Raw genomic sequence first — 230,686 nt, forward strand, 5'->3', positions numbered from 1 at the left:
TCCCCACTGCTGCCTCCCGTAGGAGTCTGGGCCGTGTCTCAGTCCCAGTGTGGCTGATCATCCTCTCAGACCAGCTACGGATCGTCGCCTTGGTGAGCCTTTACCCCACCAACTAGCTAATCCGACGCAGACTCATCTAATAGCGAGAGCTTTCAAGAAGAGGCCCCCTTTCTCCCGTAGGACGTATGCGGTATTAGCCTGCGTTTCCACAGGTTGTTCCCCACTACTAGGTAGATTTCTACGCGTTACTCACCCGTCCGCCGCTCGACGCCTGATAGCAAGCTATCATCGTTTCCGCTCGACTTGCATGTGTTAAGCCTGCCGCCAGCGTTCAATCTGAGCCATGATCAAACTCTTCAGTTTAAATCTTTTACATCTACATAAAGTAAGATGTCGATAGTATTAAGGTCACTATCAACCGGCTCAGACGCTAATCAAAACATTTACTCAATCTCAAACCACTCTCTAAAAAGACAGGGTTCAAGAAGTTATACATCTGCATGTATTGTGTGTAGATGCTTGCTTACGTCTGAATGTTTGAGACATTCACCCGCGCTAAGCACCCACACGAATTACTTGATCAAGTTGTTAAAAAGCCTGTCAGCCGCTAGGGCGTAACATCTTCTGACAGAGCATATCTTCTTGCGAAGCCGCTCAATGTCGGGCTGCGTATTCTACTGAATCGCAACCTGGTGTCAACGGTTATTTCAGCGTTTTCACCGCGTCGTTTTGAGTGGGCTTTGAGAGCTGTCTCGGTGACGACGGAGGCGAAATATACGGAGGTAGTGGCGATGGTGCAAGGGCTTTTTGACCGTTTTATTAAATAAGCTTGTCAGGGGCTTAGAACGCTCAATTTTCAGACAAAAAACACGTAAACATACTTACAAAAGGCAGACCACAAATCCTCAACGACAAAACGCAGGCAAAAAAAAGGCCGCTCGATGGCGGCCTTTTCACAAGAACGACTACACCAGCTCGATCAACTGATACTTTTTCTTGCCCAGTTTAACGATAAAGAAGCGACCGTAGAGGGCTGCTGAGACTGAGAAACACTCCTCCGCCTTCATATTATCCTCCGCCGACTTGGCAACACCATTAATCAATACTGCCTTGCGCCCCAATGCATCTTTCACTTCACGGCCAGCTTTCACCATGCCTGACTCTGTCAGCAACGTCGTCAGCGGTTTCCCCGCTACATCGGCCACCGATAAATCACTTGCGGGTAAGCCATCTAGCTTCAACTGCTCCAGGTCACTCTCAGACAGGGCTGCGATATCACCACTAAACATAGCTTCAGTAATTCTCTGCGCCCCTTCCAACCCATCATCACCATGCACTAGCTTTGTAACGTCTTCTGCAAGTATCCGCTGCGCCTGCGGGCGCCCTTCGGCTAGCGCATCTTGACGCTCAATCTCCGCCACCTCGGTAGGGCTCAAGAAGGTGAAGTAGCTCAAAAACTTATACACATCTGCATCGGCAGTATTAAGCCAAAATTGATAGAAGGCGTAAGGGGAGGTCTTTTTCGCATCAAGCCAAATGGTACCGCTTTCTGTCTTGCCAAACTTGGTGCCATCCGACTGCGTTACTAACGGAAGTGTGATGCCGTACGCCTGGGCGCCATTCATTCGGCGCGTCAGTTCGGTGCCGCCGGTAATATTGCCCCACTGATCACTGCCGCCTATCTGAATGCTGCAGCTATGGCGCTTATTCAGTTCGGCGAAATCATATGACTGCAACAACATATAACTGAATTCAGTATAAGAAATGCCACTATCATCACGGTCTATCCGCTGCTTTACTGACTCTTTTTTGATCATTTGATTAACAGAAAAGTATTTGCCAACATCGCGCAGGAAGTCTAAAACACTCATCTCGCCAACCCAGTCAAGGTTGTTAACCACGATAGCGCTATTATCACCACAGTCAAAGTCGACAAAGCGAGATACTTGAGCCTTCAGCTTATCAACCCAGCTGGCTACCACATCTTCAGTATTCAAGCGACGTTCTTGCGCTTTGAATGACGGGTCACCGATCAGCCCGGTCGCACCACCGACCAAAAGCAATGGCTTATGCCCGGCCATCTGAAAACGCTTCATGGCCAGTAAAGGCACTAATGAACCAATGTGCAGACTATCGGCCGTTGGGTCGAAGCCACAATATACAGTACGCGATTGCTCTTCTAGGTGAGCGTGCAACTCTTGCTCCGCAGTCTTCTGCGCAATGAGGCCACGCTCATCAAGCTCTGTTAGTAATTCTGACTGTATTTCTGCCATGAGGTCTCTTCTCTGCTCCACCGAGTCTTTGGGGGTTTGATAAACAGCGCCTTGCCCTCGCTGAGGGATCAGGGCAATATTACCCTTTCACTGTCTGCGCCGCTGCTTCATCTTTGAATATGAAGGCGCACATTACAATATACGTTGCCAATTACAAGTATTAATAATTAACCGCATTTATTAAACAAGACCCCGCTTTCCGCCGCTGATCTTGTTAGAGATTTAACTTTATTATGTCTATCGACCACCGCGGTGCAACCCGCAAAGCCAACACAATACATAACAAATCAAGCAGTAAGAAAGGCTACCTATTTCTTACCGTCATCCTTGCACTGACTATTATCGGCGCCTTTCTCGTTGACAACAAACCTTCTCAGCCTACTCGCACACGCATCAACCTGCCGCTGAACTCGAGCGAGAGCGACGCTCTCAAGGATCAAGCTTCGGGCTCGTTGACGAATTTAAATCGCACAGAAAGCACAGCCTCCAACCAACAAACTACGACCGACAATGCAGCAGGTGCCAATAATATTAGCACTCCCTCGAGTCTTAGCGATGAAACAAACCAGACCGTTGAGTGGCAAAACATAGAGGTTAAAAATGGTGACAACCTGTCGCTTATCTTTGGCCGTGCCGGACTTGGCCCCCGCGAGGTGCATCACTTCGTTTCTAGCAACAACAACGCAAAGCTGCTGCGCAACATCTATCCAGGGCAGACGCTATCATTCCTCATCGAGGATAATCAGCTGCACCGCCTACGCTACAATAAAAACAAGTTTAATATGCTTGAATTCACCCTCGCGGGAGACAGCTTCGAGAGTGAGACCATTACTCGCCTGCCAGACATTGTCGTCAAACAGTCACACGCCATTATCGACAACAACCTCTTCCTCGCCGGCCAACAAGCTGGGCTGACACAAAACACCATCATGGAGCTCGCCAATATTTTTAGCGGCGTACTCGATTTTGCCCTCGACCCCCGTAAAGGCGACAGCTTCACCGTACTCTACGAAGAGCTCTATCTCGACGGCGACGCTATTGGCAACGGCAAGATACTCGCCGCCGAATACATAAACGCTGGCGAGAGCTTCCAGGCATTCCGCTATGTCGACAGCCAAGGCGACGTGGGCTACTACAACGAAAACGGGGTAAGTATGCGCAAGGCCTTCCTGCGCGCACCGGTCGACTTCACTAGAATCAGCTCCAACTTCAACCCCAACCGCCTGCACCCTGTATTTAAAACCAAGCGTCCACACCGCGGCATCGATTACGCCGCTGCAGTTGGCACCCCGGTCTTCGCCTCCGGCGCTGGCCGAGTCACCGCATCCGGTTACTCCAAGGCCAACGGCAACTATGTTTTCATTCAACACGGGCCATCGTACGTCACCAAATATCTACATTTAAGTAAGCGCCACGTCAAAAAGGGTGATCGCGTCAAACAGAAACAGATTATCGGCAAGGTTGGCGCGACGGGCTACGTAACCGGGCCACACCTACACTATGAGTTCCTCGTTAACGGCGTACACCGCAACCCAAGAACCATTCTCGACAAGTTGCCAAAGGCCAAGTCTCTCGGTAAAAACGCGCTGGCAAACTTCAGAAAACAGACCAAACAGATTGCCATGCAACTGCAGATGATCTCGGGGCAATACGCCAATACTAGTAAGGATGATTCGAACGATGGCTGATTATTATATTGGGCTAATGTCGGGAACCAGCCTCGACTCAATTGACGCCGTCTTGGTCGATTTCAGCAGCACAATGCAACTGGTGGCGACAAGGAGCCACCCTCTACCCAATACTCTACGCCGCGACATACACCGACTCATGAGTAGCGGTGACCATGAGATCGAGCTCATGGGTGTTGTCGATCGTCAGTTCGCCCTCTGCCAAGTAGAGGCCGTAAAAAAACTGCTGGCCGACAACGCCATCGACTCCAACGATATCACCGCCATCGGCAGCCATGGCCAGACCATCCGCCACCGACCCGCCGATCAACAGCGTTCTTATCAGCATGCGTTCAGCCTGCAAATTGGCGACCCGAACACCATTGCCTATGAAACCCAGATCACCACCGTGGCCGACTTCAGGCGCCGTGACATCGCCGCCAACGGCCAAGGCGCACCACTGGCACCGCTCTTTCATCGCTACATTCTCAACCAACAAAAGCGAACTGCCGACGGCGTTGTTATCTGTAACATTGGCGGTTTCAGCAACCCGACTATCCTCGGGCACAACACCATCTGCGGCTTCGATAGCGGTCCCGGTAACGTATTAATGGATAGCTGGATCGAGCGCAAGCGTCAGCAGCGCTACGACGACGCAGGGGCATGGGCCCGCTCCGGCACATTACATGAAGCGCTGCTCGACAAGCTACTTGAGCACGAATATTTTGCTCTACCGCTACCCAAGAGCACCGGTAGAGAGAGCTTCAACCTTGATTGGCTCGATCAGCAACTAGAGACCCTCAACGTTCCTATTGCAGATGCCGATGTTCAACGCACATTGCTTGAGTTAACCGCCCGCAGTATTGCCGCGGCAATCAGTGACCACCCGTTAACATCGAGCGCGCTCTACATCTGTGGTGGCGGAGCCCACAATAGCTTCCTGTTGCAGCGACTCACCGAACTGCTGCCTCGACACCTCGTCGCAACCACGCAAGAGCTCGGCCTTGACCCCGACTGGGTTGAAGGTTGTGCCTTCGCCTGGCTAGCTAAACAAGCGATCAATCGACAGGCTGTTGACTGCCAGGCAGTTACCGGCGCGATGAGCGACAATATCTTAGGCGGCATCTACTACGCTTAACGTCTCACTAAAAGTAGCGAAAAGGCCTCTGCTTAATAGCTTCTAACGCCTCAAGACCACTCTCCACCGTACCGACGAAAGGTACGAGGCTGCTGGCTTCCAGCCCCTCGCCGCCCAACCAGGTCTCACAGACACTAATCTCTATAACCTTTAGCGCCGTCAACTTCGCCGCGAGATCGACCAAGGCTTGGTTTTGTCGATAGCGAGATTGCAGAAATACCCGAGCCTCATCGCCGTGCAGGATAAAAGTTACCGGCTCGCTCACCGAACTCCGCTTATCACTCTGCCGGTATAGCGCATCCGCCCTCAGCAGCAATAGCTTGAGTTCAGCTGCGCTATGCAGACGAATATCGGCTAAATAAATTGGCGACCGCTCTGCCGCAAACGACATCGCCGAGCCGCAGAGAAATAGCAGAGCTAGTAGGGCAAGAAAGTATGAGCGGTGAGTGGACATCCTGTCCATAAAACCAGCCTATATAGAGAAAGAGGAGCCACAGCCGCAGGTAGTGCTAGCATTGGGGTTGGTGATAATAAACTTTGAGCCTTCTAGTCCCTCGGTATAATCGACCTCAGAACCGGCCAGATATTGAAAGCTCAAGGGGTCGATAAGCATAGAGACCCCCCCTTTACTGACACAGGTATCGTCCTCGGCCTGAAGTTCGTCGAAAGTGAAGCCGTATTGAAAGCCTGAGCAGCCACCACCGGTCACAAAGACGCGTAGCTTTAAGCTATCGTTACCCTCGTCTTCAACCAACATCTTTACCTTCGCCACAGCGGCATCGCTGATTAGCATGGCATCACTCATCTCAAATTGTTCTACGCCGGACATCTAGCAAAACCTCTTCGTCGATTAGCCTATCGACCTCAATACCCATATACAGCGCCGACCTATAGTCAGCTACTGGCCTGATTATCCACTAAACCAAGTAAAACAGTCAACTTTAGCAGGGCTCCGCTTCACCGTCAGCAACACCGTCGGCGAAGTGCTCAATTGCCTTAACCTCTGGCTGATCAGTCGCATGCATGAGGTTACCGTTCACCTGGGCCCCTTTTGCCATCTCGATCACATTATAATGCACACTACCATCGATGACGGCGTTCGACGCTAACTCGAGGTGTTCATTACTGTAAACATTACCGGCGACCCGCCCATTGACGATCGCCGAGGGCACATTGATGTCACCTTCTACTTCGCCACGCTCTAGTATACGGACAGTCGCTTTGCTGCCTGACTCGGCAGAAATATTACCCTCGATTCGCCCCTCGATCTCCAGCGTGCCGGCAAATTGAATATCCCCTTTAATCAAGGTGCCGTAAGCCACTAATGTGGTGGCGTTTGAAAACGTCGCTGTACTACTCTTCTTACCAAACATTATTTACTCTCTTCTACTCGCCATGGGTAGGCCTGATTGGTGACTTGCGCCACCCTGCCCCTCGACTTCGCGATCACTCGTAGCTCTTTCGGCGCAAAGCCCTGCGGCAACATCATTTCGCCTACGATATTTTGAAAATACTTAAAACGTAACTCAATCTCTTCGCTGTCAACACTCTCACTGAGCGCCTTCAAAGGAAACTCTTTAACTTGACCATTTTGTGTACCGACCACGTATACCTGCAAGCCCCCCCTCAAAACTTTGTGACGCGCCACCCGCTGTATCAGGGTCAAACGATAGTGGAATCGATCTGGCTGCTCCGTGGCAACGATATCGAGACTATAAACCGCTAACCCCGACTCATCGCCCGGGTCAATGGCGCTGCGATAAAAGGCAACATCCTGCTGCAGCTCGCGAATTTTGCTTTCGTTCGCCACGATCTCCTCTCGTACCTGCTGCTGTACGATATGCTGCACCTTATTATCTGTCAGAGCATTGTCTAGATCAGCCTGCAGCTCACTCAACTGAGCGAGCGCTCGATGGTATTGCTCACGCACCTCGCTCAGTTGCTGCTCAGTTTGCTGCTGTGCTTGAAAGCCTTTGTCATACCCTAACCAATAGCAGCCAAATACTAGCGCCAACAAGATGAGCAGCAACAGCGACACCAATAACAGCAAACGCCTCGGCCGATAGTGAATGACCATCGGACGCAGTTGCTGCTCCGCCATTAAGGAGCCACCGCGATCGAATTGAGGCCTTCACGCTCGTCAAAACCAAACATGATATTGAGGCACTGCACCGCTTGGCCAGAGGCTCCCTTACACAGGTTATCGATCACCGATAATACCACCGCGGTGTTCCCGCCCTGAGGCTGGTGCACCGCAAGACGACAAATATTACTGCCCTTAACGCTGCGCGTCTGCGGATGACTGCCGGCTGGCAACACATCGACAAAGGGCTCGTTACGGTAACGTTCCTCAAATACAGCTTGCAGGTCAACACCATCAACTAGCAGCTCGCTGTAAAGCGTGGCATGAATACCACGAATCATCGGCAGCAAGTGAGGGACAAAGGTCAAACCCACCTCGCCGCCCGCCGCGGCCGCCAAGCCCTGCTTAATCTCCGGCAGATGACGATGCCCGGTCGCAGCATACGCTTTAAAGCTATCGGCGGTCTCGGCAAAGAGGTTGTCAATTTTAGCACTGCGGCCTGCACCGCTAACGCCCGATGCGGCATTCGCGATCAAACGGCTCGGGTCTACCAACCCCTTCTCCAGCAATGGCAGTAACCCCAACTGTACCGAAGTAGGGTAACAACCAGCACAGGCGACTAATCGCGCCTCACGAATCTCTGCACGATTAACTTCCGGTAGACCGTAAACGGCCTCGGCAACGAGCTCTGGGCAACCGTGTGGCTGGCCATACCACTGCTCCCACAAGGCGATATCTTTAATACGGAAGTCTGCCGATAGATCGATAACGCGAGTGTCGAACGCCAACAGCTCCTGCATCATCCCCTGAGCCACACCGTGTGGCGTGGCAAAAAACACCACATCGCACTGCGCCAGCTCACCTACCTCTGGGTTGCTAAAAGCCAAGTCATAGTGGCCACGCAGGCTGGGGTAGAGCTCGTCGACACGCACGCCTTGCTCTGCTCGCGAAGTGATCACCGCCACCTCGACCTCTGCATGCGCCGCTAGCAGGCGCAACAATTCCACACCGGTATACCCCGTACCACCTACAATTCCGACCTTAATCACAACACCCTCACTCCGCCAATAAATCAATGAAATTTTGCTTCCGCCAGTGCTATGATTCAAGCCCACTCAGGCAATCGGCATAACAGTCTGTATCGTATCGAAAAGACAAGGATATTTCACCGTTTATAATGACCAATAAGCGACTCCTCAAGCTAATCACGTACAGCCTCCCGCCCTTTGCCTGCTACCCTCTCAAACAGGAAATAGATTGATGTTATGGATTAAAGCGTTACACATTTTCTTCATGGTTGCCTGGTTCGCCGGCATATTCTATCTACCCCGTCTGTTCGTCAACCACGCGATGGTCAACGAGAGCAGCACAAGTGAGCAACTCAAGCTGATGGAGCGTAAGCTCTACCGTTTTATTACTCCTTTCATGGTGCTGACCATCGCCTGCGGCTTTTGGCTCGTCTACTTTAACCCGCAATATTACTTTTCCTCTGCCTGGTTCCACGCCAAGCTCTGCCTGGTCCTATTGTTGGTGATCTATCACTTTTACTGTGGCAAGCTGGTCAAAGATTTCGCCGCCGATAATAACCAGCGCAGCCATGTTTTTTATCGTGTGTTTAACGAGATCCCCGTACTGATATTAATCGGAGCTATCGTATTAGTGGTGGTTCGGCCCTTTTGATAGGCTCGTACGATCTAGCATTTTGACGACTGAAAAGAATAGATCTATAACTAAGTCTACTCTGCCCGGTTGTGGCCGTGACTAATAAGAAAGGGGGACGCCATCACCGCGGCCGCCTCTTTAGGAGCGAGATATGCCTGATTTTACCATCGACCCCCCCGTCGTACTCAGCTTTTCACACCTAGACCCCTGCGGCGCCAGCGGCATTCAGGCCGACATCGAAACCCTTAGCAGTCTCGGTGTGCACTGCGCGCCAATCTGCACCTCACTCTCCGCGCAAGATACACTCTCCATTCACCACAGCACGCCCATGGCAGCAACACTAATCATCGAGCAAGCACGCGCCATTCTCGAAGACATGCCGGTAAAGGCCTTCAAACTTGGTTGGCTGGGTAACAGTAATAACATCGAAGCGATTCATACCATCCTAACCGATTACCCACATATTCCCGTAGTCTTCGACCCCTGCCTCAAGCTAGGTGAACCTGAGGATGATCACTTCATCCAAGCTATTCAGGCACTATTGTTGCCACAGTGCGATATCGTGATATTAAACACCGTCGAGGCGCATCTATTAGCTCCTGAGGCTGATAATTTACGAGCCTGTGCCAGCGAAATCCACAGTTACGACTGCGAACACAGCCTGATTACCGGCTGCCAGAATACGGCCAACAAGATTGCCAGCCACCTCTATGACGTCCATGGTCTGCTCAAACAATATCAACAACAACGCATCAAAAAACCCTTCTGCGGTGCTGGCAGCACACTATCAGCAAGCATCACAGCCTACTTGAGCCATGATTTCTCCCTCCTTGAGGCCGTGCAACAGGCGCACAAATACACCTGGGAAAGCCTCAATCACGGCCGTCGCATTGGTATGGGCCAGCTTCTACCCAACCGCCTTTACTGGGCAGAGAGCCGGCATTAAGGCTGCCTATCGACAGCCGATCTGTCGACAACTCACAGCTCGCGCCCACCGTGCTAGCGTTTTACTGTTTTTCTAGCGATAATCCTCCTCTTAAATCGATCTACTGTTCTTCTTCACACACGAAACAGTGCCATGCCGACGCCCTATTCATGGCGTACGGCCGCCAAGCCGAGAGCCATCATGTCAAACTCAGAACAACTCTTTCAACGCGCCCAACAGTACATCCCCGGCGGAGTAAACTCTCCCGTACGCGCCTTTAAGGCCGTCGGCGGTAGCCCCGTTTTCTTCGAGCGAGCGGAAGGTGCCTTTCTGTTTGATGCCGATGGTAAGCGCTATATCGACTACGTCCAATCTTGGGGACCGATGATCGCCGGCCACGCCAATGCTGAAGTGCTGAACGCCGTTGTCGAGACCGCCAAATCAGGCCTCAGCTTTGGCGCTCCTACGGAACTTGAAATCACCATGGCGGAGAAGCTCTGCCAACTGATGCCCAACATGGACATGGTGCGCATGGTCAACTCTGGCACCGAAGCGACGATGAGTGCCATTCGTCTCGCTCGCGGCTATACCGGGCGCGACAAGATCGTAAAGTTCGAGGGCTGCTACCATGGCCACTCTGACTCACTACTGGTTAAAGCGGGCTCCGGCGCTCTGACCTTGGGCGTACCGAGTTCACCCGGCGTCCCCGCATCCGTCGCCGATCACACCGTCACGCTCACCTACAACGATATCGACAGTGTCCGCGAGGCTTTCAGTCAGATCGGTGATGAAGTCGCCTGTATCATCGTCGAGCCCGTCGCCGGTAACATGAACTGCATCCCACCCGTACCCGGGTTTCTCGAGGGGCTGCGGGAGGTCTGCGATCAATACGGTAGCGTCTTAATCATGGACGAAGTGATGACCGGCTTTCGTGTCAGCCACACAGGAGCACAGGGGCACTACGGTATTCGCGCCGACCTCACCACCCTCGGCAAAGTTATTGGCGCCGGCATGCCGGTCGGTGCCTTCGGTGGTCGACGCGAAATCATGGAGTGCATCGCGCCATTGGGACCGGTCTATCAAGCCGGCACCCTATCGGGTAATCCCGTCGCCATGGCCGCAGGCCTTACCATGTTAGACATCATCGCTCGCGAAGGTTTCTACGAGCCCATCTTTGCCGCCACTCGCCAACTCGTCACCGGCTTAGAGGCCGAGGCCAAGGCCGCCGGTATTCCACTAACCACCAACCACGCTGGCTCGATGTTTGGCTTATTCTTCACCGAAGAAGAAAAAATCACGAATTATCAACAAGTCATGAGCTGCAACAATGAGCGCTTCAATCAATTCTTCCACTATATGTTGGAACAGGGAGTGTATTTAGCACCTGCGAGCTATGAGGCTGGTTTCGTCAGTGCCTGTCATTGCGACAACCTCATCGAGCAGACTCTCGAGGCTGCTAAATCTGCCTTTGCCAAGCTGTAAATCTTAACAAATAGATACAGATAGGCACCTAATCGACGAAATGGTACTACACTTTCCCTGTAGTACTTCCTTAAACCACGATGGAATTGACAATGAAAAAAACTCTTCTCGTCAGCGCTATTGCTCTGGCTCTATGCAGTCAGGCACAGGCAGATAATATTGGCATCTATGCGGGTGCCTATTCATGGCAGCCCGAACTATCCGGCGACGGTAACCTAGGGAATTACAACTACGACCTCGACAGCGACGACAATGCGACCTCGTATTATGTCGCCTTCGAGCACCCAATTCCACTACTGCCCAACGCACGCCTACAGCGTACCGACCTGTCGAGCCGCTCGAAAGATTCGACAGAGCTCGACCTCAGCCACACCGATGCGACGCTCTACTACAACATCCTCGATAACTGGGTACACTTCGATCTCGGTCTCACCGGCCGCTTCTTCGATGGCAAGGTAGACAACGGCATTCAGAAGGCCTCTATCGATGACACCGTACCAATGCTCTACGCTAATATGATGGTCGAGCTGCCGTTCAACCTATACGCCGGCATCACAGGTAATGTAGCTCGTCACTTCGACAATGATACAGAAATCTACGACTTTACCGCACGTGTTGGTTGGGAAGCGATCTTAGGCTTGGGCGTTGAGGCGGGCTACCGTACCTTCGATACGAAGATGAAGGACCTAAAACATGCCGAGGTCGACAGCTCCATGAAGGGACCTTACCTCGGGCTTTCCTACCACTTCTAAAGTAACCGCTCCCCACGTCCGCCAAACTCTCGGCGGGCGTCTCCCCTTCTTCCTGCGCCCCTTACACTCAACGAGAAACAGCGCCCTCACACAATGCAACCAACTCGTCCAGCAGCAACAGACTCAAGCCCCAGACTTGTTTCTCTCGGTAGTAATAACAGGGTAATATCAACTCACTGTCGCCACGCCACCAGCTCATCGTGGTACGATTTTTCGTCTCAGCCAGATAACTCAGGGGCAACCAGATCGTGTCCGCCACCTCGTAATTGGCTACGATCGCCGGCGTCTCGGGCAAGAAAAACACATAGGACGACACCGACATGGCTGCCGGTCCCGACTTAACGTGAGTATGCACATCGGAGAGGCGACCTAGCGTCACTGCCTTACTACGCAAGTCAATACCGACCTCCTCCCAGCATTCCCTGACCGCGGCATCATAACTATGGCGGTCCCCCGGATCCATCCTGCCCCCCGGAAAACTCATCTGTCCAGACCACGGGTCGCCCTCACGCTGAGCCCGCTCCATCATCAGCACCTCGAGCTCACCACCATTATCACGTAACGATAAGGTTACCGCCGAGCGCCGCTGCTGGTGACGCAGCTCGTCTAAGCGAGGCGTAAAATCCCGTAACTTCTCTCTCAGGTATTGCTCTGTCATCAACGGCTGCAACCTTTCTGCTAGTAGCTATATTCATCCATTATAACAAAGCCGCTAACTATTACGCATAGCCCCTTGATAGTAGGCCAACTAGGGTAACTGCTCTAATAGCTGCTTGAGTTGTCCCCTCAGTTCCGCCGAAGGCTGTAGCGCCAACGCCTTGCGAACCCACTGCTTAGCGCTGTGTAACTGCCCTTGCTGCGCCTTTAGCTGAGCCAATTGCGCATACGACTGCGGGTTTGACGGTGCGATACGAATCGCCCGCTCGATCGACGACTCCGCGGCAACCAAGTTACCGACGCTCTGCTCCTTAGCCGCCCGCGACAACAACTTATCGACCGCAGACTGCGACCTTGAGTGATCGGCACGCACCGCGGCCCCCACTGTCGGTTGCTCATCAACTGTTTCAGCTGAGCTAGACGACCCACTCGGCACGGTCGAGGGCTCACTAACCACACCCTCGACCGCCCCTTCTGAAGAGCTCACTGGCACACGTATCGGTCCGCTGCTACAACCAGCCAGCAAGCTCAATACGATGGCGCAAACAAACTTATCCACTGTTTTCATCTTCACACCTTCATCTCTCTATCATAGCGACACAGACACCTGACGCTAAGACGTCAGCCCTCGGAGGCGCATTATAACCACTCCGAGAACCAATTTCTTACCCGGGAGCCACTGCCGCAAGCGGCACGCTTAGTCGGTGCGCTGCCGGCCAGAAACGGCAAGTAACGCGCATCATCGCAATACTTTGCCGATAGTTCGCCCGTTTTATCGTTGACCCACAGGTAGTCCATGCCCTCTAAAGGCTGATACTCTAGCCCACGACGGCTGGTCTGCCTAATAATCGACGTCCACACCGGTAACGCACCGCTAGCACCGGTCAGCGGTGTTGGCTCATTATCATCCCGTCCCAACCAGACAACGGCAAGTCGATCGCCACTAAAGCCAGCAAACCAGCTATCACGTAAGTCATTCGTGGTACCTGTCTTACCCGCCGTCTTGAAATCTGCGGGCAGGCTGCGATAAGCCCTACGACCAGTGCCCTCGCGCATCACCTCTTGCAGATTGTACTGCATCAACTGCACAACGCGCTCATCAAAACGCTGTTCAACTTCAAGTGGGTAGCGCTTCAACGGCTCACCGCTATTGCTCGTCACATTACGAATAGCACGAATCGGTGAGTAGAAGCCGCCAGAGCTAATCGTCTGGTACATCTGCGCCACCATCAAGGGTGACATTTCACCTGTACCGAGCACGACCGACGGTACCGCTGGCAGCTTCTTTTCAATACCCAAACGATGAGCAACATCGAGCACCTTATCGATACCAATCGTCATACCGAGCTGTGCCGTCGCCTGATTATAAGAGTGCGTTAGCGCTTGATGCAGCGGCACGGTGCCATGACTCTTCTTACTGTAGTTATTAGGCTGCCAGACACTACCATCACGCCCCTCCACACGAATTGACTCATCGGATAGTGGCGTCACCAAGGTGTACTTTTCACTCTGTTCCAGCGCCGCGAGGTAAACCGCAGGCTTCATCAGCGAACCGATCGGACGCCGTGCGTGTAGAGCTCGATTGAAGCCCGCATAACGCGCATTCTTACCACCAACGACGGCCAACACCTCGCCTGTCTGTGGGTGACTCACGACGACACTACCATTGAGCTGCTTTCGTGCCTCGGCACTAAGCTTGTAGTCTCGAGCAATGGCTGCAATACGTTTTTCCAGCGCCTGTTCTGCCGTACGCTGCACCTGGGGGTCAAAACTCGTGAAGATATTCAACCCTTGCGAGCTGAGATCCTCGGCACGATAATCACGCCGTAGCTGGCTGCGCACTAAGTCGAGATAAGCCGGGTAACGAGCACGATGCTTCGCGGTAACAGCCCCCACCCCCAGCGGCTCCGCCTGCGCCCAAGCCAAAACCTCTGGATCCATATTGGTCGCGGCGGCAAATTTACCGAGCACGAAGTTACGGCGCTTCTTCGCCCGCTCGGGGTGACGCCAAGGATCATAATATGAGGGCCCACGAATAACCGAAACCAACAACGCCTGCTCAGAAAGGTTGAGATCCTCTATCGGCTTATTGAAATAATACTGCGCTCCTAGGCCAAAACCGTGGATGGCTCGAGGACCGTCCTGGGCGAGAAAGATCTCGTTCATATAACCCTCGAGAATCTCCTCCTTACTGTAATGCACTTCAAGCAACAGCGACATCACCGCCTCAGTCGCCTTGCGCATTAAACTGCGATCGGCACTGAGATAATAGTTTTTCACCAACTGTTGAGTCAGCGTACTGCCGCCCTGCACCACCCGACCGGACTTAATGTTAGCCACCGCCGCTCGCGCAATGGCGCGCGGTGAAACACCAAAGTGACTATAAAAATGCTCATCCTCAACGGCGACCAGCATTTGCTGCAACGGCTTGGGAACCTGTTTCAACTGCACCAGGAGACGGTCTTCATTGTGAGCGGGGTAGATGCCACCGATCATCGCCGGCTCCAGCCTGACAATGTCCGCATCATGACGATCGACACGTAAACTCTGCAGCTGCCCACCACGCCAATTCAATTCGACACGCTGCGAGGGCTCAACCCCATCCCAGAAGTGGAATTTACGCGTATAAATCTGCACCCGCTGCCCCGAAGAGGCAATCTGGCCCGGCAGATTCACCTTATTGACCGCCTTATAGCCAGCCATACGCAGCTCGTCTAGCACCTGCTGCTGAGACACTTTACTGCCACTGTAGAGCTCCAACGGCCGTGCATACACCTTCGCCGGTATCTCCCACTTCTTGCCGCTAAAGGTCGATCGAATCGTCGCATCGAGATAAATGGTAAAGCCCAAAAACAAGACCACACCAACAACTATTATCTTTAGAAACAAAGATTTAATTGGTGAGGCCGATCGACCTTTAGCTCTGCCTTTAGTTTTCGTTTTGCTGCGTTTACGCGCACGTGGTTTTGCTGCCATAAAAGGGGTGCCAACCGCTGTCATTAAGGATCGCCCAGTATACCTAATTTCAACTCTAACTCAGCCGACTACAGCAATAAGCGGGCAATTTTATAGCTGAAATCTACCGCCGTCACAGGCATACTTAGCCGCAAACTTCACAGTGGCCAGCAGTGCCGCTCACTCACCGCGGCAATAGATTAACTAGGGAATTATGATGAGCAAATATGATATTTACGGACTAGGCGCCGGTCTAGTAGATACCGAAATCGAAGTCGACGATGCTTTTCTACGCACCGCTGGCATAGAAAAAGGCTTGATGACGCTGGTTGATGAAGCACGTCAAATCGAACTGATGGAGCACCTGAAGGATCGCCTCGTCGCCAGCAAGCGCGCCAGTGGCGGCTCCGCTGCTAACACCGTGATCGGGGCCGCACACTTCGGCGCGAAGAACTATTACAGCTGCAAGCTCGCTAACGACGAGAACGGTGACTTCTACCTCGCCGACCTACTGGCGGCCAACGTCGACAGCGACCAAGGACAGCGCAACCCAGGCATTACCGGCAAATGCCTGGTCATGATCACGCCTGACGCCGAACGCACCATGAACACCTTCCTCGGCAGTAGCGAGACGCTCGCCACTAGCGACCTCAACCTTGAGGCACTCGCCAATGCTAAGTACTTCTACGTCGAGGGCTATGTCGTCACCTCGCCGACCGGTCGCGCCGCCGCCATCGCTGGCCGCCAACACGCCGAGCAAAACGCCGTCAAAACCGCTCTCAGTCTCTCCGATCCAGGCATGGTGCAATTTTTTAAGGATGGCTTAAAAGAGATGATCGGTGACGGTGTCGACCTGCTCTTTTGCAATAAGGAGGAGGCACTCGGCTGGACCGGTAGTGACAACATCGAACAGGCCGCCGAGCGCCTCAAGGTCGATGCCAAGCAATTCGTCATCACCCTCGGAGCCGATGGAGCCCTGCTCTTCGACGGCCACAACATGATCAGCATTAACGGCTGCGAAGCCGATGCCATCGACACCAACGGTGCCGGTGATATGTTCGCCGGAGCCTTTTTATACGCGCTCACTGCGGGGCAAGGCTTCGAACAGGCTGGCCTTCTAGCGAGCCGTAGCGCCGCCCAGGTGGTCAGCCAGTTCGGACCGCGCCTGAGACCAGAACAATACGCCGGCCTGAAAGACTAAACGGCAGTATAAGTGGGCAGGCTTCGTTGCTGCCCCCTTCCTTTTTTCCCCTATACTTTGTCACCGCCTGCCCCACGCCACAGGAACCCTACCCATGAGTTGGATCTGCCCTCTCTGCCAATCCCCTCTTGAGCACCACAACACACAACGACTCTATCGCTGTAGCAATAACCATTGTTTTGATATTGCCAAGGAGGGTTACTGCAACCTGATACCGGTGCAGCAGAAAAACAGCAAGAGCCCTGGCGACAGCAAGGCGATGATCAATGCTCGACGACGCTTCCTGGCACAGGGCTACTATGGCAATCTCGCCGATAAGCTGACACAAATCATCAGCGCCGAAGCCGGCGGCGGCGCGCAGACATGTCTCGAGGTGGGTTGCGGCGAGGGCTACTACCTGCGACAGCTCGGACACCACGTGCCACAGCATCGGTATGTAGGCATCGATATCAGCAAAGAGGCCGTCAGGCTTGCTGCCAAGGCCGCGACGGCACACCAATACTGCGTCGCCAGTAGCTATAACCTACCCCTCGCCGAAGGCAGTGCCGACATTATCATTCGCAACTTCGCGCCCGCGCCGAGCGAGGAGATTCAACGAGTGCTGACGACTGGCGGCCTGTTCATCGTCGTCACACCCGGCGCCGAGCACCTCTATCAACTACGTCAACACATCTATCGCCAGGCGACGCTGCACGACAACCCGGTTACCGAAGTAGAAGGGTTTCAGTTGATTGAGCAACATGCACTGCGGCAGCAAATAGACATCAGCGGTGTCGACGACGTCTCCGCACTGCTACAGATGACGCCCTACTACTGGCAGACCTCGTCAGAGGACCAACAAAAACTCAACGAACTGACACAACTGCAGTGCACCACCGACTTTGTTGTCAGTCTCTACCGTCACGCCGAAGGCGCGACGACATAAGCTATAAGTTAGACCTCCGCTAGGTCACCGTTCGACTCGAGCCAGTTTTTGCGATCACCGGCGCGCTTCTTCGCCAGCAGCATATCGATCAACTCGTCGGTGCCATCTTCCTGGTCAATTCCCAACAACACTAGGCGGCGTGTATCAGGGTTCATCACCGTCTCACGCAACTGGCCTGGATTCATCTCGCCCAGTCCCTTGAAGCGTGTCACCTGTAACTTACCCTTCTTCTTCTCTTGGCTGAGGCGCTCAATGATGGCGTCTTTCTCCTGCTCATCCAGCGCGTAATGCACCTCTTTACCAAGGTCGACACGGTACAGTGGCGGCATTGAGACGTACACGTGCCCAGCCTCGACCAACGCGCGAAAGTGTTTAACGAAGAGCGCCACCAACAGCGTGGCAATATGTAAACCATCGGAGTCGGCATCCGCCAAGATACACACCTTGCCATAGCGCAGCTCTTCCAGCTTATCGCTATCTGGGTCGACACCCAAGGCGACGGCAATATTATGCACCTCTGCCGAGGCCATGATCTCCTGTGAGTCCACCTCCCAGGTGTTCAAAATCTTACCTCGCAACGGCAAGATCGCCTGAAACTCACGGTCACGCGCCTGTTTTGCCGAGCCGCCGGCCGAGTCGCCCTCAACCAAGAACAACTCACCACGCATGGCATCGGAGCCCGAACAATCAGCCAGTTTTCCTGGTAACGCTGGACCTTGCGTCACCTTCTTACGTGCTACCTTCTTACTCTTACGCAGACGATTCTGTGCGTTGCTGATACACAGCTCCGCCAACTTATCGGCATCTTCAGTGTGCTGATTCAACCACAGCGCGAAAGCATCCTTGACCACGCCAGCAATGTAGCCAGCACACTCCCGAGAGCTGAGTCGCTCTTTGGTTTGACCACTGAACTGAGGGTCGGCCAGCTTCGCTGAGAGCACGTAACAACAGCGGTCCCAGACATCATCCGGTGCCAGCTTAACGCCGCGCGGTAGCAGGCTACGGAACTCGCAATATTCTCGCATCGCCTCCAACAAACCAGTACGCAAACCGTTAACATGGGTGCCGCCCTGAGCCGTAGGAATCAGGTTAACATAGGATTCGGCGGTAACTTCGCCACCCTCCGGCAGCCACTGAACGGCCCACTCGACGCCCTCCGCCTTGCCCGCCTGCGCTCCAATAAAGGGGTGGCTTGGCAAGACCTCGTAGCCCTCGGTCTGGCTGCCCAGGTAATCGGGTAGGCCATCCTCATAGAACCAGGACTCACTATTGGTGCTGGTTGCCTCATCGTTGAAGACCATCTTCAAGCCGGGACACAACACCGCCTTCGCCCGCAACACATGCTTCATGCGGCCAATAGAAAACTTATTGCTATCGAAGTACTGAGCGTCTGGCATGAAACGAATCGAGGTACCGGTATTACGCTTACCGACATCACCGATAACCTCTAACTCACTCGACTTGTCGCCGCCCTTAAACGACATGCGGTGCACCTTACCCGAGCGCTTGATCGTCACCTCGAGCAAGGTCGACAGTGCATTAACCACACTCACACCAACGCCGTGCAGGCCGCCTGAGAACTGGTAGTTATCATTGCTGAATTTGCCACCCGCGTGCAGCGTCGACAAGATCACCTCGACACCGGGCTTGCCCTGTTCCGGATGAATATCCACCGGCATACCGCGGCCATCGTCAGTACAGCTCAACGAGCCATCGGCATGATGGGTCACCGTAATCTGGCTACAGTGCCCCGCCAATGCCTCGTCGACACTGTTATCAATGATTTCCTGCGCGAGATGATTCGGACGTGTGGTGTCTGTATACATCCCGGGACGCTTGCGAACCGGATCAAGACCGGTAAGAACTTCAATACTTTCTGCGGTATAACTCATACTGCCTCGATAGACGGAATTAGCGGTAAGCTTGGCTTGCCAAGACGGCAATTACTTTAATAGATTGGCTGCGACGATAACATGGATATCTGCCCTTAGAGCGTTAGAAAACGCAGAATTTCTGGCATTTTCTGCTGATAACCCTGAAAACGATGATCCCCCCCGGGCTCTATCAACTGTGGACTGTCGCAATACTTTGCTGTCGCCAGCCGATAATCGAGGGTCTCGTCACCGCGCTGCACCATCAACCAACAGTTCTCCGGGTGCTGCAACTCAGCCTCATGCAGGCGTTCAAAGTGGCTCAGGTGATCATGAGTTAAATAATAAACATTGCCCGTATAAGGATTAACATTCTTGCCCAAATAATCTGAGATCAGCACATGCGGCGCGACGGCCGGATTGATCAATACGGCCTTGAGATTATACTTGTCCGCCAAATAAGTGGCGTAGAAGCCTCCCAGCGAGCTGCCGATCAAACCAACTGGGCCGTCACAGCCGGCAATGATCTGCTCCAACAACATGATGGCGGGCAGTGGGTAGTCGGGCAGTTCAGGCACCAATAAACGAATATCGGGCCGATTCCCCTGAAGATAGTCAGCCGTCTCTACGGCCTTCTGCGACAGCGGTGAGCTTTGAAAACCATGGATATAAATCAACGTCGGAGTCGCGGCGGTCACTCTTAGCCTCATCAGTCATAAAGTGTGTCATTGCATCTCTCTTCAATAACCGGCACAACTTAAGTCAGCGCTGAAGCGGCGGTCTTGAATGCGGATGATGCTGGTTTCTATCCGGCCATCAACGTGCAGGCGCAATCGACGATAGCCGGGAAAGTTATCATCTAGTGCAAAATCTTCACTGTTGGCAGCGAACTGAATACAAGTAGAGGGTGAGGTTAGCACCCTGCAACCTTGAAAAACAAGATCTGTCGCTTGATGCACGTGGCCCGATAGGATCGCTTTCACCCGGCCTAACGTATCTTCTTGCGCCAGCAATTGCCACAGCTGAGGTGCGTCTTCAAGCTTCAGCTGATCTATCCAGGTACTGCCGACATCAAGCACGTGATGATGCAGGCAGATCAAAATATGTTCACTCTCAAGCTGGCGAAGCTGTGCCGCTAGCCAGCTCAACTGCGCCTCCCCTAACAACCCTGCAACCGCCCCCTGCTGCTTAGAGTCGAGCAACAAGATGGTCCAGTTATTGGCTTCAACCACGCGATCGAGTGGCTTAAACTGCGCCATCCGCTCGGGCTCGTCATGATTGCCCGGCAGCCAGGCGAAAGGGGCGCGAAGATAGCGCTCCTGTAACCCGAGGAATCGGCGATAACACACTTCATCGCCACCGCTAGCAACATCACCCGTCACGACAGTAAGGTCGCAATCATCGAGGGTACATTCCTGTAATACCGCCTCTAGACTCCGCAAGGTGTCGACACCTGCTAGACAGCCCGTCTCATTGTCCTCGAGATGACAATCAGTCAGCTGAACGAGGTCGACATAGTTGGGGTTGGTTATTGGTATCCGCACGCTTTACATCCGATCGTTTGAGTCGATAACTGGCACGGTAAGACTTTTCAACCTGCCACTCTATATTACACAGTCCACTTTTTGAAAACTCCCCCCTTGAGAAGATTATCTTTTCAGGGGCGAACATTGGCGAAGCGACCGGCATCGAAGCCATCGACGCTGCGGCCGTGCTCTGCACAGCCGCGCAGCCACTGCGCCAACAGCTCATTGAGCTGTCTCTTCTCATCACTATGATACATCTGTGGATTGGGGTATTGATAGTACAGCTGAAAATTTCGCTGCTTTTGACAGCTCACCACCTCCGTCATCCGTGCGTCATGATAACTCCGCACCTGCAATAGAAAAAAGTCGCTTTCTTGCGCTTCATCGATGAGATAAACTAAATTTAACAGGCTAGTATAAGGCGTCTTCTGCACCGTCGTTACCGACAGTAGGCTATCGCAAATCTGGCTACTAGCAGGCGCAATAGCATAACAAAACGATGTGCGGCCCGCCGGCAGTAGGCGCGCTAGACGCACGTAATTCATGCTACAAAGAGCTTGCAGGCCCTGTAGGTCGAGTTTATGTTGAACTTTACCCAATGTACGACGCTCTAAGCATGCCTGTACTCTCCAGTTTCACAACAGCAATAACGACTCGGCTAGCGACCCGGCAAATAGCTGAGGCCTAGCAACTTTCATTTAGTTAGACTTTACTGACTATTACCAGAATAAAGTTTCACTAAGCTAAACACAACGACAGGATTTCTCATGGGTTTTAATCACAAGCAGACACTATTAGCTGCCGCCCTCGCCCTATTTAGCGCCTCCACTCTAGCCGATAATCTCGCGCAGATCTACGAGCTCGCCGTGATGAACGACCCCGAGATACGCCAGGCAGAAGCGACGTTTAAGGCCAACCAGGAAAGCGAAAATATCGGCCGTTCGGCCCTGCTACCGCAGATCAACGCCAACGCCAACTACACCCGAACCGACCGCGACATCGACGGCCAACAGGGTGTCAGTGACACCGGCGCACCCATTCTTATTGATGGCAACCAGAAGGGCACCGACAAGGGCTGGGGAATCCAGCTTGAGCAACAACTATTCAACATGCCTGCCTGGTTTAACTTTCAGGCCGGCAAGCTGGAGAGCGAGCGCGCTCAGGCCCAGTTTAGCGCCGACCAGCAAGCACTGATTGTTCGTGTCGCCGAAGACTATTTCAACATCCTCGAGGCGGAGGAGAACCTCTATGCTTCCAAGGCGAGAGAGAAGGCCAACAAGCGCCGCCTAGAGCAAACACAGCAGCGCTACGACGTTGGCCTAATTCCGATCACCGACGTACATGAAGCACGCGCCGCCTACGACTCCTCATATGCCCAACGCCTTGGTGATGAAGGGGCACTGGCAGTGGCAATGGAGAAAGTTACCGTACTTACAGGCCAAAGCCACAAAGACATCTGGCAACTTGCCGATGACTACCCGGTGATCAACCCGCAGCCCGCCGACATTCAACAATGGGTCGAGTTTGCCCGCGCCAACAACTACACGATCAAGTCTGCTGAGGCTCAGCGTGACGGCGCTCACGAGTCCGCTAAGGCCAAAAAAGCGAACCATTACCCGACACTATCAGCCACCCTAGGCTACCAGGACATGGACAACCAGCTGGATTTCGGTGAGATCAACGATTATAACGATTACAACACCAATGGCAGTTCCATCGGCCTCAACCTCAACGTGCCCATCTACTCTGGCGGTGCCATCAGCGCCCAGAGCCGTCAAGCCTACCAACAATATAACGCCGCTATCGAAAGTTACTCCGGCGCAGTCCGTAACACCACGCAGGCGACACGCGCCTACTATGTTAACGTCACCACCGGCGTCGCTCAGACCAAGGCCCGCAAACAATCGATCACCTCTAACAAGAGCGCCCTCGATGCAACTCAGGCTGGCTATGAGGTCGGGACCCGTAATATCGTCGACGTACTCAGCGTCGAGGAGCAGCTGTTCAGCGCCGTCCGTGACTATGCGACGGCACGCTATGGTTACATCGTCAGCAGCCTAAAGCTAAAACAACAGGCCGGCACACTCAGCCCACAGGACATCTACGACCTCAACAAATGGCTGCACGCCCCCAGGCTAGCAGCAAAGCAGTAGTATTCGCTCTACTATGAAAAAGGCTCGCCACCCCGAGGGGGCGCGAGCCTTTTTAATGAGCGCACAACGCTAGGCAACCCGCTTAGCTATCACCGCTAATAACTTATCCAACGCCCCTCTGTTGCTCTTCACAACGCGATAGGCGTTCTCACCCATCTCAACGCGGTAACATTCATCCTCGCTCAGACGGCGCAACTCATCCAGCAACCCCACCTCCGTTGTCACCCGCTTTAGCCCTCCTTGAGACTCGAGCTGCTCGGTAATCTCTTGGAAGTTATACATATGCGGGCCGGTCAATACTGGAAGCCGCCATAGCGCAGGCTCTAGCACGTTATGCCCACCATGCTCAATCAGGCTGCCGCCAACAAAGGCCACGTCACTGGCACCGAGCAACAGCAACATCTCACCCATGGTATCCGCCAACAACACTTCGGTCGACGCCTGTACCGACTCTTCCCGGCTACGTCGCGCCAGCTGCAAGCCTCGCTCCTGTACTAGCGTCGCCACTGCCTCGAAACGCTCTGGGTGCCTAGGCACCAGCACCAGCAACACACCTTCACGGCTGGCGTCGAGCTGCTGCACCGCATTCAGTAGCTGCTCGTCCTCACCCGCATGTGTACTTGCAGCAATGATCACTAGGCGATGATTCTGATGCCACTGACGGCGCAGTTCCTCAGCCTGAGCACGCAGCGCATTATCCAGCTCCACATCAAACTTAATGCTACCGCTAACCAATAGGTTGTCCGGATTCAAACCGAGTTCCAAAAAGCGCTGACCATCAGTCCCATTCTGCGCGGCAACACAAGATAAGCGCCTCAACATCGGCCGAGTCAAACGTGAAAATTTGGCATAGCCACGCGCCGATTTCGCTGATAACCGTGCATTTGCCAATAATACTGGAACGCCACGGCCGTGACAGGCCGCAACCATATTCGGCCACAGCTCAGTCTCCATCACGATCGCAATAACCGGCTGGTAGCGGCGAAGAAAGCGCCACTGAGCCAACGGCAAATCATAGGGTGCGTAGACATGCTCGACACTACCTCGAAACAGGTGGTGCACGCGATCGGAACCCGTCGGAGTCGTGGTGGTCACCAACAAGCTATGATTGGGGTAACGCCGCTGTAACTCTCGCACCATCGGCGCAGCGGCGATCGTTTCACCCACGGAAACAGCATGCACCCAAATTGTCGGCTTATTATTCAGACGGTGCTTAAAGTAGAGCGCATAACGTTCCAGTAAGCGTTGCCGATAGGCCGGTGCCTTAATTGAGCGCCATAGCAAACGCAGTAAGAAAAGTGGCTGTAATAAATAAAATAATAAGCTATAAAAAACTCTGACCATCTTGTTACCAAATTAGGCTTTTCTGTTTGCCGTTTGATTTATAAACGGTACTCGTTATCTAGCAGGGGCGTTATACTAAGCGCCATCTCTTATTTTATCTATGGTTTATCACTATGCGACACGAAGTAAAGGTTGATGTGGCGATTATCGGCGGCGGCGTAGCCGGGCTCTGGTTATTAAACCGACTGAAAAAACAAGGTTACAGCGCCATCCTGTTCGAACAAAAAGCACTGGGTAGCGAGCAAACTATCGCCTCACAGGGCATGATACATGGTGGCCTAAAGTACGCCCTCGGCGGCCTACTCAACGGTGCTTCAGAGGCTGTCGCCGACATGCCTCAACACTGGCGCGATTGCCTCGACGGACAAGGTGAGATCGACCTGAGCCAAACACAGCTATTGAGCAAGCAGTTCAACCTGTGGTCGACGGGCTCCGCGGGCTCAAAACTCACCTCTTTCTTCGCGACCAAGGCCATGCGCGGCCGCATCGACAAGTTAAAACGTGGTGACTTTCCCGAAGCTTTCCAAAATGACGCTTTCAAGGGCAATGTCTACAGCCTCGTCGATATCGTGGTCGACGTGCCATCACTACTCAGCAACCTGCAGAGTAACTGCCCTGACGCCACCTTCAACATCGACTGGCAACACGCCAGCTGGCAACAAGGTGACAATGGCCGAGTCGAAGCACTGTGCATCAACCATGGTGACGACCAGATCGCCATCACAGCTCAGCAATATGTGCTGACCGCTGGTCGCGGCAATGGTGCGCTGATGGAGATGCTGAATATTCGCAAGCCAAAGATGCAGATACGCCCCCTACAGCAAGTCATGGTCAAGCATCACAACGACCTCGAGCTATACGCTCACTGTGTCGACCTCAGCCTCAACAGCTCGCCACGGCTGACTATCTCCAGCCACCGCAGCACCGATGGGCGCAACGTCTGGTCCCTCGGCGGCGACCTGGCAACCAACGGCATCGACGACAGCCCCGAGCAGTTGATCGAGGCCGCCAAACAGGAACTCGCCACACTATTTCCCTGGCTCGACTTTAGTGATGCCGAATGGAGCACCATTACTGTTGACCGCGCCGAACCAAAGCAAAACACCCTGACTAAACCCGACCAAGCTTTTGCCGAAGTAACCGTCGACGCGCCCAACGTCACCGTCGCCTGGCCCACCAAGCTGACGCTAGCCCCGAACCTCGCCGACACCGTCATTGAACAGCTCGAACAGAAGGCCATCACGCCCACTAAAGCGACTAATGCCGATATCCTAGCCAGCTTGGGCACACCCGAGATTGCCCGGCCGATATGGGAAACAGAGTTCGCGCCTAAAGACGGCTAGCGCCAAGGAAACCCTATGAGCGATATCATGCAGCGCCGCCCCATCGCCGACACGGGCATCACAGTCAGCCCTCTCGGTCTTGGCACGGTCAAGCTCGGCCGCGATCAAGGAGTGAAGTACCCTCACGGGTTCAAGATACCCAACGACCGAGAGGCGCTCTCGCTGATTAACCTCGCCCACGACCTAGGTATTAATCTCATCGATACGGCCCCCGCCTACGGCAACAGCGAACAGCGCCTCGGCACGCTGCTCAAAGGCCAACGTCAGGACTGGGTCATCTGCTCCAAGGTCGGTGAGAACTTTATCGATGGTGAATCCAGCTTCCACTTCGACCGCGCCAGCGTTATCGACAGCATCGACCGCAGCCTGCAGCGACTAAATACTGACTATATCGATATGGTACTCGTCCACTCCGACGGCAACGATGTCGATATTATCAATCGTTACGGTATCTTGGATGTGCTCAACGAGATCAAGAAATCCGGTAAGATTCGCGCCACAGGCATGTCGACCAAGACCGTCGAGGGCGGTATTCTAGCGGCCCAGCTCTCCGACTGCGTCATGGCGACTTACAACCTCGCCTATACCGACGAGAAGCCGGTGCTCGACTACTGCGCCAGTCACAACAAAGCCGTGCTGATCAAGAAGGCCCTCGCCTCCGGCCACCTTTGCCTCAATAAGAACGAAGACCCGGTGCAAAAAAGTTTTGAATTTATTTTCCAAAACAAAGGGGTTTGCAGCGCAATCGTTGGAACAATCAACGAGAAGCACTTACGCTCAAATATGGAAGCACTCAACCAATACTTACAACGAAGTGTATAAGTGAACGATATTAACGAAATCAAACTATCGATTATTATCCCCTGCTACAACTATGGCCACCTCATTGAAAAGGCTATTGCCTCAGCAGCGACAGAGCACCCTAGTGTAGAAGTTATCGTTATCAATGATGGCTCGACAGATAACAGTCTCGAAGTATTACGTGAGCTATTAGCTCGGTATTCCTTCACGTTAATTGACCAAGACAACGTCGGACTCTCAGGCACTCGTAACAATGGCATAGAGTCTTCTAACGGTGAGTTTCTTTTGTTTCTTGATGCCGATGACTACCTTGTAGAAAATGCTGTAGAACGTTGCTTAGACGCAATCACCAACAACGACGATCAGTTCATTATTGCACAACACTACAGTCTCTCCGGCAAGAAAAAAACACTTTCAAAACCAGTGCCAGTCTCGAGTTCCAACAGAGACAACGTACTTCACTACATTAGCAAAAAGCTCAGCATCGTAAATGGTGGCTGCTTGATGCACCGCGACATCTTTGCGCAAAAGCGTTACAACACAGCGCTAAAAAACAGTGAAGATATCCCCGTTTTTATTTATGCACTAGCCAATTTTAAAAGCTCAGTTTTGCAACAGCCTATCGTCAACATCGTCAAACATACTGACTCCATGAGACACGATATTGCGGCTATCCTCGAGACAGGCACTCGCACCGTCGAAGAGAGTTTCAAGCCTGGCGAGCTGCCCACTGATATCATTTCATTAAAGAAATTGGCTCTAGCACAGCGATACAGTTCAATAGGCAGGGCCTGCTTCAAAGCTGGCAGGAAAAAAGAAGCACGTTACTATTATAAAAAAAGTTTGGCCTTCGCCCTTATTTTTGGCCTAAAGAGAGGTACAATTAAATCCCTTTTGAAAACTTATTTTTAAGGCTATCAATGACCCCCGCCCCGCTCATTAGTGTTGTTATGTCCGTATATAACGGCGCCCATTACCTTAAAGAGTCTATTGATTCCATACTCAATCAAACACTCACAGACTTCGAGTTCATCATCATTAATGACGGCAGCACTGACAGCTCGCTTGATATTATTAAATCGTACAATGACAAACGAATCACCATTGTTGACCAAGAAAATAAAGGCCTAATAAGCTCACTGAACACTGGTATTGCACTTGCTAAAGGGGAATACATCGCCAGAATGGATGCGGATGATATTTCCATCAACGATCGTTTTCAGCATCAGATAGAATATATTAATAAAAACAACCTCGATTTATGTGGCGGTTCCATTATTCGCTTTGGCCGTAAAATCCAGCGTAAAGACTATCCCTGTGACAACAAAAGCCTAAAATATGGGATGCTATTTCTCGGAAAAAGCTTTGCACACCCGACAGTGATGGCCAAACGAACAGTAATGTCCCAAAACCCCTATGACGCAACGTTCAAACACTATGAAGACTTCGCACTTTGGTTAAAGTTAATAGCCATTGACAATATCCGCGTTGGTAATACCCGCAAAGCTCTATTACACTATCGCTCACATGACAAGCAAACATCCAAAGTACATCATGACGTGCAAAAACAAAACCAGCTAAATATGGTTATATATGCCTTCAAGAACCAAGGTATAAATATCTCAACGAAAGATGCAAACGTCATCGTGAATACTAGAAACAGGCTTCCTTCAGACCTCCCTAGCCTAATACAACATGGGGAATTTTTAGCTAATATCCAAGAACATTTCCTGCATAAATGGGGCGAGAACACTACCATTAGTGAGCAATGGCGCAAAACCTGCTCAATCAACAGCGGTAATGGCCACGCCATGTTTAAAGCCTTCCGCGCTGCGAAAATACCACCCCCACCATTGCTCGCAACGATTAAGCTCTATCTAGCTTGTCTATTTAAGGCAAACAAAACTCATTAATCGTTGCACGGCGGCCTTTCTGCCTCCTCGCAGCCGCAGAGCCAAGCAACACTTAACGATACTGGCAACCATGTCACAAACCACACAGGACCAAACTTAGTGAATAAGTCAGAGCCATCAGTAACTACCGCCGTAGCGGCATAAGCAAGCAGGGCAATAGCGAGAGCCCGTATCTTCTGGCTCGATCGAAACAACGCGATTAACAGCACCGAGAGAATACCCAACCACAAGGCTAGCCCAACAACACCGTTGTGAAGTAACACCGATAAATACAAACTATGCGGATGATCGAATACCCTTCCATGCGATATAGCAATAGCAAAATCCGCAGCTGTGCCATAACCCAGCCAAGGCTGTAGCTTAATCATTTGCCAAGCTTGGCTCCATATTTCAGGCCGATAGCTCATCCCCCTCGCGACAAACTGCTCCCAATACAGCCAGACTATTCCGGTCATAAAGGCAACCGCCAAAGTGAAAAATACTACAGCACGCCTATTCCTATAAAAGCCACATAAAACAACAAGCCCCGCTGCGACTGCTATCAGCGCGCCCCTGGTTTGAATCTGTAATAACAACACTGTGATAGGGATAATCGCTAAAATACAAAACCAGTAAGTCCATCCATGCCTACAATCACCGATGGCAACATTAGCAGCGACTACCCAGAAAAAACCGTAGACGAAGCCAACTAAAATCGCATTCGTATTCAAACCGGTATCCATTAAGTTCAGACGTACCTGAGGCCCCAGGCCAAAAACCATATAAAACTTATACAGAATGAAAAATGCCGATAGCCCTGCACCAACGGTCGCCCATTTGAGCAACCATACCAGCGAGCCCTTCTGGTATGATTCCAGCGCCGAAAAACTAATAACAAAAAGCACCGCATATAATACACGCTTGATCTTTCTTATATCTGTATCAGGAAACAGCCAGAACGAAACAGCCGCAACCACCCCGAGCGCAACAACTAGCCAAAATACTTTTAGCTGTGACAGCGACACTCTAAACGGCTTATTAGCGAGAAATATAATAAGTGCAGGAAGCAATAAAAGAGCATATTGAATCTTTTGATAAGCAGCATTATTCGGTAAATAAAACAAGCCTGTCAGAGAGAAGAAGGCGCCCAATAACAAACAGCCAAAGCCCAATCGCTCGGTCCGGGATAGCTCAAGCGTTTTGCTAAACATCAAGACTGCCTCTTTATTTTCTCAACAATCGAGGTGGTCGAACAATCATCAACAAAGCTCATCACATAGACACTGCCACCATAGCCCTCGACGATCTCCCAGCCGACCACGCCCTTTTTATCATAATCACCGCCCTTCACTAAGATATCTGGCTTTAGCAGTGCCAACAGGCGCTCGGGGGTATCTTCCACAAACGGCACGACCCAATCGACAGAACCCAACCCCGCCAATACTGCCATGCGGCGATCCAGCGGGTTGACGGGGCGCCCCGGCCCCTTTAGTTTAGTAATAGAGGCATCGTCATTGACAGCGATAACGAGCCGATCCCCCAACGCCTTAGCCTGTTCTAAATAGCCCACATGGCCGGCATGAATAATATCGAAACAGCCGTTAGTAAAGACCACTCGCTCACCGTGGGCGCGGGCATCTTCTAACACCACGGCCAACTGTTCATCCGTCATCACACCGCGACCGCTGCCTGACTCTTTGTGGATGGCTCGGCGTAACTCAGGACCACTAATCGCAGCCGTCCCCAGCTTACCAACAACAATACTCGCGGCAATATTGGCGAGCGTAACCGACTGAGGCAGCGCCTCACCGGCAGCAAGACTCGCCGCGAGCACCGAAATCACTGTATCACCAGCACCGGTCACATCGAAGACCTCTTTCGCCTTAGCCGGTAGATGAAACTCGGGGTGATCACGACGTAATAGCGTCATGCCATGCTCGCCACGGGTGACCAGTAACGCCTCAATATCGAGCTGTGTTAGCAGAGCCGTCCCTCTTTCCACGAGCTCTTTTTCCGTTTCACAGCGACCAACGACAAGCTCGAACTCATTCAAGTTAGGCGTCAGCAAGGTCGCACCGCGATAGCGCTCAAACTCCGTCCCCTTTGGGTCGACCAATACTGGAACAGCCAGTTCTCGAGCGCGCTGGATCAGTGGTTGCGGATCACTCAACACACCCTTGGCATAGTCAGAGAGAATAATCGCTCCAACATGAGCGCTGAGCTCAACGGCCTGACGGCTGACGGCTACCGCCTCAGATGCCTCGAAGCCCTGCTCAAAATCAAGCCTCAACAGCTGTTGCTGACGACTAATCACTCGCAGTTTAGTGATCGTCGGCTTATCCGCTACCGTAACAAAATCACAGTGCACGTTAGCTGCGCTTAGGCCATCGATCAGCACCGCCGCCGCCTCATCTTCACCCACCAAGCCTGTCACCGATGCACCGGCACCGAGGGCGGCTATATTTAACGCCACGTTAGCTGCGCCACCTGGGCGATCCTCGATACCATTTACCTTAACCACAGGCACCGGTGCCTCCGGAGATATTCTGGTGGTCGCGCCATGATAGTAGCGATCCAACATAATATCTCCGACAACAAGTACTTGGGCCTGATTAAAGCGGGGCATCGATAATTTCATTGCAACTCTCAAAGCGATAACATATTTGCGGGCAATAATACCACATTTGCCCCCCTCGTAGCCGGTGGGCTAGGCATCAACAATCACACTACAACAGCATGACACAGCAGTGTTATGATACAGGCCTCTCAACAGGTCTATTTTAGACCGCTTAGCTATAACTAAAATTCAATATAGGCGGTATTCATGTCAATTACACTTCCCGTAGACATCAGCTCAATCAAAGGCTTTTTAGCCGATGACGAAGCCGAAGCACTCTATCATCTTGCCAGAGACTGCGCCCCCCTCGGCCCCATCTTCGAAATCGGCAGCTATTGCGGTAGGTCCACCATCTACCTCGGCAGCGCAGTGAAGCCCCTCGACGGCACCGTTTACGCGTTAGACCATCACCGCGGCAGCGAAGAACATCAGCTCGGTGAGGAATATCACGACAACACGCTATACGACGCCGACATCGCCCTGATGGATACCTTCAAAGAATTTCGTAAGAATATGCGTGCTGCCGATCTCGAGGAGACTGTCGTCCCTATCGTCGCCTCCTCACGAGCCGCCGCACGCCACTGGTCAACGCCGCTGGGGATGCTCTTTATCGACGGTGGCCACAGTCTCGAGGCGGCAATGACCGACTACCAGTGTTGGGCCAGCCACATCAAGCCCGGAGGCATCCTCGCCATCCACGATATCTTCCCCAATCCCGATGAGGGTGGCCAAGCCCCCTATACCATCTATAAACTCGCCGAGGCTTCAGGGCTGTTTGAGAAGCTACCGATGGTTAATACTCTCGGTTTATTTCGCCGACGCTAACCGGTATGCTCCTCCAGCAGAAGCTTCTCTCAAATTATAGGTTCATGCAATGTCGACACTAAAAGATTTTTATTACGCTGAGATCATTCGCGACAGCGGCAGAAGTTTCTCCTGGTGGTCGGTCTTAAATAGAATGCGCCGCAGTAGACGCTGTAACTATCTTTTCTGGTTCCGCATGGCCTACGTACTCCACGACAGCCCTTCTAGCATGAAGCGAAGTATCGCTAAATCAATCAACAACTGGATGATAAAACGTCACAATATCGAGATCATGCTGGGAGTAAAGATTGATGAAGGGCTAAACGTCGGCCACAATGTCGGTATTGTTATCACCTGTAAGGCCATTATCGGTAAGAACTTTCTCATTCTACAGAACACCACTATAGGCTCTGATGGTAAGAGTGACGCCCCTATTAACATCGGCGACAACGTTAGCCTCGGCGCCAACACTTGCATCATCGGCTCAGGCCTGAGTATTGGCGACAACGTTGAAGTCGGCGCGATGAGTTTTATTAACAAGAGCATCCCCGCCGATCACATCTACATCACCGAGAAAACATCCTATTACAAACTAAAAGCTAAAGCTCCATAGGTGTCAGTAACGTCTCCTCCGACAACAGCCTCACCTCGTTGAACAGGTGTGAGGCTGGGCTGTACTCCGTTAAAGCATCGGCGGCAAGCAAGATGGCGGCAGCGGTCCAGGTAGGCTTCTCATCTGGCCATAACACATCCTGCTTAAATTGATAGCCAGTCCAGTAGGAGCCATCTTCTAGCCGCCATTGATGCAGCCAACTATAGAGCTCCGTCGCTCGATCGCGATCCCCCGCTGCCAGTAGCGCCATCACCAACTCGCAAGATTCTGCGATCGTCACCCAGGGCTCATCGGAGACACAGCGACACCCCATACCCGCTACGACAAACTGATCCCAGCGTTGCTGCAAACGCAGTTTAGCGGTCTTTTTGTCCAGAGCACCGGTCAAGACTGGGTAAAACCAATCCATCGAATAACGGGCCTTAGACTCCCATGTACGATCAAAGCGCTCCGGTTTATTCGCTAACGCCTCACCGAGCAACGCCCGAGCTTGTAGCCAATCCGCACGCGCCTCTCCCAGTGTCACCGAGATGTTATAGGCACATTCTAGACTCTTGTAGATCGAGCTACAGCCTGTCACTAACGCATCTTGTTTCGCATTACCCTCTGTATCGACCGCCCAATGAATATCACCGAACTCCGTTTGCAAGTCCAAAACAAAGCTCATCGCCCGCTGTACCGTCGGATACATCTCAAGCAAAAAATCCCGGTCCTGGCTGATCAAATAATGATGCCACACCCCAGTGGCGAAATAGGCGACAAAGTTACTCTCACGGCGCTCACTATTGTGGACTTCACCATCTTTATAGGCCGCCCACCAGCTTCCATCGGCCAACTGAATATCCTTAAGCCAACGATAAGCACTAACCGCATGAGCAAACTCACCACCGATCGATAAGCCCATCGCCGCCTCAACATGATCCCAAGGATCTGCATACGAGCCTCCGAACCAAGGTACCGAACCGCAAGGCAGCTGCGTATCGCGGATGAAGTTGACAGTAGGGCGAAGAAACTCCTCAGGATATAGCCCCTTCGATAAATAGACTCCACTCATCCCTATACTCCCTTCCTGAAATACAACACCACACTCTTACCCAGCAACGGGTTCAAGCAGCGCTCAAGGGTGCGGGTAAGCCAAGGTTTGTCCATCAGGTCCCACACCAAAAAACGATGGTAGAGTTTAATTAAGCGATTGCTCTCCTGTGTCTTCCAGAAAATACACTTGAGCCACCAGAATGGCGAATGCAGAGCGTGTGCCCAGTGCTTTGCATAGAAGTGAAAGTCGCGTAGCTCGATCGCACAACGAAACTCACCTTCGTCGAAAATACGCAGATGCCCACCTTCCATTGCATGATACTCGTCGCTGAAGTGCCAACAGACTTTCTCCGGCCAGGCACGTGGTACGCTGGCACAGAAGTTTCCCCCTGGCTTCAAAACACGACGGATTTCATCGAGCGCACCCTCCCAGTCGGGGATATGCTCAAGCACTTCAGAGCAAATTACCTTATCGAAGGTATTGTCAGCAAAAGGCAACTGCAGCGCGTTCGCCACCGATAAACCGAAAGCCTTATCCTCTTGCTCTTGCGCAAAGGGCTCAAACCTCTCGGCCGTTGTTTTCAAATCCTGATGACTAAGGTCAACACCGACTGCGTGCACATCACCTTCCAAATAGGCGCTAATAACATGACGCCCCTCACCACAGCCAAGGTCCAAGACGATATCGCCAGCTTGTAGGCCAAACTTTTTATAATTAACTGTTTTCATGGCGCTTCAATACATCTCTATAAAATTCGATCATTTGCTCAGCGGCAAGGTGCCAGCAGAACTTTTCTTCGATTCGCCGACGCCCGGCTGCCGCTAATTCTTCACGTTTCTTTGGTGACTGAAACAACTCATCGACCGCTGCCGCAATCGCCGCGCTATCTCGCACCGGTACTTGCATTCCCGCGTTACCCACCACCTCAGGTAACGCACCACCATCCGTCGACACCAGGGCGACACCACAGCTCATTGCCTCACCCGCAGGTAAACCAAAGCCCTCATATACCGACGGCACCACAGCTATTTCAGCTTGCGCATAATACTCGACCATTTGTTCAGTCGAGATGCCGTGTACGAAAGTAATTCTATCGCCGATATTTAAGCGGCTGATTAATTGCTCTGTATCGCCCCCGGGCTGAGGCTTACCTACTAACAAAAGACTTAAGTCCGGGTACTTTACCGACAGCTGCGCAATTGCCTCCAGGAGATAACGCAATCCCTTCAGCGGCGCATCCGCAGACGCCGTAGCCATCAACCGATAAGCGACTTTTTTCACCTCCGGCATCGGGTGAAATTCTTCTGTATCAATGCCGCAATAGACCAAGTTTAGGCGTGCCTGATCGATGCCAAATGCCTGTGCAATATCTCGCTTCGAACGATTGGAAACAGTCTGTAGATGGTTAAGCCTCTTTACCACGAAACGTTGCATATCTAAAAATGAGTGCCAGCGACGAATTAAAAGTTTTTCACGCCAACTATTCGCCGCCGCTAACGCAATCTCTAAGTCTCGAGTAATCGGGTGATGGATGGTGCTGACTAAAGGAAAACCTAATTGCTGAAGCTTTAACATGCCAAACGACAATGACTGATTGTCGTGAATAATATCGTAATGGCGCCCCTCTCGGCGCAAGTACGCTACAGTCCGGCGACCAAAGGCCTGCATCTCAGCAAAACCACCGGTCAGCTTACTCAACCACTCAACAATATTTGCCCGCGACTTGAGATGGTGAAGGCGCAGAGACCCTAATCCATTTTCATATAAATTGAGACCTGGCATTTTTATAAGACTAACGCGATCGTCGAGGTGCGGGTAGGGTTCACCTGAGATCACATCAACGCTATGGCCTGCATCGACCAGCGCCTTACTCAGGTATTTGAGGTAGATACCTTGCCCTCCCCCATAGGGGTGGGAGCGATAACCTAATAGGCAGATTTTAAGCGATTTTGACGATCGATCACTTATGTTCGACGCAGGTTCCGACAACGACCCAACATCTTCCTGCAACCCTTTTAACTTTGCATTCATTGTGCAACGCCTGACTATATAGCTTTATAACCAACTGTTCTTGTTAGATTTATCAGCCATGTTAAAGATAAAAAGTACCGCTATCACTGCGCCAGCTATTTCACCCATTGAAAAGTGTACTAATGTTACGATGGAGGCGATGGAAAATCTAGGCTACCTCCCTCCACAAACTCAGCAATCTGTAATCAATTGCCTATATTTACGGTAATAAGTCTCTAGGGAAAACTTAGACAACGTTTTCTCCTCCAACTCGGCATGATAGTGAGATAAACCTGCAGCATCTAGCGCTAAGACTTTTTTCAACGAAGCTGCCAACGATCCAGCACTCTGCCTCTCCGCGATAAACTCATCGCGAGTAATCAGCTCAGGTATGCCTCCGGCCCTTGTCCCTACCACTGTGAGGCCGGCACAAATTGCCTCCAACATAGCGATCGGCAGCCCTTCCGATAATGATGACATAACGAAATAATCAAGCCCCGGCAATAACCGATAAGCATCAGGAACCATCCCTGTGATCACCAATCGCTCGCTAATACCCAGTTTTTCCGCCTGCTGCCACAAAGCAGCCTCCAGCGGCCCACCACCAATAATTAACAATTTCGCGTGTGGATACACCTGCAGCGTTGAAAACGCCTCTAGTAGGTAGCAGTGACCCTTTACCTTGCTCACTCGACCGATAGTACCGATAACTAAATCTTCTTCCTGCAGTCCTAGGCGACAACGCGCGTCCTCCCTGCTGAACAGATTTTTCCGCATCTTATCGCTATCGAGAGCATTATAAATAACCTCAACATGCTTTTCGGCAACACCCGAGGCAATTAGGTCAACTTTGACCGCATGAGAAACCGCAACAAATTTCCAGCGGTCGTTTAACACCACTCTCGCCAACAACCTCCGCCCCAAGCGCTTAAATTGAAACATACCGTGATACACCGACACAAAACGTCCATGCTTTAAAAATAACGATAGAATCATCAAAAGATAACTAGGCTTATATCGGTGAGTAATAATTAAATCGTATTGCTCTCGCTTAACGAAAGCATACATCTGCTTAAGGGCTCTTATCCCGATGCCACGAAAATCAGATTTATCAAACCCCATCTCAACCACTTTAGAGTGAGTCCTCTGTTCGATAGCTGAAACATCAACATCCCCCTCCAGCACGCAAAAGGTAACATCGTGGCCCTCCAGCGTCAGCGCCCTCACCGTTTCCTCAAACAGGTCAAACTCACTCACCATATCGTTCGCTTTCTGGCACACTTGGAGTATTTTCAAAACTTTCCTCTCAGAAATAAGCAACGGATAAATCAACAATCACACTGGCATCACTGGCTCACGGCCAAGATCTTTCCGATAGAGTTTAATCGCCTTCATTGTTACTTCAGTCAACACCTCTAACGACAGTGGTAACCGATAGCACTCTAAAAATAACGCCACATCCTCTCTACTCAAACCAATATCGAGAGCAGAATAATAAATCCCCGCCAAATCCTTCACCTGCCACCGATGCGGCACCTTGGCGCGGATCTGAGCACGATGCAAGTCGATGATGTGCAGCTGCGGCCACGTGTCATCAGCCTCATCAATAGTTTCATCGAGTAGAAAGTGGCAGAGATAGAAGTCACGATGATTCATCCCACTGCCATGCATCTTACCCGCCATCTCACCGACTCTCGCGATCAAGCGTCGCCTTAACTCTGCCGCGGGCGGCTTTTCACGCCAATCTTTGCAGTAATCCTCAAGACTAATAGTGTTGGCCAAATCCTCAGTAACAATGAACGAGAGCTGTTTAGCAGGGTTGCAGCCCCGCTCACCGTAGGCCACAGCAGTCATCGTACCAACATTGATAGCCTTAAGATGGTCGATTGCCTGCCACTCATTACGTGCGCCCAAGATAGGTAGCCGCAACTGCAGCAGGTTCTTAATAATCTCACCCCAGCCAATACCCTGGTGTAGCTTGAGAAAATAGCTCTTCTGCTGTAGCTCAAAGCGTAGAGTGCGCCGCCCCTCTTTACTGCGGTAAACCTCACCCTGCTGGGCGATCGCTGCCTCGAAGGGCTGTGGCCACGCCGCCTTAAACTCATCATTCAGATATAACACTATGCGCCACCCGCTGTGATTAATGTTGCCGCCCGCTCGGGCATCGAATAGATATCAGCCGTCGTGGCGAAATGCTGAGCACGGCCAAACCAGTCTACCGGTTCGGCAAATAGCAGCCGTGCCAACTGTTGTTGCAGTGCATCAGCGCTAAATGGCGAGGCAACGACAGCGCCCATCTGGTAGTCAGTAATATAGTGAGCGTAACCACAAACCGCCGTCGTCAGCACCGGCGTGCCCGCGACCATTGCCTCCAGCAAAACAGTGCCTGTATTCTCACGGTAGGCGGGATGAATCAACAAGTCCGCCGCCAACAGCAACTCAGGCACGTCATCGCGGCCGCCGAGAAACTCAACACTCGCTTCGACACCGAGCTTTTTCGCCAGGGCGAGATAACGCGCCGGCTTATCCTGCCCCGCTATCTTCAGCTTAACACGCTGACGCTGATCCTCTGCGAGCGCCGCCAGTGCCGTAATCGCTCGGTCAACGCCCTTGGTCTTAAAGCCCGAGCCAACCATCAACAACAGTTTCTCATCATCCTTCACACCGAGGCCGACACGTGCCGTGGCTGCCCTTTCATTGGCGTCAGCACCGGCAATTCGATCGCGCGAGATGCCCGGCGGCAGCAGATGAAAACGCTCCGCCACGGTGCCATAACTCTGCTGATACGCAGCCATCTCCGAGGCCGAAATCATCAACAGTTCAGTAGTCGAACACGGGGAAAATACCGCCTCTTCGCAGGCGAGGAAATGCTTCGCCCGTGGACTGTGCCTATACAGCCAACCACGCTGCTCTACCTTAGTCTTAAAACAGCTATCGGCGGCATAGTACCAATCGAGCCCCGGCAGCTTATCGAAGCCGACCACACGGTCGAAGCCCTGCCCCGTCAACGCCGCCGCCAAGCCTTCGGCAAAGCGCCGATTCTTAGTGTGATTACTCAAGCCACTCTTGCCGAGCACATGCACCGCTATCGTCGCCGGCCGATCTCCCTGCCAAAGGCCGCAAAAAATCTCCACCTCGTGCCCTAAAGAGACACAGGCGTGAGCGATACGCCACATATCCTTCTGTAGGCCGCCATAGGGAAAATATTTAAACAGCGCAAAGGCGAGTTTCATCGTTTCGCCTTCTTGGCTGCGCGTCGATCGAGCAGAGCGAGCAACTTATCAACCTCCTCTGCAGTCGCTCCAGCCCCTAGGTAAGTCTCGACAAACAACCGCCGATGCTGACGAAAACGCTGGCTCGAGCGCCGCAGCAACACCTCAAGATCCTTGCGCCACAGCCTGCTAAAGCCATGATGTGGCCGCACCGTTTCTAAGTCGATAAAGCGAACCTCGCCGCACCCGATAAAGATATGCTTGGGGTAAAGACAAGGGTGCCGGTAACCCGTGGCGTGCAGTGCCAGCACGGCGGTGGCGATCTGCTCAACCAACGCACTGTAATCCGCCTCACCATACTCGCCCTCGTTGAGACGATCCATCGATACGTAATCGGCCAGCGCCTCGGTCACCAAAACCGCCTCCCGGCCGCGACGAGTCTTGGTTTCGGCATAACAGACCACCTCTATCGTCTTGATACCGTAACTGTCGAGCCGGCGAATATTATCGAACTCCTGGCGGAAACTAGGCACCCCCTTGAGCGGATGACGCCAGGTGCGCATCGAATAATTGCGCTGTCGTTTGACATACAGGCCGGCACTATTGCTCTCGCGATCAAGGCCGATGTAGCCTACCTCGCTATAGCCGCCGTGGCCGTGATTGGGCTCATCGACCAGCTCAAGCTGATGATCGAGCCAGCCCTGGCAACTGTCTAGCCCAAGGTCGGCCAGCGTTTTCTGCCATGCGCGGGGGATATAGAGCATATTAATCCTCACTCGCCAGCAGGATCGGTTGAAACCTCTGCCAGACCCGTTCAGGTGTCATACTGGCAAAGTTAGCCGGTTCAATAGTCGGCTCATAGTGACTACCGTCGTCTTCAATTTCCTGCGTCGTATAGTGATATTGATTGGCACCGCAGGTACCGACCACCTGAGGATCAGTGGGGCTATACAGCGACAGGGTCGGCACACCGATCGCCGCCGACAAATGGCCTAGCCCGGTGTCGACGGAGACGACGGCCGAGGCTTGCGCCAGAGCTGTCGCAACGCCTTTGATATCCAGCCGAGGCAGCACCTCGACACGATCATTATCGACGGCAATATCTTTCGCTCTATCGCGCTCAACATCGTTGCCCCAGGGCAGTAATACACGATAACCGGCGGCAGTAATTTTCTCCGCCAGTTGTCGCCAATAAGCCGCCGGCCAGTGCTTGGTAGGCCACGTTGTGCCGTGTAACAGCACCACGTTTTTCTCGACAACCGCGGAGCCTGCAAACTGCTTGCGCGTCAAACCATACTCAGCCTCTGTCGTCGGCTTCTCATAGCCGAGACTGCTGGCAAACAGCTCGCGAACCCGTTCCACCGCATGCTGTTCTTTACTCACCGAGATTTTGTGTTTGTAGGCCATCGACGCCAGCGGCTCACGAATCGAGTTGCGATCGTAACCGTAACAGGGAGCTTCCACCAGTCGAGTCAGAAAGGCACTCTTCAACAAGCCCTGGGCATCGATCACGCAATCATAGTGTTTCTTGCGAATATTGCGCTTAAAGCTACGCCACTCACCGCCACTCCAGGTGTTAATCAGACTCTTACGCCAGCGCCGAATCGCGACCGGTATCACCCGATCGACAGCGGGGTGCCAGGCGGGGATCTCGGTGAACGCTTCCTCAACGACCCAGTCGAAGGTGATCGACGGCATCGCCGCCATGGCGTCGGCGAGAGCTGGCAGGGTGTGTATCACATCGCCCATAGATGAGGTTTTCACCACCAATACACGCATAAGATTATACCGCTTCTTTATTGACTAGCAGGCGCTTCACCGCGGCGAACACTTCGACCGGCGAGAGCTTGGTTAAACAGTCCAGGTGTCCGAGCGGGCACTCTCGCTGAAAACAGGGACGACAATCGATATCGCTGGCAATGACCTCTACGTGTGCGGAGAGCGGCGGCGTAAACTCCGGCGAGGTCGAACCGTAGACCGCCACCAACGGCACACTCACGGCCGCCGCAACATGCATCAAGCCAGAGTCATTGCTAATCACCACAGACGAGAGCGACAATAAGTCGACCGAGTCACCGAGCCGAGTCTCACCGGCCAAATTAACCACAGCTGCACGATACTCTGGCGACATCAGCGAGACTATCTCATCGGTCACCACACGATCCTTCGCCGAACCAAACAGCCAGACCTGCATACCGTCGGCCACCGCCTGTTCAGCTACCGCGGCATAATGCTCTGAAGGCCAGCGTTTCGCCGGGCCAAACTCTGCCCCGGGACACAGCGACAATACTGGCACCGTCAACGACAGACCGTGCTGTTGCTGCAAGCGCTGGCAGTTATCGGCATCGGCCACCAATTTCGGATTGACGATAGCCGGCAACGGCTTGTCCGCCGCCACCCCCAGGGCCACAAAACGCTCCACCATCAGCGGATAGCGGTGCTTGTCCAGCAGGCGAATGTCGTTGAGGAAACCAAAGCGATATTCCCCGCGCCAACCGGTGCGGATAGGAATGTCGGCAAACAGTGGGATAAAGGCCGACTTCAATGAGTTGGGTAACACGATGGCGCGAGTATATTGCTCCGCACGCATCGCTCGCCCCATCTTGAAGCGCTGCTTAAGCTGTAGACTACCATGACCAATCGGCATCACTACCGTACCAGCCACCTCCGGCATGCGCTCGAGAATAGGTCGACTCCAATCCGGCGCCAAGACGTGTATCACCGCGCCGGGGTAACGCTCAAGCAGCGTAATAAACAGGCTCTGCGCCATCACCATATCGCCCACCCAAGAGGGGCCGACGATCAGTATTTTTTCCACACTACTCATAGTATATCGACCACTCTATACGGCCCACCATTATCACCACAACACACAGCACAACCTAGCTCAGGGCAAAACAGACAATAAAAAGCATCGCCCCAAGCAGCTTAATGGTTACTTAGCAACCGGCGCCAACCAATCGTAGCGACCCTTGTTGCGCCCCTGGACTGCATCGAAGTAGGCAGCCTGTAAGACTTCCGTTATTGGGCCTCGACGACCGCTGCCGATCTGACGACCATCCAGTTCACGGATCGGTAACACCTCTGCCGCCGTACCAGTGAAGAAGGCTTCGTCAGCGACATAGACTTCGTCGCGGGTCAGGCGCTTCTCCCGAATCTCATAGCCGTGCTCGGCGGCGAGATGGAAGATGGTGTCACGGGTGATACCCTCCAGACACGAGGTCAGCTCCGGCGTATAGATGATGCCGTTACGTACCATGAAGAAGTTTTCACCACTACCCTCGGCCACATAACCCTCGTTATCGAGCAATAGCGCCTCATCACAGCCACTCTCCAGCGCTTCACGCAGCGCCAAGATCGAGTTGATGTAGTTGCCGTTCGCCTTGGCCTTACACATAGTGATGTTGACATGATGACGAGTATAGCTCGAGGTGCGGATCTTGATGCCCACCTCCTTCGCCTCTGGGTCCATATAGGATGGCCAGTCCCAGCTAGCCACCATCACGTGTGTCTTCAAGTTATCCGCACGCAGGCCCATCCCCTCAGAACCGTAGAAGCACATTGGACGAAGATAGGCTTCCTCTAGCTTGTTTTCGCGTACCACGGCCAACTGCGCTTCGTTAAGCTCTTCTTTGCTATAAGGAATATCCATCGCCAAAATATGTGCAGAGCGGAATAGGCGGTCGGTATGCTCTTGCAGGCGGAAAATACTGGTGCCGTGATTGACAGTGCTATAAGCGCGCACCCCCTCAAAGACACCCAGTCCATAGTGCAACGTATGAGTTAATACATGCACCTTCGCCTCACGCCAGGGTACCATTTTACCATCTAACCAAATCACGCCATCTCTATCTGCCATGGACATATCGTAAACTCCTAGCCATTGTGCTCGCCACGCCATTATCGGTGTTGGTGGCAAGACTCATTATTTGTAATCGTCGTCTTCTAGCTACTTTTTAACAGCCTGCTCATGCAGGTACTGCTGCCACATCTGCGTGACTAATTGGCGCTGCGTAACGTACTGACCAGCAACTACACTGTTCTCGCAATGCTGTAGCGCGAGTCGGTGTGAATGTGCCCGATAAGCCTTGTAAGCTTCGGCGACGGCCTCTGTCTGTTCGCACGGCACGAGATGAATGCCAGACAGTGTCTCTAAGATACGGACGTTGTCCGACCACTCCGTCAATGCAGGATGCTGATTTGCCAGCGCCAAAACGGCAAATTGAACCATAAATTCGATGTCAACGATACCTCCAGAGCCATGCTTAAGATGAAAAAGCTCCTCACCCTGTGCATTTGTTGTCTTCGGCAGAAGATGATCGCGCATTTTCTGCCGCATCTCGACCACTTCCACACGTAGCTTCTGCCAATCTCTCGGCTGACGCAGGATCTCTCGGCGCAGGGTATCGAAGCGCTGCCCCAGCCCTCGATCACCGGCCACCACCCGGGCACGCACTAGAGCCTGATGCTCCCAGGTCCAGGCGTCGTTGAGCTGATAGCGTTCGAAGGCCTTCAGCGATGTAGCCAGCAAGCCTGCATTACCAGAGGGCCTCAGACGCATATCCACCTCGTACAACGCGCCCTGCGTGGTGCGCGTCGTCATGATATGGATGATCTTCTGGCCCAGGCGGTTATAAAACTTCTGCGCACTAATCGGCCGGTCGCCATCACTCTCACTCATCGCGTCGGCATCGTAGAGGAAGACTAGATCGAGATCCGAGCTATATCCCAGCTCTAGGCCGCCGAGCTTACCAAAGCCAACGACCGTAAAACCCGGGTCACAACTGTGGCCGTCCGACTGCTGCGGTCGACCGTGACTCGCCGTCATATCCCGCCAAGCCAGATCGAGCACCTGCTGCAGAATGACTTCGGCGATATAACTGAGATAGTCACTGACCTGCATCAGCGGCAACCGCCCGGTCACCTCCGAAGCTGCCACCCGTAACACGTGTGCGGAGCGAAAGTAACGCAACACATCCATCTGCCCCTCCAAATCATCCTCCGGTAGGCGCAATAGCTGCATCTGTAGCTCACTGCTCAGCGTCGCTCGATCGGGGACGGTATACAAACTCTCTACGTTCAGCAGCTCGTCCAACAATACCGGATGTGTCGCCAGCTGCTTGGCAATCCACGGGCTCGCAGAGCAGAGCAGAGTCAACTGCTGCATCGCCTGCGGGTTCTCCAGCAATAACACCATGTAAGCACTGCGCCGCAACACCGCTTCGACGAAGGGCAGCATACGCAGCAGCAAGGTGCTGGCGCCATCGTGCTCGGCAATCGAGGCTAACAGGCGCGGCATAAAGAGATCGAGGCGCTCACGCCCCTGCCGCTGCATCATCTTGACACGCTTACTCGAACGCATCATCGACAGCTGTCGCCAGGCCTCCTCAACCTCACTAAAACCATTATCGTGAAGCCAGGCAACAACCTGCTCATCGCTATCCTCATCCAGCCAGGCGTCCTCCCACTCCTGCCCCAGCCCGCCGTCGGCATTTTCCTCCTCTGGCGCCTCGATCAGATAACGAAAGTGCGTCGCCACTGCCTCTCGGTGCTGCGACAGCACCTGATAGTAATCATCCCAACAGGCGAAGCCCATCACCGCCGCCAGACGCAGCTGCTCAGCTGGTGCTACCGGCAGCGCCTGTGTCTGTTTATCCTGATAGCCCTGAATACCATGCTCGCTATTACGCAGGAAGCAATAGGCCGCTCGCAGCTCGTCGACTGCCGCCGCGGGCAGATACTCGTACTCTTTTAGCAGCCTCAAAATACGCAGCAGGCGTCGGTCCTGCAGCTCGACATCCCGACCACCGCGAATCAACTGAAACACCTGTGCGATGAACTCGACCTCGCGAATACCGCCGCCGCCGAGTTTGACATCGTTTTGCAGGCCGCGACGCGACACCTCCCGGGTAATCATCTGCTTCATCGAGCGCAACGCATCAATGACGCTGTAGTCAACGTATTTACGAAACACGAAAGGCTTCAACATCTGCATCAAACGCTCACCGGCCAACTTATCACCTGCGACAATGCGCGCCTTGATCATCGCGTAACGCTCCCACTCACGACCATGATCTCGATAGTAGGCCTCGAAGGCATCAAAACTCAGTACCAGGGCACCGCTCTGCCCCCAGGGGCGTAGCCGCATATCGACGCGAAAAACAAAACCATCGGCGGTGACCTGGTCCAGCGATTTAATCAACTGCTGGCCCAGTTTCAGAAAAAATTTGTGATTCTCTACCACGCGCTGGCCACCGCGCGTCTCACCCTGCGACGGGTAAACAAAGATCAGGTCGACATCAGAGGAGAGGTTTAATTCACAGGCCCCCAGCTTACCCATGCCAACCACAACCATCTGCTGCGGCTGCCCGAGACTATCGACAGGAGTGCCCCAGTCAACGGATAGCTGCTGGTATAGCCAGGCAAGCGACAGGTCAATACTGCTATCTGCCAACGCCGACAGTTCCGCCGTGGTCTGCTCCATTGTTGCCAGGCGATTAAAGTCACGATAGATAATTCGGCACATTTGTCGACGGCGAAAACGGCGCAACACAGAACACAATGCCTCAAAACTATCCGCCTCAAGTAAGCTCTCTGCCAGTTCTTGACGCAATTGCGCCGCCGACATCACCTCGTGTAGCGCATCCGACTGCAGTAGTTCGACCAACATCGCCGGTTGGCGCTGACACTGTTCAGCAAAGTATTCACTGCCCATCATCGCCGTCGCCAGCTCTCTCGCAAGTGCCGGCCGCGACTCGGCGCGCTGTTGCAACGCCGCCGGCAGTGCCAGCTCACTCGTCTGCGCTGAATCCAACACCTGTGCCCACGCCTGTTCGGTCAGCTCGAGCAGCGCCGCTGGCAAATGCTCTGTAATCAGTTGACTCATTACCAATACCTTCACTTAAATAGCATCACCCACCGTTAAACGGACAGGGGGCTCATCACACCTTTTGCCTTAACGACTACTGTTTATCGACCGATGGAGGCACCACGCGCAATACCTCCTCTATCGTCGTCAGCCCGGCGGCGACCTTCTGTGCGCCACTCAAGCGCAGTGTGCGCATGCCTTCGCGCATTGCCTGCTCACTGAGCTTTTTCAAGTCGGTATCACTGCGAATATGTTCGCGCACCTGATCGGATATCACCAAGATCTCATATATTCCCTGCCGACCGCGGAAGCCGGTATGGCGACACTCGTCACAGCCCTTCGCCGTGAAGATATGTGCCGGTGGTGCCACTCGCCACGGTGCTGTCAACGCCGTCCAGGCCAAACTGTCGACCGGGACCTGCTCTTTGCAATGTGGACACAGCGTACGCACCAACCGCTGCGCCATGACGCCGTTCAAACTTGCTCGCAACAGGTAGGCCGGCACACCGATCTCCAGCAACCGGGTCACCGCACTAGGCGCATCATTGGTATGCAGCGTCGACAACATCAAGTGTCCCGTCAGCGCCGCCTGTGTCGCCATCTCAGCAGTCTCGGCGTCGCGAATCTCACCGACCATAATCACGTCGGGATCCTGGCGCAACAGCGCGCGCACCCCGGTGGCAAAGTCTAGGTCGATATTGGCGTTAACCTGCATCTGATTAAACATCGGCTCGATCATCTCGATCGGGTCCTCAATGGTACACAGGTTCACCTCATCACTCGCCAACCGGCGCAGACTGCTATATAGCGTTGTCGTCTTACCCGAGCCCGTAGGACCCGTCACAAGGATGATGCCATTAGGGCTGGCCAGCAATCGCTGCCAGCGATTAAGGTCTTCCTTTAATAAGCCCAGTTCATCGAAGCCCTGGTTGAGCACCGTCGGATCGAAAATACGCATCACCAACTTTTCACCGAACGCCGTCGGCAGCGTCGATAAACGCAGCTCAACCTCGCCGGCATCGGGTCGGCGCGTCTTCAAACGCCCATCCTGCGGTCGACGCTTCTCAGCCACATCGAGACGCCCCAGTATCTTAATACGACTAATCACCGCCGTCGTCACCTGCGCCGGAAACTCATAGATCGTATGTAGCACGCCATCGATGCGAAAACGCACCTTACCCCTCTCCCGTCGCGGCTCGATGTGAATATCGCTGGCACGCTGATTGAAGGCGTAGCCCAGTAGCCAGTCGACAATATTGACGATATGTTCGTCATTGGCATCGGGGTCTTTCATCTGCCCCAGTTCCAACATCGCCTCGAGGTTGGTCAAACCCGCAGCCTGCCCTGCCTCGCTACTGGCGCCGCTAATCGAGCGAGCAAGAGTATAGAACTCGACCTGGTATTTTTTAATATCGGCAGGATCGACGATGACACGGCGAATGTTGCGGCTAGTAACATGACTGAGGTCGGCCTCCCAGCTATTGACCCAGGGCTGCGCCGAGGCGACCACGACCTCATCACTGTCGACAGCTAGCGCTAATATCTGGTGACGACTCGCGAAAGCGTATGACATCACCGCGCTGACCGCCGCAACATCAATCTTGAGCGGGTCGATCCTCATGCAAGGCTGACCCGACTGCTCCGACAGCCACTGCAACATACAGCTAACATCGATCTTCTTATGCTTTTTTGTTTGGTCACTCAGTTGCTGTGATGCGATAAAATTAATCGGGTGCATCGCCGCCTGTTCAGCACTACGCGACGCCATCACCAGCCGCCCGTGATCGCGCTCCGACAGCTGACCGGACGCCAACAAGCCGTCGAGTAACGAGCGTAGATCGACAATACGACCGTCAGCGGAGTACCGTAATGTTTCTGTCACATTGTTTGCTTTCACTCGCAGCCCCACACTTAAGGTTTATAATCATTCGCTTAAAACTATCAACAGCCGTTTACTTAGCGCCAGCTAACCGCCCAATATTACAGCCAGATGACAGACTGTCACAATGCTGTAACATTTGTGCCCGACAATAGGCCGATTAACGCACACTCTGCATTTTTCGCTTCCAATAACATCGGAGCCCCACAATGGTCAGCATCCCCTTTGGTAACATGTTTGGTCAATCACCGATCAAGCCTATTCAGCGCCATATGATCAAAGCACAAGCTTGTGCCGCTCAGCTCGAACACTTTATCGCCGCCGTACTGGTCAGTGATTGGGAGCAGGCCGCCAAGCAGCAGAACCAGATTAGCATTCTAGAGAATGAAGCCGATGACATGAAGCGTTCAATTCGCTTACATCTGCCAAAGAACCTCTTTCTGCCCGTACCGCGCTCTGACTTACTAGAGCTGGTCACCATGCAGGACAAGATTGCCAACAACGCCAAGGACATCGCCGGCCTCATGCTCGGGCGCGAGATGGAGATCCCTCAGGCGATTAAAGCAGCCATGGAAAGCTATGTTAAAAAGGCCATCGCTACCTCGGCGCAGGCGGTCAAGGCCATCGACGAGCTCGATAAACTGCTCGATACCGGCTTCAGTGGCCGTGAACTTGAGACTGTCGAAGCGCTAATCAGCGAACTAGATCGCCTCGAGACTGAGACCGACGAACTCGAGGTCGCCATTCGCGCCAGCTTGTTCAAGGTAGAGAATGACCTCCCTCCCATCGGTGTCATGTTTCTCTACAAAATCATTGAGCTAATCGGCGACCTCGCCGATTCCTCGCAGCGTGTCGGCGCCCGACTTCAAATCCTAATTGCCCGTTAATCAACAGAGTTTACCACCATGGATATTATCGCTAACTACGGTACGATTCTTCTTACCCTCGCCTGTGTATTTGGCTTCTTTATGGCTTGGGGGGTCGGTGCTAACGACGTCGCCAACGCAATGGGCACCTCGGTAGGCTCGAAGGCACTCACCGTCAAACAGGCGATTATGATCGCCATCGTCTTCGAATTTGCCGGCGCCTACCTGGCCGGTGGTGAAGTCACCTCGACTATTCGCAAGGGCATCATCGATCCCGCCATCCTAACCGGCAGCCCTGAGCTATTAGTCTACGGCATGTTGGCCGCACTGCTGGCCGCCGGCACCTGGCTGTTCATCGCCTCCATGATGGGCTGGCCGGTCTCCACCACCCACTCTATCGTCGGCGCCATCGTTGGCTTCGCCGCCGCCGGTATCGGCGTCGATGCCGTCAACTGGGGTAAGGTCGGTCACGTGGTGGCCAGCTGGGTCGTCTCACCGGTGCTCGCCGGTACCATCTCCTTCGCCCTGTTCAAGAGTGTGCAACGACTGATTCTCGACACCAAAGACCCCTTCGGCAATGCCAAGCGCTATGTGCCAGTCTACATGTTCTTTGTCGGCTTCATGATCGCTATGGTAACCATGATCAAGGGCCTGAAGCACGTTTTCAAAGATATGGGCATCAGCCTTAGCTTCGCGCAAGATGTCGGCATCGCCGCCATCGCCGGTGTTGTCGTTGCCTGTATCGGCGCCATCCTGCTCAGTAAGATCAAGCGTGACGAGAATGCCAGCAACCAGAATCGCTTCGAGAATGTCGAGCGCGTTTTCGCGGTACTGATGATTTTCACCGCCTGCGCCATGGCTTTTGCTCACGGCTCTAACGATGTGGCCAACGCCGTCGGCCCGATTGCCGCTATCTGGGGTGTCATCTCCAGCGGCGGTGCCGTGCTATCGAAAACCGCCATGCCGAGCTGGATCCTACTGCTCGGAGGCGCCGGTATCGTCGTCGGTCTCGCCACCTACGGCTTCAAGGTGATGGCTACCATCGGCAAGAAGATCACCGAGCTGACACCGAGCCGCGGCTTTGCCGCCGAACTCGCCGCCGCCACCACAGTAGTACTGGCCTCGGCCACAGGTCTGCCAATCTCTACTACCCACACCCTCGTCGGTGCCGTGCTCGGTGTCGGTCTGGCGCGAGGCATCGGCGCACTCAATTTGCGCGTAATCTCCTCGATCTTCATGTCCTGGATCATTACCCTGCCCGCCGGTGCAGGTCTGTCGATTGTCTTCTTCTTCATGTTCAAGGGCATGTTTGGCTAGACTCTAGCCGACCACCACCAAGATCAGACGCTAGCCGTGAGGCTAGCGTCTTTTTTTTGCCCCTCAACTCTGTCAAGATAAACAGTCGCTAGCACTGACGACGGCCCGGACCCGCTGTGGCCGCCTCTGCTGAAACGCTTCGATAATCAGGTCGTGATAATACCGTGAACTCTAGCTCGCCACAGCAAGGCCCCCGCGACGACAATCAGCTTTTTGTCGATCAATTCCGTCAATCCTCGCCCTACATCCGCATGCACCGCGGCAAGACCTTTGTCATCAGTTGTAGTGGCGAGGTCGTCGACAGCCCAGCTTTCAGGCACATCGTGCACGACATCGCACTACTGAACACCTTGGGCATTCGACTTATTCTCGTTCACGGCGCCCGACCGCAGGTCGAGGAGCGCCTAGCGCTGCGCAACATTACCACACGACTACACAACAACCTGCGCATCACCGACCACCAAACGATTCAGGCGGTGACCGATGCCGCAGGTCATCTGCGCTGCCAAATCGAGGCCATGCTGTCGTTGGGGCTGCCCGATTCGCCGATGCAGGGCGCCAGCATTCGCGTCGCCAGTGGCAATTTTGTCACCGCAAAACCCATCGGCATCCGCGACGGCATCGACTTTCTTTACACCGGCTGCGTCCGGCGCATTGACACTGAGTCGATCGGCCGGTTGCTTGACGATGACTGCATCATCCTCATCCCCCCCATCGGCTATTCCCCCACCGGCGAAGTATTCAACATGGCCGCCGTTGAGCTCGCGACGCAAACAGCGATCGCAGTTAACGCCGACAAGCTGATATTCCTCGACGACATGCACGACATCGTCGATGACGGCGGCCAGCTCATCGCTCAACTATCGACGCAAGAGGCCGAACAGTTACGTAGCCTCAGCACCCTCTGCGACGAGCAGAAAAACATCATTGACGCCGCGATCAGAGCCAGTCGTCACGGCATCGAGCGTGTGCATATGATCAGTAGCCGAGTCGATGGCACGCTGTTGCGCGAGCTCTTTATCCGCGACGGTTGCGGCACCCTAATCTATGCCGATTACTATGACACCCTTCGTGCCGCCGATATCAACGATGTCGGCGGTATCCTCAACCTAATTCAGCCCCTCGAAGAGCAGGGCGTGCTGGTCAGACGCTCACGCGAGCACCTCGAAACCGAAATCGAGCAGTTCATCGTCATCGAACGCGACGGCATGGTCATCGGCTGTGCCGCTCTCTACGATTATCCTGACGAGGCGATGGCAGAGCTCGCCTGCGTCGTCGTGCATCCCGATTATCGTGGTGGTGATCGCGGCGAACAACTGCTCAACAAGGTCGTCGAGTGCGCCAAGCAGCGCACAATCAGCCGGCTGTTCGTATTGACCACACAGACGGCGCACTGGTTCATCGAGCAGGGCTTCCTGCCTGGCGACGCCGACGACCTGCCGCAGCAGAAACAACAGCTCTACAACTACCAACGCAACTCGAAGGTATTCGTACGCAACCTCTAAGCGCATCCTGCTCTCCACGCCAGAGACGACAGCTTACCCGCCGCTGTGCTACCCTAGGCCGCAAAATCACCGCCTAGCGGAGCACATGCTGGGCTGTCAGACTGACTATAAAGGTAATCACCATGCCCGTTTATCGCTCAAAGACCTCCACCGCAGGCCGTAATATGGCTGGCGCTCGCTCCCTGTGGCGCGCCACCGGCATGAAGGACGACGACTTTCAAAAGCCAATCATCGCCGTCGCCAACTCCTTCACCCAGTTCGTCCCCGGCCACGTACACCTGAAAGACATGGGCCAACTGGTGGCGCGCGAGATCGAAAAATTTGGCGGTGTCGCCAAGGAATTCAACACTATCGCCGTCGATGATGGCATCGCGATGGGTCACGATGGCATGCTCTATTCGCTGCCTTCACGTGACATCATTGCCGACTCTGTCGAATACATGGTCAACGCTCACTGCGCCGACGCCATTGTCTGTATCTCCAACTGTGACAAGATCACCCCGGGCATGCTCAATGCCTCAATGCGCCTCAACATCCCCGTCATCTTCGTCTCCGGTGGCCCGATGGAAGCTGGCAAGACCAAGCTCTCCGAGCACAAACTCGATCTCGTCGATGCCATGGTGATGGCCGCCACCGACGACGCCACCGACGAAGAGGTCGCCGAGGTCGAGCGCAGCGCTTGCCCGACCTGCGGTTCCTGTTCTGGTATGTTCACCGCCAATTCGATGAACTGCCTCACCGAAGCCCTGGGCCTTAGCCTACCCGGTAACGGCAGTATGCTAGCGACACACAGCGATCGTGAACAGCTGTTCAAGCGCGCCGGCAAGGAGATCGTCAGAATCACCAAGCAATACTACGAGCAGGATGACGACAGCGTACTACCCCGCTCGATCGCCAGTATTAAGGCCTTCGAGAATGCGATGAGTCTCGACATCGCCATGGGCGGCTCCACTAACACCATCCTGCACCTCCTCGCCGCAGCACAAGAAGGCAACATCGACTTCGGCATGGACGATATCGACGCCCTGAGTCGCAGGATTCCACAGCTGTGCAAGGTGGCCCCCAACACCCCTGAATATCATATGGAAGACGTGCATCGCGCCGGCGGCGTCTTCTCCATCCTCGGTGAACTCGATCGTGCCGGCCTACTGCATACCGACATCCCCACCGTGCACAGCAGCAGCCTAGCCGAGGCCCTCGAACAGTGGGACATCATTCGCAGCGAAGACGACGACGTACTCGAGTTCTTCAAGGCCGGCCCCGCTGGCATACCGACTCAGACTGCGTTCAGTCAGTCAACTCGTTGGTCGAGCCTAGATGGCAACCGTGAGAGCGGCTGTATCCGCAACCTCGAGAATGCCTTCAGTTTAGAGGGCGGCCTCGCCGTACTGAAGGGTAACATCGCCCTCGACGGCTGCGTCGTCAAGACCTCCGGTGTCGATGAAAGCATCTGGGTGTTCGAAGGCCCCGCCTATATCTGCGAGAGCCAGGACCAAGCCGTCGCCGACATCCTCGACGACAAGGTAAAAGCGGGCGACGTCGTAATCATCCGCTACGAGGGGCCGCGCGGCGGCCCGGGCATGCAGGAGATGCTCTACCCAACTTCTTACCTTAAGTCGAAAGGGCTGGGCAAAGCTTGCGCGCTACTGACCGACGGCCGTTTCTCCGGCGGTACCTCAGGCCTCTCCATCGGTCACTGCTCACCAGAAGCCGCTGCTGGCGGCGCCATCGGATTGATTGAGCACGGCGACTTGATCAAGATTAATATCCCCGAACGCTCGATCAACGTCGACCTCAGCGATGCCGAGCTCGACGCTCGCCGCGCCGCCATGGACGCCAAAGGTAAGCAGGGCTGGAAGCCACGCGAAGAACGCCCGCGCAAGGTATCAGCAGCCCTGAAGGTCTACGCCAAGATGGTCACCAGCGCCGACAAAGGTGCGGTACGAGACTTGTCTCTGCTCGACTAGCAGATCCCATAAGCAATGAATAAGAAAGGGGCTACGGCCTCTTTTTTTGTGCTCCCAAATACTATCCGGACGCCTTTCTTACGTGCACAAAAAAGGCGATGGGGTTACCATCGCCTTTTAACTATCATCTTCAAGAGCACCTTTAGCTACCGCATGATAACGATAGCCTTTGGCTAATACATGGATCGATTATCCCATGTCTTCCTGCAGCGAAGCTCTACGACCGATCTCAGTATCGAGGTACTTCAACCACTGCTCACGCATCTTGCTGCTGCGTTTGTCGGTGATGCTTTCGAACACCTTACGCGCCTCGGTAAGCTTGTTTTGGTTGAACAGCGCCATTCCCAACACGACCTGCGTATTATCCTTGCGCTTAATGCCCCCTTTCTTGATCGCCTTGCGGGCAGCATCAGCCGCCTTGCCGTACTGATCATCGTCGAGATAGACGTTGGCTAGGCGCGCCCAGTTTTCACCTTTAGGTGACAATTGAGCAGCCTTCTCCATCACAGGAATCGCCTTGTCGACCTCCTGAGCAGCGCGATAGGCGGTACCAAGGACTTCGTAGTTCTTGGCAGTCGCCTCGATCTTCTTCTCCTTGAGCCCCTTATCTAGCACTTTCGCCGCCTTATACGGTACATCGGCACCGAGGAACAAATAGGCCATATTGAGCAGATCTTGCTGCTTCGCCAACATATTCGCCGTATAAGCTGCCTCAAGCGCGATCAGCTGACGCTTCTCGTTATTGAGCTCGCTATAGATGCCCGAAAGCTGGACGAGATAGTCCTTCTTCGGCCAGCGACGGGTCAATTCCTCGAGCACCCAGGCGACCTTCTTCATGTCACCCTTCTCGTAGTACAGCACGCGCATCAGCAGGTACCAATTCTCTTTGGCCTCCTTGCCTTTCGCCCGCGTGATACGCATCGCCTCTTCGATCTGGCTCAATGCCTTGTCGTACTTTTTAGTCTGGTAGTAACCCTGGGCCAATAACACCCGCGCATTGGCGTTGTCCTTAGCCATCGGATCGACTCGGAACCAGTCTTCCAATGTGCTGATGGCGCGCTTATAGTCTTCGGTGACGAAGTACAGCTGCCCCATCTGGTACTTGGTTTGATATTCCATCTGCAGCGGAATATCCGGCGACTGTGCCAAGACGTTACGGTAGGCCTCGAGTACCTTCTTGTAATTTTCCTGACTGTAATAAACGAACGAGTAGAAATTCCACATCGTCGCCTTCTCATAGCCATTCATCTTGCCGGAGTTAGCCTTAATATCGTTCAACACCTTCAGTGCGTCGTTGAACTGCTCTGCCTCAGAATACTCCTGGGCCTTCTCGAGCTTCTTGTAGATCTTGGCACTGATCGCCGGCGTCTTACGCGTCTTCTCAGTGCTCTTCTTTTTCTCTTCAGCAGCAGCCTGACCCAGGCTGCCCTGGTAGCCCATCTCCTGCAAGACCACCGGGCTGGCGACTTGCAGCAGTGTCAACACCGCTCCAGCCGCCGCAAGACGCGCCAACGGTCGCACTGGATTGCAACATTTTCGTGTATTCATCTGCTATACCCGTTATTTCGCCAGTTGGTAGGTGAACTTGTTACGCACACCCGGTACATCTTGTGCCACACCATCGATAACGCGGGGCTTGTACTTGAACTTCAGCGCCGCCTTCACCGAGGCACGGTTGAAGATGCTGCCCGGCTGGCAGTCCACCGGGATCGGATCGCGGATGGAACCGTTCTTGGTCACCGTATATTCGACGATACAGTAGCCCTCAGTACCACGCGACGCGGCACGGCGCGGATAAATAGGCTGCACCTTGACGATCGGTAGAAACTCACCGTCAACATCAGTTATACCAGCCGCACTGATTTGCACATCAGCCTTTGGCGTAAAGCCCATGTTCATCCCCCCTACATCGACGTCAAAGTCCTCAATCTCAGGGCTCTCCATCTCGGGTGGCGGTGTCTCTGGGTCTTCCGGCTTATCGGGTTTGACCTCTTTGCTTCGTGGGTCAATCTCGGTATCCGGCATGTCGATCGAAGCGATCTTAGTCGGTGCCGAGTCATCGACCGGCCGATCGGAGAACTCGATCAACGAGTACATGATAACGAAGAGACCGGCGGTAACCAGCGCGCCAAATAGGCCGCCTATTAGTAAACGTACTAGGCTCATAGCTAGTTACCCTCCGCTGCGAGTACGATGTCAACAACACCGGCCTGCTTCGCCGCATCGACGACTAGGGCAAACATCTCGGCAGTCGACGACTTATCAGCCTGTACTACCACCGCACCCTTCGGGTTCTCGGCGTGCATACGTTCGATGATCGCTTTGACAAAGCGCTTGTCGATTTCTTTTTTATCAATCCAGATCTTATCGCCCTGGGTGATCGCGATTAAAATATTTTGGTTCTTAACCAGGTCGCGGGTTTCCGCGACCGGCCGTTCGACATCGACACCGGGCTCTTTGATAAACGAGGCGGTGACGATGAAAAAGATCAGCATGATAAAGACAACGTCCAACATTGGCGTTAAATCAATCTGCTGCTCTGGCTCGGGCTTGCGAGCCGAAACGGACTTAGGCATGAGAGAACTCCCCTAGTGATCCGTGGTTAAATGGTCGGTCAAGAGCTGACTTTCGCGTTCGGCTACTTTGGCCAGATAGGTGCTGATGAAGACGCCGGAGAGCGCCGCCACCATGCCTGCCATGGTGGGTATAGTCGCCTTAGAGACTCCCCCCGCCATCGACTTGGCATCGCCACCGCCGCTAACGGCCATGACGTTAAACACCTCGATCATACCGGTGACGGTGCCCAACAGTCCCAATAACGGACAGAGGGCGACCAAGGTATTGATCATCGGTAGATTCTGGTTAATAGCCAATGACACACGAGAGATCAACGCTTGACGGATGGCGTGAGCATTCCAGGACTTGCGCTCAGTGCGCCCCTCCCAGTCAGTCATTACAGAGTCGATGTCGCGGCGCAGCGCGGTGCGGAAATACCACATCCGCTCAAACGCCAACGTCCACATGACTAGAGTCATCAGAGCAATCCACCACAGTACAGGACCGCCCGAATCCATAAATGCCATCAATCGTGAGTATGCGTCGAGTATCGTGTAATACATTACCCTTTCCTCAATTCAGCCTCGGTATGCTCGGCAATGATGCCGGCTGTCTGCTCTTCCAATATATGGATGATACGCTTAGAGCGGCTGGAAACGACGGTGTGCAGCAAGACCGTAGGAATAGCCACGACCAGACCGAGTACGGTAGTGATCAAGGCGCTAGAGATGCCGCCGGCCATTGCCTTAGGGTCACCCGCACCGAAGATGGTAATCGCCTGGAAGGTCAAAATCATACCGGTCACGGTACCCAACAAACCCATCAGCGGAGCAACGGCGGCGATGATTTTCAACGCGCCCTGGTAGTTCTCCAGCGATGGTATCTCTTTCAAGACCGCCTCGTGCAGTTTCAACTCGAGAGTTTCGGTGTCCATATTCGGATTAGACTTACTCACGGCAAGCACGCGACCCAGAGGGTTGTTCTCTTTCGCTTCGCTAGACTTCAGCTGCGCGTTCACCTTGCCACTCACACCGACCAGTACAATCAAGCGCCAGATAGCGAGGATGAAGGCGACCACACCCAAGGCAGAGATGGCGTAACCAACGTAACCACCCTGGTGCCAGCGCTCTTCGATAGAAGGGCTGTTAATCAGCGCCGCCAAGAACGAACCACCGGTTGGGCCCGTTGGGTCGACACCGAAGGCACTCAAGCCAGAGGTCGATGTTGCCGCCTTAGCGGCCTGAGAGCGAATCGCACTGGCAGGCTGACGAGGCAGTTCTTCCAGGCTTCCGTTGGCGTATTTGAGGTATTTACCGTCTTCACTAACCACGTTGAAGGTACCGACGCGAACGACAGTCTCATCCACAGCGTCGCCGTTGGGCAACTTAACCGTTGTGTCAAACTTCGCCACACGACCTGATTCGACCATCTCACGCTGTAGCTCGAACCACAGCTTCTCGATTTCGGCGATAGTCGGCAGCTCATCAGAGCCACTCATCTTAGCCACTAGGCCGTCGAGGAACTCTGCACGGTCGGGGTATTGAATCGAGGTCAGCGAGACTTCGAAGTTTGAGCGAGCATCACCAGCAGCAGAGGTTAGGTGACCGAATAGCTCGTTCAACGTACCCTTGCGCTCGTTATAGGTTTTTTCCGCTTCGGCAACACGCTGCTCGTTCTCTTCGAACTGCTTCTCACGCTGCTGTGAAACACCCTCGAGGCGAGCTAGTTCAGCCTTCATTTCGGCGAGTAGACGCTCTTGGTTTTGCTTCTCTTTAGAGAAACGTGCCTCGCGCGCCTTGTTTTCTTTGGCTTCGGCATAGCGCCCGGACTCGACCTTCTTCAACAGCTGATCGAGGGTAAGGTCGGCGGCAAGAGAGCCCGCAGACCCTAGAAGCATGGCGCTACCGACAACGGCAGCAATGGTTTTCTTTATAGTATTCAATTTCATCTTACTTCACAGCCTCCGGAGCAGCTACAGGCACAGTCATGATATCGATAGAGGCTTGCTTCTTAGCGATGCGTAGACCCTGACGGATGGCATTCTTGTATTGTCCGTTATCCAACTGCACCCACTGGCGCGCTTGTTGATCCCAGGCACCGGACACTTCACCATCGGTAGTCTGGTAGAGCAGGCCGATACGGCCGATACGTAACACCTCAACATCACGCTCTTTGTCGCCGACGGTAATGGTGTCATTGTAGCTCTCGATCTTGCGACCGTATTCGTTCTCAATTTTGTAGGCTTCCAGCACCTGACGGAATTTCTCAGCGTCAGTCTGGCTAGAGAGGTCAAGATTCTTACGTAGGAAGGCGATACGTTGCTGACGCTCTTCCTGTAGGAAAGGCACATCGAGGGCGATGAATTCATCGAGCGCACCAATCATGCGGTCGACCAACGGCAGGATCTGACGTTTCACCTCAGTGACCTGCTCGATGGAACCTTCGATGCTGGTAATACGCTGATTCTGATTGTCGATCTGACGATCTAGGCGGGCAATATATACCTTCAGGCCTTCAACCTGCTTGAGCACATCTTTGTATTCTTGTAGGCGGTCCCGAGTCTGATCGGAGAGCTTATCGATCTTAACCTGAGATTTTTGTGCAGCCACGGTTTTGGCCTGACCCACCTGGAAGACTTTATCCAGGTTATCTGCACCGGCAGCCTGAGCTACCAACGCGCCGGCTGCTACAGAGGTAGCAAGCGCTATCGTTTTTACTCGATGCATCTTCATGAGAGTTATTTCCTTGGATTATCACTCGGAACTTATTATTAACAAACGGAGCTGCAGGGTCTTATAACTACAGGCCGATCTTTTCTATGTGTCGCATTCTAATAAGTATAAGCCCTATTAGGCAATGAACTTCGCGAAAGGCCCAGAAACAGGGTAGCAAGGTAACAGGGTGCTCTATAAAGGGGCGTAGCAGCGGGAACATGGGTAGCATTCGCCCGAAAACAGGTAACAGGCGAGGTAATATAACAAGCTAATTAAGTGGCAACACAGCGTGCCATATAGGTATTCCCACCTACCAAATGGTTAATGATTATTAACCATTGCTAGGGCTAGATTACGCCCCTGTAATCTAGCGACGGCGAGTATAAACACAGAAGCTGTAAGCATAGGGATTGTTGTCGTCCGCCTCGTGGTGCGTCACCTCACCCTCTGACCACTGCTGCCAGTCGATCGGCGGAAAGAAAGCGTCACCTTCAATGACATCGCTGTGCACCTTGGTGAGGTACAGGCAATCAGCCTGCGCCAGTGACTCTCGATACAGCTGAGCACCACCGATCAACATCAGCTCATCACTGCCATCAATCACCGCAATACTCTCAGCCAGCGTCAACGCAGCGAACAAGCTATCGACCACCCTGATACCTTCGGCAGAGAAGTCGGGGTTACGGCTGACCACGATATTAGTCCGCCCCGGCAGCGCCTTACCTATCGATTCGAAGGTCTTACGCCCCATAACGATGGGCTTACCCATGGTGACCGAACGAAAATATTTCAAATCGTTAGGCAGGTGCCACGGCAACTTGTTATTACGACCAATGACACCATTGTCGGCCATGGCAACGATCAGAGAGAGCTTCATCGTTATTCCTCAGGGAATATAGTTAGCAAATAATTTAAACAGCCACTTTACCGGCGATATGTGGCTGAGCCTCGTAGCCTTGCAGCTCGAAATCATCATAGGTGAAAGCAAAGATATCCTTCACCGCCGAGTTCAGCTTCATCGTCGGCAACACACCTGGCGCTCGCTGCAGCTGCAAATCGACCTGTTCCAAATGATTCGCGTAGAGATGGGCGTCACCGAAGGTGTGCACGAAATCACCAACTTCGAGATCGCATACCTGCGCCATCATCATGGTAAATAGTGCGTAAGAGGCAATATTGAAAGGCACCCCTAGGAAGATATCAGCACTGCGCTGATACAGCTGACAAGACAACTTGCCATCGGCAACATAAAACTGAAACAGGCTATGGCAAGGCGGCAGCGCCATGTTATCCACCTCAGCCACGTTCCAGGCGCTGACAATATGTCGACGCGAGTCGGGGTTCGTCTTGATCTGCTCTACCAGCTTGCTAATCTGATCGATACTGCCGCCGTCAGGCGTCGGCCAGCTGCGCCATTGATGGCCATAAACCGGCCCCAACTCACCCTGCTCATCGGCCCACTCATCCCAGATCCTGACACCGTTGTCCTGCAGATACTTGATATTGGTGTCACCGCTGATGAACCACAACAGCTCATGAATAATCGAGCGTAAATGCAGCTTCTTGGTGGTCAACACCGGGAAGCCCTCTGCCAAATTGAAGCGCATCTGATAGCCGAAGACACTGCGCGTTCCCGTACCGGTACGGTCAGACTTATCGGTGCCGTTATCGCGCACATGGCGCATCAGATCTAAATATTGCTGCATGGTGACTTCCTACATTTCGCGCCACTTCGGCGCGGACTACAAGTAACGGTATTGGCTAAAGATAGCCGAAGATCATTATAACGGTTTGGGGCTGAGCTGATCACGATTATTCCGGTAGGCGTAAACCAGCAGCCCCAGACCGATGAAGACCATCGGCAACGACAACTCCTGCCCCCGACTCATCCAACCAAATGCCTCCAAACCGATCTGCACATCAGGCTGACGGAAGAACTCCACGAAGAAGCGGAAGCAGCCATAGAGCAACATAAACAGGCCGGAGACAGCCAGCTTCGGCCGGGGCTTAGAGGAGAACCAATAGAGAATCACAAACATTGCCAGGCCTTCTAACCCCGCCTGATAGAGCTGTGAGGGATGACGCGCTAGCTGCTCTGGGTCGTTGGGGAAAATCATTGCCCAGGACACATCAGTCGGCCGCCCCCACAACTCTTGACCGATGAAGTTGCCAATCCGCCCTAGGCCGAGCCCAATAGGAACGATAGGCGCGATAAAGTCGAGTAGCTCGAAAGGCTTCACATTGACTTTCCTCGCGAAGAGCCACATCGCCACGATAACGCCGATGAGACCACCGTGGAAGGCCATCCCCCCTTCCCAAACACGAAATAGCCACAGCGGATCTTGCAAGAAACGATCAAAGCCGTAGAAGAAGACATAGCCCAGGCGACCACCTAGAACGATACCCATCGCGCAGTAAAAAATGAGATCATCTACCTGCTCTCGCTCGCTTAAAACATAACGCCCACTCACCGCACGACGCGTCGCCAACCACCAGCCTCCGGCCAAACCAAACAGGTACATTAAACCGTACCAGTGGATTTCTAGGGGACCGATAGCGACGGCAACGGGGTCAATCTGAGGGTATTGCAACATACTCAACTCACTAGATTAAGAAAACAAACCAATCAATGGCTATAGATTACGAATGATGAATTGTAAGCCGATCAACAGCAAAAATAGCGCGAACACTTTCTTCAGTTTTTCCGGCGGTAGCTTATGCGCCAATAACGCGCCGTATTTCGCGAAGATGGTGCTGGTCAGGATAATACCAACAAAGGCCGGCCAATAGACATAGCCACTCGACCACGCAGGCAGATCGGGGTTCGCCCAGCCCTGCTGTATGCTGCCGGCGGCACCGGCAATAGCAATCGGCAAACCACAGGCACTCGATGTCGCCACCGCACGTTGCATCTGCACATTACACCAACTATAAAACGGTACCGACAACGAGCCGCCACCAATGCCGAAGATCGCCGACACCCAGCCGATCAAACCGCCCGCGACAAATAAGCCTGGCGCAGCGGGCAACTGGCGAGCCGGCCTAGGCCGCAGCGACAGGCTCATCTGTAGCGCCACAAAAACAGCAAAGCAGCCTATCGCCAGCTGCAAAAAACGCCCAGACAGCAGTTCCGCCGTTGCCGCACCAAGCCAGGCACCAAGTAAGATACCTGGCGCCATCCGCCAAAACACCGGCCAATCGACAGCCCCCTTAGCGTGATGGGTACGTACCGAACTCATCGAAGTGATAATAATCGTCGCCAGAGAAGTACCGATCGCCAGGTGCGTCAGCACGTCTGCCGGCATCCCCTGTAGCGAGAAAGCCAGCACCAGTACCGGCACGATAATCAGGCCGCCACCGACGCCGAACAGTCCGGCGACGAGGCCCGCCACCGCGCCAATCAAAAGATATACCAGTATTACCATAACCAACGGCCCTAAAATTTGCTGCCCATGATATACCAGATTGATCGCACTCGAGAGGTTAAATCATCATTGCCTGGCGCTAACAGCGCACAATAGTCGCTCACAACACATCCTGTTTGGCGTCGGTATTCGGTCGCAGCAAACGACTAACGCCCATCAACTGCAGCGCCCGATCGAGACAGGCCTCCGTCTCCTGCGAGGTCTCCATCTGCTGTACTTCTGCCAATAGTTGCTGCGCCTGATCAAGACGCATAGAGCGCAGCACAGACTTCACCCGCAGTAGGTTGCTTGAGCTCATCGATAACACGTTGTAGCCCATGGCAATCAACAACACTGCCGCGGCAGGATCACCGGCCATCTCACCACAGATCGACACAGGCTTACCGGCCTTGTTAGCCGCCTTTGCGACAATAGCCAAGGCCTGCAGCACTGCTGGGTGATAGGCATTATAAACCGACGATACGCGGGCATTGTTCCTATCGACGGCCAACAAATACTGAGTCAGGTCATTAGAGCCTACCGACAAGAAGTCGACTCGCTTCGCCAACGCATCAACCTGATAGACCGCCGCCGGCACCTCGATCATGACGCCGATCGGTGGCATACGACACTCGACGCCCTCGTCCGACAGCTCGCGATGCGCACGACGAATCAATAACAGTGACTCATCGAGTTCACCAACACTGCTGATCATCGGCAATAGAATGCGCATGTTATTTAGACCCACACTCGCCTTCATCATCGCTCGCACCTGCGCGAGAAAGATCTCGGGGTGATCAAGGGTCACACGGATCCCCCGCCAACCCAAAAACGGGTTTTCTTCCTCAATAGGAAAATAGGGCAGCGCCTTATCACCACCAATATCGAGTGTTCTCATCGTCACCGGCCGCCCCTTGAAGGCCTCCAGCTGGCGCCGATAAATATCTACCTGCTCACGTTCAGACGGAAAACGGTCATGCAATAGAAAAGACACCTCGGTGCGATACAGACCGATACCCTCCGCGCCATGCTCGAGTGCACGATGAATCTCAGTCTCCAGCCCCGTGTTAACTAGGAGCGGGGTGCGATGGCCGCAGATAGTCTCGCAGGGAACATTCTTCAACACCTCCAGCCCGCGCGTCACCAACTCCTCTTCTTCGACGACCAGCTCGTAATCGCGACGAATCTGCTCGCTAGGATTGGCCAACACCAAGCCACTATAGCCGTCGATGACCAGCTCACAGCCATCGAGCTGGGTGTGCGGCAGATCGAACACGCCCATTACAATGGGTATGCCCAGCGCCCTCGCCATAATCGCCACGTGTGAATTGCTCGAGCCTTGCACAGAGACGAGGCCCAGCAGCTTGTCCTCCGGCACCTCGGCCAACATCGAGGCGGTCAGCTCTTCGCCGACCAAAATAGTATTACTCGGATAGCGTTGACTCGGTACATCAACGGTACGCAAATAGGACAATACGCGTCGGCCGAGATCTTTAATATCAACAGCACGCTCACGCAGATAGGGGTCATCCATCAAATCGAAGGTGCGGGCATGCTCTCGGATCGTCTTCGCCAACGCCCACTGCGCCCACTGCCCCTGACGAATCTTTTCAATCACCTCACCACCGAGAGCGTGATCATCCAGCATGCTTAAGTAGACGTCGAAAAGTGCCAACTCTTCGGTGCGCAGCTGATTCTGTACATTGCGCTTCATCTGCTTAATATCACGACGCACCATCGCCAGCGCCTTACCGAAGGCACGCACCTCGCCCTTCACATCTTCTGTCGCGCGACGCGGAATCGACTTTAGATCTAGTTGCTTGGAGAGTACGACCGCACGGCCGATAGCGACGCCCAGCGCACCAGAGCTGCCCTTAAACGTGGTGCTGCGCATGGCGCTGTCGACGCCGTCGATGGCACCCGTTGCCTCCGCATGTGCAATCACGCCTGAAAGCTGAGCCGACATGGTGACCAGGAAGGCTTCGTCCGCCTCATCAAAGCGACGACACTCTTGTTGCTGCACTACCAAGACACCCAACACCTTGCGATGATGGATAACAGGCACACCGAGAAAGGAGCTATATTGCTCCTCGCCAAGGCCTGGCACCGGCTGAAAGCTGGGGTGAGACTCGGCATCTTCTATGTTGACCGCCTCCTCGCGCAGCGCCACGCGACCGACCAGCCCCTCTCCTATCCCCAGGCTCACCTTACCGAGGCAGTCTCGGTTGAGCCCCTTGGTGGCCATTAGCTGGTGACGGTTATTATCGGGGTTCAATAGATAGATTGAACACACCTCTGTCTTCAAGGCATCGCGCACCTGCTCGACAATAATATCGAGCACAGAGTGTAGATCCCGGGCAGAATTGACTTCCTGTACGATTCGGCGCAACTGTGACAGGCGGTCACCCCGCTCCTTCCCTGACGACTGTTTCACTAAGCCCCTCCCCTCTGTAATCGATAATGTCGTGGCGCCAACTCTTTCATCGCCTTGCGGTACACCTCACGCTTGAACGAGACCACTTGACCGAGAGGGTACCAATAACTGACCCAGCGCCAGCCATCAAACTCTGGCCGCTCCTGTATATTGACGTTTACCGCCTCATCACTCGACAACATGCGCAGTAGGAACCACTTCTGCTTCTGACCAATACACAGCGGCTCTGAATCCTGGCGAATCAAGCGCTGCGGTAGTCGATAACGCAACCAGCCTCGTGTACAAGCTAAAATCTGCACATCGCTGGCCTCTAAGCCTATTTCCTCACGCAGCTCTCGGTACATTGCCTGTTCGGGCGTCTCAGAGTCGGAGATACCGCCCTGAGGAAACTGCCAGGCGGTTTGACCTACACGCTTCGCCCACAGCACCTGACCACGGCTGTTCGCGAGCACGATGCCCACATTGGGTCTAAAGCCATCGGCATCTATCACGCCCCACCCCCTATTTATCATGAAAATTACGCTGCGAACAAACGTTTACCGCAGAGCGTAATGCTAGCCCTATACTCTACCCTATTTATCTACGCAGCTGCCACCCGAGGCAATGCCGATTGTCCACTCCCGCATTTGTCAGTATGCTTTGGCCACAATCCCTATTCCTTGCCCCTACCCCGCAACCCTATCGCGGCATGCGGGAACGACTCATTTAAAAAGGCGACCAAACGTGACTCTGGCTATTTTTGATTTAGATAACACCCTCATCGGCGGCGATAGCGACCACCTCTGGGGCGAATTTCTCGTTGCTAACAATCTAGTCGATGTCGGCGAATTCAAAAAGACCAACGATCAATTTTACGAGGATTACAAGGCAGGCCAACTCGACATCGTCGCCTATCAGGAGTTTTCCCTGGCCCCACTCACCCAGTATAGCTCCGAGCAACTCGAACAGATGCACCGCCAATTTATGCAGCAGGTCATCACGCCGATCCGCCTCACCAAAGCGGAGCAGCTGATTCAACAGCACCGCCAACAAGGGCACACGCTACTGATCATCACTGCCACCAATTTGTTTGTCACCGGCCCCATCGCCGAGGCCCTCGGCATCGAGCACATACTCGCCACCGAAGGCGAGATCATCGATGGTCGTTACAGCGGAAAGATGCAGGGCACACCGTGCTTCCAAGCAGGTAAGATTACCCGCTTGGAAGCCTGGCTAAAAGAGTCGAACGAGGACATGGCTGGCGCGTATTTCTATAGCGACTCGCACAACGACTTGCCGCTACTCAAGCTTGTCGACCACCCCGTCGCGGTCGATGCCGACGAGACTCTGCGCGAGCATGCCAAACAACAAGGCTGGCCCATCATTAGCCTGCGCGACTAATTGAGCCTAGCCAGCAACACAGACACGATTAGTCGGCGGGCAGAATGCGCGCCAACACCGTCTTAATGTATTCAGTTTCAGGGATCGAAGGGTGGATTGGGTGATCCGCCCCCTGGCCGAAGCGCTCGAGTATTTGCGCCTGGCGGTCGATGTGCCGCGCCGCGCCGCGCACGACATCGATCAACTGCTCCGCCGGCAGATGCATCGAGCATGAGGCTGAGAACAGTAGGCCATCTTTGACCAGCAGCCTGATCGCCAACTGATTCAGTTTCTGGTACGCCTTGCCCCCTTTAATCAGGTCCTTACGTCGCTTAATAAACGCTGGCGGATCGACAATCACCACGTCAAATTTTTCGCCTTCCTCTAACAGCGCCTGCAGCGCCTCGGCCGCATTGCCTTGTACTGAAGTGACGCGGTCGGCGACACCATTGAGCTCGGCATTCTTATGCACCCAGTCGAGGGCCTGCTCAGAGCTATCGACACAGACCACCTCGCTAGCTCCAGCCACCGCCGCCTGCACACCCCAGCCACCAATATAGCTAAATACATCCAGTACACGCTTACCTGCACACAACTGCTGCAAACGTGCACGCGCCGGGCGATGATCATAGAACCATCCCGTCTTCTGACCACTGAGGATCGGCGCAATAAACTTCACCCCGTTCTCGACAAAACTCACCTCATCATCAATCTCGCCATGCACCACTTCAACATATTTTTCCAGCCCCTCGGCCTCTCGTGCACCGGTGTTATTCTTCATCACGATTGCCCGTGGTGACAACACCTTCAATAGCGCCTCGACGATATCGTCCTTCACTAGCTCCATCCCCGCCGTGGATATCTGCACACAGACAACATCCTCAAAACGATCCACGACCAGTCCCGGCAAGCCGTCGCTCTCACCGTAGATGAGTCGGTAGCTAGGCTGTTCAAACAAACGCTGACGCAACGATAGCGCCACCTTCAGGCGATGCACTAACAGCGACTTATTAAGCTGTAACTTCGTGTTGCGAGTCACCAGGCGAGCGCAGATAAGATTACTCGGGTTGACATAGGCAATGCCCAGCGCCTTACCACTATTGCTCTGCACCACGACCTGCTGGCCATTGGTAAAGTTTTTCAGCGGGGTAGCGGCTATATCTACCTCGTTACTATAGATCCATAAGTGACCGGCCTTTAGGCGGCGATCTGACTTAGCCTTGAGGCGAAGCTCTGCAAGTTCGGTAGACATCGGGTGTTCCTTAATTGATCGATCATTCGATCGTGAGGTTGATTGGTCGCCAGCTTTCTCGAGCCACTAGCTCGGCACGCGATGGCAAAAACTCAGCAGACAGAAAAGACAACGGCTACGCCTATGATAAGCGTAGCCGTCGATAAGACTTCGGCAGAAAACACGCCCGACTGCCCTCGCGAAGATAACTGCTAGAGCACTTTATTTAAGACGAGCTATCTGGGACGAGTGGTTAGTTACTCGTTTTCGCAGAGCATCTCATAGGCTTCCGCATCAAGTAACGCGGCCAATTCAGAATCGTCGGTAAGCTTCACTTTGAAGAACCAACCATCACCGTAAGGGTCGTCGTTGACGGTCTCCGGCGCTTCTTCCAGCTGTTCATTAACGGCGACGACGATACCTGAGATCGGCGCGTAGAGGTCCGAGGCAGCCTTCACTGACTCAACCACACCGGCGTCGTCACCAGCAGACAGCTCGGCGTCAAGCTCGGGCAATTCGACGAATACCACGTCGCCGAGGGCTTCTTGAGCGTGGTTGGTGATACCGATAACGGCCGTGCCATCATCTTCTAAACGGATCCATTCGTGTGAGGATACGTACTTCAGCTCAGACGGTGTATTGCTCATGAAAAAAGCCTCTAGAGTGTGGTCGCTAAATGAAAGGGCGAATTCTACCCTGCGACGGGATAAAAACAAAGCAACACAACACCAATTTAACCCGTCCGATCAATAGTTCCCCTAGCGCGCCCGACGAATCACCACCACCACCGGCAACAAGCCAACCAAGACCAATGTTAAGGCCGGTATCGCCGCGCGCTGCCACTCTCCCTCTGCCGTCATTTCAAAGATACGCACAGCCAAGGTATCCCAACCAAAAGGACGCAACAGCAACGTGGCCGGCATCTCTTTCATCACATCAACCAACACTAATAGCAGCGCGGTAAGAATACCGGGGCGTAACATCGGCAGGTAGATGCGAAACAACAACCGCCACTGCGAGCACCCCAGCGAGCGCGCCGCCTCCGGAATGCTCGGGCGCACTCGCTCGATACTCGACTGTACAGGCCCCAGTGCCACCGCTAGAAAACGCACGAGATAAGCCAGCAGCAAGCCGACCAAGCCCCCCATCAATACTGGCGCCGTACCACCGCCCAGCCACTGCTGTAGAGGAACTAACCACTGCCGGTCGAGATAACCAAAACAGAGCACGACGCCCACCGCCAACACCGAGCCCGGCAGCGCATAGCCCATTCCCGCCACCGTAATAGCCCCCTGGGTCAGACGATTACCATAGCCACGCTGAGCAAACAGCATCAGCAACGTAATAGTCACCACGATCACGGCCGAACAGGCACCTAGCAACACAGTATGCTGCAATAGCTGCCAGTAACGCCGATCAAATTCCAACGCATATTGTTGTACCGCCCACAGCAGCAGCTGTAAGACTGGTAGCGCAAAGCAGAACAGCACAACCGACCAGCAATAGGCGGCGGCAAGATAGCGCCTAGCGCCCTGCAACTTGATGCGAAAATGATGCTGCGGCCGCCGACCCTGTTCGTCGCGACCGTTGTTGCGCGCACCCCGCTCTGCCAGCAGCGCCATCACCACAAACAACAGCAATAAAGAGGCCAGCTGGGCCGCTGCCTGCAGGTTAAACAAACCAAACCACGATTTATAAATCGCCGTCGTGAAGGTGTTGAAGTTGAAGACTGATACCGCGCCAAAGTCAGCCAAAGTCTCCATCAGCGATAACGATAGACCGGCGACAATGGCGGGGCGAGCCATGGGTAAAGAAACTCGAAAGAAGGTCTGCCAGACATTCAGCCCAAGTACTCGCGAGGCCTCCACGACATCACTACCCTGGGTCACGAAGGCGCTGCGCGCCAACATATATACATAGGGGTAGAGCACCCCGGTCATGATGGCAATCACCGTCAACGGGTTTCGCACGTCAACGCGAAAGTCCGGCCACCAATGCCGCAGCAACAACTGCAACGGCCCCATATAATCCCACTGCCCCAACACGACAAAAGCCAGCACGTAAGTCGGAATCGCCAGCGGTAACATCAGCGCCCATTCGCAATAACGGCGCCCAGGGAAGTCACAGATGGTTGCCAGCCAGGCCAAACTGACCCCCAACACCGTAACGCCCACACCGACGCCCACTAACAGGATTAACGTATTGGCGAGTAGCTCGAGTAATTGCGTATCGTAGAGATGGCGCCAGACAACAAACTGGGAGTCACTCCAGCTCGAGATGATAACGGCCACCGGTAGCAGAACCAAAAAACCCGCTAACAACGGGATCAAGCGCCAACACCAACGGCGAAGACCGTTACGACGGCAGGCCCTCTGCCGCTCAAGTACTGCGGCACTAGGCGGCATAATTAGCGGTATCCCGCCTTGTCCATTAACATCACGGCTTCAGCCTGGCGCTCTCCGGTGACCTCAATAGGGACATCATCTTCCTTAAACGTGCCCCAAGCCTGCACCTCAGCAGAAGACTTCGAGAGAGGGTTGACCGGGAACTCCTGGTTGATATCGGTCAGCATCTGCTGCGCTTCGACCTCACTCAACCACTCGATAAACTTTATCGCCTCCGTACGATGCTTGGCATAGGTCGTCACCCCGGCCCCAGAAATATTCACGTGGATGCCACGGCCATCTTGATTGGGGAAGAAGATCTTCAGCGGTAGCTGCTCGCCCTTCGCCGCCATAGCCTCCTCTAAACGACCAAAATAATAAGTGTTGACGACGGTAGCATCACACTGCCCAGCCATCACCGCCTGCATCGCCTGAATATCATTAGCGAATGGTGCCGTCGCTAGGTTGTCGACCCACCCCTGCACGACTTTCTGCGTATTTTCCGCCCCGTCAGCCTCAATCATGGTGGCGACTAGCGACTGATTATAAACCTTCTTCGAGGTGCGCAGGCAGAGTCGCCCCTGCCAACGCTCGTCGGCTAGTGCCTCATAGCTAGACAGCTCACCCGGCTTCACGCGCTCAGGCGAGTAGACGATGACGCGAGCACGCTTGGATATCGCAAACCAACGGTTGCCTGCATCACGTAGGTGGGCGGGGACATTGCGCACTAACACCTCAGACTCAACAGGGCTTAACACCCCCTCCTCCGCAGCGTGCCAGAGGTTGCCGCCGTCGACGGTCACCAAGATATCGGCAGGGGTATTTTCACCCTCCGCCTGCAGCCGACTCAACAGCGGTGCCGCTGCGTCGGTGACAAATTGAATATTCACCCCTGTCTCCGCTTGATAGCGGTCAAACAAGGGTTTAATTAAGTGTTCTTTGCGCGAGGTATAAACGACTAGCTGGCCTGTTGCAGCCTCCCCTGTGCCGGAGCCCGAATCATCACTACAGCCGCTCAGTACAAAAACCACCGCCAACAACACCGGTAAAGAGCATTTCTTAAAGAACATCATCATCTCGCTGCAAATATTAGAGTTGAGCGAATGATAACGATTATCATTTATTTAATCAATCTGTCAATAGCTGAATCTGAGTTAATACCCATTAATCGTCAACACTCTCACCCTTCCATCGCCTCTTTAATCAACAGTCGCTTAACCAACGAAATTCGCGAGACAAGGCGCATTCCACTGTTACGCAACCAGCGCACCGATAATTCACGGCGCGCAAAGAGTCGCTTCAGAGCCTCCATCAAAGCCATCATCCGTAGGTTATCCGCCATACGTCGACGCTGATAGCGGGACAGCGTCGCGCGTGAGCCGAGGCCAACACCTCTCTTCTGGGCCCGTAATAACTCCTCAGCTAACACCTCTGTATCCTTCAACCCTAAGTTGATTCCCTGACCGGCTAATGGGTGGATAGTATGTGCCGCATCAGCCACCAACACCAAACCGTCACGATAATACTCTTTGGCATGACGCTGACGCAGGGGGAAGCTAAAGCGCTTACTCACCGAGGTAATAGCACCCAGAGTAGACTCGAACTGACGCTCCAGCTCTGTACAAAACTCAACATCGGACAGCGCCAACAGGGCAGCCGCGCGCTCCGCCGGCACCGACCAGACAATGGAGCAGTAGTGCTGGTCGTCGCCAGCCAACGGCAGGAAGGCCAATACGCCCTCGTCGGTAAAGCGCTGCCAAGCCGTCGCCCGGTGTACCTGCTCGGTCTGCACACTACAGACCAAGCCGTGATGATGATAGTCCCACTCGCGTGTCTGCAGGCCTGCCTGAGCGCGCAGCGGCGACACTGCGCCATCGGCGGCCACAACCAAGGCTGCACTGAGGTTGCGACCATCGGCCAACTCCAGCGCCCAACAGGCCTCACCAGCTGCAGCATCAGCCTCTTCGAGCGGATGCAGCTGCGTCACCTTGGCGGGAGCAATAATCTCGATATTGCGCGCCGCCATGACACGCTGCATCAGCGCTGCCACCGTGACCCGATTCTCAACGATGTGGCCCAGCTGCGAACATCCCACCTCGGCTGCGGAAAACTCGAGCGAGGCGGTCCCCTCGCCATCCCAGACTCGCATCTGCCGATAGCTGGCCAACCGTGCCGCCTCAATGCCATCCCAGGCACCCAGGGTCATCAAGAAACGCTGCGACTTCGCCGTCAACGCACTCACCCGCGGGTCGTAGTGATCGATACCTGGCTCCGCCTCGGGCATTGTATAATCGCCCTCGACCTGCTCGATCATCGCTACAGATAGCGGACTATTGGCCAATGCAGCGGCGAGCGAGCTGCCCGCCAAGCCGCCACCGACGATAATGACATCGTAGTCGTTGCCACTGCCGCTAATATTGCGCATCACTCATCCCCATCATCTGGTCCTGCGTTTGCTGAATACCGGCCGCATGCCGCACGAAACTGTTTTTTAATCCTGAAGAGAGATCCAGTGCTGACAACCCGAGGCTGGTCGCCATCGACAACGCAGCCGACGGACTACTGAACAACCCCGGTAGACGATCACTAAAGCTCGTCGTCAGCCACTGATCATCACGCTGCGCCTGCTGGTAGCGCAGCAACACCTTCAGTGACGACCAATCTTCTCGTTGATGTTGCGCCTGATCGATAGTGCGCGTCAGCGCTACCACGTCACGCAAGGCTAGGTTAAAGCCTTGGCCCGCCACGGGGTGCAGTAGGTGCGCCGCATTACCCATGACCACAAGGCCGCTGCGCACCTGTTCCGAAGCCTCGACCAGCTGTAACGGATAGCTAAAGCGCTGCCCCACCGCTAGCAGTTTACCAAGCCGATAGCCAAACTGCCGCTGCAGCGCTGCCAAGAACTCCTGCTCCGGGCAGCTTAACCAGTTATCGATACTACCTTCTGGCCGCGACCACACTAAAGCACTGCGTCGCTCACCAGCGGGACCATCTGTCAGCGGCAGCATTGCCATCGGACCATCACTACTGAAGCGCTCATAGGCCCATCCCTGGTGGGGCTTCGCCGTACTGATGTTGGCGACCAGGGCGCTGGCCTGATAAGCCTGGCGCTGATAACGTATGCCGAGCGACTGTGCCAGCGGTGAATCGGCGCCATCGGCAATCACCACCAACTTCGCGTTCAGCGCTGAAAACTCTCCTGTCGCCTTATCTTTGACATCAACGCGATTGCCCGCCGCTTGCGGCGTCACCGACTCGACCGTCGCCGGACAGAGAAACTCCACATTGTCACACTGCTGCACGGCCGCCAACAGCACCCGTCCCAGCCACTGATTCTCCACCACATAACCGAGTGCATCGAGCCGCTCTCGCTGCGCCTCCATCACCATCGAACCCGGCCGCGAACGTCGCGACACATGGATTTGCTCAATCGGCTGCGCATGCTCGGCCAGCGTCTGCCAGATACCAAAGTGCTCAAACACCTGTCGCGCACCAGCCGCCAACGCCGTCGAGCGGGCATCAAAACTAGGCTGATAGACTGGCGCCGATGCCTGCTTCGGCATCGGAAACCCTTCTACGATAGCGATACGCAGGCGCTGCCCAAGCTGTCGCGATAGCGCCACAGCCAGGCTGGCACCCACCATGCCACCACCTGCGATAACAACATCGTAGTCTTGGCTCATTAACGACTCCTTGCCATCAAGGCCTCAATCTCATCGACCGTCTTCACGACACTGGCTGTCAACACTTCACAGCCAGTATCAGTCACTAAGATATCATCCTCAATCCGCACACCGATACCACGCCAGCGCGCCTCTACATTCTCATTATCAGCCGATACATAGATACCCGGTTCAATCGTCAACACCATGCCCGGCTCCAGTAGTCGCCAGACGCCATCGACGCGGTAATCACCCACATCGTGTACATCAATACCCAGCCAGTGGCCGGCGCCATGCATGTAAAACTCTTTGTGGGCCTCCGCTGCAATCAGCTCCTCTACCTCGCCCTGCAACAGGCCGAGCTCGACCAAACCAGCAGTAATCACCTGTACGGTAATCTCGTTCGCGTCGTTCCAGCGACTACCGGCTTTAACACTGTCGATCGCCGCCAACTGGGCCTGCAGACATAATTCATAAAGCGCCTTCTGCTCCGGGCTAAACTTGCCGTTAACCGGGAAGGTACGGGTAATATCGGCAGCATAATACTCCAACTCACAACCGGCATCGATCAACACCAAATCACCATCTCGCAGCGCTTGATCATTCTCTATGTAGTGGAGAATACAGGCATTATTACCACCGCCGACAATGCTAGTATAGGCTGGCGCCTTGCAACCCGATTTCGTGAACAGATAGTTAAATTCCGCCTCGAGTTCATACTCATTCATCCCCGGCCGACACACGCGCATCGCCTGAGTGTGCGCCTCGGCACTAATCTTTCCCGCCTGACGCATGATGTCACACTCCGCCGGACTCTTAATCAGACGTAACTCATGGATAAGCTGCGCTACATCGACAAACTGTGTCGGCGCCAATATACCGGTGCGTGACTTTGCCCGCACCGAATTCAACCAGCCACTAACTCGAGCATCAAAATCCTGATCGCGACCTAGACCAAAATAAACCGCCGCCATATTCTCCAGCAGCTCGGGCAACTTACCATCGACTTCGGCAATCGAAAAAGCCTGATCCGCCCCGTAGTTCTCGACGGCGCCCTCTTGGCCTGCGCGCTTGCCATCCCACTGCTCTCGCTCAGGGTCGCGATCACGGCAGAACAACACACACTCACCCTCAGCACGCCCAGGTATCAGCACCAACATCGATTCCGGCTCAACGAAGCCGGTAAGATAATACAGGTCGCTGGATTGACGATAGAGGTAGTCGGCATCGCCGTTGCGACGGTGAGTGGGGGCAGAGGCGATAACCGCGACACTGTTAGCAGACATGCCGTCCATCAGGCGACGACGGCGAGAGGCAAACTCACTAGCTGAAATAGACATAATTTTATTCTTCGTTACGAGCCGGCCAGCTTAAAGCTCGCCGGGCAAAAGGATGAAGGTAGCTCAAAGACCCGATAACGCACTGAGCGATCAGGCTCAAACTGTTAATGCAACCGCTTCGTTCCGCGAGCAAACAGCTCCGAAACGGAAACGCTGCTATCGGCAGCGGGGTCCGTGTCGGCGCGGCGATCAGCCGCCTGCATATCTTGTTCGCCCCGGTTATTTTCACCGGCACACTCTAAGAAGACGTGTAACGCGGCAAGTCTCACATATTCACTAACATCAATGTAATCTGCCTCAGCCGTCGCGCCCTCCTCACCTTCACTACCAATTTGCGAAATTGCCGCAAGATCTTGTAGTGCCTCACGCGAGTCGGCGGGCCACGCCTTCAGCACCGCCTCCGTTACCCCTGACTGCGCCAAGCCCGTCAAGAACCCCTGACACCAAAGCCCCAACGACTCGAGCCGCACAGAGATATCATCGTCATCATCGGGCAACAGCAGGCGAAAGCTGAGGCTTTCGGAGGTCAGTTCATCGGCGATCTGTTGGCCGATCTCAACCAACTCTTGCTGCTGCAATGAGCTGCCTTGATAATCAATATCGGTGGTATTAGCCATGAAAGTAGGCCAACCACCCTCCGGCTCTTTCTTGTCTTTGATACAGCCCGCCAGCATGCCGCTGACACTGCCATGAAATTCTGCCGCAGAGATAATCGACCCTAATTCGACCAGTAGATCACAGACCTCATCAAAGTTAAGCGATTGATCGGAATATTCGGTAGTCATGGTATCTCCACAGCAATAAATTCCGCCATTTTAACACTAATTACGACGCAAGTATTTCCTAGCACCGCCATCTTATAGTTCGATGGCGTCAATTTTTTTACATTAAATTGTCGCTTATGGCTTTTACTGGCCGTCATTTTATGACATATGGTTGACCGGGAAAAAGTAGCAAATTATAGTAATCGATCTTTCAAACAAGCTAACAATGCAAATGGATGACGAGCAGATTCAAAGCCTAGAGGCAAAGATCACCACACTCCTCGAGCTCAGCGAACAAATGTTCGAGGAGAACGAACAACTGCGATCCGAGCGCCAACAGTGGCGAGAGGAGCGCGATCTGTTGCTCGAAAAAAATAACCAAGCTAGGCTGCGTATCCAGAGCATGATCGACCGCCTACAACACTTAGATGATCACACTCAAAAACCAGACTGAGCACGACTATGTCTAACAATACGGCCACCGTTACCATCCTCGATCGCGACTACCAGATTAGCTGCGAGGAGCAGCAACAGCAGGAGCTGTCCGACAGCGCTGCCAAGCTAGATGCGACTATGCGAGATATTCGCCGCACAGGTAAAGTTATTGGCCTCGAGCGCATCGCCCTAATGGCTGGACTCAACCTGAGCCACGAGCTGATACGAGGTGTACAACAAACCTCTTCATCCCATATTCAGCAAGAGAAGCAACTACTTTCACTGAACAACCGGCTCGACAAGGCGATCGCCAAATACCAGCGACTAAACTTGCGCAACAACACGCCACAACAACAGCCATAGCGTTAAACAGGCAGCCAAAAAACCGGGTTTTTAGTCGATTTTGTAATGCAATGGCAGTGCGGTTAACGCTATAATCAGCTCATGCCCCTGGGGTATTGGCCAGTTCGCGAGTCCTCGAGCCGATAATCTATACCCCGGCATTTTCCAGCTAGTGTTGGTGTGCATGTCCGCTCGACGGAAAGCCTGATGCACTACTGAGAGTGCCACCTTGAACTTTACGGTTCAAGGCCAAGCAAACAGCGGTACCTTGGGAGCAACCTATCTTTAATCATCAGGCGATTAACAGTAGCCAAGACAAGGCAAGCTTACGCCGACAGCTGCGTCGCGCTCGCCGCCAGCTAAGTCACCAGCAACAGCAGCGTCATAGCCGACAGATCTATCAGCGTCTTTGCCAACACCCTGACTACCGATCGGCACACTCAATAGCCCTCTATATTGCCAGCGACGGCGAAGTGGCGACTGAACTCATCATCCAAGACGCGCTCCGACGCGGGAAGAAAGTCTTCCTACCCATTGTCGGCAACAACTTTCACCTCAACTTCCAGCGCTATCAACAGGGCCACCCCCTCAGACGCAATCGCTACGGCATCCGCGAGCCCTACATAAGAACTCGTCGCACGACCACTCTGCGTCATATCGATCTAGTTATACTGCCACTCGTGGGCTTCGATGCAAATCGACACCGCCTAGGCATGGGCGGTGGCTATTATGATCGGGCGCTCGCCTTCAGCAAGCGCAACTGCGGCAAAAAACCAACACTGATCGCCATCGCCCACCAACTACAGCACTGCACACGACTCCGCGCAGAGCCCTGGGACGTCACACTTGACGAGATCATCACAGAGAAATCGAGCTACAAGTAACACACTCAACTCAAGACAGCGTTGCCGCTATAATCTGTGCCGACGCAGTTATTGCCGCACCCAGACCAAAGACAAAAACAACCAACAACAGAAAATCAGGTTTTTTTCTCACAACTAATCATTAACCCATTACTATCGACCCTCGATCAACGAGAGCCAATGCTATTAATTACCATCCGAGAGATAGAGCTGCCAGCGCACTTACTGACGACTAGTTAACAGCGACACTACTTTCAGACACTATTGCTTGAATCTGGGGCGACTCACTTTCCTCCAGCACAGCTGGAGCCATGGCGGTAAAAAATACCCCCAGTGAAAACAGGACGACCAAAACAGTCAGGAGATCAGGCTTAGCCAACGTCTCACCCTCATAGCTATATAATTATTATTGCTTTTCTCAGTGCATAAATAGCACTACGTATGCACAGGATCTTATCGTAAATTTTATCGACGAGCGAGCGCTGAACGTCACAGTTTTAAGCTATTACGCCGTTTATTCTCTAAAACATGCGGCACTTAGCACTAATCAAGTCTGGGGATGCCCTAACGCCCCCAACTTTCAGCTAAGCACCACCCCCAACTATGGCGCACTACCCCATGAAGAGCTGATAGGCCTCATTAGCTGTCTCTTCAACGAAGCGATAACCCAACTGATTAAGAAACACCTCTAGCTCTGCTCGCTCTCCCGGTTTGGCCTGCAAGCCCACCAACACTCTTCCGAAGGCCGCACCGTGATTACGGTAATGGAACAATGTGATGTTCCACTCACCACCTAGCCGCGTCAAAAACTTCATCAACGCCCCTGGCCGCTCAGGGAACTCGAAGCGATAGACCAACTCACTGTCCACCTGCGGCGCATGACCGCCCACCATATGGCGAACATGAAGCTTCGCCGCCTCATTTTCAGTCAAGTCTAGCACCGAGTATTGCTTGCCGCGCAGCTGCTGCAACAGCGACTGACGATCGTCATTACCCGAGGAGACCTGCACCCCGACGTAGACATGCGCCTGCTCATCAGAGCTATAACGATAGTTAAACTCAGTGATATTGCGTCGTTCCAAAGCGCGACAAAAGGCCTCGAAGCTGCCCGCCCGCTCCGGTATCGTGACAGCCAACACCGCCTCGCGCTGCTCACCAATTTCGGCGCGCTCAGAGATATAACGTAGACGATCAAAATTGGTGTTAGCGCCGCTCTCAATAGCGATCAGCGTTTTACCCTGCACTCCGTACTGCTGACAATATTTCTTCAACCCCGCCAGCGCTAGCGCTCCGGCTGGCTCACTGATCGAGCGCGTATCATCAAAGATATCTTTAATCGCCGCACAGATTTCATCAGTGGTGGTGGTGATCACCTCATCGACCGTCTCACGTATGACGCGGAAGTTTTCCTTGCCAATCTGCGCGACAGCCACCCCGTCCGCAAAGATCCCCACCTCCGGTAACACCACGCGCTGTCCCGCCTCCATCGCCGCCTTTAAACACGCCGAGTCCTCCGACTCGACACCAATCAGTTTTACCTCTGGGCGAACATACTTGATATAGGCGGCAATGCCCGCCAGCAAACCGCCGCCGCCTACAGGGACAAAGATAGCCTCAATATCATCTTGATACTGACGCAGTATCTCCATACCAATGGTACCCTGGCCAGCAATGACACTGGGGTCGTCAAAGGGGTGGATGTAGATCATCCCACGCTCTTCAACGAGTTTCTGAGCGTACGCCGCGGCATCATCATAGGCGTCGCCGTGTAACACCACCTCAGCCCCTCGAGCACGCACGGCATCGACCTTAATTGCCGGCGTCGTTTTCGGCATGACGATTACCGCCTTCACCTCCAGCTGCTTTGCCGACATGGCCAGCCCCTGCGCATGATTACCCGCCGACGCCGCAACCACACCGCGCGCGCGCTCAGCTTCGCTCAATTGTGCCATCTTGTTATAAGCACCACGCAACTTAAACGAATAAACCGGCTGCAAGTCCTCACGCTTCAGCAACACCTTGTTACCCAACCGCTCAGACATAATCAAGGCAGGGGTTAGCGGCGTTTCGATCGCGACATCGTAGACACGTGCTTCTAATATTTTCTTTACATAGGACTTAGGCATGGGCGATCCGTAGCTCTCGCTGCTATTTACTGAAGGAAAAAGCACATAGTAATCATTTAATAGACGTCAATAAAGCTGGAAGACGTTATAATTCACTCCACCGCCACCAGCGAACAGTAGATAGCGATATGACACAAGACGAATTAAAAAAATCCGTAGCCCTGGCTGCGATCGACTACATCAAGCCAAAACTTAGTAGCGACACCATCGTAGGCATCGGCACAGGCTCTACCGCCAACTTCTTTATCGATGCTCTCGCCGAGCTCAAAGACCTCTTTGCCGGCACTGTAGCCAGCTCAGAGAGCTCCGCCGAACGCCTACGCAGTCACGGCATCGAAGTCTTCGAGCTTAACAGTGTCGATAATGTCTCGCTTTATGTCGACGGTGCTGACGAGTCAAACCACGCGCTACAGCTCATTAAGGGTGGCGGCGCAGCACTGACTCGCGAGAAAATTGTCACCGCCGTCGCCGATGAGTTCATCTGCATCGCCGACGAGAGCAAGCTGGTCGAAGGCCTCGGCGCTTTTCCTCTACCCGTCGAAGTCATCCCCATGGCCCGCTCACACGTCGGCCGCGAATTGGTCAAGCTTGGCTGCAGCCCGGTTTATCGTGAGGGCGTGATCACCGACAACAACAACATCATCATCGATTGCTACGACTTCCCCATTAACGAAGCGATCAACATAGAGCGCGCCATCAACAATATCGTCGGCGTCGTGACTAACGGTCTATTTGCCGAGCGCCCCGCCGATGTCTTGCTGCTGGCGACACAGCAAGGTGTAAAAACACTACGAGCAAGCTAGGAGCGGAGGGTAAGAAAAAGCCGCTTTCCTCGTTTTTTTCTTACCCTGCACGTTAGGCCACATTCACCGACCAGCGATAATTCTGCGCCAACGACAGCTGTAATCGATCTCCAGGGGAGAGGGCAGACACCCCCGCCGGCGTCCCCGTCAACACCACATCACCCGGCAACAGAGTAAAGGACTGACTCATCTCCGCCAACAACTCGGCAATCTGATGCAACATCAGCCGACTATCACCGCGCTGCTGCGGCTGCTCATTCTTATCCAAGGCGAACTCGATAGCCTGCAGGTCAGCAAACTCAGTCACGGGCACAAACGGGGTCAGCGGGCAGGAAGCATCAAAGGCCTTCGCCACCTCCCAGGGCTGCCCCCTCGCCTTCAACGACGACTGCACATCACGCAAGGTCAGGTCGAGAGCCAAGCCCACTCCGTCGATCGCGGCCTGCGCCTCCTCGGCTGTCGCAGCCGTCAGCGTTGTACCGATCAGTAACGCCAACTCTAACTCATGGTGCACCGCTCCCTGTCCACGCGGCAGCTGGATATCAGCCTCAATACCAACGACCGCCGTGGACGGCTTGATAAACAACAGCGGCGTCTCCGGCACGGCGTTGTTTAACTCGCGAATATGATCGAGGTAGTTACGGCCGACACAAACCACCTTACCGACGGGGTAGTCGATCGCAGCACCCTCAACCCAACAATGCCTATAACTGCTCATTGATCAAATACCTTGCCTGGATTCATCACCCCATTTGGGTCAAAGACTTGACGCAGGCTGCGCATGTAGTCAATTTCGACGGCGCTGCGACTGTACTGCAGGTAAGGCTTTTTCAACAAGCCGACACCGTGCTCTGCCGACACCGAGCCAGCATAGCGCTGCACCACCTCAAAAATCTGCTTCGACACAAGCTCGCACTGCGTCACGAACGCCTCCATCGGCGTGTCGTCGGGACGCAGAATGTTGAGGTGGGCGTTGCCATCACCAATATGACCGAACCAGACAATTTCGAAATCGGGGTAGCCCGCCTGCACCAGCGCATCAACCTCGGCAATAAACTCAGGCACCCGCGAGACATGCACCGACAAGTCATTTTTATACGGCGTCCAACGTGCCAGTGTTTCAGAAATATCCTCGCGCAGCCGCCACAGATTCTGCGCCTGCTGCAGGCTCTGGCTGAGCACACCATCGACCACCCAGCCCTGCTCCATACAGTACTCGAAGAGCGTCATCGCATGCTCGAGCTCTTGCTCGGTCAAGGATTCAAATTCCAGTAGTGCGTAATAATCACAGACACTGTCGAACGGCCGCTGTAAACCCTGGTGCTCGACGACCTTTTGCAGCGCCTTCTCAGAGAAAAACTCAAAGGCGGTTAGGTCAATTTTGCTCTGAAAGGCCTGCAAGACATTCATGATCGAGGAGAACTGCTCGACCCCCAACACCAGAACGTTGAGGTTGTGCGGCTGCCGGGTTAGACGCATCGTCGCCTCAACAATGAAACCCAGAGTACCTTCCGCGCCGATAAACAGCTGACGCATATCGTAACCGGCATTATTTTTCAGCAAGCCATTATTCAGTTCGAGTATCTCGCCGCTGCCAGTCACCACCTTCAAGCCCAACACCCAGTCCCGCGTCATACCGTAGCGAATGACTTTAATGCCTCCGGCATTGGTAGCGATATTACCGCCGATTTGTGACGAACCACTGGAGGCAAAATCGACGGGATAGAACAGCTCATGCTCTGCCGCATAATCCTGCAGCTGCTCGGTGATCACCCCCGCCTCACAGACCACGCTCTGATCGACAACATTTAGCTGTCGAATCTGGTTCATTGCATCAAATGCCACCACCACCTCACCGGCGGTCGCGACAGCACCACCAGAGAGACCGGTTCGTCCGCCCGAGGGAACCAACGAGAAACCTTCTCGGTTTGCCAGTTTGACGATGGCCTGCACCTGCTCAACCGTCTTCGGCAGAACGATAACAGAGGGGGCCGGCGTATAAATACGCGTCCAATCCCGACCATAACGCTGTAGATCGTCGTCATCGAGGAGCAGCTTGTCCTCACCAACGATCTCCTTAAGACTCTGAATTACTGCAGCAGATAGTTTATTAGTCATGTTTTAATCCAGCGGAGAAGCAATTTTTTATAGCCAGTATTTCCCTGCGAAATAGTAGAATAACCGAGATTATGGCTCATTTAGGCGGGGCTATGTTACCATAGCCGCACAATAAATATGCCATATCTCATCATGCGGTCCAGGATATAAGATGTCTAAAACTTCTCTAGATAAAAGCAAAATACGCGTCCTGTTATTGGAAGGCGTCCACGAATCTGCGGTCTCGACGCTAGAGGCAGCAGGCTACAGTAATATCGAGTACATCAAGACCGCCCTGGCTGGCGACGAACTAATCGCCAAGATCAGCGACGCTCACTTCATCGGCGTTCGCTCACGCACACAACTCACCGACGAAGTACTCGCCCAGGCCCCCAAGCTGATGGCTATCGGCTGCTTTTGTATCGGTACCAATCAGGTCAACCTACAGTCGGCGATGAGCCACGGCATCGCCGTCTTCAACGCCCCATACTCCAACACCCGCTCCGTCGCCGAACTCGTCATCGCTCAGGCGATCTTGCTACTGCGCGGCATCGCAGAGAAGAGCGCCAAAGCCCACCGCGGCGTGTGGGATAAGTCGGCCTCGGGCTCTTTCGAGATACGCGGTAAGACCCTAGGCCTGATCGGCTACGGCTCGATCGGCATGCAGCTTTCAGTCATCGCCGAGTCACTCGGCATGAAAGTCAAATTCTTCGATACCTCAAGCAAGCTACCGCTAGGTAACGCTGTACAGATGAACACCCTCGAGGAGCTGCTCGGCAGTGCCGACATTGTCAGCCTACACGTCCCCGAAACCGCCGCCACCAAGGACATGATCGGTGCAGAACAGATTGCCGCGATGAAAGACGGTGCCATCTTGATTAACGCCTCACGCGGTACCGTCGTCGACATCCCCGCCCTCGCCACCGCCCTCGAGAGTAAGAAGCTTTCTGGCGCCGCCATCGACGTCTTCCCGGTCGAGCCAAAGTCAAATAAAGAAGAGTTCGTCAGCCCGCTGCGCGCCTTCGAGAACACCTTCCTCACACCGCATATTGGCGGCTCCACCATGGAGGCACAAGCCAACATCGGACTGGAGGTGGCCGAAAAACTGATCAAGTACTCCGACACCGGTACCACTACCTCCTCCGTCAACTTCCCCGGCGTGGCACTGCCTGCCCACGAAGGCTGTCACCGCCTGCTGCACATCCACGACAACCACCCCGGCGTCATGTCTGCTATCAACCAGACGCTCTCGGATAACAACATTAACATCAGCGGTCAGTATCTACAGACCAACGAGAAGGTGGGCTACGTCGTCATCGATGTCGACCAAGAGTGCTCAGAGCTGGCGCTGAAGAAGATAAGCGAGATCGAAGGCACCGTCCGCTGCCGAGTGCTGTTCTAAGCAGTAGGTCGCTGCAACCAGCCAATAAAAAGGCGAGCATCATGCTCGCCTTTTTATTGGCCCAACGCCCCCTACTGAGGACGATAGACCGAGACGTTGTGATAACCCTCGTGCTTGAGGTGCGACGCGTGCAGACGACTCATCGTGCCACGCTCACAATAGAGCATATAATGTTGCGCCTGATCGAGCTGCTCATACTGACTATGCAGCTCGTAAAACGGAATCTCAAGCACCTCATTCTGACCGAGCTTCAACGGCTGCAACTCACGCTCGGTCGGATGACGTACATCGATCACAATACTCTCGCCGACAGGAAACGGCATCACTTCGACCTCAGCTATCTGTTCGTCGAGATCGATCTCATCAATATTGATCAAGCGTGTATCAGCGATCGCCTGCTCTAACACCGCAAAGTCGAAGCGAGACTCCTGTGACTCGATCTTTTCCGGCTTCGCCTTCGTCGTCGGCTTGACCGAAATGACACCACAATATTCCGGCATGCTCGCGGCAAACTCCTCGGTACCGATCTCAGCCGACAACTTAACAATATCCGGCTTATCCATGGTAATCAGCGGCCGCAGCACTAGCTTATTCGTCACCGAGTCGATGACGCTAAGATTAGTCAGGGTTTGGCTTGAGACCTGGGCAATACACTCACCCGTCACCACCGCCTGCACTCCCATATCGTCGGCAATAGTGGTTGCCGCACGTAGCATCATGCGCTTCAAGATGACGCCCATCTGCGAGTTATCGACCTTCTTCAGTATCTCTCCGACCACCCCATCAAAGGGCACAGAGATGAAACGCACCCTGTGCGAGGCGCCGTACTTCTGCCACAGGTAAAGTGCCACCTCCTTGACGCCAATCTCATGCGCGTGACCACCGAGATTGAAGAACAGGAAGTGCGTTCTAAGCCCCCGCTTCATCATCAGGTAACTGGCCACATTGGAATCAAAGCCGCCGGATATCAACGAAATAACCGGATCCAAACTGCCCATAGGAAAGCCCCCCAAACCTTCATAACGACAGTTGGTGATATATAAATTCTCGTCACGCACCTCTAACATTACCGTGATATCGGGATTTTTCAGCTGCACCCCTTTCGCCTCGGTATGCTGGTTGAGGCCGCCCCCAACATAGCGCTCGATCTCACCAGAGCTAAAGGCGTGAGTCCCCGCACGCTTACAGCGCACAGCAAACGTCTTACCTGCGAGCCGCTCCCCCCACAATAACTTAGTCTTCTCGAAGATATCGTGCAGATCACCCAGCGGGTAGTGGGACACCTCATTGAAGTAGGCGATACCCGGCGTGTGCGACAACGTTTCGACAAAACGCTGCAGTTTTTCCTCCTGCTGGCTCTCAACAACGAGCTTGTCCCAATCTCGCTGCACCTTGACCTCTGCATCGATCTGTCGCAACAGGCTGCGCACATTATCCGTCAGGTGGCGCACAAACTGCTTTCTGACTGGTTTGCTCTTGATAGTAATTTCAGGGAAGAACTTAACGATAAATTTCATGATGATCCGACATAGGTTTCTGAATCCCCCCAACGGGGCAATGCAACTTACCCATCATTATAAAACACTTGCTTGTCCGTGTGCTTATCCTTAATGTGTACACAAAGAAAATAGCGTTGCCGCACCACAAAAGAGCACGCTCGCACCATATCGATGCAGGGTTTGCGCTGACTACAGCAACAACTCACCATCGAAGTGCATTAGCTCTACCGAAGATGATGCCTACAAGCTAAACCATTACCTGGCACAAGCTTTGCATTAACTTCCTTATTAAGACTAATCTACAGCGCTAGCTGGATTTATTTAAGACCAAAAATAATAGGCATTATTGCCTTACACTTGAAAATTGAGGACATCCGTATGTCAGAACGTACCCTAAAATTAATCGCTGATAACGACGTTAAGTGGGCCGATCTACGCTTCACCGATTTTAAAGGCAAAGAGCAGCACGTCACCATCCCCGCCAGCGAAGTTGGCAAAGACGGCTTCTTCGAAGACGGCAAGATGTTCGATGGCTCTTCGATCTCAGGCTGGAAGGGTATCAACGAATCTGACATGGTCATGTTGCCCGACGACAGCTCCTCCTACATCGACCCGTTCACCGAGTCGGCCACCGTTAACATCCTCTGTAACATCGTCGAGCCTACCACAGGACAGGGCTACAACCGCGACCCTCGTTCTGTTGCCGATCGCGCCGAAGAATATCTGCGCTCTACCGGTATTGCCGATAGCGCCCTCTTCGGTCCAGAACCCGAATTCTTCGTCTTCGACGACGTCAAGTGGAGCGCCGACGTCTCTGGCGCCAGCTACCAGATCAACGCTGAAGAAGCCGCTTGGTCTAGCGACAAGTCGTTCGCCGACGGCAACATGGGTCACCGTCCTACCGTCAAAGGTGGTTACTTCCCCGTCCCTCCCGTCGACAGCCTGCACGACCTTCGTGGCGCCATGTGTGACGCGATGGAAGACATGGGTCTCGAAATAGAAATCCATCACCACGAAGTGGCCACTGCCGGTCAGTGTGAAATTGGCGTTGGTCCCGCTACCCTAACCAAGAAGGCTGATGAGGTACAAATCCTCAAGTATGCCGTCCATAACGTCGCACACGCCTATGGCAAGACTGCTACCTTCATGCCTAAGCCACTCGTTGGCGATAACGGTTCCGGCATGCACGTACACCAGTCGCTATCCAAAGATGGCGTTAACATCATGGCTGGCGACGCCTATGCAGGTCTCAGCGAGACTGCGCTGTTCTACATTGGCGGCATCATCAAGCACGCTCGCGCGATCAACGCTTTCGCCAACGCCTCAACCAACTCTTACAAGCGCTTGGTTCCAGGCTTCGAAGCCCCTGTTATGCTGGCTTACTCGGCGCGTAACCGTTCAGCTTCTATTCGTATCCCGTTCGTGCCGAGCCCTAAGGCAAGCCGCATCGAAGTACGCTTTGGTGATCCATCAGCGAACCCTTACCTTGCCTTCACAGCCATGCTAATGGCCGGCCTCGACGGCATCCAGAACAAGATCCACCCCGGTGAAGCAGCCGATAAGGATCTGTACGACCTGCCCGCTGAAGAAGCAGCTGAGATCCCAACCGTGGCTTCAAGCCTCGAGCAAGCCCTACAGGCTCTCGATGCCGACCGCGGCTTCCTCAAGGCCGGTGGCGTCATGGACGATGACATGATCGACGGCTATATTGCTCTGAAAATGGAAGAGGTAGAGCGCCTGAATTCAACCACTCACCCTGTTGAGTTCGAACTTTACTACTCTTGCTAAGCACTAGCTTATTGAGCAGGCGCACAGCGCGCTAAGCAAAATCCCAGCCTCGGCTGGGATTTTTTTTGCCTCACATTCACACTTTAGGCAGCATTACGCACGATTAAGTAAAGCATCACATTACTTCGGCACCATAATGGTGCATTATTAGTTATGCTGATAGTCCCTGCACCATCGCAGCACCAGAAAGCGCACAGCAACCGCTATAAGCGCTGCTGATATGCCAGCTCGATGAACTGGTGCGCTTTTTGCAGAACTATCAAACTACTAGCATTATAGACTAGATTACAATGGCTTCCGCTACTATTACGAGTTCGCTAATGACGCCAAGCAACAATCTACACAGTCAACTTCTCGACAACCTGACCACCTCGATCATGTTGCTCGACGCGTCGCTGCGCATCGCCTACCTCAACCCCTCGGCAAAGATGTTGCTGGATATCGGCGGTCAACGCCTCATCGGTCTCGACTTCAGCTTGCTCGTACATGAAAACCACGACTCCAAGCTGGCGTTGATCGACGCACTCGACTCAGGCACCGCCTTCACCAAACGACACGCGACCCTGAAATTGCCCACCGACAACACTATCACCGTCGACTACAGTGTCACGCCGATCGAGATCGACCACAAGAAGTGCCTGCTGCTCGAGATGCAGAGCATGGATCGACTGCTGAAGATCGCTCGCGAGGAAACCTTGCTAGCCTCACAGCAAAATAGTCGCACACTCATTCGCGGCCTCGCTCACGAGATCAAGAATCCCCTCGGCGGCCTTCGTGGTGCCGCCCAGCTGCTCTCCAGGGAACTCATCGAAGACGAGCTACAGGACTACACCACCATCATCATTGAGGAGGCCGACCGTCTACGCAACCTAGTCGACCGTTTGCTGGGACCACACCGTCCGCCACAAGCGGGGATGACCAACGTCCATGAAGTGCTCGAGCGCATCATCGCGCTCATCGACGCAGAGACCCATGGTGCAATCAACTTCCAGCGTGACTATGACCCTAGCATCCCCGCACTCTATGCCGACAAAGAGCAGCTCATTCAAGCGATGCTGAATATTATCCGTAACGCCATGCAGGTCCTGGAGGAGCAAGACGGTGGCCGCATCGAACTACAGACCCGCATACTCCGCCAGTTCACTATTCGTAACGTGCGTCATCGCTTAGTCTGCAAAGTCAATATCATTGATAATGGCCCCGGCATACCTGCCGAACTGGCCGAACAAATATTCTTCCCCATGGTTACCGGGCGCGCCGAAGGAACAGGCCTAGGGCTCTCAATTTCACAGTCGATTATCAGCCAGCATCAGGGCCTGATCGAGTGTACGAGCAAGCCAGGAAGAACGGAATTCTCACTCTATATCCCCTTGGAGCCAATCAGATGAACACACAAAGCAATGTATGGGTCGTCGACGACGATCGCTCAATACGCTGGGTCTTGGAGAAGGCACTTAACCAAGCCGACATCCACACCACCAGTTTCGATTGCGCCGAGGCCGTCTGCCGCCAGTTACCGAAAGAGCGCCCTGACGTGATCATCAGCGACATTCGCATGCCAGGCATCGATGGCCTCGAGCTACTCGGGCGCATTCATCAAACCTACCCGAATCTACCGGTGATCATTACCACCGCGCACTCTGACCTCGAGAGTGCCGTCGCCTCTTACCAGAGCGGTGCCTTCGAGTATCTCCCCAAGCCCTTCGACATCGACGAAACCGTCGCTATGACTAAGCGAGCCCTCGTGCACAGTCGCGAACAGCAGACCGAAGTCGTCGAAGAGGAGATGATCGTCAACACCGAGATCATCGGCGAGGCACCGGCCATGCAGGAGGTCTTCCGCGCCATCGGCCGCCTCTCTCACTCAAACATCACCGTGCTCATCAACGGCAGCTCCGGCACCGGTAAAGAGCTGGTTGCGCAGGCGCTACACCGTCATTCACCGCGAGCAGACCTCCCCTTCATCGCCCTGAACATGGCCGCCATCCCCAAAGACCTAATGGAGTCCGAATTGTTTGGCCACGAGAAGGGGGCCTTCACCGGCGCCGCATCGCTGCGCCGCGGCCGCTTCGAGCAGGCCAATGGCGGCACCTTGTTCCTCGACGAGATCGGTGACATGCCCGCCGAAACCCAGACTAGGCTACTGCGTGTCTTAGCCGACGGCGAGTTTTATCGTGTCGGTGGCCACACCCCCGTCAAGGTAGATGTACGCATCATTGCTGCCACCCATCAGAACCTCGAGCGCCTAGTCGCCGAGCACAGCTTCCGTGAGGATTTATTTCACCGCCTCAACGTCATTCGCATCCACATTCCGATGCTGGCAGAGCGCCGCGAAGATATTCCCCGCCTGGCCAAGCACTTCTTCGTCCGTGCCGCGGAAGAGCTCGCAGTAGAGACCAAGCAACTCACCCCCGAAGCCGAGCAGTATCTTGCCAACCTCCCCTGGCCAGGTAACGTCCGGCAGCTAGAGAACACCTGTCGCTGGATCACCGTCATGGCCTCTAGCAGAGAGGTGCACATCACCGACCTGCCGCCGGAGCTACTGGTTGCCAGCGAAACTGAGAAGCCATCTTCAAACTGGCAGGAAGACCTGCGCCACTGGGCCGAGCAAGAGCTGTCTATTGGCAAGAGCAAGCTGCTCGACACCGCCGTGCCCATCTTCGAACAGATCATGATCGAGAGCGCCCTCAAGCACACCAGCGGCCGTCGCCGCGACGCCGCCCTGCTGCTCGGCTGGGGGCGAAATACCTTGTCTCGCAAGATCAAGGAGCTGGGCATGGACGAGCAAGAGGATGGCGAGAGCTAGCTGGCAGCACCGCAGAAGTCGAGCTGACGCCAGGCCTCGTAACTGATGATGGCGACGGCATTGGAGAGGTTGAGGCTGCGATTATTAGGCTGCATCGGAATCTTGATGCGGCGCTGCGGCTCAATTGAAGCCATTACTGCCTCCGACAAGCCATGGGTCTCCGCGCCGAATAGCAGCACATCCTCATCTTGATAGCTTATCGAGGTATAGCTACAGGTGCCCTTGGTGGTGCAGGCAATAATCCGTCGCTCCGCCATCGCTGCGGCAAAGCTCGCGTAATCGGGGTAGATAGTGGTGTTGTCGATGTCGTGATAGTCGAGCCCGGCACGCCGTAACTTCTTCTCGTCCAAGTCAAACCCCATAGGCTCAATCAGGTGCAGTCGACAGCCATTATTTGCGGCCAGACGCATAATATTACCGGTATTGGGGGCGATTTGTGGCTCAAACAGGGCGATATGCAGCATAGTGGTAAGCGGCTTCCAGAAGGGGGAAACCGCCATTTTATGTCAATTACTGACCGTTTGTATATCGACGAACGGCAGCAACTATTGGCGACAGATCTCCGCGAGTACTTTCAACCGCCGCTCACTCTTGGCGACATAGGGGTTTTCAGGATCCCAAACATAGCCCGCTAACACTGATGAGATCATCCCCTTGATCTCATCGTTCTGTTCCGCATAGAAGATCACATCCTGGAGCTCATGCGTATACCACCTTGTAACAAAGGTGCGAAACACATCCACCCCCTGCCCCAAGGGCTCGGCAAACTCAGTCTGCCAATCAACCGACTCACCCGCCAACTGCCGCAGCAGCAAGTTGGCCGCGATACTCGCGGATTTCACCGCGACGGTGACTCCCGAGGAAAACACCGGATCGAGAAACTCACCGGCGTTACCCAGCAGGGCAAAACGCTGACCGTGCAAGCTCTTTACGTTGGCCGAGTAGCCAACAATTTTTCTCACCTCGGTATCGAAGCGCGCACGCTGCAGTAGCTGCGATAAATGAGCATCCTCAGCGATCAGCTGGCGCAGTTGCTGCTCGGGCTCACCGGGGTAGCTCGCGAGTAGCTCCGGCGTCGCCACCGCTCCCACTGAACAGCGTCCGTTAGCGAAGGGGATCAACCAGATCCAAACATCACGGTGCCGAGGATGGATAGTCACCAGGATCTTCTCACGGTCGTAGCTCGAACAACTTATATTGTCTTCGATATGGGTAAACAACGACTGTCGTACTGGAAAGTCAGAGGGCGAATTGAGCTCGAGCAGGCGTGGCAGCACACGCCCAAAGCCGCTGGCATCAAGCACGAACTGTGCAGTATAGGTCTGCGCCACACCCGCTTCATCGAGGCACGCAACCGACGCCCGCTGATCATTGAAATCGACGCCGATGATCTCATGACGATAACGTATATCTGCACCCTGCTGTTGCGCCCGATCGGCCAACAACTGATCAAAGTCGGCGCGCTGCACCTGAAAGGTGGTACCCGGCCCGGCAGTGAATTTCTCACGAAAATCGAAGGCGGCATATTGCTCACCAAAACGAAAGGCAGCACCGTTCTTGAACTGAAAGCCGGCCTCATTGACGATATCTAGCATGCCTGCTTCTTCGAAATAGACCATGCTCTGCGGCAACAAGCTCTCGCCGATTGAGAAGCGCGGAAAGCTCTCTTTCTCTAACACCAGCACATTGCGCCCAGCTCTACACAGAATTGCCGCTGCGACGGCGCCAGAGGGCCCCGCACCAATGATAATGACATCCGCATCTAGCTTGTTCATCGCCCCAATCCTTATTGACCATTGCCGGCAATCACTCGCCAGCCTGTTAGAGCGCTATCATACACGCAAAAAAAAACCTTGTGCCTACTGGCACAAGGTTTTCTATCACCTTTTCGGTTTAATTTGGCTTCTGATCTTGCTGCACTAAAGCCTGCTGGTAAAGCGCTTCGAAGTTGACCGGCGCAATCATCAGCGGAGGGAATGACCCCTTAACGACGAGGCTGTCGATAGTCTCTCGAGCGTAGGGGAAAAGGATACTAGGGCACAGGCTACCCAATACCTGGTGCAGCTGCTCACCTTCGAGCCCCTTACAGAGGAAGATGCCGCCCTGCTGTACTTCAATCAAGAAAGCGGTTTCGTCGTCTTGCTTAGCGGTGACAGTCAGCGTCAACACTACTTCGTAGTTGTCGTCGTCCAACTTGCTATTACGGGTATTCAGATCAAGATTCACCTGCGGGCGCCACTGCTGCTTGAAGGCTGCTGCTCCCTGCGGTGCCTCAAAAGATAGATCTTTAATAAAAATACGCTGTAGTGCGAACTGCTGACCCTCTGGTCCTGCTGCTGCGTTTTCTTCTGCCATGGTACCCTCTTATATGTTATTAACCGTTTAAACGGTTGTATTTAGTAGCGAATCTAAACCATTGTTACGATCGAGATCCAACAAATCATCGCACCCACCGACGTGAGTCTCACCAATCCAAATCTGCGGCACAGTATTTCTACCACAGGCCACCATCATCTGCTGACGAAGCTCTGGATTGCGGTCAACAAAAATTTCTTCAACCGCCACCCCCTTGCTATCGAAGAGCGCCTTCGCTCTACGGCAATAGGGACAGTATGCGCTGGTGTACATTACAACATCGGACATAATCTATGCCTTAACTAACGGTAAATTTTGCCCTGTCCACTCTAACATACCACCTGAAAGGCGATAAACCTGTTGATAACCAGCGGCTTTCAATGATTTTCCTGGTGCGCTAGAGGCAGTTCCCTGCTTATCTACTACAATGATGGGGACACTCTTGTACTTTTCCAACTCCACCATGCGCTCATTTAACTTAGCCACCGGAATATTGACCGCATCGACAATATGACCTGCGCCAAATTCCTTACTATCGCGCACATCTAGTACCAAACCGTCCTGCTTGTTAATCATCTGTGATAATTGTTGCGGCGACACGGTCGCGCCCGCACGACGTGACTCGAGAAGCATATAGCCGCTAATCAATACCAACAGCAAGCTAACCAACATCCACTGCTGGGTAATAAACTCAAATATTGTAGCCATTTCGACCTTCCTAACGGTGGTGAGCGACCAGCGCGAGGCTGATCGCAGATAAAATTTTGAACGGCATTATACACAGCCTGTTTATCGCAACCTATCTATTAATCAATAGTGGCCAATTGCACGACGACCAATAGCGCTACCCGCAATAGCCAGCCACTCGGCAAACAGGTAGAATCATCGGCAAATAGACCATCAAATTGCCAGGGCACCCGCTGACGAAGCAACCGTCAGCCTAGTATAAAGTGCTTCAAGTAATCGGCAGCGACATTCATCAACGACTTCGATAACAGTGAATCCGTTATGACCAACAGTAAGAAGACACCAATAGCCCTCATCATCCTCGACGGCTGGGGACACCGCGAAGCCAGCGACCATAACGCCATCGCGCACGCCAACACCCCGTACTGGGATCAGCTAGTCGCGACACGCCCACACAGCCTAATCTCTGCCTCCGGCGCCGATGTCGGACTGCCTGCGGGCCAGATGGGTAACTCTGAAGTCGGTCACATGAGCCTCGGTGCCGGCCGCATCGTCCACCAGAATATCAGTAAGATCGACCACGCCATCGACAGCGGCGAGTTCAATGACAACACGGCCCTAGTCAACGCCGTCGACAGCGCCATCGCAAGTGGCGGTGCCGTGCACCTGATGGGTTTGCTATCCAGCGGCGGCGTACACAGTCACGAACGACACATTCAGGCAATGATCAAGCTAGCCGCTCAGCGCGGCGCCAAACGAGTCTACCTGCATGCCTTCCTCGATGGTCGAGACACTCCTCCACGCAGTGCCGAGCAACCACTCGCCAGCATCGACAAGCTGTTTGACGAGCTAAACTGTGGCCGTACCGCCTCAATCATCGGTCGCTACTTTGCTATGGACCGTGACAATCGTTGGGACCGTATTGAACAGGCCTATCGCCTACTCACCGAAGGGGAGGCGAAGTTCAGTTACGCCGACAGCCTCGACGGCCTGCAAGCCGCCTACCTACGCGACGAGAACGACGAGTTTGTCAGCGCCAGCGTCATCCGCGCCGAAGGCCAAGAATGCGCCGCCATTACCGATGGCGATAGCGTCATCTTCATGAACTTCCGCGCCGATCGCGCTCGCGAACTGAGCCGCGCCTTCGTCGACCGCGAGTTCGATGGCTTCACACGCCGTCAAGCGCCGGCCCTCGCCGACTTCGTCATGCTCACCGAATACGCCGATAGCATTGCCGCCCACTGTGCCTTTCCACCACAGTCACTCGATAACGTGCTCGGCGACTACCTCGCTCAACAAAACAAAACCCAACTGCGCATCGCCGAAACCGAAAAATACGCTCACGTCACCTTCTTCTTCAGTGGTGGCCGCGAGGCAGAGTTTGACGGAGAGACCCGCACCCTGATCAATTCCCCCGATGTCGCCACCTACGACCTGAAGCCAGAGATGAGCGCACCGGAGGTCACCGAGCAGCTCGTGGCCGCCATCGAGGGCGGGGCATACGACGTCATCATCTGCAACTACGCCAACGGTGACATGGTTGGCCACACTGGTGTCTTCGAGGCCGCAATCAAGGCCGCAGAGACCATCGATGCCAGCGTCAAGGCCGTCACTGAGGCCATCGAGCGTGTCGGCGGTCAGTGTTTGATTACCGCCGATCACGGCAACTGCGAGCAGATGTTCGACGCCGACAGCGGACAACTCCATACCCAGCACACCACCGAGCTAGTTCCCTTCATCTACGTTGGCCCTAAACCTGTTCAACTACAGAGCGGCGGCCGGCTCTGCGACGTCGCTCCCACCCTGCTGGCGCTGATGGGGCTCGAGCAACCCGCAGAAATGAGCGGCGTCTCGCTTGCCCTGTTGCCAGAGTGATCGCACGATGAAGCAAAGGCTATGGCCCATTATTCTCCTCAGCCTGAGCCTTGGCCTCGCCCCGCTCGGCGCCCAGGCAGAGGACGATATCGGCAGCGTTAAGTCAGAGATCAAAAAGCTGCAACAGATGCTGAAAAACTTCCGTGGCGAGCGCGGCAGCCTGAGTAAAAAGCTGCAACACTCCGAGCAAGAAATCAGCAATATCCAACGAAAAATTCGCAATATCAAGGGTGAGCTGGACGAAGAAAACAACAAGCTTGAGCAACTTCATCAGGAGCGCAAGACCCTCGACGAAGCGAAAAAAGGACAACAACAAGCGGTCAAAGAACAGCTGACCCGTGCCTACCAGACTGGCCGACAGCAGAAAATCAAGGTGCTACTAAACCAAGAAGACCCGGCGAAGCTCGCCCGCATGATGGTCTATTACGACTACCTTAATCGCGCCAATATCGCCCAAGTTGAAAACTACAACCACACCATCAATCGGCTCGACCAGATCGAGCCCGACATCGAGCAGAGCCTCAACTACTTAGTGCTGAGTAAGAACAAGCTCGACCTACAGCGACAAAGCCTAAAACGGCAGCAACTCAGCCGCCGCCAAACCCTCGCCAAGATCGACAAGAGCATCGTCGACAGAGACAAACAGCTACGACAACAACAGCAGCAACTCGAGAAGCTACTCAACGCCGTCGCCGAAAATATCGACAACATCGAGATGCCCAAGGACTACATCCCCTTCGCCAAACGGCGTGGCAAGATGGCCTGGCCGGCCAAGGGTAAACTACTCAATGCTTTCGGCGGCAAGCGCAACGATACCGGCATCCGCTGGCAGGGCGTCAATATTGCCGCCGCCGCGGGGAGCAAGGTCAAGGCTATACACCGCGGACGGGTGGTGTTCTCCGACTGGTTTCGCGGCCTCGGCATGTTAGTTATTCTCGACCACGGTGATGGCTATCTCAGCCTCTACGCCCATAACCAGGCGGTCTACCCTTCCGCCGGCGACTGGATCCAGAGTGGCGAAACTATCGCCACCGTCGGCAGCTCGGGCGGACAAAAGCGCGCCGCACTGTATTTTGAGGTTCGTCACAACGGCAAACCCAGCGACCCGAAAAGATGGTGTAAGTGAGCGTACAAGAAACAGATGACAAGCAGCTAACTTGCACATTAGAGTATAGCTAGAACACACTGACCATAGACACCAGCGCCTTACACCGACACCGTCGAGCGCATTAACGCGGTTATCACCCCCATCGGAGAGTTATTCATGCCACGCTTCACCCCGCTACTCAAAGGCATTAGCCTCGGCCTACTACTCGTTGGCAGCGGCATCGCCAACGCCCAAGACAGCGCCTCTGACAGCACGGCACACGCTCAACTCCCCCTTGAGGAGCTGCGTATCTTCACCGATGTGTTCAATCAAATCCGCGTCGCCTACGTCGACGAAGTCGACGACAAGACGCTGTTGAAAAACGCCGTCAAGGGTATGCTCAGTGGACTCGATCCCCACTCCGCCTACCTCGACGCGAGTACCTTCGACGACCTTAAAGAGAGCACTAGCGGTGAGTTTGGCGGCCTCGGCCTAGAAGTGGGGATGGAAAACGGCTACATCAAAGTCATCTCACCCATCGACGACACCCCCGCCTCCGAAGCAGGCCTAGAAAGTGGCGACCTGATCATTCAGCTCGGTGATAAGGCCGTTAGAGACATCAGCCTCGAAGAAGCCGTCAAGTTGATGCGCGGCGACAAGGGCAGCAAAGTCACTCTGACCATCGTACGCGAGGGCCAACCACAACCCTTCGACCTAACCCTGACCCGCGACATCATCAAGGTCACCGCCGTGCGTAGCAAGATGCTCGAGCCCGGTTACGGCTATCTGCGCATCGCTCAGTTTCAGGGCGAGACCGGCGAGAACAGCTACGACGAAGTCAAAAAGTTAATCAAACAGAATAAGGCCCCTCTGAAGGGGCTAGTCATCGACCTACGCAACAACCCCGGTGGCGTCCTGCAAGCCTCGGTCAAGGTGGTCGATAACTTCGTTGACCAGGGGCTCATCGTCTACACCAAGGGCCGCCTAAAGAATAGCGACGCTCGCTACAGTGCCACCAAGGGCGACATCCTCGAGGGTGCGCCAATCGTCGTGCTAATCAACGGCGGCTCCGCCTCGGCCTCTGAAATCGTCTCTGGTGCCCTGCAGGATCACGGCCGAGCCGTCATCATGGGCACCGATAGCTTCGGCAAGGGATCTGTACAAACCGTCGTGCCACTCAACGAAGATACCGCTATCAAACTCACCACCGCACTTTACTACACGCCAAAAGGGCGCTCGATCCAAGCTCAGGGTATCAGCCCCGATATCGAGGTCAAACGCGCTAAAATCGAGACTTTTGAGAGCGCTCGCCGTCTCACCGAAGCCGATCTCAGCGGCCACCTCGACAACGGCAACGGTGGCGACGAGAACAATGGCCGCGACCGCGCAGCACGAGACTCTAGCTCATTAGTCAAAGACGACAACCAATTGTACGAGGCGCTCAACCTGCTCAAGGGTGTTAATATCCTACACACCCAGCGCGGCTAAGCCCTATGATGGACGGACTTCCCTCGGTGCATGCGTCGCGCCGAGGAGCGTCAAACAGGCGCCTCAAGCTCTCACTATTACTGCTAGTACTCTGTTGCGGCACAACAGCCTTCGCTGTCGAACCGGCACGACTAGTACTCATCATCGACGATCTTGGCAACAACTATCCGCTCAGCCAGCGCGCCATCGAGCTACCCGGCAGCCTGACGGTAGCCATCCTACCGCAGCTCGCCAACACTGCGCGCCTAGCCAAAAACGCTCACGCTACCGGTAAAGAGATCATCTTGCATGCGCCGATGAGCAGCTTACACGACACACCGCTTGGACCCGGCGCGATGACCTCAACCATGAGCCACGAGCAACTGATTGCAGTGTTGCGCGACGACATCGCCTCCGTACCCTTTGTCAGCGGCGTCAACAATCATATGGGCAGCGCCCTCACCGCCGACGCTGACGCCATGTTGAGCGTGATGACTGAGCTGCGCAGCCAGCAACTCTATTTTGTCGACAGCCGCACCCATGCCAACACCGTCGCCGCCGAACGCGCCAGAGAGCTCAGCCTGCCTAATCTTGAGCGAAAAGTCTTTCTCGACAACAACACCGACGAACAGGCCATTGCCAAGCAATTTCAGCGCTGGCTACAGTTCGCCAAGCGCGACGGCATGGCCGTAGCTATCGGCCACCCTTACCCCGAGACGCTAGCCTTTTTAGAGCGCCAGCTGCCGCTGCTCGACAGCGAAGAATACCAGCTGATCACTCCGTCGCAGCTGTTCCCTCACGCTGCCTGGCAGCGCGCGGAGCAAGCCGAAGAGGCCGCCAAGGCGTCGCTCACACCACCACATCACATCGCCGCTGGCGAATTATAAGCGGACGTCGACGCCTCGCTCACGCATGTAGCGCTTGGCCTCGGGCACGGTATACTCACCAAAGTGGAAGATACTCGCCGCCAACACCGCGTCGGCTCGGCCTTCGACAACTCCGTCGACCAAGTGCTGTAGATTACCGACGCCGCCAGAGGCAATGATCGGGATGCTCGTCGCATCACTAATCGCTCGGGTAACCCCGAGATCGAAACCATTCTTCATGCCGTCCTGATCCATACTGGTCAGCAGGATTTCACCGGCGCCATACTCGGCCATCTTCACGCCCCACTCGACGGCATCGATGCCGGTCGGCTTGCGTCCGCCATGGGTAAAAATCTCCCAGCGAGGCACCTCGCCCGGTAGGCTAACCTGCTTGGCATCAATCGCCACGACGATGCACTGCGAGCCAAAACGGTTGGCCGCCTCCTTGACGAAGTCCGGGTTAAAGATCGCCGCCGTGTTGATCCCCACCTTGTCAGCACCCGCATTGAGCATCAAACGAATATCATCGCAGCGGCGAATACCACCGCCGACCGTCAACGGGATAAATACCTCGCTGGCCATTTTCTCAACGGTATGCACGGTGGTGTCGCGCCCCTCTGAGCTGGCGGTAATATCGAGGAAGGTGATCTCGTCGGCGCCCTGCTGATCATAGCGTTTAGCGATTTCAACCGGATCACCGGCATCGCGAATATCGAGGAATTTGACCCCCTTCACCACGCGACCTTTATCGACGTCCAAACAGGGGATAATACGCTTAGCTAGGCTCATACCAACATCTCAATTATTCTAATTTACGGGAAAGAGGCGACACAGCCCCGGCACGCAAGACCATGTTCGCCGCGGGGGCGCTTATTCTAGCAGAGCGGCTGGAGCTTACCCAGACCAGCAGCCCTACAGCTACTCTACCTCTTGGTTCATCGCATCCTTGAAGGTGGTGATGCGGCGACGATCGCGCTTACTCGGTCTGCGCTCGCTGTGTAGCTGCCCGGCAAACTCGGCGCGTCGTTGTGCCGCCGTCTGTTCACGCTTGGCAATGCTTTCCGGCAGTTCCTCGTAGAGCTCTTTGGCGACCTCGTAGCCCCGGCGTTGATCCGACAGCTGCTTAATCAGCACTGTCTTCTCCTCGCTACCTTGGCGAATAGTCAGCTTAGCCCCAATCACCACCTCCTTACTCACCTTGCAGCGAGCCCCATCGAAGTGCACCTTACCGCCATCGATGGCCTGCTTGGCAATGGAACGTGTCTTGAAAAAGCGTGCCGCCCACAACCATTTGTCGAGGCGGACCTTCTTGTTCTCGGTTGTCATATTATCTCGCTGTCGACGCCGGCAGCACCGGCATAATCTCATCAAAATGGTGAATCTGTGGATAACGCAGCCCCTGGCGCAACGCTGCTTGGCTGTCAGGTTGACTCAAGGTCAATAAGTGACCGATACCAAAGCGCTCGGCACTGGCGAGGATGGCCTCGGTATCATCGACAAACAACGTGCGCTCAGCGTCAAAGCTATGCTCGGCCTGCAGCTGCTGCCAGAACGCCTGTGACTCCTTGGGCTGACGATAGTCGTGAGAGACCACCAGCGCATTAAACCAAGGCCTTAGGTCGATCTTCTCCATCTTCAACTCGAGACTATCACGATGCGCGTTGGTCACCAGGATCACCTGTTTGCCCTGCGTCTGCAGCGCTGCAAGGAACGCCTCAACGTGGGGGCGAACCGCGATAAGATGAAAAATCTCCCGCTTAAGCGCCACAATATCGAGCTGTAGCTGCTCACGCCAGTAATCGAGACAATACCAATCGAGGCTGCCCCTAATCTCTTCATAGCGATCGTTGAGCCGCTGACTCGCTAACTCAATGGAGATATCGTTGATCTCGCTGTAGCGCCGCGGTAGGTGGTGTAACCAGAAGAAGTTATCGAAGTGCAGATCCAGTAAGGTACCGTCCATATCCAGCAAGACGGTGTCAATATCACGCCAATTCATTTTCTGCTCTCCACTACATTCGTGTCCCGCGATGCCAATATTGCTACCCATCTACGCCATTCTAGCACGTGGCCACATGATAAATTAAGCGCCACGCCAGCAGTGCTGTCATCGAACACTATCCGGCTGATAGACTATCCCCTCCCAAGTACACGCGGAACATCATGAAATATCCACGCATCGTCCAACAACAATGGCTAACGCACAGCCAACTATTCCACGTCGAGGCCCTGTCACTCGAGTTCAGCAATGGCGCCAAACGTGACTACGAGCGTCTAAATCCCGGTCACGATCGCGCCGTCATGGTGCTGCCAATACGCGACGACGACACGCTGATTCTCATTAAGGAATATGGGGCGGGCATCGATCAATATCACCTCTCTTTTCCCAAGGGTGCCATCGACAGTGGTGAAGAAATACTCGACGCGGCACTGCGCGAGCTACAAGAAGAGGCAGGCTACGCCGCCACCGAGTTACGCCTAGTTAAACAACTAGCGCTTTCGCCGTCGTATATGGGTAACAAAATTCACTTCGTCGTCGCTCGCGGTCTCTACCCCAGCCGACTGGAAGGCGACGAGCCGGAGCCCCTCGAGGTCATTGAGTGGCCACTTAGTAAGCTCAGCGAGCTAGTACTCGACGCCCGCTTCATCGAGGCTTACGCAATGGCCGGGCTTACCTTACTGAGCCACCATCTGGCCGCCAAAAAGACATCACGATAGCGTTAGACGGGTAACGTCTAGACAGAAACGAACGGTTAATTTCCTCGCCTGCTCTACAAATCGCCCTCGTTGAACTACGCTTACTGCTAACAGGCCGTGCCAAACACTCGCAAGGATTGGGGATTTTGGACTGAGGACAACGGCTACTCGTTCAACCAACAGGGATGTCTTATGATTCCGAAAATGCATATCGTGCGTAATAATGCCAGCCGCCGTCGCGACGCTCGCAGGCGCGCCCTACTCCACCTTCACCTCAACAACACCAGCCACCTCGAGGAACAACTACAGCGTGAGATCGAGCAGCTCGATGGCAAGCTAGAGACCCTGAAGACCGCCAGTAACCGTATCGACTTCGGGCTAGTGCAAACCTACACAGAAATGCTGCATAGCCGTCGACAACTCTTTCGTGATATCAATAGGACACCGAGCAAGCTCTGGTAGCCCTACGTTCAACGCTCTAGGCTTGCCAGCCACAGACGTAACTGCAGCCCCCAACGCGAGGTTGGCCCGCTACTCACATAGCTAATCTCGCCACGCTGATTGACAATAAAGAAACTCGGCGTCACTACCACTCCCCAGCGCTCACCGTATAACCCTTGCTGATCATTTAATGTTGCAAAACGATAATGGTGCTGTTCCTGATAGGCGGCAATCTCCGCATCGCTGCCCGAAGATAAAGCCACACTAAGCACATTATGCTCCTTTGACAGCTCACTCACCGCTGGTGACACGATGGCACAGATTGGGCACCAACTTCCCCAAAAGTAGATCAAGACCGGGCCGTCGGCTAGCGCGTCACCGAGATCAAACAGCTCACCAGAAACCAACACCGTCTCTATATTTGGCACCGGCCCCGCAATCATGTCTCGCTGCTGATAAAGAGACACGGCAAAGCCAACGACGCTGACCAGCAACACCGTTTGTACCACCGCTCGCCAAACCTTTGCCTCTTTTAAACGCCTTAACATTACCTTTACCACTATTGTGACTATTTACACCGACTATTTACACTGACTATGATTTTGACAGGTAAATAGACTCACAGTTCCCGAAACGGTTGAGAGCTCGCCTATGTCACTAACACACGTTAGAATCGGCGCCCAAACAGAAGCAGTCACTTAGCGTAGCATTTATATGTGGATCCTCTTTACCCTCTTTGCCGCCGCCATGCAGGCGTGGCGCAATGCCTTTCAGAGCCAGCTCAGCCGAGAGGTCAATAGCGCCGGTGTCACTCTCGCTCGCTTTCTCTGGGCCAGCCCTATCGCAGCCCTCTATCTCTGTATGCTTTACCTGTGGCAACCGGTCGCGTTGCCGCAATTCAGCACCCCGTTCTACTTCTATGTCATCGCCGCTGCCACGATGCAAATTTTCGCGACGTTACTGATGGTGCAACTGTTCAAACTGAAAAACTTTGCCGTTGGCGTTGGCTTAGCAAAAAGTGAGGCGATTGTCGCCGCCGTGCTAGGCGTGTTGTTTTTCGGCACAAAGCTTTCGTCGCTCGGCTGGCTTGGTATCACCGTCGGTGCCATCGCCGTCTTTCTCATGAGTAGCCGTCAGGGGCTACAAACTGTCTCGCTGAAAACGATGGCCATCGGCCTACTCTGTGGCGGCGGCTTCGCACTGACTTCGCTCTGGGTACGCGAGGCCAGCCTCACCATCAACTTACCATTCCAGTACCGTGCGGCTTGGACGCTATTGTTAGTAATCAGCCTACAAACACTCGTACTACTTGGCTACCTGTTAAGCGTTGACAGCAACACACTACATGCACTACTGGCCCGCCCAAAACTCACGCTGTTAACGAGTAGCAGTAGCTGCCTTGGCTCAATCGGCTGGTTTAGCGCGATGTCGCTGCAGGCCGTGCCCTACGTCAAAACACTTGGCCAAGTTGAGGTCTTCTTTACTCTGTTAATCGCCACCTTCTGGCTAAGGCAGCAACTACAACGACGCGACATCCTAGCCCTCTTGCTTATCGCTATTGCCGCGGTACTCGTTATGTGGAGCTAAGTCCCGCATTAATTTAGAGGCTATTAAGGGTTTACCAACTTTCAATTTAGCTATTAATGAATCCCACTGCAGCAAGGTACAGAAGCAACAAAGTAGAGCCCCTAGCAACGTACAACATGTACTCCCCTACCTTTAACGGGCAAGCACAACAAAAAAAATAGAAAAGCTATTTTTTATTTTCAAAAAAACAACATCATTCTATTAGCTAAAAAACAAAATCAAACTAAGCGGTACTTTTAATGATCAAAGAAATCATTTCAATCTGTCGTTTAAAACCGTTCTTCGCCATCACCGACTTAATATAGCTTCGCACCGTATTTTCAGTTAACTGTAAAATTTTCGCCGAAGACTTAATATCATCACAGCGAATCAACCTCTCAACGACCTTTGCCTCTGATTCGGTAGCGTCAATAATGGCTCTTATTGAGCTTCGGCTTGGGTACTCTATTGCATTACTGTCTTTCGCCTCGACTATCAGGCCGGTAAACTGCTCTTCCTTGGATAATAACGCACGAAAAGTTAACCGTAGCGGCTCTGATGCTGTTGGAATGAAAATATGCTGCCGCTGTAACTGTCGGCATTTAGAATCGAGAAGAAATACTAATATCGACCGATGAAAATCCTCGTTTAGCTTATCGTCGTTAAAAACGATACCGCTGTCGCCGACAGTGAACAAATTATATTGTTGATTTAATTTCTCCATCTCATCGCTGACACTTGCTAAAGAGCCGCTCGCCGAAAAAAGCATAATGGGTTGCTGAACCACATCCAATGCTGAGCCAAGCCCTTTGTTAAGAGCTTTCTGACTATAAATCCCTTCATACAACATGACTGCATGCTCAACATGTCCCGCCAGCAAGCTGATAATATTTAAATCTTCGCTTTTAAACACCCCCTGATCACGGCTACGATTAAACATCAAAATAAAGCGCTCACCTAACCTCAACTCAAAGGTGACGCCCGCATTATCACTCATATCAATTGTCTTGGCACTTTCTTGTGATATCGGTGACAGCTCCGAATAAATATCATAATCATCATCACCATCGGAGAAGCTATAAACAGCACCAAGCGGCAAGCTGAGTGCGCGCAACACAGACTCATCATCTTCGGTTGCGCCCGATTTAATCAACTGTTGCAACAATCCTTCCGGGTAGCCACTAGCCCAGCCAATTCGCCCTTTGCGAGTTGCTATATCGATAGCAAAGAGACCTGCCGTGCGGGCATTGAGGGTTTCACAGCAGGCTGCAAGAAAAGGTGTAAAGCCTTTGTCCGAGGAGGCAGAGTCATAGAGTGTATAAACGAGTTGATTGTAACTACTAAGCTCGCTGTCGCTCACCGCCGCAGCCAATGAAGACTGCTCCCCCATCTCAACATCTATTGTCATCGACAATCGCTCCTACTAACAGCTTACTCAATAGGTAAGGTGTTACTTGTTTCATTTTCTCTTCGCCAGCTTGGCGAGCCCACAATTTATCGTTGTTCAAATGCGTCGAAGTATATTTCTAATTTTGGTCGCGCATTAAAACTGCTATAAACTAGCGAAAACGATCAGCAAACACCCTGTATAATTCTTATATTTTACCGGATATAGCACATCTACACTTACCGTTATCTACTCTACTGTTCCGTCTAATAAAAAGATAAGCCAAAACAAACCTATCAGCACCACAATATAATCGCTAGAACTTTTAGCTTTACTAGGTTACTAACAATAGCTGCCATAGCCTTAGTCGATTATTAACAGCGATTACACCGCTATTATCCAACATAGACTTTCTCGATAAAAAGCCTCAACCTCATCATGCGTTGCCGTAAAAACATGACGACTTAAGCCAATGTCTTACACCCTCTTTATTTATGGCATGACCGGCATTCACCCAGCAACATCAAAAGAGAGGCAATGCATTGGTTAATTCGTAGAATTTTTTACGCACAAAACTTATTGCCTGAAAGCTCATTGTCGCTTACTAGCAACAGGCGGCCAGTCCCAAAGTAGAGCACTGCAAAATAAATAAATTTTTTGCCTATAGTTAGTACATAAAAAACACATACCGAGAAACAAACAAAAACATTGATGGATACTCTCTCAATGCAGACAACTGCTAGAAAAAAGCTCAACAGATAAAATACCAGACATTATCACAAGCATATAAATGACTAGCGGGACATATTATGATTCAGGGTAGGCTGTTACACCGACTGACCACTGCCACATCAGTTAGGCATGCATATCGGCCCTTAAAGTAAGCTCACTACGCACAGAGAAGAGCAAGAGGCGCCTTTTAGACCATAAGGGGGGAAGTCTTTCCACACAGCGATTCCACTGCCTCAATATCAGCTCGCAACGATTCATAGAGGAGTTAATTACCGCAGAAACGAAAAAAGCCGTTATCGTAAACGATAACGGCTTTTCAAATATGGTGCCCGGAGACAGAATCGAACTGCCGACACGGGGATTTTCAATCCCCTGCTCTACCGACTGAGCTATCCGGGCTTGTCTTGAAGACGGGGCGTATTAAACCGCCACCAGCGCAGGGAGTCAAGCGCTGAAAGGCATATTTATCGAGTTTTTTCTCCGACTGATTAAATTAACATCGAATCGGTCATTATTCGGACGGCGGCACATAGCCTTCAATCTTCTCTACAGCCTCATTACTGAGAAACTTCTCTAGCTGTTCGTCCAGAAACACCTTCGTTGAGGGGTCGAGGACGTTGAGCTGCTTCTCATTGATCAGCATAGTCTGTAAGCCCACCCACTCCAACCACGCCTTCTTTGACACCGTTTCATAGAGCTTCTTCCCCTTCGGCCCTGGATAAGGGGGGCGTGCCATACCTTCTAACTCTTGATCGTATTTACGGCAGTGTACGGTATGGCTCATGGTCGCTCTCCAAAAGGTCAAAATCGAGTATATAGCGCATTATAACCTCACCCATTCATTTAGCGAACCGTGTGAGGGCTATTCTCGTTGCTTCGCAACCAACTCTGACAATAGTGTCGCCACTGGTGCAGGCACTCCTAGCTCTCGCTTCTCTATCGGGTACCACTGCGAAGCCTGCTCCGCCACCACATCGGCCCCACCGCAGGAACGTAATAATAATGGCATGTAATCGAGGTGGTAGTGACTGAAAGTATGCCGGCGCTGTGACCACCGCTCGACAACCTCTACCTCTAGGTTGAGCTGGTGCTCACACCACGTCTCCACCGCATCATCAACGTTACACTGAGGCAGGCACCATAGGCTCCCCCAAATGCCGCTCGGTGGGCGTTTCTGCAACAACACCTCGCCCTGGGCGTTGATGATAATAAGAAGCAGCGCTTGCTTGACCGGCGTCTGCCGCTTTGGCTTCTTACCGGGAAACTGCACCTGCGTGCCCTCGGCATAAGCAGTGCAACCTTGTTGCAGTGGACAGCGAAGGCAATCGGGCGACGATCGGGTACAGACTGTCGCCCCAAGATCCATCATCACCTGGGTATAGGCGTGCGAGCGCTCAGCTGGGGTGTAGTGCTCCGCGATCTGCCACAGCTGACGATGCACCGCCGTCTTGCCCGGCCAGCCCTCGACGCAGTGGTAGCGTGCCAGCACGCGCTTGACGTTGCCATCGAGGATCGCCGCCCGCTTACCATAGGCAATAGAGACTATTGCCCCCGCCGTCGAGCGCCCGATACCCGGCAGCGCCTCAAGCTCGTCGACAGTCTCAGGGAAACTGCCGGCAAACTGTTCGACCACCTGCTTCGCCGCCCGATGCAGGTTGCGCGCTCGCGCGTAATAACCAAGCCCCGCCCAGAGGGCCAAGACTTGATCCTCATGGGCGGCCGCCAACGCCTGCACCGTCGGTAACTGTTCGATGAAGCGCGTAAAGTAGCCGATCACCGTCGCGACCTGGGTCTGCTGTAGCATGATCTCGGAAAGCCACACACGATAGGGGGTAATCTGCCGCTGCCAGGGCAAATCTTTGCGGCCGTAGTCGTCATACCATGACAACACTTGCTGCGCGAATTGATCGGCATCATGCAACGGATAGGGGGAGGGAGAACTCGACATAAAAGGTCTTCACTGCAGGTATGCGGGCCGACGCAGCACGCCAACGCCAGTCGTTAGTCACGCCGACATCGCTGTCAGCGCGACTATTGTACGCACTCCTAACAACAGACTCTAGACTAGCGTTTGAACCATTTATCGATGGCGTCGCCAATCGCTTCTTCAGCCTTGCGCTTTACTTCATGCGTGGCCATATCCGCAATAATTTTACCCATCTGCTTCTCATCGATGCCGCATAGCTTACTCGGCTCATCACTGAACTTACCCGCACAACGCACCGGCCAGTAAATATCACGATAGCGGGCATTAACGCGGCAGGCGTCGGCGCCCTGATCGCCAGAGATTTTTAAACCTAGGCCGTAGTCGACGGTTTCTTTCGCCACATCCACCACTCCCTTGCCCTTAATCTGCATATTTTTCAAGCCGCCGCTGAGCTCAGTATTGGTTAGCTTCATGCCATCAATGCGCAGCTTACCCACCACATCGTTCAACGTTGTCCGCGCCGGCCACTCCCCCTTGAGACTCTCCTTGTTGACCAATGAAATACCCTGGCAGACCGTCTTCTCAATATTGAAGCCTTCGGCACGACCTTTGCGTAGACGGAAGCCCGCGCTGCCCTTGGCTCGCTGCTCCAGTGCCGTGACACTATTACCACTACTGGTCAGGCTCAGGTTGAAGTCGAGGGCACCATAGAGCCAGTCAGTGTCGGCCAAGATCACGGCGATAGGATTGATAGTAACTCCCTGCACTGTTTTGTGTAGTGCCAACTTCGGCGTACTGCCTTTAACATCCAGAGTAGCATCGGCCTTAATACTGCCTTTGTACGCCTTGGCATCGAAAGACACCAGTCTCAATAAGCCCTGATAAGCAGTCAGTTTTAGCTTACTATCCTCTAACGTAAGACCGTGGGCGATCAGTTTTTGCAAAGCAAAGCTGACATCGACATCCAAGCCACGCAACGTCTCCAGTGGGAATAATGCCTCTTCCTTCGCTGCAGTCACGCCTTGGCCACCGCCGGCCGCGGCTGGCGGCACAGACTCATTAGCCGCTTTCCCCGCCTCAGACGGTGGCAGATAGTGATCGAGGTTAAACTTATCCAGCGTCAGATTTGCCGCTATACGTCCACTGCGCTTGTTATTGAGCGTCAACACACCGCTCATCGTCGACTCGTCAAGCTCGAGCTTCAGCGGCTGTAGGCGTATCTTTTCACCACGCAAGCTCAGCGTCGTCGCCAGAGCCAACTTATGTAACGCCTGCTTTGACGCCATCGTTGGCAATGTCTGACCCAGTGCCGTGAGTGTATCGGCGAGATTGAAAGGCTTGACCTCGATACGGCCGTCGACCTGCAGCTCGCTACCCCACTGGCTCGCCTGCAAGTCACCGACCATATCGATATCGTTCAGACGCAACTGCCAGCGGCCAACACTTGCCGTCTCAGCCGCTAGATCAGCAAGCACTTTATCGAGAATGACCCGCACCTCAACTTGCTTGTTCGCGACCGCCTCACCGTCTGCCATAAACTGCAGGTGCGTGTTATCCAACTCGATCAGATTATTGTCTTTGACGCTGAGCGTAGATTTCACCGTCAGCTGGGTGTTCAACGCCGGCTCAGTCAAGACTAGCGCGAGGCCACTCTCAACAGGGAAGCTCTCACCCTGTAAGTTGACGTCGCTGGCCTTCAGATAAAAACCGTCTAGCTGTATCTCGCTGGCCGCATGCAGATCCCTGTAGTGAATAGCGGTCTCAGCGACATCGATATTGGCAATCTGCAGCGCAAACGCCCCACTCGCCTCACCTTTCGCCTCACCCTCAGTCACATTAGCATCTTTATTAACAGGGTCCGCATCACCACTCTGCGCTTGCCCATCAGACGATAGCGTTGCACTCTTCATCACCCGCTGCCAATTACCTCGACCATTCTTGTCGCGCACGAGAGCCAACTTCAGCCCCTGCAAGCTAGCATCGTCCACCTCAACCCGGGCGGAGAGTAGTGGCATCACCGCCAAGCCCAACTGCAATGAATCCAGTTTAGCGAGAGGCTGTTCATCCTCGGGAAGCTGATAGCTGAGGCCGGCCACCTCGATCGATAAGCGGGGAAAGAAGTGCAGCGCCAACTGACCATCGATAGTCAGCTCACCTCGAGTCTGTTCAGCCACGATGCGTTGCAACTCACTTTTTACCCGGTCCTCGTCGACCACGAGCAGCAGCAACACCCACACCGCCACGACCATCACGACCAGCACCGCCCCGACTATTAGCAATACACGCTTCATCATCTTCCCTCGACTGTTGTTTTCATTAATATTACACCTTCGAACACGCTACACAGATTGTGCAAGACTTTCCCACTGAATTAGCAGCGGGTTTATCATATAATAGGCATTCTTATTGCCTTGAGTGCTCCATAGTACTCTAAGCCGCTGAAAATTATCGTTTGAATAAGAGATAACGGAGCGTAACCATGGCCAACCGCCAAGCCAGCGTGACTCGCAACACCCTGGAGACCCAAATTACCGTCAGCATCGACCTCGATGGCAACGGCACCGCTAAGTTCGATACTGGCGTGCCTTTTCTCGAGCACATGATGGACCAAATCGCCCGCCACGGCATGATCGACCTCGATATTCACGCGGTCGGCGACCATCATATCGACGACCATCACACCGTCGAAGACATCGGCATCACCCTTGGTCAAGCCTTCGCCAAAGCGGTTGGCGACAAGAAGGGGATCAATCGTTACGGCCATGCCTATGTCCCCCTTGACGAGGCACTATCCCGTGTCGTCATCGACTTCTCCGGTCGCCCTGGTTTAATTCACAAGTGCGACTATACCCGAGGCAGCATCGGCAAGCTCGACACTCAGTTGTTCGATGAGTTTTTCCACGGCTTCGTCAACCACGCCGGCGTGACCCTGCACATTGACAACATTCGCGGCAAGAACGCCCACCATCAGGCCGAGACGATCTTCAAGGCCTTCGGCCGCGCGCTGCGCATGGCACTGACTGCCGACCCACGCATGGCCGGTATCATGCCGTCGACCAAAGGCTCGCTCTAGCGAGCTCACTAAGCATAGGCAGACAATGCGCCAAGCTCTAGCACGACGTGCAAAGTGCTAGCGCTATTCGATTGATTAAGAGGTATAGCGGTGACTACATCGGCTAACAACAAACAAACCATCGCCGTTATCGACTACGGCATGGGCAATCTACATTCGGCAGCAAAAGCCCTCGAACACGTCGCCGATAACGCTACCGTGGTGGTCACCGGTGACGCCGAGGTCATTGCGAGGGCCGACCGCGTCGTCTTTCCCGGCGTCGGCGCCATCCGCGACTGCATGGCGGAGATCCGCGGCCGCGGTGTCGACAAGGTAGTGCAACAGGCGATCGATGCAGGTAAGCCAGTATTGGCGATCTGTGTCGGCATGCAAGCACTGCTCAAGCATAGCGAGGAGAATGACGGCGTCGACTGCTTAGGCCTGCTCGACGGCAACGTACGCTTCTTCGGCAACCCGCATCGCAGCGCGGCAGGTGACAAATTAAAGGTACCGCACATGGGCTGGAACCGTGTCGCCCAGATGCCTCACCCGCTGTGGGCCGGCATCCCCGATCATAGCTACTTCTATTTTGTCCATAGCTACTACGTCGATGCCGCCAACCCCGCACAGATCGCCGGCCACAGTGACTACGGCTTTGACTTCACCGTCGCCATCAGCGCTGGCAACCTCTTTGCCGTACAGTTCCACCCGGAGAAGAGTCACGACGCCGGCCTGCAACTGTTGCGCAATTTCTGCCAGTGGGACGGGCACCCCTAACGCCAATCAGCGCGGCATCACGCCCCACAGGGGTTGTAAATCGGCGCGGCGCCCCAATCTGGCTATTATTCCCTATGCGGCCGGCTCATTGCCTACCGCTGCGACCTCTCAATGATTTCTTTGTGGTGTGTTATGACTGATTTTTCCCAGCGCTTCATCTTCGCCGATACCGACATACGCGGTGAGATTGTCTCCCTCGAGCAATCACTGCAAGAGATTCTGGGTAACCACAACTACCCCGCCGTGGTCGAATCGCTTCTAGGTGAATTTGCCGCTGCCGCCATACTGCTCGGCTCTACCATCAAGTTCGAAGGCAGTCTCACCCTGCAGGCACGTTCCGATGGCGAAGTGCCGGTCATCATGGCCGAGGTCACCCACGACAAGACCGTGCGTGCCATTGCCCGCGACTGCCAAGACGCCAGCAGCGACGACTTCCGTGTTTTGCTCGCCAAAGGCACCCTCGCCATCACCATCGACCCTAAGCACGGGCAACGCTATCAGGGCATCGTACCCCTAGAGGGCGCCAACCTCGGTGAATGTCTCGGTCACTACTTCGAGCAATCTGAGCAGCTCAAAACCCACGTCAAACTCAGCGCCGACAACCAGCGCAGCTGCGGCATACTGCTACAACAGCTACCCGTCGGCAAAGTCGGCGATGCCGAACTGCGCGAACAGCAGTGGGAGCATATTAGCCAGCTGGTCGGCACCACTCGGCCTGATGAGATGCTCGCCGTAAGCAGCCACCAGATGCTCTATCGTCTGTTCCACGAAGACAAGGTCGAGATGTTTGCCGCCCATGATGTCAGCTTCGCCTGTAGTTGCTCACGTGAGCGCGTGCTCAATGCCGTCGCCACGCTGGGTGAAGAGGAAGCACGCAAAGCCCTCGCACAGACCGGCGCCATCAGCATGAATTGTGATTTCTGTAACAGTCAATATCGTGTCGAGGAGATCGATTTGAGCTCCATCTTCAACAGCGACAACTCGCAAACGGTACACTAACCGAAGCCAGCCATCGCCGTTCAACGACGATGGCAATGACCACTTACCCTATTAAGATTATATTTTTTACGATAATAGCCCGTATAACACCGAGACTTTGTTTTTCTTTAGCGTTTTGCAACATTTTTTGGCATAATCAGCGCCCTTAAAATCGTGCCCGTGTTGATCCTTTACTGGAATTGAATTCATCCAGCCCCCCTGTAATCACACGGTCATCGGCCCTAATGCTGACAGGAATTCATTCCATGACAAAAATTGACGACACCGTTACTGTAAACAAAAACCTTAGCCCTGCACAATTGGTTGAGCTGGCACTACAGCGCGGTGAAGGTCAACTGACCGACACTGGCGCCCTGCTCATCACCACCGGCAAGCGCACCGGCCGTTCACCTGCCGACCGCTTTATAGTCCAAGAGCCTAGTTCTGCAGACGCTATCGATTGGGGCAGCGTCAACCGCCCTTTCGACGCCGATAAGTTTGACGCCCTGTGGTCGCGTGTCGAAGCACACCTGATGTCAAAAGATCATTTCCAGCAAGAACTGCACGTCGGTGCCCATGACGATCACTACCTCCCCGTCGTCGTCAACACCGAGACCGCCTGGCAGAGCCTGTTCGGCCGCAACATGTTTGTCCGCCCTAGCAGCTACAACCCGAAGGGTAAAGAAGCCTGGACCATCATCAACGCTGCTGGCTTCGAGTGCGTCCCCGAGCGCGATGGCACCAACTCAGACGGCGTCGTGCTGATCAACTTTGCTCAACGTAAAGTGCTGCTGGCTGGTATGCGCTACGCCGGCGAGATGAAGAAAGCCATGTTCTCAGTACAGAACTTCCTTCTACCCGAAAAAGATGTCATGCCTATGCACTGCTCGGCCAATGTCGACGATTCAGGCAACACCACCTTGTTCTTCGGCCTCTCCGGTACCGGCAAGACCACGCTGTCCGCCGATCCCGCCTGCTCACTGATCGGTGATGACGAACACGGCTGGGGCAAGGGCACCGTCTTCAACGTCGAGGGAGGGTGCTACGCCAAGACCATCAACCTTAGCCAGAAGAATGAGCCAATCATCTGGGACGCCATCCGCTTCGGCGCTATCGTTGAAAACGTCGTAGTCGACGATGCCCGCCACGCTGACTATGACGATACTTCACTGACCGAAAACGGTCGCTGCGCTTACCCTCTCGAACATGTAGAGAAACGCGTCATCGAGAATGCCGCCGGTGAGCCGAAGACTGTTATCTTCCTCACCTGCGATGTTTCCGGCGTACTGCCACCCGTGTCGATCCTGTCAAAGGAAGCTGCGGCGTTCCACTTCCTATCAGGTTATACCGCTCGCGTCGGCTCTACCGAGCTCGGTGCCGAAGCCGGTATCCACCCCACCTTCTCCACCTGTTTCGGCGCCCCGTTCATGCCGCGCCCTGCCGGTGATTACGCCGAGCTACTGATGAAGCGTATCGAAGACTTTGACTCGCGCGTCTACCTCGTTAACACCGGCTGGACCGGTGGCTCCGGTGCCGCAGGTGGTAATGGCGCTCGCTTCCCAATCCCGGTCACCCGCGCCGTCGTCGCGGCCTGCCAAGACGGCAGCCTCGTCAACGCCGAGACAGAGCAACTCGACATCCTTAACCTGACCATTCCCAAGGCCATTCCCGGTGTCGATGCCAAGTACATCAACCCGCGTACCGCCTACGGTGACGATGCCGCCTACGATGGCGCCGCGCAGAAGCTCGCCAATATGTTCCAGGATAACATCACTAAGTTTGTCGTCTCTGAGACTATCGTCGCTGCTGGTCCAAAAGCCCAATAAGCGCAGTCAATGAGAAAAGCCGCGCTCGATCAGCGCGGCTTTTTTTTCATTAAAATTCCTCGTCAAGGCCTCTACTCTCCACCCGGCAGCGCGCAATAAACGCCTGCAACGATGCACTCTGGTACTTCTCTCGATGATAGGCTAAGTACAGCTGCCGAGGGTACTGCGCCTGCATATCCAACACCTTCAGCCGCCCCGCCGCCACTGCCAGCGCCGTGCTCAAGCTAGACAGAAAACCAATACCGAGATTGGCCACCACAGCGTTGACGATGCCCTCGTTGCTATTCACCTCCAGTGCCACCTGATAGTCCTCCATCGCCACCGCCAAACGCTTATCGAACTGACTGCGCGTACCGGACATCGCCTCACGCAGCACCCACGAGTAACCAGCAAGATCTGCTGGCTGTAAGCCACTGCGCGACGCTAACGGGTGTTCCGGGGCGCAGATCACCTGCATCTGATCAACTAACCACGGCTCTCGATGTAGCCATGGACGCACGACATCAGCCTCGATAAAGGCCAAATCCAGCTCGAAAGCCGCCAACTGATCCACTAACTCACCGCTATTACGAATACTCAAGCGAGGCACCAATCCGCCATCCAACCGCGCCAACAACCTCGGCATCAGGCTACTTCCGATCGTATGGCTACTACCTATTTTCACCGTTAGACCCGCCCCGTCACTGTTAAACAACTCGATCATATCGCAACTGCGCTGTAATAATTCCAGCGCTAACGGCTGCAACTGTCGGCCACGCGCATTCAACTGCAGGCGATTCTTTATCCGGTCGAACAGTGGCTCACCCAGCGTTGCCTCCAACTGCTGCAGAGACATAGACACCGCCGACTTAGTAATAAAGAGTTGCTCCGCTGCTCGCCCCAAGCTGCCCTCTCGTGCCACCGCAGTAAAGACGCGGATTTGTTTTAGCGTCAGGCTCCCATCGTTCAATTTAACTTAACCTTTTGTTCAAATCATTTAGATATTATATACGTCAGTCCGGCGTTACACTAGCCGCCAATCACTCCTAGAGCGTCAGGTGGACTCCATCATGTATCATCTCATCAAATGCAAATGCGCCAATATTCCCACACCAATGGCTGGACTTGCCCTCGGCATCGCCAGCCTTGGCTGGAGCTGGGAGAACGTCGCTCCCGGCAGCGGGCTAAGAGAGTTGATGGCCTTAAGCGCCGCTGTGATGCTATTGCTACTGTTGATAAAGTTCATCAGTCAGCCACTCGAGCTCTGGAGGGAGCTAGCACACCCGGTTATCGGCAGTGTCATTCCCACCTTTGCGATGGCGCTGATGGTCGTCTCCTCTGCCCTCCTTAACAGTCACCCCGCCATCGCCAGCGGTCTGTGGTTATTCGCCGTCATCATTCATCTGGCCTTCCTCGGTATTTTCTTAGTACAGCGACTGCCTGTCTTCGAACTACACCACCTACTGCCCAGCTGGTTCGTGCCGCCCGTCGGTATCGCTGTTGCATCACTGACCTGCCCGAGCGACACTTTTTATCCCCTGGCCAGCGCCCTGCTTTATTTTGCCATGATCAGCTATCTGCTAATGATGCCGTTAATGATCTATCGCCTAATCTTTGCCGATACCATTCCCGACAGCGCCAAGCCCACCATCGCTGTGCTAGCAGCCCCGTCAAGCCTCTGTTTGGCCGCCTATCTGAGCCTCATCGACGATCCCTCTTTATTAGTCGCAACCATGCTCGGTGGCGTTGCCATACTCATGACTTGCGTCATCTACATCGCCTTCTTTCACCTACTTCGGCTGCCCTTCAGCCCGGGTTACGCCGCCTTTACCTTTCCCATGGTCATCAGCGCCACAGCTCTGTTCAAGGAAGCCAAGCTGATCAGCCAATATCAACTCCCCCCAGAACTCTTGCAGGCACTGCAGCAGGCCGCACACATTGAGCTGACTATCGCCACCGTCGTTGTCGCTTACGTTGCCCTGCGCTACTGCCGACACTACACGATGTCCGCTAAACCATCATTGGCATAGATAGTCGCTATTCACTGACGCCTGTTTCCCACCTCATCGGCAGGCGTTATTATGCCAGCTGTGATAGTCAGTCATATTTACAATGAGGTATTTTCCGTGGCCGAGTTATACAAGCATCCAACAATCTGTACTCCCGATCTCTGCGACAAATACCCCGACGCCAAGACTTTCGATCCCGTCTACAAGACCCTTGGCAGGGAATGTTTTCTCTAGAGTCGCAATCTCAACCCCATCCGAGCTCTTCGGTGTTAATTGCATTTCGATAACACATAGCAAGGAGCACCTAAGCCGGTAAAACACGCAATTATAGGAGCGTCACTTAAGCAGATAAGACTCAACATCTCTAGTTGAAAAGAGCTCACCTAAAGCAAGCAATTATCACTGTTGAATTCAAGTAATGAGAGCAACACTCAAACCATAGTGAACCTCGTAAGCTGATTTTCAGCCCAGTATCTTGCGAGGCATTAAGTTGATCTGTCCAACAACGTGCCGTAAACGTTGTGCCGAAAATACGCTGAAATCTGTGCGCTTAGGAAAGTAGCTCCGTACAATACCGTTTGAATGTTCGTTGTTACCACACCGCCATGACGAGTAAGGATCAGCGCAATAGACGGCAATTTTACATCGTTTGATTAACTCTTCGCCGTTGTCGAGTGTTAAGATCTTTGCCTATTTAGTATCACTGTGATGCATCTCATAACCCTCTACTTTTGTTCCCGTTGTTGATTTTCTCGCCATAAGATTACGACTTTTTCTGCCTGTTAGTGTGACAATATTGCCGATAGCGCCATAGGTAGTGTCACAGGGCAACCGCATGAATATAGGGTAGAATTCGAGCACCTTAAAGCAGTGGCGTAGTACGATACAAAATAACAATCCGTCCGCACAAATTGACCAAGTAGAAGACCCTCGCCAACAGGGAAAAATACGCCAGCCTCTCGATAAAATTTTCATTATCGTGCTAGCTGCAACCTTGGTCGGAGCCGATGACTGGGGGGCCATGGAAATCTTAGCTAGATTCCGTAAACAGTGGCTTTCAACGATAGTAGACGTGTCGTCAGGCATCCCTTCTGCCGATACCTTAGCTCGCGTATTCTCGCTGATTAATCCCGAACAATTCCGGGCGGCATTTATTGACTGGGTTCAGCAGATCATTGAATTCGCAGAAGAGGATAGCGGTGCCGTATTGCTGCCCGTTATTGCCATTAACGGTATAACATTACGCCGCTCCCATGATCGTAATACCGGAAAATTGCCAATACACATGGTTAACACTTGGTGTAGTCAGACCAAAATAATTCTAGGTCAATTAAAAACAGACGAGAAATCGAACGAGATAGCCGCCGTTCCTGAGTTACTAAAATTGCTCGATATTAAAGCTAGGTTAATCACTGCCGACGCGATGAGCTGCCAAAAACAAATTGTAAAAACGTGTATCGATCATGGTGCTGACTATCTTCTTGCGGTTAAAAACAATCAACCGAAGTTACTAGCAGAAATAAAAAGTCACCTCTGGCATCGAAAGCCTAAGTCTTATAAGCGTCCTAACATTGACTTTTTTCGATTGATGAATTTAGTCTAGATCGTCATGAAATTAGGCGCTGCTGGGTGGCGGCAGCAGCAGACAATATTACAGCTGTACGTCCAGGCTGGCCAGGGCTTTCAGCGATAGCTAGTAAAGGCAAAGAGAGCGTCGAACAGAAATATTATATTATAAGCAAACAGCTCAGTTCAGAAGAAGCACTGCACGCTTTCAGAAGTCATTGGGGTGTAGAATCTATATATTGGATGTTAGATGCTGGTTTCAGAGAAGATAACAGCCGAGCAAGAAAAGGTAACTCGGCAGAAAATTTAGCGGTGATGCGACAACTCACCTTGAATATTTTGAAGAAAGACAAAAACTGTAAGCTAGGTATTAAAAATAAACGACTAAATTCGGCCTACAGTCTGGTATATCTAGAGCTTATTATGGCGAGCATATCAGCCTAATTTCATGCGGTTGCCTTGGGTAGTGTCACCATTCGAAATGGCCAAGCTCAAGTCGCTGGTTAGCCGACTAGCCACGACGAGCTCGCAATAGCAACTGGCAGATTGAGCCTCCTCATCGCTTGTAGGAATAAATCCAGCGATAGATTGTTTCGTGATTCACAGTAATGGCCCCCTTCTCTAAGCGGCTTCGTCCAGCAATTGCAGTCGGGGGATAAGCGCAGATTTAGCAGCTTAATGATGTCATCGAACAGCCCTTCATTGAAATTTGTTGATTTGCCAGTGTTTCGCCTTCTTTTTTAACGCCTGCTTATATACTTTTTCAGCGCAATACTGCCCCTGTTTACCGCGCCAAACTTCACGAGATATTATTGATTTATGGCAGCCCACCTTATCGGCAATCTTTTGGTAAGAATAATCCGCGTCATAGAAAACCTGAATCTGGTATTGTTGTTTCAAGATCAGCTATCGAGCCTAATATTTCAAGTGTTACAGTAATCTTATGCATTCAGCACAGTGTCAGATCTCCTTGTGATTTTCGAGAGACATAGTTCAATAAAAATTAAAAAACTGTGATTTTCTACGGCAATTTTCAATTAATATATTTAACCTCCTGTTTATATTGTAAAGACTGCCGTCACCTGAACCACCGAGCTTGACTTATAACTTTCCCTCCTATTAAATAAACTTAAAGGAACTGAAAGGTATTGTTAGATATATAAAAAGGCATGATTTATTACTAAAATTTAATGATGATGGCTTTAAATTTATTTTATTTACCTCTACCAATAGAATTAGCAACCTACTTCAACCATACAGATGTAGAAAAAAATAGTATGAAAATAATAAACAATTTTTTGAAGGCTGCTATTTATGAATGTATGACGGCCGATCACTCAGAATTAATATTTAGCTCTGATGAATACATAAAAATACTAGATTTAATCACTAACGATCTCATTGCATTCTGTAAAGAAGATCCAGCATCAAAAGGAAAGCAGGAGATCATTGTTCAGACATCGCTATCGTTTTCTGCTGTCCTTCACTACCGCTTAGCCTATGGGCTAATGAATGGGGATTTTTCAATACCAGCTCAAACCCTCGAACTATATGCCTCTTTAGTATCTAGTAGAGGAAAGCTGAAGTCAGGCGCAGATATTCACTACAATGCTCATATTGGTCAAAGATTCGTGTTGGATCATGGCTATGGAACTGTTATAGGCGAGACGACAATCATAGGAGATGATTGCTATTTTCTAAATGGGGTCACTCTAGGTGCTACGGGAATTAGCGGCAATCCAAGTAGGCAAAGGCATCCAATTATTGGTAATGAAGTTCAGATTGGCGCCTTTTCAAAGATATTTGGTAATATAAAGATAGGGAATAATGTTTTTATCGGGCCTGGATGTACTGTTATCCACGATCTTCCGGATGGAGCTAAGCTGGTTAATAACAATTATAAAAATCAAGAGTTAATTAACTTTTAAATATCAATCCATAAGGCAAACTATGCGCAAGACAGAAAGACTATATCACGACAGCCCGGTAAGATCAGAGATTGATACTGTTGTAGTTAAAATACATCCAGAACATCTTGAATTTGCGTCTACCATTGCATATCCAGAAGGAGGCGGACAGGACTCTGACATTGGCATAATAACGAATATTACAACGGGTTGCCGTGTTAGTTTCAACCATGTAAAAAAAATATACAGTCAAAGAAAAAAGATTGAAAATGATAGCTGGGTCAATGTTGAAGGTGTAATATTACACCATGTAGAGAACTTCGATATTGGCCTTGAGGACTTTTTTTCTCCTGGCGACGCAGTGAAAATTGAAATAGATAAAGAAAGAAGAGAGCGAATTTCAATAGCACATAGTGCGTCACACCTCCTTTATATGGGCATAAAAAAGCTTCGCCCTAAAGAGATTAAAAATATTGTAGGTTGCCACATCAGAGAGGGTGCCGCTAGATTTGACCTTAAAGGAGGCGAGAAATTTAACCTAGAGGATATCAGTTGGATCGAGAAATTTACAAACGAGTTAATATCGAGAGATTTACCAATAGCAGTCTACGCTAGCGATGCTCACCCAGATGCACGTTTCTGGTCGTGCGATGGTGTCGAAATACCCTGCGGAGGCACGCATACAACAAATACAGGTAGCATTGGTACCTTAAAAATAAAGCGTAAAGGACTAGGTAAGAATAGAGAAAGATTAATTTGCCTCCTGGAAAATAAAATCAAATAGGAAGATCATGTTTAGATCATATAACCAACTACCTAAATATATTTACCTTTACGTCCTTTGTCAGTCAATAAATTTAACAGCAGCCGTTATCTCTGTAGCTATCGCCGCGATAGTAGGATATGCCATTGCGCCAGATAGTAGTCTGGCAACATTGCCATACGGCGCTCAATTTTTGTTTCTACTGCTAGCAACCTACCCTATATCAATACTAATGGAGAAGAAGGGGCGAAAGATAGCTTTCTATATTGGTGCAATTTTTTTGTTTCTATCCGGATTGATCGGCTTTATTGCCGCATCGAATAAGTCGTTTATGCTGTTAATTACCGCGCATGCCTTCCTGGGTGTGTTCAGTGCCTGTGCGAACTATTATAGATTTGCGGCGACGGATGGCCTCGAACACAGTTTAAAATCTAAAGCACTATCTCTCGTTGTTGCCGGAGGGCTTTTAGCGGGAGTTATTGGCCCGTTAATATCAAGTTATAGCAGAGATATTGAGGGTTTCTCGTTGTTTTCATTGTCGTACGGCTTCTTTATGGTTTTGGCAGTGATCAATATAATTATTCTTAAGTTTATCCCTAACACGTGTTCCGCCAAAGCTAGCAAGCAGCCCGTCGACTCTATTACCAAAAATAAAGTACGTTTGGAAATAAATTTTCCGATATTCTTTGCTATTTTCACTGCCGCAGTTAGTTATGGTCTGATGAACTTGATTATGATCCAATCTTCGCTGCAAATGCATCAAATAGATATCGACTTCAACCATTCAGCGCAAGCTATTCAGTGGCATGTTATCGCCATGTTTGCCCCTTCGTTTCTCTCTGGGGTACTAATCAGTAAGTTTGGTCATAAATTAATTATATTTTTCGGGTTAAATCTATTTCTTTCAGTGTTCCTAATTAATGTCTTTTACGCTGACTTCAATAGCATTATTTTTTCACTGGTATTGCTTGGCCTTTCTTGGAACTTCTGCTACGTGGGCGGTAGCTCTTACCTGGCAGAGCTCGTAGCTAATGATACTAACGCGAAGCGTTGGCAGGGTATCGGAGATAGCGCCATTGCGGTGCTGGCAATGCTTGGCGCCCTGTTGCCATCGGTATTCATGTCAACATTGGGCTGGAAGGGAAGCAACTACCTTTGTATTACGATCATCTTATTCTGCTTCGTAATGTGTGCTTTTCTTTTTAAGAACAACCAAAAGTTTGAACCAGAGGAATGCCTTAGATGAAAACCCCAATGGTACAACTCGACAACAACCTATTTGTTAAGTTCGATATGTTTAATGAAGGGGGCTCACACAAAACGAGGGCCGCTAGGCATATCGTTAGTGAGGCGATAAAAAGAGGAGATATTACCCCGGGGATAACTACTGTTATCGAAAAGACAGGAGGGAACTTTGGCTTTGGCTTAATCAAAGCATGCAAAGAACTAGGAGTAGATGTAGAGCTTGCGGTTGGCCTTGGGTTTAGTATTGCTAAAAGAAAATACCTAGAATCTCTAGGGGCAAAATTAATTGGCATAGACGAGCTGAAACGGGGGAAAACACCTAAAGAAGTTATAGAAAGACAATTGGCTGAGGCCTCTGCGTACGGAAAACAGTATTTCTATACTGATCAATTTAATAACTCAGACGGACTTGATGGTCATGTGGTTACAACGGGGGCTGAGGTGGTACAGCAGCTCTCTCAGCTCACGAGTCGAAAGGATATCATTTTTGTCTCCTGTGCTGGTACCGGAGCCTGTTTGATGGGAGTATTGCAGAGCCTAGAAAGTAATGACTTTAATGTCACTACGTATTTCATTGAGCCAGAAGGCTGTGATTCTGAGAATGGACTGTTTGTCGACCATCGTTTCGAGGGGATGTCTGTCGGTGTCACGCCACCATTTATCGATTGGTCAGTCATTGATCGAAAATTTAACGTATCTCTTGTCGAGATGCTAGCAACGCAGAAAATGTTCTTTTCTACGAGCGGCCATTTAATTGGCAATACCTCCGCAGCATGCCTACACATTGCCAAGCTGGTCAGTAAAAATACCCCCGATAAAATCGTATTCAGCATGATTTACGACCACGGGCTATGGTACGACGACCTTATTAATACCCCATGATCTGCAACATTGCCGGACTATGGCGCTGAATACTGACCTGTGCTATATCCGTCATTATAACCGCAGCGCCCAGCCATCATTGGCATAGATAGTCGCTATTCACTGACGCCTGTTTCCCACCTCATCGGCAGGCGTTATTATGCCAGCTGTGATAGTCAGTCATATTTACAATGAGGTATTTTCCGTGGCCGAGTTATACAAGCATCCAACAATCTGTACTCCCGATCTCTGCGACAAATACCCCGACGTTCAAGTACTCGAACCGGTCTTCCGCAACTACGGCGGCAAGAACCAATTCAGCGGCGAGATCGTCACAGTAAAATGCTTCGAGGATAACTCCCTAGTGAAGGAACAAGCTGGCTATCTTGGCATGGGCAAGGTACTGGTCGTCGACGGTGGCGGCTCGCTACGCCGCGCTCTACTCGGCGACATCATCGCCGAGACTGCCGCCAGTAATGGCTGGGAGGGTATGATCATCTTCGGCTGTATCCGTGACGTCGATGCCATTCAATCTATCAAGCTCGGTGTGCAAGCGATCAACCACTACCCGGTCAAGACAGAAAAGCGCGGCGCCGGTGACCTCAACATACCGGTCACCTTTGCCGGCCAAACGCTCAAGCCGGGGCAGTACATCTACGCCGACAACAACGGTATAGTGGTCTCCGACTACCCTCTTGCGATGCCCAATGCATAGGTTATATCTGCATGGCGAGCCTTAGCACACCACCATAGCTACCGCTCGCGCCCGCCATCAACGCCAGATCAAAGTTCACTGCCTGCCAGTAATTCAGTCCTACACCGACGGATAGCACATCCTCTTTAATCGAGCCTCGATCCATTCGATATCCCAGCCTCGTGGTTAACCAGGTGAACGTCTGCCACTCGGCACCTACTCGGTAAAAACGACTATTACCGAGACTCAACTTCTTATCCGCCGCATAGATATCCAGACCCGCTCGATCACTGAGATCAATATCCAGCGCATAGGTGGTAGAGCCATTGCTATAGGCCAACGCCGCCACTAACAATGGCGCTATGTCGATTTTTGCGTAACTATCATCGGCGTGCACCGTCTCATAATCAGCACCTATTACATTGAATACCGTCGCACCGATATTCCAGTGATCGTTGAGCCAGTAACTCCCCCCCAAATCCAAGTTGACACCACTATCGCTAACTTTATTCTCAGAATTAGTAATGTCATCTGCGTTATAATTATTGATGCTAGCGCGGTAAAAAAGCGTCTCTACCTGCTGCATCTTCGCCGTCACTCCCCATGCCAAACGACTATCAGCCAGCCAAAATTCTCGACCGTAAGAAAAGCTATAATCCGTCACATACATCGCCACCCCGAGCACACTACTCCCCAGCTGATCGAGGTCACTGAGCGTCTGAGCTGAGTTTAGGCGCTGTTCATCTGCATCATCATAAACAGCACCGACACCACCATCGACCGTCTTATTAACCGATACCGCCCAACCGCTATGTCGATTAGACTTTGCTAGAGAAGTACTTAACGCAACATCAAAGAGCAGATAGTTTTTATCTAACGACTTCATCTGTTCGACAATCGACTCTCGGAGTGGTGAGGCCAGCATCTGCTGAAAGGCTATGTATTGCTCCCAGCCAGACATACCTAAAACACGATCGAGTTCACCCTCTAAACTATCAATATCGGCAACAATATCATCAAGCCCCACCATCAACTCGTCACTATCAGCGTACTCCACGCCAACGCTCGGCAGCGTCAAGACATAACCCCGCTGATTACTATCATAGCGTGTTAATAGTGCAGGATTATAAAGTGGCGCAGCAACAAAGTTGCTCGAGGCGACACCGCTTCCACCCATCGCCGTATTACGATAGTCGAATAATTCCGCTAAAGCGGTCGAAGTCAAACTTAATATGCAGACGGCAAAGCCGCTTAAAATCCATTTTTTCAAAACACCACCCATTGCGTTTAGTGTTTTGCATTCCGCAAAGCATCGCAGATAACCCCTGTTATCCAGCGCCAGAATGCCTGCCAGTATGGCAACCACTCTACCCTTATAGGGCAGCACTTCCATGCACGATCAGGAAACTCTCTAATCGTTTCTCAAAGTCCATATAACGCTACCTAGCAGCGCGAAAATATATCAGACTTAAATTAAGTTAAGATCATCAGAACAATTTTTATAAGCACTAATCGTGGCAAAGGGAAGAGCTTTTATGCCTACTACTAAATCGTGAAATAGCGGCTATACTTGCGGATTTTTCTTGTCAGACTAGGGGCGATCGAAGGCAATACTTTATCACCGCCACATAACAACTCGCTTCGCCACACTACTAGGCAAGCAAACAACTACTATGTTCTCCGCACTCAGCGACACCTAGCTGCAGAACAGATGCAATTGAGGCATCAACTTCCTCATGTTCACCCTCAAACCGGCACTGCAAAGCTAGCGACGTAGGATAGCGTCGCAGTAAATTCCTGCGGCTGCTAACTCACAGGCAGCAGCAGAGCTAATCAACGAATCGCCTCTTCCACCTCAGCGTAGTTATCATTATCGAGAGGAGGCTAACGGAACTCCTTGTGCATTATTAATGCGCCATCAACCCTTAACCTAACGACACAGCCATATATTGACTAACACCCCGACAATGGCCATATTTCTCTCCTAGATAGCTACTATTTATTTTCCATATTTATGCCTCTAGCAGCGTGATATTTACCATGCTAGGTCGCTGCATAAAATGCTTATTCAAAGTAAGTGAATACACGAGGGGGATTAGGGGCAACGATTAAATTATCAGTCACTAACCCCTATCTATCATTTAACAAATACTGTTATTTATCTAAGCGCGCCAATAGGCTCGAGGTATCCCAACGGCTCCCCCCCATCTGCTGAACCTCTTTATAAAACTGATCGACCAGCGCTGTCACCGGCAGTGAGGCGCCATTTCTTTCTGCCTCGCCGAGGCAGATCGCCAAATCCTTGCGCATCCAGTCAACAGCAAAGCCGTGCTCATAGCTACCCGCTGCCATCGTTGCGTGTCGATTATCCATCTGCCACGATTGCGCAGCACCCTGCGAGATTGCCGCAACCACTTCTTCGACGTCTAGTCCCGCCCGAGTAGCAAAGTTGAGCGCCTCAGACAACCCTTGTAACAAGCCCGCAATACAAATTTGGTTGACCATTTTGGTCAGCTGACCGCTACCCGCCGGCCCCATCCAGCGCAGCTGCTTAGCGTAGATATCAAGCACTGATCGAGCCTCTGTAAAAGCAGATTCATCACCACCACACATAATCGTTAACTGACCATTCAACGCTCCCTGCTCGCCACCAGATACCGGCGCATCGAGGAAGCCAATCCCTGCGGCAGCACAACTAGCGTGCAGCTCTCGGGCGATCTCAGCGGAGGCGGTAGTGTGGTCAACCAGCAGCGTACCCTGCCGCATCGCCGCCACAGCGCCATCGCTGCCGAGACTGACCGCTCGTAGATCGTCATCGTTACCGACGCACATCAAGACAATATCCGCTGTCGCCGCCGCCGCAGCCGGCGTCTCGGCAAACGCGCCGCCGTATTCCGCCACCCAGGCTTGCGCCTTCGCTATCGTACGGTTATAGACTGTCACCGCCAAACCGGCACGCTGCAGGTGACCCGCCATCGGGTAGCCCATCACGCCAAGACCAATAAACGCAACTTTCATCACTTTACTTCCCACTTCTAATTCCTCAATACTGTTTATAAAAGGGCTCAATAATCTTGCAGATAACGTTGCACCTCACTGAACACCTGCTCGCGATAGAACTCGCTCTCACAGACCACATGATGGCGCATACCCTCCACCTGAACGATACGCGCGAGGGGGAATTTACGGCGGATCACCGACAAGTTGTAGCGCCAATCGACAGTATAATCACCAGTCCCCTGCACCACGAGGATACGCAGTCGTGTCTCTGGCTGCGCTAAAAACCAGGGGATCCATTGGCTCATCGAGGTCACCCAGCGCACCGGTTGCTGCCGGCATTGCAGCGGATCGCGACGATGCAAAAAATCAAGGAACTCGGCGTCGTGAGAGTTCATGGTAAAAGTCCGGCGCAAGGTTGACGTAAAACGCTTTGCCAGCTTGTGCAACCAGCGCATGCTGGACCACATATGCGGTCTTACCAAAGGTGCCATCAACACCGTCCGGTCGATATTGTGCGGCCTCGACAACAGATAGCTCATAATCGCCGCAGATCCGGTACTCTGGCCAAAGAGAATTTTCTTACCGGTCAAGCGCGTAGCCGACCACAGCAACAACTTATTCAACGCTGCAATATAGCAGTCAAAGTCATCGATCGAAGCGGCATGACCACTGCTCAAACCGTGTCCGGGCAGGTCAAACAACACCACGTTATAGCCCCTACCGAGGCACCACTCAATCAGGTGTTTATACAGCCCAGCATGATCGTAATAACCGTGTACCACATAACAACTGGGTGCCTCGACATCGAGAATGAAACACTGACCAACTAGCTCAAAGTCGCCGCTGTCGAAACGGCCGATCGACTGTGTCAGGCCCTCGACACGACGATCAAAATCGATGCCGTAATATTGCACATAGTCACGGGCCTGCTCATCGAGCGGCTGTAACCAGGCTTCGTCGAGGCGCGGCAGATAGCGACGCAGTTGGGTAAAATGAATCATGCAAACATCTCAAAAGCGGAAACAATCACGTTACTACTCTAACTGCACCACAGCAAGCGCTGATGGCTAGAGCGATAGCCGCGGCCTCATAATCTAAAAGGCCGCATAATCGTTCGATTATGCGGCCTTTTTACTGCAGCTTAAGCTGATAACACTACAGCTTTCCGGCTTCGTACAGGGCCGCCATGTCATCAAGGTTGGTCGCCTTCATCTTGCTGGCCATACCGCTGGCACCGAAGGCATTGTAACGGTCGATGCAGATCTCCTTCATCGCCGTCAGCTGTGCCGACAAGAACTTGCGCGGATCGAACTCAGCGGGCTGCTCGGCGAGGAATTTTCTCGTCGCGCCAGTAGAGGCGAGACGAAGGTCGGTATCGATGTTGACCTTACGCACCCCGTGCTTGATGCCTTCGACAATCTGCTCGACAGGCACGCCGTAAGTCTCGGGGATCGCTCCACCGTACTCGTTAATCACCGCCAGCCACTCCTGCGGCACCGAAGAGGACCCGTGCATCACTAAGTGAGTATTCGGGATACGCTGGTGGATCGCCTTAATACGATCGATCGCCAGGATATCGCCCGTAGGTGGGCGCGAAAACTTATAGGCGCCGTGTGATGTGCCGCAGGCGATCGCCAGAGCGTCGACGCCAGTCTTGGCAACGAAGTCTGCCGCCTCTTCCGGATCCGTCAACAACTGCTCCATGCTGAGCTTACCGCTGGCACCGACACCGTCTTCCTCACCCGCCTCACCGGTCTCCAGCGAACCGAGACAACCCAGCTCCCCCTCGACTGAGACACCACAGGCGTGGGCCATCTCAACGGTACGACGAGTGACATCGACATTGTACTCATAGCTCGAAGGCGTCTTACCATCGGCCTCAAGCGAGCCATCCATCATCACCGAAGAGAAGCCTAGAGCAATCGAGCGCTGACAGATTGCTGGGCTAGTACCGTGATCCTGGTGCATACAAACGGGAATCTCAGGAAACTCTTCGATAGCCGCGAGAATCATATGGCGCAGGAAGTTAGGCCCCGCGTATTTGCGCGCACCGGCCGAGGCCTGCATGATCACCGGGCTATTGGTCGCCTGAGCCGCCTCCATAATCGCGCGAGTCTGCTCGAGGTTGTTGACGTTAAAAGCGGGGACGCCGTAACCAAATTCGGCGGCGTGATCGAGCATCTGACGCATGCTAATAAGAGCCATGTTATCTTCCTTATCAATTAATCGTGATTCGGCGGCCATACAGGCCGCCACCATAAGTTATAGAGTAGCTATGCTTGTGCACGCGCTTGTAAAATTGCTACCGCCGGTAGCGTCTTACCTTCAACATACTCGAGGAAGGCACCACCGCCCGTCGAGATATAAGAGATCTTATCGGCAATAGCATACTTGTCAACGGCCGCCAGGGTGTCACCACCACCGGCAATCGAGAAAGCATCGCTACTGGCGATGGCCTCAGCAATTGCCGCCGTGCCATCGGCAAACTGATCGAATTCAAACACGCCAACAGGACCGTTCCATATAATGGTCTTCGCCTTACCAATCAGCTCGGCGAGCTGTGCCGACGTCGCCGGACCAATGTCGAAGATCATATCGTCTGCGGCAACCTCGGCGGCAGGCTTCAGCGTCGCTTCAGCGCTCTCGCTGAACAATTTACCGGTGACCACATCGCTGGGCACAGGTATATCACACTGCGCCATCAGCGCCTTGGCATTGGGAATAAGGTCAGACTCACACAACGACTTACCGACAGGCTGGCCGCTCGCGGCGAGGAAGGTGTTGGCAATGCCCCCCCCGACAATGATTTGATCGGCAATATTGGCGAGACTCTCCAGCACCGTCAATTTGGTCGAGACTTTGGAGCCGCCGACGATCGCCAGCAGCGGCCGTGCCGGTGCCGCCAGGGCCTTCGCTAGATTATCGAGCTCCGCCGCCAGCAACGGCCCTGCGCAGGCCACTGGAGCAAACTTCGCAACACCGTGGGTCGACGCTTGAGCGCGGTGCGCGGTACCAAACGCATCCATGACAAAGACATCACAGAGCTTGGCATAGGCCTTGGCTAACGTCTCTTGGTCTTTTTTCTCACCGGCATTAAAACGCACGTTTTCCAGTAGCACCAACTGCCCGTCTGCGACGTCAAGTTCCCCACCGAGGTAATCGCTAATCAACGCGACCTCCTGCCCTAGTGCCTCACTGAGATAATGGGCGACGGGGGCCAGAGTATAATCTGCATTTTCTTCCGCACTACCGCCCTCGACCGGACGCCCGAGATGCGACATGACTATGACTTTAGCACCGGCCTGCAGCGCCTGACGAATCGTCGGTAACGCTGCACGCAAGCGTGCATCGCTACTCACCACTCCATCTTTAACCGGCACGTTCAGATCTTCACGAATCAGTACGCGCTTACCGCCGAGCTCTAGATCACTCATTTTAATCACGGACATAGCTATTCCTAGTTTAACGATTTCAATTGTTCACTAGCGCTCGAGCGATATCATCATCGAGCGTCTGTATATGTTCACACACGTCGAGCATACGATTGCTGTAGGCCCACTCATTATCAAACCAAACCAGCAGCTTCACTAAGTGACCATTCGCCACCCGGGTCTGGCCCGCATCGACAATACCGGAACGAGGATCACGCAAGAAGTCGCACGAGGCGAGTGGCTCTTCCGTGATGCCCAGTACCGCACCCGCTTGCACTGCCGCCTGCTCGATCAGAGCATTCACCGTCGCCGCATCGGTGTGCTGAGCGACCGTCAAGGTCAGGTTCACTGCCGAGACGTTCACTGTCGGTACCCTGATCGCCGTCGACTCGAGGCGGCCGAGCAGACAGGGGAAAAAGCGTCCAATGCCCCTAGCGAGACCGGTATCCACCGGAATAATCGATTGTATTGCACTGCGAGTCTTGCGCAGATCAGTGTGATGATAGGCATCGATCACCGGCTGGTCATTCATCGCCGAGTGGATCGTATTCAACATCCCCGCCTCAATATCGAGGTGATGACGCAACACATCCAATACCGGCACAACACAGTTAGTGGTGCAAGACCCCGTCGATAGAATGCGCTCCTCACCACTGAGCTCGCGATGATTAATGCCGTAGACTATCGTCGCATCAACATCATCCTCAGATTCCGCTGGGTGAGAAAAAATCAGTCGCTTAGCGCCTGCCTGCAGGTGCTGTTCCGCCTCACGGCGACTACTAAAGGTGCCGCTACACTCCAATACCACATCGATATCGAGTTCGCCCCACGGCAGCTTCGACACGTTAGTCTCACCACAGACACGCACCAGCTCACCGTCGATCAACAAGCCATCTTCGACCTCATCGACAGGCTTACTGAAACGACCAAAGGTAGAGTCGTAACGCGTCAGGTGTGCAATAGTCTTGAGCTCAGCCGGCTCGTTGATCGCTACCAGCTGCAACTGCCGTGGTCCGCTCTCGAAGAGTGCGCGGACCAGGCAGCGACCGATACGACCGTAACCATTAATGGCAATACGTAACGGTTTCAATGGACTACTTCAACAGGCCGTTCACCGCGTCGACGACCGCCTCTGCAGTGATACCGAAATGCTGGTAGAGATCAGCCGCAGGTGCCGACTCGCCGAAGCTATCCATACCAATAATAGCGCCATCAAAACCGACATACTTGTACCAGAAGTCTTTATGCGCTGCCTCAACGGCGACGCGACTGCGTACTGCTGCAGGCAACACCGACTCGCGATAAGCTGCATCTTGGCGATCAAATACGGTGCTAGAAGGCATAGAAACAACGCGTACTTGCTTTCCCGCCGCCGTCAGCTCAGCGTGCGCTGCAACCGCGAGGGAAACCTCAGAACCGGTGGCGATAATGATCGCCTCTGGGCTGCCCGCACAGTCGAGTAGTGTATAGGCACCGCGAGCCACGTCGGCAATCTGCTGGTCATTGCGAGCCTGATGAGGTAGCCCCTGGCGCGAGAAAATCAACGCCGTCGGGCCGTCATTGCGCTCGATAGCAAACTTCCACGCCACCGCTGTCTCGACGGTGTCACAGGGGCGCCAGGCATCGAGGTTAGGCGTGGTACGGAGACTAGTGAACTGTTCGACGGGCTGGTGAGTCGGACCGTCCTCACCCAAGCCGATCGAGTCATGGGTGTAAACGTGAATCACCCGCTGCTTCATCAGCGCCGCCATACGCAGAGCGTTGCGTGCATATTCCATGAACATCAGGAAAGTGGCGCCGTAGGTGACAAAGCCACCGTGTAGAGCGATACCGTTCATGATTGCACTCATGCCGAACTCACGCACACCGTAATAAAGGTAGTTGCCGCTGGCATCGTTTGCTTCGACACCCTTACAACCATCCCACAAGGTCAGGTTTGAGCCGGCAAGGTCGGCAGAACCGCCCAGAATCTCAGGTAGCTTGGGGCCGAGGGCGCTAAGTGAGTTCTGCGATGCCTTACGTGATGCAACGCTCTCCGCCTTGTCGTTACAGCTGGCAATGAAGGCCGCCGACTGCTCGGCGAAGTCGACCGGCAACTCACCAGCTAGGCGGCGCTGTAATTCGGCGGCAAGCTCAGGGAAGGCGCTAGTATAGGCAGCCATCTTCTCGTTCCAGGCAGATTCTGCCGCCTCACCCTTGGCCTTGGCGTCCCAACCTGCGTAGACATCGCCGGGAATCTCAAAGGCTGGCGCCGACCAGTTAAGCTGCTCGCGCACGAGGGCAATCTCAGCCTCACCCAGTGGCGCGCCGTGGCAATCTTCCTTGCCCTGCTTATTTGGGCTGCCCTTGCCGATGATCGTCTTACAACAAATCATCGTCGGCTTGCCGGTCTCGGCGCGGGCGGCAACAATAGCCGCTTTGATTGCTTCGCTATCGTGGCCATCGACCGCTGCAATGACATGCCAACCATAGGCCTCAAAGCGCTTCACGGTGTCGTCGGTAAACCAGCCCTCGACCTCGCCGTCGATGGAAATACCGTTATCGTCGTAGAAGGCGATCAGCTTGCCCAGGCCCAGTGTGCCAGCCAGAGAACAAGCTTCGTGCGAGATGCCCTCCATCATGCAGCCGTCACCGAGGAAGGTGTAAGTGTAATGATCGACGATCTCATGGCCTGCACGGTTAAACTGTGCGGCCAATATCTTCTCTGCTACTGCCATGCCCACGGCATTAGTGATGCCCTGACCGAGAGGACCGGTGGTGGTCTCCACGCCCGGTGCATAGCCATATTCAGGGTGACCCGGTGTCTTCGAGTGCAGCTGACGAAAGTTCTTCAGATCATCGATGCTGAGGTCGTAACCGCTGAGGTGCAGCAACGAATAGATCAGCATAGAGCCGTGACCGTTGGACAGAATGAAACGATCGCGATCGGCCCACTGTGGGTTGCTCGGGTTGTGCTCGAGGAAATCATTCCAGAGCACTTCTGCGATGTCGGCCATGCCCATGGGTGCGCCAGGATGGCCCGACTTGGCCTTCTGGACAGCATCCATACTCAGGACACGTATTGCGTTTGCTAACTCGGTGCGAGACGACATCAATGAAACTCCTCGGTGGGGGTGATGCAAAAGTTACAGTATGTGAAATTTTAGGAGGCACATTTTCGCCTACCTTAGGGCATTGAGCAAACTATTTGCGAGCCACAGTAGTGATAATCGCTATCGAGTGACAAAAATCATCCGATAAAAGCCGCCCCAGGTACTATCAGCGCAGCTCATTCCAGCCGATACACTGCGCCAAACTAACGCCTGTGCCGCCGAATATGTCGAGAGCGCTACCGATGGTCAGGTCGACACGACCACCCGACAACGCCTCCACAAGAGTCAAGTCATCCAGTGTGCGAGCGCCACCGGCATAGGTCACGGGAATGCGACAGTGCTGCCCCAGTAACTGCACCAACTCCTCATCAATGCCCCCCTGTAGCCCCTCGACGTCAGCGGCGTGGATCAAAAATTCGGCGCAGTGATCCGCCAACGCTTCGAGCAGCTTGGCATTCACCGCAGTCTGCGTGACCGTCTGCCAGCGATCGGTAGCAATATTCCAACCACTCTCCGTGCGACGGCAACTCAGGTCGAGCACCAGACGCTCACGCCCCGTCACCTCCTTGATTCGTTCAAGCTTTTGCCAACTAAATTCGCCGCCTTCAAATAGGTAAGAGGTGACGATGACATGGGATGCGCCAGCCGCGAGATAATCGCCCGCGTTCTGATCGTTGACGCCACCGCCAAACTGCAACCCCTGCGGCCAAGCCGCCAGCGCAGCCAGCGCCTGCTCTTTATTGCCCGGCCCCAACGCGATGACATGACCACCGTGCAGTTGATGTTGACGGTACAGCGCTGCGTAATATGCCGCATCATGGTGGCTGACAAAGTTCGTCTCTGCCCCCTGGTCATTCAGGCTGCCGCCAACAATTTGCTTTACCTGACCCTGGTGTAGGTCAATACAGGGGCGAAATACTGTCACAAAACCACCCTGGCCTGCTGGCCCTTCAGTGTTCAATTAGTCTTAGAGGTTATTTATCCCCGGCATTATAGCCCTATTATTATCAGATTTCTCCGTCGCTGCAGCACTCAACTCAAACGCTACTGCAGCGCCCCTGGCATCATCAAAGATTCCTATAACTAAGCAGAACAGGATTGACTCGCCGACTCAATCACTCCTACCACGACCGGCAATATCCCAACTTTGCACTACCTCATCACCGCGAATGCCGTACAGTGTTTGATAGCTATTTAGCGTGGTGTCGCAATGACTCGGCAACATCAGTAAGCGCTGTCCGATCGTTAGGCTGACCTCCCCCTCGGCGAGATGCAGGATGCCATGCTCGTCACCACCGCTCTGATAACGTATATCCTCCCTGCCCTCAACCAGTGGCATCCCCATATCGATAGACAGACACTTCATACCGGCATCGAGCACAGCACGCTCGGGGGTGGGGTGGCTGATGACTGTCGTCCACACTTTTAAAGCATTGCTAAACTCATCGTTTTGACGAGAATTGTCTCGACTGGCGAGCGCCCGATAGGCGGCATCCATAAAGATATACGAGCCCGCTTGAATCTCGGTAAAGCCCAAGCCGGTGTAGGCCTGATAGGTGCCCGTACCACCGCCGCTGACAACCCGTGGTGCCAACCCCTGAGGAAGCAACTGATTATCAATAAAATCGAAGATGGGCAGTACCGCCGCCCGCGCCTGTGCCTGACGCTGCGCGAAGTCCTGCACATGCTGCAGGTGGCCGCTATAAGCTTGAATACCTCGATAGCTGACGCCCTCTGTCGCCTCGATCAGTTTGATCAGGTCCACTAATGATTTGCCCAACGCGACACCGCAACGCTGCTGGCCACTCTCCACCTCGATCAACAGCTCCACGTTGACGCCGGCGGCCACGGCACACTTGCCGATACCCAGCACATGTTCAGCATGGTCCACCACTTGGCAAAATACACCCTCAGGGTGAGCCAGATAAAGAGCCACTAAGCGCTGGTATTTTATCGGGTGAGCGATCGGCGTCGTAATCAGAATATCCATTATACCGGCATCGGCCATCACCTCCGCCTCACCCAGCTTGGCGGTACAAATACCTTCGCCGCCCAAGCTCAGTTGTCGCTGTGCCAGAGCCGGAATCTTATGCGCCTTAGTATGCGGCCGCAACTTCAAGCCTCTAGCCGAAACTCGCTGCTGCATGGCCTGCAGGTTCGCTTCCATAACATCTAAATCTACCACTAGGGCAGGGGTGTCTAGCTCATCTAGAGTCATTACAGCTCCTCAATATTGAAGTCACTAAAATTGCCATTCTAGAGCAACAGAATAATTTTCAGCGCCTTCGCCATCAAAGAAATGCGTTAATAATATTGATTTCATCAACAAGCAGCTAGACATTGATCTACGACGTGCTCTACAGCTAACCCCACCGCCAGAGAGAAATCGTCGCACAAAAAAACTATATTGATTTTTTTTGATATAGCTTTCCAGTGCTGCTAGAATGCCGCCCATGAATGACCTCAGCCTAGCGCCGCTCGATCAGAGCCAACAACTCGCCCACTTCTGCAAGGCCAGCAGCGACAGCCTGCGGCTGATGATCCTGCGCGTCTTGGCTTCTGACAGTTTCGGAGTACAGGAGCTGTGCACAATCTTCTCGATTAAACAGTCGGCGATGAGCCATCATCTCAAAGTGCTGGCGCAGGCCGGCCTCGTCGAGCGCCGCCGCGAGGGCAACTCGATCTTCTATCGTCGCTCCGAACCCGCCTCCCGAGCACAGCTACAGCGCCTGCAACGTCAGCTCTTTGTCGAGGTCGATGCACTGAGTATTAATGCCGAGGTAAGCCAAGGTATCGAGCGAGTTCGCTGTGAACGCAGCCAACGATCACAGCTGTTCTTCAATCAAAATATCAATAACTTCCGCGAGCAGCAGGATCTTATCGCCGACTACCAGCAATACAGCGACAGCGTTCGGCAGATGCTCAGCAGCCTACCGCTAAGCGCCCACGGCTGCGTCGTCGAAGTCGGCCCGGGTGCCGGCGAATTCCTCTCCGAGCTATCACCACGCTTCGAGCAAGTGATCGCCCTCGACAACAGCAAGGTCATGCTCGAGCAGGCCCGTGACTTTGCTGATAGTAACAAGCTCAGCAACATCACATTCATCCACGGCGACACCAGCGACGCCCGACAACAGCAGCTACGTGCTGACTGCGTCGTGATGAACATGGTGTTGCACCATACCCCATCACCCGCCGATATCTTTCGCGATGTTGCCAGCATCATGCAACCCGGCGCCTCGCTACTGATCACCGAGCTCTGCCATCACGACCAGGAATGGGCTCGTGATGCCTGTGGTGACCTCTGGCTGGGGTTTGAGCCCAGCGACCTCGACACCTGGGCCACTGCCGTTGGTCTACACGATGGTCAAAATGTCTATCTAGCTCTGCGCAACGGCTTCCGCATTCAGGTGCGACAATTTTATAAACCCACAGATGCCACCGGCACGCGGTGCCCCCTTAATGCTAACGAATAGCTATCAATAACGAGTAATCTACTATGTCTGAATACAGTACCTTTACCTCGGAGTCCGTCTCCGAAGGTCACCCCGACAAGCTCGCGGATCAGATCTCCGACGCCATTCTCGACTCGATCATCGCACGCGACCCCTATGCTCGTGTCGCCGTAGAGACTTTGACTAAGACCGGCATGGCCGTCGTCGCCGGTGAGCTGACCACCAACTGTTACGTCGACCTCGAAGACACCGTCCGCAAGGTGATCACCGACATCGGCTACAACTCCTCTGACGTCGGCTACGACGGTGCCAGCTGCGCCGTGATCAACGCCATCGGCAAGCAATCCGTCGATATCGCTCAGGGCGTCGATCGCTCAAAGCCGGAAGACCAGGGCGCCGGTGACCAGGGCCTGATGTTCGGTTACGCCACCAACGAGACCGACACGTTGATGCCAGCTGCCGTCTACTATTCACACCGTCTCGTTGAGCGCCAAGCGAAGTTGCGCAAAGAGGGCGTCTTACCTTGGCTACGCCCCGACGCCAAGTCTCAGGTAACTCTCCGCTATGAAGATGGTAAGCCAGTCGCTATCGATGCCGTAGTATTGTCGACGCAGCACGACCCCAGCATCAGCTTGGAAAACCTGCGCACGGCCATCATGGACGACATCATCAAGCCTGTGCTGCCCGCCGAGCTGTTACACGATGAGACCCAGTACCACATCAACCCCACCGGTATTTTCGTCATCGGTGGCCCCGTCGGCGACTGTGGCCTAACCGGCCGCAAGATCATCGTCGACACTTACGGTGGTGCCGCACGACACGGCGGCGGAGCCTTCTCCGGCAAAGACCCCTCGAAAGTTGACCGTTCTGCCGCCTATGCAGGGCGCTATGTCGCCAAAAACGTCGTCGCCGCCGGCCTCGCCGAGCGCTGTGAAATTCAGGTTTCCTATGCCATCGGGGTGGCAGAGCCGACGTCTATTTCTGTCAATACCTTCGGTACCGGTGTGGTCAGTGACAGTGAGCTGATCGTCGCCATCCGCAAGGTCTTCGACCTTCGCCCCTACTCGATTACTAAGACTCTCGACCTGCTACATCCGATGTATCAGCTCACCGCCGCTTACGGCCACTTCGGCCGCGAGCCCTTCGAGCACACCTATCACTGGGAAGAACGAGAAAACGGTGAGGTGGTCCAAAAATCCGACACCTTTACCGCCTTCACCTGGGAAAAGACCGACAAAGTGAATGCCCTAAAAGCCGCACTCGGCCAGTAAACCAAATTATTATCGACTGCCGCACCTGCTCTGCAGGTGCGTTTATTTATCTTAAGGATTGACACCATGAGCACCGACTACAAAGTTGCCGACATTAGCCTCGCCGATTGGGGCCGCAAAGAGATCGATATCGCCGAGAGCGAGATGCCTGCACTGATGGCGCTGCGCAGCAAGTATGCCGCAAGCAAACCACTAGCCAACGCCAAGATCTTGGGTTGCATCCACATGACCATCCAGACCGCCGTACTGATCGAGACCTTGGTCGCACTGGGCGCCGAAGTACGCTGGTCATCGTGCAACATCTTCTCCACACAGGACCAAGCCGCCGCCGCCATCGCCGCTGCCGGCGTCGCTGTCTACGCCTGGAAAGGTCAGACCGAAGAAGAGTCTGCCTGGTGTATCGAGCAGACTATCCTCAAGGATGGCCAGCCCTGGGATGCCAACATGGTACTCGACGACGGCGGCGACCTGACCCTGATGCTACACGACAAGTACCCACAGGTACTCAACGACGTGCACGGTATTACCGAAGAGACCACTACCGGTGTACACCGCCTACTCGAGATGCTCGAAAAGGGCACGTTGAAAGTACCTGCCATCAACGTTAACGACTCCGTCACCAAGTCGAAGAACGACAACAAATACGGTTGCCGCCACTCCCTGAACGATGCCATCAAGCGCGGTACCGACCACCTCCTCGCCGGCAAGAAGGCCCTCGTTATCGGCTACGGCGATGTCGGTAAAGGCTCTGCACAGTCACTGTGTCAGGAAGGCATGATCGTCCGTGTTGCCGAGGTTGATCCGATCTGTGCCATGCAGGCCTGCATGGACGGCTTCGAAGTCGTTTCCCCGTTCATCGACGGCATCAACACCGGTACCCTCGAAGGCATCAACAAGCTACTGCTCGGCTCTACCGACCTCATCGTCACCACCACCGGTAATACCAACGTCTGTAACGCCGAGATGTTGCAGTCGCTGAAGAACGGCGCCGTCGTCTGTAATATCGGCCACTTCGACAACGAGATCGACACTGCCTACATGCGCGCCAACTGGGAGTGGGACGAGGTTAAGCCACAGGTACACCGTGTCTACCGCGACCGCGCCAACAACGACCACCTAATCTTGCTTTCCGAGGGTCGTCTAGTCAACTTAGGCAACGCCACTGGTCACCCCAGCCGTATCATGGATGGCTCCTTCGCCAACCAGGTGCTCGCGCAGATCCACCTCTGGGAGCTTAAGTTCGCCGATCAGGACGAAGCCACCAAGGCCACTCGCCTCACCGTCGAAGTACTGCCGAAGAAGCTCGACGAAGAAGTTGCCGCCGACATGGTCGCTGGTTTCGCCGGCGTATTAACCAAGCTTACGCAGACCCAGGCCGACTATATCAATGTCGATGTCGACGGTCCGTTCAAGCCCGAGAGCTACAAGTACTAGAGTTCAGGCACAGGCATGACGGAGTGTCATGCCCCCAGTTCAGCCGGTGACGCTATCACCGGCTTAACGCTGTCGACGAAACAATAATACAGTCGCAGTCGTGCCAATCGGCAAGCTAGCAACTACTGCAGAGCGCTTATCATACCGAACATCACAGCTGCCTATGACTTTAGGCCGTCTTCGCTGTGCCTGCATGACAAGGATGAGCGACGTGACCAATAACAACGGACAATGTGGAAGCCCCATCATGAGTAAACGTTTCAGCCTTGAATTCTTTCCGCCAAAGACCATCGCCGGGCGCGAAAAACTGCGCGGCACCCTCCAGCAACTCGACAAACTGAAGCCCGATTTCTACTCCGTCACATACGGTGCCGGTGGTTCGACTCGAGACAACACCATCGGCGTCATCGAGGAGATGCGCGAGGCGGGTATCGATGTCGCCCCCCACCTCTCCTTTGGTGGTGACAGTGATACAGAAATGAGCGAACTCCTCGACCAGTATCGGCGACTCGGCGTCAAGCGCCTCGTAGCACTACGCGGCGATATTCCCTCCGGCACCGGCATCAGTCGTTTAGTCTACGCCAATGAATTAGTCGAATTCATCCGTCGCCACAGCGGCAATCATTTCGAGATCGAGGTCGCCGCCTACCCGGAAATTCATCCGGAAGCCGAACACTACGACAGCGATATCGACTTCCTCAAACAGAAGTTTCGCTGCGGTGCCGACAGCGCTATCACGCAATACTTCTTCAATGCCGACGCCTATTTCTACTTCATGGAACGCTGCCAACAGGCCGGCATCGAGCAACCGATTTACCCCGGCGTCATGCCAATCACCAACTTCAGCAACCTCTGTCGTTTCTCCGCTAATTGCGGCGCAGAAATCCCCCGCTGGCTGAAACAGCGAGTCGACAGTTTCGGTGACGATCAGCAGGCGATCGAGGAATGGGGGGTCGAGTTTATCTCGCGCTTGAGCGAGCGCTTATTAGCCGGTGGCGCACCCGGTATTCACTTTTATACCATGAACCAAGTTGAACCTACACGCAGCATCTGGAACAATCTGGGGCTTAGCCGCTAACTAGCGTACACCCTCGGCCATTTTGCAGGCCCCGCGAGACCCTCAACTATGCGCATTCCCCGTATCTATAGCGCCGTTGAGCTCAACGACCACCAAATCGTCGAGCTCGACAGCAGCGCCAGTCACCACTTGATCAAGGTGTTACGTTTCAAGCTGGGCTATCAGTTGATTCTCTTCAACGGCTGCGGCCAACAGGTCAACGCAACCGTCTGCGAGCTCAACAAGAAGTCAGTCAAAGTTCAAACCGAACAAGTTGACGACTGCAATAAAGAGAGCCCTTTGCGCACGGTACTCGGCATCGCACTATCCAAGGGCGACCGTTTTGACTGGGTGGTGCAGAAGGCGACCGAAATGGGCGTGAGTGAAATTCAGCCTCTGTTTAGCGAACGCAGCGAGGTAAAGCTCAGCCCCGAGCGACTGGAGAAGAAGCACGCCAGCTGGCAACAGATTATTATTGGCGCCTGCGAGCAGTGTCAGCGCAACACGCTGCCACAGCTGCTTCCCACGTGCACGCTCGATGATTGGCTAGCCAAAACGGACTGCACAGAAAAGCTGGTACTCCACCACCGCAGCGAGCAGGGCCTAGGACAGACAAGGCCAGAGTCGGTAGCGCTGTTGATCGGGCCCGAAGGCGGGTTAAGTGAACAGGAGATTAACCGGGCACTCAGCGCCGGCTTCAAGGCACTGACGCTCGGGCCGCGAGTGCTACGCACAGAAACAGCGCCAATCACGGCGCTCAGCATCCTACAGTATCGTTGGGGTGACTTAGCGTAACGACTTAGCTAAGGGTCAACTCACTGAGCAAGGTAACCAGCTTATCCTCGACAAAGTTTAGGTCGGGAATAATTGCCGTGGTCTCGCTGACAACAACTCTTTGCAGCTCTGCTGGACCACCTATTGCTTCATCACTGGCATGAATTTGCTCAGCCGAAAGGCGCACCAGCTTGGGTGTTCCCTCAGTTAGAACCCCCCAGAAGGGGATCTCAGCATCACTACCATTGATGATAGCAATATGCTGCTGATGGTCATCGGCGATGAATGGTTCATCGTTGATCGCCTCAAAAGACACGATTGGCACCTGCGTATTACGCCAGAGAATATGACCCACAAACCAGTTCGGCACATCGTCAGTGACCTCGGTAGCCTTGCGACTGATGATCTCCGCAACGGTCACATTCGGCAAGATCAAACTCTTATCTTGCACGGGTATTAATAGTGTCGCCAACTCTGCTGGCGCGGCGACTGCTTCTATTTGTTTTGCCATTGCCTTCACCTAACTCCGTAGCCCATATCTAGGCATTATCTACTTGTTTATATTCATCCACCAACGCCGCAGCAAGCTCGGCTGGCGTAGCAATTCGCTCGTAATTACCAACGGCCGCTGTTGCCTCCGGCATGGCGCTATTAGCACAACTGTCGAAACTCTGCAGCCACACCCTGCCGCCTGCAAGCGTCATCTGTTTACTACCCTCCGCACCATCATCGCCCATGCCGCTGAAGATAATACCGCCGCTGTAACGGCCATAGTGGTGAGCAACATCGCTCATCAGGCAGTCTATAGAGGGCGAAAATGGCCCCGGCCATGGCTCATCGACAATCATCACCTGACCTAAAGGTAACAGCTTTAAGCGCTGGCGGACAGGCATCAAACCGAGCTCCCCGTGACGCAGGCGATCCCCCGAACGCAACACCTTAGCAGGCATCGATGACTGCTTCGAGACTGCCAGTAACAGCGTCTCATTAAATTGCTCATCGATGTGCTGCGCATAGACAAAGGCCACGGGAAGATCGGCTGGCACCATCGAAAGGAACTCACAGACTGCCTCAGGCCCACCGAGAGATACACCCAACACCCACACATTGCAGGCAACCTGGGTCTCTTCACTGACCTCCTGTGCGCGACTTAATATCGGGTTTTCCACGTGAGCATCGCTCTCCGACAGCACCGGCAAGGCTTTATTCAACTGCTTAATTAACCGTCGATGACGTGGGCTGGGCCCTTCCTCATCAGCCCACTGCTCGGAACCGTCCTCGATCAATACCGGCACCTCAGCATCGCTGAGCAGAGACTCCAAGACCTCTTCATGACGCGACACGTCCGCTAAACAGAGCAGCCAAAGATGTACTGCAGCGTCGACGATATGCTGTGGTGTTAGTTGTTCAGGGCTAATGAGTAAGCCCAGCTGATAACCATGCTCCTGCAGTAGCACCTTGAGTTGATGCTGCTGCAGAGGGTCATCGACCACGAGGCCGACTCTAGGATTCACCACGGCCACCGTTACTCGGGCAATACCACCAGCTCAGCCAAGGTCTCCAATAGCTGCGCCTCCTGATAGGGCTTGCCTAGATAACGATCAACACCGAGAGAAAAAGCTCGCTCACGGTGTTTGTCACCTGTCCGCGAGGTAATCATGATGATCGGGATATCACGTAGGCGATCACTGTGCTTGACTCGGCTCGCCACCTCAAAGCCGTCCATTCTCGGCATCTCTATATCGAGTAACATGACATCGGGCTTATGGTCGATAAGTAGCTGCATCGCATCGGCGCCATCTTTAGCCAGCAACACATTCATGCCGTTACGCTCGAGGAATCGCGAGGTAACCTTACGTACGGTTACCGAGTCATCGACCACCATCACGGTCAGGGTGTCCTGCTTTTCTACCTGGCCATCGCCCTGCTCAAGCTGACTATACCCCTGTGAGATATCGGCTCGAATCATTGCCATAAGATCGAGAATAACTACGACAGAGCCATCACCCAGTACGGTCGCACCGGTCAGTCCCTGCACCCGCGAAAATTGAGGCCCCAAGTTTTTCACCACAATCTCGCGTGAGCCAAGCAACGCATCAACCTGTACCGCAACCGCATGATCTGCACCACGCACCAAGACCACCGGCAGCGGTGCACTCTGATTCGAAAGCTTAGGCTTGGCCTGGCTCTGCAGTAACGAACCCATATAACGCAGGTTATAAGGCTGTCCCGCATACTCGAAAAGTGGTGCCTCCGGCTGGTAATAAGCCTCCAACTCAAACGGGCTGACACGCACCACACCCTCGATGGTATTAAGTGGGATGGCATAGATATCACCGGCCACTTTTACCATCAGCGCACGGTTAACGGAAACCGTAAACGGCAGACGAACAGTGAAGCGTGTGCCCAATCCGTGATTGGAGCTGATATCGACCATACCACCGAGCAGCTTGATCTCGGAATGCACCACATCCAAACCAACACCGCGGCCAGATATCTGCGTTACCTCCTGCGCCGTCGAGAAACCGGCATGTAAAACAAACTGCATGACTTCATGATCGGTGAGCTCTGCGTCCGATGTCATCAAGCCATTATCGACGGCTTTCTGACGCACTGCCTGCAGATCAATACCGGCACCGTCATCTTCTAGATTGATGACCACCTCACCGCCCTCACGGGCCATGCTGATAACGATATTACCTTGCTCCGGCTTGCCCGCTTGCAATCGCTGTTGCACAGGTTCGATGCCGTGGTCGATCGCGTTACGCAACATGTGCTCGAGTGGCGCTACCATTCTCTCAAGGACAATGCGGTCCATCTCACCCTCAGTATTATCGAGGACAAAGTTAACCTTCTTATCGAGTTCACTACCCACCTGTCGAACGATACGACGCAATCTCGGCACCATACGAGAGAAAGGTACCATGCGTGAACGCATCAAACCTTCCTGTAAGTCGGTGTTCACCCGCGACTGCTGTAGCAGTAACGTTTCAATGTCACGGGCCTTATCGGAGATAGTCCCCTTAATATCGGCAATATCAGAGGCAGACTCAATTAACGAGCGTGATAGTTGCTGCAACGCGGTGTATCTGTCCATCTCCAGCGGATCAAACTCTTCAACACCAGAGCTTTCCATCTGCTCCTGACGGAACAAGATCTGCGCCTCTGTCTCAGTATCTAGGCGGCGCAGCTGATCCTGTAACCGATCTATCGTCGACTCCATATCCTCAATCGCATAGGAGATATCGCTGACCTGCTCCTCGACACGCCCTCGGGCAATAGTCGTCTCACCCGCAAGGTTTACCAACTCTTCTAGCAGCTGGGCAGAAACCTTAATCACCTCCTGCGGTGTCTTGGCCTGATTTAATGCATCCGCCTGAGAGAGCTGGTTAAGCCCATCGGTAGCGGCCAGCTCGTTGCTACGCTTGGGTATTGCCACCATCTTCACCGACGGCGCTTTAAACATCGACGCTTCTGCCTTTACAGGCTCTGTGCGATCGTGATCAGCGTTTAACTCAAGCAGATCCTCCCTAGTAGCTACTACTTGCTGCTCCGATAACCCGGTAGTCAGATCTGCCTCAACAGTGCTTTCGACTGTCAGTTGCTCAGGCGCCGCTATCACCAGCTCATCAGTGCGCTCGACAACTTCATCAATGCTATCCGTGCCCGAGAAGCTTTCGATTAGCACACCATTGTCAGTAACGCTCTCCTCCAATACCGCTGCTGGAGCTGCAGCTTCTGACACTGCTGCCTCCACAACATCGGCGCCGCTACGACGCGAGGTAAGGAAGCGATCCATGCTGTGGTGCAAACGATCTTGGAATTGCTGGAATTCTGCCAGCGCTGCCTGATCGAGCTTGTTCGAGGCATCAACGCCAATAACGTAGGTCTCAAAATCGTGACTAAGGTCACCCAAGGCATCCGCCGCCGCCAGACGCGCACCGCCTTTGAAGGTGTGCAGTAAACGCAGCAGCTCAGGCATCGCTGCGCTGTCGTCGATATCCTGCGCCCAGCTTTGCAGGGTTTCGTCGATACCCTCGAGTAAGTCAGCCGCCTCCTCGATGAAAATTTCGATGATCTCATCATCTAACTCGTCGTCATCATCTGCGAACAGGCTATGTGTGTCAGCAACCTGCTCTGCTGGCTCTGTCAGCATCATCGTTTCTGCAGCCGACTGCAGAGGCTCTTGGCTAACGGGCTCGACCAATAACCCTTCATCTTGTGGCGCAATTACTGGCTCGATCTCAGGTGTTTCAGTGCTCACCTCATCGTCAACACCTTCAGCCAGCAGCTGCTCTTCAAAGAAAGCATCTTCTAACGGTGTTTGCTCTGCCGCTAGGCTAGTTAACTCCAGCTCTGGCTCAACAGTTTGCTCGATCACAACCTCAGCGAACGACAACTCTTCCGCCTCTGTCGGCTCCGACAAAGAGCCCTCAATGGCTGACTGCTGCTGTATCTCTTCAAGCGGACTCTCTTCCTCCAGCAGCCCCTCGACCGCCAGTGGCTCGAGTTCAGCCGCTGAGCTAGCAGACAGCTCATCGTCAGCCGTCATTAGCGGCTGCTCGAAATTGAGTTCACCCGGTACTTCTAAGACAATTTCCGGTACAGCAGAGGCTTCCATAGCTGACAGCACCAGCTCATCTTCAACTGTTTGCTCATCGCACCAACGACCAATCTCAGCGACCAGTTCATCCGCCGGCGCGATGTCCATACTCGCGGCAATACAGTCCATCATGCCAATAACTGTATCGACAGCCTGACTCGCACACGGTGTAAAACAAGTGACATTATCCTCTCGTACCGCAGCACAAGCCTGGATCACCGCTGTAACAAGTTCATGCATCGGCTGAATAGGAATGCTATCAACGATCAGGTTAAACTCAGTCAATAGTGTCGATATCGTAGTAACACCACTCACTGAGACCGTTTCAGCATCGAGAATATCCTCAACCGCCGAGAGCTTATCCATGCCTTCGGTTAATAGCTGGCTGAGCAGCTCGGGGTCAATGGCATCGTCGTTAACACCGCTCAAGTGTGGATCTGTGAGTATATGGTCTGTCAGCTCTTCAATATCAAAGAGTAATTCTGCACTGCCCTCAAGCTCAACATGCGCATGCTCAGGTAATAACTGTAAGCCCTGCTCGACTAAGTTTGTCGTTGTCTGCAACACACTTAGCACTGAGCCAGGAGCACGCACCCTTGAAGCCTGCATACCTTTAACTAACTTCTCGGCTGGGCCGACAATTCTAGCAATTGAGGTGACATCGGCCATATGCGCACTGCCCTTAAGCGTGTGCAATGCCCGCTGCAAACTATCGGTTATGTAGCGGGGGTCGACACTCTCCAGCGCCTCAGTAATATAGTTATAGATAGTTTCTAAATGTGTGCGCGCTTCTTGCTCGAAGACTTCGAGCAACATCGCCGCTTCTTCGTCGATCTGTAGCGTCTCACTCGGCGAGTTTATGCCCGCCTCATCATCAACAATAAGCTCTGATACTGCCTCTTCTTCCACCACGACATCAGTGTCAGCAATCACCCGGTGACTATCATAGGCTGTGACATCGACCTCACCGTCTGCCTTTGCAAGACAATCTGACACTGCGGTTAGCTCACTAACATAAGACTCGTTGACCGTTTTTCCAGCCTCGAAGGCCTCAACCATCGCAGGGAAACACTGGGTAACGAGAGCAATCCAGGCAACACGGGTGCTATCAAGCTCAAGACTCTTATCCATCACCCGGTTGAGCATATTTTCGATCGACCAAGCTAACTCACCGATCGTCGTCGCGCCGACCATACGTCCGCTACCCTTCAGGGTGTGAAAAGCTCGCCTCACCTCGCTGAGCCCTTCCGCTTTGCCATCACCTTCTAGCCAAGCAGGTAGCCACTGATTAATACTCGCGAGTACCTCTTCTGCTTCCTCGACAAAAATCTCTAAGATTTCAGGGTCGATAGCGTCTTCGTCATCCTCTGCAACCGTTTCGTTTTCTGGTATCTCTACCGATACTGCGGCCTCCGGCGCCAGTTTAACGGCCTCGGGTTTCACAGCCTCAAAGGTTGCCTGCTCGTCGACACGTTTATCCCTAGGCTCAGCGCTGCTCTCAAGCACCGCTTCAGGTACGACAATGCATTCGCCATCAAACTCATAACCCAAGCTAACGAGGCTTTCCTCGGCACGAACGATGATAGCGCTATTATCTACGCCATCAAAATCTTCCAATAACCGCTCAAGGTAGTAATCAATGCTACTGATCGCATCAGCCAAGGTATCTAACGGCTGCTTATCCAGCTGTTGCCATTGCGCCTGTGACTTGTTCATCAGGCATGCAGAAGTATAGTGTTCACAAGCCTTGACCGCAGCGGCAATTCGCTCAAGGGAGCTAAGCATTAAGGCGCCACTTGCTGCTGACAGCATTGCCGGCACCGGCTGTAGATGCTCTGGGTTAAGTTGGTCGGCTACAAACTCAACAATCGATTCCTTAACCTGCTCGAGTAGACTACAGACCTCACGAACAACCACCTCGGTTGCGCTGTCGAAGTGCAGCTGCGCCTCAGTCTTATGGACAGAGTCACCATTCGTCGAGAGATATTGCGTTAGCGAGTGCTCTACAGAGATCACATACGACGCCATCTCTTGTAGCGCCTGTAGATCACCACCTTCACCGGCGATGTAGTCGGTCAAAATACTCAGCTGGTCACGTATCGTCTGTAACGGCTCATTAAAGCCGAGCAATGACATCGTATCGGCAACACGCTTAAGCATTGGCTGTGCTGGTCGCAACACATCTAACTGTTGATTGTCATTGCGTACATAGAGGTCTAAAAAGTCCTTCACCGCCGCCAACTCTTCGAGTAGCGCATCAATCACTGCCGCCACCGCCTCGTAATCTGGCGGGGCAACGAACTCTTCATAGCTCTTCGGCAGCGCGGCCTCTAACTGATAAGCCTGCCTTAAATCCGCCATCAAGGGCGAATCATTTTTCGACTTGGCGATATGATAGAGAAACTGGCGCATCAACTCATTGTTGATCTCGCCGTCCATATAACTAGGTCCCCGCTCGACCAGTCCCTTGAGCTCAGTATCAATCTGCTTTAAAAGCGACTTAACGCCAGAGGTTGGCGGGATCGAACGGTTGGCAATGCCCTCAATTAAGGCAAGTGCCACACTCCACATGGCCTCGTGCTGTTTACCTAGTGACATCAGCCTTAGGCGCTGACAGACCTTTGCCAAATATTGTAGGTTCTTGCCTAGCTTCTTATCACGGACAATACCGACAAAGGCGATTTGAAACATCTGCCTCAGCTTTTCAACTAGGCCAACAAACTCTGCTTTGCTCAACTGCACGGGCGCATCTGAGGAGAGCTTTAAACGAGACAGGTCAGGTGTAAAGAAAGCAAACTCTTCAAGTGCTGAAGCAGCCCGCGCCGCCCTCATATCATTGATCGTTGGCAACAGGGCACTAGGAGCATCTCGGTGTGATACTTTCAAGCGCTGCAGGTAGGGCGGCAACTGCAATAGCCCTCCCATCAAGGCAATCAAACCCTCTCGCTCGTTAGGTAGCGAGCCATCGACTAACGCTTGCGCTAAGGCCTCGAGTTCTTCGGCAAATAACGTCGCGCCATTAAACTCAACCATTTTTAACGTACCGTATACCTGGTGTATATAGGTCAAACAGAAACGCAGTTGGGAGGAATCTTGTGGGTTTTGCACATAGGCTTCTAACGCTTGCTTTGCCTGCTTAAGCGTTTCAGCAATTTCACCAGAAACCCACTCTAATGCTACATAATCCTGACTTTTAGCCATCACCGCAAAGCCCTTCTAATCTTGTGTATCACTGTTTTATATAGCCTTCTATACGACTATTGCTAATACGCCTAACGCCTGGATGGTGCCAGCCCTGACTCTCGCCAGGGCCTGTAATTAAAAGGCCCCCGGGTTTTAGGCGCTTATACAGCGCATTTAATACGGAAATCCGACCTTCACGCTTAAAATATATCAACATGTTCTGGCAATAAATCACGTCCATCAACATGTTAGGCAGGGTGTTTATCATCGCGATATTGGAGCGACTAAAACACACTCTTGACCTCAGCGCCGGTACAACTTGATAGCTACCAGCCGAGATATTCCTAAAGTATCGATAGCGCAGCGCAGCCTCTATTATTAATAATTGCTGCTGACGGTATTCACCTGCTTCAGCACGTGCCACCGCGCTACTACTGATATCAGTACCAGTGACACCGAAAAAGCGCTCACCTGCCGCCGTTCTCACCGCCTCTGCAGCAGTAATCGCTAAGCTATAAGCCTCCTCACCGGTGGAGCAACCAACGCTCCAAAGCTCTAAAGGTTCTCCATCATTAACCTGTAGTCGTACTTGCAGGTAATCACCTAGGTAGGCGAAAGCAGATGGGTCGCGATAGAAGCGCGTTTCCTGAACAGTAAGGCTATTGAGTAACTCCCCCCATTCAACAGCTGCATCACCGCCACCGGCGCTCACCTGATGGTAATACTCTCCATAATTTTCATATCCAAGCTGACGCATGCGCTTTAATAAGCCAACTTGCAGAATCGATTTATGGCCCCCCAGGTCAATACCTGTCCGCGCCTCTAAAAGCTCTTGCCACAGACGAAACTGCTTATCTGACAATTCCGGCTGAGGCCGCAGCGCCCAACTCAAAGTCTGTTCATCTCAACGAGCCCAGACTAAAGCTGAGCTTGGCTAAAGATGAGCCGCTATCAATGCTCTTGCAGCTCATCATCAAAGTCCAACTCTTCTTCAGGTAGTTTGAAGCCGGCTACGGACTCACGTAGATCTGTCGCCATGACGGCGAGATTACCGATCGACTTCGCCGTCGTGGTAGTACCAGACGAGGTCTGAGAAGTGATCTCTTGAATAACGTTCATGGTATTCGAGATATGACCTGCGGAAGCCGCCTGCTGGCGCGCCGCGTTAGAGATGTTCTGAATCAGCTCGGCGAGACTGCTCGATACATTCTCGATTTCTTCCAGTGCCACACCCGCATCCTGAGCCAAACGCGCTCCGCGGACAACTTCCGAGGTGGTCTGCTCCATAGAGATAACCGCTTCATTGGTATCCGACTGAATCGTCTTAACCAGCGCCTCGATCTGCTTTGTTGCATTAGAGGAGCGCTCCGCAAGTCGCTGAACCTCATCCGCAACAACCGCGAAGCCTCGACCGGCATCACCGGCCATAGATGCCTGGATCGCCGCGTTAAGTGCCAATATGTTGGTCTGATCCGCGATGTCGTTGATCAAAGATACGATATCACCGATTTCCTGTGACGACTCACCGAGGCGCTTAATACGCTTCGCTGTATCCTGAATCTGCTCTCGAATCGTGTCCATACCGTGAATAGTATTCTGTACAACCTCGGCACCGGACCCGGCTATTTTAACCGATCGATCGGCAACCTGTGCAGACTCAGAGGCGTTAGCCGAAACCTGGTCGATGGTAACCGCCATCTCGTTGATCGCCGCCGACGCTCCGGCAATCTCTTGTGCCTGATGCTCAGAAGCTTCTGCAAGGTGTAACGCCGTACCCTGTGTTTCTTCGGCAGCCGAGGAGACCCTTACCGCCGTATCGTTGATCTGAGAAACCAGGATCCGTAGTTGGTCAATAGTGAAGTTAATCGAATCGGCGATCGCACCGGTAAAGTCTTCCGATACAGTCGCCGTAGCAGTCAAGTCACCGTCGGCTAAGTCGGCCAGCTCATCCAGCAGACGTAAGATCGCCGCCTGGTTAGTCTCGTTAGTCTCGTTCTCTGTCTTCAGCTGACGTGCGGTTCCACGAGCATTCGATAGACCAATCAGCGCCAACAACACGAGAATCGCTACAGCCAAACCGGCCAACATAGTGGTGTTAATAGCACGCTTACCATCAAGATTACCGATGGCGGTAACCAGCGCCGCAATCGCATCCTGCATCATCGGCTCCGCTTCGATCACCTTCTTCGCAGCATCACGCGCCTTAGTTAAGTCTGGGGATGCCTGAACGATTTCATCAACAGAGCCAGCAACGAAGCCGTACAACTCTGTAATTTCCTTGAGGCTAGCCAATGCTTCAGGGTCATTCACCTTAGTAATACGCAGTGATTTATTACCTTCAAGCATACCGTTGAGCACGGCACGGAACAGCACCGCCTGCTGGCTAAACTGATCAGCAGCTGAGACGGCATCAACGCGTCCCTCGAGCATCTTGTCAACGTTACGAGCGATACGCTCCATCAACAAGCTCTGCCCCTGCGCCTGAACAGTAGACTCGGTATCAGCGCCTATATCCAGCATGATCTCAACAACGTTCTCATACTCGGCCTGTACTGCCGGTACCGACTCGTTTAGCGTGTTGGCAACTTCATGCAATAACAAAATTCGATCACGGTTCTCAACGATCGTATGCGAGGACTGATCCAGCATCGTCCAAGTCTTTGCCAATCGATCAAGCTCCGGTGCCAACAGCTCTTGGTCGTTACTCTCGTCGATCAGCTTATTAACTGTCGCCTTAAACTTGGCGTTAGCCTCTTTCAAGTCAGTAAACGCAGCCGCATTACCCTCTGTTGCCTGACGAGATGACGTTGTCAGCTCCTGCAGCAAAACGCGCAAGTCACTCGTTGACTTCAGGTACCCAGAGTCATGCCCTACCTGTTGAAACAGCTTGAAACCAATATAGGCAAAACCAACAATCACCAACACCAGCAAGATGATCAGTAATGATGTGCCACCATTATTCGACGATTTCGTCGTATTTTTAGTTGTACTCATGCCCCGGATCCCCGACCCAACTCATTATATGTAGTTATGTTAGTCACAACATAGATTAACTTGCTGCAGCATTTACAAAACGCGTATCCGCTGCCAATAAAAATGGGCTGAAAACAGCCCATGGTTCACCATCCACCAGATAAGATCCGACCAAATACTCACCATACGCGGCGGCATCCTCAGCAATCTCATCGGTAAAAGTTTCTGCAGGAAAATGTTGCATACCGAAGACTCGGTCGACGACTAGGCCAGTATAAAGCTCTCCCCTCTCAACAACCAACACCCTTCTGTCTCGAGACTGAGGCAGTGGTTTATGGTTGAAGAAGTGATAGAGATCTACCAAGGGCAACAAGCGTCCTCGGACATTAGCAACACCTTTTACCCACGGTTGCACGCCAGGCATCTTTGTCGCACCCAGCTCAACCAACATTTCCGCGACCTCAGCCATCGGCGCCACCATCTTTACGCCGCCCAAGGTAAAGCCCACACCACTCCAAGTGACTTTCACCTCTTGCTGAGCGGGTAATCCCCTCGCCGCCGCCAGACTACGCTGGGCGATTTCGGTTAAGGTTGCAAATGGCTCCACGAGCTTATTCATCGGTTATTCTTCCAACCTTGTCTGACTAAGACGCACTGGCGCCGGAGAGGACGTCTTTGATCGTGTTCATCAGCAGCTTTTCTTCCAGCGGTTTAGTCAAATATCCCCTCGCCCCTTGGCGCCTGCCCCAGACACGATCGGTTTCCTGATCTTTGGTGGTGACAATAAGAATTGGGATATCGCTGGTAGCACTATTTCTACTTAACTGGCGAGTTGCCTGAAAGCCGTTGATCCCTGGCATGACAATATCCATTAAAACAATATCAGGCAGCTCCGCCTTCGCTTTCGCCACACCTTCTTCACCGTTTTCAGCCTCTAGCACTTCATAGCCATGACGGCTCAGCATCGACTTCATTCTTCTAGTTTCGGTTGGCGAGTCGTCTACGATTAATACTCGAGCCATTTCAATCTCCTGAACAACATTGGATTAGTTAGAATTATTGCGCCGCTATGCGGCGTTTTGCTTGCCGACGTGATCTTCAATCGCACTCAGCAGCTCATTTTTACTAAACGGTTTGGTTAGATACTGATCCGAGCCAACTATTCGACCCTTCGCTTTATCAAACAAACCATCTTTACTCGATAACATAATGACCGGCGTTGATTTAAATTCATTATTATTTTTAATCAAAGCGCAGGTCTGATAGCCATCTAAGCGAGGCATCATAATATCGACAAAGATAATATCAGGACGTGTATCTGCTATCTTGGCTAGGGCATCAAAGCCATCTACAGCCGTGACAACAGTACAACCTACTTTACTTAATAGAGTCTCAGCAGTACGACGTATAGTCTTACTATCGTCAATTACCATGACTTTTAAATCTGCGAAGTTAACACTCATGCACAACAATCCCACTCAACTTATTCTTCTATATGGTCATCAAACTATGAGACTTGCCATCCATTAGATGATCACGGTGTATAAGGTTTTAACACAGTTTCACAACTCAATCTACTTTAGCACCATTAATATCACACTTCGATCGCAACCATGGTGTACTTTTCAGTAGATACAGAAGTTACAATACAACAAAGATTACCTATTATAGGCTCAGTCCTCATCAACCGGTACCCCTACATGACCATTCGCCTCGCCATCGTAATGGATGACATTACAGCCATCAACGTTAAGAAAGACAGCACCCTTGCCATGTTTGCCGCCGCGCAACAGAAGGGCTGGGAACTGTTCTACATCCAACAGCCCGACCTCTATCTCGAACAGGGTCTAGCTAAGGCCATCGCCCAACCTATCACCAACATTAGTTACAACGCAGACGATTACTGCCAGTTAGGCGAGCCATCAAAAATCACCCTCAGCGAGCTTGACGTGGTGTTAATGCGTAAAGATCCGCCGTTTGACAACGAGTATATCTATTCCACTTATATTCTCGAGGCCGCCGAGCGCGAAGGCACACTCATCGTCAACCGCCCCAGTAGCCTGCGCGACTGTAACGAAAAAATCTTTGCTACACAGTTCCCACAATGCTGCCCTCCGGTGCTGGTGAGCCGCAACAACGATCTACTCAAGGCCTTCTATTTGGAGCATCGAGACGTCATCTTTAAGCCCCTAGATGGCATGGGCGGCACGGCAATATTCCGCGTCAAAGCTGGCGATCCAAACCTCAGCGTCATCCTCGAGACCCTCACCCAATACGGCAGCCAATCGATTATGGCCCAACGCTTTATCCCAGAAATCACACAGGGCGACAAACGCATCTTAATGGTCGACGGCAAGCCGGTTGACTATGCCTTGGCTCGAGTTCCTGCGGAAGGGGAGACCCGAGGCAACTTGGCGGCAGGTGGTAGCGGCGTGCCGCAACCACTGACCGAGCGTGACCGCTGGATTTGCCAACAAGTCGCTCCAACTTTACGTGAAAAAGGCTTATTATTCGTTGGCCTCGATGTCATTGGCGACTACCTCACCGAGATCAATGTCACCAGCCCGACCTGTATCCGCGAGCTCGACGACGCCTACAACCTCGACATCGCCGGCCAACTAATGCAGAGCATCGAGCAACAACTGAAAAATAACTAAAACAACGACTTTAATACTATGCCCCCAAGTAGCCCAGCCTACACACAAACAAGCTCAGATCGACTGAGCTTCACCCTATTTATGGCCGTGATGATCCACTGCGTGATCATCCTCGGCATTACCTTTGCAGACACTCCAGCCACCAGTACGGCTTCCACACTGGAAATCACCCTGGCAATGCATGACAGCAGCAGCCAACCTGAAGACGCTGACTACATCGCACAACACAATCAGCAAGGGTCCGGTACCACCGACGAAAAAGCTGAGCTGACCACTCGACAAGAAGCGCTGTACAACGACTTGCAGATCAAAGAAACCGGCATGCAGCGACAGCAAAAACAAGAGCCCAAGCCCAGCAACACAAGTCAGCTTGCGAGCGAGGTCGTCACCAGCGCCGCCAGCAATGTTTTTAACGTCAGTCTGCAAGAACAACCACTGCCCCAACAGGCTCAGAGCGAAACACTGGATCGCGATCAACAACTCAGTCAAGACATTGCCAGTCTGCGCGCCAGACTAGACCAGCGCCAACAGGCTTATGCCAAGCGGCCAAGAATTCACCGTATCACCTCCGTCTCCACCAAATCCAGCGACGACGCTCTCTATCAATATCAGTTTCAGCAAAAAGTAGAGCAAATTGGCAACGAGAACTACCCCGTACAAGCACGTCGACAAAACATCGAAGGGGATGTACAGCTGGTCGTCGTGCTCAAGCCCAATGGCACCATTCAGGAGATCGTGGTTGAGAAGTCTTCTGGGCAGCCTATTTTAGATGCGGCGGCCATACGCAGCGTCCGTGCTTCAGCCCCCTTTCCGCCTTTTCCTCGCAAGATGCGCGAGAAAGCCGACCTACTGGAGATCATCAGAACCTGGCGGTTCAGCAAGAATCAGTTATCATCACACGGCTAACTTAATTGACTCACGAGACCCCACATGCCAGCACGCAGCCTACTCGCCTTCGACTACGGTTTAAAACATATCGGTGTCGCCCAGGGGCAAACGGTCACCCAGACCGCCAGCCCACTCTGCGTGCTCAAGGCAAAGGATGGTCAGCCCAACTGGCAGCAAGTAGAGCAGCTGCTTACCGAGTGGCAGCCCGACCTCGTGATCGTCGGCCTACCCCTCAACATGGATGGCTCCCCCTCTGAGATGTCTGCACGCGCCAACAAGTTTGCCAACAGAGTTCATGGCCGCTTCGGCGTTGCAGTAGAAACCATCGACGAGCGACTCTCCAGCTACGAGGCCAAAGGCCAGGTCATCGAACGCAGCGGGCAACGCAACTTCGGCCAACAGACCGTCGATGCGATAGCCGCCCAGTTAATTTTGCAGAGCTGGTTCAATAAGCAGGGTTAGAAGCGATTGCTATCGCTGTCATCCTGCAGACTCAAGCCGCCAGCGATGGCATCGAAGTTACCCGCCTCCCTGTCATCCCCCTCGGCATCGAGCTTAATCATCAGGCGCAGGTCGTTGGCCGAGTCGGCATAGGCCAGCGCATCCTCGTAGGTGATTTGCCCCTCTTTGTATAGCTCGAACAGCGCCTGATCAAAGGTCTGCATCCCCTGTTCTGAAGATCGCGACATTAAGTCCTTGAGAGCATGGACATCACCTTTGCGTATCATGTCTGAAGCCAGCGGCGTATTGATTAACACCTCGACACAGGCTCTACGGCTCTTGCCGTCCGGTGTCGGTATCAACTGCTGCGCTATCATACCGCGCAAATTCAGCGATAGATCCATCCACAACTGGCGATGACGATCCGCGGGGAAGAAGTGCAAGATCCGGTCGAGCGCCTGGTTAGCATTGTTGGCATGTAGCGTACAAAGGCAGAGGTGACCGGTCTCAGCAAAAGTGATGGCATGCTCCATCGTCTCCCTGCTACGTACCTCACCAATCATGATCACGTCGGGGGCCTGACGCAGCATATTTTTCAACGCAACCTCAAAAGAGTCGGTGTCGATACCGACCTCACGCTGAGTGACGATACAGCCTTTATGCTGATGGATATACTCAATCGGGTCCTCTACCGAGATAATATGTCCCTTCGAGTTACGGTTGCGGTGACCAATCATCGAGGCCAGCGACGTCGACTTACCGGCCCCGGTGGCACCGACAAAAATAACCAGGCCACGCTTAGTCATCGCCAAGTCTTTGATGATATCGGGCAAGCCCAAATCTTCAACTAACGGAATATGCGTCTCAATACGTCGTAACACCATGCCGGCTAAATTACGCTGATAGAAGGCACTGACCCGAAAACGTCCGATACCTCGTGCCGAAATGGCAAAGTTGCACTCTTTATTATTCACGAAGTCACTGCGTTGCGCTTCGTTCATCACCCCTAACACCGTCTCTCGAGTCTGCTCGGGACTAAGTGCCTTCGTCGTCACCGGCACCACTTTGCCATGTACTTTGATCGAAGGCGGCACGCCTGCGGTAATAAATAAATCTGAGGCGCCCTTCTCCACCATCAATTTCAACAGCTTTTCAATATCCACCACTTACTCCATGCACGCTACGACTATTTTTTCTTAGCATTGTTCATTATTAGAAGTTATCTGGGATCTTCGCCTTCTCGCGAGCGACCTGACGTGTCACCTGGTTCTTCTTCACCAGCGACTCGAGACATTGATCCATAGTCTGCATGCCAACGTTGGCGCCAGTCTGGATTGCCGAGTACATCTGCGCCACCTTACCCTCGCGAATGAGATTACGAATCGCCGGGGTGCCAATCATGATCTCATGCGCCGCCACCCTGCCACCGCTCACTCGCTTCAATAATGTTTGTGAGATAACCGCCTGCAGCGACTCCGACAGCATCGAACGAATCATCTCCTTCTCTTCCGCCGGAAAGACATCAACGACACGGTCAATGGTCTTCGCTGCACTGGTGGTGTGCAAGGTACCAAAGACCAAGTGCCCGGTCTCAGCCGCCGTCAGCGCCAAGCGAATGGTTTCTAGGTCTCGAAGCTCACCCACTAAGATAATATCCGGGTCTTCACGCAGCGCCGAGCGTAACGCGGCATCGAAGCCATGTGTATCCCGATGCACCTCTCGCTGGTTGACCAGACACTTCTTCGATTCGTGCACAAATTCTATCGGGTCCTCAATAGTCAATATATGGTCGTAACGGTGATCATTAATATAATCGACCATCGCCGCCAAGGTGGTTGACTTACCCGAACCCGTGGGCCCAGTCACGAGCACTAGGCCTCGTGGCACTTCAGATATCTGCTGGAAGACCTTACCCATACCGAGGTCCTCCATCGTTAACACTTTTGAGGGGATGGTACGAAAAACACCACCGGCACCGCGGTTGTGATTAAAGGCATTGACACGAAAGCGGGCGACACCAGGCACCTCGAAAGAGAAATCGGTCTCTAGATGCTCCTCGAAGTCCTTACGCTGCTTATCATTCATGATCTCGTAGATCAGGCTGTGAATCTCTTTGTGGTCCATCGCCGGTACATTAATACGACGCACATCACCATCGACACGAATCATCGGTGGCAAGCCCGCCGACAAATGCAAATCCGAAGCCCCTTGTTTGGCGCTAAATGCTAATAATTCAGTAATATCCATAGCCGAGAAACCATTTGCTGCTTTTTATTTACAATGCGGTCCACTACGATAGGTCCGCCTCACCCTAACTGCGCTATAATGCGGGCACCAATGACTTTATATGAGTTATCATCGCCCCATGCCCAAGATAGCAGACAATCTAGAAGCCGTATATCAGCGTATCGGCAAGGCCTGTGAAAAGGCCGGACGCCAGCGTGATGAAGTTCAACTTTTAGCCGTTTCGAAAACACGCAGCGCTAGCGAAGTGTTAGAAGCCTATGACTATGGCTGCCGAGACTTCGGTGAGAACTATTTACAGGACGCCCTAGAAAAAATCACTGAAATTAAGCCAACAGATATCCATTGGCACTTCATCGGCCACTTGCAATCGAACAAGACACGCCAGGTCGCCGAGCATTTTCAATGGATGCACACCGTCGACCGGCTGAAGATAGCGCAACGGCTAAACGATCAACGCCCCGCCCAACTACCGCCGCTCAACATTTGCCTGCAGGTCAACATCAGCGGTGAAGACAGTAAAGCCGGTATCGACGCCACCGAGCTACTGCCGCTGGCAGCGAAGATCGAAAGCCTCGAACAATTACAGCTGCGTGGTCTCATGGTCATTCCTGCCGCCAGCCAAGAGGTAGAGCAGCAGCGCCGCGCCTTCGCCGAAAGCCGGCAGCTATTCAGCACGCTGCAGGCGCAGCACCCTCAGGTCGACACCCTGTCGATGGGGATGAGTGGCGACTTAGACTCCGCCATCCTCGAAGGCAGCACCATGGTGCGCATCGGCACGGACATTTTTGGTGCCCGTGCGCAGCGCTAGGTCTCTCTATCAATAATATTAACAATCATTCGCCAACTCAGTACACTGCACGCTGAGACCGCGACTTATAATTAAGAGGAACTCTCCGTGAGCGACTATACGATAGCCTTTATCGGCGCCGGCAACATGGCCAGCGCTCTCTTCGGCGGCCTAATTAACCAGGGCTTCGACGCCGATAAAATCTGGGCTGCCGACCCCTACCCCGCTAGCTTAGAACAAGCCGCTGCACTCGGGGTGAATACCACCAGCGATAACCACACCGCCATCGCTCAGGCCGATATCGTCGTCCTCGCCGTCAAGCCACAGGTATTAAAAGATGTCGTCACACCACTGCAGGAAAGCTTCGCTACCCGTAAGCCGCTGATCATCTCGATCGTCGCCGGCATTGAGATGACTAGCCTTGAACGCTGGCTTGGCAACCAACAGGCCATCGTGCGCTGCATGCCCAACACACCTGCGCTTGTACGAAGGGGCGCAACGGGCCTCTTCGCCAACCCCCATGTGAGCGAAAAACAACGTCGACAGACCACGGAAATTCTCGATGCCGTCGGTATCAGCCTGTGGCTCTCGACGGAGAGCCAAATCGACGCCGTGACGGCCATATCCGGCTCCGGTCCCGCCTACTTCTTCCTCCTCATCGAGGCGATGACCGAGGCCGGCAGCAAGCTCGGCCTCGATCGACAGACCGCCGCTCAGCTTACGCTACAAACCGCTCTCGGCGCCGCCGAGATGGCCGTCAGCAGCGATGTCGATGCCGCCGAGCTGCGCCGCCGCGTAACCTCACCCGCCGGCACCACCGAGGCCGCCCTCAACAGCTTTGAACGCGACAACTTTCGCACCGTGGTTGAGACCGCCGTCAAGGCCGCAAAACAGCGGTCTGGCGAACTAGCCGAACTTCTCGGTCAATAAACCGTCACAATGTCACGGGGGGTGTATTTTGTTAATCCACCCCCATTAATAGTTACTATTATTCTTACTTTCATATTGCGGAGACACTTATGGGCGCGCTCGCAGAAGTCCTAAGCTACTTGATCACCACGCTGGTCAGCTTTTATCTCATCCTCGTTATCTTACGCTTCCTGTTGCAGCTGGCCCGTGCCGACTTCTATAACCCGATTTCACAATTTATTGTCAAAGCCACCAACCCACCGTTGAAACCGATGCGCAGGATCATCCCCTCGATAGCCGGCCTAGACACAGCCTCCTTAGTGCTCGCGCTACTAGTGCAAGCTGCCGGCATCGCGCTGCTGTTATTCATTAGTTATCGCGTTATCGTCAACCCTACCTCGCTGCTCATCTGGTCGCTGCTAGGGCTCGCCACCGCCTTCACCAAGTTGTTCTTTTTCACCATCATCGCCACTATCGTCTGCAGCTGGCTGGCACCACAGAGCCGTCATCCTGCGCTGATGTTGTTGCATCAAATCAATGAGCCGGTAATGGCGCCATTTCGTCGGCTGCTGCCATCGATGGGTGGCCTGGATCTCTCGCCCATCCTTGTCTTCATGGTCATTCATGTACTTGAAATACTCATCCATAACGGCGCCCATGCCTCCGGCATGCCTACCGGTATCGTCATTGGTTTGAACTAGCTCCTCGGCGCCAGTCCACGCTGGCGCCAGCAGTGGTCAGCTAAAACATTATAATTAACCCCCTTGTCTACAGCTAATCTATTGATAGCTATTGCATAGGCCATTAGACTTCGAGTTGAATTTACGCCGAGGATACCCAGATGCCGACAGATGCTAATGAGCAATCGGTAGGTTTAGTCACCCCTATTACCCATCATTTCGAACATGACTTCGAACTCGCCTGCGGCAAGATACTGGCGGGCTACGACCTCGTCTATGAGACCTATGGTGAGCTCAACAGCGAGCGCAGCAATGCCATACTGATATGTCACGCACTATCGGGCAATCATCATGCTGCCGGCTTTCATAGCTTTGATGACAAGCGCCCTGGCTGGTTCGACCATTATATCGGCCCCGGCAAGCCCATCGACACCAACCGTTTCTTTGTCGTCGCCCTGAATAATATCGGCGGCTGCTCGGGCTCCACCGGACCGCAGAGTATCAATCCTGCGACCGGCAAGCGCTGGGGCGCCGACTTTCCCGGGCTACGCGTACGCGACTGGGTGAAGTCACAGGCAGAGTTATCCGACCTGCTAGGAATTGATGTCTGGGCTGCCATCGTCGGCGGCAGCCTCGGGGGGATGCAGGCTCTACGCTGGTCGCTGGAATACCCCGAGCGCCTCAAACACTGCGTCGTCATCGCCTCTGCGATGAAACTCAGCGCGCAGAACATCGCCTTTAACGAGGTAGCACGCAAGGCCATCATGTCAGACCCGGCCTTTCACGACGGTAACTATCTCGAGCACGATACGCTGCCTCGCGATGGGCTGGCGTTAGCGAGAATGGTCGGCCATATTACCTACCTCTCCGACGAAGTGCTGGGCTCTAAGTTTGGCCGTGAGCTGCGCTCAGGCTCTTTTAAAATGGGGCAGGATGAAGGAGTCGAGTTTCAAATTCAGAGCTACCTCAACTATCAAGGGGAAAGCTTCTCTGGCGCCTTCGATGCCAACAGCTACATCCGTATGACTCAGGCGCTCGACTTCTTCGACCTGGCCCGCGAGTATGATAACGACCCCGTCGCCGCCTTTGAAAACGCCCAGTGCGACTTCTTCGCCGTCTCCTTCACCACGGACTGGCGCTTTAGCCCTGAGCGCTCGCAAGAGATGGTGCAGGCACTGATGGCGGCACAGAAAAAAATTAGCTACGTCGAGATTGAATCAAAGCTTGGCCACGATGCCTTCCTGTTACCCAATGCACGCTACCAAGAAGTCTTCGCCGCCTATATGAACCGGGTTCATAAATCGATAAAGAGGAAGAGATAATGCGCTTTCCGACCAAACTGGTGCAACCCTGGATCGAGCCCGGTAGCCGCGTCCTCGACCTCGGCTGTGGCGATGGCACCTTGCTTCGCCAGCTCAGTGAGAACATCGATATTCACGGCTATGGCCTAGAAATTGACCCTTACAACATCACTGCCAGTATCAAACAAGGCATCAATATTATCGAACAAGATCTCGATAAGGGACTCAGTAATTTTGCCGACAATAGCTTCGATACCGTCATCATGACACAGACGCTGCAGGCGGTACGCTACCCGCACCTCGTCATCAACGAGATGCTACGCGTCGGTAAACAATGTATTGTCGCCTTTCCCAACTTTGGTCACTGGCGCTGCCGCTGGTACCTCAATACCCGCGGCAAGATGCCAATCTCAAAGTTCATGCCTTACACTTGGTACGACACCCCAAACATTCACTTCTGCACGGTGAAGGATTTTGAGGAGCTCTGCGGAGAGAACAACATCGAATTACTCAACCGCCGTTATGTCGATCACTACAACAAAAGCGGCAGCGCCTCTCGCCTGTGGCCAAACATGTTTGGCGTCACTGCCATTTACCGAATCACAAAATAAACAAACTAGCGCGTTAACGAGGAAGTACTCTATGCGAAAACTGATCGTTCAGCCCATTAAGCTATCGCTCATAGTGATGCTGTCACTATTCAGCACTTACTCTATCGCCGACGATTTTAAGAGTCAGAGCAACATCGATAATATCGAGATTAACTACGTTCTATTCCCTAGCACCATGATTGCCCCTGCAACCGCCAAGGCGCTGCAACTAACGCGCAGCGAAAACATTCAATTCGTCAACGTCTCGGTGCGCGAAAGAGTCAGCGACAGCGCGGCGACTGTCGCCAAGGCAGCAACGATCAGCGGCAACTACTTTGACTTAATTCATCACCGCCCACTCAATTTTGTCAAAGTAGAAGAGCAAGGCGCCATCTACTACCTCGCACCCGTTCGCTTCCCCGGTGAAGAGTCTAAAATGAGCTTCGAACTCGACGTTAAATACGCCGACAACAAACCGGCGGCGAAGATTCAGTTCGATCGTACCCTCTACCGTGACATCAAAAAATAGGAGGTCATATGGCTAACAAGATCGTCCTCGCCAGCGGCAACCCAGGAAAGCTAAATGAATTTAATGAGTTGCTAACGGATCTCGATGTCGAGATTGTTGCACAGACGGATTTCGACTTTGCCGAGGCCATCGAAGACGGCCTCAGCTTCGTCGAGAACGCCATCATCAAAGCGCGCCACGCCTGCCAACATACCGGCTTGGCCGCTATCGCCGATGACTCAGGGCTCGAAGTCGACGCATTACAGGGCGCACCTGGTATCTACTCGGCGCGCTACAGCGACGATGTCACCGGTGGCCAGGCTACTGACCAGAGCAACAACAGCAAACTGCTCACCGCTCTCGCAGGCCTTCTCGACGACCAACGTAATGCTCGCTTCCACTGCGTACTGGTCTATATGCGCCACGCAACAGACCCCACACCGTTGATCTGTCAAGCCAGCTGGTCGGGACGCATCGCTCAACAAGCACAAGGTGAGCAGGGCTTCGGCTACGACCCACTCTTCTGGCTCGACAGCCACAACTGCAGCAGTGCCGAGCTACCACGCACGATTAAAAATCAAATTAGCCATCGCGCCCAAGCACTGCGACTGCTGCTACCCGCGCTACAGCGACGACTATAACGTATGTTACTGCCGCCACTATCCCTCTATATTCATATTCCTTGGTGTGTGCGCAAGTGCCCCTATTGCGATTTCAACTCTCACCAGCAGGTCGGCGAGATACCTGAGACAGACTACATCGACGCGCTCATCGACGACCTCAAGGAAGAGTCACAACATAGCCAAGGGCGCAAGATTCATTCTATTTTCATCGGCGGCGGTACCCCTAGCCTACTCGGCGCCTCAGCCTATGCGCGCCTGTTGGAGGCGATCGAGCAACAGATCGGCATTGAGCAAGGCGCTGAAATCACCCTTGAAGCCAATCCGGGCAGCGTCGAACAAAGCAAGTTTACCGATTACCGGCACGCCGGCATCAATCGGCTCTCCATCGGTGTACAGAGTTTCCAAGAGGAACAGCTACAAGCATTAGGTAGGATCCACAACGGTCACGAGGCCGCTATTGCCGCCGACCGGGCTCGCGCCAGCGGCTTCGATAACTTCAACCTCGACCTCATGCACGGACTGCCCGGCCAAGACGTTGGGGCAGCGTGCGCAGACCTACAGCAGGCCATCGACTGCCAGCCAACACACCTCTCTTGGTATCAACTAACGATCGAGAAGAATACCGAGTTCTACAGTCGCCCCCCCTGCATTCCCGTCGAAGATCGTCTGCTCGAGATCCAAACTCACGGCGAACAGCTACTGGCCAAAAGTGGCTACCTTAACTACGAGGTATCCGCCTATAGTAAGCCGGGGCGCCGTTCTCAGCACAACCTCAATTACTGGCGCTTCGGTGACTACATCGGCATCGGTGCAGGTGCCCACGGCAAGATCAGCCTCAGCAATGGCAAGATTTTCCGTCGTGCCAAAACCCGTCTGCCGAAAGATTATCTCAACAGCAAGAAGGCGTTTTGCTGTACACAACAGCCCATCGAAACCGACGAACTGAGTGTTGAGTTTATGATGAACGCCCTACGCCTCAATGGCGGTGTCGAACAGGCGCTATTTTCTCAACGCACCGGAATCGCCTTCACCGAGATAGCGGCGCACGTTGCACGGCTAAAACAACAGGGGCTATTGCAGCCGGGGGAAAGGTTGGCAACCACAGCGCTCGGCAGCCGCTACCTCGACAGCGTTCTCGAACAGTTTATTTAGTGTGTTGTAGGCCCTGAATAATCGGGCAGTCGCCATCGCTACTGCTTTGTTCGCAATCGGCCAACATCGCACTCAACTCCTGTCGCAGCTCTGTCAGTTCGGTAATCTGCTCGTCTAACAGCACCAGCTTGTCGCGCGCCATCAGCTGCGCCTGCTCATGCATGACATGCTCGTTGGAACGAATCTTTAACAGCTCTGCGATCTCCTTTAGGCTGAAGGCCATCAACTGCGCTCGCTTAATAAAGCACAGTGTCTCCAGCTCTGCATCACCGTAAACTCGCTGCCCTGATCCTCGGCGCTTAACCGCCGGCATCAAGCCAATTTTCTCATAATAGCGTAGCGTATCGACGCTCACATGCGTCTTATCAGCTAACTCACCAATGCGCATTATTAGGAGTTTTGTTGTTGTTTCGGCTGTGAGGATTGATTACGCGCACCACCCTGGCGATGATTGCGGCTTTGACGATGATTGCCACGGCGACCACCACCTCCAGCAGGCTTAGCCTGATTAACATTAATATTGCGCCCCAAAAAAGCGCTGCCATCAAGTGCCATAATGGCGTCTTTAGCCTCCTCTACATTATCCATGATGACAAAACCATAGCCTTTCGGTTTACCGGTTTCTTGATCGACAATGAGGTTGATCTTAGCAACATCACCAAAATCTTCAAAAGCATCACGAATGCTCTCTTCAGTAGCATCGAAGGATAGATTTCCGACAAAAATATTCATTTAATACTCTCTTATTTCGAGCCTCAAGGGACACGAATACCAACATCCAACTGACCGACAAAGCGGGCATGTCATACCAACTCAGTGCTTCGAAGTAATAATTTCGTTAACACCTTGTACCTAGAGCACACTCCAGGTTTAGACTTTTACAACGGCAGCTAGCAACGACGCTGTCGCTACTCCAAATAAACCTCAACAGCTCATATATCATTAACACTTTATCGCCTCAACACAGAACACTATCCATAGAGGCTATTTACTCAACTTCAATATAAACGACACCGTACTTGTGGCTGTTCAATCAACAAGTCACACAATAAAGACCATCGTCGAAAACAGGTTTTCGAATTGGTCCATCAAACTTTATTAATTTCTACGGAGCTATTTCATCATCTTATCGATGCTCTGGCAATACTGAGATGCCACAATCGCCCAATCGACGATATACGTTACATTATAAATTTAGCTCCGATTTAATTTCAAGGCAATGTTTAGTAAAGATTTATCAGCGAGATTACGTCACATTACACACATTAAGACGACGAGGTAAGCATGAGCTACAAAGCCCAAGACAGCGGCCAGCATGCAACACATAAGTTCCTAATCACAGGGCCACGCTGTGGTGGCTGTGTCGCAAAGGTAGAGAAGGCGGTCACAAGCTTGAACGAGGTCAGCGAGGCATCGTTCAACCTCTCTCAGGCAACACTCACGGTCACCGGTAAAGTTGATGACGAAGCCATTATTGCGGCTATTGCCGCCCTTGACTACTCCGCACAGCGCATCCAATCCGTCACCCAAGCCGAAGAGGAGCGTGAGAGCATCGTTCAACAACAGTATGCAGCACATCGCCGACACGCCCTCATCGGCTTAGGTTTAGGACTACCGCTGATGATCTACGGCCTCCTCTTTGGCATGGCGGTCGACAGCACTCAAGCGCAACTCGGTTGGTCAGTTGTGTCGCTACTCACCGCCATGGTGCTATATCGCGCGGGCGGGCACTTTTTCCGCAATGCTCTGCAGCAACTGCGCAGTGGCAGCACCAGCATGGATACTCTCATTGCCCTCGGCACATCTTCCGCCTGGCTGTATTCTAGCCTCATCGTGCTCTCACCCGAGAGCTTTCCTGTCGCCGCACGGCATGTCTACTTCGAGGCCGCTGCGATGATCATCGGCCTAATTAACTTGGGCCAAGCCTTAGAGCTTCGCGCCCGTGGCCAGACCTCAGCCGCCTTAAAAAAGCTAATAGGCATCCAACCCAAGACTGCGTGCGTCATAGAAGCTGACAAGAGTTACGACCGACCGATCGATCAACTCGCAATCAACGATGAAATCAGGGCGCGCAGTGGCGAACAGATTGCCGTTGACGGCATTGTTATCGCTGGTCACGGCCACATCGACCAAGCCATGCTAACCGGTGAGGCTATACCCGTAGCATGCCAACAGGGCGACACGGTCAACGCCGGCACCGTCTTGCTGGACGGCACACTGCTTTATCGTGCCAGCCGTGTTGGCCGAGACACCGCCTTAGCGCGCATTATCAACATGGTGCAGAGAGCCCAGGGCAGTAAGCTCCCCATCGGTCGCCTAGCCGATAGGGTCGCCAGTATCTTCGTTCCCTGCATCCTCTTTGTTGCCCTACTTAGCGCCGCTGCCTGGTGGTTCTGGGGCCCCGAACCTCGCCTAATGTACATGGTCATCAGTGCTGTGACAGTCTTAATCATCGCCTGTCCCTGCGCCCTTGGCCTCGCCACGCCCATGTCAATCATGTCCGGAGTGGGTGTAGCCGCCGAACATGGCATCCTAGTTCGGCAGGGAGAAGCCCTGCAGCAGGCTGCCAAGATCGACACCGTGATATTGGACAAGACCGGCACAATCACCTGCGGCAGACCCACCATATCCGACGTTGTCACACTAGATTACGATCGCGACACGCTGCTATTAATCGCTGCCTCTCTCGAACAAGGCTCGAGCCACCCCATCGCGAAAGCGATCATCAGCAGCCACAAAAACAAGATGCTCGAATTCGATGATTTTCACTCTATCGCAGGCATGGGGATCAGCGCTCGTACCGCTTACGGCTTCTGTCTTCTGGGTAATCAACAGCTATTAAAAAGCCATCAGGTTGAAACGTCACCGCTCGCCGAGGCGAGTGAGCGCCTACAAGAGCAAGGCAACAGCATCGTCCTCCTCGCTATAGACGGTAAATTAGCAGGCCTCATCGCACTTAAAGACGAGGTGAAAATGGAGTCTAAAGCCGCCATCGCCAGCCTACAGCAACGCGGTATCGAGGTAATCATGGCCAGTGGCGACAACAACACCACCTGTTGTCGCGTCGCCGCTGAAGTCGGTATAAGTCAATTTCACGGCAGCCTCTCACCCCGGGAGAAGCTCGCCCTTGTCGAGCAACTACAGCAACAGCAACGTGTGGTAGCTATGGTGGGAGACGGTATCAACGACGCTCCCGCACTCGCACAAGCCGACGTCGGCTACGCCATCGGCGAGGGCAGTGATATCGCTATCGAAAGCGGTGACATCACTCTGCTCAACCACTCACTAAAAAGCATCGAAAATTCCATCATCGTTAGTCAGGCGACTCTCAGTAACATCAAACAAAACCTATTCGGTGCCTTCATCTACAACAGCATCGGTATCCCCATCGCCGCGGGTATCCTCTACCCCAGCCTCGGCCTCCTGCTCAACCCTGTGATCGCAGGAGCCGCCATGTCGCTGTCTTCGCTGACCGTCGTACTCAATGCCAACCGCCTACGGCGACTAAAGATTACACCCTGACCACGATCACAGCGCGTCGAGCCGCCAGCACTCTAGCGGCTCGAAAAAACGACTCAGCTAACCTTCTCGAAAAACAGGTCCCAGACCCCGTGTCCGAGCTTCGTGCCACGCGTCTCAAACTTCGTGATTGGGCGATGCTCTGGCCGCGGTGAGAAGACACCTTCACCCAGCTGATTAGCGTAGCCCTCAGCTGCGCTCATCACCTCCATCATCTGCTCCGAGTAATGTTCCCAGTCCGTCGCCATATGAAACACGCCACCGAGCTTTAGCTTCTGACGCACCAACTGAGCAAACTCTGGCTGTAGGATGCGACGCTTATTGTGTCGCGCCTTATGCCAAGGGTCGGGGAAAAATAACTGTAGAGTATCGATGCTATTGTCGGGGATACACTGCTGCAATATCTGAATCGCATCCTCATTATAGACACGAACATTATCCAGCTGTTTTAACTCCGAGAGCGACAGCAAGCGTCCAACACCGGGCCGGTGCACCTCAATACCAATAAAGTCTTTCTCTGGCGCTTCCTCCGCCATCTGTGCCAGAGATGTCCCCATACCGAAGCCAATCTCTACCACCACCGGTGCCGTACGACCAAACACCTCGGCATAATCAATCATGCCGTCGTCGAGAAACAAACCGCGCTGCTCCTGTAGCGCCTCAAACGCCTGGCGCTGACCATCAGTCATTCGACCGCTACGCAACACAAAGCTCTTAATCGGCCTACGTTTAATTTCTTCACTCATACCGCTATCACCTAAATAGATTTATATGCTGCTACCGCCAACAGCAGCCATGCCGCCAAAAAACACAAGCCGCCAAGTGGCGTCACCGCCCCCAGCACCTTAACCCCTGTTAACGCAAGCGCATAAAGGCTGCCTGAGAACAAGGCGATACCGGCAACAAAGAACCAACCTGCGGTCTTATAAGTCTTCACCTCGGGGAAATGAGCACCAATCAACACCGCCATCAACAGCGCTAAAGTGTGATAAAAGTGGTACTGCACCCCCGTCTGATAAACCGTCATCAGGGCCTCATTGATATGCCCCTTTAATCCATGGGCACCAAACGCACCGATGGCCACGGCCAGGAAGCCGCTAAAAGCCGCAATGATTAGCTGATTAATCGCCATATCGTCATATTCCCTATCGAATTGCCGCTATTCTAGCCTTTCTACAGCAGAAATCACCTGCCCTCGACGATAATTTAAAACGAAAAAGGGCCGCCACAGGCGACCCTTGTTAACGCAAACGATGATCAGGCTTCTAGCGTGACCTTTAGCTTCTTCATTGCGTTCTTCTCTAGCTGACGAATTCGCTCTGCGGAAACACCATAGCGAGCAGCAAGCTCATGCAACGTCTCTTTCTTCTCGCCCAGCCAGCGGCTGGCCAATATATCTCGAGAGCGTTCGTCCAACATATCCAGCGCTTCTTTAAGCTGACGCTGACTATCGGCCTCCCAATCGGAGTCCTCTAACATCACCGCCGGATCCATACTGTGATCCTCAAGATAATGCGCGGGAGAATAGGCTGCTGCACCGCTGTCGCTATCATCATCGACACCGCCATCGAAGGCTGCATCAACAGCCGTTAGCCGGCCTTCCATCTGCTGAACATCTTTTAGGTTCACACCGAGATCGTCTGCCATCAACTGTGCCTCGTCGTGAGTCAGCCAAGACAAACTCTTTTTCGAGGAACGCAGATTGAAGAATAACTTACGCTGCGCTTTGGTGGTTGCTACCTTAACGATGCGCCAGTTACGTAGAATATACTCATGCATCTCAGCCTTGATCCAGTGTACGGCAAAAGAGACCAGACGAACGCCCTTCTCAGGGTTGAAGCGTTTTACCGCCTTCATCAATCCGACATTACCCTCTTGAATCAAGTCACCTTGGGGCAGGCCATAGCCCTTGTAGCTCTTCGCTAAATGAACGACAAAACGTAGGTGGGCCATAACCATCTGACGAGCGGCGTCTAAGTCACCGTCATAATATAAGCGTTCAGCGAGATTGCGCTCTTCATCCGCCGTCAAAATAGAGAAGCTATTTACGGAAGAGACGTAGGCGTTGAGGTCTGCGCCTGGGCTAACAATATGGGCTGTTTGTAAACTGGTGCTCATTTAACTCTCCTGACGAAACTTCTATATAGCTATAGTAAGCTAACGTTTTGACCACCACTGGCAGTCAAAAGTTCCGCTGCTTCTGCTGTATAAATTACTCAATCATGAACTCAAGTCAACCGTGACAAGCCCCCGACAAATCCACTATTAATGTCGCAGGCCTCACCGGCAATAAAGAATGGCGCTACTTTGGCTCTATCGACCCCAAATGTCGACTAACTGCCAGCCAAGCACCGACCCACCCTAGCATACTTCCACCTAACAACAAAAGTAGGGTGTCAATTAAATCTAATCCACGTAGCTGAAAATTGCTATGGTAGAGGTCCGCCAGTGCCAGCACTGGCCCGCTGAGCCACCACAGTGTCGCAAAGACAATGCACCAGGAGCAAAAAGCCCCGCCCAAGCCGTAGAGCATTCCTGTATACAAGAAGGGGCGGCGCACGAAGGTATCTGTCGCCCCTACCAGCTTGGCCACTACAATCTCATCTCGACGACTTTCGATAGTCAGCCTGATCGTATTACCGATCACACTCAGCACCCCCAGACCTAACAAGATACTAAGGGCATTCACCACCCTCTCGACGATATCCATCATGCTATAAAGCCGTTGCACCCACTCTAAATCAAGCTGTGCAAGATCGACCTCAGGCAAGTCCGCTAACGAGGCGAGTAAATCTTTCGCCTTTCCTGACTGCACGACACTGGGCGCCGGCTGCACGACAATGACGGCAGGTAACGGATTTTCATTAAGAGCATCGATCGCCTCGCCAAAACCAGATAATGCTCTAAACTCAGCCAGAGCTTGTTGCTTCGAAATATAATGCGCCGCCCGAATATCCTTACGCAAAGGCAGCTTAGCGGCCAACTTTTCACCGGCTTGCGGCGTCACGTCTTGTTTTAAATAGATCGACACCTGCGCACTACCGTCGAGACCAATGCTTAGGCCTTGTATGTTGCTCAGGGCGATATAGAGGGTCATTGGTAAAGCGAGGGCGATGGCGATAACAACCCAGGTCAACAGCGTTGACAGCGGCGAGTCCAGCAGTCGTTGTATACTGTCCCGAACCACCTTCTTATGATTGTCGACCCAGGCGCGAAAGAGGTCGGCCAAACCAACGTGGGAGCTTTGCGCTCCGCGTGCACGATTGTTACCGTCAGCCATCAGCGCACACCCCCTGCATTTTCACCATGATCCAGGCTCATAATTTTATGATCCATTGAGTTGATCAAGGCAATATCGTGCGTCGCGATGAGCACTGTTACACCCACCTGATTAAACTCTTCAAAGAGGTGCATAATCTCCGCCGACAACTCCGGGTCGAGATTACCGGTAGGCTCATCCGCCAGCAATAGTGCAGGTTTATTCACCACCGCGCGCGCGATACCCACTCGTTGTTGCTCTCCCCCAGATAGGGCTATAGGGTTGTGCTTCTCATACTTCAATAAACCGACCTTATCGAGCGCAGCCCGCACTCTACGGCCAATTTCTCTCGGGGGATGCCCCTCAATAATCAATGGCAGAGCCACATTATCAAAGACAGTGCGATCAAATAACAGCTGGTGATTCTGAAAGACCACACCGACTTTACGACGATGAAAAGGTATTTGCCGCCGTGGCATAGCCCCAAGATCCAAGCCGTCGACAATAATTCGGCCCGAGCTCGGTCGCTCCATTAACATGATGAGCTTCAATAGCGTGCTCTTACCCGCACCACTACGGCCGGTTAAAAAGACCATCTCTTCACGCTCGATGTGGCAATCAACATGGTGTAATGCCATGTGGCCATTGCCATAGCGCATACTGACGTTATCGAAGTCAATCATCTGCTGTTAGTCATCTCTCTTAGAAAAGATCGCTCGGGTGAAGTCGGTAGCACTGAAGTCTCGTAAGTCTTCCGCCTGTTCGCCAACACCGATGAAGCGAATGGGCAGCTGCATCGCCTCGCTGATAGCAAAGATGATCCCCCCCTTCGCCGTGCCATCGAGTTTAGTAATAGTCAGGCCGGTGACGCCAACGGCCTGGCGAAAGGCCTGAGCCTGAGACAGAGCATTTTGTCCGGTGCCGGCATCGAGTACCAGCATCACCTCATGAGGCGCCGACGGATCGAGTTTCTGCATCACCCGCACAATCTTCTTCAGTTCCTCCATCAGATGATCTTTATTCTGTAGACGACCCGCGGTATCGGCAATCAGCACGTCGACATCACGCGCCTTTGCCGCCGACAGCGCGTCGAATAGCACCGAGGCGCTATCGGCCCCCGTATGCTGAGCGACGACGGGAACATCGTTACGTTCACCCCAGACCTGTAATTGCTCCACCGCCGCCGCACGAAAGGTGTCGCCAGCCGCCAACATGACAGACTTACCCTCAGCCTGATAACGTCGCGCCATCTTGCCGATCGTGGTCGTCTTACCGACACCGTTTACACCGACCATCAATATGACATAAGGGGACTTGCTGCCGTCGATACACAGAGGCGCCTCACAGGGGGTCAATAATGCCGATAGTTCTTCTTGCAGTGCCTGGTAGAGCGCCTCAGCATCCGTCAACTCATTTCGTCCAACACGGCGAGTGAGGCTTCCAATAATCTTACCAGTTGCCTCCATGCCTACATCGGCCATGATCAACTGTGTCTCGAGATCTTCCAATAACTCATCGTCAATTTCTTTCTTGCCGAGAAACAGGCTGCCCATACCCTCGCCAAAGTTCGCGCTGGTACGCGACAAACCATCTTTCAAGCGGCTAAAGAACCCTGACTTCTTACCCCTTTTAATAGGTAGGTCAGCAGCCTGCGAAGGCTCTGTTAGTCGCTCACCCTGCCCATTTGGCTCGTGGCTCTGCGGCACATCAACGGCCTCCTCCTGGCTCGCCTCGGCTGGCACTTGGCTGGAGGTATCCACAGGCTTAGACTCTTTTACACGGCGTTTAAAGAACTTCATAGGTTGCTATACACAAGTAATTGGCAATATTGACAGAAAAGTAGGATATTCTAACAGCTTTTAAAGGCAATACACCCCAAGCGTATTGTTTGATTAATCTCACTGTATTCTGCACAGTACTACGCCATCAAAGAGAACACACCGTGACTAACAAGCGTCATCCCAGTAAGCCCCGCCCGACCAACAAACGCAGCGCAAACTCACTGCGTATCATCGGTGGACGATGGCGGGGCAGAAAACTAACCTTTGCCGACAGTGACGGACTGCGCCCTACCGGCGACCGCATCCGCGAAACACTATTCAACTGGCTACAAGGCGACATTGCTGGCGCCAGATGTCTAGACTTATTCAGCGGTGCCGGTGCGCTTGGCTTCGAGGCCGCATCGAGGGGCGCTGCGATCGTCACCATGATCGAATACTCTGCCCCCGTCGCGACACAGCTACGGCAAAACGAACAGCTACTGAAGAGTGACAACACCCAGGTCATCCATGACGATGCTCTACGCTGGCTACAACACGAGCTGGCAAACAGCAATGAGCTCGATTACAACATTATCTTGCTCGACCCGCCATTCGCTGGCGAACTGCTACAAGAGAGCCTTGATGCCCTCGCGCAGCCTGCAAAGCTCAAAATTAACACGCTGATTTACCTAGAGATGGAAAAAAGCTCTAACTTCCAAGTACCAGCACACTGGCAACAGCTCAAGGCCAAAACGGCGGGGCAAGTCAGCTATTACCTCTACCAAAATAACGCCAAACCGGTCAATAACTAGCCAGCCCTCGGCAAATTCGTTAAAATCGCCGCTCATCGCACCGGTGAGCGCGTCGACAGCCTCCCACACTATTATCTCGGATGATTCCATGACTAGCATCGTTTACCCAGGCACCTTCGATCCGATCACCAACGGCCATATCGACCTGGTCGAACGCGCCGCCAAACTCTTCGATAACGTTATCGTCGCCATCGCCTATAGCGAGAAGAAGCGCCCACTGTTCACCCTCGAGCAGCGTATAGCGCTCTGTGAAACATCGTTGAATCATCTTCATAACGTGAAAGTTGTTGGTTTCAGTAACTTACTGGTTGATCTCGTCAAGGACCACCAGACCAACGTCGTCTTACGCGGCCTCCGAGCCGTCTCCGACTTCGAGTATGAGTTTCAGCTAGCCAACATGAACAGGGCGATGGACGATCACTTTGAAACGGTCTTCTTAACACCGTCCGATCACCTGTCCTTCATATCTTCCACGCTGGTACGGGAGATCGCCGCCCTCGACGGCGATGTGTCGCGTTTCGTACACCCCGCCGTCTCCGCGGCACTGTTGCAGCATTTCAACAAGTAAAATCGCCCACTAAGGCAAATACCTTCTCAGAAGTAACGTGGTAGAGAGTTCAATATGGCCTTAATGATTACCGACAAGTGCATCAATTGCGATGTCTGTGAACCGGAGTGCCCCAACGCCGCAATTTCTCAGGGCGATGAGGTATACGTCATTGATATCAATAAATGTACCGAGTGTATTGGTCACTACGATGACCCGCAGTGCGTCGAAGTCTGCCCTGTTGACTGCATCCCGCTCAACCCCAACAAGATCGAGACCGAAGAGCAACTGTGGGAAAAATTTCATCAACTCACCAAGCAAACCTAACGGCTACTAGCGACCAAACTAGCAGAACGTATCAACGTGCCGATGGAGAGCTCTAGCTACTCGCTGACTCTGCTGTCGGCATTTTCTCGAACTTCATGTTTACGACCACTCTGCGTGCAACCCAAACAGCGCACAAAAGTCGCCTCAAAAGGACCTGAAACAAGGGTTTCTGCAGTCTCAGCGGTGTTGCCACCAAGCAAAGAAAACGGCAGGGCGACAATAAAGACCGCCGTGCTGATCACGGTGATGCCGGCCAGTACCGGGCGGGCAATCAACAGATCACCGGTCATCGCCAACGCCGTAGGCTCCTCCTCGACGGCTGCAGCGATGGTGAGCTGCGGCAAGCTTAACAACAGGCCAAAGAAAAGGGCGATCATGGTACGCATTGGTAAAATTTTCATGGACGTTAACTTCCTCATACGCGTGGCACTCAATTGCTATGCAAAACACATTAGAATTATTGCTTATTATTCGAGGGGCACCTCCCTCATTAGCAGTATAATTGGCCACACAACATCGCTGCAGCCAGCCTCACTCGTTTTTATATCATACCCTTAGCATAAATATTAGCCTTTAACGCAACTATCGCTGACACCTTGCACAAAAGACACTGCTTCTTCCGGCAATTTTCACCTCTTTAAGCACTCCATCACACTTCACACAGGCTTCCCCCGTACGCCCATACACATTCAGCTGCTGTTGAAAGTAACCCGGTTTACCATCACCCCCCACAAAGTCTTTCAACGTTGTTCCACCCTCTGCTATCGCCTTCTCAAGCACTTGCTTAATAGCAAGAGTCAATCGTGCGTAACGCTGCCTGGAGACTCCACCTGCCATGGCCAGCGGCTTGATCCCCGCCATAAACAGCGCCTCGTTGGCGTAAATATTGCCAACACCTACGACAACCTGGTTATCCATAATAAAAGTCTTAACCGGTGTCTTACGCCCCCTAGATAGCACGAATAGACGCCGTTCATCAAAATCCTCGAGCAGCGGCTCCGGCCCAAGGTGTGCAAACAATCGATGCTCGCTCACAGGGCCGTCGAGCCACAAAACAGCACCAAAGCGCCTTGGGTCGTGATAACGCAGAATTTTGCCACTATCGAGCACGATGTCGACATGATCATGACGGCCAGGATCACTTTCAGAGGTCAGGCGGAGGCTGCCCGACATGCCCAGGTGAATCAGCAAATGACCATTAGGCAGGGCAAAAAGTAAATATTTCGCCCGGCGAAAACAAGCCAGTATTTCTCGACCGGCGAGTTGAGCAGATAAGTCATCGGGGATAGGCCAGCGCAACTGCGCCTGCCTGACCACCACGCCAACAATTTTTCTTCCGGCAAGGTGAGGCTCGATGCCTCGCAGGGTCGTCTCTACTTCAGGTAATTCAGGCATGGGGATTAAATCTTCTGTTGAGGCTCCGACCGACTAACGCCCAACTATACAATAGCTTTGCTACTGCCTCCAGCCTGCTACAAGCTCACCCTCACTGCAATACCGTCAATTGATTCGATTTATTGATCGTATGATAAGCCAGCCAGAAAATGGCACTTCTCGGCATATCGGGGCATTGCCGATGAACAATAGAGGTCACTTCTGCGACAGATTGGTAATGACCACTGCCCCATTCACTCGCAATCCGCTCCGCAATTGCCAGCCCTGTCAGTAATGAGTCCTCATACTTATGCGCCGGGGTTGGTGTCATAATTAACTCCTTATCGATGAATAGTTTTATACCGCTTTTCGTCTCTCCGCGCCTGACCGACGCTCTAACACCTTGGGTAGCTCATGACAGTCTTTTCGTCGCTCCTTCTTACTCTTCCTCTCATCTAGGCTCGACTCTATCTTACTGACCATATCCTTTGTTAACGCCGTTTTTTCATCGACCATGATGTTATTCCTCCCTGTTAAATCGCTTCTCCTCACCCGCCGTGATAGCAGCGAGCTATGTGCAGCGTAGTTCAGAATAACAGTTTCCGCCAAGCTATCTTTCCTACTACCCCGTATAGAAGCCCGTATCGCATTTTTAAAGCAAAAAAAAGCCGCACCCTAGTGCGGCCGGTAAACGCTCAAACTCTATTTAGCGGTGGCAATCCGTGCACGTTCTTGCTCAACAAGGAAGTCGACAACTTCAAGCATCTGCTTCTGACCACCCGCCATGCCGGCGCTCACTCGATAGCGACCATTGACGTTCATCTCAGGCGTACCCTCGATCTTTGCCCCTCGCGCCCTCGCGTCAGCTTGCTTAATTTGAGCGTTGATAGCGAAGCCGTTAAACGCTTTATCGAAGTCTGCCTCTGCAACACCATTAGTTATGAAGAACTGTTTCACCTCAGCTTCCGTCGCCAAGCCGCGGTGATTCGTCTTCAACGCCTCGAAAGCTTTATCATGCAACACACCGAGCTTATTCAGCGCCTGCGCGGTATAAAATATTCTCGCATGCAGTACCATCGGCTTGTTCCACATCGCTGGCGATGGACTCAATACCACATCATCTGCCAGCGTCTTTTCCCAGGCATGTAGAGTCGGTTCGAAACGAGCACAGTGCCCACAGCCATACCAAAAGAACTCAAATACCTCAATTTTCCCCTTACCCCTCGCGCTCTGCGAGATAGGTGCATCGAGTTTTACGTAATCTTTTCCTTCAACATAATCCGCTGCAAAGGCAAAAACAGGGGCCGATACGAGTATTACGGCAGCAATTAAGCGCTTGATCATTATTCTGCTCCAGAAGTTAACACAAACAATTCTTATCTTAAGAGATCAGACTACCGCAACTGCTAAGTAGTTCCACAATCTATACTTTTTATAATCTAACGACTATAAAAAAGGCGACATCAGCCGCCTTTTTTACGCTTCTCGAGACCTAGTGTAGACCTGAGATATAGTTCGCTACCGCCTTGATCTCGCGATCTGACAACTTACCTGCGACACCACGCATGATCATCGTATCACCATCATTGACTCGAGCCGCCGGATTCTTCGCATCGTCGTAACCCGTGCGGAACGCTATTAACTGCTTCTCAATATACTCGGCATGTTGTCCACCAAGATGAGGGAAACCGGCAGGTGCATTGCCCTTTCCTGTTGGTGAGTGGCACGCCTTACAGGCTGCCATGCCCTTTTCTAAACTACCAGACTGGAAAAGCTGCTCACCGAGTTCAAGATCATCCTTCTTCGCCTTATTGACAGTCACCTGCTGGCTGGCAAAATAAGCGGCAATATCAGCAATATCCTGTTCGCTTTTAGCATCGAGCTGCCCCATCATCATCGGTACGGGGCGAACACCAGACTTGATGTCGTGCATCTGCTTCTCTAGATAGCGGGCGCCTTGACCGGCAAGTTTCGGATACATCCCCATCGCGCTATTACCGTCGGCACCATGGCAGGCACTACAAGCCGCTGTCTGCGCTTTACCAGCTGCCGCGTCGCCTGCCGCATTAGCAAAACTGGTGGCCCCTAAGGTCATAAGTGCAATCGCTATGACTTTCTTCATATTCCAATCCGTATTTTTATTTGCCAGTAGACATATAGTTAATGAGTTTTTCGAAGTCTTCGTCGCTACAGTCTTGACACATCCCCATGGGCGGCATGGCATTAAGCCCTTTATGAACACTCTCTTTTAGTGCCGGCATGCCCTTTGCCAATCGGGGCGACCAGTCTTCTTGATGCGCAAACTTAGGCGCACCCGCGGCACCAGACCCATGACAGATAACGCAAGTCTTGTTATAAGTGTCGATCGTAGCCTGTTCTGCGGCCTCCGCACTCATAACAGTAAGCAACACCGAGGCCGCCAAGACTATTTTTCTCATACTTTCCCCCAAACCAGACAATACTGGTCACCTGCGTGATAAAATGACCACATCAAAATTGCCGCTATTATATACAAGTCAGCCAGCAACTGGAACTTTCCTCAACTGCTCGCACGTCTCGGAAGCCATAAAATGTCAGAAATTCGCTTTGAAAGCGCACAGTTTACCACCAGCGCCGCTAAATTATCCCAGTGCCCAGACGAGGTGGGAGCCGAGGTCGCCTTCGCCGGCCGCTCTAATGCTGGTAAGTCCAGCTCGATCAATACCTTGACGCACAACAAAAAGCTGGCCCGCATCAGTAAAACACCGGGCCGTACTCAACTAATTAACTTCTTCGACCTCGGTGGCAACAAGCGCATCGTCGACCTACCCGGCTACGGCTACGCCAAGGTACCTGCTCGTATGAAAATCGAGTGGCAGCGGCACATGGAGGAGTACCTCAGCGAACGACAAAGCTTGCGTGGTCTCGTCCTCGTCATGGATTGTCGCCACCCCCTACAGACCTTTGATGTGATGATGCTTGAGTGGGCGCAAGAGTCTGAGATGCCGCTGCATATATTAATGACTAAAGCCGACAAACTAAAGAAGGGGCCGGCCAGCAAGCAACTGCTTACCGTCAAAAAAGAGCTCGCACAATACGGTGACCTAGTCTCTGTACAGCTGTTCTCCTCACTGAAGCGTGATGGCTTAACCATCCTCAAGAATGTACTCAACCAGTGGCTCGATACCTCACAAGATGAAAATGACGAGCTAATCATTGAGCAGATAGATAAATAGCGGGCAAAAAAAAGCCGACAACAGCTGTTGTCGGCGTAATAGCGTCGCTGGCTAGGGGACCAGCAATCACTAGACCATGGAATGAGTAAATAGAAAACATATTCACTACTTCAATAGACCGTGCTCTTGTCTGCTTAGTTCCCCAAACTCAAAAAAACTTTTACTTCATCATCTGCTCTAGCCAAGCCTGCTGTTCAGCTTCTAAATAGAGCATTTCCTGCAAATCTGCCGCCCAGTCATTATCAGTCGACAACTGCTTTAACATGAAGGCGGACAACACCCTTAGTGCATCGATCTCGCTCCAAATAGTGATGTTTAGACAACGCCAATGATTGCTATCGCGAGACTTAGGTGAGTCAAGCTGTTGCCGACATGTCGCACAGATAAATAAGCAGTGGCTGTACTGCGGTGTACTGGGTACCGGGGCAACTTCGTATATACTTAGTGCGACTCCGGTTGCCGCACAGATCTCGCAGCTTGCCCCACTCCTCCGCGTCAAGTCTTTGCCAAATAGTGAGAGCTCAGTGTGACGCAACGCATGTTTATTTCGAGCTGTTGACATAGCACATACCCTTATTAGGCGACAAGGCGCATGATGCGCGGTCCCCAAACGATCAAACAATTGCCAACTATATCAGACTAATCCATATCTTTGGCAACCGCGACAGAGCATAGAGATAAACGACTACTCGCTCTGTCTACGATTAAACCACACAGGAAAGTAACGGATGGATATACTCAATACGGCAGTCAACAGTCTTAGCGGAATAGTCTGGGGTTACGTCCTCATATACCTTCTAGTCGGCGCAGGCATCTTCTTCACCTTCGCCCTAGGCTTCATTCAGTTTCGTAAGTTTGGCACCATGTGGGGTCTACTCTCAACCAGTGGTGACAACGGTGACGGCCAGAGTATTTCTTCGTTCCAGGCCCTCGCCACCGGCCTCGCCGCCCGCGTCGGGACCGGCAACATGGCCGGTATCGCCGTCGCCCTAACCCTCGGTGGCCCCGGCGCCATTTTCTGGATGTGGATGATGGCCCTAGTCGGCATGGCCACCGCCTTCATCGAAGCCGCCCTCGCGCAGGTCTTCAAGCAAAAACAAGAGTCAGGACAGTTTGTTGGTGGTCCAGCCTACTATATGGAAAAAGGGCTCGGCCAACGCTGGATGGGGCTGCTCTTCTGCTTCTTCTTGATCCTTGCCTTCGGTTACATCTTCAACGCCGTACAGGCCAACACTATTGCCGAGGCGATGCACAACTCCTTCGAGATTCCCCGCTACCTTACTGGTGGCGTCCTCGTCGTATTAGCCGGCCTCGTTGTCTGTGGTGGCATCCGAGGCATCGCCAAATTCGCCGGCACGGTCGTCCCCTTCATGGCTATGGCCTACGTCGCCGTTGCCTTATATGTCATCGTCCTACACGTTGATCAAGTTGTCGATATGTTCTACCTGATCGTACGCAGCGCCTTTGGCCTCGAGCCCGCTCTCGGTGGTGCCGTCGGTGTCGCTATCATGCAGGGTGTCAAGCGTGGTTTGTTCTCAAATGAGGCAGGCATGGGTAGCGCGCCCAATATCGCCGCCGCCGCCGATCCCACACCTAGGCACCCAGGATCACAGGGCTTCATTCAGATGATCGGTGTCTTCATCGACACTATCGTCATCTGCTCATGTACAGCCTTCATTATCCTGCTTTCAGATACTTACTCCTACGACCCTAACAGCGCAATGGGCGGTATCGCGATCACCCAGAACGCGCTCAGCGCCAGCGTCGGATCTTGGGGCGGTATCTTCGTCGCGCTCTGCATCTTCTTGTTCTCTTTTACCTCGCTGGTCGCCAACTACTCTTATACCGAGGGCTGCATACGCTTTATCAAAGATAGCAAGACGACAGTCATGCTGTTCCGCGTTACCTTCCTAGCGATTATCGCCTGGGGATCGCTAGCAAAAATTGATATCGTTTGGCACATGGCCGACCTTGCCATGGGCCTGATGGCTATCGTCAACATCGCCGCAATCCTAATGCTGAGTAAGCTGGCCATCAAACTCTACAAAGACTTCAACCAGCAGCGCAGCGAAGGTAAGTCACCCACCTTCGACCCCGATATGTACCCTGAGCTCGAGGGTAAAATCGATACCAATGCTTGGCCAAAGCTCGACAAGTAGCTAGCGCCAGCGATAAAAAAAGCCTCTATTGAGGCTTTTTTTATCGCTGTAAAAACTAGTCGCGCTTAACAAGGCGCCGAAATTAGCTGCCCTGCCACTGCCGACAAAACTCATCCACCGCCTGCCAGCTACCGCGGAACACCACCTTATCGCTCTTCTTGCTCAACTGATAGTCATACATCGGATCATAGTACTCCCGCATCAGCCCCGACATCACCTCAACCAACAACTCATCTGTACGGTCGATATCACCGGCACTGACGGCCTCAGCTAATACGATACGCATCTTGTTATAACGCTCGCTCCCCAACCGCTTAGTGATTCTCGCCAGAGCCTCCAACAGCGAGTCACCAAACGCCTGCAGCCCTGCCTCTTTACCATAGAAGGCCTCGTACTCGGCGATAGAGTCATAAATATAGTCACGACGCAGATTCTCGATACGTTCCTCGAAACTCATGTCGACGACAACCAGCGGCGCCTCCTGCATCCGCTCACGCAACACCAGGGGGATGTTACAACGCCCCACCATCATTCCCTCATCCTCAACCACAAAACGCTGACAACCTGCCGCCTCACGCTTGATGAAGTCAATCGACAGGTTGTTCTCAAAATCGATCTGCTCCGGCTGACCGCCAGGACGACGCCCAAAGGCACTGCCACGGTGATTGGCAATACCTTCAAGATCCACCCCATTATCTAGGCCGATAATCATCGGGGTCTTCGCGGTGCCGGTCAAGCCAGTCACCCGCAGCAGGGGTGACTCGGTACTCAGACGGGCAAGCTCGTCGATCAAAAAACGTCGCATCGCCTTATAGCCGCCCTTGATAAAGGGGTAAGGGCGCGCCGCATCACTTAACCACTGCTGCGTCACCCGCGAACGTAACCCCCCCCGAAAACAGAACAAATAACCCTCGGGGTGAGCGTCGACAAAAGGCAGCCAAGCATCGATTCGGCTCTGCTGCACCGGTCGTGTCGCCAGCTTGTTGCCAAGCGCTATCGCCGCGTCCTGACCACGTTCTTTGTACTCGGTGCCAATCACATGACGCTGTTCATCGTCCAGTAACGGCAAGTTAACTGCTGCCGGAAAACTGCCTGCCAGGTGCTCAACTGGGGCACGCACATCCATCAACGGGATATCTTGTAAGAAAATACGGCGAAAATCATCGCTGTCTAAGCGAGTGCTATCTGTCACGGCTACAATCCTTCAATTACTAATATCATCATTCGCTGACCTGCAGGCGCTGCGGCTGCCCCGCCGTGGCGGTCAACTCGCCAAAACTGTGTAGCTCAATGCCCGCTGCGGCCGCTACCGCCACCACCTCATCGACGGCAGACGGCGCGACCGAAAGCAATAGTCCCCCACTGGTCTGAGGGTCGCAAAGCAGCTGACGCGCCCGCTCCGATAGAGCGCTAACACGATCGCCATAGCTCGCCCAATTACGCTCGGTACCACCCGGTACACAGCCTTGCTCTAAATAACTGTCGAGCACCTCCAGCCGAGGCACCTTAGCCATCTCGAGATGGGCATCGACAGCGCTGCCCTCACAAACCTCCAATAGATGCCCCACCAAGCCAAAGCCGGTAACATCGGTAATGGCGTTAACCCCCTCTAGCTCCGCCATCTTGCTGCCAATGTTATTCATCTGACACATTAAATCGATCGCGATATGCTCATGCTCCGGCAGCAGCTTCTTTTGTTTCTGCGCCGTCGTCAGCACGCCAATGCCCAGCGGTTTGGTCAAAAATAGGCGATCACCCGGCTGTGCACTGTCGTTGCGCTTGAGTTTTTCTAGGGCAATCGTTCCCGTCACCGCCAGACCGAAAATCGGCTCTGGGCTATCGATGCTGTGACCACCGGCCAGCGGTATACCAGCATCGAGACAAGCTTGGCGCCCACCTTCCACCACCTGCTGAGCCACTTCCGCCGGCAACAGATTAATCGGCCAACCTAAAATCGCGATCGCCATCACCGGCTTACCACCCATGGCAAAGATATCGCTGATGGCATTAGTCGCCGCGATACGGCCGAAGGTAAAGGGGTCATCGACAATCGGCATGAAAAAATCGGTGGTACTGATCACGCCCTGACCGCCGCCAATATCGAAGACCGCCGCATCGTCCTTGCTGTGGTTACCCACCACCAGCTTATCGGCTTGGGCAACCGGTAGCTGTGTTTTAAGGATGGTTTCGAGGACGTTAGGGGCAATTTTACAGCCACAACCTGCGCCATGACTATATTCGGTCAGCTTAACAGCGTTCATTTTTAGTTCCTAATTTCACGATTCGACCATATTAACTGAGTAAAGCCCTTTTTGCTTAACCAATAGCCTATTATAATTGGCTTTTAACCTCGCATTGCACGAGCACAATATAATGAAAAAAATACTTTGTCCGACAAAGGCTGAAGTGCTGCGCGCTATTTTTAGCATGCTGCTCAGCCTCTCTCTCTTCCTTGCCTACCTGACGATATCAGTCACCCCACACGCGGCTAACGCAGACGAGCCCCAAGTCTTCACCTTCACCGCCATCCCCGATCAAGACGCCTCGCAGTTGCGACAACGCTTCTCTGTCGTCGCCGACTACCTCAGCCAACAACTCGGTATGCCGGTCAAGTACATCCCCGTCAAATCCTATGCCGCCGCCGTCACTGCCTTTCGCAACAACCAAGTGCAACTCGCCTGGTTCGGCGGCCTCTCTGGCGTCCGCGCCCGCAGCTTAGTTGTCGGCTCCGAAGCTATCGCCCAGGGTATCGAGGACCCTCATTTTAAAAGCTACTTCATCGCCAATACCCGTACCGGCCTAAAGCCCAGCGATGACTTCCCCCTCGCGATGCTAGACCATACCTTTACCTTCGGCTCCAAGGGCTCGACCTCCGGGCGCTTGATGCCCGAGTACTATATTCGTCAAAACAGCCAACGATCCCCCGAAGAGTTCTTCAAACGAGTCGGCTTCAGCGGCGATCACAGCCGCACTATCGCCCTGGTCGAGGCTGGCAGCTTCGACATCGGTGCTGTCAATTACAAGGTTTGGGAGCGCGCCGTCGCCGAAGGTAAGGTCGACACTAAAAGAGTCGAGGTGATCTGGCAAACCCCCGATTACCCCGACTACCACTGGACCATACGCGGCGATATCGACAACCACTACGGCGCCGGCAGCGAACAGAAACTCCGTCACGCTTTGCTCAATATGAATCAGCCGGCACTACTCGCGGCCTTCCCACGCAGCGGTTTTATCGCCGCCAACAACAATGACTTCCAGCCAATCGAGGAAGTTGCTAGAGCGCTCGGCTTGCTGCGCCGATGAGGCAGCCACTATTAACGCTGCATATCGAGCGATTAACACAGGGCGGGCGGGCCGTCCTGTGCGATGTTGACCTGAAGATCTACCGGGGCGATCATATCGCCATCCTCGGTCGCAGTGGGGCCGGTAAATCAACGCTGTTACAACGTCTACAACGCTGTAACTCCGACGAAATCGCACTATGCCCCCAGCGCAACGGCCTCGTCGAGGCGCTGAGTAGCTATAACAACATCTATATGGGCGGCCTTGATCGCCACCCCTGGTGGTACAACCTACTCAACCTGCTGCGCCCCTGGGCACGCAACCGGCGACAGATTGGCGATATCTGTCGACTGCTCGGCATCGAACAACAGCTATTGCAATCCGTCGACCAACTCTCCGGGGGGCAGCGTCAACGCGTTGCCATCGGCCGCGCACTGTACCAAGACAGGCCAATATTCTTCGGCGATGAGGCCGTCGCCAGTGTCGACCCGGTGCAGGCTAAGCAGTTAATCGACACCATTCAACAGCGCCACCACAGCACCGTACAAGTACTGCACCAGCGGCCCCTAGCACTCGCCTGCAGTAATCGCATTATTGGCCTGAAAGACGGTCGCATCTGTATTGATGCCCCCACAGATCAGCTCACCATCGACGATCTTACCGAGCTCTACCTCTGATGAGCGACTTAGCAAGCTCAATAGCACAGCCCAAAAAACGAAACTCCACCGGTAAGAAGTTCCGCAATATCAGCCTTGTCATCGCCCTACTCGGCCTATACGCCATTGTGACGGGAGATTTCACCCTCTACCATACCGAACCAGACCTCGTCTTACAGCGCATGTTGAGTGGCGTACTGCATCTCGACTTTGGCCGCGGCCAAGAGCTCTTCGAAGCTGTTACCTACACCATCGCCTTCGCTGTGCTCGGAGTAGGGGCCGCAATTATCCCAGGCTTCATACTTAGCCTCTGTTACCAGTTTGCCGCAATACGTGTCATCTGCGGCTTTGGTCGCGCCGTCCACGAACTCTTCTGGGGGCTATTGTTTCTACAGGTATTTGGCTTGAGCACGCTGACCGGCATACTGGCGATCGCCGTCCCCTTCAGCTGTATCTTCGCCAAGGTCTACAGCGAACAAATGGCCGCCCATAGCAAACACTGTTACCAGCCTGCCGGCGATAGGGTCTCAGTACTCGTTTACAGCCGCCTCGCCGCCAGCTGGCAAGCACTGCGTCACTATAGCCGCTATCGCTTCGAATGTGGTCTGCGCAGCGCCACACTGCTCGGCTTCATCGGCCTACCTACGATCGGCTACGCCCTCGACACCGCACTCAAGCAACAACAATACGATCAGGCGATGGCGTTGTTATTCACCTTCTACCTGCTCTCCGCCAGCATTCGTTACTGGTTACGGCCGATGACGCTGCCGATATTACTCTTTGGCTCATTACTGCTATTGCCATCCACCAGTACATTGCAGAGCTCAGGGCTATGGTCTTTCATCAGCCACGACTTGCTGCCCTACCCACTGCAGCAAGGCATCAGCCTCGAGAGTTTATCCGGGACCTTAAGCTGGTGCTGGACGCTGCTTGAGAGCGTCGGTTTCAAAGCTATCGTCAACACCCTCCTGCTCACCTGCGCTGCGACCCTCGCCAGCGGGGTACTGTGTTTGCTGTTATTCCCACTGGCAGCGAGCCGCTCGAAACTCGCTCTCATCGGCAAACCACTACTGGTCATGCTGCGGGCAACACCGGAACTGTTACTCGTCTTCATTGTGCTACTGATCACCGGTCCCTCGATGCTGCCGGCTCTAATCGCCCTAGCACTGCACAACGGCGCGCTGCTGGCCTTTCTGCTGGCCAAGCAGCTCGACAACACTCCGGCACCACCTCTTGCTATCAGCGGCTGCAACAGCTGGGGCTACTTTTGGTTGCCAAAGCTCTACGGCGCCTTCCTCAGCCTATTGCTCTATCGAAGTGAAAACATTTTGCGTGAATCCGCAATCGTCGGCATGGTCGGTATCGCCACCCTCGGTTTTTACATCGATAGCGGCTTTGAGGACCTACAGGTTGATGTCGCCTTCTTCTTCATCATCATCACCGCCGGCCTCACCCTAATGGTCGATTATTGCTCACGCGGCATTCAACGCTACACAGGTATCCGCTCTTGAGCGGCTCAGCAGGGTTTATTCAGCATAAGAACACTGCTAATTTAGCCAATAAATAATAAATAGAAGACAACAGCATGATCAACGAACACTCCGTCTACTCCGACCAAGTCACTATCAATGCTCCCGTTAGCTTGGTCTGGCAGATCCTTATCGATTTCGACAACTACCAGCGCTGGAACCCCTTCTGCCCCCAGCTAATCAACAAGTCGCTGGCCATCGGCGAAGCCGTCGATATGCAAGTAGAGCTTGGCCACGGCTTACAGCAGCAAGTTGAGTATATCGAGAACATCGAGAAGGAGAGAGAGATTTCCTGGAGCATGACACAACAGGACAAGAGTGTCTTATATGCCCGCCGTACTCAAAGCCTCAGCGCCATCACTAGCAATAGCTGTGACTATCTGTCGGTCGACTACTTTGAGGGAGCGCTACGCGACAGCATACTCAGGCAACATGGCCAGGCGATAGAGGATGGTTTCAACGCCTGCGCCTACGGACTAAAGGATTATGCGGAGGCCGCCTACCGGCACAGCCTCCATGCCGAGCTAGAAGGTCAGGCCGAGTAAAGCAGGCGCTGCATTAGCGGCTGCGCCTCGAACTCTTTCAACAAATTCGGCCACGGCAAACACCTGCCGTGATTGACCGCGAGGCTGAGTGAAGAGATCACCGAGTGCTGCCAGGCCTCTAACTCTTGCGCGGTCCAAGCCGTCGAGGGGGTGGCCCTCTGATAGAGGGTAATCAACAGGCTCATCATCTGCGACTCGATCTCCACGATGCGTGCACGCCCCTCGGCCAGCCCCTCACACACCTTCGCGGCAAGACTGCCAACCCAGCCATCGACATCGAAAGAAAAGCCGTAGAGCTTGGCGTTGCGGCCAATCTGAAAGTCAAAGTTATGCTTAGGCGGCAGGCAGAATAGAGTGCAGGCAGGTAGATGATCGTAGTCCCACTGACCGCGTTGCTTATAGTTTTCCACCAGCATGAAACTAAAACAGTTAGCTGGGCTGGTAATACGCTTCTTCTCAACAAGGCCACAACTGGTATGAGCCAATAGCGTCGTACCAAGGCGACGGTGAACAATAGACTTCGGTTGCGACTCGCTATTATCTAGACGTTTGATACTCCAGCCACCGAAGAAATCTTCAGATGTCTGCTCTGGTACTACTATATCTGCTGTATCTATCAACACGTTAACCTCGATAATACGCGACTAACATACACTATTAGTCACTTTTAGAAGGAATTTAGCAGGCCGCATAAACTTCGACAACGCCCCTCTCAATTCGTCGCGAATTATTAACCAAAGGTAATATTAGTTCTCTGACACAGATTACTTTACTGGTCATTTACAGCCCATTTTCCCTGCTAATTCTCGCCAATTAGTGAGCCTGTTCCCAGTTTTCACCACAGCCGACGTCGACAATCAACGGCACCGACAGCGACACTGCACGCTGCATCACCGACTTGAGCTCGGCGCTCACCTGTTCAACTAACTCCGCCTTCACCTCCAACACCAGCTCATCGTGCACCTGCATAATAATTTGCGCATCAACCGCCTCATCACGCAGCCAACGATCCACATCCAGCATCGCCTGTTTAATAATATCCGCCGCCGTACCCTGCATCGGCGCGTTGATCGCAGTACGCTCAGCGGCCTGCTTACGCATGCCGCGAGCATTGATTTCAGGCAGATAGAGTCGACGCCCGCGCAGTGTTTCAACATAACCCTGCGCCTGCGCCTGGGCTTTAATGTCCGTCATGTACTGCTGCACACCGGGGTAACGCTCAAAGTAGCGCTCAATATAATCACCCGCTTGGCCGCGCGGAATATTCAGCTGTTTCGCCAAGCCGAAGGCACTCATGCCGTAGATCAGACCAAAATTGATTGCCTTAGCGCTGCGACGCTGATCATCACTCACCTCGTCGACATCAATAGCAAACACCTCGGATGCCGTCGCCCGGTGTACATCCAACCCCTTAGCGAAGGCACGCTGTAAGCCCTCATCACCGGATAGGTGCGCCATGATACGCAGCTCCACCTGCGAGTAATCCGCCGCGACTAACTGATAGCCGTCGCGAGCAACGAAAGCGTGGCGTATACGTCGCCCCTCACCGGAACGAATCGGTATATTCTGCAGATTTGGGTCGCTAGAGGAAAGCCGCCCCGTCGCCGTCACCGCCTGATGATAAGAGGTGTGAATACGCCCACTCGCCGCGCACACCATCTCCGGCAACTTATCCGTATAAGTCGACTTCAGCTTCGATAAGCCGCGATATTCAATGATCACCTTGGGTAGTGGGTAGTCGAGGGCCAGCTCGACGAGCACCTCCTCCGCCGTCGACGGCTTACCCTTCGGTGTCTTCTTGATCACCGGTAACTCGAGCTTCTCAAACAGTATCTCACCCAGCTGCTTCGGCGAGCCAAGGTTAAACTCTTGACCGGCGAGCTCATAAGCCTTCTGTTTCAGCTCTGCCATGCGTTCACCCAGCTGCTGGCTCTGGCGCAACAACATGTCGCTATCGATCAGCGTACCATTGGCCTCGATATCCCCCAGTAGCGCTAGCAACGGCATCTCTAGTTCACTGAACAGCGATAGCAGTTTCGGCTGCTGCTGAAGTTGTGGGTATAAAACATGATGCAAGCGCAAGGTAATGTCGGCATCCTCCGCCGCGTAGGGGCCCGCCATCTCAAGCGAGACCTGGTTGAAGCTGAGTTGCTTCACGCCCTTGCCAGCAATGTCCTCGTAGTGCGTCGTCTCCACCCCCAAGTATTTGCTGGCCAAAGCGTCCATGTTGTGTCGACTGCCCACCGAGTTCAACACGTAAGATTCCAGCATGGTATCGAAGGCGATACCGCGCAGCTCGATGCCATGGTTGCGCAGCACGTGTCGGTCATACTTCAGATTCTGCCCCACCTTGTGACAGTTTTCATCCTCGAGTAACGGCTGCAATTTGCCGAGCACCAGCTCTTCGCTTAGCTGCTCCGGCGCGCCAACATAGTCGTGGCCAAAGGGCACATAGGCGGCACAACCTTCCTCAACCGCGAAGGAGACACCGACAATGCGCGCCTCCATATAGTTGAGGCTGGTGGTCTCAGTATCGAAGGCAAACAGTGACGACGCCTTGAGCTTCGCCAGCCAGACATCGAACTCGGCTGCGCAGAGAATAGTCTGGTAGTCCGTCGTCGACGGGCCAGTCGGAAGGGCTATCGTCGATTCCTCACTAACGGCAGTAGTACTAGCGCTCGATTTGGCTTTTTTTGCTGCGGGCTGCTGCACCGCCGCCGGGTCATCCAGCTCCTTTACCCAGCTGCGAAACTCCAACTCCTCGAAGGCCGCGCGCAAAGCGACCTGGTCCGGCGACACCATCGCTAAGCTATCCGGCGTACAATCGAGCTCGACATCGCACTTAATCGTCGCCAGTTTGTAGGACATTTCGGCGTTATCACGCTCTTTCTCCAGCTTTGCCTTCATCGTCTTAGCGCCGCGGAAAGAGAGCTCCTTAATCGCATCGAGATTGGCGTAGATCTGCTCGAGACTACCGATACCCTGCAACAGCGCAGTCGCCGTCTTCTCGCCGACGCCAGCGACACCGGGAATGTTATCCACCTTGTCGCCCATCAACGCCAGAAAGTCGATGATCAGCTCGGGGCCGACACCAAACTTACTCACGACACCGGCGGGATCCATCACCGTATCGGTCATGGTATTAACCAGAGTAACGTGAGCATTAACCAACTGCGCCATGTCTTTATCGCCCGTGGATACAATCACCGGCATCTGCAACGCTGTCGCCTGTGCCGCCAGCGTGCCGATAACATCATCGGCCTCGACACCGGACTCCATAATAATCGGAAAGCCCATCGCCTTGATGATGCTGTGAATCGGCTCAATTTGGCTGCGCAAATCGTCCGGCATTGGCGGCCGTTGCGCCTTATACTGCGGGTACATCTCATCGCGAAAGGTCTTACCCTTGGCGTCAAACACCACCACACACTGTGAGCCGGGATGATCTCTCAACAACCGGCGCAGCATATTAATGACCCCCTTAATCGCCCCAGTGGCTTGGCCCTTGGAGTTAGTGAGCGGAGGAAGTGCGTGGTAGGCACGATAGAGGTAGCTTGAGCCGTCCACCAAGACCAGTGGAGCTTGCGATGTATTTTCCATGGGAGCCTGTCGATACTGTTGCATATTTAGCGGGGCTGCCGACACAATCGCCGCAGGGCCCCATATAGGTGGCGTTATTTAACCACAGTCTGCCACCGATTACCGATACCACTCGATGTATTTCAGCGTCGGCAGTCAGCCGGAGCTAAAACTACGGCTTTTACGACTAATATTATACGTTAAGTGCGTGTAAGATCGGTGCCCATTCTACAAGATGCCGTACACTAAAAGAGGTAAACATGGCCGTCTATACCGTTTTAGAAGCTGATTTCATTAGCGCTCTAGTCGCCCCCTATGGGGTTGGCCCCGTCAATGACTTTCAGGGCATCGGCGACGGCGTCGAGAACACCAACTACTTCGTCACCACCGATATCTCACAGCTCAGCAGTGAGAACTCGACGGCCACTGAGCGTCAGTTTGTGCTCACCGTATTCGAGGAACTGAAGCACAGCGATGTGCAATTTTACCTCGACTGGTTACACGCCCTCGATCAGGCCGGCGTCCCCGTGGCGGCAGCGCTAGTCGACAACCTTGGCAACAACCTGCAACAGGTCGAAGGTAAACCGGCAGCCCTGTTTCCCCGCCTGCAGGGCCGACACCTCGACACCCCCACACTCGCCCAAGCCCACTCCGCAGGGCAGGCAATGGCGAAGATGCACCTGGTCTCCCTCGATCATCACAGCCTGCACCATGACAGCCCGAAAGATTTCACCTGGGTTGAACATAACATCGAACAATTACTGAACTTTCTCAGCGCAGATGAAGCCGAACTGTTACAAGCGGCCTGGCAGCGCTGTAACGCCACACTACGCCAATATCAGCTACCTTCGGGCATCATCCACACCGACCTATTCCGCGATAACGCGCTATTTGTCGACGAACGACTGTCTGGCATCCTCGACTTCTACAGTGCCGGTAGCGGCCGCCTCAGCTACGATCTCGCGGTGATGGCCAACGACTGGGTAAGCGACGCCGACGGCCAGCTCAACGACGTCTTATTGACCGCCATGCTCAATGGCTATGACGAAGTTCGACCACGCAGCGCCGACGAGCAACATTGTTGGCCCGCGCTATTACAGGCCGCCGCCGTCCGCTTCTGGGTCTCGCGCCTCGTCGCCATCCACCTGCCCAGCATCGATCACCGTCCCGGCGCACTGATTCAGAGCAAAGACCCTGAACTGTACAAGCGCATCCTGCAGTATCGTCTGCAGCTATAACAACTACGCACAAAAAAAGGCGACACCGTTGAACGCTGCCGCCTTGTATCATCACCCCGTATTAGCGAGTGTTAGAAACAGCTCTGTAGCTGTCGCGAGACATCCTTAAAGAAGCCGACGTAACCCGCTTCCATCGGCTGTGCGGTTGCCAGTGGGTCGAGTTTCAACACCTTCAACTGATGCTCACCAAGTAGTGTCTGCACCGGCTTTAGCTTGAACTGTGGTTGCGTAAAGACGCAGATCTCACCGCTTCCATCCAGCTGTTGCTTCAGCGCCGCTCGGCTAGCTGCACCGATGACCTGCTCATTCTCACCGTAGAATGCCGCTAGCTGGTGCAGGCCATACTGCTCGGAGAGGTTACCGTAGGCGTCGTGCAAGGCGACAAAGTTGCGTGTCGTGCTATCGGCCAAGCCTTTCTTGAGGTCAGCATCCAGCTGAGCAATCTGCTGCTTAAAGCTCGCTAGACGCTGCGCAATCTCATCCTTATACTGTGGGTAGTCGTGGCTCAGGGTATCGGCTGCAGCCGTCGCCAGCGCCAGCGCCGTAATTGGGTTCATCCACAGGTGGCTACCACCCTTGGTCAGCGTTGGCTGAGTGGCAAAAGAGCTGGTCAGGTTAACCGCATTTGAACCGGCCGCCGCCTTCTGCATGATTGGCTCAAACTCTGCGCCCAACCAGAAGAAGTAGTTGCTTTCCTGTAACAGTTTACGATCCGATGGGCGCATATGATAATGATGCCCGCTATGGCCATCGCGTACGAGGTAGTTAACTTCAACCGCTTGCGGCGCTACGGCCTTGATAATCATCGCCATCGGCTTTACCGTCGTCATCACCGAATCGGCATATAAGGGTGCTGACAACACTGACAATAGCGCTACAGCGCCGGTCATTATTAGCTTCATCTTTTTCACAGGTATCATTTCGCTTATCTCTAAGAGTCAGTAAGTGTGATATTATAACATAATGGTTTAACCGAGCGACACCCTATGTCACTAGCATTTGAGCAACACAATCATCAACACTGTATTCACGACGCCCTAGCTGAAGCGAAGGCGCTCTGTGAGCAGCGTAAACTCAGGCTCACCAGCCTACGCGAGCAAGTACTTACGCTACTCTGGGGCAGCCACAAGCCTCTGGGTGCCTATGCCCTGCTAGAGATGATGCAACAGGCGCAGCAAGCGGCGGGCATTCACAAGACCCTCGCCCCTGCGACGGTCTATCGTGCCCTCGACTTCTTAGTCGACGAGGGGTTGGCACATCGCATCACCTCACTCAACGCCTTTATTGGCTGCTGCTCACCGAGCAGCGGTCACTCCAGTCACTTCTTTATCTGCAGCCAGTGCGAGAACGCCATCGAGATTACTAGTGCACCGATCTCTCAGGCCATCGCCAGCTGTGCCAGCGAAGCCAGCTTCCAAGTACACAGTGAATCCGTCGAGGTACTCGGTGTATGCCAACAGTGTCAGCAGGCAACATGACGCGCTTACTCGAGGCCAGGCAGCTCGGCTTTCGCGCCAACGAGCAACAGATTCTCAGCGATGTCGAACTGAGCATCAACCGCTCAGAGATCACCACCATCATCGGCCCCAACGGCGCAGGCAAGAGTACGCTACTGCGGCTGCTGCTCAACCTCAGTCAACCGACCAGCGGCAGCGTCTGGCGCAAGCCAGGCCTGGTGGTCGGCTATATGCCGCAGAAGTTGCAAATCAATCCACACCTGCCAATTACCGTCGAACGCTTCCTCAAACTCGCCGGCGCCAGCCGGCAAGCGATCGGCGCGGCACTGGAGAGAACCGGCGCCAGCAAGGTCATGCAGAGCCCACTGCAGAACATCAGTGGCGGAGAACTGCAGCGTGTATTGTTGGCGCGTGCGCTGTTGCGTCAGCCACAGTTGCTGGTGCTTGACGAGCCCGTGCAGGGAGTCGATGTAACCGGGCAAATCGAGCTGTATCAGCTCATTAAAACACTCCGCGATGAACTCGACTGCGGCGTCATCATGGTCTCCCATGACTTGCACCTGGTGATGGCCGCCACCGACACCGTTATCTGTCTCAATCAGCACATCTGCTGCCACGGCCACCCCGAGTCAGTCAGCAGCCACCCCGCTTATCTGGAGCTGTTTGGTCGCAAGCACAGTGAGGATCTCGCCCTCTATACTCACCACCACGATCACTGTCACGACAGTCATGGTGACATCATCGACGACGATCACTCCGAGTGTAACCATGATTGAGCTGCTACTCACCGCCACTACCGCGGCACTACTCTTAACCGCAATCTCCGGCCCACTCGGCAGCTTCGTCATCTGGAAGCGCATTGCCTACTTCGGTGACACCCTCGCCCACTCTGCACTGCTCGGCGTCGCCTTCGGCATCTGGTTCAATATCAACATCCAGCTCGCCGTCGTCGCCTACTGCCTACTGTCGGCGACGTTGCTGACTCGACTCAACCGCTCCAAACGCATCGCGCTAGATACCCTGCTCGGAATCCTGTCGCACGGGTCGCTCGCTATCGGCCTGGTTCTGCTCTCATTATCCGACAATATATTTATTGATATCAACGGCCTGCTTTTTGGCGACCTACTGGCCGTCGACACCACAGACCTCTATATCATCAGCGCTATCAGCGCCCTCGTCGGCGGTTTACTCTGTTACTACTGGCGACAGCTGTTATCGGTCACAGTGCACCCCGAGTTAGCCTGTGTCGAGGGCATCAACGTACCGCGCATGGAGCTATTGTTAATGCTCTGCCTCGCGCTTATCGTTGCCATCGGTATGCAGGTCGTGGGTGTCCTGCTAATCACCGCACTGCTCATCATACCGGCGGCGACCGCACGCAAATTCGCCGAGACGCCGGAGCAGATGGCCATCTATGCCATCGGCTTCGGTGCCATCGCCGTACTACTAGGCATGACCCTATCCGCCACCGCAGACAGTGCCGCAGGCCCCTCTATCGTCACTGCCGCCACGCTGTTATTCCTGCTCACGCAGGCGCTTCCAAACCGCCAATAAGCAGCTTAGCTGTCGTAACGGTACTCATATTCAGCGCGAATGGAACGATAGAGTAACCGTAACTTCCCGGCTTCGAAGGGCGGTAATAACAACGCATGATAATCACCACGCGGGTTGATCAGCGCTATATTAGCGCTGTGATCGACCCAGTATTCTCCCGGACGCTCCGTTAACCGCTTATTAAACGCCGCATTGAGGGCATTAGCCGTCCGATAGACATTGAGAAAGTCGCCGGTAATGGCGATAAACTGCTCATCAAAATAAGCCATATAGGGTGCCAGCTGCTGTGGCGTATCCCGGGCCGGATCCACCGTCAACAGCACCACCTGCAGGTCCTCAGAGAAACGCTCACCCTCGATCATCTGGGTAAAGCGCTTCAGCGTTGCCAACGTCGTCGGACAGACATCGGGACAATAGGTATAACCAAAGAACACCAGCGACCACTGCCCCTCAAGACGGCTGCGGTCAAAGACCTCTCGGTGTTGATCCGTCAGCCCCTGTAGTGCGAAGCGACGGGCCGGCTGCAACACCACAGCCCCATTATTACGCAATTCCGCTTCGCTCATCAGCCGCGGTGCCAAGATCTTATTCACCAGCAAGCCGAGCAAAACGACGATCGACAGCAGCGCTGCAACAATGGTATTTCTCACCCCCCTGTGCATCGCTTTCATCGGCTGAGCCCTGCCGTCGCCATTGGGAACAACTGATGATCGACCAGCATCAGGATAAACAACAGTGTCAGATAGGTGATCGAGTAACGAAAGGTTGCCATCGGCCATTTCTTATCATCACCCAAAAACACCTGCAGCGCGTAATACAGAAACAATATGCCGAGAATAACCGCTGCCGCCAAGTAAAGCGGACCGCTCATCGCAGTAACAAAAGGCAGCAAGCTGACCACAAAGAGAATAACGGTATAAAGCAAAACACTGAGCCGCGTATAGGGAATGCCGTGAGTCACCGGCAACATCGGCACATCGGCGCGGGCATAATCATCATAGCGGGCAATCGCCAGCGCCCAGAAGTGGGGTGGCGTCCAGGCAAAGATAATCAGCATCAACAGCAGCCCATGCCCATCGACTCGCCCCGTCACCGCAACCCAACCCAAAAGCGGCGGCGCCGCACCAGCCAAACCGCCAATCACGATATTTTGTGGCGTCGCATGCTTAAGGAACATGGTATACACCACCGCATAACCGATCAGCGAAGAGAACGTCAACAGTGCCGTCAACGGATTCACCCATACGACCAACAGCGTCATCCCCAGTACCGCCATCAACAACGAGAAAATAAGGGCCTGCCGCGGCCCTACTCGGCCACTCACTACCGGTCGCTTATGGGTACGCGACATCAGGCGATCGATGCGCGTATCGACCACATGATTAATCACCGCGGCACTGGCGGCACACAAACCAATGCCAAGATTACCGCATAAAATCACCTGCCAGGGCACAGCACCCGGCACAGCCATATACATGCCGATTAATGACGTCAGTACCAACAACAACACAACTTTCGGCTTACACAGCTCAATATAATCCGCCGTAATATTTTCTGCCGCCGACGGCTTCACCGCTACCTGCTTGTTCATGCCAATCCTCCCTCTCTGACTTTCTGCAATTGATAGTTCAATCCCACCATCGCCACCAACAGTAGAGCCGCTACGAGGTTATGCAAAACTGCAACCGAAACGGGGAACTGGAAATAGACATTCGCTAAACCGAGTAAAAGCTGGGTAAATAACAATAACAACAGCAGCACACCGAAGCGCCGCCCATAAACGGTGCTCGTTAGAAACAGGCGAATAGACAGCATAATCACGACAATACTCGTCAACACGGCACCGATACGATGCATAAAATGAATCGTAACTCGCGCATCGTTGTCCATCACCCCGCCGAGGTAGTTAGGGCCAACCGATTGCGTAAGATTAAAACCCTGTTGAAAGTCCAGTGTCGGTAGCCAGCGCCCCTGACAAGTTGGTAAATCAGGGCAGGCAACCGCCGCATAATTTGATGTCGTCCAGCCACCCAACACGATTTGCATAAACACCACCAACAAAGCCAGTGCCGCAAGTAAGCGTAGCGGTTTATAGCGCCCAATAGTCTCCTTACTCACTCGCCATGGCCGCGCACGCAGGCGCAACAATAACAGCCATAACGTCGCCAAGGTGATAAAACCACCGAGTAGGTGCAACGTTACTACCTGCGGCCACAGCTTCAAGGTAACCGTCCACATACCAAACACCCCCTGTATTACCACCACGGCGAATAATAACCTCGCATGTTTCACCAGCCGCTGCATACGCCGATCTTTAGCTGTAGTAATCGCCAATAAAATTAAAATTACGACGATACCCAGGCTGCTAGCAAAGTAACGATGAACCATTTCAGGCCACGGTTTACCCGCCTCAACAGGCATCTCAGGGTAGGCCGCATTAGCTGCGGCAATATCTCGCTCGCTGCTCGGCCAGCTAAAATGCCCATAACAACCAGGCCAGTCCGGGCAGCCAAGACCGGCATCCACAAGGCGAGTAAACGCCCCCAACATGATAACCATCAGCGTCAAAAAACAGGCGAAAGCAACGATAGCATTAATTTTATTTTCTTTTTTCATGCCAACAAAACCCTAATTATAATGCCGTGGAGATATCGTTAATATTAGTTAGAATTTGAGAAAAGGAACTTAAGGTCGGTAATATAATCTTTCAATACATGACCATCATCATAGCTCATCATCAAAAAACCCTGCGGGTCAATTAAATAAAAAATACTATTAGAGTGAGCTGGAGCAGTAAGGTTTTGTAGCGATAAATTACTACTTATTTGCAGCAGCCGTGGGTATCTTTCAGCAATCAAAGACTGCTCCTTTGTAGCTGACACCAACAAATAACGATCAAACTTAGCCGCATGCTTGCCGCTTGCAACATGCAGCTGACGCATGAAGTGAAGCAGCTGAGAACACTGTTCAAGGCAGTTGTCAGGAAGTTGATAAAGGAGGCTCCAGCGACCTGTTTCTCCGGGTAAAGCCGATCCCCCATTCGCACTCCCTAACGCAGTGAAATGTTCCCCTATATGCATTGGCGGCGAGACTAATTTGCCTCTGTTTTTTGTTGTCTCTGGCATACCAACTCCTGTCATGTAAACCATCGTTGAGGCAGAGATGATCAGCAGAGGTAATAATAAGATGATCGTCAACGGCAGATGGGAGCGTTGTTTAAACCTGGTGTCGGCCGATAGTTTACTAGCCTGCATAGTCATCACCTTCAATTGTATTAGTTTTTTTCCTAGGGAATAAAAGCTTTAGATTTGTCGTGTTTAATAAGTAAATAATTGCCAGTAGCACTGACATGCTAAACCACTGCATGGCATAGGCCTGGTGCTTCTGTGGGCTCATATTTACCACCACAGGAGCAATCATCTGCAAGCCAGCCTCCGGTTTCATTTGCCATAACAGCCGATCATAGACAGGAGTCGATAAATAAGCTGATAACGACTCGATAGCCTTACTCTGTACCACCTTCGGCCATGATGCTGCTGCCGGTATTTGTGCTAGCTGGAAAGGCTTCTCTTGCTTTGCCAACACCTTTGCCCTGAGCGTAAGCTTATGTTCAGGCGTACTAATATCGGGTAATATTCGTCGATCTAAACTCCCCGCAACCCAGCCTCTGACCACTAGGAATAATTGACCACTATATTCCGCTATAAAAGGCGTTATCACTAGGTAGCCAAACTTACCTTTGTTGATTTGATTGTCGAGTAAAAAGGTTTTTTCATCATCGTAACGGCCCTGCAGCAGAATAGGAGTCCCCTGTGCTAACTTACTCAAACGTGAGGCAGAATAATGCGTAATATTCTCCACCCGTGCGGTAGCGGTTATCTTCGCTCGATTAAGTAACTGCTGTTTTTCTTCCGCCCTTGCCAACTGCCAGAAACCAAGCCATAACAACGCCAACAGAACAATAAAAAACGTAACGGTGAGTACAATACTGCATCGAGGCACAATATATTGTGACAAGCTCATATCCTTATCGGATACCATCGTAGCTCCTTAGTTTCGATGACGACGATAAAATATTTCTCAATTATTATTGTTATATTTGTGGAGTCGTCATAAATTATAATTATATAAAATAAACAACTGACTAGTTCAAGGTAAAACAATGCTAATTAAACCCGCAATAATCATCATCTTTATCTTGCTGTTAATCAGCCTATTCTCTGGACTGTTTTACTTAATGAAAGATAAAGGCAGTAGCAAGAGAACATTAAACTCTTTATCTGTTCGAGTTATTCTTGCCGCCACCCTACTGGTCTTAGTCAGCTATGGCTTATTTAGCGGACAAATAACGCCTCATCAGCCCTGGTAAGCAACGAATAACAGCCCCTTATTTTTGTCCTTGTTTATAAAATATAGACGAACAAAAATAAACCCAACCAAACGACGTCGACAAAATGCCAATACCAAGAGGAAGCCTCAAAACCAAAATGTTCCTCTGCGCTAAAGTCCCCTCTTGTTGTTGAGCGCAACCACTGTACGGCCAACATCAGCGCACCAAGACAAACATGGAAACCATGAAAGCCAGTGAGAATAAAAAAGGTCGAGCCATAGATTCCTGAGCTTAACGTTAAACCCAGTTCGTTATAAGCCTCAACATACTCGACGATTTGAAAGGCGACAAAGGCAAAACCAAGCACCAGGCTCAGCGCCAACCAAAAATTAAATAACGATCGTTTATTTGCCTTCAGGGCGGTGTGCGCTACATGAATGGTGATACTGGAGGTGAGCAATAGCAAGGTGTTTAGCAATGGTAAATGCCACGGATCGACTGTTGCTCCCGGCGAACTAAACTGACCATTATTGGCGATTGGCTGATTACTGATTCCCACGACCTCCTGCGGTGTTGACGACATTGGCCAGCTATATTCAAAACCACGCCATAAATACTCATTAGTAAGAGCACCGACCCCCTCACCCGCCAGCCATGGTAAAGATAAGTTCCGTGCATACCACAGTACGCCAAAGAAGCAGACAAAGAACATCACTTCGGAGAAGATAAACCACTGCATACCCAATACATAGGAGTGCTTTAATTGACGGCTGTTCAGACCTTGTTGTTGCTCAATGATGGTCACCCTAAACCAGGCAAATAACGTCGCCAAAAAAAGCGCCAAACCGCCAAAAAACACTAGCCAGCCATAGCTACTCGCGGTCTCAACAAACTTAGGATTAATACTGTTGATACCGTTCGCCACCCCCACCACCATGATCGCGACCGACACGGCTAAGCAGATCGCCAAACGACTCTGCTCCGGCACATAATATGTTTCTGACGCCTCGGCGTGATGATCCGTCATATATTCCCCCTTCAGTCTTCCTGCTAGTGGACCACGGCCACTTGCTTGCCGTTGAAGCCGTTTGTTATATCGAACAACGTATAAGACAGCGTGATTGTGGTGATGTCCTTCGGTAACTCTTGGTTAACAATGAAACGCAATGGCATGTATATATCTTGTCCGGCCAGCAGTGTTTGCTGATTAAAACAGAAACATTCTGTCTTATGAAAATAGGCCGCTGCCCTTGCTGGCGAAATACTCGGCACAGCCTGTGCAATCATAGAAAACTGACGCGGGTTCTTCGCATAGAATTGCGTTTCCATAACCTGACCTGGGTTCACTACCAGCTGTTGCTGCATCGGCTTAAATTCCCAGCTCATGTTGTCATTATTCATCGTGATCAACTGCACTCTAACGCTTCTCGACTGATCGACAGCAGTGCTTGTCACACGATAGCGCTCTCCAGAGGTTTTACCATTGAGCCCAGTCACATCGCAGATTACGTCGTAGATTGGCACAAGTAAAAAACCAAAGGCGAACATCATCAGCGTCAACAGAGACAATTTTAACGCGGTGATCGTCGGCCTAGGCTTATACATAATCCCCCCTATTTAATTTCTGGCGGAGCGGTAAAGGTATGGTAGGGGGCAGGTGTTGGTAGCGTCCATTCTAGACCATCAGCGCCCTCCCAAACCCTGGGCTTATCGGTTTTCTTACCGGCAACAATGCAGTGAATAACATTATAGAGAAAAAATAACTGAGCTCCCCCATAGAGGAAGGCGCCGCAGCTCGAGATCATATTAAAGTCAGCAAATTGCAACGCGTAATCCGGGATCCGCCGCGGCATACCCGCCAAACCAACGAAATGTTGCGGAAAGAAGGTTAGATTAAAGCCAACAAATGAAACCCAGAAATGCGCCTTACCCAAGGTCTCATTATACATGCGCCCAGTCCACTTCGGCAGCCAGAAATAGACAGCTGCCGACATACTAAATATTGCACCTGCCACCATCGTGTAATGAAAATGCGCGACAACAAAATAAGAGTCGTGGTACTGAAAATCATTAGAGGCTAACGCCAGCATAATTCCCGACAACCCGCCGACGGTAAAGAGAAAGACAAAAGCAATACAAAACAACATCGGCGTTTCAAAAGTTATCGCTCCACGATACATGGTGGCGATCCAGTTAAAGACTTTTACCCCTGTCGGTGCGGCAATGAGCATCGTTGCGTACATAAAAAATAATTCGCCAGCAAGCGGCATCCCGACCGTATACATATGGTGCGCCCAGACAACAAAGCTGAGAATTGCAATCGAGGCCGTTGCATAGACCATCGAGTCATAACCGAATAAAGGTTTTCTCGAGAAAGCCGGAATTATTTGCGACACCACGCCGAAGGCCGGCAAGATAATAATATAAACCTCAGGATGGCCGAAAAACCAAAAAATATGCTGAAACAATACCGGATCACCACCGCCTGCGGCACTAAAAAACGATGTGCCAAAATGGATATCCATCAGCATCATCGTCACCACGCCGGCCAAAACAGGCATCACTGCGATCAACAAAAAGGCAGTAATCAGCCAGGTCCAGACGAACATAGGCATCTTCATATAACCCATGCCTGGCGCGCGCATATTCATCACCGTGGCCACAATATTAATCGCCCCCATAATCGACGAGGCGCCCATGACGTGTACACCAAAAATAAAAAAGGTCACACTCGGCGGGGCGTAAGTCGTCGATAGCGGCGCATAGAAGGTCCAGCCAAAGTTAGGCGCTCCCCCCTCCATGAACAGCGATGATAACAACACAATAAAAGCGAACGGCAACAACCAGAAGCTAAGATTATTCATTCGCGGCAACGCCATATCGGGCGCGCCAATCATCATCGGTATCAACCAATTCGCCAGCCCGACGAAAGCCGGCATGATTGCACCAAACACCATGATCAAGCCATGCATCGTCGTCATCTGATTAAAAAACTCTGGCTGTATCAGCTGTAGGCCAGGCTGAAAAAGTTCGGCGCGAATAATCATCGCGAAGCTGCCACCAATGAGAAACATGGCAAAGCTAAACCAGAGATACAGCGTACCGATATCTTTGTGATTCGTTGTTAGAATCCAGCGACTCATTCCTCGACGCGGGCCATGTTGATGCTCACTCATACCGACTCCCTGTTATTGTTCTTTTTTCGCCTTATAGACATCGATCGGCTGGGCACTATCGCCCATGTTATTGCCCCAAGCATTACGCTGGTAAGTCACCACAGCCGCGAGATCGAGGTTGTTTAACTGGCCACCGAAGGCCTGCATAGCCGTTCCCGGCACGCCGCTAATCACTAAACGCAGGTGTTTTTCCATATCGCCAGTAGCGACCGTTGAGCCTCTGATCGCCTTGCCCAAGCCACCCTCACCTTCGCCACCGTGACAAGCCATACAGCTGCTGTTATATATTTTTTCTCCACGCAGCACCATTTCTTCCAAGCCAAAGCTCTGCGCCATCAAGCTCTTTAGCTTCCCCGCTTCCTGCTGTTTAGCGGCCAACCAAAGCTGGTAATCCCCCTGCTCTACAACCTTTACCTCGATCGGCATAAAACCATGATCACGACCGCATAATTCGGCACACTGACCACGATAAGTACCGACTTTTAGAGGCTTAGTCCACGCCTCGTTGATAAAACCGGGGATAGCATCACGCTTCACTGAAAGCGCCGGGACCCACCATGAATGGATCACATCAGAGGCGGTAATTAACAGCCTCACTTTCGTATTAACGGGAATCACTAGTGGCTCATCGACATCGAGCAAGTAGTGTTCACTCTTCATTTGCTCATTGTTTATCTCCGCCTGCGGCGTCGACATAGCACTAAAGAAGCTGACGGTCTCCCCCTGTGGCGTAATATATTCATACTTCCACTTCCACTGATAACCGGTGACCATGACGTCGAGCTCAGCATCACTACTATCGTAAACTTCAATCAATGTACTGGTAGCTGGAAATGCCATCGCGACGAGGATAACCACAGGGATAGCAGTCCAAAGTATTTCCACCTTGGTATTTTCATGAAACTGCGCGGGTTTTCTCCCGGTTGATTTCCTGTGTGCAATGAGTGCATAGAGCATCACACCAAAAACCAGCACAGCAATAACCACACAGAGAATTAAAATATCCATATGTAAGTCGTAAACTTTCTGGCCGACAGCCGTGACCCCTGGGCTCAGATTGGTTTGCCAGCGTTGAGCTTCCTCGGCAAAGACCGCAGCAGTACTACCAACAGATGCTACCGTGCTGTGCACGAGCAAACGAAGTAAACGTGCTCGTAACAACATACCTAGTTCTCTCCATCTTATTGTTATCAACTTCATTCGCAACCAATGACTACTCCCTCTGCATCAGAAAAAACAAAGCCATTCAAAAACAACAAACACTCTATAAATCAAAACTAAAAACGACGAGTACAAGCCAGTAATACGACGCAAACACCTCGTGCTACGACTAGCGGACAACCTCTTTCAGGTTAATACAACGTACAACACAACCGACTGCATTTAACTTTGTTTTATCAATCGAGTGCGGCAAAATCATTTTGAGTATAGCAAAGGCTTTATAATTCGCATTATTTCTCAACACAACAGCTATTCATCTACGCGATTAAAATAAGATTTTTTATGCGATTAATAGCTGACTCACACTAGCTAAAGCTTATGTTCATTGTCATCAATACTATTAAAGTGTGACCTATCACTCGTATTTTTGTTTGCAACGTTAAATGCGGCTGGCGCATTTTAGCTAGCTCAACTAGATTGCTTTTATGGTTTCAATTTAGCCGGGTACCAATCCTCGTATGTTGACGCCTACACAAAAAAAATCGGCCGCCGAGAAATCTTCTTAAAAGAATATATTAGCTCTATGGCCATGGCTTTGCAGGATGCAAACCACGCACACCACCATTCCTCCACGCTAGCAAAAAAAGGATACGTTAGTTAGAGCTGGGAAATAATATGAATACGTTGTTCATTAACGATCGCATCGAGTCTATTTTAGATTCGGCGTCCACACCATCAGCACTAAACACCTTAATCGAGGATCGTCTAGCGCAAATTGACGCTCACTTCGATATTGCAGACAGTGCCACGATCACAGCCATCATCACACATTACCTACGTCACACCACACACTATTTAGAGGAAGCATCCATACAGCTCAAGGGGCATCTACTATACGAGCGCTGCCAACCACTTTTCGATAGTATCGAGGCTTTTTTCCAACAAGAAAAAGAGCTCTACGACTTACTCTACAGCTGCTATTTTGCGCTGCGCGTTGTCGAAGAGCTCAATGATAAAATGCTTTTTGAAAATGGCCATCAACTGTGCAAGGTGGAGCTGCTACGCCCCAACTTGTTATTACATACCTTGATCGGCGATCCGTTCGCCTGCAAGCTCAGCGACATTGCCAGCGAACTCGTCACAACCAGCGCTTCATTATCGCTAGGCAGCGCTGTCGTTGGCCAAAGCAAAGCAACCAATTGTTTCTATGACTTGCAGTTGCGACTTTTCGCCGCCAACGAATCCCCCCCAAACAAGGCTAACGAGATTGCCTGCTAATGGTCCTTGCGCATGGAGCCCGGGTCCATCAACTGGACCACCTGCACCTCGTCTTCATGCGCTAGCGGCTGCTCTCCCGGGCGTGACTGATTCACCCGAGTATCGACTTCCTGCTGCGCTACCTGATCGTTCATCACATCGCTATAACCACAGCTGACACACTCTCTATGTTGGCCCTCGTCGTCATTCCAGCTCTTAATTTTGTCCATTTCGCTGCAGCGCGGACAGACCGCGCCCGCGACAAAGCGTTTAACCATTTTCTTCATACCAGCTCCGTTCTATCACCGTGTACAACACCCAAACTAACAGATACCGCTGTGTCGCAACAGCGCCGCCGTCTCAGGCTTACGTCCACGGAAGGCAACAAAGATCGCCATCGCATCCTCGCTACCGCCCCGCTGTAACACCGTTTGTTGAAATTGCTGCCCCGTGGCTTGGTCGAAAATACCTTTCTCCTCGAACAGCGAGAAGGCGTCGGCGGACAACACTTCCGCCCACTTATATGAGAAGTAACCGGCACAGTAACCGCCGGCAAATATATGACTAAAACCATGCTGGAAGCGATTAAATTCTGCCGCCGGTATCACTGCCACCTTGGCCCGCACCGCATTCAATTCGGCCTGAATATCGACCGTTCCATCGCACTGGTGAATCGACATATCGAACAGAGCAAATTCAATCTGGCGCACCATCTGCATGCCGGACTGAAAGTTCTTCGCCGCCAACATCTTCTCGAGCTCTGCCTGCGGCAGCGCCTCACCGGTCTGGTAGTGTCCCGAGATCATCGGTATCACCGTCGGTTCCCAACACCAGTTCTCCAAAAATTGGCTGGGCAGCTCAACCGCGTCCCAAGCAACACCGCTGATACCCGACACCGCCGCCACCTCAACCTGGGTCAACATGTGATGCAGGCCGTGACCAAATTCATGGAACAGCGTCGTAACCTCATTATGGGTCAACAACGAAGGGGTATCGGCGGTGGGGCTAGTGAAGTTACAGGTGAGGAAGGCGACCGGTAACTGCAAACTACCATCGGCTGCGCGGCGACGCGCGCGACAGTCCGCCATCCAGGCGCCGCCACGCTTGCCGCTGCGTGCATAGAGGTCGAAGTAAAATTGTGCAATCACCTCACCGTCTTGCAGCACGCTGTAGAGCTTTACATCCTCGTGATAGCGATCAAACTCATGCTGTTCGGCAAAGTCGATGCCAAATAACTGAGAAGTGACTTTTAATAGACCCTCAATCACCTTGTCGGCGGGGAAATAGGGGCGCAGTTGCTCCTGATCGAAGGCATACTCCTGCTGCTGCAGCTTTTCACTGTAGTAGGGCACATCCCAAGCCTGCAGATCTGCAACGCCATACTCACGCTGACAAAACGCCTGTAACTGGGCAAAGTCGGCCTTCGCCACCGGCAGTGACTGTTCGGCCAGCTGCGTAAGAAACTCCACCACCTGGGCCGGTGTCTCCGCCATCTTGGTGGCCAACGAGCACTCCGCATAATTGTTAAAGCCCAGTAGCTTGGCCTGTTTACTGCGTAACACCAAGATTTCATCCATCAACGCACTGTTATCCCACTGCCCCGCTGTCGGCCCCTGATCTGAGGCACGCGTGGTAAAAGCGGTGTACATCTGCTCACGCAGCGCCCGGTTATCCGCATATTGCATCAGCGGTAGATAACTCGGTATCTCCAGCGTGATCAGCCAGCCCGACAAGTCTTTCGCCGCCGCCTGCTCGGCGTACATCTGCTTGACCATCTCCGGCACGCCGGCGAGCTCATCTTCCTCGGTGACGTGACAATGCCAGCCCTCCGTCGCATCGAGCACATTATTGGCGTATTTAGTCGAGAGCTCAGATAGCTTCTGCTGATAATCGGCGTACAGTGCCTGCTCCGCATCGTCGAGGGCAACACCGCTGAGCTTAAAGTCACGCAGCGCATTGTCGATCGCTTTGCGTTGGGCCGTGCTCAACTGCGCGTATTCATCACTACCGGCAATACTCTGATAGGCATCACAGAGTGCACGGTTCTGCCCCAATTCGGTGGTATAGGCGGTCAGTAATGGCAGTGAGGCGTTGTAGGCATCGCGCATCGCGTCGCTATTTTGCACGCCATTAAGATGGCTGATCGGCGCCCAGAACTGACTCAACGCCTCATCGATCGCCTCCATCGGCTCCGCAAGGTTCTGCCAGCTATAAGGTGCTGGCTGCGACAATAGTACCTCAATAGCTTTGCGGCTATCGGCAAGCCGCTGCTCCAGTTCGGGAACAATCTTTTCAATCTCAATGGCGGAGAAAACCGGCAGCGATAATTTATTCACATTAGTATCCTTGTTGCTTCTGCATGATCACTCATTTAAGTGCCGCTATTTTCAGCGATGCCCGAGTGAGATTTAGACGTATCGACATGTTATAGGTAAAATATTGGTACGATTACTCATATTCAAAGGTAGTGCAGTCAAATGTCCGAGAATAATATTCGCAGCTTCCAGGGCCAGCAGGCAAAACTCGGCACAGGCGTCTTCGTTGACGACAGCGCCGTCATCATCGGCGATGTCGAGATCGGTGACGATAGTTCGGTCTGGCCCTTCGCACTGATTCGCGGCGACATGCACCGCATTCGCATCGGCCAACGCACCAGCGTGCAGGATGGCTGCGTCTTGCACATTACCCACGCCAGCGATTATAACCCCGATGGCTACCCACTACACATCGGCGATGATGTCATCATCGGCCACAAGGTGACGCTGCATGGCTGCACAATCGGCAACGAGGTGTTGATCGGCATCGGCAGCATCGTCCTCGACGGTGCCGTCGTCGAAGACAAAGTCGTCATCGGCGCCAACACCTTAGTGCCGCCGAACAAGACGCTCGAGAGCGGCTACTTGTACATAGGCAGCCCCGCCAAGCAGGTGCGGCCACTCAGCGAGAAAGAGCTCAGCTACTTCACTTACAGCGCCGGCAACTACGTCAAATTAAAAAACCAATACCTGGCTGAACCATCAGCCTAGGTTATAATCAATAAATTACCTGTTAGGCCGTAAGCTCGGCACGAATGACCTCAATCACAGGCGCTACACTGGGGCGCACGTCGCGCCATAGCGCGAATGCTTCAGCAGCCTGACCGACCAGCATGCCGAGACCATCGCTGACCGACGCGGCACCGTGCTGCTGCGCCCAGCGCATGAATACGGTTGGCTCGGCACCGTACATCATGTCGTAACACTTTCCCTCTGTGGCGAGCAGTGTCGCCGGCAGCGGCGGCAAGTCGCCGGCCAACGACGCTGAGGTACCGTTGATCACCACATCAAACTGGTGCCCGTCGAGACGCTCAAAACCACAGCCGACGACCGCGATGTCAGCCGTAAACGCCTTTGCTAAAGCCTCCGCCTTCGCCGACGTACGGTTGGCGATAACGAGCTGGCTCGGTTGCTGTGCCAGTATCGGCCCCAATACCCCGCGCACCGCACCACCGGCACCCAGCACCAGCACGCGTCGACCGGCTAACGACCAGCCTAGGTGATCGACGATGTCACTGACCATGCCGATGCCGTCGGTATTATCACCGAGAATGCTACCGTCCGCCTGCACCGCGAGGGTGTTAACAGCACCGGCCTGCCGCGCTCGCTTAGTCAGCGTATCAGCAAATTGATAGGCCTCGAGCTTGAAGGGCACGGTGATATTGAGACCGCGACCGCCGTCGGCAAAGAACTGCACCGCCGCCTGCGTGAAATCATCGACCGGCACACACTGCTTGCCATAGGCTAACGATTGATCCGTCTCGCGGGCAAAGGCGTGATGAATGTCTGGCGAGCGTGAATGTTCGATCGGGTTGCCAAACACCGCGTATTGATCGACCCTCATGCCAGCCACTCCCGAGGCTGTAGGTAATGTTCGTAGAGCTCGGCCTCCGGCGTGCCCGGCTCCGGCTGGAAATTATAATCCCAGTGCACGATCGGCGGCAGCGACATCAAGATCGACTCCGTGCGGCCGCCCGTCTGCAGACCAAACAAGGTGCCACGATCGAAGACTAGGTTGAACTCCACATAACGGCCACGACGGTAGAGTTGGAACTTTCGCTGCTGCTCGCTATATTCACGCGTCTTGTTGGCCGCTAAGATCGGCCGATAGGCCTCGATATAGCTGTCGCCCACCGCCTGCATGATGGCGAAGCAGCGCTCGAAACCACCCTCGTTGAGGTCGTCAAAGAACAATCCACCGACACCGCGCGTCTCGTCGCGATGCTTCAGGTAGAAGTAGTCATCACACCATTTTTTATAACGGGGATAGAGCTCATCACCGTGTGGCGCTAGCGCATCATGAGCGGTCTGATGCCACTGCCGACAATCCGCTGCTACCGGGTAGTAGGGGGTCAAATCATAGCCACCGCCGAACCACCAGACCGGCTCCTCGCCGTCTTTTTCCGCGACAAAGAAGCGTACGTTGGCGTGCGAGGTGGGCACGTGCGGGTTATTGGGATGGATCACCAGCGAGACCCCCATCGCCTTAAAGGAGCGTCCGGCAAGTTCCGGCCGCTGCGCTGTCGCCGAAGCCGGCATCGCCGCCCCCTCGACATAGGAGTAGTTCACCCCGCCCTTCTCGATCACTCGGCCATCGGTCATCACCCGAGTGCGGCCACCACCGCCCTCGCTGCGACGCCAGTTATCCTCGAGGAAGACGGCGCTGCCGTCCTCGGCTTCGATCGCCTGACAAATGGTGTCCTGTAGCTGCATCAAATAGCTTTGTACTGCCTCAATGTCGATCGTTGACATAGGGTCTCCGTGATTAGTTATAACTTACTGAATATTCGTCAGCCACCGGCGCGTATGATACGGCCGCTAGCGAGCTCTCTGATCGTCGAGGCCGTCTTTGCCCCGCCCACACAACCTGGCGCAATGCCATCGAGGTAGCCGGCAAAGTAACGCCTCACCTGCAGGGCAGAGCGCGCCGAGGGCTTGCCCTGGGGATTGGCCGAGGTCGACACTATCGGGCCGCCAAAGCGCTGACACAACGCCACCACTAAGGGGTGACTGGAAACCCGCAGGGCGACGCTATCGTGTCGCCCCCGGATCCAGGCAGGGACTCGACCGTTATCGGCTACCAACCAAGTATTCGGGCCCGGCCAAGAGGCCTCAAGGCTCTGTCGCTGTGCCGCGCTGATGTCGGTCAGGTACGGTGCCAACTGCTCAATATTCGCCGCCACCATGATCAACCCCTTGTCGACAGAGCGCCCCTTGAGGGCTAATAATTGTTCTACCGCCAACGCATTCTCGGGGTCACAGCCCAGGCCCCAGACCGCCTCGGTCGGGTAGGCAATGACACCGCCACAGGAGATGGTCTCAACACAGCGGCGCACCGCCACATGACGCAACCAAGGGTTGGCGGCTGGTGACTTGTGGATCTTCTCTGACATGAATTTTCGAACCCCTTCGACAAGCGCTTTTTCTCTGCCAGCAATGTTACCTGAGCACGGCGCAGAAACCTATTGCGTCGTGCAGCGCTGATAGCCACCCGCCTCCAATAACACCATGCCGGCAAGCTCTAACTCTAACAGTAAACCACTTAACTCCGTCACCGCCAGACCGCTGCGCTCGACCAGCGTGTCGACATCCATCGGTTCATAGCCAATCAACTGTAACAGTGCCTGCTGCGCCGCGCTCAACGACGGAATCGATAACAGAGCGGCTGGGGTAGCCTCCACCTGCTCCGCTAAATAGGCCAAGCCACCGCTGAGCTGGGCGATGATGTCGGCGCTGGTCTCGATCAGCGTCGCCCCCTGTTTGATCAACTGATGCGGGCCGCGACTGAGCGGGTTGTGGATCGAGCCCGGTAGGGCAAAGACTTCGCGCCCCGACTCCATCGCCAGGCGTGCCGTGATCAACGAGCCACTTCTCACCTTCGCCTCCACCACCACCGTGCCCAATGAGAGCCCGGCAATCAGACGATTGCGCCGCGGAAAGTGCCCGGCCTTGGGCGGTGCCCCGAGGGGCAGCTCTGATAGCAACAGCCCCTGCTCGATGATCTGCTGGCGCAACCCATGATGACTGCTCGGGTAACACACATCTAAGCCGGTACCGATCACCGCGATGGTCGGCCCCGACTGCAGTGCACCGCGATGCGCCGCGCCATCGATGCCTGATGCCAGCCCGCTAGTGATGACGAAACCGCTCTGCGTCAGCTCCTTGGCGAACATCTGCGCCAGCGCTAGACCGCCATTAGTGGCCGCACGGCTGCCCACCATGGCCAGCTGAGGCTGGCGCAGCAAGCGGCTATCGCCAAGGCAAAATAATACCGCCGGTGGGTCGGCCAACTCGCGTAATAACGGCGGGTAATGGTCATCAAACCAATCGACTATCTGGCCACCGTGAGTACCCAACCAGCACAGCCCGTGCTGCTCCCGCTGCAGTATCTCATCCTCGCTAACGGCGGCACGTAGCCGTGACAGGGCCCCTCGCTGCGCTGCCGGCAAGCCAGCGGCAGTGGTCGTGGCGCGGTGGAGAAAATCATCGAAGGAATCGCTATTGGCGAGTAATGGGGCCTGGGCTCTCGAGCCCGATCCCGGCAGACGGCTAAAGGCAAGCCGCCGCAGGTCGTGTAGAGTTTGCTTGTCATCCATGACATCACAACACTAATCAGCTGATTTGACTATCTAGTGTAGCGGTTGCGGAGGGGCTTGCCCAAATTACGGCATGACCACTTTATCGTCGACCGACAGGCCCTGATTCGCCTTTAGCACCAAGCCATAGCTGAGCTTGTTAAAGACACGGAACACCATCAACAGGCCTGCACGCTGATCCGGTAGCTGGATCATTTCATCGGCGACGCGATCACTGACCACCTCACCCTTCTTCATGATCGCCAGCACATTGCCCTCTGCTAGGCCGTCACGCTCACCGCGGTTAATTACCACCACGCTCATCTTACCGACCTGGCTAACGCCCTTGCCGACACCGATGATTACACCGGAGATATCGACTGAGGGGGCACTTGGTAGATAGTTAGCGCTCACCTCTCGAATATCTGAGGCCAGTAAAGTATCACCGATACGGGCCTCTTCGGCACTGCTGTAGAGCTCGAAGGTGGCAATATCGTCCTGCTGGTCGACGAGATGTCCCATGCCGATGTTACGCATCTGGAGACCTAACACCTCTTCCGTCTCAGGGTCGGTGAACAGCTCATCCTTGCGGTAGATACCATAGCTGGCATGATTTTCATCGAAGTCACCGCGGGCAAACAGTTGATCGCCGGCGCCGCTGATAATGTGGCGCTTACCGCCGGCGACGACATAGGGCTTACCCTCTAAATCGCCCTGTTCGATAAAGCGCCCCTTGCTGAGGAAGGCGTGAATCTTCTCGAGAGGAATCGCCGGAATGGCGCGGGAGAGATCATCGGTGCGAATCGTCGGCCCCAACTTGACCACACCACCGCTATTACGCTTAAGCCTGATGCGCGGCTGACCATCGACATAGACCAACGACAGTAGATCGCCGGGATAGATCAGATGCGGGTTGTTGATCTGCGGGTTGACCTGCCAGATCTCCGGCCACTTCCAGGCATCGTTGAGAAATTCATCGGAGATATCCCACAGGGTATCGCCCTTCTGCACCACGTAGTTATTGGGATGATTAGTCTTCAATAAGCCACTACTTGCCGCCAATACTGACGAGGCAAAGCCAATGCCCACTAGAGCCGCTAGCCACTTTTTCATTTCTACCATCCCTAAAATTTAACTTGTTATTGTTGAATAGCCCTGCCCCTAGACCGCTAGGGCTGGTAAAATGTGCTGTTCACATTCTAATCAACGTCTGTTCTCTTGTACAACGACACCCCAGCAAGAGTCAGTCTATGCCGCTATTATTGGTCACGCCCACCACTTAAGTGTCATAATCTTAGCAGTTGTTCTTGCGCAGATACTAGAGGTTCTTCACACAACACAATGGCCATTCTCAATATACTAGAATACCCAGATCCCAGATTAAAAACCATCGCCCGTGAAGTCGGGGCCGTCACCGACGCCACCCGCAAAATCATCGACGACATGTTTGAGACTATGTATGCGGCGCCGGGCATCGGCCTCGCCGCTACCCAGGTCGACATTCATCAGCGTATCGTGGTGATCGATGTCTCCGAGGAGCACGACCAACCGCTGGTGCTGATCAACCCGACTTACCATATCGTCGATGAAGCGCTGCACAGCTACGATGAAGGCTGTCTCTCCGTGCCCGGTTTCTACGAGAGCGTCGACCGCCCCGGCAAGGTGCGCCTCAGTGCCCTCGATCGCAACGGTGAGCCCTACGAGCTGGAGGCCGACGGCCTGCTGGCGGTGTGCATTCAGCACGAGCTCGACCACCTCAACGGCACGCTGTTTGTCGACCATATCTCCAAGCTTAAGCGCAATCGCATTCGCAAGAAGCTCGAGAAACAACACGCCCGCGGCTAACCACGCCGCTCACTCTATCGACTGAGCTATCAATGACTAACGCACCCGCTGCCGCTCGCGAAGACGGCCTCAAGATCATTTTTGCCGGCACGCCGACATTCTCTGCACAACACCTGCAGGCCCTAGTAGATCAGGGCCGGCATCAGATTGTCGCCGTCTACACCCAGCCCGACCGCCAGTCTGGCCGCGGCAAGAAGGTGCTACCGACGCCCGTCAAACAGGTGGCGCTCGCACACGACATCCCCGTCTATCAGCCGCTGTCGCTGAAGCCCGAGGCCGAACTCGAGCTACTCGCCAGCCACGGCGCCGACCTGATGGTCGTCGTCGCCTACGGTTTGCTGCTGCCCCAGGGCGTGCTCGATACCCCTCGCCTCGGCTGCATCAACGTGCACGCCTCGCTGCTGCCACGCTGGCGCGGTGCGGCACCGATCGAGCGCTGCATCGAGAGCGGCGACGAGGAGACCGGTGTCACCATCATGCAGATGGACATCGGCCTCGACACCGGCAACATGATCAGCAAGCGCTTCTGCACCATCGAGCCGGCGGAGACCGGCGACAGCCTGCGCGACAAGCTCTCCGCAGTCGGCCAACCGGCGCTGCTCGAGACCTGCAACCGCATGGCTAACGAGCTGGTCGAGGGCGAGGTGCAGGACGATAGCCTAAGCAACTACGCCAGCAAGTTAAGTAAGAGTGAGGCCGCGATCGACTGGCAGCACAGTGCCGTGGCGATCGAGCGTAAAATCCGCGCCTTTAATAGCAGCAACGTCTGCTTCAGCGAGCTCGGCGGCCAACGCATCAAAATCTGGTCGGCGACGGTGGTCGAGTGCGATAGCAGCGCCGCCGCCGGTAGCATCATCGAGTGCTCGAAGAAGCGCGTCGTAGTGCGCTGCGGCGAGCAGGCGCTGCTGCTGACCCAGCTGCAACTGCCCGGCAAGAAGGCGATGGACACCGCCGCCGTGCTCAACTCGCGACGCGACTGGTTCGCCGAGGGACAGTGTTTTGTCTAAGCCCCTGCCCTGTCGCGCACAAGCGGCCCGGCTGATCGCCCAACTGATGAGCCAGCAATCCTCCCTCGCCAATCTGATTCCGAAATACCTGGACAGTATCGACGAGGGTGAGCACGGCCTATTCAAGGAGCTCTGCTTCGGCGTCATGCGCCACCATGCACGGCTATCCGGCCTCGCCGATCAGCTGATTCACAAGCCGCTGAAAGAAAAAGATCGCGACGTCTACGCCTTAGTGCTGATCGGCCTCTATCAGCTAGCCTATATGCGCGTGCCCGATCACGCCGCCATCGCCGAGACCGTGCAGGCTAGCATCGCGCTGCGCAAGCAGTGGGCTAAATCCTTCGTCAACGGTGTGCTGCGCCAGTACCAGCGCCGCGCCGACAGCCTGCAACAGCAACTCAGCGTCGCCGCCAGCCACAGCCACCCGGCCTGGCTGTACGGCATGATCAACAAGCGCTGGCCCGAACAGCTGCCGCAGATCCTCGCCGCCAATAATGCCGCGCCGCCGATGATTCTACGCGTCAACCGCCAGCAGTGCCGCCGCGACGACTACCTGCAGCTGTTGGCGCAGGCCAATATCGCCGCCCGCCCCTGCCGCTTCAGCGCCGACGGCATCGTGCTCGAACAGGGCCAGAGTGTCGACGCGCTGCCCCACTTCGCCGACGGCTGGCTCAGCGTCCAAGACGAGTCTGCGCAACTGGCCGCCAACCTGCTCGACGCCCAACCACAGCACCGCATCCTCGATGCCTGCTGTGCTCCTGGCGGCAAGACCTGCCACCTGCTGGAACAGGTGCCCACTGCCACCGTACACGGCCTCGAGTTGGTCGAGAGCAAACTCGAGCGGGTGCGTGACAACCTGCAGCGCCTCGGTCTCGAGGCGACGCTGTTCGCCGGCGACGCCAGCCAGCCCGCCGATTGGCACGATGGTCAAAGCTACCATCGCATCCTACTCGACGCGCCCTGCTCCGCCACCGGTGTGATTCGCCGCAACCCGGACGTCAAGCTGATGCGTCAGCCCGAGGAGATCGCCGCCATCGCCGAGCTGCAGTTCCGTATTATCAGCGCGCTGTGGCCACTGCTAGCGGTCGGCGGCAAGCTGCTCTACGCCACCTGTTCGATCATGCCGGCAGAAAATACCCACCTGGTGGAACGCTTCGTCACCGGCACCACCGATGCCCGCCACCGCCCGATTGACGCCGACTGGGGCATCGAACAGCCCTATGGCCGACAGATTCTTCCCGGCGGCCAAGACGGCGATGGCTTTTTCTATGCTTGCATAGAGAAGGTCGAAGGCTGAGAATAAGCAGACAATAACACTCTGCAGTGAACAACTTGGCGTCGTGTCGATACACGCGAACGCCACAACTAGGTATCTTTAGTAAGCGATGAAAATCTTAATTCTCGGCGCGGGTCAAGTTGGCGGAACACTGGCGGAGAGCCTCTCCAGCGAAAAGAACGATATCACCGTCATCGATACCGATGCGCCGAGGCTGCGTGAACTGCAGGATCGTCTCGATATCAGTACCATCTGCGGCGGCGCCGCCTACCCCAACATCTTGAAGAGTGCCGGCGCCGAAGACGCCGACATCCTGATCGCCGTCACCAACAGTGACGAGATCAACATGGTCGCCTGCCAGGTCGCTCAGACGCTGTTCCACATCCCCACCAAGATCAGCCGCATCCGCTCGACCCCCTATCTGCTGAAGAAAAACCTGTTCCACCACGACGCCATTCCCATCGACGTCATCATCAGCCCCGAGCAGTTGGTCACCAACTACATCCGCCGGCTGCTGGAACACCCCGGCGCGCTGCAGGTGGTCGACTTCGCCGAAGGCAAGATTCAGCTGGTGGCGGTCAAGGCCTACTACGGCGGCCCCATGGTCGGCCAAGAGCTGCGCCAGATCCGTGAGCACATGCCGATGATCGACACCCGTGTGGCGGCGATCTTCCAGCGTGACAAGGCGATCATCCCCAAGGCTGACACCGTCGTCGAGGCCGATGACGAAGTGTTCTTCATCGCCGCCAAAGACAACATCGCACCGGTGATGGCCGAGTTGCGTCGTCTCGACACCCCCTATAAACGCATCACCATCGCCGGCGGCGGCAACATCGGCGAGCGCCTCGCCGAATCGATCGAGAGCCGCTTCCAGGTGAAGCTGATCGAGCGCAGCCACGAACGCTGCCGACAGCTGTCGGAGAACCTCAATCAGACCATCGTGCTGCACGGCAACGCCTCCGACCGCGACCTATTGCTGTCGGAGAACATCGAGGACTGCGACATCTTTTGCGCCCTCACCAACGACGACGAGGCCAACATCATGTCGTCGATGCTGGCCAAGCGCATGGGCGCCGGCAAGGTCATCACGCTGATCACCAACCCCGCCTACGTCGAGCTGGTACAGGGCGGCGAGATCGATGTGGCACTGTCGCCGCAGCAGATCACCATCGGCAGCCTGCTGACCCACGTCCGCCACGGCGACATGGCCAACGTACACAGCCTGCGCCGCGGTGCCGCCGAGGCGATCGAGATCGTCGCCCACGGTGACAGCCGCTCCAGCCGCGTCGTCGGCAAGGCGATCGGCGATATCTCGCTACCCAGCGGCGTCACCATCGGCGCCATCCTGCGCGACGACGAGGTGCTGATCGCGCACAAGAAGATCACCATCCAGACCGATGACCACGTCATCCTGTTCCTGGTCGACAAACACAAGAGCCGCGAAGTCGCCCAGCTCTTCCAAGTCGGTTTCGGCTTCTTCTAAGTTGTAGGCTGACATGCATCTTCCCACCATTTTTCGCACCGTCGGCTTCTTGCTGATGTTGTTCAGCTTGACCATGTTTCTGCCGCTGTTGGTATCGCTGATCTACCAGGACGGTGCCGGCGACAGCTTCGTGCTGTCCGGGGCGATCACCTTCGGCATCGGCGCCGCCATCTACCTGCCGCTGCGCCGCCAGCGCAAAGACCTGCGCACCCGCGACGGCTTCCTGATCACCGCGCTGTTCTGGACCGTACTCGGCCTGTTCGGCGCGATCCCACTGCTGCTATCGGAACAGCCCAGCCTCAGCGTCACCGACGCCATCTTCGAATCGATCTCCGGCCTCACCACGACCGGGGCCACGGTCATCACCGGCCTCGACCAGCTGCCGCCGTCAATGCTGTTCTACCGTCAGCTGCTGCAGTGGATGGGCGGCATCGGTATCATCGTCATTGCCATCGCCATCCTGCCGATGCTGGGCATCGGCGGCATGCAGCTGTACCGCGCCGAAACGCCGGGGCCGGTGAAAGACAGCAAGCTGACGCCGCGCATCACCCAGACCGCGAAGACGCTGTTCCTGATCTATCTGAGCCTCACCACGGTCTGTGCCGTCAGCTACTGGCTGGCCGGCATGACCGTGTTCAACGCCATCTGCCACGCCTTCTCCACCGTCGCCATCGGCGGCTTCTCGACCCACGACGCCAGCATGGGCTACTACGCCGACAACCCGGCGATACTGATCATCGCCTGTACCTTCATGATCATCGCCGGCATCAACTTCGCCCTACACTTCGGTGCCTTTCGCAACGCCAGCATCAGCCAGTATCGCCGCGACCCGGAGTGCTGGTTCTACCTCAGCTACCTGTTCTTCGCCTCCATCGCGGTATCACTGCTGCTCTATTTCCACCACTACTACGATTTCAGTGACAGCTTTCTCTACGGCGTCTTTCAGGTGATCTCGATCACCACCACCACCGGCTTTGCCACCACCGACTTCTCCACCTGGCCCAGCCTGCTGCCACACTTGCTGCTCACCTTCGCCTTCCTCGGCGGCTGTGCCGGTTCCACCGGCGGCGGCATCAAGATGATTCGTGCCCTACTGTTGGCCAAGCAGGGCTTTCGTGAGCTGCAACAGCTGATCCACCCCAACGCGGTGATTCCGCTCAAGCTCGGTAACCGTAGCGTCAGCAACCGCGTCATCGTCGCCGTCTGGAGCTTTCTGTCGGTCTACATCATGACCTTCTTCATGTTGATCATGGCGCTGATGCTCACCGGCCTCGACTTCATCTCCGCCTACTCCGCCGTCGCCGCCTCGCTGAACAACCTCGGCCCCGGCCTCGGCACCGTCGCCGCCCATTTCGGCGACATCAACGACGTCGCCAAGTGGATTCTCTGCCTGGCCATGCTGCTCGGTCGGCTGGAAGTCTTCACCCTATTGGTGCTGCTCACCCCGGCCTTTTGGCGCCGCTGAGTGTCACCGTCTGTCTGCGCATCCCGCGCAGCCAGGCCTGAAAAAAAACAGCGCATTGCTGGATTAAAAACCAAAAAACTATCGCCCATTTATTCATCTCTTAGATCGCATTGCTCACTCAGCCTACACCGAGTCTCACCAACGCCTCGACAATCACTTAAGTTGTGTTGAACAATAAAAAGCAGGCTAACAGGCGCCGCGTTGACTCACCGCCAGGGACAACAATGAATAAACAACAAATCGCCGTTTTAACGCAGCGACTAGAACAGTCCGATATTCCGGACTATCAGTATGAGCTGCTCATCTACCTTATCGAGAGTTCTACAAAGGAGATTCTTAAACGGATTACCGACAACAAAAATAAAACATTTGAGGTCTATGGATCAGGTGTGATCTACCATGACCAGGACCCGAAATTTGGTGAGGTGGTTGAGATGTATAACATCCAATATAAAGAGACGTTTATGTTTCTCCCCTACGCCAACTTCGCGGCGATGATTAACGCCATCTTAGCGGGTAACACGCCGCCGAAGGCGCAACCCCTGAACGCGGTGGCAGAGGATAGGAGTGATTATGAAGAGTCGTCGGAGGAGTTTGGCTGGCAGTAGCTGGCGGCAGCGGTTAAAAACCGCGGCAGCAAAATGGACTCTCTGCCTGGCCATGCTGCCCAGTCCGGCCTTTTGGAACCGCACAACGGCACAGCAAACTCCGACTAAAAATAAAAGTTAATTACTTCGAGCCAACAAGACGACACAACAATATTTCGTTAGAGTAGTTGTCACCAATAATGACACAATACAACCACAGGGACTTTGTATGGATTTTATTCCTATTTTAATCGCTATTTTATTTTCGCCGTTTGACGGCTTTAGTCTACTCAGTAGCGCGGGCGATACGCCTGTATTACATTACTATAGTGAGCTCGAGGCCGGCGAACCGATCACCCTGCAGTGCCTGAATAGCGATGGTGACTATGTCAATATCACCACCGCACAAGTCGGCCACCACAACTACAACGAAAACTTTACCAACTTGCCGATCAGGCGCGCCAGTCTCGCCTTGCCTACCGGTAATCAATGCTCTGTCATTTCCAATCAGTCGACACTTAAAAAAATCTGGCCTGATAGCCCATGCACCCTGTGGTGGCAAGTTAGCTTCACCACCACCCAGACCTATCGTGTACTCCACAACGGCGAGGCCGTTAACCTATGGGATAATCTCGAGACTGCAAAATTTATCCGCTCGATCAAGGCTGGCGACAACATTCGCCTTGCCGCCAATGCAGTCAACTTAAACTCTACCAACCAACTGCAGTACTCTCAGTACACGCGAGAGAGTGGCTACGCCGGCCCGCTAGCCAACTCCTATAAAGAGTATGGCGGCAATGGCATAAACTGTGGCGGCGATGTAGAAGGCTACAATACTGATGACCAGATCAGCATCAGCTTTGGTATTAGCAACCCGCAAGATGATATCGGTTTGTTTAATTTCGGCTTTAACTACAAGGAGCCCAGCGGCACCATTTACGACGACTATGAAAACCTTGAAGAGGATATTTACAAAGCCTACAAGAGAGGTTCTGAAGGGATGATTATCAACATCACTCGCCCAGAAGTCTGGGATATTAGTCTCGAGCAATGGGAGTATTTTCGCCAGCTACTGATTTAATACGGGTCAGTTTTATTATTTTAACCTTTCAATTATTGCTGCATCGTTTCAACGCTGCAGCATGCCTTTCTCCTCGCCCCCTCTCCCTTTCCCTTTCCGTCTCCATCTCACCGTGATATTGCTAACCCCATTTTTTATGACAAACGCATGTAAAAACATTTAACTATTATTCAGCATTACAATAATGTTAGCATCGCGGCTAATTATTTTAAAAAAAAATACAATGACTACGATTCTTATCGTATTGGATTACATGCTCAGTGAGCTCAAGCAAACTTGAACGATCACGCTGAGTAACAATAAAAAACCGATCGGCCCCTGACGGCTGCTCGACCTTGGATACAGAAGAAGAAATTCGTCAATGAAAATGCAACGATTGTCTCTACGCCGCTTATGGTGCGTGGCTGCTGTGTGTGCGCTGTTGCCCACGCTCAGCCAGGCTAACACGATTACTCCTACCAGCGCTGGCTCGGCAGTGACCCACGCCTCATCGAGTGGGTTAGATGTGCTAAAACCGGTCAAGGCGAACGCAAACGGCCTGTCGATTAACCACTTCAGCCAGTTTAAGCTCAATAATAACGATCTGCAGATTCTTAACGTGGCCGCCGATGAAGACAGTACCGCGGCAACCACCATCGTGTTAATCGCCAATGAGTTTTTATTGCAACAGCACATCGAGCTGGTCGGCGCGCCCGCCAACTTGGTGTTGTTATCAACGGCCAATGCCGGCGACATCAGCTGTTTTAATTGTAGTTTTACCGGCTTTCATCGCCTCAGCCTTAGCGCCGCCAGATCAGACAGTAATTTCAGCCACGATGTTGGGGTACTGGCCTCGACCCCGGGCGGCCAGGTGACCGTCGACAATCTCGATGCCGCCGGCATTCTATCAGTTGAGCTGCAAGCCAATAACGTTGTACTACAGGGGCCAATCAATACCCATCTGGCCGCCACGAAAAACAGCCAAGGGCAATACCAAGCCGCCCCCGTCGGTAGCCATAGTATTGGTGCCGGTGGCGTTAATCTAATGCTCGGCCGGCTCAGCTGGGATTACGACCAACAGCAAATCACCCGCAGCCAAAGCAGCGGCAGCGCCACATTGAACGGCAGTATCCGCAGTACCGACGTGCTGATTAACAGCGCCTCACCGCTGACCCTCAACACCAGCATCGACAGCCGCAGCGACGCTATCGCCAGCCAATATTTTAATGGCGCCAGCTATCTACCGGTCGAGCGTGTGCGCGTGCATGATTTCGGTAGTGGCACCACCACCATTAACGGCACCATACGCAGTAACCGCAGCGTTGCGATCAACAGCGGCGGCGCACTGCAGCTGAATAAAGCCGGCAACCTCATTCACGCCTACCATGTCGAGCTGATTGCAAAAAATAAATTATTTAATAGCAGCACCATCAGCGGTAACGAGTTGCACCTCGCCGGTGGCCAACTGGTCAACCGCGGTAGCCTCAATGCCGAGCAACGCCTAGAAGCCTGGGCCGACTACACCCTTGCCAACGAGTTTGGCGGCGAGATCAGCGGCGCCAGTATGTTGTTGCAATCCGCCCGTGGCATCGTGCGCAACGGCTCGCGCACACCCTATATTCCCACTGTGGAAAACAACACGCTGTTAACGATCAACAGCAATGAAGCCTATCAGTACCAGAAAGGCGGCACCTACTACCGCAGCGGTATGAACGTCGACGGCAAAGGGCAAAAAACCAGCGATCTGTCTGGTAAAATCACCGCCAATATTCTCGAGATTAAAGCACGCGCTTTCGAAAATATTAATCCGGTGTGGAAAAAAAATCGCTCTGCAGAAACAGAATCACAATTTAAACATAAAAATATATGCATGGGGGCAAATCACCCTCTCATTGTAGTCGAAGGTGATTGGGAGAACAGAAAGGCCTGGTCCCCGACCTTCGATAATGTATTCTTTCATGAAAAGGACCAAAAACAGGTATCCATATCTGCAGAAACCACCCTAAGCATTGTCACTTCCGACTACATCTTAAATAGCTCTGCTGAGATAACCCTCAATCACTCTGTCGGTTCTATCAACTTTCAATCCAAACAATTTCTAAATGAGCGCTACCGATCTGCCGCTGGGTTAATAGCAAGATCCTGGGAATTTAAAATGATATTTTGTGATTCAGGTAACCCAAACCTTGCATTAACTACGGATAAATTTGAATTTGCGAGTCGTCGCTATATCGATTCGCCATCCGCAACATTGATCTCGCTAGCCAATCTAAAAGCAAGATTAACTCAACGTTTCTACAACAACGCCGCCTATATCGAGATCTATGGTGATGCTTACTTCGATAGCCCGCGTGTGAGCGATATCGGCAACAGCCATGCTAAAGAAGATTATTTTACTGCAGATTATCATAACGCTGTAGATAAGCATTCAGTCGTAGAAAAACAAACTGACAGCTTATTTTTAATTCACGGCAATACCTATGGTCGAAAAGTAGCCACAACAGAGTCGCCTTATACAACGAAGTTAAGCGTTGAAAATATTAACGTGCTCGACCAGTTTAAAGCACAAGCTGGCGCTACCGTTACAGAAAATACGACAAAAGAAGAAACCGTTACAATGTATCGAAAAATCGTCGAACTAGCGAAACAAATGGCTGCGTGGATCAACAGCCTCTTCGATGAAATGGACTGGTGGAATTAATAATATGTTCAGTAAAAATCTCAGAATCACCTCGCTGGTCACGCTGTTTTTCTTCGTCTTCCAGATTCCCATCGTTGCCTATGCTCAAGGCCTCAGCGCCGCGCAAGTCACCGCCCATGTCGCCGGCAACCCCAGCTATGAGTATAGCGACAACAGCCGCTACCAGTACCAGGCCGCCAGCTATATCCAGCCACCGGCAATCAGCCGCGGCATCGAGCACTTTGGCAAAACGCTGCAGCAGCAGAGTAAAACCACGCTCGGGCAAGCTCTGCTGGTGCCAATCAGCAACGGCGACATCACCTTTTTTATCGAGACCTTTCCCGCAGCCAATCAGCCGCTGATCGGCACCGACTTTGTCCAGAGCCGGTTCATCCGCGCCCAGGTGCAGGAGTTGCTCGGCCGCACGCTGATCGATCAAAACCGTGACGGCAGCGAAAACCAACAACTGGTCAGCCTCTACCAGAACGCCCTCAGCTACGCCCAGAAGCACAGCAACGCCCGCTTCGGTCAGCCGCTGGGGCTATCGCAGCAGGATAACGGCACCGCCTATGACTTTCTATGGCCAGAGAGCCGGCTGGTAAACGGCGTCAACGTCTTAGTGCCGGTGCTCTATCTCGCCGGTGCCACCTACGAGGCACAGCGTGTCGATGCCCAGGTCACCGAGTTCAACGGCGACATCACCAACTTTGGCTCCATCAGCATCACCAATGCCACGGTTAAGCTTGGCCGCGACAGCTTTATCAGCGTGCTCAACGACCTTACCCTCGACAACGGCCACATCGCCGCCGCCGGCGATCTCGAAATTGTCGCCGGCGGTAACGTCAGCCTGTTAGCCAGCCAGCTCGATGCACAGGGCAACCTCACTATCGAGGCCGAATCGTTCATGGCCGCCACCCCGGTAGTCCATCACTTTGGCAGCAGCGATGCTAATTTCAACAGCCTAGGCGAAATCACCTCGATCACTGCTGGCGGCGACATCACCATCACCAGCCGCGGCAATATTGAACTCTACGGCGTTCATGTAAGCGCCGGTGAGGCCATCACCTTCGATGCCGACGGGCGTATCTACATTGGCAGCACCGAAGTCACCAACAGTTACGACAATGGCAAAAGCAACGGCTCGACCATTCACTACCTGCAAAGCAAACTCACCGCCGACGAGACCATTCGCCTCATCGCCGGCACCGACATCGTCATCGATGCCGCCGAGATCGTCAGCAACCGCGGCCATATCGAACTGTTAGCCCAGTACGGCATCACCATTGAAGATGACATGCAGGCGACCAGCTATTACAAGAAAACCGATGACGAAGAGATATCCTCTTACAAGACCGTCGCCATTCGCGCCCTGTTAGACGCCGGTAAAGGCGTGCGCCTGCACACCGAATACGGCGATATTAGGCTGAAAGCCGCCGACCTGCGCAGTACCGAAGGCACTCGAGCTAGCGCACAAAACGGCGCCGTCAACCTACTGATGTCGATCGAAAACGACCAGTACAGCTACAGCGGCACCGACGAGGGCATGTGGACCACCACCACCAAGAACTACGGTCACAATAAAGAGACCGGTGTCTACAACACTGTGGTTGGCGGCTTCAGTGTCGAGGCCCTCAACGGTATTACCGTACAATACGAAGACGACGACACACTCAGCCTATCGCAACAGGTCGACAAACTCTCGCAACAACCCGATATGGCCTGGATGGCAACGTTGATGGAGCAACATCCCGACGCTGACTGGCAGGCGATGGAGCTCGAGTACGAGACCTGGAAAGAAGAGAACACCACCCTCAGTGGCGCAGCGATGGCGATCATCATTGTTGTCGTCACCGTCGTCACCGCTGGGGCTGGTACCGGACCTGCCGCTGCAGGCGGAGCAGCAGCTGGTAGCGCAGCCAGTGCAGCAGGTGCTAGTGCCGCTGTAACTGCAACAGTTGCTTCAGCGACTAATGTCGCGATCTCTGCAGGGTTAAGCGCGATGGCCACGCAATCTGCCGTCGCCACCGCCAACGGCCTGCTCAATGGTGATAGTTTCAGTGACATCATGAAGGAGATTCATTCTGATGAAAATTTAAAGAATGTTGCGACTGCAATGATTACCGCTGGCGTTATCGATGCTATTGGTACCACCTTCTTCACCCCTTCGACCGAAGAAATCGAAGCAGCTCGCGAGGCCGCCGAAGCGCAGGCGGCTAAAGATGGGCTCGACATATTTAAAGACGCTAAAGAAATTGCCGCACGAGTAGAAAAGGCCGTCGAAGCCCTACATGAGCTTTCTTTTGCCCAGCAAGCAACCCAATTAGTCGTCAACAGCGCTGTTCGCACCAGTATTTCAACCATGGTCAATGGCGGCAATCTCGATGACTTCACCGACGCCTTCGGCTACGCCTTGGGCAGTAGCTTAGTCTCCTATGTTGGCGAAGATATAGCTGGGCATATTGGTGGCTCTGAGATGGACAAGCTGTCGAAATACCTGGCTCACTTTGCCCTAGGCTGTGGTCTCGGCGTATTGCAACACGGTGTCGAAGGTCACGGCTCTGATAGAGCCAGCGAATCCTGTGCCTCCGGCGCGGCAGGTGCCGTGGTCGGTGAGCTTGCCGGGGAATTCTATAACGAGATTACCCACACGGACTTTAGTGAGCTCAACAGATGGCATGCACAGGGTGCCGGCTTTGCTGAAGTATTAAGCATTATGACCATTCATATGGCCGGCGGTGACTATCAAATTGCCGGTATGACAGGCCGTAACGCCGCCGAGAATAATGCGCTATCGATTGTTGAAAAGTTCCGCCTGATTAAACAAACCGCGATGTGTCTCTCTGGTCCCCAGCCAGCCGCGTGCCTCACCAATACTGCCACCAACGCATACAGCAAGTACCTCGCCAACGATGCTGCGGTTCGCGAAGGCTTCATGATTGGTTTGGATGATGCAGCTACGGGATATAAAGAACTGCCTGCGAACGTTTACGCACTCGCCTCGTTGATTATGCAGGGCGAGATGGATCAGGTGCTGAACCTGATGCAGGAGTCGATAGCCTCGATGCCACAAGCCTTGGCCGACGAAGTTACAGAGTTGGTCGACTCGTCGTTTAAGTATATTGTCACCGCCGAGAACGAGGGTGACTACCAGCAGGTGGGTAAAAGCATGTCCAAGGTGGCCGTCGCAGCCGCCGAGTATGCCCTGACCGCCGGCGGCGCTACGCTGCTCAAAAGCCTGAAAACCATTGCTAAAGGCCCTAATGGGGATCGCGACTATACCCAACATGACAATCGAGACGACCTGTACAAAGACTATAATGAGCGTGTCGCCTTCGATCGTCACAAGCAAGAACTACTTGAGCAAACGGTACAGTGGAAAGATTATGACGAGTTCGCCGGCAGTAGGTCTAAGTTCGATTTAAACTATTGGGAAGGTGGGCGAAAAACCGACGCCGTTGAAGTAAATATGGCGCAGGCTAATATCCGCTGGGAAGACGGTGGCCTGGACCCGGACCATGGCCTCGTCAGTAAGAGTGCGATATCCTGGAAGCTGGGGACGGTGGTAGAGGATGTTATACTCAAAAAAGGTACCCGCGTCTGGACGGTGGAGAGGTTTGACGCTAATAAGCCTGGGTACTGGTCGACCACACAAACCTTTAGTAGCATGGCAGAGGCCCGCGATGCCCTCGCCTTACTACCAATGTTCAGTAAACCGATAGGCGAGCGGTACGTGATGCGTGAATACAAAGTCATCAACGAAAACGGTGTGCGTGCCCGCTCCGGTACCGCTGGAGCACTCAGCGAAAACGGTATTCACTATGGCGGCAATTCACCACAGTATGAATATGTAGAAGATTTTCGGGATAAACCTGGCTCTACCGCGCCCCCTAAGTGGCAGGGTTTTTTCAAAAAGACCGGTAATGTAATCAACTTGGGAACGGAGACGCTTTGATATGAAGAAAATTGAAAATCTACACTTTGTAAATCTCGAAGGGGAGAAAATTGCCGTTAACCTTGGCGTTTGGTGTAATGAGATTCACCAAGCAGATTACCCAAAGTGCTCAGCCTACCGATCTATGACCTGGGGTGATCAACTTCAGTATCATTATACACCCGACGACAATTATTCCGGCCCTAGACTCTATGCCTACCCCTCACCCGATATGCGCTATTTATTTATCTCACATTGGCTGTCTAACCACACGGTCTTATCAATCATCCTCGATGCCGAAGGCAACAAAGTGGCCGACATCGCCCCACCTGAGCGGCTGTCGACTGGCTTGGGCGGCCGCCGCGGCGGCACCCCCAACAGCCGCCACTACCTCGATGAACCTGTACAATTTCGCTGGAGCGACGACCCTACGCTGATGATTATCGGCTACCTGGCCTGCGAAAAAAATCAGATAGTCGAATACCGCCGCTATCATCTCGACAGCGGCTGCTTCGACGAAAAGGTTGAAAAGTTAATAAGCTACGACTAGGGAGGAAAAAGAAAAATCGCTCAAGTCGCGCACATCACGACACCAAGCAGCAGCACAGCGCGCATTAAATTTTGCACTGTGCTCTGGGGGGATGAAAAGAAAAAGCGGCGTGGCTTTGCTTGATGATGCTTAACCAGATCACTCACAGCAAAGCCTTATTCAATAAAAAACGCCAGCCTTTTTTGGCTGGCGCGTTTTTTTAAAGCTTGTAATTCATCCCCAGCGAAACAATGATGAGGGCAGATCTAAATAATGTTGGATACACTATGTAAGCTAGAGCGCGGCTATGCCGCATACTTCAAAGAGAATGACTCTGCTTGGCTCGATAAAGAACAGAAAATATGCCTTGATGAAATCGGTCATAAGAAGCTGATTTTAGCATCATCAACCTGCGGTAGCCTGTCATACCACCACAGTATGTCGGCACTGCGCGACGCTCGTCGTTTCGACTCGGGCCTAGTGCACTGGGCCGATTTTCGCCTGTCGATGGAGTACAAGCGTTTCGTATTTTCATTGGAAGCGTCTGACGGCAGGGTCGAAGAAGTCGGCAACACATATAGCTTAGCTAAGCGTATCGCCCTATTACTCTACGGTTTACTCACCGACAGGCGCGATATCGTGGAGGTACACTACCCGGTTATCCGCCGCTTTATGCAGTCAGACTACGACCGCAGCTACCCGGGTTATGACGCCCTGTACATTCTGCATGTTGTCGCTCGCGCCCAGGGAGAGGAGTTCCCCCATGCCGATCTCGGGCCTTACCGCTTTGCCTTCGAGCCCGCTGAGCAAGACGACGAGTTTCAGGCTCAGCTCACCGAGGCGATCGAGCAGCATATCCGCCTGTCCAAGGGCGAGGGCCCGTATTATACGCCAGTCAATGTCATCCCCCTCGATATACTCTACTGCCTAAAATTGTGCGGCAAAAAAACCGCTACCGAACTCGATAAAATGTTAGAACAGATCTCGAGTTTTGGTTATGAATTTGATGACGTTACCGAGGAAATCGAAGTGATGATAGCGACGATATGAAGCAGCGCAAGCAGGGGGTAAAAAAATAAATTACTAAAGAGACCGATCAAGTCGCGCACATCACGACACCAACCAGCAGCACAGCGCGCATTCAATTTTTCACTGTGCTCTGGGGGAATGAAAAAAAAGCGGCGTGGCTTTGCTTGATAATGCTTAACCAGAGCACTCACGGCAAAACCTTATTAATAATAAAAGCAGCCAGCGAGGATACACTCGCGGCGTGGTATTTCATCTAAAAAATGGACGAAAAATGTTAAAAAAAATAATGATATTACTCTTGGCCGTCAGCGCCAATAGCGCCTTAGCTAACTATAGTTGTACTGGTAAGGTCAAATATCTGGGAACCGATGTGTCGCTACAGATCAGTAATGGCTATGGTGTGCATAGGCTCTGTAGCTTCTACAACTCAGAAAACCCTGCAGAAGGCGAGATGTGCAAAACCTGATTATCGTTAGTGCTATCTGCACAGGCACAAGATAGAAATATTAGTATCTACTATTCGGATCATAACAACAAAACAGGCGACGACAACACCTGTAGCAGTATTGGCAACTGGGTCACCCCGAGCGATAAGGCCTATCACCTACAGATTATATAAATCATAGCGAACTGCACGGCCTGCCATCCCCTGCCGCCTCCACCTTGGTGAAGAACGCTGGAGAGGGCTCAAGTCGCGCACATCACGACACCAACCAGCAGCACAGCGCGCATTCAATTTTTCACTGTGCTCTGGGGCGATGGAAAGAAAATTCGGCGTGGCTTTGCTTGATAATGCTTAACCAGAGTACTCACAGCAAAGCCTTATTAATAAAAAAAGCAGCCAGCGAGGATACACTCGCGGCGTGGTATTTCATCTAAAAACTGGACGAAAAATGTTAAAAAAAATAATGATATTACTCTTGGCCGTCAGCGCCAATAACGCCTTAGCTAACTATAGTTGTACTGGTAAGGTCAAATATCTGGGGACCGATGTGTCGCTACAGATCAGTAATGGCTATGGTGTGCATAGGCTCTGTAGCTTCTACAACTCAGAAAACCCTGCAGAAGGCGAGATGTGCAAAACCTGGTTATCGTTAGTGCTATCTGCACAGGCACAAGATAGAAATATTAGTATCTACTATTCGGATCATAACAGCAAAACAGGCGACGACAACACCTGTAGCAGTATTGGCAACTGGGTCACCCCGAGCGATAAGGCCTATCACCTACAGATTATATAAATCATAGCGAACTGCACGGCCTGCCATCCCCTGCCGCCTCCACCTTGGTGAAGAACGCTGGAAAGCGCTCAAGTCGCGCACTTCACAACACCAACCAGCAGCACAGCGCGCATTCAATTTTGCACTGTGCTCTGGGGGGATGAAAAAAAAGTGGCGTGGCTTTGCTTGATGATGCTTAACCAGAGCGTTTACGGTGAAGGCTTATTCAATAAAAAAAACGCCAGCCTTTTTTGGCTGGCGCGTTTTTTAAAACTTGTAATTCATCCCCAGCGAGAGAAGGTAACCGCTACTGTCGTAAAAATCGATATCGGCATCGCTGTCTTCATAGCCCACTAACGATACCAGCGACCAATCCTGCCAGCCCATAAACTGCTGGTACTCGTAGGCGGCGAAAAGGCTGATGGCATCGTCGTCGCGTGCCTTGCCGTAAATCGGCTGGTCGGCGTCAAAACTGCGCGTCTGGTAGCCGGCGGTGACCGCTAAATTGTGTCGCCCCATCAGCTTAATCACGCTGAGCTCGGCCCCGACGGTGTCGGAAGAGTTGGCCTCGCCATCGGCATCGGTGTGCACATAGCGCAGCGACGGCTGTAAAAAGGTGGTGCGACTGAGCGGCACGTTATAGCTGCCCTTAACATAGCTCGAGCGGCTATCGCGAGCCAGCAACGCCCTATCCGCCGCCGACAGGCCCGCGGCACTGCCGGAGCGCTCGTCGTCGATCTCTGTCACGCCGTAGGCGGCATCGACACTAAAGCGGCTGCCGGCGATATCTTTCAGCTGCACACGATAGGCCATGCCGGTTTCGTCGGTGGTGTGGCGCTTCTCGCCTTGCAGAAACGGGTCCGCCCAGGTCTCACCGGATAACACCGTCGGCAATACCGACAGCGCCACCACGGTGTTATCGGCCAGCTGTCGCCGGTACCCCAACTCTAACGCCAGCGTACCGACGGCGATATCGTCTCGTGAGGTGCCCAAAAACACCTGCTGGTTTAGACCGTCGCCAAAGGTATAGGCGACGCTGCCCAACGGCATCACCAAGGCGCGGCTGCTGCTCGACGGCCCCTGTGTATTGTCTGCGATGGTTTTATCACCATCGGTATTAAAATTAGAAGAGCGCGATATCCACCCCGCATTGATCGACAATTCACCGCTGAAGCCAGCGCTATCGGCCAATTGCGCAAACGCCGGCGAGACACTGAGCGACAGTAATAAAGGAGAGACATAGCGTTTCATTGGCGGCAGACCCTTTGATTTTTTTGTTAGCAGTGATGATTCTATTAGGCATAAAACGCCACCATAGCGTTTTATACCGCAAAGGTCTATGAATAAAAAATGCGCTATTTGCCGTCCTCTGCAGTATCGATAGCACGTGTACGACAACGGTTAACACGGAGTACGCTCTCGCCTGCCAACGGCAGCAAAGACGTGATAGAAGGCAGCGTTGTAGTGAGCTGTGCTGGTTAAGCTGACGATGATATCCGTCACTTCCACGCCTGCTTAACTTTAAAAAATAAACACCCTTAGAAAAATTAAAAGTACGTTTTGTGTCGAAAAATCTAACGGTAAAAGCACTACAATCAGCCAATAGAAAAAGCATTAACAACCGTTAATACTACTATTAACTGCCTATCGATATTCACCATCAATATTAGCTGTTATAATTTATTGATAAAAATATAATAGCGAATAGGTTCAAAAATTGTTGCAGAAATTACTTTGGCTTTGCATCGCCGCATGCATACTGACCGCTTGCGCTACCTCGTCGGGGGTTAAATCCTACCAGGCCTCATTGGCAGATGATTATCAACTCAGCGATGAAGAGCGCTGGGCGGTAAAGCAAGCCGATCTGTACCTGGAAAAGTTAACCCAGCAGGGACTCATTTATCGGCAGCCCGAGGCACAGGCCTATATCGAGTCGATAGAGGCACGCCTACTCGCCAACGACCCACCGCGCTATCGTGAGCATATTCGTCTGTATCTTGCCCGCGACCCCAGCGTCAATGCGTCGGCGCTGGCCAACGGTGTCATCTTTCTCAATACCGGTTTGTTCAGTGCACTGG

Annotated in this window: 220 protein-coding genes, 1 tRNA gene, 1 rRNA gene and 1 other RNA gene (1 of these 223 cut by a window edge); 96 read left to right on the top strand and 127 right to left on the bottom strand. The window is 53.3% G+C overall.

Translation table 11 applies throughout. The features are described 5' to 3' along the window. Positions 1-363, bottom strand: a 16S ribosomal RNA gene (locus EDC56_RS14855); the annotation flags it as partial. A 602-nt stretch (positions 364-965) separates the two neighbouring features. Further along, complete coding sequence (tyrS, locus tag EDC56_RS14860; RefSeq protein ID WP_123713371.1) at positions 966-2,273, bottom strand: tyrosine--tRNA ligase; 1,308 nt, start codon at positions 2,271-2,273, stop codon at positions 966-968. Between the two features lie 233 nt (positions 2,274-2,506). On the opposite strand from tyrS, the gene EDC56_RS14865 reads away from it, so the two are divergent. Together EDC56_RS14865 and EDC56_RS14870 are read left to right on the top strand one after the other, a co-directional pair. Then, a complete protein-coding gene (locus EDC56_RS14865) occupies positions 2,507-3,961 on the top strand; it encodes a peptidoglycan DD-metalloendopeptidase family protein (RefSeq protein ID WP_123713372.1) in 1,455 nt (484 codons plus the stop codon). Continuing rightward, entirely contained in the window at positions 3,954-5,078 is a 1,125-nt protein-coding gene (locus EDC56_RS14870) for an anhydro-N-acetylmuramic acid kinase (protein WP_123713373.1), read from the top strand. The genes EDC56_RS14865 and EDC56_RS14870 overlap by 8 nt, the downstream gene beginning before the upstream one ends. Positions 5,079-5,085: 7 nt before the next feature. On the opposite strand, the gene EDC56_RS14875 is transcribed toward EDC56_RS14870, so the two are convergent. The 5 genes from EDC56_RS14875 to argC form a co-directional block, all read right to left on the bottom strand. Beyond that, the gene (locus EDC56_RS14875; protein WP_148059428.1) at positions 5,086-5,541 is read right to left on the bottom strand and encodes a hypothetical protein; all 456 of its coding nucleotides are present in this window, start codon (positions 5,539-5,541) and stop codon (positions 5,086-5,088) included. Between the two features lie 9 nt (positions 5,542-5,550). Then, the gene (gene erpA, locus EDC56_RS14880; RefSeq protein ID WP_148059429.1) at positions 5,551-5,907 is read right to left on the bottom strand and encodes an iron-sulfur cluster insertion protein ErpA; all 357 of its coding nucleotides are present in this window, start codon (positions 5,905-5,907) and stop codon (positions 5,551-5,553) included. 112 nt (positions 5,908-6,019) lie between these two features. After that, positions 6,020-6,451 (bottom strand): bactofilin family protein, encoded by a 432-nt coding sequence (locus EDC56_RS14885; RefSeq protein ID WP_123713375.1) that lies wholly within the window; start codon positions 6,449-6,451, stop codon positions 6,020-6,022. After that, on the bottom strand, positions 6,451-7,179 hold the full coding sequence (locus EDC56_RS14890) for a DUF6776 family protein (protein ID WP_123713376.1): 729 nt from the start codon (positions 7,177-7,179) through the stop codon (positions 6,451-6,453). The genes EDC56_RS14885 and EDC56_RS14890 overlap by 1 nt, the downstream gene beginning before the upstream one ends. Continuing rightward, on the bottom strand, positions 7,179-8,210 hold the full coding sequence (gene argC, locus EDC56_RS14895; protein WP_123713666.1) for an N-acetyl-gamma-glutamyl-phosphate reductase: 1,032 nt from the start codon (positions 8,208-8,210) through the stop codon (positions 7,179-7,181). Before argC ends, EDC56_RS14890 begins: the two co-directional genes overlap by 1 nt. A 211-nt stretch (positions 8,211-8,421) precedes the next feature. Between argC and hemJ the strand changes: the two genes are divergently transcribed. The 4 genes from hemJ to EDC56_RS14915 all read left to right on the top strand — a co-directional run bounded on the left by hemJ (position 8,422) and on the right by EDC56_RS14915 (position 11,982). Then, positions 8,422-8,841, top strand: a complete 420-nt coding sequence (gene hemJ / locus EDC56_RS14900) for a protoporphyrinogen oxidase HemJ (RefSeq protein ID WP_123713377.1) — start codon at positions 8,422-8,424, stop codon at positions 8,839-8,841. Between the two features lie 133 nt (positions 8,842-8,974). Continuing rightward, positions 8,975-9,769 (top strand): bifunctional hydroxymethylpyrimidine kinase/phosphomethylpyrimidine kinase, encoded by a 795-nt coding sequence (gene thiD, locus EDC56_RS14905; protein WP_123713378.1) that lies wholly within the window; start codon positions 8,975-8,977, stop codon positions 9,767-9,769. A 180-nt stretch (positions 9,770-9,949) separates the two neighbouring features. Continuing rightward, the gene (gene hemL / locus EDC56_RS14910; protein WP_123713667.1) at positions 9,950-11,230 is read left to right on the top strand and encodes a glutamate-1-semialdehyde 2,1-aminomutase; all 1,281 of its coding nucleotides are present in this window, start codon (positions 9,950-9,952) and stop codon (positions 11,228-11,230) included. A gap of 92 nt (positions 11,231-11,322) precedes the next feature. Beyond that, on the top strand, positions 11,323-11,982 hold the full coding sequence (locus EDC56_RS14915; RefSeq protein WP_162844204.1) for a TIGR04219 family outer membrane beta-barrel protein: 660 nt from the start codon (positions 11,323-11,325) through the stop codon (positions 11,980-11,982). 67 nt (positions 11,983-12,049) lie between these two features. Here the strand turns inward: EDC56_RS14915 and EDC56_RS14920 are convergent, their stop codons facing one another. The 3 genes from EDC56_RS14920 to mrcB all read right to left on the bottom strand — a co-directional run bounded on the left by EDC56_RS14920 (position 12,050) and on the right by mrcB (position 15,639). Next, positions 12,050-12,640 (bottom strand): NUDIX hydrolase, encoded by a 591-nt coding sequence (locus EDC56_RS14920; RefSeq protein WP_123713380.1) that lies wholly within the window; start codon positions 12,638-12,640, stop codon positions 12,050-12,052. A 90-nt stretch (positions 12,641-12,730) separates the two neighbouring features. Then, a complete protein-coding gene (locus EDC56_RS14925; RefSeq protein WP_123713381.1) occupies positions 12,731-13,207 on the bottom strand; it encodes a tetratricopeptide repeat protein in 477 nt (158 codons plus the stop codon). Between the two features lie 71 nt (positions 13,208-13,278). Continuing rightward, entirely contained in the window at positions 13,279-15,639 is a 2,361-nt protein-coding gene (gene mrcB / locus EDC56_RS14930; protein ID WP_211333723.1) for a penicillin-binding protein 1B, read from the bottom strand. A 172-nt stretch (positions 15,640-15,811) separates the two neighbouring features. Here mrcB and EDC56_RS14935 point away from each other — a divergent pair, with 172 nt between their 5' ends. After that, on the top strand, positions 15,812-16,795 hold the full coding sequence (locus tag EDC56_RS14935) for an adenosine kinase (RefSeq protein WP_123713669.1): 984 nt from the start codon (positions 15,812-15,814) through the stop codon (positions 16,793-16,795). 94 nt (positions 16,796-16,889) lie between these two features. Further along, positions 16,890-17,720: a 23S rRNA (guanine(745)-N(1))-methyltransferase gene (gene rlmA, locus EDC56_RS14940; protein ID WP_123713382.1), complete on the top strand. Its 831-nt coding sequence runs from the start codon at positions 16,890-16,892 to the stop codon at positions 17,718-17,720. Between the two features lie 8 nt (positions 17,721-17,728). Here rlmA and parE read toward each other — a convergent pair whose 3' ends face one another. The 4 genes from parE to EDC56_RS14960 all read right to left on the bottom strand — a co-directional run bounded on the left by parE (position 17,729) and on the right by EDC56_RS14960 (position 21,716). Beyond that, entirely contained in the window at positions 17,729-19,612 is a 1,884-nt protein-coding gene (gene parE, locus EDC56_RS14945; RefSeq protein WP_123713670.1) for a DNA topoisomerase IV subunit B, read from the bottom strand. 95 nt (positions 19,613-19,707) lie between these two features. Continuing rightward, positions 19,708-20,289 carry a YqiA/YcfP family alpha/beta fold hydrolase gene (locus tag EDC56_RS14950; protein WP_162844205.1) on the bottom strand — a complete coding sequence of 194 codons (582 nt, stop codon included), beginning with the start codon at positions 20,287-20,289 and terminating at the stop codon, positions 19,708-19,710. A 42-nt stretch (positions 20,290-20,331) separates the two neighbouring features. Continuing rightward, complete coding sequence (gene cpdA / locus EDC56_RS14955) at positions 20,332-21,135, bottom strand: 3',5'-cyclic-AMP phosphodiesterase (RefSeq protein WP_123713384.1); 804 nt, start codon at positions 21,133-21,135, stop codon at positions 20,332-20,334. A gap of 113 nt (positions 21,136-21,248) precedes the next feature. Then, the gene (locus tag EDC56_RS14960) at positions 21,249-21,716 is read right to left on the bottom strand and encodes a DUF1249 domain-containing protein (RefSeq protein WP_148059430.1); all 468 of its coding nucleotides are present in this window, start codon (positions 21,714-21,716) and stop codon (positions 21,249-21,251) included. Between the two features lie 168 nt (positions 21,717-21,884). Here EDC56_RS14960 and EDC56_RS14965 point away from each other — a divergent pair, with 168 nt between their 5' ends. Next, complete coding sequence (locus EDC56_RS14965; RefSeq protein ID WP_123713386.1) at positions 21,885-23,270, top strand: TolC family outer membrane protein; 1,386 nt, start codon at positions 21,885-21,887, stop codon at positions 23,268-23,270. Between the two features lie 69 nt (positions 23,271-23,339). Here EDC56_RS14965 and waaA read toward each other — a convergent pair whose 3' ends face one another. Beyond that, on the bottom strand, positions 23,340-24,614 hold the full coding sequence (gene waaA, locus EDC56_RS14970) for a lipid IV(A) 3-deoxy-D-manno-octulosonic acid transferase (RefSeq protein ID WP_123713387.1): 1,275 nt from the start codon (positions 24,612-24,614) through the stop codon (positions 23,340-23,342). Between the two features lie 113 nt (positions 24,615-24,727). Here waaA and EDC56_RS14975 point away from each other — a divergent pair, with 113 nt between their 5' ends. Genes EDC56_RS14975 through EDC56_RS14990 form a run of 4 tightly spaced genes read left to right on the top strand, consistent with a single transcriptional unit; the run spans position 24,728 to position 28,671 of the window. After that, positions 24,728-25,957 (top strand): FAD-dependent oxidoreductase, encoded by a 1,230-nt coding sequence (locus EDC56_RS14975; RefSeq protein WP_123713388.1) that lies wholly within the window; start codon positions 24,728-24,730, stop codon positions 25,955-25,957. A 15-nt stretch (positions 25,958-25,972) separates the two neighbouring features. After that, on the top strand, positions 25,973-26,779 hold the full coding sequence (locus EDC56_RS14980) for an aldo/keto reductase (protein WP_211333724.1): 807 nt from the start codon (positions 25,973-25,975) through the stop codon (positions 26,777-26,779). Further along, positions 26,780-27,670 carry a glycosyltransferase family 2 protein gene (locus EDC56_RS14985; RefSeq protein ID WP_123713389.1) on the top strand — a complete coding sequence of 297 codons (891 nt, stop codon included), beginning with the start codon at positions 26,780-26,782 and terminating at the stop codon, positions 27,668-27,670. An 8-nt stretch (positions 27,671-27,678) separates the two neighbouring features. Next, a complete protein-coding gene (locus tag EDC56_RS14990) occupies positions 27,679-28,671 on the top strand; it encodes a glycosyltransferase family 2 protein (RefSeq protein WP_123713390.1) in 993 nt (330 codons plus the stop codon). Here the strand turns inward: EDC56_RS14990 and EDC56_RS14995 are convergent. Both EDC56_RS14995 and hldE read right to left on the bottom strand, forming a co-directional pair. Continuing rightward, positions 28,668-29,861, bottom strand: coding sequence for an O-antigen ligase family protein (locus EDC56_RS14995; RefSeq protein ID WP_123713391.1), 1,194 nt, complete (start codon positions 29,859-29,861; stop codon positions 28,668-28,670). The two genes, EDC56_RS14990 and EDC56_RS14995, sit on opposite strands and share 4 nt — an antisense overlap. Next, entirely contained in the window at positions 29,861-31,288 is a 1,428-nt protein-coding gene (gene hldE, locus EDC56_RS15000) for a bifunctional D-glycero-beta-D-manno-heptose-7-phosphate kinase/D-glycero-beta-D-manno-heptose 1-phosphate adenylyltransferase HldE (RefSeq protein ID WP_123713392.1), read from the bottom strand. Before hldE ends, EDC56_RS14995 begins: the two co-directional genes overlap by 1 nt. 186 nt (positions 31,289-31,474) lie before the next feature. Here hldE and EDC56_RS15005 point away from each other — a divergent pair, with 186 nt between their 5' ends. Further along, positions 31,475-32,092 carry a class I SAM-dependent methyltransferase gene (locus tag EDC56_RS15005; RefSeq protein ID WP_123713393.1) on the top strand — a complete coding sequence of 206 codons (618 nt, stop codon included), beginning with the start codon at positions 31,475-31,477 and terminating at the stop codon, positions 32,090-32,092. Between the two features lie 49 nt (positions 32,093-32,141). After that, a complete protein-coding gene (locus EDC56_RS15010) occupies positions 32,142-32,684 on the top strand; it encodes an LbetaH domain-containing protein (protein ID WP_123713394.1) in 543 nt (180 codons plus the stop codon). Here EDC56_RS15010 and EDC56_RS15015 read toward each other — a convergent pair. From EDC56_RS15015 to tfpB, 12 genes are all read right to left on the bottom strand, one after another. Continuing rightward, a complete protein-coding gene (locus tag EDC56_RS15015) occupies positions 32,671-33,738 on the bottom strand; it encodes a prenyltransferase/squalene oxidase repeat-containing protein (RefSeq protein ID WP_123713395.1) in 1,068 nt (355 codons plus the stop codon). The genes EDC56_RS15010 and EDC56_RS15015 overlap by 14 nt on opposite strands. A gap of 2 nt (positions 33,739-33,740) precedes the next feature. Next, the gene (locus EDC56_RS15020) at positions 33,741-34,448 is read right to left on the bottom strand and encodes a class I SAM-dependent methyltransferase (RefSeq protein ID WP_123713396.1); all 708 of its coding nucleotides are present in this window, start codon (positions 34,446-34,448) and stop codon (positions 33,741-33,743) included. Beyond that, the gene (locus tag EDC56_RS15025) at positions 34,435-35,751 is read right to left on the bottom strand and encodes a glycosyltransferase family 4 protein (protein ID WP_123713397.1); all 1,317 of its coding nucleotides are present in this window, start codon (positions 35,749-35,751) and stop codon (positions 34,435-34,437) included. The genes EDC56_RS15020 and EDC56_RS15025 overlap by 14 nt, the downstream gene beginning before the upstream one ends. Before the next feature lie 171 nt (positions 35,752-35,922). Continuing rightward, on the bottom strand, positions 35,923-37,026 hold the full coding sequence (locus tag EDC56_RS15030; RefSeq protein ID WP_148059431.1) for a glycosyltransferase: 1,104 nt from the start codon (positions 37,024-37,026) through the stop codon (positions 35,923-35,925). A 39-nt stretch (positions 37,027-37,065) separates the two neighbouring features. Further along, positions 37,066-37,851: a lipopolysaccharide core heptose(I) kinase RfaP gene (gene rfaP / locus EDC56_RS15035; protein WP_211333725.1), complete on the bottom strand. Its 786-nt coding sequence runs from the start codon at positions 37,849-37,851 to the stop codon at positions 37,066-37,068. Further along, complete coding sequence (locus tag EDC56_RS15040) at positions 37,851-38,963, bottom strand: glycosyltransferase family 4 protein (RefSeq protein ID WP_123713400.1); 1,113 nt, start codon at positions 38,961-38,963, stop codon at positions 37,851-37,853. The genes rfaP and EDC56_RS15040 overlap by 1 nt, the downstream gene beginning before the upstream one ends. After that, on the bottom strand, positions 38,960-39,706 hold the full coding sequence (locus tag EDC56_RS15045; protein WP_123713401.1) for a lipopolysaccharide kinase InaA family protein: 747 nt from the start codon (positions 39,704-39,706) through the stop codon (positions 38,960-38,962). The genes EDC56_RS15040 and EDC56_RS15045 overlap by 4 nt, the downstream gene beginning before the upstream one ends. A 1-nt stretch (position 39,707) precedes the next feature. Beyond that, a complete protein-coding gene (gene waaC, locus EDC56_RS15050; protein ID WP_123713402.1) occupies positions 39,708-40,721 on the bottom strand; it encodes a lipopolysaccharide heptosyltransferase I in 1,014 nt (337 codons plus the stop codon). Between the two features lie 4 nt (positions 40,722-40,725). Continuing rightward, complete coding sequence (gene waaF / locus EDC56_RS15055; RefSeq protein ID WP_123713403.1) at positions 40,726-41,769, bottom strand: lipopolysaccharide heptosyltransferase II; 1,044 nt, start codon at positions 41,767-41,769, stop codon at positions 40,726-40,728. Positions 41,770-41,877: 108 nt separating this feature from the next. Continuing rightward, positions 41,878-42,807, bottom strand: coding sequence for a branched-chain amino acid transaminase (locus tag EDC56_RS15060; protein ID WP_123713672.1), 930 nt, complete (start codon positions 42,805-42,807; stop codon positions 41,878-41,880). Positions 42,808-42,891: 84 nt separating this feature from the next. Next, positions 42,892-45,828, bottom strand: coding sequence for a bifunctional [glutamate--ammonia ligase]-adenylyl-L-tyrosine phosphorylase/[glutamate--ammonia-ligase] adenylyltransferase (glnE, locus tag EDC56_RS15065; protein WP_123713404.1), 2,937 nt, complete (start codon positions 45,826-45,828; stop codon positions 42,892-42,894). Between the two features lie 76 nt (positions 45,829-45,904). Beyond that, positions 45,905-47,707, bottom strand: a complete 1,803-nt coding sequence (gene tfpB / locus EDC56_RS15070) for a type IV pilus assembly ATPase TfpB (protein WP_245980716.1) — start codon at positions 47,705-47,707, stop codon at positions 45,905-45,907. Between the two features lie 191 nt (positions 47,708-47,898). On the opposite strand from tfpB, the gene EDC56_RS15075 reads away from it, so the two are divergent. The 4 genes from EDC56_RS15075 (at position 47,899) to ilvD (ending at position 53,344) form a co-directional block, all read left to right on the top strand. Beyond that, positions 47,899-48,576 (top strand): TIGR00153 family protein, encoded by a 678-nt coding sequence (locus tag EDC56_RS15075; RefSeq protein ID WP_123713405.1) that lies wholly within the window; start codon positions 47,899-47,901, stop codon positions 48,574-48,576. 18 nt (positions 48,577-48,594) lie between these two features. Next, positions 48,595-49,872: an inorganic phosphate transporter gene (locus EDC56_RS15080; RefSeq protein ID WP_123713406.1), complete on the top strand. Its 1,278-nt coding sequence runs from the start codon at positions 48,595-48,597 to the stop codon at positions 49,870-49,872. Between the two features lie 164 nt (positions 49,873-50,036). Continuing rightward, positions 50,037-51,377: an amino-acid N-acetyltransferase gene (argA, locus tag EDC56_RS15085; RefSeq protein WP_123713407.1), complete on the top strand. Its 1,341-nt coding sequence runs from the start codon at positions 50,037-50,039 to the stop codon at positions 51,375-51,377. 122 nt (positions 51,378-51,499) lie between these two features. Then, positions 51,500-53,344 (top strand): dihydroxy-acid dehydratase, encoded by a 1,845-nt coding sequence (gene ilvD / locus EDC56_RS15090; RefSeq protein ID WP_123713408.1) that lies wholly within the window; start codon positions 51,500-51,502, stop codon positions 53,342-53,344. A 189-nt stretch (positions 53,345-53,533) separates the two neighbouring features. Here the strand turns inward: ilvD and EDC56_RS15095 are convergent, their stop codons facing one another. The 12 genes from EDC56_RS15095 to rppH form a co-directional block, all read right to left on the bottom strand. Then, positions 53,534-54,892 carry a tetratricopeptide repeat protein gene (locus tag EDC56_RS15095; protein WP_123713409.1) on the bottom strand — a complete coding sequence of 453 codons (1,359 nt, stop codon included), beginning with the start codon at positions 54,890-54,892 and terminating at the stop codon, positions 53,534-53,536. Positions 54,893-54,904: 12 nt separating this feature from the next. After that, on the bottom strand, positions 54,905-55,510 hold the full coding sequence (locus EDC56_RS15100) for an energy transducer TonB (protein ID WP_123713410.1): 606 nt from the start codon (positions 55,508-55,510) through the stop codon (positions 54,905-54,907). Positions 55,511-55,512: 2 nt separating this feature from the next. Continuing rightward, positions 55,513-55,920, bottom strand: coding sequence for an ExbD/TolR family protein (locus EDC56_RS15105; protein ID WP_123713411.1), 408 nt, complete (start codon positions 55,918-55,920; stop codon positions 55,513-55,515). Positions 55,921-55,932: 12 nt separating this feature from the next. After that, on the bottom strand, positions 55,933-56,463 hold the full coding sequence (locus EDC56_RS15110; protein ID WP_123713412.1) for a MotA/TolQ/ExbB proton channel family protein: 531 nt from the start codon (positions 56,461-56,463) through the stop codon (positions 55,933-55,935). Further along, positions 56,463-57,848 carry a MotA/TolQ/ExbB proton channel family protein gene (locus EDC56_RS15115; RefSeq protein WP_123713413.1) on the bottom strand — a complete coding sequence of 462 codons (1,386 nt, stop codon included), beginning with the start codon at positions 57,846-57,848 and terminating at the stop codon, positions 56,463-56,465. The genes EDC56_RS15110 and EDC56_RS15115 overlap by 1 nt, the downstream gene beginning before the upstream one ends. A gap of 1 nt (position 57,849) precedes the next feature. Then, a complete protein-coding gene (locus tag EDC56_RS15120) occupies positions 57,850-58,632 on the bottom strand; it encodes a DUF3450 domain-containing protein (RefSeq protein WP_123713414.1) in 783 nt (260 codons plus the stop codon). Positions 58,633-58,981: 349 nt separating this feature from the next. Then, positions 58,982-59,491, bottom strand: coding sequence for a dihydrofolate reductase (locus EDC56_RS15125; RefSeq protein ID WP_123713415.1), 510 nt, complete (start codon positions 59,489-59,491; stop codon positions 58,982-58,984). Positions 59,492-59,525: 34 nt separating this feature from the next. Further along, positions 59,526-60,320, bottom strand: a complete 795-nt coding sequence (locus EDC56_RS15130) for a thymidylate synthase (RefSeq protein ID WP_123713416.1) — start codon at positions 60,318-60,320, stop codon at positions 59,526-59,528. 75 nt (positions 60,321-60,395) lie between these two features. Then, entirely contained in the window at positions 60,396-61,208 is an 813-nt protein-coding gene (lgt, locus tag EDC56_RS15135; RefSeq protein ID WP_123713417.1) for a prolipoprotein diacylglyceryl transferase, read from the bottom strand. Positions 61,209-61,247: 39 nt separating this feature from the next. Then, positions 61,248-62,039, bottom strand: a complete 792-nt coding sequence (locus tag EDC56_RS15140; RefSeq protein ID WP_123713418.1) for a sulfite exporter TauE/SafE family protein — start codon at positions 62,037-62,039, stop codon at positions 61,248-61,250. A 100-nt stretch (positions 62,040-62,139) separates the two neighbouring features. Continuing rightward, positions 62,140-64,452: a phosphoenolpyruvate--protein phosphotransferase gene (ptsP, locus tag EDC56_RS15145; RefSeq protein ID WP_245980717.1), complete on the bottom strand. Its 2,313-nt coding sequence runs from the start codon at positions 64,450-64,452 to the stop codon at positions 62,140-62,142. Beyond that, the gene (rppH, locus tag EDC56_RS15150) at positions 64,452-64,943 is read right to left on the bottom strand and encodes an RNA pyrophosphohydrolase (RefSeq protein WP_123713419.1); all 492 of its coding nucleotides are present in this window, start codon (positions 64,941-64,943) and stop codon (positions 64,452-64,454) included. The genes ptsP and rppH overlap by 1 nt, the downstream gene beginning before the upstream one ends. Before the next feature lie 232 nt (positions 64,944-65,175). On the opposite strand from rppH, the gene EDC56_RS15155 reads away from it, so the two are divergent. Then, entirely contained in the window at positions 65,176-65,832 is a 657-nt protein-coding gene (locus tag EDC56_RS15155) for a histidinol-phosphatase (protein WP_245980718.1), read from the top strand. 28 nt (positions 65,833-65,860) lie between these two features. Here EDC56_RS15155 and EDC56_RS15160 read toward each other — a convergent pair whose 3' ends face one another. The 8 genes from EDC56_RS15160 to EDC56_RS15195 all read right to left on the bottom strand — a co-directional run bounded on the left by EDC56_RS15160 (position 65,861) and on the right by EDC56_RS15195 (position 75,213). Further along, positions 65,861-67,063 (bottom strand): class I SAM-dependent rRNA methyltransferase, encoded by a 1,203-nt coding sequence (locus EDC56_RS15160; RefSeq protein ID WP_123713421.1) that lies wholly within the window; start codon positions 67,061-67,063, stop codon positions 65,861-65,863. A 236-nt stretch (positions 67,064-67,299) separates the two neighbouring features. Further along, a complete protein-coding gene (gcvH, locus tag EDC56_RS15165) occupies positions 67,300-67,689 on the bottom strand; it encodes a glycine cleavage system protein GcvH (RefSeq protein WP_123713422.1) in 390 nt (129 codons plus the stop codon). A gap of 111 nt (positions 67,690-67,800) precedes the next feature. Then, complete coding sequence (locus EDC56_RS15170) at positions 67,801-69,447, bottom strand: ABC transporter permease (protein ID WP_123713423.1); 1,647 nt, start codon at positions 69,445-69,447, stop codon at positions 67,801-67,803. Positions 69,448-69,449: 2 nt separating this feature from the next. Next, entirely contained in the window at positions 69,450-70,496 is a 1,047-nt protein-coding gene (locus EDC56_RS15175) for an extracellular solute-binding protein (RefSeq protein WP_123713424.1), read from the bottom strand. 110 nt (positions 70,497-70,606) lie between these two features. After that, complete coding sequence (locus EDC56_RS15180; protein WP_123713425.1) at positions 70,607-71,851, bottom strand: UbiH/UbiF/VisC/COQ6 family ubiquinone biosynthesis hydroxylase; 1,245 nt, start codon at positions 71,849-71,851, stop codon at positions 70,607-70,609. Beyond that, positions 71,838-73,109: a 2-octaprenyl-6-methoxyphenyl hydroxylase gene (ubiH, locus tag EDC56_RS15185; RefSeq protein WP_123713426.1), complete on the bottom strand. Its 1,272-nt coding sequence runs from the start codon at positions 73,107-73,109 to the stop codon at positions 71,838-71,840. Before ubiH ends, EDC56_RS15180 begins: the two co-directional genes overlap by 14 nt. Continuing rightward, entirely contained in the window at positions 73,109-74,428 is a 1,320-nt protein-coding gene (gene pepP, locus EDC56_RS15190; RefSeq protein WP_123713427.1) for a Xaa-Pro aminopeptidase, read from the bottom strand. Before pepP ends, ubiH begins: the two co-directional genes overlap by 1 nt. Positions 74,429-74,532: 104 nt before the next feature. Beyond that, positions 74,533-75,213: a UPF0149 family protein gene (locus EDC56_RS15195; protein ID WP_123713428.1), complete on the bottom strand. Its 681-nt coding sequence runs from the start codon at positions 75,211-75,213 to the stop codon at positions 74,533-74,535. A gap of 205 nt (positions 75,214-75,418) precedes the next feature. Between EDC56_RS15195 and EDC56_RS15200 the strand changes: the two genes are divergently transcribed. The 4 genes from EDC56_RS15200 to EDC56_RS15215 all read left to right on the top strand — a co-directional run bounded on the left by EDC56_RS15200 (position 75,419) and on the right by EDC56_RS15215 (position 76,853). Continuing rightward, complete coding sequence (locus EDC56_RS15200) at positions 75,419-75,646, top strand: TIGR02449 family protein (RefSeq protein WP_123713429.1); 228 nt, start codon at positions 75,419-75,421, stop codon at positions 75,644-75,646. 8 nt (positions 75,647-75,654) lie between these two features. After that, positions 75,655-75,990, top strand: coding sequence for a cell division protein ZapA (locus EDC56_RS15205; protein ID WP_123713430.1), 336 nt, complete (start codon positions 75,655-75,657; stop codon positions 75,988-75,990). A gap of 81 nt (positions 75,991-76,071) precedes the next feature. After that, a non-coding RNA gene (ssrS, locus tag EDC56_RS15210) (6S RNA) lies at positions 76,072-76,248 on the top strand. A 59-nt stretch (positions 76,249-76,307) separates the two neighbouring features. Beyond that, entirely contained in the window at positions 76,308-76,853 is a 546-nt protein-coding gene (locus EDC56_RS15215; RefSeq protein ID WP_245980727.1) for a 5-formyltetrahydrofolate cyclo-ligase, read from the top strand. Between the two features lie 590 nt (positions 76,854-77,443). Here EDC56_RS15215 and ilvA read toward each other — a convergent pair. Beyond that, positions 77,444-78,958: a threonine ammonia-lyase, biosynthetic gene (gene ilvA, locus EDC56_RS15220; protein WP_123713431.1), complete on the bottom strand. Its 1,515-nt coding sequence runs from the start codon at positions 78,956-78,958 to the stop codon at positions 77,444-77,446. Positions 78,959-79,086: 128 nt separating this feature from the next. Between ilvA and rpiA the strand changes: the two genes are divergently transcribed. After that, the gene (rpiA, locus tag EDC56_RS15225; protein ID WP_123713432.1) at positions 79,087-79,761 is read left to right on the top strand and encodes a ribose-5-phosphate isomerase RpiA; all 675 of its coding nucleotides are present in this window, start codon (positions 79,087-79,089) and stop codon (positions 79,759-79,761) included. A gap of 52 nt (positions 79,762-79,813) precedes the next feature. On the opposite strand, the gene EDC56_RS15230 is transcribed toward rpiA, so the two are convergent. Next, the gene (locus tag EDC56_RS15230) at positions 79,814-80,479 is read right to left on the bottom strand and encodes a fumarylacetoacetate hydrolase family protein (RefSeq protein ID WP_123713433.1); all 666 of its coding nucleotides are present in this window, start codon (positions 80,477-80,479) and stop codon (positions 79,814-79,816) included. Then, entirely contained in the window at positions 80,476-81,879 is a 1,404-nt protein-coding gene (locus EDC56_RS15235; RefSeq protein ID WP_123713434.1) for an FAD-binding oxidoreductase, read from the bottom strand. The genes EDC56_RS15230 and EDC56_RS15235 overlap by 4 nt, the downstream gene beginning before the upstream one ends. A 151-nt stretch (positions 81,880-82,030) precedes the next feature. Between EDC56_RS15235 and serA the strand changes: the two genes are divergently transcribed. Beyond that, positions 82,031-83,260 carry a phosphoglycerate dehydrogenase gene (gene serA / locus EDC56_RS15240; RefSeq protein WP_123713435.1) on the top strand — a complete coding sequence of 410 codons (1,230 nt, stop codon included), beginning with the start codon at positions 82,031-82,033 and terminating at the stop codon, positions 83,258-83,260. Positions 83,261-83,331: 71 nt separating this feature from the next. Here serA and thiI read toward each other — a convergent pair whose 3' ends face one another. Next, positions 83,332-84,777 (bottom strand): tRNA uracil 4-sulfurtransferase ThiI, encoded by a 1,446-nt coding sequence (gene thiI, locus EDC56_RS15245; RefSeq protein ID WP_123713436.1) that lies wholly within the window; start codon positions 84,775-84,777, stop codon positions 83,332-83,334. A gap of 360 nt (positions 84,778-85,137) precedes the next feature. Between thiI and glnA the strand changes: the two genes are divergently transcribed. From glnA to ntrC, 3 genes are all read left to right on the top strand, one after another. Further along, on the top strand, positions 85,138-86,547 hold the full coding sequence (gene glnA, locus EDC56_RS15250) for a glutamate--ammonia ligase (RefSeq protein ID WP_123713437.1): 1,410 nt from the start codon (positions 85,138-85,140) through the stop codon (positions 86,545-86,547). Positions 86,548-86,867: 320 nt separating this feature from the next. Continuing rightward, a complete protein-coding gene (glnL, locus tag EDC56_RS15255) occupies positions 86,868-87,935 on the top strand; it encodes a nitrogen regulation protein NR(II) (RefSeq protein WP_123713438.1) in 1,068 nt (355 codons plus the stop codon). After that, positions 87,932-89,353: a nitrogen regulation protein NR(I) gene (gene ntrC, locus EDC56_RS15260; RefSeq protein ID WP_123713439.1), complete on the top strand. Its 1,422-nt coding sequence runs from the start codon at positions 87,932-87,934 to the stop codon at positions 89,351-89,353. Before glnL ends, ntrC begins: the two co-directional genes overlap by 4 nt. Here ntrC and EDC56_RS15265 read toward each other — a convergent pair. From EDC56_RS15265 to EDC56_RS15285, 5 genes are all read right to left on the bottom strand, one after another. Continuing rightward, on the bottom strand, positions 89,350-89,853 hold the full coding sequence (locus EDC56_RS15265; protein WP_342770049.1) for a tRNA (cytidine(34)-2'-O)-methyltransferase: 504 nt from the start codon (positions 89,851-89,853) through the stop codon (positions 89,350-89,352). The two genes, ntrC and EDC56_RS15265, sit on opposite strands and share 4 nt — an antisense overlap. Positions 89,854-89,898: 45 nt before the next feature. Next, positions 89,899-91,128: an NAD(P)/FAD-dependent oxidoreductase gene (locus EDC56_RS15270; RefSeq protein ID WP_123713441.1), complete on the bottom strand. Its 1,230-nt coding sequence runs from the start codon at positions 91,126-91,128 to the stop codon at positions 89,899-89,901. Positions 91,129-91,246: 118 nt separating this feature from the next. Continuing rightward, positions 91,247-91,708 (bottom strand): protein-export chaperone SecB, encoded by a 462-nt coding sequence (gene secB / locus EDC56_RS15275; protein ID WP_123713442.1) that lies wholly within the window; start codon positions 91,706-91,708, stop codon positions 91,247-91,249. A gap of 27 nt (positions 91,709-91,735) precedes the next feature. Beyond that, the gene (grxC, locus tag EDC56_RS15280; protein ID WP_123713443.1) at positions 91,736-91,996 is read right to left on the bottom strand and encodes a glutaredoxin 3; all 261 of its coding nucleotides are present in this window, start codon (positions 91,994-91,996) and stop codon (positions 91,736-91,738) included. 3 nt (positions 91,997-91,999) lie between these two features. Continuing rightward, the gene (locus EDC56_RS15285) at positions 92,000-92,416 is read right to left on the bottom strand and encodes a rhodanese-like domain-containing protein (protein WP_123713444.1); all 417 of its coding nucleotides are present in this window, start codon (positions 92,414-92,416) and stop codon (positions 92,000-92,002) included. A 300-nt stretch (positions 92,417-92,716) separates the two neighbouring features. On the opposite strand from EDC56_RS15285, the gene gpmI reads away from it, so the two are divergent. From gpmI to EDC56_RS15305, 4 genes are all read left to right on the top strand, one after another. Continuing rightward, positions 92,717-94,270 carry a 2,3-bisphosphoglycerate-independent phosphoglycerate mutase gene (gpmI, locus tag EDC56_RS15290; protein WP_123713445.1) on the top strand — a complete coding sequence of 518 codons (1,554 nt, stop codon included), beginning with the start codon at positions 92,717-92,719 and terminating at the stop codon, positions 94,268-94,270. A 7-nt stretch (positions 94,271-94,277) separates the two neighbouring features. After that, complete coding sequence (locus EDC56_RS15295; RefSeq protein WP_123713446.1) at positions 94,278-95,396, top strand: murein hydrolase activator EnvC family protein; 1,119 nt, start codon at positions 94,278-94,280, stop codon at positions 95,394-95,396. Positions 95,397-95,534: 138 nt separating this feature from the next. Further along, a complete protein-coding gene (locus tag EDC56_RS15300; protein WP_123713447.1) occupies positions 95,535-96,845 on the top strand; it encodes a S41 family peptidase in 1,311 nt (436 codons plus the stop codon). Positions 96,846-96,850: 5 nt separating this feature from the next. Then, entirely contained in the window at positions 96,851-97,711 is an 861-nt protein-coding gene (locus tag EDC56_RS15305; protein WP_123713448.1) for a divergent polysaccharide deacetylase family protein, read from the top strand. On the opposite strand, the gene hisF is transcribed toward EDC56_RS15305, so the two are convergent. From hisF to yrfG, 3 genes are all read right to left on the bottom strand, one after another. Further along, positions 97,706-98,479, bottom strand: coding sequence for an imidazole glycerol phosphate synthase subunit HisF (gene hisF / locus EDC56_RS15310; RefSeq protein ID WP_123713449.1), 774 nt, complete (start codon positions 98,477-98,479; stop codon positions 97,706-97,708). The genes EDC56_RS15305 and hisF overlap by 6 nt on opposite strands. A gap of 129 nt (positions 98,480-98,608) precedes the next feature. Next, positions 98,609-99,016: an RNA-binding S4 domain-containing protein gene (locus EDC56_RS15315; RefSeq protein ID WP_123713450.1), complete on the bottom strand. Its 408-nt coding sequence runs from the start codon at positions 99,014-99,016 to the stop codon at positions 98,609-98,611. A 1-nt stretch (position 99,017) separates the two neighbouring features. Next, the gene (gene yrfG / locus EDC56_RS15320) at positions 99,018-99,689 is read right to left on the bottom strand and encodes a GMP/IMP nucleotidase (RefSeq protein ID WP_123713676.1); all 672 of its coding nucleotides are present in this window, start codon (positions 99,687-99,689) and stop codon (positions 99,018-99,020) included. A 164-nt stretch (positions 99,690-99,853) separates the two neighbouring features. Between yrfG and nudE the strand changes: the two genes are divergently transcribed. Both nudE and EDC56_RS15330 read left to right on the top strand, forming a co-directional pair. Further along, positions 99,854-100,408: an ADP compounds hydrolase NudE gene (gene nudE, locus EDC56_RS15325; RefSeq protein ID WP_123713451.1), complete on the top strand. Its 555-nt coding sequence runs from the start codon at positions 99,854-99,856 to the stop codon at positions 100,406-100,408. Positions 100,409-100,579: 171 nt separating this feature from the next. Then, a complete protein-coding gene (locus EDC56_RS15330; protein ID WP_123713452.1) occupies positions 100,580-100,849 on the top strand; it encodes a hypothetical protein in 270 nt (89 codons plus the stop codon). Between the two features lie 8 nt (positions 100,850-100,857). Here the strand turns inward: EDC56_RS15330 and EDC56_RS15335 are convergent, their stop codons facing one another. After that, positions 100,858-101,376, bottom strand: coding sequence for a protein disulfide oxidoreductase (locus EDC56_RS15335; RefSeq protein WP_123713453.1), 519 nt, complete (start codon positions 101,374-101,376; stop codon positions 100,858-100,860). 166 nt (positions 101,377-101,542) lie between these two features. Between EDC56_RS15335 and EDC56_RS15340 the strand changes: the two genes are divergently transcribed. Further along, on the top strand, positions 101,543-102,415 hold the full coding sequence (locus EDC56_RS15340; RefSeq protein WP_123713454.1) for a DMT family transporter: 873 nt from the start codon (positions 101,543-101,545) through the stop codon (positions 102,413-102,415). A gap of 223 nt (positions 102,416-102,638) precedes the next feature. On the opposite strand, the gene EDC56_RS15345 is transcribed toward EDC56_RS15340, so the two are convergent. From EDC56_RS15345 to EDC56_RS15365, 5 genes are all read right to left on the bottom strand, one after another. After that, entirely contained in the window at positions 102,639-103,802 is a 1,164-nt protein-coding gene (locus EDC56_RS15345) for a helix-turn-helix transcriptional regulator (RefSeq protein ID WP_148059432.1), read from the bottom strand. Positions 103,803-104,836: 1,034 nt separating this feature from the next. Further along, positions 104,837-104,912, bottom strand: a tRNA-Phe gene (locus EDC56_RS15350). 112 nt (positions 104,913-105,024) lie between these two features. Then, on the bottom strand, positions 105,025-105,297 hold the full coding sequence (locus tag EDC56_RS15355) for an oxidative damage protection protein (protein ID WP_123713456.1): 273 nt from the start codon (positions 105,295-105,297) through the stop codon (positions 105,025-105,027). Between the two features lie 78 nt (positions 105,298-105,375). Then, on the bottom strand, positions 105,376-106,461 hold the full coding sequence (mutY, locus tag EDC56_RS15360) for an A/G-specific adenine glycosylase (protein WP_123713457.1): 1,086 nt from the start codon (positions 106,459-106,461) through the stop codon (positions 105,376-105,378). 116 nt (positions 106,462-106,577) lie between these two features. Next, positions 106,578-108,734 (bottom strand): AsmA family protein, encoded by a 2,157-nt coding sequence (locus EDC56_RS15365; RefSeq protein ID WP_123713458.1) that lies wholly within the window; start codon positions 108,732-108,734, stop codon positions 106,578-106,580. 185 nt (positions 108,735-108,919) lie between these two features. Between EDC56_RS15365 and hisB the strand changes: the two genes are divergently transcribed. The 4 genes from hisB to EDC56_RS15385 all read left to right on the top strand — a co-directional run bounded on the left by hisB (position 108,920) and on the right by EDC56_RS15385 (position 113,073). Beyond that, positions 108,920-109,513, top strand: a complete 594-nt coding sequence (gene hisB / locus EDC56_RS15370) for an imidazoleglycerol-phosphate dehydratase HisB (protein ID WP_123713459.1) — start codon at positions 108,920-108,922, stop codon at positions 109,511-109,513. Between the two features lie 90 nt (positions 109,514-109,603). Then, positions 109,604-110,269 (top strand): imidazole glycerol phosphate synthase subunit HisH, encoded by a 666-nt coding sequence (hisH, locus tag EDC56_RS15375; RefSeq protein ID WP_123713460.1) that lies wholly within the window; start codon positions 109,604-109,606, stop codon positions 110,267-110,269. 132 nt (positions 110,270-110,401) lie between these two features. Further along, the gene (gene hslO, locus EDC56_RS15380; RefSeq protein ID WP_123713461.1) at positions 110,402-111,268 is read left to right on the top strand and encodes an Hsp33 family molecular chaperone HslO; all 867 of its coding nucleotides are present in this window, start codon (positions 110,402-110,404) and stop codon (positions 111,266-111,268) included. A gap of 245 nt (positions 111,269-111,513) precedes the next feature. Continuing rightward, positions 111,514-113,073: a phosphoenolpyruvate carboxykinase gene (locus EDC56_RS15385; protein ID WP_123713462.1), complete on the top strand. Its 1,560-nt coding sequence runs from the start codon at positions 111,514-111,516 to the stop codon at positions 113,071-113,073. A 49-nt stretch (positions 113,074-113,122) separates the two neighbouring features. On the opposite strand, the gene EDC56_RS15390 is transcribed toward EDC56_RS15385, so the two are convergent. Continuing rightward, positions 113,123-114,022, bottom strand: coding sequence for a LysR family transcriptional regulator (locus EDC56_RS15390; RefSeq protein WP_123713463.1), 900 nt, complete (start codon positions 114,020-114,022; stop codon positions 113,123-113,125). Between the two features lie 100 nt (positions 114,023-114,122). Between EDC56_RS15390 and EDC56_RS15395 the strand changes: the two genes are divergently transcribed. From EDC56_RS15395 to EDC56_RS19990, 4 genes are all read left to right on the top strand, one after another. Continuing rightward, positions 114,123-115,082, top strand: a complete 960-nt coding sequence (locus tag EDC56_RS15395; protein WP_123713464.1) for a TDT family transporter — start codon at positions 114,123-114,125, stop codon at positions 115,080-115,082. Between the two features lie 51 nt (positions 115,083-115,133). Beyond that, positions 115,134-115,295 (top strand): hypothetical protein, encoded by a 162-nt coding sequence (locus tag EDC56_RS19645; protein ID WP_162844207.1) that lies wholly within the window; start codon positions 115,134-115,136, stop codon positions 115,293-115,295. A gap of 676 nt (positions 115,296-115,971) precedes the next feature. Continuing rightward, the gene (locus EDC56_RS19985) at positions 115,972-116,664 is read left to right on the top strand and encodes an ISAs1 family transposase (RefSeq protein ID WP_281273375.1); all 693 of its coding nucleotides are present in this window, start codon (positions 115,972-115,974) and stop codon (positions 116,662-116,664) included. A gap of 26 nt (positions 116,665-116,690) precedes the next feature. After that, entirely contained in the window at positions 116,691-117,071 is a 381-nt protein-coding gene (locus EDC56_RS19990) for an ISAs1 family transposase (protein ID WP_162844209.1), read from the top strand. 255 nt (positions 117,072-117,326) lie between these two features. Here EDC56_RS19990 and EDC56_RS20130 read toward each other — a convergent pair whose 3' ends face one another. Next, positions 117,327-117,527, bottom strand: coding sequence for a helix-turn-helix domain-containing protein (locus tag EDC56_RS20130; RefSeq protein ID WP_162844210.1), 201 nt, complete (start codon positions 117,525-117,527; stop codon positions 117,327-117,329). A 290-nt stretch (positions 117,528-117,817) separates the two neighbouring features. Here EDC56_RS20130 and EDC56_RS15415 point away from each other — a divergent pair, with 290 nt between their 5' ends. From EDC56_RS15415 to rraA, 5 genes are all read left to right on the top strand, one after another. Next, a complete protein-coding gene (locus EDC56_RS15415) occupies positions 117,818-118,555 on the top strand; it encodes a serine O-acetyltransferase (RefSeq protein ID WP_123713468.1) in 738 nt (245 codons plus the stop codon). A 22-nt stretch (positions 118,556-118,577) separates the two neighbouring features. Next, positions 118,578-119,318 (top strand): alanyl-tRNA editing protein, encoded by a 741-nt coding sequence (locus EDC56_RS15420; RefSeq protein ID WP_123713469.1) that lies wholly within the window; start codon positions 118,578-118,580, stop codon positions 119,316-119,318. 7 nt (positions 119,319-119,325) lie between these two features. Further along, positions 119,326-120,543 carry an MFS transporter gene (locus EDC56_RS15425; RefSeq protein WP_123713470.1) on the top strand — a complete coding sequence of 406 codons (1,218 nt, stop codon included), beginning with the start codon at positions 119,326-119,328 and terminating at the stop codon, positions 120,541-120,543. After that, positions 120,540-121,424: a pyridoxal-phosphate dependent enzyme gene (locus tag EDC56_RS15430; protein ID WP_123713471.1), complete on the top strand. Its 885-nt coding sequence runs from the start codon at positions 120,540-120,542 to the stop codon at positions 121,422-121,424. The genes EDC56_RS15425 and EDC56_RS15430 overlap by 4 nt, the downstream gene beginning before the upstream one ends. A gap of 139 nt (positions 121,425-121,563) precedes the next feature. Further along, positions 121,564-122,118, top strand: coding sequence for a ribonuclease E activity regulator RraA (gene rraA, locus EDC56_RS15435; RefSeq protein WP_123713472.1), 555 nt, complete (start codon positions 121,564-121,566; stop codon positions 122,116-122,118). A gap of 1 nt (position 122,119) precedes the next feature. Here the strand turns inward: rraA and traF are convergent, their stop codons facing one another. The 10 genes from traF to EDC56_RS19475 form a co-directional block, all read right to left on the bottom strand. Further along, a complete protein-coding gene (gene traF, locus EDC56_RS15440; RefSeq protein WP_162844211.1) occupies positions 122,120-123,367 on the bottom strand; it encodes a conjugal transfer protein TraF in 1,248 nt (415 codons plus the stop codon). An 884-nt stretch (positions 123,368-124,251) separates the two neighbouring features. Further along, positions 124,252-125,115: an NAD(P)-dependent oxidoreductase gene (locus EDC56_RS15445; RefSeq protein ID WP_211333731.1), complete on the bottom strand. Its 864-nt coding sequence runs from the start codon at positions 125,113-125,115 to the stop codon at positions 124,252-124,254. 47 nt (positions 125,116-125,162) lie between these two features. Next, positions 125,163-126,098 (bottom strand): alpha/beta hydrolase, encoded by a 936-nt coding sequence (locus tag EDC56_RS15450; protein WP_123713475.1) that lies wholly within the window; start codon positions 126,096-126,098, stop codon positions 125,163-125,165. Positions 126,099-126,252: 154 nt separating this feature from the next. Next, positions 126,253-127,302: a class II fructose-bisphosphate aldolase gene (gene fba, locus EDC56_RS15455; RefSeq protein ID WP_123713677.1), complete on the bottom strand. Its 1,050-nt coding sequence runs from the start codon at positions 127,300-127,302 to the stop codon at positions 126,253-126,255. A 68-nt stretch (positions 127,303-127,370) separates the two neighbouring features. Further along, positions 127,371-128,546, bottom strand: a complete 1,176-nt coding sequence (locus EDC56_RS15460; protein ID WP_123713476.1) for a phosphoglycerate kinase — start codon at positions 128,544-128,546, stop codon at positions 127,371-127,373. 22 nt (positions 128,547-128,568) lie between these two features. Further along, a complete protein-coding gene (locus EDC56_RS15465) occupies positions 128,569-129,618 on the bottom strand; it encodes a type I glyceraldehyde-3-phosphate dehydrogenase (protein ID WP_123713477.1) in 1,050 nt (349 codons plus the stop codon). Positions 129,619-129,622: 4 nt separating this feature from the next. Beyond that, a complete protein-coding gene (gene tkt, locus EDC56_RS15470; protein WP_123713478.1) occupies positions 129,623-131,620 on the bottom strand; it encodes a transketolase in 1,998 nt (665 codons plus the stop codon). 166 nt (positions 131,621-131,786) lie between these two features. Further along, on the bottom strand, positions 131,787-132,545 hold the full coding sequence (gene hisA / locus EDC56_RS15475) for a phosphoribosylformimino-5-aminoimidazole carboxamide ribotide isomerase (RefSeq protein WP_123713678.1): 759 nt from the start codon (positions 132,543-132,545) through the stop codon (positions 131,787-131,789). A gap of 186 nt (positions 132,546-132,731) precedes the next feature. Continuing rightward, positions 132,732-133,838: a DSD1 family PLP-dependent enzyme gene (locus EDC56_RS15480; RefSeq protein WP_123713479.1), complete on the bottom strand. Its 1,107-nt coding sequence runs from the start codon at positions 133,836-133,838 to the stop codon at positions 132,732-132,734. A gap of 24 nt (positions 133,839-133,862) precedes the next feature. Then, a complete protein-coding gene (locus EDC56_RS19475; protein WP_148059433.1) occupies positions 133,863-134,075 on the bottom strand; it encodes a hypothetical protein in 213 nt (70 codons plus the stop codon). Between EDC56_RS19475 and EDC56_RS15485 the strand changes: the two genes are divergently transcribed. The 5 genes from EDC56_RS15485 (at position 134,074) to EDC56_RS15505 (ending at position 139,629) form a co-directional block, all read left to right on the top strand. Then, entirely contained in the window at positions 134,074-135,093 is a 1,020-nt protein-coding gene (locus EDC56_RS15485; RefSeq protein ID WP_123713480.1) for an ArsR/SmtB family transcription factor, read from the top strand. The genes EDC56_RS19475 and EDC56_RS15485 overlap by 2 nt on opposite strands. 23 nt (positions 135,094-135,116) lie before the next feature. Then, entirely contained in the window at positions 135,117-136,343 is a 1,227-nt protein-coding gene (gene metK, locus EDC56_RS15490; RefSeq protein WP_123713481.1) for a methionine adenosyltransferase, read from the top strand. 66 nt (positions 136,344-136,409) lie between these two features. After that, on the top strand, positions 136,410-137,777 hold the full coding sequence (ahcY, locus tag EDC56_RS15495) for an adenosylhomocysteinase (RefSeq protein WP_123713482.1): 1,368 nt from the start codon (positions 136,410-136,412) through the stop codon (positions 137,775-137,777). Positions 137,778-138,024: 247 nt separating this feature from the next. Continuing rightward, positions 138,025-138,855, top strand: a complete 831-nt coding sequence (gene metF / locus EDC56_RS15500; RefSeq protein WP_123713483.1) for a methylenetetrahydrofolate reductase [NAD(P)H] — start codon at positions 138,025-138,027, stop codon at positions 138,853-138,855. Between the two features lie 48 nt (positions 138,856-138,903). Then, the gene (locus EDC56_RS15505; RefSeq protein WP_123713484.1) at positions 138,904-139,629 is read left to right on the top strand and encodes a 16S rRNA (uracil(1498)-N(3))-methyltransferase; all 726 of its coding nucleotides are present in this window, start codon (positions 138,904-138,906) and stop codon (positions 139,627-139,629) included. 4 nt (positions 139,630-139,633) lie between these two features. On the opposite strand, the gene EDC56_RS15510 is transcribed toward EDC56_RS15505, so the two are convergent. Genes EDC56_RS15510 through pilG form a run of 8 tightly spaced genes read right to left on the bottom strand, consistent with a single transcriptional unit; the run spans position 139,634 to position 151,830 of the window. Beyond that, a complete protein-coding gene (locus tag EDC56_RS15510) occupies positions 139,634-140,119 on the bottom strand; it encodes a chemotaxis protein CheW (RefSeq protein ID WP_123713485.1) in 486 nt (161 codons plus the stop codon). Between the two features lie 28 nt (positions 140,120-140,147). Then, positions 140,148-141,122 (bottom strand): chemotaxis protein CheB, encoded by a 975-nt coding sequence (locus tag EDC56_RS15515; RefSeq protein ID WP_162844212.1) that lies wholly within the window; start codon positions 141,120-141,122, stop codon positions 140,148-140,150. Between the two features lie 11 nt (positions 141,123-141,133). Continuing rightward, positions 141,134-147,412: a hybrid sensor histidine kinase/response regulator gene (locus tag EDC56_RS15520; RefSeq protein WP_123713487.1), complete on the bottom strand. Its 6,279-nt coding sequence runs from the start codon at positions 147,410-147,412 to the stop codon at positions 141,134-141,136. Between the two features lie 28 nt (positions 147,413-147,440). Then, complete coding sequence (locus EDC56_RS15525) at positions 147,441-148,286, bottom strand: CheR family methyltransferase (RefSeq protein WP_123713488.1); 846 nt, start codon at positions 148,284-148,286, stop codon at positions 147,441-147,443. A 59-nt stretch (positions 148,287-148,345) separates the two neighbouring features. Further along, positions 148,346-150,388: a methyl-accepting chemotaxis protein gene (locus tag EDC56_RS15530; protein WP_123713489.1), complete on the bottom strand. Its 2,043-nt coding sequence runs from the start codon at positions 150,386-150,388 to the stop codon at positions 148,346-148,348. Between the two features lie 55 nt (positions 150,389-150,443). After that, complete coding sequence (locus EDC56_RS15535) at positions 150,444-150,986, bottom strand: chemotaxis protein CheW (RefSeq protein WP_123713490.1); 543 nt, start codon at positions 150,984-150,986, stop codon at positions 150,444-150,446. 25 nt (positions 150,987-151,011) lie between these two features. Then, positions 151,012-151,389 (bottom strand): response regulator, encoded by a 378-nt coding sequence (locus tag EDC56_RS15540; RefSeq protein WP_123713491.1) that lies wholly within the window; start codon positions 151,387-151,389, stop codon positions 151,012-151,014. 45 nt (positions 151,390-151,434) lie between these two features. Further along, complete coding sequence (gene pilG / locus EDC56_RS15545) at positions 151,435-151,830, bottom strand: twitching motility response regulator PilG (RefSeq protein ID WP_123713492.1); 396 nt, start codon at positions 151,828-151,830, stop codon at positions 151,435-151,437. Between the two features lie 237 nt (positions 151,831-152,067). Here pilG and gshB point away from each other — a divergent pair, with 237 nt between their 5' ends. The 3 genes from gshB to ruvX are packed head-to-tail and all read left to right on the top strand — an operon-like array spanning position 152,068 to position 154,374. Continuing rightward, the gene (gene gshB / locus EDC56_RS15550) at positions 152,068-153,024 is read left to right on the top strand and encodes a glutathione synthase (RefSeq protein WP_123713493.1); all 957 of its coding nucleotides are present in this window, start codon (positions 152,068-152,070) and stop codon (positions 153,022-153,024) included. An 18-nt stretch (positions 153,025-153,042) separates the two neighbouring features. Continuing rightward, a complete protein-coding gene (locus EDC56_RS15555; RefSeq protein WP_123713494.1) occupies positions 153,043-153,930 on the top strand; it encodes a TonB family protein in 888 nt (295 codons plus the stop codon). A gap of 24 nt (positions 153,931-153,954) precedes the next feature. Continuing rightward, entirely contained in the window at positions 153,955-154,374 is a 420-nt protein-coding gene (gene ruvX, locus EDC56_RS15560; protein ID WP_123713495.1) for a Holliday junction resolvase RuvX, read from the top strand. Here the strand turns inward: ruvX and EDC56_RS15565 are convergent. Together EDC56_RS15565 and EDC56_RS15570 are read right to left on the bottom strand one after the other, a co-directional pair. Beyond that, positions 154,371-155,516: a PilT/PilU family type 4a pilus ATPase gene (locus tag EDC56_RS15565; protein ID WP_123713496.1), complete on the bottom strand. Its 1,146-nt coding sequence runs from the start codon at positions 155,514-155,516 to the stop codon at positions 154,371-154,373. The genes ruvX and EDC56_RS15565 overlap by 4 nt on opposite strands. A gap of 49 nt (positions 155,517-155,565) precedes the next feature. Then, positions 155,566-156,600: a type IV pilus twitching motility protein PilT gene (locus tag EDC56_RS15570; RefSeq protein ID WP_123713497.1), complete on the bottom strand. Its 1,035-nt coding sequence runs from the start codon at positions 156,598-156,600 to the stop codon at positions 155,566-155,568. A gap of 118 nt (positions 156,601-156,718) precedes the next feature. Here EDC56_RS15570 and EDC56_RS15575 point away from each other — a divergent pair, with 118 nt between their 5' ends. The 8 genes from EDC56_RS15575 (at position 156,719) to hemW (ending at position 163,150) form a co-directional block, all read left to right on the top strand. Beyond that, entirely contained in the window at positions 156,719-157,408 is a 690-nt protein-coding gene (locus EDC56_RS15575) for a YggS family pyridoxal phosphate-dependent enzyme (RefSeq protein WP_123713679.1), read from the top strand. 87 nt (positions 157,409-157,495) lie between these two features. Next, positions 157,496-158,317: a pyrroline-5-carboxylate reductase gene (gene proC, locus EDC56_RS15580; protein WP_123713498.1), complete on the top strand. Its 822-nt coding sequence runs from the start codon at positions 157,496-157,498 to the stop codon at positions 158,315-158,317. 89 nt (positions 158,318-158,406) lie between these two features. Next, positions 158,407-158,997, top strand: a complete 591-nt coding sequence (locus EDC56_RS15585) for a YggT family protein (RefSeq protein ID WP_123713499.1) — start codon at positions 158,407-158,409, stop codon at positions 158,995-158,997. A 140-nt stretch (positions 158,998-159,137) separates the two neighbouring features. After that, complete coding sequence (gene metX / locus EDC56_RS15590) at positions 159,138-160,298, top strand: homoserine O-succinyltransferase MetX (protein WP_123713500.1); 1,161 nt, start codon at positions 159,138-159,140, stop codon at positions 160,296-160,298. Next, complete coding sequence (metW, locus tag EDC56_RS15595; RefSeq protein WP_123713501.1) at positions 160,298-160,888, top strand: methionine biosynthesis protein MetW; 591 nt, start codon at positions 160,298-160,300, stop codon at positions 160,886-160,888. The genes metX and metW overlap by 1 nt, the downstream gene beginning before the upstream one ends. Before the next feature lie 31 nt (positions 160,889-160,919). Then, positions 160,920-161,396, top strand: a complete 477-nt coding sequence (locus EDC56_RS15600; protein WP_162844213.1) for a DUF4426 domain-containing protein — start codon at positions 160,920-160,922, stop codon at positions 161,394-161,396. Between the two features lie 8 nt (positions 161,397-161,404). Next, positions 161,405-162,016, top strand: a complete 612-nt coding sequence (rdgB, locus tag EDC56_RS15605; protein WP_123713503.1) for an RdgB/HAM1 family non-canonical purine NTP pyrophosphatase — start codon at positions 161,405-161,407, stop codon at positions 162,014-162,016. A gap of 3 nt (positions 162,017-162,019) precedes the next feature. Continuing rightward, positions 162,020-163,150: a radical SAM family heme chaperone HemW gene (gene hemW, locus EDC56_RS15610; RefSeq protein ID WP_123713504.1), complete on the top strand. Its 1,131-nt coding sequence runs from the start codon at positions 162,020-162,022 to the stop codon at positions 163,148-163,150. On the opposite strand, the gene EDC56_RS15615 is transcribed toward hemW, so the two are convergent. Together EDC56_RS15615 and EDC56_RS15620 are read right to left on the bottom strand one after the other, a co-directional pair. Then, on the bottom strand, positions 163,143-163,538 hold the full coding sequence (locus tag EDC56_RS15615) for a heavy metal-responsive transcriptional regulator (protein ID WP_123713505.1): 396 nt from the start codon (positions 163,536-163,538) through the stop codon (positions 163,143-163,145). The two genes, hemW and EDC56_RS15615, sit on opposite strands and share 8 nt — an antisense overlap. A gap of 2 nt (positions 163,539-163,540) precedes the next feature. Further along, entirely contained in the window at positions 163,541-163,882 is a 342-nt protein-coding gene (locus EDC56_RS15620; RefSeq protein WP_123713506.1) for an RNA recognition motif domain-containing protein, read from the bottom strand. Between the two features lie 552 nt (positions 163,883-164,434). On the opposite strand from EDC56_RS15620, the gene EDC56_RS15625 reads away from it, so the two are divergent. Next, positions 164,435-166,672 (top strand): heavy metal translocating P-type ATPase, encoded by a 2,238-nt coding sequence (locus EDC56_RS15625; protein ID WP_123713507.1) that lies wholly within the window; start codon positions 164,435-164,437, stop codon positions 166,670-166,672. Between the two features lie 53 nt (positions 166,673-166,725). Here EDC56_RS15625 and trmB read toward each other — a convergent pair whose 3' ends face one another. From trmB to ftsY, 6 genes are all read right to left on the bottom strand, one after another. Further along, the gene (gene trmB, locus EDC56_RS15630) at positions 166,726-167,415 is read right to left on the bottom strand and encodes a tRNA (guanosine(46)-N7)-methyltransferase TrmB (protein ID WP_123713508.1); all 690 of its coding nucleotides are present in this window, start codon (positions 167,413-167,415) and stop codon (positions 166,726-166,728) included. An 11-nt stretch (positions 167,416-167,426) separates the two neighbouring features. After that, on the bottom strand, positions 167,427-167,801 hold the full coding sequence (locus EDC56_RS15635) for a DUF423 domain-containing protein (protein ID WP_123713509.1): 375 nt from the start codon (positions 167,799-167,801) through the stop codon (positions 167,427-167,429). A gap of 125 nt (positions 167,802-167,926) precedes the next feature. Next, positions 167,927-168,787: an RNA polymerase sigma factor RpoH gene (gene rpoH / locus EDC56_RS15640; RefSeq protein WP_123713510.1), complete on the bottom strand. Its 861-nt coding sequence runs from the start codon at positions 168,785-168,787 to the stop codon at positions 167,927-167,929. Positions 168,788-168,971: 184 nt separating this feature from the next. Then, positions 168,972-169,949, bottom strand: a complete 978-nt coding sequence (gene ftsX / locus EDC56_RS15645) for a permease-like cell division protein FtsX (RefSeq protein ID WP_123713511.1) — start codon at positions 169,947-169,949, stop codon at positions 168,972-168,974. Further along, positions 169,949-170,611 (bottom strand): cell division ATP-binding protein FtsE, encoded by a 663-nt coding sequence (ftsE, locus tag EDC56_RS15650; RefSeq protein ID WP_123713512.1) that lies wholly within the window; start codon positions 170,609-170,611, stop codon positions 169,949-169,951. Before ftsE ends, ftsX begins: the two co-directional genes overlap by 1 nt. 6 nt (positions 170,612-170,617) lie before the next feature. After that, on the bottom strand, positions 170,618-171,727 hold the full coding sequence (ftsY, locus tag EDC56_RS15655; protein ID WP_123713513.1) for a signal recognition particle-docking protein FtsY: 1,110 nt from the start codon (positions 171,725-171,727) through the stop codon (positions 170,618-170,620). A gap of 143 nt (positions 171,728-171,870) precedes the next feature. On the opposite strand from ftsY, the gene rsmD reads away from it, so the two are divergent. The 3 genes from rsmD to EDC56_RS15670 all read left to right on the top strand — a co-directional run bounded on the left by rsmD (position 171,871) and on the right by EDC56_RS15670 (position 173,374). Next, the gene (rsmD, locus tag EDC56_RS15660; protein WP_123713514.1) at positions 171,871-172,500 is read left to right on the top strand and encodes a 16S rRNA (guanine(966)-N(2))-methyltransferase RsmD; all 630 of its coding nucleotides are present in this window, start codon (positions 171,871-171,873) and stop codon (positions 172,498-172,500) included. Between the two features lie 88 nt (positions 172,501-172,588). After that, positions 172,589-173,068, top strand: coding sequence for a pantetheine-phosphate adenylyltransferase (coaD, locus tag EDC56_RS15665; protein WP_123713515.1), 480 nt, complete (start codon positions 172,589-172,591; stop codon positions 173,066-173,068). 54 nt (positions 173,069-173,122) lie between these two features. After that, positions 173,123-173,374 carry a YfhL family 4Fe-4S dicluster ferredoxin gene (locus EDC56_RS15670; protein ID WP_123713516.1) on the top strand — a complete coding sequence of 84 codons (252 nt, stop codon included), beginning with the start codon at positions 173,123-173,125 and terminating at the stop codon, positions 173,372-173,374. Between the two features lie 56 nt (positions 173,375-173,430). On the opposite strand, the gene EDC56_RS15675 is transcribed toward EDC56_RS15670, so the two are convergent. The 7 genes from EDC56_RS15675 to EDC56_RS15700 form a co-directional block, all read right to left on the bottom strand. Then, the gene (locus EDC56_RS15675; RefSeq protein WP_211333727.1) at positions 173,431-173,775 is read right to left on the bottom strand and encodes a hypothetical protein; all 345 of its coding nucleotides are present in this window, start codon (positions 173,773-173,775) and stop codon (positions 173,431-173,433) included. A gap of 181 nt (positions 173,776-173,956) precedes the next feature. Next, a complete protein-coding gene (gene mutM / locus EDC56_RS15680; RefSeq protein ID WP_123713518.1) occupies positions 173,957-174,769 on the bottom strand; it encodes a bifunctional DNA-formamidopyrimidine glycosylase/DNA-(apurinic or apyrimidinic site) lyase in 813 nt (270 codons plus the stop codon). A gap of 91 nt (positions 174,770-174,860) precedes the next feature. After that, on the bottom strand, positions 174,861-175,079 hold the full coding sequence (locus EDC56_RS15685) for a hypothetical protein (RefSeq protein WP_123713519.1): 219 nt from the start codon (positions 175,077-175,079) through the stop codon (positions 174,861-174,863). Positions 175,080-175,105: 26 nt separating this feature from the next. Further along, complete coding sequence (locus tag EDC56_RS19650) at positions 175,106-175,264, bottom strand: hypothetical protein (RefSeq protein WP_162844215.1); 159 nt, start codon at positions 175,262-175,264, stop codon at positions 175,106-175,108. Positions 175,265-175,450: 186 nt separating this feature from the next. Beyond that, the gene (locus EDC56_RS15690; RefSeq protein WP_123713520.1) at positions 175,451-176,092 is read right to left on the bottom strand and encodes a thiol:disulfide interchange protein DsbA/DsbL; all 642 of its coding nucleotides are present in this window, start codon (positions 176,090-176,092) and stop codon (positions 175,451-175,453) included. 148 nt (positions 176,093-176,240) lie between these two features. After that, positions 176,241-176,870, bottom strand: coding sequence for a c-type cytochrome (locus EDC56_RS15695; protein ID WP_123713521.1), 630 nt, complete (start codon positions 176,868-176,870; stop codon positions 176,241-176,243). Positions 176,871-176,886: 16 nt separating this feature from the next. Further along, positions 176,887-177,186, bottom strand: coding sequence for a c-type cytochrome (locus tag EDC56_RS15700; protein WP_123713522.1), 300 nt, complete (start codon positions 177,184-177,186; stop codon positions 176,887-176,889). Positions 177,187-177,318: 132 nt separating this feature from the next. Here EDC56_RS15700 and yihA point away from each other — a divergent pair, with 132 nt between their 5' ends. Beyond that, entirely contained in the window at positions 177,319-177,963 is a 645-nt protein-coding gene (gene yihA, locus EDC56_RS15705) for a ribosome biogenesis GTP-binding protein YihA/YsxC (RefSeq protein ID WP_123713523.1), read from the top strand. Positions 177,964-178,123: 160 nt separating this feature from the next. On the opposite strand, the gene EDC56_RS15710 is transcribed toward yihA, so the two are convergent. Next, entirely contained in the window at positions 178,124-178,525 is a 402-nt protein-coding gene (locus tag EDC56_RS15710) for a phnA protein (RefSeq protein WP_123713524.1), read from the bottom strand. Positions 178,526-178,691: 166 nt separating this feature from the next. On the opposite strand from EDC56_RS15710, the gene EDC56_RS15715 reads away from it, so the two are divergent. After that, on the top strand, positions 178,692-180,122 hold the full coding sequence (locus EDC56_RS15715; RefSeq protein WP_123713525.1) for an alanine/glycine:cation symporter family protein: 1,431 nt from the start codon (positions 178,692-178,694) through the stop codon (positions 180,120-180,122). A gap of 82 nt (positions 180,123-180,204) precedes the next feature. On the opposite strand, the gene mnmH is transcribed toward EDC56_RS15715, so the two are convergent. Both mnmH and selD read right to left on the bottom strand, forming a co-directional pair. After that, positions 180,205-181,314 carry a tRNA 2-selenouridine(34) synthase MnmH gene (gene mnmH / locus EDC56_RS15720; RefSeq protein WP_123713526.1) on the bottom strand — a complete coding sequence of 370 codons (1,110 nt, stop codon included), beginning with the start codon at positions 181,312-181,314 and terminating at the stop codon, positions 180,205-180,207. Between the two features lie 28 nt (positions 181,315-181,342). Next, entirely contained in the window at positions 181,343-182,383 is a 1,041-nt protein-coding gene (gene selD / locus EDC56_RS15725; protein ID WP_123713527.1) for a selenide, water dikinase SelD, read from the bottom strand. A gap of 112 nt (positions 182,384-182,495) precedes the next feature. Here selD and EDC56_RS15730 point away from each other — a divergent pair, with 112 nt between their 5' ends. The 4 genes from EDC56_RS15730 to EDC56_RS15745 all read left to right on the top strand — a co-directional run bounded on the left by EDC56_RS15730 (position 182,496) and on the right by EDC56_RS15745 (position 186,134). Continuing rightward, entirely contained in the window at positions 182,496-183,425 is a 930-nt protein-coding gene (locus tag EDC56_RS15730; protein WP_245980719.1) for a putative selenate ABC transporter substrate-binding protein, read from the top strand. Next, positions 183,422-184,081, top strand: a complete 660-nt coding sequence (locus EDC56_RS15735; protein WP_123713528.1) for an ATP-binding cassette domain-containing protein — start codon at positions 183,422-183,424, stop codon at positions 184,079-184,081. The genes EDC56_RS15730 and EDC56_RS15735 overlap by 4 nt, the downstream gene beginning before the upstream one ends. After that, positions 184,081-185,571: a PhnE/PtxC family ABC transporter permease gene (locus EDC56_RS15740; RefSeq protein ID WP_123713529.1), complete on the top strand. Its 1,491-nt coding sequence runs from the start codon at positions 184,081-184,083 to the stop codon at positions 185,569-185,571. The genes EDC56_RS15735 and EDC56_RS15740 overlap by 1 nt, the downstream gene beginning before the upstream one ends. Positions 185,572-185,645: 74 nt before the next feature. Next, positions 185,646-186,134, top strand: coding sequence for an SRPBCC domain-containing protein (locus EDC56_RS15745; protein WP_123713530.1), 489 nt, complete (start codon positions 185,646-185,648; stop codon positions 186,132-186,134). Here the strand turns inward: EDC56_RS15745 and EDC56_RS15750 are convergent. Together EDC56_RS15750 and polA are read right to left on the bottom strand one after the other, a co-directional pair. Further along, positions 186,122-186,754: a hypothetical protein gene (locus EDC56_RS15750; RefSeq protein ID WP_148059434.1), complete on the bottom strand. Its 633-nt coding sequence runs from the start codon at positions 186,752-186,754 to the stop codon at positions 186,122-186,124. The two genes, EDC56_RS15745 and EDC56_RS15750, sit on opposite strands and share 13 nt — an antisense overlap. 193 nt (positions 186,755-186,947) lie before the next feature. After that, on the bottom strand, positions 186,948-189,734 hold the full coding sequence (gene polA, locus EDC56_RS15755; RefSeq protein WP_211333728.1) for a DNA polymerase I: 2,787 nt from the start codon (positions 189,732-189,734) through the stop codon (positions 186,948-186,950). 239 nt (positions 189,735-189,973) lie between these two features. On the opposite strand from polA, the gene EDC56_RS15760 reads away from it, so the two are divergent. Next, positions 189,974-190,951, top strand: a complete 978-nt coding sequence (locus EDC56_RS15760) for a homoserine kinase (protein ID WP_123713532.1) — start codon at positions 189,974-189,976, stop codon at positions 190,949-190,951. 71 nt (positions 190,952-191,022) lie between these two features. On the opposite strand, the gene EDC56_RS15765 is transcribed toward EDC56_RS15760, so the two are convergent. Beyond that, positions 191,023-191,871, bottom strand: a complete 849-nt coding sequence (locus tag EDC56_RS15765) for a metal ABC transporter solute-binding protein, Zn/Mn family (RefSeq protein WP_123713533.1) — start codon at positions 191,869-191,871, stop codon at positions 191,023-191,025. Positions 191,872-191,937: 66 nt separating this feature from the next. Here EDC56_RS15765 and EDC56_RS15770 point away from each other — a divergent pair, with 66 nt between their 5' ends. Genes EDC56_RS15770 through znuB form a run of 3 tightly spaced genes read left to right on the top strand, consistent with a single transcriptional unit; the run spans position 191,938 to position 193,962 of the window. Continuing rightward, a complete protein-coding gene (locus tag EDC56_RS15770; RefSeq protein WP_123713534.1) occupies positions 191,938-192,429 on the top strand; it encodes a Fur family transcriptional regulator in 492 nt (163 codons plus the stop codon). Further along, complete coding sequence (gene znuC, locus EDC56_RS15775) at positions 192,426-193,184, top strand: zinc ABC transporter ATP-binding protein ZnuC (RefSeq protein WP_123713535.1); 759 nt, start codon at positions 192,426-192,428, stop codon at positions 193,182-193,184. Before EDC56_RS15770 ends, znuC begins: the two co-directional genes overlap by 4 nt. After that, positions 193,177-193,962: a zinc ABC transporter permease subunit ZnuB gene (gene znuB / locus EDC56_RS15780; protein WP_123713536.1), complete on the top strand. Its 786-nt coding sequence runs from the start codon at positions 193,177-193,179 to the stop codon at positions 193,960-193,962. The genes znuC and znuB overlap by 8 nt, the downstream gene beginning before the upstream one ends. Positions 193,963-193,967: 5 nt before the next feature. Here znuB and EDC56_RS15785 read toward each other — a convergent pair whose 3' ends face one another. Genes EDC56_RS15785 through EDC56_RS15805 form a run of 5 tightly spaced genes read right to left on the bottom strand, consistent with a single transcriptional unit; the run spans position 193,968 to position 198,003 of the window. After that, positions 193,968-194,633: an SCO family protein gene (locus tag EDC56_RS15785; protein WP_162844216.1), complete on the bottom strand. Its 666-nt coding sequence runs from the start codon at positions 194,631-194,633 to the stop codon at positions 193,968-193,970. Beyond that, on the bottom strand, positions 194,630-195,553 hold the full coding sequence (gene cyoE, locus EDC56_RS15790) for a heme o synthase (RefSeq protein WP_123713538.1): 924 nt from the start codon (positions 195,551-195,553) through the stop codon (positions 194,630-194,632). The genes EDC56_RS15785 and cyoE overlap by 4 nt, the downstream gene beginning before the upstream one ends. Further along, on the bottom strand, positions 195,550-196,578 hold the full coding sequence (locus EDC56_RS15795) for a COX15/CtaA family protein (protein ID WP_123713539.1): 1,029 nt from the start codon (positions 196,576-196,578) through the stop codon (positions 195,550-195,552). The genes cyoE and EDC56_RS15795 overlap by 4 nt, the downstream gene beginning before the upstream one ends. A 44-nt stretch (positions 196,579-196,622) precedes the next feature. Continuing rightward, positions 196,623-197,216: a hypothetical protein gene (locus EDC56_RS15800; RefSeq protein WP_123713540.1), complete on the bottom strand. Its 594-nt coding sequence runs from the start codon at positions 197,214-197,216 to the stop codon at positions 196,623-196,625. Next, positions 197,206-198,003, bottom strand: coding sequence for an SURF1 family protein (locus EDC56_RS15805; RefSeq protein WP_123713541.1), 798 nt, complete (start codon positions 198,001-198,003; stop codon positions 197,206-197,208). Before EDC56_RS15805 ends, EDC56_RS15800 begins: the two co-directional genes overlap by 11 nt. Before the next feature lie 121 nt (positions 198,004-198,124). Here EDC56_RS15805 and EDC56_RS15810 point away from each other — a divergent pair, with 121 nt between their 5' ends. Further along, a complete protein-coding gene (locus tag EDC56_RS15810) occupies positions 198,125-198,331 on the top strand; it encodes a twin transmembrane helix small protein (protein WP_123713542.1) in 207 nt (68 codons plus the stop codon). Positions 198,332-198,365: 34 nt separating this feature from the next. On the opposite strand, the gene EDC56_RS15815 is transcribed toward EDC56_RS15810, so the two are convergent. Genes EDC56_RS15815 through coxB form a run of 4 tightly spaced genes read right to left on the bottom strand, consistent with a single transcriptional unit; the run spans position 198,366 to position 202,632 of the window. Next, entirely contained in the window at positions 198,366-199,319 is a 954-nt protein-coding gene (locus EDC56_RS15815; protein ID WP_123713543.1) for a cytochrome c oxidase subunit 3, read from the bottom strand. A gap of 23 nt (positions 199,320-199,342) precedes the next feature. Beyond that, entirely contained in the window at positions 199,343-199,897 is a 555-nt protein-coding gene (locus tag EDC56_RS15820; protein ID WP_123713544.1) for a cytochrome c oxidase assembly protein, read from the bottom strand. 8 nt (positions 199,898-199,905) lie between these two features. Beyond that, on the bottom strand, positions 199,906-201,468 hold the full coding sequence (ctaD, locus tag EDC56_RS15825) for a cytochrome c oxidase subunit I (protein WP_123713545.1): 1,563 nt from the start codon (positions 201,466-201,468) through the stop codon (positions 199,906-199,908). Positions 201,469-201,480: 12 nt separating this feature from the next. Beyond that, entirely contained in the window at positions 201,481-202,632 is a 1,152-nt protein-coding gene (gene coxB, locus EDC56_RS15830; RefSeq protein ID WP_123713546.1) for a cytochrome c oxidase subunit II, read from the bottom strand. Between the two features lie 672 nt (positions 202,633-203,304). Between coxB and EDC56_RS15835 the strand changes: the two genes are divergently transcribed. After that, positions 203,305-203,907, top strand: coding sequence for a hypothetical protein (locus tag EDC56_RS15835; RefSeq protein ID WP_123713547.1), 603 nt, complete (start codon positions 203,305-203,307; stop codon positions 203,905-203,907). Here the strand turns inward: EDC56_RS15835 and EDC56_RS15840 are convergent. Beyond that, complete coding sequence (locus EDC56_RS15840; RefSeq protein WP_123713548.1) at positions 203,904-204,173, bottom strand: YheV family putative zinc ribbon protein; 270 nt, start codon at positions 204,171-204,173, stop codon at positions 203,904-203,906. The genes EDC56_RS15835 and EDC56_RS15840 overlap by 4 nt on opposite strands. A gap of 36 nt (positions 204,174-204,209) precedes the next feature. Then, a complete protein-coding gene (gene prlC, locus EDC56_RS15845) occupies positions 204,210-206,222 on the bottom strand; it encodes an oligopeptidase A (protein WP_123713549.1) in 2,013 nt (670 codons plus the stop codon). A 141-nt stretch (positions 206,223-206,363) separates the two neighbouring features. Here prlC and EDC56_RS15850 point away from each other — a divergent pair, with 141 nt between their 5' ends. Beyond that, positions 206,364-206,912 carry a gamma carbonic anhydrase family protein gene (locus tag EDC56_RS15850; RefSeq protein ID WP_123713550.1) on the top strand — a complete coding sequence of 183 codons (549 nt, stop codon included), beginning with the start codon at positions 206,364-206,366 and terminating at the stop codon, positions 206,910-206,912. Positions 206,913-206,934: 22 nt separating this feature from the next. On the opposite strand, the gene aroE is transcribed toward EDC56_RS15850, so the two are convergent. The 5 genes from aroE to EDC56_RS15875 all read right to left on the bottom strand — a co-directional run bounded on the left by aroE (position 206,935) and on the right by EDC56_RS15875 (position 211,609). Beyond that, positions 206,935-207,765 (bottom strand): shikimate dehydrogenase, encoded by an 831-nt coding sequence (gene aroE / locus EDC56_RS15855; protein ID WP_123713551.1) that lies wholly within the window; start codon positions 207,763-207,765, stop codon positions 206,935-206,937. Continuing rightward, entirely contained in the window at positions 207,762-208,673 is a 912-nt protein-coding gene (hemF, locus tag EDC56_RS15860; protein ID WP_123713552.1) for an oxygen-dependent coproporphyrinogen oxidase, read from the bottom strand. Before hemF ends, aroE begins: the two co-directional genes overlap by 4 nt. A gap of 38 nt (positions 208,674-208,711) precedes the next feature. Then, positions 208,712-209,314, bottom strand: a complete 603-nt coding sequence (gene tsaC / locus EDC56_RS15865; RefSeq protein WP_123713553.1) for an L-threonylcarbamoyladenylate synthase type 1 TsaC — start codon at positions 209,312-209,314, stop codon at positions 208,712-208,714. A 69-nt stretch (positions 209,315-209,383) separates the two neighbouring features. Next, a complete protein-coding gene (dprA, locus tag EDC56_RS15870; protein WP_123713554.1) occupies positions 209,384-210,517 on the bottom strand; it encodes a DNA-processing protein DprA in 1,134 nt (377 codons plus the stop codon). Between the two features lie 66 nt (positions 210,518-210,583). After that, on the bottom strand, positions 210,584-211,609 hold the full coding sequence (locus EDC56_RS15875) for a LysM peptidoglycan-binding domain-containing protein (RefSeq protein WP_123713555.1): 1,026 nt from the start codon (positions 211,607-211,609) through the stop codon (positions 210,584-210,586). A gap of 228 nt (positions 211,610-211,837) precedes the next feature. Here EDC56_RS15875 and def point away from each other — a divergent pair, with 228 nt between their 5' ends. From def to EDC56_RS15940, 13 genes are all read left to right on the top strand, one after another. Then, the gene (gene def / locus EDC56_RS15880; RefSeq protein ID WP_123713556.1) at positions 211,838-212,341 is read left to right on the top strand and encodes a peptide deformylase; all 504 of its coding nucleotides are present in this window, start codon (positions 211,838-211,840) and stop codon (positions 212,339-212,341) included. Positions 212,342-212,373: 32 nt separating this feature from the next. Then, positions 212,374-213,348 carry a methionyl-tRNA formyltransferase gene (fmt, locus tag EDC56_RS15885; RefSeq protein ID WP_123713557.1) on the top strand — a complete coding sequence of 325 codons (975 nt, stop codon included), beginning with the start codon at positions 212,374-212,376 and terminating at the stop codon, positions 213,346-213,348. Then, positions 213,341-214,645, top strand: coding sequence for a 16S rRNA (cytosine(967)-C(5))-methyltransferase RsmB (gene rsmB / locus EDC56_RS15890; RefSeq protein WP_123713558.1), 1,305 nt, complete (start codon positions 213,341-213,343; stop codon positions 214,643-214,645). Before fmt ends, rsmB begins: the two co-directional genes overlap by 8 nt. Positions 214,646-214,733: 88 nt before the next feature. After that, positions 214,734-216,107, top strand: coding sequence for a Trk system potassium transporter TrkA (gene trkA, locus EDC56_RS15895; RefSeq protein ID WP_123713559.1), 1,374 nt, complete (start codon positions 214,734-214,736; stop codon positions 216,105-216,107). Positions 216,108-216,120: 13 nt separating this feature from the next. Continuing rightward, a complete protein-coding gene (locus EDC56_RS15900) occupies positions 216,121-217,572 on the top strand; it encodes a TrkH family potassium uptake protein (RefSeq protein ID WP_123713560.1) in 1,452 nt (483 codons plus the stop codon). 224 nt (positions 217,573-217,796) lie between these two features. Continuing rightward, the gene (locus tag EDC56_RS15905; RefSeq protein ID WP_123713561.1) at positions 217,797-218,180 is read left to right on the top strand and encodes a hypothetical protein; all 384 of its coding nucleotides are present in this window, start codon (positions 217,797-217,799) and stop codon (positions 218,178-218,180) included. 208 nt (positions 218,181-218,388) lie between these two features. Next, positions 218,389-219,240 carry a hypothetical protein gene (locus tag EDC56_RS15910; RefSeq protein WP_123713562.1) on the top strand — a complete coding sequence of 284 codons (852 nt, stop codon included), beginning with the start codon at positions 218,389-218,391 and terminating at the stop codon, positions 219,238-219,240. A 361-nt stretch (positions 219,241-219,601) separates the two neighbouring features. Further along, positions 219,602-221,920, top strand: a complete 2,319-nt coding sequence (locus EDC56_RS15915; protein WP_148059435.1) for a filamentous hemagglutinin N-terminal domain-containing protein — start codon at positions 219,602-219,604, stop codon at positions 221,918-221,920. Between the two features lie 4 nt (positions 221,921-221,924). Further along, complete coding sequence (locus EDC56_RS15920; protein WP_162844217.1) at positions 221,925-225,851, top strand: DUF637 domain-containing protein; 3,927 nt, start codon at positions 221,925-221,927, stop codon at positions 225,849-225,851. A 1-nt stretch (position 225,852) separates the two neighbouring features. Next, positions 225,853-226,380: a hypothetical protein gene (locus tag EDC56_RS15925; RefSeq protein ID WP_123713565.1), complete on the top strand. Its 528-nt coding sequence runs from the start codon at positions 225,853-225,855 to the stop codon at positions 226,378-226,380. A gap of 252 nt (positions 226,381-226,632) precedes the next feature. Beyond that, positions 226,633-227,409 (top strand): hypothetical protein, encoded by a 777-nt coding sequence (locus tag EDC56_RS15930; protein WP_123713566.1) that lies wholly within the window; start codon positions 226,633-226,635, stop codon positions 227,407-227,409. 250 nt (positions 227,410-227,659) lie between these two features. Next, positions 227,660-227,854 carry a hypothetical protein gene (locus EDC56_RS15935; protein WP_148059436.1) on the top strand — a complete coding sequence of 65 codons (195 nt, stop codon included), beginning with the start codon at positions 227,660-227,662 and terminating at the stop codon, positions 227,852-227,854. Positions 227,855-228,281: 427 nt separating this feature from the next. Then, positions 228,282-228,629 (top strand): hypothetical protein, encoded by a 348-nt coding sequence (locus EDC56_RS15940; RefSeq protein ID WP_148059437.1) that lies wholly within the window; start codon positions 228,282-228,284, stop codon positions 228,627-228,629. A 246-nt stretch (positions 228,630-228,875) separates the two neighbouring features. Here EDC56_RS15940 and EDC56_RS15945 read toward each other — a convergent pair whose 3' ends face one another. Then, complete coding sequence (locus tag EDC56_RS15945; protein WP_123713569.1) at positions 228,876-229,859, bottom strand: DUF2860 domain-containing protein; 984 nt, start codon at positions 229,857-229,859, stop codon at positions 228,876-228,878. A 469-nt stretch (positions 229,860-230,328) separates the two neighbouring features. On the opposite strand from EDC56_RS15945, the gene EDC56_RS15950 reads away from it, so the two are divergent. After that, on the top strand, positions 230,329-230,686 hold the beginning of the coding sequence (locus EDC56_RS15950; protein WP_162844218.1) for a M48 family metalloprotease. The gene runs 962 nt beyond the window's last position; 358 of the gene's 1,320 nt are visible here — the first part of the coding sequence; the start codon lies at positions 230,329-230,331; the stop codon falls past the right edge of the window.

The organism is Sinobacterium caligoides, assembly GCF_003752585.1.
Taxonomy (GTDB): Bacteria; Pseudomonadota; Gammaproteobacteria; order Pseudomonadales; family Sinobacteriaceae; genus Sinobacterium; species Sinobacterium caligoides.

Coding starts and splice junctions, on each gene's coding strand:
- tyrS (WP_123713371.1), bottom strand. CDS start 2,273: ATGGCAGAAATACAGTCAGAATTACTAACAGAGCTTGATGAGCGTGGC.
- EDC56_RS14865 (WP_123713372.1), top strand. CDS start 2,507: ATGTCTATCGACCACCGCGGTGCAACCCGCAAAGCCAACACAATACAT.
- EDC56_RS14870 (WP_123713373.1), top strand. CDS start 3,954: ATGGCTGATTATTATATTGGGCTAATGTCGGGAACCAGCCTCGACTCA.
- EDC56_RS14875 (WP_148059428.1), bottom strand. CDS start 5,541: ATGGACAGGATGTCCACTCACCGCTCATACTTTCTTGCCCTACTAGCT.
- erpA (WP_148059429.1), bottom strand. CDS start 5,907: ATGTCCGGCGTAGAACAATTTGAGATGAGTGATGCCATGCTAATCAGC.
- EDC56_RS14885 (WP_123713375.1), bottom strand. CDS start 6,451: ATGTTTGGTAAGAAGAGTAGTACAGCGACGTTTTCAAACGCCACCACA.
- EDC56_RS14890 (WP_123713376.1), bottom strand. CDS start 7,179: ATGGCGGAGCAGCAACTGCGTCCGATGGTCATTCACTATCGGCCGAGG.
- hemJ (WP_123713377.1), top strand. CDS start 8,422: ATGTTATGGATTAAAGCGTTACACATTTTCTTCATGGTTGCCTGGTTC.
- thiD (WP_123713378.1), top strand. CDS start 8,975: ATGCCTGATTTTACCATCGACCCCCCCGTCGTACTCAGCTTTTCACAC.
- hemL (WP_123713667.1), top strand. CDS start 9,950: ATGTCAAACTCAGAACAACTCTTTCAACGCGCCCAACAGTACATCCCC.
- EDC56_RS14915 (WP_162844204.1), top strand. CDS start 11,323: ATGAAAAAAACTCTTCTCGTCAGCGCTATTGCTCTGGCTCTATGCAGT.
- EDC56_RS14920 (WP_123713380.1), bottom strand. CDS start 12,640: ATGACAGAGCAATACCTGAGAGAGAAGTTACGGGATTTTACGCCTCGC.
- EDC56_RS14925 (WP_123713381.1), bottom strand. CDS start 13,207: ATGAAAACAGTGGATAAGTTTGTTTGCGCCATCGTATTGAGCTTGCTG.
- mrcB (WP_211333723.1), bottom strand. CDS start 15,639: ATGACAGCGGTTGGCACCCCTTTTATGGCAGCAAAACCACGTGCGCGT.
- EDC56_RS14935 (WP_123713669.1), top strand. CDS start 15,812: ATGAGCAAATATGATATTTACGGACTAGGCGCCGGTCTAGTAGATACC.
- rlmA (WP_123713382.1), top strand. CDS start 16,890: ATGAGTTGGATCTGCCCTCTCTGCCAATCCCCTCTTGAGCACCACAAC.
- parE (WP_123713670.1), bottom strand. CDS start 19,612: ATGAGTTATACCGCAGAAAGTATTGAAGTTCTTACCGGTCTTGATCCG.
- EDC56_RS14965 (WP_123713386.1), top strand. CDS start 21,885: ATGGGTTTTAATCACAAGCAGACACTATTAGCTGCCGCCCTCGCCCTA.
- waaA (WP_123713387.1), bottom strand. CDS start 24,614: ATGGTCAGAGTTTTTTATAGCTTATTATTTTATTTATTACAGCCACTT.
- EDC56_RS14975 (WP_123713388.1), top strand. CDS start 24,728: ATGCGACACGAAGTAAAGGTTGATGTGGCGATTATCGGCGGCGGCGTA.
- EDC56_RS14980 (WP_211333724.1), top strand. CDS start 25,973: ATGAGCGATATCATGCAGCGCCGCCCCATCGCCGACACGGGCATCACA.
- EDC56_RS14990 (WP_123713390.1), top strand. CDS start 27,679: ATGACCCCCGCCCCGCTCATTAGTGTTGTTATGTCCGTATATAACGGC.
- EDC56_RS14995 (WP_123713391.1), bottom strand. CDS start 29,861: ATGTTTAGCAAAACGCTTGAGCTATCCCGGACCGAGCGATTGGGCTTT.
- hldE (WP_123713392.1), bottom strand. CDS start 31,288: ATGAAATTATCGATGCCCCGCTTTAATCAGGCCCAAGTACTTGTTGTC.
- EDC56_RS15005 (WP_123713393.1), top strand. CDS start 31,475: ATGTCAATTACACTTCCCGTAGACATCAGCTCAATCAAAGGCTTTTTA.
- EDC56_RS15010 (WP_123713394.1), top strand. CDS start 32,142: ATGTCGACACTAAAAGATTTTTATTACGCTGAGATCATTCGCGACAGC.
- EDC56_RS15015 (WP_123713395.1), bottom strand. CDS start 33,738: ATGAGTGGAGTCTATTTATCGAAGGGGCTATATCCTGAGGAGTTTCTT.
- EDC56_RS15020 (WP_123713396.1), bottom strand. CDS start 34,448: ATGAAAACAGTTAATTATAAAAAGTTTGGCCTACAAGCTGGCGATATC.
- EDC56_RS15025 (WP_123713397.1), bottom strand. CDS start 35,751: ATGAATGCAAAGTTAAAAGGGTTGCAGGAAGATGTTGGGTCGTTGTCG.
- EDC56_RS15040 (WP_123713400.1), bottom strand. CDS start 38,963: ATGAAACTCGCCTTTGCGCTGTTTAAATATTTTCCCTATGGCGGCCTA.
- EDC56_RS15045 (WP_123713401.1), bottom strand. CDS start 39,706: ATGCTCTATATCCCCCGCGCATGGCAGAAAACGCTGGCCGACCTTGGG.
- waaC (WP_123713402.1), bottom strand. CDS start 40,721: ATGCGTGTATTGGTGGTGAAAACCTCATCTATGGGCGATGTGATACAC.
- waaF (WP_123713403.1), bottom strand. CDS start 41,769: ATGAGTAGTGTGGAAAAAATACTGATCGTCGGCCCCTCTTGGGTGGGC.
- EDC56_RS15060 (WP_123713672.1), bottom strand. CDS start 42,807: ATGTCCATGGCAGATAGAGATGGCGTGATTTGGTTAGATGGTAAAATG.
- glnE (WP_123713404.1), bottom strand. CDS start 45,828: ATGAGTCAACTGATTACAGAGCATTTGCCAGCGGCGCTGCTCGAGCTG.
- EDC56_RS15075 (WP_123713405.1), top strand. CDS start 47,899: ATGGTCAGCATCCCCTTTGGTAACATGTTTGGTCAATCACCGATCAAG.
- EDC56_RS15080 (WP_123713406.1), top strand. CDS start 48,595: ATGGATATTATCGCTAACTACGGTACGATTCTTCTTACCCTCGCCTGT.
- ilvD (WP_123713408.1), top strand. CDS start 51,500: ATGCCCGTTTATCGCTCAAAGACCTCCACCGCAGGCCGTAATATGGCT.
- EDC56_RS15095 (WP_123713409.1), bottom strand. CDS start 54,892: ATGAATACACGAAAATGTTGCAATCCAGTGCGACCGTTGGCGCGTCTT.
- EDC56_RS15100 (WP_123713410.1), bottom strand. CDS start 55,510: ATGAGCCTAGTACGTTTACTAATAGGCGGCCTATTTGGCGCGCTGGTT.
- EDC56_RS15105 (WP_123713411.1), bottom strand. CDS start 55,920: ATGCCTAAGTCCGTTTCGGCTCGCAAGCCCGAGCCAGAGCAGCAGATT.
- EDC56_RS15110 (WP_123713412.1), bottom strand. CDS start 56,463: ATGTATTACACGATACTCGACGCATACTCACGATTGATGGCATTTATG.
- EDC56_RS15115 (WP_123713413.1), bottom strand. CDS start 57,848: ATGAAATTGAATACTATAAAGAAAACCATTGCTGCCGTTGTCGGTAGC.
- EDC56_RS15120 (WP_123713414.1), bottom strand. CDS start 58,632: ATGAAGATGCATCGAGTAAAAACGATAGCGCTTGCTACCTCTGTAGCA.
- EDC56_RS15125 (WP_123713415.1), bottom strand. CDS start 59,491: ATGAAGCTCTCTCTGATCGTTGCCATGGCCGACAATGGTGTCATTGGT.
- EDC56_RS15130 (WP_123713416.1), bottom strand. CDS start 60,320: ATGCAGCAATATTTAGATCTGATGCGCCATGTGCGCGATAACGGCACC.
- lgt (WP_123713417.1), bottom strand. CDS start 61,208: ATGTTGCAATACCCTCAGATTGACCCCGTTGCCGTCGCTATCGGTCCC.
- EDC56_RS15140 (WP_123713418.1), bottom strand. CDS start 62,039: ATGGTAATACTGGTATATCTTTTGATTGGCGCGGTGGCGGGCCTCGTC.
- EDC56_RS15160 (WP_123713421.1), bottom strand. CDS start 67,063: ATGTCTACCGAACTTGCAGAGCTTCGCCTCAAGGCTAAGTCAGATCGC.
- gcvH (WP_123713422.1), bottom strand. CDS start 67,689: ATGAGCAATACACCGTCTGAGCTGAAGTACGTATCCTCACACGAATGG.
- EDC56_RS15170 (WP_123713423.1), bottom strand. CDS start 69,447: ATGCCGCCTAGTGCCGCAGTACTTGAGCGGCAGAGGGCCTGCCGTCGT.
- EDC56_RS15175 (WP_123713424.1), bottom strand. CDS start 70,496: ATGTTCTTTAAGAAATGCTCTTTACCGGTGTTGTTGGCGGTGGTTTTT.
- EDC56_RS15180 (WP_123713425.1), bottom strand. CDS start 71,851: ATGCGCAATATTAGCGGCAGTGGCAACGACTACGATGTCATTATCGTC.
- ubiH (WP_123713426.1), bottom strand. CDS start 73,109: ATGAGCCAAGACTACGATGTTGTTATCGCAGGTGGTGGCATGGTGGGT.
- pepP (WP_123713427.1), bottom strand. CDS start 74,428: ATGTCTATTTCAGCTAGTGAGTTTGCCTCTCGCCGTCGTCGCCTGATG.
- EDC56_RS15195 (WP_123713428.1), bottom strand. CDS start 75,213: ATGACTACCGAATATTCCGATCAATCGCTTAACTTTGATGAGGTCTGT.
- EDC56_RS15200 (WP_123713429.1), top strand. CDS start 75,419: ATGCAAATGGATGACGAGCAGATTCAAAGCCTAGAGGCAAAGATCACC.
- EDC56_RS15205 (WP_123713430.1), top strand. CDS start 75,655: ATGTCTAACAATACGGCCACCGTTACCATCCTCGATCGCGACTACCAG.
- ilvA (WP_123713431.1), bottom strand. CDS start 78,958: ATGCCTAAGTCCTATGTAAAGAAAATATTAGAAGCACGTGTCTACGAT.
- rpiA (WP_123713432.1), top strand. CDS start 79,087: ATGACACAAGACGAATTAAAAAAATCCGTAGCCCTGGCTGCGATCGAC.
- EDC56_RS15230 (WP_123713433.1), bottom strand. CDS start 80,479: ATGAGCAGTTATAGGCATTGTTGGGTTGAGGGTGCTGCGATCGACTAC.
- EDC56_RS15235 (WP_123713434.1), bottom strand. CDS start 81,879: ATGACTAATAAACTATCTGCTGCAGTAATTCAGAGTCTTAAGGAGATC.
- serA (WP_123713435.1), top strand. CDS start 82,031: ATGTCTAAAACTTCTCTAGATAAAAGCAAAATACGCGTCCTGTTATTG.
- thiI (WP_123713436.1), bottom strand. CDS start 84,777: ATGAAATTTATCGTTAAGTTCTTCCCTGAAATTACTATCAAGAGCAAA.
- glnA (WP_123713437.1), top strand. CDS start 85,138: ATGTCAGAACGTACCCTAAAATTAATCGCTGATAACGACGTTAAGTGG.
- glnL (WP_123713438.1), top strand. CDS start 86,868: ATGACGCCAAGCAACAATCTACACAGTCAACTTCTCGACAACCTGACC.
- ntrC (WP_123713439.1), top strand. CDS start 87,932: ATGAACACACAAAGCAATGTATGGGTCGTCGACGACGATCGCTCAATA.
- EDC56_RS15265 (WP_342770049.1), bottom strand. CDS start 89,853: ATGGCGGTTTCCCCCTTCTGGAAGCCGCTTACCACTATGCTGCATATC.
- EDC56_RS15270 (WP_123713441.1), bottom strand. CDS start 91,128: ATGAACAAGCTAGATGCGGATGTCATTATCATTGGTGCGGGGCCCTCT.
- secB (WP_123713442.1), bottom strand. CDS start 91,708: ATGGCAGAAGAAAACGCAGCAGCAGGACCAGAGGGTCAGCAGTTCGCA.
- grxC (WP_123713443.1), bottom strand. CDS start 91,996: ATGTCCGATGTTGTAATGTACACCAGCGCATACTGTCCCTATTGCCGT.
- EDC56_RS15285 (WP_123713444.1), bottom strand. CDS start 92,416: ATGGCTACAATATTTGAGTTTATTACCCAGCAGTGGATGTTGGTTAGC.
- gpmI (WP_123713445.1), top strand. CDS start 92,717: ATGACCAACAGTAAGAAGACACCAATAGCCCTCATCATCCTCGACGGC.
- EDC56_RS15295 (WP_123713446.1), top strand. CDS start 94,278: ATGAAGCAAAGGCTATGGCCCATTATTCTCCTCAGCCTGAGCCTTGGC.
- EDC56_RS15300 (WP_123713447.1), top strand. CDS start 95,535: ATGCCACGCTTCACCCCGCTACTCAAAGGCATTAGCCTCGGCCTACTA.
- EDC56_RS15305 (WP_123713448.1), top strand. CDS start 96,851: ATGATGGACGGACTTCCCTCGGTGCATGCGTCGCGCCGAGGAGCGTCA.
- hisF (WP_123713449.1), bottom strand. CDS start 98,479: ATGAGCCTAGCTAAGCGTATTATCCCCTGTTTGGACGTCGATAAAGGT.
- EDC56_RS15315 (WP_123713450.1), bottom strand. CDS start 99,016: ATGACAACCGAGAACAAGAAGGTCCGCCTCGACAAATGGTTGTGGGCG.
- yrfG (WP_123713676.1), bottom strand. CDS start 99,689: ATGAATTGGCGTGATATTGACACCGTCTTGCTGGATATGGACGGTACC.
- nudE (WP_123713451.1), top strand. CDS start 99,854: ATGAAATATCCACGCATCGTCCAACAACAATGGCTAACGCACAGCCAA.
- EDC56_RS15330 (WP_123713452.1), top strand. CDS start 100,580: ATGATTCCGAAAATGCATATCGTGCGTAATAATGCCAGCCGCCGTCGC.
- EDC56_RS15335 (WP_123713453.1), bottom strand. CDS start 101,376: ATGTTAAGGCGTTTAAAAGAGGCAAAGGTTTGGCGAGCGGTGGTACAA.
- EDC56_RS15340 (WP_123713454.1), top strand. CDS start 101,543: ATGTGGATCCTCTTTACCCTCTTTGCCGCCGCCATGCAGGCGTGGCGC.
- EDC56_RS15345 (WP_148059432.1), bottom strand. CDS start 103,802: ATGACAATAGATGTTGAGATGGGGGAGCAGTCTTCATTGGCTGCGGCG.
- EDC56_RS15355 (WP_123713456.1), bottom strand. CDS start 105,297: ATGAGCCATACCGTACACTGCCGTAAATACGATCAAGAGTTAGAAGGT.
- mutY (WP_123713457.1), bottom strand. CDS start 106,461: ATGTCGAGTTCTCCCTCCCCCTATCCGTTGCATGATGCCGATCAATTC.
- EDC56_RS15365 (WP_123713458.1), bottom strand. CDS start 108,734: ATGATGAAGCGTGTATTGCTAATAGTCGGGGCGGTGCTGGTCGTGATG.
- hisB (WP_123713459.1), top strand. CDS start 108,920: ATGGCCAACCGCCAAGCCAGCGTGACTCGCAACACCCTGGAGACCCAA.
- hslO (WP_123713461.1), top strand. CDS start 110,402: ATGACTGATTTTTCCCAGCGCTTCATCTTCGCCGATACCGACATACGC.
- EDC56_RS15385 (WP_123713462.1), top strand. CDS start 111,514: ATGACAAAAATTGACGACACCGTTACTGTAAACAAAAACCTTAGCCCT.
- EDC56_RS15395 (WP_123713464.1), top strand. CDS start 114,123: ATGTATCATCTCATCAAATGCAAATGCGCCAATATTCCCACACCAATG.
- EDC56_RS19645 (WP_162844207.1), top strand. CDS start 115,134: ATGCCAGCTGTGATAGTCAGTCATATTTACAATGAGGTATTTTCCGTG.
- EDC56_RS15415 (WP_123713468.1), top strand. CDS start 117,818: ATGATGATGGCTTTAAATTTATTTTATTTACCTCTACCAATAGAATTA.
- EDC56_RS15420 (WP_123713469.1), top strand. CDS start 118,578: ATGCGCAAGACAGAAAGACTATATCACGACAGCCCGGTAAGATCAGAG.
- EDC56_RS15425 (WP_123713470.1), top strand. CDS start 119,326: ATGTTTAGATCATATAACCAACTACCTAAATATATTTACCTTTACGTC.
- EDC56_RS15430 (WP_123713471.1), top strand. CDS start 120,540: ATGAAAACCCCAATGGTACAACTCGACAACAACCTATTTGTTAAGTTC.
- rraA (WP_123713472.1), top strand. CDS start 121,564: ATGCCAGCTGTGATAGTCAGTCATATTTACAATGAGGTATTTTCCGTG.
- EDC56_RS15445 (WP_211333731.1), bottom strand. CDS start 125,115: ATGAAAGTTGCGTTTATTGGTCTTGGCGTGATGGGCTACCCGATGGCG.
- EDC56_RS15450 (WP_123713475.1), bottom strand. CDS start 126,098: ATGATTCATTTTACCCAACTGCGTCGCTATCTGCCGCGCCTCGACGAA.
- fba (WP_123713677.1), bottom strand. CDS start 127,302: ATGGCTCTTATTAGCATGCGTCAGATGCTCGATCACGCCGCCGAATTT.
- EDC56_RS15460 (WP_123713476.1), bottom strand. CDS start 128,546: ATGTCCGTGATTAAAATGAGTGATCTAGAGCTCGGCGGTAAGCGCGTA.
- tkt (WP_123713478.1), bottom strand. CDS start 131,620: ATGTCGTCTCGCACCGAGTTAGCAAACGCAATACGTGTCCTGAGTATG.
- EDC56_RS15480 (WP_123713479.1), bottom strand. CDS start 133,838: ATGACTCTAGATGAGCTAGACACCCCTGCCCTAGTGGTAGATTTAGAT.
- EDC56_RS15485 (WP_123713480.1), top strand. CDS start 134,074: ATGAATGACCTCAGCCTAGCGCCGCTCGATCAGAGCCAACAACTCGCC.
- EDC56_RS19475 (WP_148059433.1), bottom strand. CDS start 134,075: ATGGGCGGCATTCTAGCAGCACTGGAAAGCTATATCAAAAAAAATCAA.
- metK (WP_123713481.1), top strand. CDS start 135,117: ATGTCTGAATACAGTACCTTTACCTCGGAGTCCGTCTCCGAAGGTCAC.
- ahcY (WP_123713482.1), top strand. CDS start 136,410: ATGAGCACCGACTACAAAGTTGCCGACATTAGCCTCGCCGATTGGGGC.
- metF (WP_123713483.1), top strand. CDS start 138,025: ATGAGTAAACGTTTCAGCCTTGAATTCTTTCCGCCAAAGACCATCGCC.
- EDC56_RS15505 (WP_123713484.1), top strand. CDS start 138,904: ATGCGCATTCCCCGTATCTATAGCGCCGTTGAGCTCAACGACCACCAA.
- EDC56_RS15510 (WP_123713485.1), bottom strand. CDS start 140,119: ATGGCAAAACAAATAGAAGCAGTCGCCGCGCCAGCAGAGTTGGCGACA.
- EDC56_RS15520 (WP_123713487.1), bottom strand. CDS start 147,412: ATGGCTAAAAGTCAGGATTATGTAGCATTAGAGTGGGTTTCTGGTGAA.
- EDC56_RS15530 (WP_123713489.1), bottom strand. CDS start 150,388: ATGAGTACAACTAAAAATACGACGAAATCGTCGAATAATGGTGGCACA.
- EDC56_RS15535 (WP_123713490.1), bottom strand. CDS start 150,986: ATGAATAAGCTCGTGGAGCCATTTGCAACCTTAACCGAAATCGCCCAG.
- EDC56_RS15540 (WP_123713491.1), bottom strand. CDS start 151,389: ATGGCTCGAGTATTAATCGTAGACGACTCGCCAACCGAAACTAGAAGA.
- pilG (WP_123713492.1), bottom strand. CDS start 151,830: ATGAGTGTTAACTTCGCAGATTTAAAAGTCATGGTAATTGACGATAGT.
- gshB (WP_123713493.1), top strand. CDS start 152,068: ATGACCATTCGCCTCGCCATCGTAATGGATGACATTACAGCCATCAAC.
- EDC56_RS15555 (WP_123713494.1), top strand. CDS start 153,043: ATGCCCCCAAGTAGCCCAGCCTACACACAAACAAGCTCAGATCGACTG.
- ruvX (WP_123713495.1), top strand. CDS start 153,955: ATGCCAGCACGCAGCCTACTCGCCTTCGACTACGGTTTAAAACATATC.
- EDC56_RS15570 (WP_123713497.1), bottom strand. CDS start 156,600: ATGGATATTACTGAATTATTAGCATTTAGCGCCAAACAAGGGGCTTCG.
- EDC56_RS15575 (WP_123713679.1), top strand. CDS start 156,719: ATGCCCAAGATAGCAGACAATCTAGAAGCCGTATATCAGCGTATCGGC.
- EDC56_RS15585 (WP_123713499.1), top strand. CDS start 158,407: ATGGGCGCGCTCGCAGAAGTCCTAAGCTACTTGATCACCACGCTGGTC.
- metX (WP_123713500.1), top strand. CDS start 159,138: ATGCCGACAGATGCTAATGAGCAATCGGTAGGTTTAGTCACCCCTATT.
- metW (WP_123713501.1), top strand. CDS start 160,298: ATGCGCTTTCCGACCAAACTGGTGCAACCCTGGATCGAGCCCGGTAGC.
- EDC56_RS15600 (WP_162844213.1), top strand. CDS start 160,920: ATGCGAAAACTGATCGTTCAGCCCATTAAGCTATCGCTCATAGTGATG.
- rdgB (WP_123713503.1), top strand. CDS start 161,405: ATGGCTAACAAGATCGTCCTCGCCAGCGGCAACCCAGGAAAGCTAAAT.
- hemW (WP_123713504.1), top strand. CDS start 162,020: ATGTTACTGCCGCCACTATCCCTCTATATTCATATTCCTTGGTGTGTG.
- EDC56_RS15615 (WP_123713505.1), bottom strand. CDS start 163,538: ATGCGCATTGGTGAGTTAGCTGATAAGACGCATGTGAGCGTCGATACG.
- EDC56_RS15620 (WP_123713506.1), bottom strand. CDS start 163,882: ATGAATATTTTTGTCGGAAATCTATCCTTCGATGCTACTGAAGAGAGC.
- EDC56_RS15625 (WP_123713507.1), top strand. CDS start 164,435: ATGAGCTACAAAGCCCAAGACAGCGGCCAGCATGCAACACATAAGTTC.
- trmB (WP_123713508.1), bottom strand. CDS start 167,415: ATGAGTGAAGAAATTAAACGTAGGCCGATTAAGAGCTTTGTGTTGCGT.
- EDC56_RS15635 (WP_123713509.1), bottom strand. CDS start 167,801: ATGGCGATTAATCAGCTAATCATTGCGGCTTTTAGCGGCTTCCTGGCC.
- rpoH (WP_123713510.1), bottom strand. CDS start 168,787: ATGAGCACCAGTTTACAAACAGCCCATATTGTTAGCCCAGGCGCAGAC.
- ftsX (WP_123713511.1), bottom strand. CDS start 169,949: ATGGCTGACGGTAACAATCGTGCACGCGGAGCGCAAAGCTCCCACGTT.
- ftsE (WP_123713512.1), bottom strand. CDS start 170,611: ATGATTGACTTCGATAACGTCAGTATGCGCTATGGCAATGGCCACATG.
- ftsY (WP_123713513.1), bottom strand. CDS start 171,727: ATGAAGTTCTTTAAACGCCGTGTAAAAGAGTCTAAGCCTGTGGATACC.
- coaD (WP_123713515.1), top strand. CDS start 172,589: ATGACTAGCATCGTTTACCCAGGCACCTTCGATCCGATCACCAACGGC.
- EDC56_RS15670 (WP_123713516.1), top strand. CDS start 173,123: ATGGCCTTAATGATTACCGACAAGTGCATCAATTGCGATGTCTGTGAA.
- EDC56_RS15675 (WP_211333727.1), bottom strand. CDS start 173,775: ATGAAAATTTTACCAATGCGTACCATGATCGCCCTTTTCTTTGGCCTG.
- mutM (WP_123713518.1), bottom strand. CDS start 174,769: ATGCCTGAATTACCTGAAGTAGAGACGACCCTGCGAGGCATCGAGCCT.
- EDC56_RS15685 (WP_123713519.1), bottom strand. CDS start 175,079: ATGACACCAACCCCGGCGCATAAGTATGAGGACTCATTACTGACAGGG.
- EDC56_RS19650 (WP_162844215.1), bottom strand. CDS start 175,264: ATGGTCGATGAAAAAACGGCGTTAACAAAGGATATGGTCAGTAAGATA.
- EDC56_RS15690 (WP_123713520.1), bottom strand. CDS start 176,092: ATGATCAAGCGCTTAATTGCTGCCGTAATACTCGTATCGGCCCCTGTT.
- EDC56_RS15695 (WP_123713521.1), bottom strand. CDS start 176,870: ATGAAGAAAGTCATAGCGATTGCACTTATGACCTTAGGGGCCACCAGT.
- EDC56_RS15700 (WP_123713522.1), bottom strand. CDS start 177,186: ATGAGAAAAATAGTCTTGGCGGCCTCGGTGTTGCTTACTGTTATGAGT.
- yihA (WP_123713523.1), top strand. CDS start 177,319: ATGTCAGAAATTCGCTTTGAAAGCGCACAGTTTACCACCAGCGCCGCT.
- EDC56_RS15710 (WP_123713524.1), bottom strand. CDS start 178,525: ATGTCAACAGCTCGAAATAAACATGCGTTGCGTCACACTGAGCTCTCA.
- EDC56_RS15715 (WP_123713525.1), top strand. CDS start 178,692: ATGGATATACTCAATACGGCAGTCAACAGTCTTAGCGGAATAGTCTGG.
- selD (WP_123713527.1), bottom strand. CDS start 182,383: ATGAACGCTGTTAAGCTGACCGAATATAGTCATGGCGCAGGTTGTGGC.
- EDC56_RS15730 (WP_245980719.1), top strand. CDS start 182,496: ATGAAAAAAATACTTTGTCCGACAAAGGCTGAAGTGCTGCGCGCTATT.
- EDC56_RS15735 (WP_123713528.1), top strand. CDS start 183,422: ATGAGGCAGCCACTATTAACGCTGCATATCGAGCGATTAACACAGGGC.
- EDC56_RS15740 (WP_123713529.1), top strand. CDS start 184,081: ATGAGCGACTTAGCAAGCTCAATAGCACAGCCCAAAAAACGAAACTCC.
- EDC56_RS15745 (WP_123713530.1), top strand. CDS start 185,646: ATGATCAACGAACACTCCGTCTACTCCGACCAAGTCACTATCAATGCT.
- polA (WP_211333728.1), bottom strand. CDS start 189,734: ATGGAAAATACATCGCAAGCTCCACTGGTCTTGGTGGACGGCTCAAGC.
- EDC56_RS15760 (WP_123713532.1), top strand. CDS start 189,974: ATGGCCGTCTATACCGTTTTAGAAGCTGATTTCATTAGCGCTCTAGTC.
- EDC56_RS15765 (WP_123713533.1), bottom strand. CDS start 191,871: ATGATACCTGTGAAAAAGATGAAGCTAATAATGACCGGCGCTGTAGCG.
- EDC56_RS15770 (WP_123713534.1), top strand. CDS start 191,938: ATGTCACTAGCATTTGAGCAACACAATCATCAACACTGTATTCACGAC.
- znuC (WP_123713535.1), top strand. CDS start 192,426: ATGACGCGCTTACTCGAGGCCAGGCAGCTCGGCTTTCGCGCCAACGAG.
- znuB (WP_123713536.1), top strand. CDS start 193,177: ATGATTGAGCTGCTACTCACCGCCACTACCGCGGCACTACTCTTAACC.
- EDC56_RS15785 (WP_162844216.1), bottom strand. CDS start 194,633: ATGAAAGCGATGCACAGGGGGGTGAGAAATACCATTGTTGCAGCGCTG.
- cyoE (WP_123713538.1), bottom strand. CDS start 195,553: ATGAACAAGCAGGTAGCGGTGAAGCCGTCGGCGGCAGAAAATATTACG.
- EDC56_RS15795 (WP_123713539.1), bottom strand. CDS start 196,578: ATGAAAAAAGAAAATAAAATTAATGCTATCGTTGCTTTCGCCTGTTTT.
- EDC56_RS15800 (WP_123713540.1), bottom strand. CDS start 197,216: ATGCAGGCTAGTAAACTATCGGCCGACACCAGGTTTAAACAACGCTCC.
- EDC56_RS15805 (WP_123713541.1), bottom strand. CDS start 198,003: ATGGTATCCGATAAGGATATGAGCTTGTCACAATATATTGTGCCTCGA.
- EDC56_RS15810 (WP_123713542.1), top strand. CDS start 198,125: ATGCTAATTAAACCCGCAATAATCATCATCTTTATCTTGCTGTTAATC.
- EDC56_RS15815 (WP_123713543.1), bottom strand. CDS start 199,319: ATGACGGATCATCACGCCGAGGCGTCAGAAACATATTATGTGCCGGAG.
- EDC56_RS15820 (WP_123713544.1), bottom strand. CDS start 199,897: ATGTATAAGCCTAGGCCGACGATCACCGCGTTAAAATTGTCTCTGTTG.
- ctaD (WP_123713545.1), bottom strand. CDS start 201,468: ATGAGTGAGCATCAACATGGCCCGCGTCGAGGAATGAGTCGCTGGATT.
- coxB (WP_123713546.1), bottom strand. CDS start 202,632: ATGTTGTTACGAGCACGTTTACTTCGTTTGCTCGTGCACAGCACGGTA.
- EDC56_RS15835 (WP_123713547.1), top strand. CDS start 203,305: ATGAATACGTTGTTCATTAACGATCGCATCGAGTCTATTTTAGATTCG.
- EDC56_RS15840 (WP_123713548.1), bottom strand. CDS start 204,173: ATGAAGAAAATGGTTAAACGCTTTGTCGCGGGCGCGGTCTGTCCGCGC.
- EDC56_RS15850 (WP_123713550.1), top strand. CDS start 206,364: ATGTCCGAGAATAATATTCGCAGCTTCCAGGGCCAGCAGGCAAAACTC.
- aroE (WP_123713551.1), bottom strand. CDS start 207,765: ATGAGGGTCGATCAATACGCGGTGTTTGGCAACCCGATCGAACATTCA.
- hemF (WP_123713552.1), bottom strand. CDS start 208,673: ATGTCAACGATCGACATTGAGGCAGTACAAAGCTATTTGATGCAGCTA.
- tsaC (WP_123713553.1), bottom strand. CDS start 209,314: ATGTCAGAGAAGATCCACAAGTCACCAGCCGCCAACCCTTGGTTGCGT.
- dprA (WP_123713554.1), bottom strand. CDS start 210,517: ATGGATGACAAGCAAACTCTACACGACCTGCGGCGGCTTGCCTTTAGC.
- EDC56_RS15875 (WP_123713555.1), bottom strand. CDS start 211,609: ATGAAAAAGTGGCTAGCGGCTCTAGTGGGCATTGGCTTTGCCTCGTCA.
- def (WP_123713556.1), top strand. CDS start 211,838: ATGGCCATTCTCAATATACTAGAATACCCAGATCCCAGATTAAAAACC.
- fmt (WP_123713557.1), top strand. CDS start 212,374: ATGACTAACGCACCCGCTGCCGCTCGCGAAGACGGCCTCAAGATCATT.
- trkA (WP_123713559.1), top strand. CDS start 214,734: ATGAAAATCTTAATTCTCGGCGCGGGTCAAGTTGGCGGAACACTGGCG.
- EDC56_RS15900 (WP_123713560.1), top strand. CDS start 216,121: ATGCATCTTCCCACCATTTTTCGCACCGTCGGCTTCTTGCTGATGTTG.
- EDC56_RS15905 (WP_123713561.1), top strand. CDS start 217,797: ATGAATAAACAACAAATCGCCGTTTTAACGCAGCGACTAGAACAGTCC.
- EDC56_RS15910 (WP_123713562.1), top strand. CDS start 218,389: ATGGATTTTATTCCTATTTTAATCGCTATTTTATTTTCGCCGTTTGAC.
- EDC56_RS15915 (WP_148059435.1), top strand. CDS start 219,602: ATGAAAATGCAACGATTGTCTCTACGCCGCTTATGGTGCGTGGCTGCT.
- EDC56_RS15920 (WP_162844217.1), top strand. CDS start 221,925: ATGTTCAGTAAAAATCTCAGAATCACCTCGCTGGTCACGCTGTTTTTC.
- EDC56_RS15925 (WP_123713565.1), top strand. CDS start 225,853: ATGAAGAAAATTGAAAATCTACACTTTGTAAATCTCGAAGGGGAGAAA.
- EDC56_RS15930 (WP_123713566.1), top strand. CDS start 226,633: ATGTTGGATACACTATGTAAGCTAGAGCGCGGCTATGCCGCATACTTC.
- EDC56_RS15935 (WP_148059436.1), top strand. CDS start 227,660: ATGTTAAAAAAAATAATGATATTACTCTTGGCCGTCAGCGCCAATAGC.
- EDC56_RS15940 (WP_148059437.1), top strand. CDS start 228,282: ATGTTAAAAAAAATAATGATATTACTCTTGGCCGTCAGCGCCAATAAC.
- EDC56_RS15945 (WP_123713569.1), bottom strand. CDS start 229,859: ATGAAACGCTATGTCTCTCCTTTATTACTGTCGCTCAGTGTCTCGCCG.